The 227243-nt window shown below is 62.4% G+C and carries 218 protein-coding genes and 2 tRNA genes (2 of these 220 running past the window's edge); 88 read left to right on the top strand and 132 right to left on the bottom strand.

The features are described 5' to 3' along the window. Positions 1–504, top strand: the 3' portion of a protein-coding gene (locus tag NKH71_RS17660) for an SMP-30/gluconolactonase/LRE family protein (RefSeq protein ID WP_023719848.1). It extends 363 nt beyond the left edge of the window; only the last 504 of its 867 coding nucleotides appear in the window; its start codon lies beyond the left edge, outside the window; its stop codon occupies positions 502–504. A gap of 5 nt (positions 505–509) precedes the next feature. On the opposite strand, the gene NKH71_RS17655 is transcribed toward NKH71_RS17660, so the two are convergent. The 4 genes from NKH71_RS17655 to NKH71_RS17640 all read right to left on the bottom strand — a co-directional run bounded on the left by NKH71_RS17655 (position 510) and on the right by NKH71_RS17640 (position 4788). Continuing rightward, the gene (locus NKH71_RS17655; protein ID WP_023719849.1) at positions 510–857 is read right to left on the bottom strand and encodes a hypothetical protein; all 348 of its coding nucleotides are present in this window, start codon (positions 855–857) and stop codon (positions 510–512) included. An 88-nt stretch (positions 858–945) separates the two neighbouring features. Then, on the bottom strand, positions 946–2832 hold the full coding sequence (locus NKH71_RS17650; protein WP_352895204.1) for an ABCB family ABC transporter ATP-binding protein/permease: 1887 nt from the start codon (positions 2830–2832) through the stop codon (positions 946–948). Positions 2833–2853: 21 nt separating this feature from the next. Further along, positions 2854–3228, bottom strand: a complete 375-nt coding sequence (locus NKH71_RS17645) for an ArsR/SmtB family transcription factor (protein WP_352494862.1) — start codon at positions 3226–3228, stop codon at positions 2854–2856. Between the two features lie 60 nt (positions 3229–3288). Further along, positions 3289–4788: a LysM peptidoglycan-binding domain-containing protein gene (locus NKH71_RS17640; RefSeq protein ID WP_352814827.1), complete on the bottom strand. Its 1500-nt coding sequence runs from the start codon at positions 4786–4788 to the stop codon at positions 3289–3291. A gap of 114 nt (positions 4789–4902) precedes the next feature. Between NKH71_RS17640 and NKH71_RS17635 the strand changes: the two genes are divergently transcribed. Beyond that, complete coding sequence (locus NKH71_RS17635) at positions 4903–5514, top strand: LOG family protein (RefSeq protein WP_352895203.1); 612 nt, start codon at positions 4903–4905, stop codon at positions 5512–5514. A 77-nt stretch (positions 5515–5591) separates the two neighbouring features. Here NKH71_RS17635 and NKH71_RS17630 read toward each other — a convergent pair whose 3' ends face one another. Both NKH71_RS17630 and NKH71_RS17625 read right to left on the bottom strand, forming a co-directional pair. Further along, positions 5592–5924: a LysR substrate-binding domain-containing protein gene (locus NKH71_RS17630; RefSeq protein WP_502900385.1), complete on the bottom strand. Its 333-nt coding sequence runs from the start codon at positions 5922–5924 to the stop codon at positions 5592–5594. Beyond that, positions 5902–6510: a LysR family transcriptional regulator gene (locus NKH71_RS17625; RefSeq protein WP_352895202.1), complete on the bottom strand. Its 609-nt coding sequence runs from the start codon at positions 6508–6510 to the stop codon at positions 5902–5904. The genes NKH71_RS17630 and NKH71_RS17625 overlap by 23 nt, the downstream gene beginning before the upstream one ends. Before the next feature lie 118 nt (positions 6511–6628). On the opposite strand from NKH71_RS17625, the gene NKH71_RS17620 reads away from it, so the two are divergent. After that, positions 6629–6919 (top strand): muconolactone Delta-isomerase family protein, encoded by a 291-nt coding sequence (locus NKH71_RS17620; RefSeq protein ID WP_023719855.1) that lies wholly within the window; start codon positions 6629–6631, stop codon positions 6917–6919. 54 nt (positions 6920–6973) lie between these two features. On the opposite strand, the gene rarD is transcribed toward NKH71_RS17620, so the two are convergent. The 8 genes from rarD to cysS all read right to left on the bottom strand — a co-directional run bounded on the left by rarD (position 6974) and on the right by cysS (position 13973). After that, a complete protein-coding gene (rarD, locus tag NKH71_RS17615; protein ID WP_352481840.1) occupies positions 6974–7906 on the bottom strand; it encodes an EamA family transporter RarD in 933 nt (310 codons plus the stop codon). A gap of 127 nt (positions 7907–8033) precedes the next feature. After that, complete coding sequence (locus NKH71_RS17610) at positions 8034–8573, bottom strand: hypothetical protein (RefSeq protein WP_051409686.1); 540 nt, start codon at positions 8571–8573, stop codon at positions 8034–8036. 4 nt (positions 8574–8577) lie between these two features. Continuing rightward, positions 8578–10200 carry a citramalate synthase gene (gene cimA, locus NKH71_RS17605; protein WP_198030508.1) on the bottom strand — a complete coding sequence of 541 codons (1623 nt, stop codon included), beginning with the start codon at positions 10198–10200 and terminating at the stop codon, positions 8578–8580. Continuing rightward, positions 10197–11153, bottom strand: a complete 957-nt coding sequence (gene pip, locus NKH71_RS17600; RefSeq protein WP_023719859.1) for a prolyl aminopeptidase — start codon at positions 11151–11153, stop codon at positions 10197–10199. Before pip ends, cimA begins: the two co-directional genes overlap by 4 nt. Further along, positions 11150–11626 carry a GFA family protein gene (locus NKH71_RS17595; protein WP_023719860.1) on the bottom strand — a complete coding sequence of 159 codons (477 nt, stop codon included), beginning with the start codon at positions 11624–11626 and terminating at the stop codon, positions 11150–11152. The genes pip and NKH71_RS17595 overlap by 4 nt, the downstream gene beginning before the upstream one ends. Continuing rightward, the gene (locus NKH71_RS17590; RefSeq protein WP_352494860.1) at positions 11623–12114 is read right to left on the bottom strand and encodes a GFA family protein; all 492 of its coding nucleotides are present in this window, start codon (positions 12112–12114) and stop codon (positions 11623–11625) included. Before NKH71_RS17590 ends, NKH71_RS17595 begins: the two co-directional genes overlap by 4 nt. Before the next feature lie 6 nt (positions 12115–12120). After that, positions 12121–12507: a VOC family protein gene (locus NKH71_RS17585; RefSeq protein WP_352788908.1), complete on the bottom strand. Its 387-nt coding sequence runs from the start codon at positions 12505–12507 to the stop codon at positions 12121–12123. Continuing rightward, a complete protein-coding gene (cysS, locus tag NKH71_RS17580) occupies positions 12504–13973 on the bottom strand; it encodes a cysteine--tRNA ligase (protein WP_352895201.1) in 1470 nt (489 codons plus the stop codon). The genes NKH71_RS17585 and cysS overlap by 4 nt, the downstream gene beginning before the upstream one ends. A gap of 419 nt (positions 13974–14392) precedes the next feature. Between cysS and NKH71_RS17575 the strand changes: the two genes are divergently transcribed. Continuing rightward, positions 14393–14542 (top strand): hypothetical protein, encoded by a 150-nt coding sequence (locus tag NKH71_RS17575; RefSeq protein ID WP_023677745.1) that lies wholly within the window; start codon positions 14393–14395, stop codon positions 14540–14542. Between the two features lie 57 nt (positions 14543–14599). On the opposite strand, the gene NKH71_RS17570 is transcribed toward NKH71_RS17575, so the two are convergent. After that, positions 14600–15361: an SOS response-associated peptidase gene (locus NKH71_RS17570; RefSeq protein WP_352814821.1), complete on the bottom strand. Its 762-nt coding sequence runs from the start codon at positions 15359–15361 to the stop codon at positions 14600–14602. Between the two features lie 123 nt (positions 15362–15484). Between NKH71_RS17570 and NKH71_RS17565 the strand changes: the two genes are divergently transcribed. The 4 genes from NKH71_RS17565 to NKH71_RS17550 all read left to right on the top strand — a co-directional run bounded on the left by NKH71_RS17565 (position 15485) and on the right by NKH71_RS17550 (position 17868). Continuing rightward, on the top strand, positions 15485–15910 hold the full coding sequence (locus NKH71_RS17565; protein ID WP_352481843.1) for an NUDIX hydrolase: 426 nt from the start codon (positions 15485–15487) through the stop codon (positions 15908–15910). Positions 15911–15958: 48 nt separating this feature from the next. Beyond that, positions 15959–16336 carry a TIGR02301 family protein gene (locus NKH71_RS17560; protein WP_352895200.1) on the top strand — a complete coding sequence of 126 codons (378 nt, stop codon included), beginning with the start codon at positions 15959–15961 and terminating at the stop codon, positions 16334–16336. Positions 16337–16710: 374 nt separating this feature from the next. Next, complete coding sequence (locus tag NKH71_RS17555; protein ID WP_023677749.1) at positions 16711–16968, top strand: hypothetical protein; 258 nt, start codon at positions 16711–16713, stop codon at positions 16966–16968. 96 nt (positions 16969–17064) lie between these two features. Continuing rightward, positions 17065–17868 (top strand): hypothetical protein, encoded by an 804-nt coding sequence (locus tag NKH71_RS17550; RefSeq protein ID WP_023719867.1) that lies wholly within the window; start codon positions 17065–17067, stop codon positions 17866–17868. Between the two features lie 34 nt (positions 17869–17902). On the opposite strand, the gene NKH71_RS17545 is transcribed toward NKH71_RS17550, so the two are convergent. Further along, positions 17903–19234: a dihydroorotase gene (locus tag NKH71_RS17545; protein ID WP_352788917.1), complete on the bottom strand. Its 1332-nt coding sequence runs from the start codon at positions 19232–19234 to the stop codon at positions 17903–17905. An 83-nt stretch (positions 19235–19317) separates the two neighbouring features. On the opposite strand from NKH71_RS17545, the gene ygfZ reads away from it, so the two are divergent. The 3 genes from ygfZ to NKH71_RS17530 all read left to right on the top strand — a co-directional run bounded on the left by ygfZ (position 19318) and on the right by NKH71_RS17530 (position 23013). Further along, complete coding sequence (gene ygfZ, locus NKH71_RS17540; protein WP_352788919.1) at positions 19318–20178, top strand: CAF17-like 4Fe-4S cluster assembly/insertion protein YgfZ; 861 nt, start codon at positions 19318–19320, stop codon at positions 20176–20178. Continuing rightward, a complete protein-coding gene (locus tag NKH71_RS17535; protein WP_023719870.1) occupies positions 20178–20810 on the top strand; it encodes a YfbR-like 5'-deoxynucleotidase in 633 nt (210 codons plus the stop codon). The genes ygfZ and NKH71_RS17535 overlap by 1 nt, the downstream gene beginning before the upstream one ends. Before the next feature lie 64 nt (positions 20811–20874). Continuing rightward, on the top strand, positions 20875–23013 hold the full coding sequence (locus tag NKH71_RS17530; protein WP_352481847.1) for a putative bifunctional diguanylate cyclase/phosphodiesterase: 2139 nt from the start codon (positions 20875–20877) through the stop codon (positions 23011–23013). Positions 23014–23104: 91 nt separating this feature from the next. On the opposite strand, the gene NKH71_RS17525 is transcribed toward NKH71_RS17530, so the two are convergent. From NKH71_RS17525 to NKH71_RS17480, 10 genes are all read right to left on the bottom strand, one after another. After that, positions 23105–23377, bottom strand: coding sequence for a DUF3303 domain-containing protein (locus tag NKH71_RS17525; protein WP_023719871.1), 273 nt, complete (start codon positions 23375–23377; stop codon positions 23105–23107). 22 nt (positions 23378–23399) lie between these two features. Further along, positions 23400–24863, bottom strand: coding sequence for a RimK family ATP-grasp domain-containing protein (locus NKH71_RS17520; RefSeq protein ID WP_023719872.1), 1464 nt, complete (start codon positions 24861–24863; stop codon positions 23400–23402). Then, positions 24860–25966 (bottom strand): peptidase C39 family protein, encoded by a 1107-nt coding sequence (locus tag NKH71_RS17515; RefSeq protein ID WP_023719873.1) that lies wholly within the window; start codon positions 25964–25966, stop codon positions 24860–24862. Before NKH71_RS17515 ends, NKH71_RS17520 begins: the two co-directional genes overlap by 4 nt. Before the next feature lie 208 nt (positions 25967–26174). Next, positions 26175–26969 (bottom strand): anti-sigma factor family protein, encoded by a 795-nt coding sequence (locus NKH71_RS17510; protein ID WP_352481851.1) that lies wholly within the window; start codon positions 26967–26969, stop codon positions 26175–26177. Then, on the bottom strand, positions 26966–27484 hold the full coding sequence (locus NKH71_RS17505; RefSeq protein ID WP_023719875.1) for a sigma-70 family RNA polymerase sigma factor: 519 nt from the start codon (positions 27482–27484) through the stop codon (positions 26966–26968). The genes NKH71_RS17510 and NKH71_RS17505 overlap by 4 nt, the downstream gene beginning before the upstream one ends. Positions 27485–27637: 153 nt before the next feature. Beyond that, the gene (locus NKH71_RS17500; RefSeq protein ID WP_352895199.1) at positions 27638–30361 is read right to left on the bottom strand and encodes a DUF2339 domain-containing protein; all 2724 of its coding nucleotides are present in this window, start codon (positions 30359–30361) and stop codon (positions 27638–27640) included. A gap of 84 nt (positions 30362–30445) precedes the next feature. Continuing rightward, complete coding sequence (locus tag NKH71_RS17495; RefSeq protein WP_352494851.1) at positions 30446–30670, bottom strand: PaaI family thioesterase; 225 nt, start codon at positions 30668–30670, stop codon at positions 30446–30448. A gap of 5 nt (positions 30671–30675) precedes the next feature. Next, the gene (gene recO, locus NKH71_RS17490; RefSeq protein WP_352788928.1) at positions 30676–31452 is read right to left on the bottom strand and encodes a DNA repair protein RecO; all 777 of its coding nucleotides are present in this window, start codon (positions 31450–31452) and stop codon (positions 30676–30678) included. Positions 31453–31567: 115 nt separating this feature from the next. After that, positions 31568–32656, bottom strand: a complete 1089-nt coding sequence (locus tag NKH71_RS17485; RefSeq protein WP_352481853.1) for a porin — start codon at positions 32654–32656, stop codon at positions 31568–31570. 362 nt (positions 32657–33018) lie between these two features. Continuing rightward, positions 33019–33723 carry an antitoxin Xre/MbcA/ParS-like domain-containing protein gene (locus NKH71_RS17480; protein ID WP_352494848.1) on the bottom strand — a complete coding sequence of 235 codons (705 nt, stop codon included), beginning with the start codon at positions 33721–33723 and terminating at the stop codon, positions 33019–33021. Positions 33724–34071: 348 nt separating this feature from the next. Here NKH71_RS17480 and NKH71_RS17475 point away from each other — a divergent pair, with 348 nt between their 5' ends. The 3 genes from NKH71_RS17475 (at position 34072) to NKH71_RS17465 (ending at position 35918) form a co-directional block, all read left to right on the top strand. Further along, entirely contained in the window at positions 34072–34875 is an 804-nt protein-coding gene (locus NKH71_RS17475; RefSeq protein WP_023719880.1) for a CPBP family intramembrane glutamic endopeptidase, read from the top strand. A 105-nt stretch (positions 34876–34980) separates the two neighbouring features. Further along, positions 34981–35373: a winged helix-turn-helix domain-containing protein gene (locus NKH71_RS17470; protein ID WP_352588676.1), complete on the top strand. Its 393-nt coding sequence runs from the start codon at positions 34981–34983 to the stop codon at positions 35371–35373. Next, positions 35331–35918: a tetratricopeptide repeat protein gene (locus NKH71_RS17465; protein WP_352788931.1), complete on the top strand. Its 588-nt coding sequence runs from the start codon at positions 35331–35333 to the stop codon at positions 35916–35918. Before NKH71_RS17470 ends, NKH71_RS17465 begins: the two co-directional genes overlap by 43 nt. A 45-nt stretch (positions 35919–35963) precedes the next feature. Here the strand turns inward: NKH71_RS17465 and era are convergent, their stop codons facing one another. The 9 genes from era to rpoZ form a co-directional block, all read right to left on the bottom strand. Then, positions 35964–36890, bottom strand: coding sequence for a GTPase Era (gene era, locus NKH71_RS17460; RefSeq protein WP_352588681.1), 927 nt, complete (start codon positions 36888–36890; stop codon positions 35964–35966). Next, entirely contained in the window at positions 36887–37612 is a 726-nt protein-coding gene (gene rnc / locus NKH71_RS17455) for a ribonuclease III (protein WP_031194250.1), read from the bottom strand. The genes era and rnc overlap by 4 nt, the downstream gene beginning before the upstream one ends. Positions 37613–37616: 4 nt before the next feature. Beyond that, positions 37617–38366, bottom strand: a complete 750-nt coding sequence (gene lepB, locus NKH71_RS17450) for a signal peptidase I (RefSeq protein WP_023719884.1) — start codon at positions 38364–38366, stop codon at positions 37617–37619. A 77-nt stretch (positions 38367–38443) separates the two neighbouring features. After that, positions 38444–38857 (bottom strand): holo-ACP synthase, encoded by a 414-nt coding sequence (gene acpS, locus NKH71_RS17445; RefSeq protein ID WP_023719885.1) that lies wholly within the window; start codon positions 38855–38857, stop codon positions 38444–38446. Continuing rightward, positions 38854–39435 (bottom strand): DUF2062 domain-containing protein, encoded by a 582-nt coding sequence (locus tag NKH71_RS17440; RefSeq protein WP_352494847.1) that lies wholly within the window; start codon positions 39433–39435, stop codon positions 38854–38856. Before NKH71_RS17440 ends, acpS begins: the two co-directional genes overlap by 4 nt. Before the next feature lie 232 nt (positions 39436–39667). After that, on the bottom strand, positions 39668–40048 hold the full coding sequence (locus tag NKH71_RS17435) for a VOC family protein (protein ID WP_352481860.1): 381 nt from the start codon (positions 40046–40048) through the stop codon (positions 39668–39670). Between the two features lie 13 nt (positions 40049–40061). After that, a complete protein-coding gene (gene pyrE, locus NKH71_RS17430; RefSeq protein ID WP_023719888.1) occupies positions 40062–40640 on the bottom strand; it encodes an orotate phosphoribosyltransferase in 579 nt (192 codons plus the stop codon). A 115-nt stretch (positions 40641–40755) separates the two neighbouring features. Then, the gene (locus NKH71_RS17425; protein ID WP_352588684.1) at positions 40756–42984 is read right to left on the bottom strand and encodes a RelA/SpoT family protein; all 2229 of its coding nucleotides are present in this window, start codon (positions 42982–42984) and stop codon (positions 40756–40758) included. Positions 42985–43094: 110 nt separating this feature from the next. After that, positions 43095–43496 (bottom strand): DNA-directed RNA polymerase subunit omega, encoded by a 402-nt coding sequence (rpoZ, locus tag NKH71_RS17420; RefSeq protein WP_352481861.1) that lies wholly within the window; start codon positions 43494–43496, stop codon positions 43095–43097. Positions 43497–43775: 279 nt separating this feature from the next. On the opposite strand from rpoZ, the gene NKH71_RS17415 reads away from it, so the two are divergent. Both NKH71_RS17415 and NKH71_RS17410 read left to right on the top strand, forming a co-directional pair. Next, positions 43776–44357: a LabA-like NYN domain-containing protein gene (locus NKH71_RS17415; protein ID WP_023719891.1), complete on the top strand. Its 582-nt coding sequence runs from the start codon at positions 43776–43778 to the stop codon at positions 44355–44357. Continuing rightward, a complete protein-coding gene (locus NKH71_RS17410; protein ID WP_245278617.1) occupies positions 44354–45112 on the top strand; it encodes a uracil-DNA glycosylase in 759 nt (252 codons plus the stop codon). The genes NKH71_RS17415 and NKH71_RS17410 overlap by 4 nt, the downstream gene beginning before the upstream one ends. Here the strand turns inward: NKH71_RS17410 and NKH71_RS17405 are convergent. The 4 genes from NKH71_RS17405 to dapA all read right to left on the bottom strand — a co-directional run bounded on the left by NKH71_RS17405 (position 45062) and on the right by dapA (position 47914). Beyond that, positions 45062–45583 (bottom strand): hypothetical protein, encoded by a 522-nt coding sequence (locus tag NKH71_RS17405; protein ID WP_352588687.1) that lies wholly within the window; start codon positions 45581–45583, stop codon positions 45062–45064. The genes NKH71_RS17410 and NKH71_RS17405 overlap by 51 nt on opposite strands. A 109-nt stretch (positions 45584–45692) precedes the next feature. After that, entirely contained in the window at positions 45693–46421 is a 729-nt protein-coding gene (locus tag NKH71_RS17400; RefSeq protein ID WP_352788936.1) for a GH25 family lysozyme, read from the bottom strand. Between the two features lie 106 nt (positions 46422–46527). Then, positions 46528–47007 carry an SsrA-binding protein SmpB gene (gene smpB, locus NKH71_RS17395; protein ID WP_023719895.1) on the bottom strand — a complete coding sequence of 160 codons (480 nt, stop codon included), beginning with the start codon at positions 47005–47007 and terminating at the stop codon, positions 46528–46530. Between the two features lie 25 nt (positions 47008–47032). After that, entirely contained in the window at positions 47033–47914 is an 882-nt protein-coding gene (gene dapA / locus NKH71_RS17390; RefSeq protein WP_023719896.1) for a 4-hydroxy-tetrahydrodipicolinate synthase, read from the bottom strand. Positions 47915–48139: 225 nt separating this feature from the next. Here dapA and NKH71_RS17385 point away from each other — a divergent pair, with 225 nt between their 5' ends. Next, on the top strand, positions 48140–50179 hold the full coding sequence (locus tag NKH71_RS17385; RefSeq protein ID WP_352789033.1) for a lytic transglycosylase domain-containing protein: 2040 nt from the start codon (positions 48140–48142) through the stop codon (positions 50177–50179). Positions 50180–50560: 381 nt separating this feature from the next. Further along, positions 50561–51454 (top strand): alpha/beta fold hydrolase, encoded by an 894-nt coding sequence (locus NKH71_RS17380; RefSeq protein ID WP_023719897.1) that lies wholly within the window; start codon positions 50561–50563, stop codon positions 51452–51454. Positions 51455–51760: 306 nt separating this feature from the next. Here the strand turns inward: NKH71_RS17380 and NKH71_RS17375 are convergent, their stop codons facing one another. From NKH71_RS17375 to NKH71_RS17360, 4 genes are all read right to left on the bottom strand, one after another. Further along, a complete protein-coding gene (locus tag NKH71_RS17375; protein ID WP_198030509.1) occupies positions 51761–52819 on the bottom strand; it encodes a site-specific integrase in 1059 nt (352 codons plus the stop codon). 236 nt (positions 52820–53055) lie between these two features. After that, positions 53056–54240 carry a porin gene (locus NKH71_RS17370; protein ID WP_023719899.1) on the bottom strand — a complete coding sequence of 395 codons (1185 nt, stop codon included), beginning with the start codon at positions 54238–54240 and terminating at the stop codon, positions 53056–53058. 98 nt (positions 54241–54338) lie between these two features. Next, positions 54339–54590, bottom strand: a complete 252-nt coding sequence (locus NKH71_RS17365) for a GIY-YIG nuclease family protein (protein WP_023721031.1) — start codon at positions 54588–54590, stop codon at positions 54339–54341. Between the two features lie 94 nt (positions 54591–54684). Continuing rightward, a tRNA-Ser gene (locus NKH71_RS17360) sits at positions 54685–54775 on the bottom strand. A gap of 449 nt (positions 54776–55224) precedes the next feature. Between NKH71_RS17360 and NKH71_RS17355 the strand changes: the two genes are divergently transcribed. After that, entirely contained in the window at positions 55225–56376 is a 1152-nt protein-coding gene (locus NKH71_RS17355; protein WP_352481864.1) for a porin, read from the top strand. Between the two features lie 275 nt (positions 56377–56651). Here NKH71_RS17355 and NKH71_RS17350 read toward each other — a convergent pair whose 3' ends face one another. Then, complete coding sequence (locus NKH71_RS17350; RefSeq protein WP_023718349.1) at positions 56652–58304, bottom strand: tetratricopeptide repeat-containing sulfotransferase family protein; 1653 nt, start codon at positions 58302–58304, stop codon at positions 56652–56654. A 190-nt stretch (positions 58305–58494) separates the two neighbouring features. Beyond that, complete coding sequence (locus NKH71_RS17345; RefSeq protein ID WP_352788942.1) at positions 58495–60147, bottom strand: tetratricopeptide repeat-containing sulfotransferase family protein; 1653 nt, start codon at positions 60145–60147, stop codon at positions 58495–58497. Between the two features lie 120 nt (positions 60148–60267). Between NKH71_RS17345 and NKH71_RS17340 the strand changes: the two genes are divergently transcribed. Continuing rightward, complete coding sequence (locus tag NKH71_RS17340; protein ID WP_352788945.1) at positions 60268–61374, top strand: pyridoxal phosphate-dependent aminotransferase; 1107 nt, start codon at positions 60268–60270, stop codon at positions 61372–61374. Positions 61375–61419: 45 nt separating this feature from the next. Here NKH71_RS17340 and NKH71_RS17335 read toward each other — a convergent pair whose 3' ends face one another. Then, the gene (locus tag NKH71_RS17335; protein WP_352788948.1) at positions 61420–61926 is read right to left on the bottom strand and encodes a MarR family winged helix-turn-helix transcriptional regulator; all 507 of its coding nucleotides are present in this window, start codon (positions 61924–61926) and stop codon (positions 61420–61422) included. 198 nt (positions 61927–62124) lie between these two features. On the opposite strand from NKH71_RS17335, the gene NKH71_RS17330 reads away from it, so the two are divergent. The 12 genes from NKH71_RS17330 to NKH71_RS17275 all read left to right on the top strand — a co-directional run bounded on the left by NKH71_RS17330 (position 62125) and on the right by NKH71_RS17275 (position 71253). Continuing rightward, entirely contained in the window at positions 62125–62403 is a 279-nt protein-coding gene (locus NKH71_RS17330) for an acylphosphatase (RefSeq protein WP_352788951.1), read from the top strand. Between the two features lie 143 nt (positions 62404–62546). Next, a complete protein-coding gene (locus tag NKH71_RS17325; RefSeq protein WP_352788954.1) occupies positions 62547–63209 on the top strand; it encodes a TetR/AcrR family transcriptional regulator in 663 nt (220 codons plus the stop codon). Positions 63210–63257: 48 nt separating this feature from the next. After that, positions 63258–64421 carry an isovaleryl-CoA dehydrogenase gene (locus tag NKH71_RS17320; protein ID WP_352494839.1) on the top strand — a complete coding sequence of 388 codons (1164 nt, stop codon included), beginning with the start codon at positions 63258–63260 and terminating at the stop codon, positions 64419–64421. Between the two features lie 82 nt (positions 64422–64503). Next, positions 64504–64896, top strand: coding sequence for an AbrB/MazE/SpoVT family DNA-binding domain-containing protein (locus NKH71_RS17315; RefSeq protein ID WP_023718356.1), 393 nt, complete (start codon positions 64504–64506; stop codon positions 64894–64896). After that, positions 64893–65276, top strand: coding sequence for a type II toxin-antitoxin system VapC family toxin (locus tag NKH71_RS17310; protein WP_023718357.1), 384 nt, complete (start codon positions 64893–64895; stop codon positions 65274–65276). Before NKH71_RS17315 ends, NKH71_RS17310 begins: the two co-directional genes overlap by 4 nt. 4 nt (positions 65277–65280) lie before the next feature. Beyond that, positions 65281–66888: a carboxyl transferase domain-containing protein gene (locus NKH71_RS17305; protein ID WP_352481873.1), complete on the top strand. Its 1608-nt coding sequence runs from the start codon at positions 65281–65283 to the stop codon at positions 66886–66888. 1 nt (position 66889) lies between these two features. Further along, the gene (locus NKH71_RS17300) at positions 66890–67420 is read left to right on the top strand and encodes an O-acetyl-ADP-ribose deacetylase (protein ID WP_023718359.1); all 531 of its coding nucleotides are present in this window, start codon (positions 66890–66892) and stop codon (positions 67418–67420) included. Positions 67421–67502: 82 nt separating this feature from the next. After that, positions 67503–67913 (top strand): hypothetical protein, encoded by a 411-nt coding sequence (locus NKH71_RS17295; protein WP_352788968.1) that lies wholly within the window; start codon positions 67503–67505, stop codon positions 67911–67913. Positions 67914–67958: 45 nt separating this feature from the next. Further along, positions 67959–68327 (top strand): hypothetical protein, encoded by a 369-nt coding sequence (locus tag NKH71_RS17290; protein WP_023718361.1) that lies wholly within the window; start codon positions 67959–67961, stop codon positions 68325–68327. A gap of 36 nt (positions 68328–68363) precedes the next feature. Further along, positions 68364–68738, top strand: coding sequence for a hypothetical protein (locus tag NKH71_RS17285; protein WP_023718362.1), 375 nt, complete (start codon positions 68364–68366; stop codon positions 68736–68738). A 42-nt stretch (positions 68739–68780) separates the two neighbouring features. Continuing rightward, entirely contained in the window at positions 68781–69152 is a 372-nt protein-coding gene (locus tag NKH71_RS17280) for a hypothetical protein (RefSeq protein WP_023718363.1), read from the top strand. 112 nt (positions 69153–69264) lie between these two features. Then, entirely contained in the window at positions 69265–71253 is a 1989-nt protein-coding gene (locus NKH71_RS17275) for an acetyl/propionyl/methylcrotonyl-CoA carboxylase subunit alpha (protein ID WP_352895198.1), read from the top strand. 98 nt (positions 71254–71351) lie between these two features. On the opposite strand, the gene NKH71_RS17270 is transcribed toward NKH71_RS17275, so the two are convergent. Both NKH71_RS17270 and NKH71_RS17265 read right to left on the bottom strand, forming a co-directional pair. Next, a complete protein-coding gene (locus NKH71_RS17270) occupies positions 71352–72473 on the bottom strand; it encodes a branched-chain amino acid ABC transporter substrate-binding protein (protein WP_352788973.1) in 1122 nt (373 codons plus the stop codon). 379 nt (positions 72474–72852) lie between these two features. Beyond that, positions 72853–73119 carry an SEL1-like repeat protein gene (locus tag NKH71_RS17265; RefSeq protein ID WP_010915070.1) on the bottom strand — a complete coding sequence of 89 codons (267 nt, stop codon included), beginning with the start codon at positions 73117–73119 and terminating at the stop codon, positions 72853–72855. Between the two features lie 456 nt (positions 73120–73575). Here NKH71_RS17265 and NKH71_RS17260 point away from each other — a divergent pair, with 456 nt between their 5' ends. The 5 genes from NKH71_RS17260 to NKH71_RS17240 all read left to right on the top strand — a co-directional run bounded on the left by NKH71_RS17260 (position 73576) and on the right by NKH71_RS17240 (position 77210). Further along, on the top strand, positions 73576–73920 hold the full coding sequence (locus NKH71_RS17260) for a DUF2147 domain-containing protein (protein WP_023718366.1): 345 nt from the start codon (positions 73576–73578) through the stop codon (positions 73918–73920). 208 nt (positions 73921–74128) lie between these two features. Further along, the gene (locus tag NKH71_RS17255; protein ID WP_023718367.1) at positions 74129–74281 is read left to right on the top strand and encodes a hypothetical protein; all 153 of its coding nucleotides are present in this window, start codon (positions 74129–74131) and stop codon (positions 74279–74281) included. A gap of 31 nt (positions 74282–74312) precedes the next feature. Next, positions 74313–74507, top strand: coding sequence for a hypothetical protein (locus NKH71_RS17250; protein WP_352481878.1), 195 nt, complete (start codon positions 74313–74315; stop codon positions 74505–74507). A gap of 83 nt (positions 74508–74590) precedes the next feature. Continuing rightward, positions 74591–76093: an AMP nucleosidase gene (locus tag NKH71_RS17245; protein ID WP_352494832.1), complete on the top strand. Its 1503-nt coding sequence runs from the start codon at positions 74591–74593 to the stop codon at positions 76091–76093. 79 nt (positions 76094–76172) lie between these two features. After that, the gene (locus NKH71_RS17240) at positions 76173–77210 is read left to right on the top strand and encodes an endonuclease/exonuclease/phosphatase family protein (RefSeq protein WP_352494831.1); all 1038 of its coding nucleotides are present in this window, start codon (positions 76173–76175) and stop codon (positions 77208–77210) included. A 31-nt stretch (positions 77211–77241) separates the two neighbouring features. Here the strand turns inward: NKH71_RS17240 and NKH71_RS17235 are convergent, their stop codons facing one another. From NKH71_RS17235 to NKH71_RS17225, 3 genes are all read right to left on the bottom strand, one after another. Beyond that, the gene (locus NKH71_RS17235; protein ID WP_352856751.1) at positions 77242–77838 is read right to left on the bottom strand and encodes a DUF922 domain-containing protein; all 597 of its coding nucleotides are present in this window, start codon (positions 77836–77838) and stop codon (positions 77242–77244) included. A 110-nt stretch (positions 77839–77948) separates the two neighbouring features. Continuing rightward, complete coding sequence (locus NKH71_RS17230; protein WP_352494829.1) at positions 77949–79628, bottom strand: electron transfer flavoprotein-ubiquinone oxidoreductase; 1680 nt, start codon at positions 79626–79628, stop codon at positions 77949–77951. An 18-nt stretch (positions 79629–79646) separates the two neighbouring features. Further along, entirely contained in the window at positions 79647–79916 is a 270-nt protein-coding gene (locus NKH71_RS17225) for a hypothetical protein (protein WP_352789038.1), read from the bottom strand. Here NKH71_RS17225 and NKH71_RS17220 point away from each other — a divergent pair. From NKH71_RS17220 to NKH71_RS17210, 3 genes are all read left to right on the top strand, one after another. After that, positions 79867–80511 carry a hypothetical protein gene (locus NKH71_RS17220; RefSeq protein WP_352895197.1) on the top strand — a complete coding sequence of 215 codons (645 nt, stop codon included), beginning with the start codon at positions 79867–79869 and terminating at the stop codon, positions 80509–80511. The genes NKH71_RS17225 and NKH71_RS17220 overlap by 50 nt on opposite strands. A gap of 37 nt (positions 80512–80548) precedes the next feature. Continuing rightward, the gene (locus NKH71_RS17215; protein ID WP_352788986.1) at positions 80549–81430 is read left to right on the top strand and encodes a uracil-DNA glycosylase; all 882 of its coding nucleotides are present in this window, start codon (positions 80549–80551) and stop codon (positions 81428–81430) included. A gap of 105 nt (positions 81431–81535) precedes the next feature. After that, positions 81536–82354 carry a helix-turn-helix domain-containing protein gene (locus NKH71_RS17210; RefSeq protein ID WP_352494827.1) on the top strand — a complete coding sequence of 273 codons (819 nt, stop codon included), beginning with the start codon at positions 81536–81538 and terminating at the stop codon, positions 82352–82354. On the opposite strand, the gene NKH71_RS17205 is transcribed toward NKH71_RS17210, so the two are convergent. Continuing rightward, positions 82355–83332, bottom strand: a complete 978-nt coding sequence (locus tag NKH71_RS17205; protein WP_502895883.1) for a DMT family transporter — start codon at positions 83330–83332, stop codon at positions 82355–82357. After that, the gene (locus NKH71_RS17200) at positions 83329–83544 is read right to left on the bottom strand and encodes a hypothetical protein (protein ID WP_023718376.1); all 216 of its coding nucleotides are present in this window, start codon (positions 83542–83544) and stop codon (positions 83329–83331) included. The genes NKH71_RS17205 and NKH71_RS17200 overlap by 4 nt, the downstream gene beginning before the upstream one ends. 154 nt (positions 83545–83698) lie before the next feature. Here NKH71_RS17200 and pepN point away from each other — a divergent pair, with 154 nt between their 5' ends. Both pepN and NKH71_RS17190 read left to right on the top strand, forming a co-directional pair. After that, positions 83699–86344, top strand: a complete 2646-nt coding sequence (gene pepN, locus NKH71_RS17195) for an aminopeptidase N (RefSeq protein ID WP_352895196.1) — start codon at positions 83699–83701, stop codon at positions 86342–86344. A gap of 181 nt (positions 86345–86525) precedes the next feature. Continuing rightward, the gene (locus NKH71_RS17190; protein WP_023718378.1) at positions 86526–88853 is read left to right on the top strand and encodes a PAS domain-containing sensor histidine kinase; all 2328 of its coding nucleotides are present in this window, start codon (positions 86526–86528) and stop codon (positions 88851–88853) included. A 52-nt stretch (positions 88854–88905) separates the two neighbouring features. On the opposite strand, the gene NKH71_RS17185 is transcribed toward NKH71_RS17190, so the two are convergent. The 14 genes from NKH71_RS17185 to NKH71_RS17120 all read right to left on the bottom strand — a co-directional run bounded on the left by NKH71_RS17185 (position 88906) and on the right by NKH71_RS17120 (position 104635). Then, positions 88906–89376, bottom strand: a complete 471-nt coding sequence (locus NKH71_RS17185) for an EF-hand domain-containing protein (RefSeq protein WP_352481890.1) — start codon at positions 89374–89376, stop codon at positions 88906–88908. A gap of 145 nt (positions 89377–89521) precedes the next feature. Beyond that, positions 89522–92488 carry a bifunctional [glutamine synthetase] adenylyltransferase/[glutamine synthetase]-adenylyl-L-tyrosine phosphorylase gene (locus NKH71_RS17180; RefSeq protein WP_352515682.1) on the bottom strand — a complete coding sequence of 989 codons (2967 nt, stop codon included), beginning with the start codon at positions 92486–92488 and terminating at the stop codon, positions 89522–89524. Then, positions 92488–93957, bottom strand: coding sequence for a sensor histidine kinase (locus NKH71_RS17175; RefSeq protein WP_352481892.1), 1470 nt, complete (start codon positions 93955–93957; stop codon positions 92488–92490). Before NKH71_RS17175 ends, NKH71_RS17180 begins: the two co-directional genes overlap by 1 nt. 6 nt (positions 93958–93963) lie before the next feature. Beyond that, positions 93964–94638 (bottom strand): response regulator transcription factor, encoded by a 675-nt coding sequence (locus tag NKH71_RS17170; protein ID WP_254819962.1) that lies wholly within the window; start codon positions 94636–94638, stop codon positions 93964–93966. Between the two features lie 299 nt (positions 94639–94937). After that, positions 94938–96494 (bottom strand): Do family serine endopeptidase, encoded by a 1557-nt coding sequence (locus NKH71_RS17165; RefSeq protein WP_352895195.1) that lies wholly within the window; start codon positions 96492–96494, stop codon positions 94938–94940. A 116-nt stretch (positions 96495–96610) separates the two neighbouring features. Next, the gene (locus tag NKH71_RS17160) at positions 96611–97078 is read right to left on the bottom strand and encodes a cytochrome c-type biogenesis protein (protein WP_352481894.1); all 468 of its coding nucleotides are present in this window, start codon (positions 97076–97078) and stop codon (positions 96611–96613) included. After that, on the bottom strand, positions 97075–99063 hold the full coding sequence (locus NKH71_RS17155; protein ID WP_352494823.1) for a heme lyase CcmF/NrfE family subunit: 1989 nt from the start codon (positions 99061–99063) through the stop codon (positions 97075–97077). The genes NKH71_RS17160 and NKH71_RS17155 overlap by 4 nt, the downstream gene beginning before the upstream one ends. 71 nt (positions 99064–99134) lie before the next feature. Continuing rightward, positions 99135–99578 carry a cytochrome c maturation protein CcmE gene (gene ccmE / locus NKH71_RS17150; protein ID WP_023718386.1) on the bottom strand — a complete coding sequence of 148 codons (444 nt, stop codon included), beginning with the start codon at positions 99576–99578 and terminating at the stop codon, positions 99135–99137. 3 nt (positions 99579–99581) lie between these two features. Next, positions 99582–100712, bottom strand: a complete 1131-nt coding sequence (gene ccmI, locus NKH71_RS17145; protein ID WP_023718387.1) for a c-type cytochrome biogenesis protein CcmI — start codon at positions 100710–100712, stop codon at positions 99582–99584. Positions 100713–100829: 117 nt separating this feature from the next. Further along, complete coding sequence (locus NKH71_RS17140; protein ID WP_352848216.1) at positions 100830–101264, bottom strand: RT0821/Lpp0805 family surface protein; 435 nt, start codon at positions 101262–101264, stop codon at positions 100830–100832. A 109-nt stretch (positions 101265–101373) separates the two neighbouring features. Beyond that, positions 101374–102786: an ATP-binding protein gene (locus tag NKH71_RS17135; protein WP_051409642.1), complete on the bottom strand. Its 1413-nt coding sequence runs from the start codon at positions 102784–102786 to the stop codon at positions 101374–101376. A gap of 10 nt (positions 102787–102796) precedes the next feature. Continuing rightward, entirely contained in the window at positions 102797–103462 is a 666-nt protein-coding gene (locus NKH71_RS17130; protein ID WP_352895194.1) for a response regulator transcription factor, read from the bottom strand. Positions 103463–103526: 64 nt separating this feature from the next. Beyond that, complete coding sequence (locus NKH71_RS17125) at positions 103527–103826, bottom strand: hypothetical protein (RefSeq protein ID WP_023718391.1); 300 nt, start codon at positions 103824–103826, stop codon at positions 103527–103529. A gap of 398 nt (positions 103827–104224) precedes the next feature. Next, positions 104225–104635 carry a DUF3168 domain-containing protein gene (locus NKH71_RS17120; protein WP_023718393.1) on the bottom strand — a complete coding sequence of 137 codons (411 nt, stop codon included), beginning with the start codon at positions 104633–104635 and terminating at the stop codon, positions 104225–104227. A gap of 266 nt (positions 104636–104901) precedes the next feature. Here NKH71_RS17120 and NKH71_RS17115 point away from each other — a divergent pair, with 266 nt between their 5' ends. Further along, the gene (locus NKH71_RS17115; protein WP_352494821.1) at positions 104902–105117 is read left to right on the top strand and encodes a hypothetical protein; all 216 of its coding nucleotides are present in this window, start codon (positions 104902–104904) and stop codon (positions 105115–105117) included. 44 nt (positions 105118–105161) lie between these two features. Beyond that, a complete protein-coding gene (locus NKH71_RS17110; RefSeq protein ID WP_031193831.1) occupies positions 105162–105386 on the top strand; it encodes a hypothetical protein in 225 nt (74 codons plus the stop codon). Here the strand turns inward: NKH71_RS17110 and NKH71_RS17105 are convergent. Together NKH71_RS17105 and NKH71_RS17100 are read right to left on the bottom strand one after the other, a co-directional pair. Then, the gene (locus tag NKH71_RS17105) at positions 105383–105649 is read right to left on the bottom strand and encodes a DUF1488 family protein (protein WP_023718394.1); all 267 of its coding nucleotides are present in this window, start codon (positions 105647–105649) and stop codon (positions 105383–105385) included. The genes NKH71_RS17110 and NKH71_RS17105 overlap by 4 nt on opposite strands. Continuing rightward, positions 105646–105918, bottom strand: a complete 273-nt coding sequence (locus NKH71_RS17100; protein ID WP_352895208.1) for a hypothetical protein — start codon at positions 105916–105918, stop codon at positions 105646–105648. The genes NKH71_RS17105 and NKH71_RS17100 overlap by 4 nt, the downstream gene beginning before the upstream one ends. Positions 105919–106161: 243 nt before the next feature. Between NKH71_RS17100 and NKH71_RS17095 the strand changes: the two genes are divergently transcribed. From NKH71_RS17095 to NKH71_RS17070, 6 genes are all read left to right on the top strand, one after another. After that, positions 106162–106500 carry a co-chaperone GroES gene (locus NKH71_RS17095; protein ID WP_023718396.1) on the top strand — a complete coding sequence of 113 codons (339 nt, stop codon included), beginning with the start codon at positions 106162–106164 and terminating at the stop codon, positions 106498–106500. A gap of 102 nt (positions 106501–106602) precedes the next feature. Further along, positions 106603–108222 (top strand): chaperonin GroEL, encoded by a 1620-nt coding sequence (gene groL, locus NKH71_RS17090; RefSeq protein ID WP_352895193.1) that lies wholly within the window; start codon positions 106603–106605, stop codon positions 108220–108222. Between the two features lie 82 nt (positions 108223–108304). Beyond that, positions 108305–108466, top strand: coding sequence for a hypothetical protein (locus tag NKH71_RS17085; protein ID WP_023718397.1), 162 nt, complete (start codon positions 108305–108307; stop codon positions 108464–108466). 624 nt (positions 108467–109090) lie between these two features. Further along, the gene (locus NKH71_RS17080) at positions 109091–111250 is read left to right on the top strand and encodes a transglycosylase domain-containing protein (RefSeq protein ID WP_352788999.1); all 2160 of its coding nucleotides are present in this window, start codon (positions 109091–109093) and stop codon (positions 111248–111250) included. A 97-nt stretch (positions 111251–111347) separates the two neighbouring features. After that, a complete protein-coding gene (locus tag NKH71_RS17075; protein WP_023718400.1) occupies positions 111348–111932 on the top strand; it encodes a DUF1214 domain-containing protein in 585 nt (194 codons plus the stop codon). After that, a complete protein-coding gene (locus NKH71_RS17070; protein ID WP_023718401.1) occupies positions 111925–112473 on the top strand; it encodes a DUF1254 domain-containing protein in 549 nt (182 codons plus the stop codon). Before NKH71_RS17075 ends, NKH71_RS17070 begins: the two co-directional genes overlap by 8 nt. 14 nt (positions 112474–112487) lie before the next feature. On the opposite strand, the gene NKH71_RS17065 is transcribed toward NKH71_RS17070, so the two are convergent. After that, the gene (locus tag NKH71_RS17065) at positions 112488–112679 is read right to left on the bottom strand and encodes a hypothetical protein (RefSeq protein ID WP_031193791.1); all 192 of its coding nucleotides are present in this window, start codon (positions 112677–112679) and stop codon (positions 112488–112490) included. A 187-nt stretch (positions 112680–112866) separates the two neighbouring features. Here NKH71_RS17065 and NKH71_RS17060 point away from each other — a divergent pair, with 187 nt between their 5' ends. Continuing rightward, a complete protein-coding gene (locus NKH71_RS17060; RefSeq protein ID WP_023718402.1) occupies positions 112867–113877 on the top strand; it encodes a DUF2336 domain-containing protein in 1011 nt (336 codons plus the stop codon). Positions 113878–113881: 4 nt separating this feature from the next. Here the strand turns inward: NKH71_RS17060 and NKH71_RS17055 are convergent, their stop codons facing one another. The 3 genes from NKH71_RS17055 to NKH71_RS17045 form a co-directional block, all read right to left on the bottom strand. Continuing rightward, positions 113882–114229 (bottom strand): DUF1491 family protein, encoded by a 348-nt coding sequence (locus NKH71_RS17055; RefSeq protein ID WP_023718403.1) that lies wholly within the window; start codon positions 114227–114229, stop codon positions 113882–113884. A 94-nt stretch (positions 114230–114323) separates the two neighbouring features. Continuing rightward, a complete protein-coding gene (locus NKH71_RS17050) occupies positions 114324–115091 on the bottom strand; it encodes a peptidoglycan-binding domain-containing protein (protein WP_023718404.1) in 768 nt (255 codons plus the stop codon). Continuing rightward, positions 115066–116811, bottom strand: coding sequence for an ATP-binding protein (locus NKH71_RS17045; protein ID WP_352789035.1), 1746 nt, complete (start codon positions 116809–116811; stop codon positions 115066–115068). The genes NKH71_RS17050 and NKH71_RS17045 overlap by 26 nt, the downstream gene beginning before the upstream one ends. 518 nt (positions 116812–117329) lie before the next feature. Here NKH71_RS17045 and NKH71_RS17040 point away from each other — a divergent pair. Both NKH71_RS17040 and NKH71_RS17035 read left to right on the top strand, forming a co-directional pair. Continuing rightward, positions 117330–117698, top strand: coding sequence for a DUF5330 domain-containing protein (locus NKH71_RS17040; protein ID WP_023718406.1), 369 nt, complete (start codon positions 117330–117332; stop codon positions 117696–117698). 113 nt (positions 117699–117811) lie between these two features. After that, positions 117812–118240 carry a SufE family protein gene (locus tag NKH71_RS17035; protein ID WP_023718407.1) on the top strand — a complete coding sequence of 143 codons (429 nt, stop codon included), beginning with the start codon at positions 117812–117814 and terminating at the stop codon, positions 118238–118240. A 113-nt stretch (positions 118241–118353) separates the two neighbouring features. Here NKH71_RS17035 and NKH71_RS17030 read toward each other — a convergent pair whose 3' ends face one another. Then, positions 118354–118779: a Ros/MucR family transcriptional regulator gene (locus NKH71_RS17030; protein ID WP_023677844.1), complete on the bottom strand. Its 426-nt coding sequence runs from the start codon at positions 118777–118779 to the stop codon at positions 118354–118356. Positions 118780–119192: 413 nt separating this feature from the next. Beyond that, positions 119193–119564 (bottom strand): SH3 domain-containing protein, encoded by a 372-nt coding sequence (locus NKH71_RS17025; RefSeq protein ID WP_352895192.1) that lies wholly within the window; start codon positions 119562–119564, stop codon positions 119193–119195. A 115-nt stretch (positions 119565–119679) separates the two neighbouring features. On the opposite strand from NKH71_RS17025, the gene NKH71_RS17020 reads away from it, so the two are divergent. The 3 genes from NKH71_RS17020 to NKH71_RS17010 all read left to right on the top strand — a co-directional run bounded on the left by NKH71_RS17020 (position 119680) and on the right by NKH71_RS17010 (position 123023). Beyond that, positions 119680–121791: a S9 family peptidase gene (locus tag NKH71_RS17020; RefSeq protein WP_352789003.1), complete on the top strand. Its 2112-nt coding sequence runs from the start codon at positions 119680–119682 to the stop codon at positions 121789–121791. A gap of 79 nt (positions 121792–121870) precedes the next feature. After that, on the top strand, positions 121871–122497 hold the full coding sequence (locus NKH71_RS17015) for a LysE family translocator (RefSeq protein WP_352483644.1): 627 nt from the start codon (positions 121871–121873) through the stop codon (positions 122495–122497). 142 nt (positions 122498–122639) lie between these two features. Then, positions 122640–123023, top strand: coding sequence for an SET domain-containing protein (locus tag NKH71_RS17010; RefSeq protein WP_023718410.1), 384 nt, complete (start codon positions 122640–122642; stop codon positions 123021–123023). Positions 123024–123035: 12 nt separating this feature from the next. Here NKH71_RS17010 and NKH71_RS17005 read toward each other — a convergent pair whose 3' ends face one another. The 4 genes from NKH71_RS17005 to NKH71_RS16990 all read right to left on the bottom strand — a co-directional run bounded on the left by NKH71_RS17005 (position 123036) and on the right by NKH71_RS16990 (position 126197). Then, positions 123036–123986, bottom strand: coding sequence for a cytochrome c (locus NKH71_RS17005; RefSeq protein ID WP_023718411.1), 951 nt, complete (start codon positions 123984–123986; stop codon positions 123036–123038). Positions 123987–123995: 9 nt separating this feature from the next. Then, entirely contained in the window at positions 123996–124439 is a 444-nt protein-coding gene (locus NKH71_RS17000) for a c-type cytochrome (protein ID WP_023718412.1), read from the bottom strand. 174 nt (positions 124440–124613) lie between these two features. Then, positions 124614–125210 (bottom strand): superoxide dismutase, encoded by a 597-nt coding sequence (locus NKH71_RS16995; protein WP_023718413.1) that lies wholly within the window; start codon positions 125208–125210, stop codon positions 124614–124616. Positions 125211–125318: 108 nt separating this feature from the next. Next, entirely contained in the window at positions 125319–126197 is an 879-nt protein-coding gene (locus NKH71_RS16990; protein WP_352789007.1) for a branched-chain amino acid aminotransferase, read from the bottom strand. A gap of 151 nt (positions 126198–126348) precedes the next feature. Here NKH71_RS16990 and NKH71_RS16985 point away from each other — a divergent pair, with 151 nt between their 5' ends. Beyond that, positions 126349–127011, top strand: coding sequence for a haloacid dehalogenase type II (locus tag NKH71_RS16985; protein ID WP_023718415.1), 663 nt, complete (start codon positions 126349–126351; stop codon positions 127009–127011). A 174-nt stretch (positions 127012–127185) separates the two neighbouring features. Next, positions 127186–128010, top strand: coding sequence for a L,D-transpeptidase (locus tag NKH71_RS16980; RefSeq protein WP_023718416.1), 825 nt, complete (start codon positions 127186–127188; stop codon positions 128008–128010). A 291-nt stretch (positions 128011–128301) separates the two neighbouring features. Here the strand turns inward: NKH71_RS16980 and NKH71_RS16975 are convergent, their stop codons facing one another. Further along, positions 128302–130821: a type I restriction endonuclease gene (locus NKH71_RS16975; protein WP_352895191.1), complete on the bottom strand. Its 2520-nt coding sequence runs from the start codon at positions 130819–130821 to the stop codon at positions 128302–128304. A 527-nt stretch (positions 130822–131348) separates the two neighbouring features. Beyond that, complete coding sequence (locus NKH71_RS16970) at positions 131349–132881, bottom strand: helicase HerA-like C-terminal domain-containing protein (RefSeq protein ID WP_352789013.1); 1533 nt, start codon at positions 132879–132881, stop codon at positions 131349–131351. A 276-nt stretch (positions 132882–133157) separates the two neighbouring features. On the opposite strand from NKH71_RS16970, the gene NKH71_RS16965 reads away from it, so the two are divergent. The 4 genes from NKH71_RS16965 to NKH71_RS16950 all read left to right on the top strand — a co-directional run bounded on the left by NKH71_RS16965 (position 133158) and on the right by NKH71_RS16950 (position 137401). Next, on the top strand, positions 133158–134600 hold the full coding sequence (locus NKH71_RS16965; protein ID WP_352789016.1) for a methylmalonyl-CoA mutase subunit beta: 1443 nt from the start codon (positions 133158–133160) through the stop codon (positions 134598–134600). Beyond that, entirely contained in the window at positions 134597–136720 is a 2124-nt protein-coding gene (gene scpA, locus NKH71_RS16960) for a methylmalonyl-CoA mutase (protein ID WP_352789017.1), read from the top strand. The genes NKH71_RS16965 and scpA overlap by 4 nt, the downstream gene beginning before the upstream one ends. Positions 136721–136793: 73 nt before the next feature. Further along, the gene (locus tag NKH71_RS16955) at positions 136794–137015 is read left to right on the top strand and encodes an AbrB/MazE/SpoVT family DNA-binding domain-containing protein (protein WP_095496758.1); all 222 of its coding nucleotides are present in this window, start codon (positions 136794–136796) and stop codon (positions 137013–137015) included. Beyond that, the gene (locus NKH71_RS16950; RefSeq protein WP_023718426.1) at positions 137012–137401 is read left to right on the top strand and encodes a type II toxin-antitoxin system death-on-curing family toxin; all 390 of its coding nucleotides are present in this window, start codon (positions 137012–137014) and stop codon (positions 137399–137401) included. The genes NKH71_RS16955 and NKH71_RS16950 overlap by 4 nt, the downstream gene beginning before the upstream one ends. Here NKH71_RS16950 and NKH71_RS16945 read toward each other — a convergent pair. Then, complete coding sequence (locus tag NKH71_RS16945; RefSeq protein WP_352639557.1) at positions 137398–137871, bottom strand: GreA/GreB family elongation factor; 474 nt, start codon at positions 137869–137871, stop codon at positions 137398–137400. The genes NKH71_RS16950 and NKH71_RS16945 overlap by 4 nt on opposite strands. A gap of 122 nt (positions 137872–137993) precedes the next feature. Here NKH71_RS16945 and NKH71_RS16940 point away from each other — a divergent pair, with 122 nt between their 5' ends. Beyond that, positions 137994–139370 (top strand): TIGR03808 family TAT-translocated repetitive protein, encoded by a 1377-nt coding sequence (locus NKH71_RS16940; protein ID WP_352639558.1) that lies wholly within the window; start codon positions 137994–137996, stop codon positions 139368–139370. Here the strand turns inward: NKH71_RS16940 and NKH71_RS16935 are convergent. Further along, positions 139363–140367 (bottom strand): asparaginase, encoded by a 1005-nt coding sequence (locus tag NKH71_RS16935; protein ID WP_352639560.1) that lies wholly within the window; start codon positions 140365–140367, stop codon positions 139363–139365. The genes NKH71_RS16940 and NKH71_RS16935 overlap by 8 nt on opposite strands. A gap of 130 nt (positions 140368–140497) precedes the next feature. Then, a complete protein-coding gene (locus NKH71_RS16930; protein WP_352454289.1) occupies positions 140498–141664 on the bottom strand; it encodes an acetyl-CoA acetyltransferase in 1167 nt (388 codons plus the stop codon). On the opposite strand from NKH71_RS16930, the gene NKH71_RS16925 reads away from it, so the two are divergent. From NKH71_RS16925 to betB, 6 genes are read left to right on the top strand one after another with little or no spacing between them, the layout of a single operon-like run. Next, positions 141663–141842, top strand: coding sequence for a hypothetical protein (locus NKH71_RS16925; protein WP_156948046.1), 180 nt, complete (start codon positions 141663–141665; stop codon positions 141840–141842). The two genes, NKH71_RS16930 and NKH71_RS16925, sit on opposite strands and share 2 nt — an antisense overlap. Before the next feature lie 43 nt (positions 141843–141885). After that, complete coding sequence (gene betI / locus NKH71_RS16920; RefSeq protein WP_023718431.1) at positions 141886–142476, top strand: choline-binding transcriptional repressor BetI; 591 nt, start codon at positions 141886–141888, stop codon at positions 142474–142476. After that, complete coding sequence (gene betC / locus NKH71_RS16915) at positions 142473–144002, top strand: choline-sulfatase (protein ID WP_023718432.1); 1530 nt, start codon at positions 142473–142475, stop codon at positions 144000–144002. Before betI ends, betC begins: the two co-directional genes overlap by 4 nt. Beyond that, a complete protein-coding gene (locus NKH71_RS16910; protein ID WP_023718433.1) occupies positions 144002–145009 on the top strand; it encodes a threonine/serine dehydratase family protein in 1008 nt (335 codons plus the stop codon). The genes betC and NKH71_RS16910 overlap by 1 nt, the downstream gene beginning before the upstream one ends. 3 nt (positions 145010–145012) lie before the next feature. Further along, complete coding sequence (gene betA / locus NKH71_RS16905; protein ID WP_023718434.1) at positions 145013–146665, top strand: choline dehydrogenase; 1653 nt, start codon at positions 145013–145015, stop codon at positions 146663–146665. A 57-nt stretch (positions 146666–146722) separates the two neighbouring features. Beyond that, complete coding sequence (gene betB, locus NKH71_RS16900) at positions 146723–148186, top strand: betaine-aldehyde dehydrogenase (RefSeq protein ID WP_023718435.1); 1464 nt, start codon at positions 146723–146725, stop codon at positions 148184–148186. Here betB and NKH71_RS16895 read toward each other — a convergent pair. Together NKH71_RS16895 and NKH71_RS16890 are read right to left on the bottom strand one after the other, a co-directional pair. Next, on the bottom strand, positions 148150–150420 hold the full coding sequence (locus NKH71_RS16895) for an AGE family epimerase/isomerase (protein WP_023718436.1): 2271 nt from the start codon (positions 150418–150420) through the stop codon (positions 148150–148152). The two genes, betB and NKH71_RS16895, sit on opposite strands and share 37 nt — an antisense overlap. A gap of 15 nt (positions 150421–150435) precedes the next feature. Continuing rightward, complete coding sequence (locus NKH71_RS16890; protein WP_502895881.1) at positions 150436–151950, bottom strand: phosphomannomutase/phosphoglucomutase; 1515 nt, start codon at positions 151948–151950, stop codon at positions 150436–150438. A gap of 205 nt (positions 151951–152155) precedes the next feature. Here NKH71_RS16890 and NKH71_RS16885 point away from each other — a divergent pair. Continuing rightward, a tRNA-Pro gene (locus NKH71_RS16885) sits at positions 152156–152232 on the top strand. Positions 152233–152302: 70 nt separating this feature from the next. Here the strand turns inward: NKH71_RS16885 and NKH71_RS16880 are convergent. From NKH71_RS16880 to NKH71_RS16865, 4 genes are all read right to left on the bottom strand, one after another. Beyond that, a complete protein-coding gene (locus NKH71_RS16880; protein WP_352895190.1) occupies positions 152303–153922 on the bottom strand; it encodes an ABC transporter ATP-binding protein in 1620 nt (539 codons plus the stop codon). A 1-nt stretch (position 153923) separates the two neighbouring features. Next, positions 153924–155042 carry an ABC transporter permease gene (locus NKH71_RS16875; protein WP_023718439.1) on the bottom strand — a complete coding sequence of 373 codons (1119 nt, stop codon included), beginning with the start codon at positions 155040–155042 and terminating at the stop codon, positions 153924–153926. Continuing rightward, positions 155035–155958, bottom strand: a complete 924-nt coding sequence (locus tag NKH71_RS16870) for an ABC transporter permease subunit (RefSeq protein ID WP_023718440.1) — start codon at positions 155956–155958, stop codon at positions 155035–155037. The genes NKH71_RS16875 and NKH71_RS16870 overlap by 8 nt, the downstream gene beginning before the upstream one ends. Positions 155959–156124: 166 nt before the next feature. After that, complete coding sequence (locus tag NKH71_RS16865) at positions 156125–157717, bottom strand: peptide ABC transporter substrate-binding protein (protein ID WP_352789025.1); 1593 nt, start codon at positions 157715–157717, stop codon at positions 156125–156127. 373 nt (positions 157718–158090) lie between these two features. Here NKH71_RS16865 and NKH71_RS16860 point away from each other — a divergent pair, with 373 nt between their 5' ends. Together NKH71_RS16860 and NKH71_RS16855 are read left to right on the top strand one after the other, a co-directional pair. Beyond that, on the top strand, positions 158091–158570 hold the full coding sequence (locus NKH71_RS16860; RefSeq protein ID WP_084642568.1) for a TadE family protein: 480 nt from the start codon (positions 158091–158093) through the stop codon (positions 158568–158570). A gap of 1 nt (position 158571) precedes the next feature. Continuing rightward, positions 158572–160356 (top strand): pilus assembly protein TadG-related protein, encoded by a 1785-nt coding sequence (locus NKH71_RS16855; RefSeq protein ID WP_352789027.1) that lies wholly within the window; start codon positions 158572–158574, stop codon positions 160354–160356. Positions 160357–160369: 13 nt separating this feature from the next. On the opposite strand, the gene bglA is transcribed toward NKH71_RS16855, so the two are convergent. From bglA to NKH71_RS16805, 10 genes are all read right to left on the bottom strand, one after another. After that, complete coding sequence (bglA, locus tag NKH71_RS16850) at positions 160370–161998, bottom strand: beta-galactosidase BglA (RefSeq protein ID WP_352789029.1); 1629 nt, start codon at positions 161996–161998, stop codon at positions 160370–160372. Continuing rightward, a complete protein-coding gene (glgX, locus tag NKH71_RS16845; protein ID WP_023718445.1) occupies positions 161988–163991 on the bottom strand; it encodes a glycogen debranching protein GlgX in 2004 nt (667 codons plus the stop codon). Before glgX ends, bglA begins: the two co-directional genes overlap by 11 nt. A gap of 253 nt (positions 163992–164244) precedes the next feature. Beyond that, positions 164245–165873 carry an alpha-D-glucose phosphate-specific phosphoglucomutase gene (locus NKH71_RS16840; RefSeq protein WP_352790949.1) on the bottom strand — a complete coding sequence of 543 codons (1629 nt, stop codon included), beginning with the start codon at positions 165871–165873 and terminating at the stop codon, positions 164245–164247. Positions 165874–165876: 3 nt separating this feature from the next. Continuing rightward, a complete protein-coding gene (glgA, locus tag NKH71_RS16835; protein ID WP_352483652.1) occupies positions 165877–167322 on the bottom strand; it encodes a glycogen synthase GlgA in 1446 nt (481 codons plus the stop codon). Between the two features lie 3 nt (positions 167323–167325). Then, positions 167326–168591 (bottom strand): glucose-1-phosphate adenylyltransferase, encoded by a 1266-nt coding sequence (gene glgC, locus NKH71_RS16830; RefSeq protein WP_023718448.1) that lies wholly within the window; start codon positions 168589–168591, stop codon positions 167326–167328. A 35-nt stretch (positions 168592–168626) separates the two neighbouring features. Then, on the bottom strand, positions 168627–170840 hold the full coding sequence (gene glgB / locus NKH71_RS16825; protein WP_352483653.1) for a 1,4-alpha-glucan branching protein GlgB: 2214 nt from the start codon (positions 170838–170840) through the stop codon (positions 168627–168629). Positions 170841–170985: 145 nt separating this feature from the next. Beyond that, the gene (locus tag NKH71_RS16820) at positions 170986–173454 is read right to left on the bottom strand and encodes a glycogen/starch/alpha-glucan phosphorylase (protein WP_023718450.1); all 2469 of its coding nucleotides are present in this window, start codon (positions 173452–173454) and stop codon (positions 170986–170988) included. A 166-nt stretch (positions 173455–173620) separates the two neighbouring features. After that, positions 173621–174409 (bottom strand): ATP-binding cassette domain-containing protein, encoded by a 789-nt coding sequence (locus NKH71_RS16815; RefSeq protein ID WP_023718451.1) that lies wholly within the window; start codon positions 174407–174409, stop codon positions 173621–173623. Continuing rightward, positions 174406–175488, bottom strand: a complete 1083-nt coding sequence (locus NKH71_RS16810) for an ABC transporter permease (RefSeq protein ID WP_023718452.1) — start codon at positions 175486–175488, stop codon at positions 174406–174408. The genes NKH71_RS16815 and NKH71_RS16810 overlap by 4 nt, the downstream gene beginning before the upstream one ends. 90 nt (positions 175489–175578) lie before the next feature. Further along, a complete protein-coding gene (locus NKH71_RS16805; protein WP_352895207.1) occupies positions 175579–176595 on the bottom strand; it encodes a sugar ABC transporter substrate-binding protein in 1017 nt (338 codons plus the stop codon). Positions 176596–176824: 229 nt separating this feature from the next. Here NKH71_RS16805 and NKH71_RS16800 point away from each other — a divergent pair, with 229 nt between their 5' ends. The 6 genes from NKH71_RS16800 to NKH71_RS16775 all read left to right on the top strand — a co-directional run bounded on the left by NKH71_RS16800 (position 176825) and on the right by NKH71_RS16775 (position 182215). After that, on the top strand, positions 176825–178054 hold the full coding sequence (locus NKH71_RS16800; protein WP_352895189.1) for an ROK family transcriptional regulator: 1230 nt from the start codon (positions 176825–176827) through the stop codon (positions 178052–178054). A gap of 2 nt (positions 178055–178056) precedes the next feature. After that, a complete protein-coding gene (locus NKH71_RS16795) occupies positions 178057–178503 on the top strand; it encodes an RbsD/FucU family protein (RefSeq protein ID WP_023718455.1) in 447 nt (148 codons plus the stop codon). Continuing rightward, positions 178500–179423: a carbohydrate kinase family protein gene (locus NKH71_RS16790; RefSeq protein WP_352483656.1), complete on the top strand. Its 924-nt coding sequence runs from the start codon at positions 178500–178502 to the stop codon at positions 179421–179423. The genes NKH71_RS16795 and NKH71_RS16790 overlap by 4 nt, the downstream gene beginning before the upstream one ends. Before the next feature lie 253 nt (positions 179424–179676). Next, entirely contained in the window at positions 179677–180819 is a 1143-nt protein-coding gene (locus NKH71_RS16785; RefSeq protein ID WP_352895188.1) for a DegT/DnrJ/EryC1/StrS family aminotransferase, read from the top strand. A gap of 17 nt (positions 180820–180836) precedes the next feature. Further along, entirely contained in the window at positions 180837–181040 is a 204-nt protein-coding gene (locus NKH71_RS16780; RefSeq protein WP_023718458.1) for a hypothetical protein, read from the top strand. A gap of 155 nt (positions 181041–181195) precedes the next feature. Then, positions 181196–182215, top strand: coding sequence for an LLM class flavin-dependent oxidoreductase (locus NKH71_RS16775; RefSeq protein ID WP_352895187.1), 1020 nt, complete (start codon positions 181196–181198; stop codon positions 182213–182215). A gap of 53 nt (positions 182216–182268) precedes the next feature. Here NKH71_RS16775 and NKH71_RS16770 read toward each other — a convergent pair whose 3' ends face one another. Beyond that, positions 182269–182895: a CDP-alcohol phosphatidyltransferase family protein gene (locus NKH71_RS16770; RefSeq protein WP_352549180.1), complete on the bottom strand. Its 627-nt coding sequence runs from the start codon at positions 182893–182895 to the stop codon at positions 182269–182271. A 348-nt stretch (positions 182896–183243) separates the two neighbouring features. On the opposite strand from NKH71_RS16770, the gene NKH71_RS16765 reads away from it, so the two are divergent. Beyond that, complete coding sequence (locus NKH71_RS16765; protein WP_352895186.1) at positions 183244–183717, top strand: phosphatidylglycerophosphatase A family protein; 474 nt, start codon at positions 183244–183246, stop codon at positions 183715–183717. A gap of 214 nt (positions 183718–183931) precedes the next feature. On the opposite strand, the gene NKH71_RS16760 is transcribed toward NKH71_RS16765, so the two are convergent. Then, positions 183932–185530, bottom strand: coding sequence for an FAD-dependent monooxygenase (locus NKH71_RS16760; protein WP_352549182.1), 1599 nt, complete (start codon positions 185528–185530; stop codon positions 183932–183934). Between the two features lie 96 nt (positions 185531–185626). On the opposite strand from NKH71_RS16760, the gene NKH71_RS16755 reads away from it, so the two are divergent. Next, the gene (locus NKH71_RS16755) at positions 185627–186070 is read left to right on the top strand and encodes a MarR family winged helix-turn-helix transcriptional regulator (RefSeq protein WP_031193803.1); all 444 of its coding nucleotides are present in this window, start codon (positions 185627–185629) and stop codon (positions 186068–186070) included. 89 nt (positions 186071–186159) lie between these two features. On the opposite strand, the gene NKH71_RS16750 is transcribed toward NKH71_RS16755, so the two are convergent. From NKH71_RS16750 to NKH71_RS16725, 6 genes are all read right to left on the bottom strand, one after another. Beyond that, on the bottom strand, positions 186160–187467 hold the full coding sequence (locus NKH71_RS16750; protein WP_352895185.1) for a type II toxin-antitoxin system HipA family toxin: 1308 nt from the start codon (positions 187465–187467) through the stop codon (positions 186160–186162). Continuing rightward, a complete protein-coding gene (locus NKH71_RS16745) occupies positions 187467–187718 on the bottom strand; it encodes a helix-turn-helix domain-containing protein (RefSeq protein WP_023718464.1) in 252 nt (83 codons plus the stop codon). Before NKH71_RS16745 ends, NKH71_RS16750 begins: the two co-directional genes overlap by 1 nt. A gap of 265 nt (positions 187719–187983) precedes the next feature. Beyond that, positions 187984–189162, bottom strand: a complete 1179-nt coding sequence (locus NKH71_RS16740) for a hypothetical protein (RefSeq protein ID WP_023718465.1) — start codon at positions 189160–189162, stop codon at positions 187984–187986. Between the two features lie 56 nt (positions 189163–189218). Then, positions 189219–190229, bottom strand: a complete 1011-nt coding sequence (locus NKH71_RS16735) for a succinylglutamate desuccinylase/aspartoacylase family protein (RefSeq protein ID WP_023718466.1) — start codon at positions 190227–190229, stop codon at positions 189219–189221. 9 nt (positions 190230–190238) lie between these two features. After that, positions 190239–190583, bottom strand: a complete 345-nt coding sequence (locus NKH71_RS16730) for a RidA family protein (protein WP_023718467.1) — start codon at positions 190581–190583, stop codon at positions 190239–190241. Between the two features lie 41 nt (positions 190584–190624). After that, positions 190625–191944, bottom strand: coding sequence for an alanine racemase (locus tag NKH71_RS16725; RefSeq protein ID WP_352494804.1), 1320 nt, complete (start codon positions 191942–191944; stop codon positions 190625–190627). Between the two features lie 74 nt (positions 191945–192018). On the opposite strand from NKH71_RS16725, the gene NKH71_RS16720 reads away from it, so the two are divergent. Next, entirely contained in the window at positions 192019–192960 is a 942-nt protein-coding gene (locus NKH71_RS16720; protein ID WP_352895184.1) for an amidohydrolase family protein, read from the top strand. Here the strand turns inward: NKH71_RS16720 and NKH71_RS16715 are convergent. The 4 genes from NKH71_RS16715 to NKH71_RS16700 are packed head-to-tail and all read right to left on the bottom strand — an operon-like array spanning position 192934 to position 197443. After that, positions 192934–193905 (bottom strand): ABC transporter permease, encoded by a 972-nt coding sequence (locus NKH71_RS16715; RefSeq protein WP_352895183.1) that lies wholly within the window; start codon positions 193903–193905, stop codon positions 192934–192936. The two genes, NKH71_RS16720 and NKH71_RS16715, sit on opposite strands and share 27 nt — an antisense overlap. After that, positions 193902–194867, bottom strand: a complete 966-nt coding sequence (locus NKH71_RS16710; RefSeq protein ID WP_023718471.1) for an ABC transporter permease — start codon at positions 194865–194867, stop codon at positions 193902–193904. Before NKH71_RS16710 ends, NKH71_RS16715 begins: the two co-directional genes overlap by 4 nt. Beyond that, positions 194864–196372 (bottom strand): sugar ABC transporter ATP-binding protein, encoded by a 1509-nt coding sequence (locus NKH71_RS16705; RefSeq protein ID WP_023718472.1) that lies wholly within the window; start codon positions 196370–196372, stop codon positions 194864–194866. The genes NKH71_RS16710 and NKH71_RS16705 overlap by 4 nt, the downstream gene beginning before the upstream one ends. A gap of 18 nt (positions 196373–196390) precedes the next feature. After that, positions 196391–197443 (bottom strand): substrate-binding domain-containing protein, encoded by a 1053-nt coding sequence (locus NKH71_RS16700; protein ID WP_031193806.1) that lies wholly within the window; start codon positions 197441–197443, stop codon positions 196391–196393. Between the two features lie 241 nt (positions 197444–197684). Between NKH71_RS16700 and NKH71_RS16695 the strand changes: the two genes are divergently transcribed. Next, a complete protein-coding gene (locus NKH71_RS16695) occupies positions 197685–198485 on the top strand; it encodes an IclR family transcriptional regulator (protein ID WP_352483665.1) in 801 nt (266 codons plus the stop codon). A gap of 237 nt (positions 198486–198722) precedes the next feature. On the opposite strand, the gene NKH71_RS16690 is transcribed toward NKH71_RS16695, so the two are convergent. From NKH71_RS16690 to NKH71_RS16675, 4 genes are all read right to left on the bottom strand, one after another. After that, on the bottom strand, positions 198723–200165 hold the full coding sequence (locus NKH71_RS16690) for a hypothetical protein (protein WP_023718476.1): 1443 nt from the start codon (positions 200163–200165) through the stop codon (positions 198723–198725). A gap of 9 nt (positions 200166–200174) precedes the next feature. Then, on the bottom strand, positions 200175–201941 hold the full coding sequence (locus tag NKH71_RS16685; RefSeq protein WP_352895182.1) for a hypothetical protein: 1767 nt from the start codon (positions 201939–201941) through the stop codon (positions 200175–200177). A gap of 322 nt (positions 201942–202263) precedes the next feature. Further along, on the bottom strand, positions 202264–202632 hold the full coding sequence (locus NKH71_RS16680) for a hypothetical protein (protein ID WP_156948050.1): 369 nt from the start codon (positions 202630–202632) through the stop codon (positions 202264–202266). Between the two features lie 539 nt (positions 202633–203171). Further along, positions 203172–206369, bottom strand: coding sequence for an AfsR/SARP family transcriptional regulator (locus NKH71_RS16675; RefSeq protein WP_023718479.1), 3198 nt, complete (start codon positions 206367–206369; stop codon positions 203172–203174). Between the two features lie 114 nt (positions 206370–206483). Between NKH71_RS16675 and NKH71_RS16670 the strand changes: the two genes are divergently transcribed. From NKH71_RS16670 to NKH71_RS16655, 4 genes are all read left to right on the top strand, one after another. After that, the gene (locus NKH71_RS16670; protein WP_352895181.1) at positions 206484–206804 is read left to right on the top strand and encodes a hypothetical protein; all 321 of its coding nucleotides are present in this window, start codon (positions 206484–206486) and stop codon (positions 206802–206804) included. A 140-nt stretch (positions 206805–206944) separates the two neighbouring features. Beyond that, positions 206945–207277 carry a hypothetical protein gene (locus tag NKH71_RS16665; RefSeq protein WP_023718481.1) on the top strand — a complete coding sequence of 111 codons (333 nt, stop codon included), beginning with the start codon at positions 206945–206947 and terminating at the stop codon, positions 207275–207277. A gap of 464 nt (positions 207278–207741) precedes the next feature. After that, positions 207742–208308: a hypothetical protein gene (locus tag NKH71_RS16660; RefSeq protein ID WP_156948052.1), complete on the top strand. Its 567-nt coding sequence runs from the start codon at positions 207742–207744 to the stop codon at positions 208306–208308. A gap of 4 nt (positions 208309–208312) precedes the next feature. Beyond that, positions 208313–209323 (top strand): hypothetical protein, encoded by a 1011-nt coding sequence (locus tag NKH71_RS16655; protein ID WP_352895180.1) that lies wholly within the window; start codon positions 208313–208315, stop codon positions 209321–209323. Between the two features lie 269 nt (positions 209324–209592). Here the strand turns inward: NKH71_RS16655 and NKH71_RS16650 are convergent, their stop codons facing one another. From NKH71_RS16650 to NKH71_RS16580, 15 genes are all read right to left on the bottom strand, one after another. Beyond that, on the bottom strand, positions 209593–210414 hold the full coding sequence (locus tag NKH71_RS16650) for an IclR family transcriptional regulator (RefSeq protein ID WP_023718484.1): 822 nt from the start codon (positions 210412–210414) through the stop codon (positions 209593–209595). A 57-nt stretch (positions 210415–210471) separates the two neighbouring features. Next, the gene (locus tag NKH71_RS16645; protein WP_023718485.1) at positions 210472–211671 is read right to left on the bottom strand and encodes an aminotransferase class V-fold PLP-dependent enzyme; all 1200 of its coding nucleotides are present in this window, start codon (positions 211669–211671) and stop codon (positions 210472–210474) included. Between the two features lie 28 nt (positions 211672–211699). Further along, a complete protein-coding gene (locus NKH71_RS16640; protein WP_023718486.1) occupies positions 211700–212191 on the bottom strand; it encodes a RidA family protein in 492 nt (163 codons plus the stop codon). Between the two features lie 13 nt (positions 212192–212204). Beyond that, complete coding sequence (locus tag NKH71_RS16635) at positions 212205–213197, bottom strand: ABC transporter ATP-binding protein (protein WP_352895179.1); 993 nt, start codon at positions 213195–213197, stop codon at positions 212205–212207. Continuing rightward, positions 213194–214213, bottom strand: a complete 1020-nt coding sequence (locus tag NKH71_RS16630; RefSeq protein WP_352895178.1) for an ABC transporter ATP-binding protein — start codon at positions 214211–214213, stop codon at positions 213194–213196. Before NKH71_RS16630 ends, NKH71_RS16635 begins: the two co-directional genes overlap by 4 nt. Then, positions 214210–215433: an amidohydrolase/deacetylase family metallohydrolase gene (locus NKH71_RS16625; RefSeq protein WP_023718489.1), complete on the bottom strand. Its 1224-nt coding sequence runs from the start codon at positions 215431–215433 to the stop codon at positions 214210–214212. The genes NKH71_RS16630 and NKH71_RS16625 overlap by 4 nt, the downstream gene beginning before the upstream one ends. Continuing rightward, complete coding sequence (locus tag NKH71_RS16620) at positions 215433–216296, bottom strand: ABC transporter permease (protein ID WP_023718490.1); 864 nt, start codon at positions 216294–216296, stop codon at positions 215433–215435. The genes NKH71_RS16625 and NKH71_RS16620 overlap by 1 nt, the downstream gene beginning before the upstream one ends. Next, complete coding sequence (locus tag NKH71_RS16615; RefSeq protein WP_023718491.1) at positions 216296–217237, bottom strand: ABC transporter permease; 942 nt, start codon at positions 217235–217237, stop codon at positions 216296–216298. Before NKH71_RS16615 ends, NKH71_RS16620 begins: the two co-directional genes overlap by 1 nt. A gap of 108 nt (positions 217238–217345) precedes the next feature. Then, positions 217346–218884: an ABC transporter substrate-binding protein gene (locus tag NKH71_RS16610; RefSeq protein WP_352895177.1), complete on the bottom strand. Its 1539-nt coding sequence runs from the start codon at positions 218882–218884 to the stop codon at positions 217346–217348. Between the two features lie 397 nt (positions 218885–219281). Further along, entirely contained in the window at positions 219282–220571 is a 1290-nt protein-coding gene (locus tag NKH71_RS16605) for an ABC transporter substrate-binding protein (RefSeq protein WP_023718494.1), read from the bottom strand. 28 nt (positions 220572–220599) lie between these two features. Then, positions 220600–221436 (bottom strand): carbohydrate ABC transporter permease, encoded by an 837-nt coding sequence (locus tag NKH71_RS16600; protein WP_023718495.1) that lies wholly within the window; start codon positions 221434–221436, stop codon positions 220600–220602. Next, positions 221426–222373 (bottom strand): carbohydrate ABC transporter permease, encoded by a 948-nt coding sequence (locus tag NKH71_RS16595; RefSeq protein WP_023718496.1) that lies wholly within the window; start codon positions 222371–222373, stop codon positions 221426–221428. Before NKH71_RS16595 ends, NKH71_RS16600 begins: the two co-directional genes overlap by 11 nt. A 24-nt stretch (positions 222374–222397) precedes the next feature. Continuing rightward, positions 222398–223261, bottom strand: coding sequence for a TauD/TfdA dioxygenase family protein (locus NKH71_RS16590; RefSeq protein ID WP_023718497.1), 864 nt, complete (start codon positions 223259–223261; stop codon positions 222398–222400). A gap of 111 nt (positions 223262–223372) precedes the next feature. Further along, positions 223373–224035: a TetR/AcrR family transcriptional regulator gene (locus NKH71_RS16585; protein WP_198030474.1), complete on the bottom strand. Its 663-nt coding sequence runs from the start codon at positions 224033–224035 to the stop codon at positions 223373–223375. Positions 224036–224340: 305 nt separating this feature from the next. Continuing rightward, positions 224341–224823: an Lrp/AsnC family transcriptional regulator gene (locus tag NKH71_RS16580; protein WP_023718499.1), complete on the bottom strand. Its 483-nt coding sequence runs from the start codon at positions 224821–224823 to the stop codon at positions 224341–224343. An 87-nt stretch (positions 224824–224910) separates the two neighbouring features. Between NKH71_RS16580 and NKH71_RS16575 the strand changes: the two genes are divergently transcribed. Further along, positions 224911–225984 (top strand): pyridoxal-phosphate dependent enzyme, encoded by a 1074-nt coding sequence (locus tag NKH71_RS16575; protein WP_031193821.1) that lies wholly within the window; start codon positions 224911–224913, stop codon positions 225982–225984. A gap of 95 nt (positions 225985–226079) precedes the next feature. Then, positions 226080–226697, top strand: a complete 618-nt coding sequence (locus tag NKH71_RS16570; RefSeq protein WP_352895176.1) for a glutathione S-transferase family protein — start codon at positions 226080–226082, stop codon at positions 226695–226697. A 9-nt stretch (positions 226698–226706) separates the two neighbouring features. Here the strand turns inward: NKH71_RS16570 and NKH71_RS16565 are convergent, their stop codons facing one another. Beyond that, positions 226707–227243, bottom strand: the 3' portion of a protein-coding gene (locus NKH71_RS16565) for a protein-L-isoaspartate O-methyltransferase family protein (protein WP_352496637.1). 321 nt of this gene lie beyond the right edge of the window; 537 of the gene's 858 nt are visible here — the last part of the coding sequence; its start codon lies beyond the right edge, outside the window; its stop codon occupies positions 226707–226709.

The raw sequence follows: 227243 nt of genomic DNA, 5'->3' as shown, positions 1-227243 counted from the left end.
GCTCCGGCTTCCGGCCAGCATTTCGGCCCCGGCACCGTCGTGCTGGTTGCACCTGACGGCTCGGCTCGGCAGGTGGCTGAGAATCTCGCCTTCGCCAATGGCATGGCAGTGACGCCCGACAACAAGACGCTTGTCGTTGCCGAATCCCACGCCAACCGGCTGACCGCCTTCGACATCGCTGCCGATGGCCACCTTTCCAATCGGAGAGTCTGGGCCAATCTTGGCAACGGTTTTCCCGACGGCATCTGCCTCGATGCCGAAGGTGCCGCCTGGTACGCCGACGTTCCGAACAGGCATTGCGTGCGGGTGCGCGAGGGCGGCACAATGCTCGAAAGCGTCGACGTCGATCGCGGCTGTTTTGCCTGCATGCTCGGCGGCAGCGAGGGAAAAACGCTGTTCATCGTGGCCGCCGAATGGCGCGGCTTCGAACATATGATCAGCGATGCCCGTACCGGCCAGGTGCTCAGCATCGAGGCTACCGCGCCGGGAGCAGGCTGGCCATAGAGAGCTTACACCGCGGGAATCCGCTGGTAATTGGCGATATCGGCCCTGACGCCAAGTCGCGCAATGGTCTCCTGAGGATTGAAGCCGATGCGCTCATGCGCGGCCTTGATGATCGGCACGACCTTATCGACAGCGGCCTGCCCTTCCCATTCGACAATGGTCACGAGGTTGAACTCCCCCGGCCCCGAGAATTGCTCGAGCAGGAAATCCTGGACGAACCCTTGCTGCTGGCGCAGCAATTCATGCGTCATCCGGACCTTGGCAAGAATCTCCTCGCGAGCGTTGGCCGGAACGACAAACTTGTCCACCCGGAATACGCTGCCGCCACTAACTGCCTGATTTATCCCATTCATATCGATTGTCTCCGTTTTTGAACGACGCATCTTGCTACGATCCAAAACGGCCTACGATCTCAACTTAAGTTGAGGTCAAGCACGAATTTCAGCTCACCTCCGAGGTGCGGCGGCGGACGACGACGCCGAACTCGTCGCTTTCGCGGGCAATGCGCAGCCGCTCCTCGGCCTCGCTTGCCTCGCGCTGCCGGTCCCACATCGATGCATATAGGCCGCGCTTGGCCATCAAGGCGGCATGGGTGCCGCGCTCGGCGATCTGGCCGTCCTGCAGGACGATGATCTCGTCGGCCGAAATCACTGTAGACAGTCGATGGGCGATGACGAGGGTGGTGCGGCCCTGGCTGACCAGGTCCAGTGCCGCCTGGATCTCCTGCTCGGTGTGGCTGTCCAGCGCCGAGGTCGCCTCGTCGAGCATCAGGATCGGCGGTGCCTTCAAGATGGTGCGGGCAATCGCCACCCGCTGCTTCTCGCCGCCGGACAGTTTCAGCCCGCGCTCGCCCACCATTGAGCGATAGCCGTCGGGCAGCCGCTCGATGAACGGTCCGATCTGGGCCAGTTCTGCCGCCTTGCGCACATCCTCCTCGCTGGCGCCGATGCGGCCGTAGCGGATGTTGTAGGCGATGGTGTCGTTAAACAGCACCGTGTCCTGCGGCACCATGCCGATGGCGGCGCGCAAGCTCTCCTGCTTGACGTCGCGAATGTCCTGGCCGTCGATCAGAATCGTGCCACGCTGAATGTCATAGAAACGAAACAAAAGCCGCGAAATGGTCGACTTTCCGGCTCCGGAGGGGCCGACGATGGCCACCGTCTTGCCGGCCGGCACCTCGAAGCTGATGCCCTTCAGTATCTTGCGGTTGGGGTCGTAGGAAAAATGCACGTCACGAAACTCGACCTTACCGGCATCGACGACCAGTGGCTTGGCGCCCGCCCGATCGACGATCTCGCGCTTGACGTCGAGCAGATCGAACATGTTTTCGATGTCGGTCAGGCCCTGGCGAATTTCGCGGTAGATCATGCCGATGAAATTCAGCGGCACCGAAAGCTGCATGAGCATGGCGTTGACGAAGACGAAATCGCCGACGCTCTGCGTGCCTGCCTTCACCTCAAGCGCCGACAGCACCATGACGACGGTCATGCCGATGCCGAAGATCACGCCTTGGCCGAAGTTCAGCCAGCCAAGCGAGGTCCAGGTCCTGGTCGCCGCCACCTCATAGCGCGCCGTGGAACGGTCGAAGCGCTCGGCCTCCATGGCTTCGTTGTTGAAATATTTGACTGTTTCGTAGTTAAGCAGCGAATCGATCGCCTTCGTGCTGGCTTCATTATCGCTGTCGTTCATCTCTCGGCGGATCGAAATACGCCAATCGCTCGCCCTGACGGTGAACCACACATAAAGCCAGACCGTGACCGCGATCACCAGCACGTAAAGCCAGCCATAGGTGACGGCGAAGATGCCGGCGGTGAGCGCGAATTCGACGATCGTCGGCGCCGTCGCCAGCATGGTGAAGCGGACGATCGTCTCGATGCCCTTGGTGCCGCGCTCGATGACACGCGACAGGCCGCCGGTGCGCCGTTCGAGGTGGAAGCGCAGTGACAATTCATGCATGTGTACGAAGGTGCGGAAGGCGAGCCGGCGCACGGCATGCTGGCCGACCCGTGCAAACAGGGCGTCGCGCAACTGGTTGAAGCCGAGCTGCACCAGCCGCACGGCATTGTAGGCGACGACCAGCATGACCGGCGCCAGCAGGAAGGCCGGCAGCGGCGGCGGAGATTTGGCGTCGCCGGCCAGTGCGTCGGTCGCCCATTTGAAGAAATAGGGTCCGGCCACCAGGGTCAGCTTGGCGGCAACCAGCAGCACGGTTGCCCACACCACCCGCGCCCTCAGGTCGGCGCGGTCGGCCGGCCACATATAGGGCCAGAGATTGCGCAACGTTCTGAAGGTCGAGCCGGAATCGGCGGAAACGTTTTTCTCGGCCATTCTTGTTTACCTTTTTATATCTTAGCGGCCGGAGCAGCAGGAATCGACCAGCGCGGCCAGCGACGCGGAAACATCGGCGAGCGCAGCACGGTCGAGCTCATAGCGCGAGCGCTGGCGGTCAGGCTCGAAGCGGATAAGCCCGGCTTCGACCAGAATCTTCAAATGCTGGGAAACGGTGGACTGCGCCAGGTCGAGATGCTCGACGACCTCGCGACAGCAGCAGGAACGGCTTGCGGAAAGGTGTTTGAGAATTTCGATCCGCGCCGGATGCGAAAGGGCCGCGAGCCGGACAGCGACGGAGCGGCTATCCGGCGTACAGTTGGCCGGCGTGCAGTTGGCCGGCGCGTGTTCATCTGCCGCGCGGCGTCGGTCCGTTACGAGGGAGGATTCGGTCATCGTCCATCGGCGATAAACGATGACTGGCCCTGCCGCAAGCTATCCTGATGGGCAGAACGGCTACTCAGTCTTGACTGGCGCCGTCGTCATCTGGTCGCCCATTGCCTTGAGATCGGCGGGCTCGCCTTCTTTCGATTTCTCCGGCACCTTGAACACCTGCCCCGGCCAGATGCGGTTCGGATTGCTGATCTGGTCCTGGTTGGCGAGATAGATGGTCGAGTAGCGCATGCCCTGGCCATAGACCCGCCGCGAAATCCGCCACAGCGTGTCATGGCGGCGGATAATGACTGCGCCATCGGCATGTTCGAGCTTGGGGCCTACGGTCTCGGGAGCTTCGCCCGGAGGCGTCGCGACGGCCATTTCGGCCGGGGCCTCGGTGGCAGGAATGGGGGCAGTTGCGGGCGTTTCGGCGGCTGTCGCCGGTGCGGCTTCGGTGGCCGGAGCGTTCGGCTCGGCTGGTTTTACCTCGGCAGGCTTTGGCTCGGCGGGTGCGACGGCGGCAACCGCCTCGCCCGGCTCGCGTTCGAACGGCACGGCGGCACGAGCCACCACCGTCACCCCGTCGGCGTCGAGCGCGTCGACATGGATGGTGTAGGTGCCGACCGGGACGTCGCGTGTCGCTTCGACCAGGAAGTGGCGGTCGGGCGAGGTCTTCGCGTCGCCGAGCAGGATATCATTGGCATAGGCGCGCACCTTGCGGCCGGGATCGGCGACCCCGGCAACGAAAATCTTGTTGCCGTCGATTTCGACGGCTTCGACGACGACCTTGGGCTCCGCCGTGGAAGTAGCAGGCGCTGCCGGTGTGGCGGGCGCTGCCGGAGCCGGTGCGGCTTCAACAGCGGCCGGCGCGGCAGAAGCAGGCGCTGCTGGAACATCAGCCGCCGGGGCGGCCGGCGCTGCGGCAGCCGGCAATTCGGTGCCGGTGGCGGGTGGCTGAACGGCCGCCTGTTCGCCGGTTGGCGGCGAGGCGTCAGATTTTGCCTCAGGGGCGGGAACAGTGAGCAGTTCGGACGGCTTTCCCGGCTCCTCGACCATTGCCAGCACTTGACCGGTGGAATTCTGGGGAATCGAAACGACGGCGGTCTGCGCCGAGGCGGTCACGACATTGTCGGCCGTAGAGCGAAGCGTGATCGTATAGTCGCCGGGCTTCAGCGGATCGTCGAGAATAATGGCAAAGGCGCCGTCGGGACCGGCGACCGTCGAGCCGAGCACAGTCGAACCGTTGAGAATCTCGACCTTGGCGTTGGGCGCTGCATTGCCGGCGACGACGATCGAGCCGTTGCTTTCGACGCGCACGATGTCGAAGGTCGGCACGATCGCACCTGCAGCGGCCGGCGCGGCGGGCGTCGCCGCATCGGTGGACGCGGCGGGCGCAGACGGCAGCCGCCCCTCGGTTGCCGGAGCGACCGGTTTCGAAACCGGCGGCGTCAGCGCCGCGACTTCCGCAGGCGGGGTAGAATTGAGATACGGGTCGAGTGCGCCCGATACATAGGCGGTTCCCGCCGCAGCGACGGAGCCGCCAGCCGCGAACAAAAACGCCTTCAACGGATTAATTGCCATGTTTCCCTGCCCCTTAGCCACCTAATTTCGGTCTAGCCTGTTTTGCCAAAGCCGACAAGAAAAAGCCCGCTCCGGGGCTTGACCATGCCAATAGTCCCTATCACCAATCATAACATGAACACGATTCGATCTGTCTGCGTCTATTGCGGCTCGTCCCCGGGCCGAGATGAAACCTATATCAAGGCCGGACACCTGCTTGGCCGCTCGATCGCCAAGTCCGGCCTGCGTCTGATTTATGGCGGCGGCACTAAAGGTATCATGGGTGCCGTCGCTGAAGGGGCATTAAAGGCCGGCGGCAAGGTAACGGGCATAATTCCACGTTTTCTGATGAACCGGGAGGCGACCGAAACCGCGCTTGACCGGCTCGACGAGCTCGTCATCACCGACAACATGCACGAGCGCAAACACAGGATGTTCGAGAAATCCGACGCCTTTGTGGCGTTGCCCGGCGGCATCGGCACCGTCGAGGAGATCGTCGAGATCATGACTTGGGCGCAGCTCGGACATCATCGTAAGCCGATCGTCTTCGGCAACGTCGGAGGGTTCTGGGATCCGATGCTGGCGCTGCTCGACCACATGGCAACGGAAGGCTTCATCCACACCGCGCAGCGGGTCAAGCCGCTGGTGGTCGAGGACCCGGAAGCGATCGTAGCCGCCATCATGGTGGCGGGATCCTCCGTCGATGCACCGACGGAGGGCGTGCAGTCGGTGATTGATAAAATGTAGAGTGAGTAGGGAGTAGGGAGTAGGGAGTAGGGATAGACACGCGCGCCGGTTCGGAAGGTGTTGTACTTTACTATTCACTATTCACTATTCACTATTAACTCCTTCATTAACTCCTTCCCTACTGCCTTCCTTAAGTCCGCGATGACCGCCCGCTTGTCCTGACGTCGCCAGGCGAGATGGATCGAGACGGTGCGTTCGAACCACGGCAGATCGCGAAACACGATCTGAGGCGGCGCGGCACTCCGCAGGCTGGCCTGCACCGTCGCCAGCCCAAGCCCGGCGCTGACCAAGCCCAACGACGTCAACGGATCGGTCGTCTCATAGGCTATGTCGGGCAGGAAACCGGCCTTCGCACAGGCGGCGAGAAATTGGCTGCGGTTGGTGTCGTCAGGCTGGCGCACCACCGTGATCCAGGTGCGTCCGTCCAGTTGCTGCGGCAGTATCTCCGCGATTTTCGGCCAATGGATCGCTTTCCGGCATCGCCAGAACCAGAGGCTCGCGCATAATGAGCAAGGCGGCGATGTCGGGATCGTCGGCAGAAGGAGGCGTGTAGACGAGGCCCAGATCGAGCGATCGTTCGCGCAGCGCTTCGATCTGCGCGGCGGAACGCTGGCCCTTCAGTTGAAGATGAAATTCGGGCCGGTCGCGGCGAAACTGGCGCAGCATCCGAGCGACAAGCCCGGCATGGACCGCACCTTCGACATAGCCGATGGCGAGACGGCCGACCGTACCGCTGGCGAGATTGCGGCCGAGCTCCTCCAGCCGTCTTGCATGGGCCAGCAGCGCACGCGCCTCGGTAAGAAAGGCGCGGCCTTCGGGATTGAGATGAACACGCTGCCTCGCCCTCTCGAATAATGTGATGCCCAGTTGCTGCTCCAGCTGCATGATCTGGCGGCTGAGCGGCGACTGCGAGATGTGGAGCAATTCGGCGGCACGCCCGACATTGCCGGTTTCGGCCACCGTGATGAAATAGCGGAGCTGGCGCAGGTCGAACATTGTTGCTCCGATGCTCAAGTCCCGTGAGGTCTCAACTTTAGCCTAATCAGTCTTGGACTGTCTGGCCAGCCGAAGCGAATATTTTCGCCATTCCAACGGCCAACATCAGGAGATTCCGATGCAGTTCTTTGCCCTTCTTGTGCGCAACACCGAAAAGTTCACCGACGCCGATTTCGCGCCTCTGCTGCCCGGCGAGGCCGAGCAGCGCCGCACGCTCTATGCCGAAGGCGCCGTGCGTCAGGTGTGGAATCGAGGCGACATTCCCGGCAGCGGCATGATGTTCGAGGCCGGCAGCGATGCCGACGTGCGCAGCCATCTCGCAACCTTGCCGCTGGTCAAGGCCGGCATGATGGACATTGCCGCCGTCGTGCCGCTGCAGCCCTATCCAGGCTTCGGGCCGAAGCGCTGAGCGACCGTGAAAGAGGCGGCTGCCGGCATTAGGCCCGCCAGCCGCCTTTCTTCGTTACGCGGATCGAGCGGATGCGGCGACGGTCTTGCGCGCCGAAGAAAACATCGACCAGGAGTACATCGCCAGCGCCGCCCAGATCAGGCCGAAGGCGATGGCCTGAACGCTGCCGAAGGGTTCGCCGAAAATCAGCACCGCGATCAAAAAGACGATTGTCGGCGCGATATATTGCATGATGCCGATGGTGGAGAGGCGCAGCAGCCTGGCGCCGAACGCAAACAACAGCAGCGGCACGGCGGTGACCGGTCCGCAGCCGACCAGCAAGGCGGTGTCGTTCAAGGAGCTGGAGACGAAATGATCCTGTCCTGTGGCGATCAGGAAGACGATGTAGCCGAGCGCCGGCACCGACAGTAGCAGCACTTCGAGCAGGAAGCCCTGGCTTGGACCAATTGGCAGCGTCTTGCGGAAGAAGCCATAGGCGGCAAAGGAAAAGGCCAGCACCAGCGACACCCAGGGCAGCTTGCCAGCGTCGATGGTTAGCACCGCGACGGCGATTGCCGCGAGCACCACCGCCGCGATCTGCAGGCGGTCGAGCCGTTCGCCGAGCAGCAGCGCGCCGACAACGACGCTGACCAGCGGGTTGATGTAATAGCCAAGCGCGGTCTCGATCGTGCGGTCGACCGCGATCGCCCAGACATAGATGCCCCAGTTGACCGAGATCAGCGCCGCCGTCAGCAGCGCCATCGAAATGATGCGCGGCGAACGAACGGCCGCTTTGAAATCGGCAGTGCGGCCCGCCCAGACCAGGACGGCGGCCGCGATCGGCACCGACCAGACGATGCGGTGGGCGATGACTTCGGCCAGCGGCAGATGCGCGACAGCCTTCATGTAGAAGGGCAGCAGCCCCCAAAGCAGGTAGGCGCCGAGCGCCAGCAAGAAGCCGCGACGAGCTTTGGTATCGGCCTCGATTTGAAGTACTTGGGTAGCCATGGCCCAAGGCTATGCGCCAGCGGCCCCGGCAAGACCATCGCAAAGTTCTGATGGATCAATGGAGTCTCGCTGATGGTTCAAGAACCCGGAGTTTTCACCAGTTCATTGAAATGCGCGAAGCCCGCAGTCATTTGGTCTCGCCGGGCGCAGGCACCAATTCCATGAATTCCGCTCCAACGGTGTCGTGACGAAAGCCCGTCACGCATTCTGCCACCTCGATCGGAATATCGGCGATAAAGTCTATGGCGGCAGCACCTGCGTCCTCGCGATCCTGATCTGCGAAGCGCTCGCGGCGGATCTCCTCGAAACAGGATGGAAGGTTTCCTGTCGCTTCCAGGTTGCGCGCACCGTCTGCGCTGGTGTGTCGTATGCTCCAGACTTCGTGCCCGTCGCGCCACTGTTCGGCCCATTGCAGCATGACCGTATCGATATTGTGAACGACGACAATGTCCCTGCCCGTCGAAAGGTTAGCCAGGCGCTTCTCGTCCACCAGGTCCATGTTCACGTCGTTAAAAATGACGACAGACCAATTTTGACCAACCGTCACGCCATTGTAGTCAAAATCAAAAACCTCGTCCGATTGTCCGCTCTGAGCCAGACCGAAAGCCAGCGCTGCCTTCGCGAGTGGCAGACCATTGAATGCGACCCAGCTTATCGTGAAGCCCATTTCCTCACTCCGCCGCGATCAGCCCGGCCATGTCGCGGTTCTTCATCAGCTTGTAGACGATCGAATCCATCAGCGCCTGGAACGAAGCATCGATGATGTTTTCGGAGACGCCGACCGTCCACCAGCGCGCACCGGTGCCGTCATGCGATTCGATCAGCACGCGGGTAATCGCCTCGGTGCCACCATTGAGGATACGCACCTTGAAGTCGGCCAGCTCGAGATCGGCGATCTCGCTCTGGAATTTGCCGAGATCCTTGCGCAGCGCAATGTCGAGCGCGTTGACCGGGCCATGGCCTTCGGCGACCGACATCTTCTCCTCGCCCTCGACCAGCACTTTCACAATCGCCTCCGAGACCGTCTTCAGCTGGCCGTTGGCGTCGAAGCGGCGCTCGACCATGCAGCGGAATGAAGTGACGCGGAAGAATTCCGGCACGCCATGCAGCATCTTGCGCGCCAGAAGCTCGAAGCTGGCGTCGGCGCCTTCGTAAGCGTAGCCCTCCGCCTCACGCTCCTTGACCACGGCGATCAGCGCGTCGAGGCGATGGTCGTCCCGGGGCATGTCGATGCCGCGCCGTTTCAGCTCGGCCATGAAATTCGCCTTGCCGCCTTGGTCCGAAACCATGACGCGGCGGCGGTTGCCGACAGTCTCTGGCGGCACATGCTCGTAGGTCGCCGGCTCCTTGGCCAGCGCCGAGGCATGGATGCCGGCCTTGGTAGCGAATGCGGAGGCGCCGACATAGGGGGCCTGCGCTTCCGGCGCACGGTTCAGCAACTCGTCGAAGGCGCGGGACAAGCGCGATATACCGGTCAACGCCTCCGCTGAAATGCCTGTTGCAAAGCGGCCGGCAAAGGCAGGCTTCAACGACAATGTCGGCACGATCGAGATCAGATTGGCGTTGCCGCAGCGCTCGCCTATGCCATTCAGCGTGCCCTGGATATGGCGCACGCCGGCCTCCACGGCGGCAAGCGAATTCGCCACCGCCTGGCCGGTGTCGTCATGGGCGTGGATGCCGAGATGGTCGCCCGGTATGCCGGCCGCGATCACCTTTTCGACGATGGCGCGCACCTCGGAGGGCTGCGTGCCGCCATTGGTGTCGCATAGAACCACCCAGCGCGCGCCGGCATCGTAGGCCGTCCTGGCGCAGGCCAGCGCATAATCGGGGTTGGCCTTGAAGCCATCGAAGAAATGCTCGCAGTCGACCATCGCCTCCTTGCCGGCACTGAGCGCCGCCTCGACCGAGGCCTTGATCGCCTCGAGGTTCTCCTCATTGGTGCAGCCGAGCGCGACGCGGACATGGTAGTCCCAGCTCTTGGCGACGAAGCAGATGGCATCCGACTTCGACTGGACCAGCGCGGTGAGGCCGGGGTCGTTCGAGGCCGACACTCCTGCCCGCTTGGTCATGCCGAAGGCGACGAACTTGGCATCGGCCGTGCGACGCTCGGCGAAAAAGGCGGTGTCGGTTGGATTGGCGCCAGGGTAACCGCCCTCGACGTAGTCGATGCCGAACTCGTCGAGCAGCTTGGCGATGGCGATCTTGTCCTCGACGGAAAAGTCGATACCCGGCGTCTGCTGACCATCGCGCAGCGTCGTGTCGAACAGATAAAGGCGCTCGCGAGCCATCGTCATTTCCCGGCAAACACGTCCGTTGCGCGGATCAGCCTGTCGAGGATGCCCGGCTCCGAATAGGCGTGGCCGGCACCTTCGATCAGATGGAAATCCGCTTTCGGCCACGCCTTGTGCAGCGCCCAGGCATAGCGCGCCGGGCACGGCATGTCGTAGCGGCCGTGAACGATGCTACCCGGTATATCCTTAAGCTTCCATGCATCACGCAGCAGCTGTCCCTCTTCCAGCCAGCCGGCATGGACGAAATAGTGGTTCTCGATGCGGGCGAAGGCCAGGGCATAATCATCCTGGCCGAAGGGACCGCTGGTTTCCGGTTCCGGCAGCAAAGTGATCGTCTCGCCCTCCCACAGGCTCCAGGCGCGAGCGGCCTCGACCTGCGCCACAGGATCGCTACCGACCAGCCGTTTGCGGTAGGCGGCCATCATGTCGCCGCGCTCAGCCTCCGGAATGGGCGCCAAAAACCGCTCCCATTTGTCGGGGAACATCTCCGAGACGCCGAACTGGTAGTACCATTCGAGTTCGGCGCGGGTCAGCGTGTAGATGCCGCGCACGACCAGTTCGCTGACCCGCTCGGGGTGTGTCTCGGCATAGGCCAGCGCCAGCGTCGAACCCCACGAGCCGCCGAACACCAGCCATTTGTCGAAGCCGCACATGTCGCGCAGCCGCTCTATGTCGGCGACCAGATGCCAGGTGGTGTTGGCTTCGAGCGAGGCATTGGGCGTCGATTTTCCACAGCCACGCTGGTCGAACAGGATGACATCGTACAGCGTCGGATCGAACAGCCGCCGGTGCTTTGGCGAAATGGTGCCGCCCGGTCCGCCATGCAGGAATACCGCCGGCTTGGCACCGCGGGTGCCGGAGCGCTCCCAATAGACCTGATGGCCATCGCCAACGTCTAGCATGCCGGACTCGAAAGCCTCGATCTCGGGATAGAGGGTGCGGAATTCGCTGCTCATAGTTTCAGGCCCTGGTGCGGCCAGTTGGCCGTCTCGTGATCGGGATGCTGGAAGGAGATGATTGACTCCTGTCGCGCGTAGAAATCCGGATCGTCGTGGATTGGCGCGTCGAAGATCGTCTCCACCCAAGGCAGCCTGGCGGCGTAGTTGACCTGGATCTGCGGCGCCAGATCGGAACGGTCGTCGAAGGCGCCGATGGCGATCTCGAGCGCGCCGGGCTGGCGGTAGGTCAGCGGCGTGCCGCAGCGGGCGCAGAAGCCGCGATCGATGTTGACCGACGACTGAAAGTAACTCGGCTCCTCGCGCAGCCATTCGACGCCGTCGCTCGGCACTGTCACAAGCGCGCCGAAAAACGAGCCGAACTGTTTCTGGCACATGCGGCAATGACAGATCGAGGGGCGGCCGAGCGCGCCGTGGATGCGGAAGCGCACGGCGCCGCACTGGCAGCCGCCGGTACGAACGGTTTCGGTCATGATCTTTCCTCCGGCGGCCATTGTTCGGTGTCATGGTCGGGATGTTGGTAGGAGACGAGGTCGGCGAGATAGGAGGCAGACGAGACGTCGGCCATCGTTTCCTCACCGGGCAATTCGTGGACATGATCCACATAGGGGAGCTTGGCTTCGACACCCCATTGGATCGTCGGCGCGATCTCCTCGGGGTGGTCGAATGCGGCGATGGCGAGCGCCACGCCGTCGGTCGCTTCGAAGGTCAGCGGCGTGCCGCATTCGGCGCAGAAACCGCGCAACGCCGCATTGGACGAGCGGAAGCGTTTGGGCTCGCTGCGCGTCCAGTCGAGTCCTGCGCCGCGCACCGAGACCAGCGGCAGGTAAAAATTGCCGCTCGCCTTCTGGCACATGCGGCAATGGCAGACGGAGGCATCGCCGAGCGCGCCTTCGACGCGGAAGCGCACTGCGCCGCACTGGCAGCCGCCCGTATACACCGGTCTGTTGTCAAGGCTCATCGCATTTTACTCCGGAGCATGGCAGACCGCCTCGACATTGTTGCCGTCGGGATCGAAGACGAAGGCGCCATAATAGTTCGGATGATAGTGCGGGCGCAGGCCCGGCCCGCCATTGTCCTTGCCGCCGGCGGCGATTGCCGCCGCGTGAAAGGCATCGACCTCGGCACGGCTGCGCGCCGTGAAAGCGGCGTGTTGATGATCCTTCGGCTTGTCCTTGCCGGCATGCAGCCAAAACACTGGCCGGTCGCGGCCGTAGCCGCCGACCTTGGCGCCGCCGGTATATTCCTGCGGCACCATGTAGAGCAGCGAGGCACCAAGCGGCGCCATCGCCCTGTCGTAAAAAGCTTTCGACACGTCGAAATCCAAAACGGTGATGCCGAGATGATCGATCATCTTTTTACCTCCCAGGTGGTGATGCGTTCGCCGGTGACAGGGTCCTTGCCGTCCTTCAACTGGATGCCTTGCGCCAGCAACTCGTCGCGGATGCGGTCGGCCTCGGCCCAGTTCTTGGCGGCGATCAGCGCGAGGCGTTTGGCGATCGCTTTGGCAATGGCGTCTTCATCCACCTTGGCTGTTGCGACGTCGAAGCCGAGGAACAGCAGCGATGCCTTCAGCAAAGTGGCAGCATCGTTGTCTTCGGCGGCTGCGTTGCTGCTACCAGCGTCGAAATCAACAGCATCGCCAGCCAACTGGGTCAGCAACTGGAATGCGGGATAGGTGGCGAGGTCATCCGACAGCACTTCGATCACATCCGCCGGCACCGATTTTGCCGTTGGCGGCGCCAGATCGGCCGCTCGCTTCCATTTGCGCAGCGTATTCTCCGCCTCTTCCAGCTTGCGTACGGAAAAGTCGATCGGCTCGCGATAATGCGTCATCAGCATCGCCAGCCTGAGCACCTCGCCCGGCCATTTGCGGCCGCCAAAAGTCTCCGTCTCCAGCAGTTCGGTGATCGAATAGAAATTGCCCAGGCTCTTGGACATCTTCTGGCCCTCGACCTGCAGGAAACCGTTGTGCATCCACACCTTGGCCATCGTTTCGGTGCCGTGGGCGCAACGTGACTGGGCGATCTCGTTCTCGTGGTGTGGAAAGATCAGGTCGAGACCACCGCCATGGATGTCGAACACCTCGCCGAGATAGGCGGCCGACATCGCCGAGCACTCGATGTGCCAGCCCGGCCGACCCCTGCCCCACGGACTCTCCCAGCCCGGTTCCTCGGGCGAAGACAATTTCCACAGCACGAAATCCTGCGGGTTCTTCTTGTGCGCATCGACGGCGACGCGGGCGCCTGCCTGCTGCTCGTCGAGATTGCGCTTCGACAACTGTCCGTAGTCCGGCATGGAAGCGGTGTCGAACAGGACTTCTCCAGCTGCGACATAGGCATGGCCGCGTTCGATCAAGCGTTGAATCAAGAGGATCATGTCGACCTTGCCGTCGGGCCTAGGCTCGACGAACTCGGTGGCGCGCGGCTCGACCGTCGGTTCCAGGCAACCGAGCGCCGCCACGTCCTTGTGGAACTGATCGGCGGTCTTTTCGGTGACCCGCGTGATCGCTTCGTTCAGCGACAGCTTGCCCAAGGCAATCTCGCCGCCGAAATCGCGCAGCGCGCGAGCGTTGATCTTGTCGTCGACGTCGGTGATGTTGCGGACGTAAGTGACATGCGCTTGCCCGTAGAGATGGCGCAGCAAACGGAACAGCACGTCGAAGACGATCACCGGCCGCGCATTGCCGATATGGGCGAAGTCGTAGACCGTCGGGCCGCAGACATACATGCGCACGTTGCGCGGATCGATCGGGAAGAAATCCTCCTTGCTCCGCGTTAGCGTGTTGTAGAGGCGCAGGCTCTTCGATGCTTCAGACATACGTGCGTTCCGGTGCGTTACTTTGTTTGAGCATGATCTTTTGGGATCGTGCTCTGGATGGAGTCGGTCACGCCGAGGCGCAAAATCGAGCTCCAGCCTGCTGGCCGGGGCGTTTGTCCAATCTGGGAGGAGATGAGGCGAAAACGTCCAGGACCAGCGCGAGGCTAGTCGATAATGCAAATGCCACAAATGGCGAAAGACGTTTTCATGGCCGGCTTTATCGCCTTGCCCGGTGTTGCCGTCAAGTCGCTACCTTCGCCAAAAATATCGTTGGCTCACAGGAAATGAGCCACTGAAACATTTTATTAAACAGATCGGCACTGTCATGAAACATTCGCCGGCTAGATCAGCAAGCGTCACGATTTGGTCGGATTCGGCCAGCAAACGCAGACACGAAGACGTTACCAGGGAAGAGAATAATGCCTAAGCAAGAATCCAACCGCGCCAAGCAACCGGCGCTCGCCAGCCATTACCGGGCGATCGGCCCGGCAGCAATCGTCGCAGCTCTTCTGCACACCGCGAAGAAGAAGAAGCCGGCACAGAAGATCGTGTCGCCACGCGCTGCCTGAGAATGCCGTCGGGTGAAGATTGAGGCGCTCACGGTGTCCTGGAAATAGTAGCTTTCGCTAAAATAATGTCATTTGACTGTCGTTCGCGCCGGACTTCTGGCGCTTGACCTTCTCGGGCTCAGGCTCGACGACGCCCTTCTCCTGAATCTCCGGCCCGGTATTGGCGACCTTGTTGACGAGGTCGGAAACCGGGATCGCTTCGAAGAAATCGGGCCGGGTGGGTCTCAGCAGATCGGCCACATCACGCGGCTCGAGCGTGCGGCAATCCAGCCAGCGCGCGAAATCCTCGGGATGGATCACCACCGGCATGCGGTCGTGGATATGGGCAGTATCGGCATTGGCGTGGGCGGTCAGAATGGCGCCGGTGTCCATTTCCGAGCCACCCGGCTCGGCATACGTCTCAATCAGCCCGGCGAAGGCGACAAGCCCTCCATGCTTTGGCCGCATCCAATAGGGCTGCCCTCTTCTGCCAGCGGTTTGGTGCCATTCGTAGAATCCCGAAGCCGGTACCAGGGCGCGGCGATGGCGCATGGCAGCGCGAAACGACGGCTTTTCCGAAGCCCCCTCAGAACGCGCGTTGAACAGCAGCGGGAAGTTACGCGTATCCTTGACCCAGGCCGGGATCAGGCCCCAGCGCACCAGCATCGAGCGGCGGTCGGGCAGGTTCGAGCCCGGCGCCTGCGGCAATCCGGCGAGCGCCATCAGCACCGGCTGCGTCGGCGCGATATTGTAGCGGGGCGGAAACTCCTCCAACTCCGCCAGACCGAGAAGGGCGGCGGTCTGGTCCGGAGTGGCGGTCAAGGCAAAGCGTCCGCACATGAATTCAGCTCTCGAATGGGTGACATGTGAAAGTGACCATGGAACCTGCCTTTCGCAACCGCTAAAGCTGTTCGCCGACGGCCGGTCCACAACGGGCTATGCCAATCGAGCGATCGGGAACCCATGGAAGCACGTAAGATCATTCCGGCAGTCTCGGTCTGCGTCGTGCGCGAGAACACGGTGCTGCTGGTCAAGCGGGCCAGACCGCCCTCGCAGGGCCTTTATGCCTTTCCCGGTGGCAAGGTCGAAGCCGGCGAGACGCTGGAACAGGCAGCAAGGCGCGAATTGCTGGAAGAGACCGGATTGCAGGCGCGCAACTACCGGCCGCTGCGGGAAATCCACATCGACGGCAGCGGCGACGGGCATCCGGTCGACTACCGGCTGACGGTGTTTGGGGCCAACTATGCCGGCGGCGAGGCGGTGGCCAGTGACGACGCCGAAACCGCCGCCTTCTATACACTGGCCGAAATGACAGCGATGCAGCTTGCCGATGCAGTGTTTGATATCGCCGACGACCTGCTGGCCACCAGCAAGGGCGGCGCGAACTGAGCTTGAGAATCGCCTTGCAGGCAACAAATTGTTTCAGCACAAGGGCTCATGAACCGCACATCACCGTTTCTCGCCGCCTGCCTCGCCGTTAGTGTGGTTGTCGGCTTGCGTCCTGCCATTGCCGCCGAGGCGCCGTTCGAGCCCGGGCTGTTGCGGCTGGCGGAAGTGCTCGGCTCGTTGCATTTCCTGCGCAATCTATGCGGCGAGAAGGGCGACCGGTGGCGGGCCGAGATGGAAAAACTGATCGCATCAGAAAATCCGAACCCTGAGCGGCGCGCCCACTTCATCGCCAGCTTCAACCGCGGCTACCGATCCTTCGGCGGCAGTTATACGCAATGCACCGCCTCGGCGACGGAAGCCATCAGCCGCTACATGAAGGAAGGCGAGACACTGTCTCGCGACATCGCCTCGCGCTACGGGAACTGACGGCGGCAGCTGCCGTTCCGGCAAAGCGGAATCAAGCGTCGGCGCTGTTGGCGGCGGACGCGTTCGACACTTCTCCGCTTGCCTCGGGTGAGGTCTTGGTGCAAACCTGATGTTGCACTTTTGCAACTATGTTAACGAAACGTTAGCGCGCAGATGTGAAATTAACTCAAACTGAAGGTTTCCGTCCCCTTGGCCGGCCTAATCGGCTAAGTTTGAAACGGATCGGACGCAGGTTTGCTTAATGCGACGGGTTTTGTAGAAAACGACCAAAAAAATGTCGCATTTACAAGTACTTACTTCGCCTGCGTGTAAAAGGGACAACTCAAGCTTGATCCCTATCCAACGGATCACCGCTTGAAAGGGTGGACATCGCAATGGAACATGGCGTCAACGACATCGACGCGCTGGTCAGGGAAGAAAAGCGCCTGACCGCCGTGGAAAGCCACAGCGAAGCCTGGGCGGAAGGATTGTCGGCGGGGATCGAGCCGGAAATCATCGCCGAGGCAGCCCTCGAAACGGCATTCGGCGAGATGCTGCGAACCAATGGCGAGACCTCGGCGCTTGCCCTGCTCGATCGCATGCGCGAAAAGGTGATTGCCGGGGCCTTCGAGCCCGAAAGGCTGCGGCACTGACCCCGGTTCTTTGACGACGGCGCGTCGCCGGACATCATGTCCGGGCACATCATGTCCGGGCACATGAGTGGGCCTGGAACCAGGGAGTAGCAGGCGGTGAATTTTTCGATATCAGGCAAGCCGCGCGGCCTGGTACTCAGCATTTGGCTTATCGCCTCCTGCGCCACGATTCCACTTGCACTGTTTCTTGCGAGCAGTCCCGCTCACGCCCTCAGCGAGATCAAGCGCGAAGACCTGCCTTCGCCGGTCACGCCGCCGCCCGACGGCGACATGTCGCCGCCCGGAAGTACCGTGCCGATGCCCGGCCCGCTCGGCACGACGCCACCTGCAGCCAGCCAGCCGACTCCGTCCGACGAGCCAAGGCAAACCGAACCGAAAGGGCCAGCGGACGATGGCGGCATGGCCAATCCGCATGTCGATCCGGACGCGCCTGTGCCCGAAGTCGTTTACGACCTTGCCAAGTTGCCGGAACCGGTCAGGCGCATGCACGATCTGATCGTCGAGGCGTGCAAAAGCGGCGACATCGAAAGACTGCGGCCGCTGATCGGCACGGGCGACATGATGACCCAATTGTCGCTGGGCGACATGGAGGGCGACCCGATCGCCTTCCTGAAAGGGCTTTCAGGCGACACGGAAGGCCAGGAAATCCTCGCCATCCTGGAAGAGGTGCTCAATGCCGGCTATGTCCATGTCGATGCAGGCACGCCGCAGGATCTCTACGTCTGGCCGTATTTTTTCGCCCTGCCGTTGGACAAGCTCGATGCCAGGCAGCGGGTCGAGTTATTCAAGATCGTCACTGCCAGCGACTATGACAACATGAAGCAGTTCGGCGCCTACATTTTCTACCGCGTCGGCATCACGCCGACCGGGCAATGGACGTTCTTCGTCGCTGGGGATTGAGTGGTCAGGCCTGGCCCTTATTGAGGCAGGGAGCTTAGCCCGCCAACGCCTCGGAAAACTCCACCGCCCTGCCTTGGCCTGGCGTGGCAATCTCGCCTTCCCACATCACGCGCCGGCCCCGAACGATAGTGCCGACCGGCCAGCCGGTCACCTGCCTGCCGTCATAAGGCGTCCAACCGGCCTTGGAGCCTTGCTGGGCGTTGGCGATGATCTCGCGGCGCTTCAGGTCGACGATGGTCAGATCGGCATCGTAGCCGGCGGCAATACGGCCTTTCCTGGCGATGCCGAAAATGCGCTGTGGGCCATGGCTGGTCAGGTCGACAAAGCGCTGCAACGTCAGCCGGCCGGCGTTGACATGATCCAGCATGATCGGCACCAAAGTCTGCACGCCGGTCATGCCTGACGGCGACGCCGGATAAGGTTTTGCCTTCTCGGCCAGCGTGTGCGGCGCATGGTCGGAGCCGAGGACATCGACAACGCCTTGCGCAATGCCCTGCCAGACCCCCTCGCGATGGCGCGCGGCGCGCACCGGCGGGTTCATCTGGATCAGCGTGCCTAACTGCGCATAGTCATCTGCGCTCAGCGTCAGATGATGCGGCGTCGCCTCGCAAGTCGCGACATCCTTGTGCTGTTCGAGGAAGCCTATCTCTTCGGCGGTCGAGATGTGCAGCACATGGATCCGGGCACGGACCTGGCGCGCGATGCGCACCAGGCGCTCGGTGCAGCGCAATGCGGCGATCTCGTCGCGCCACACCGGATGTGAGGACGGATCGCCCTCGATGCGCTCGCCGAGCCGCTCGCGCAGCCGGAACTCGTCCTCGGAGTGAAAGGCGGCGCGGCGGCGTGTGTTCCTCAGGATCGAGGCAACGCCTTCGTCGTCCTCGACCAGCAGGTCGCCGGTGGACGAGCCCATGAACACTTTTATGCCGGCCGCACCCGGCAGCCGCTCGAGATCGCCGGCGTCTTTTGCATTGTCGCGGGTCCCGCCGACCCAGAAGGCAAAGTCGCAATGCATGCGGCCGGTGGCCCGCCGCACCTTGTCGGCAAGAGTCGCCTCGCTGGTGGTCAGCGGATTGGTGTTCGGCATCTCGAAGACGGCGGTGACGCCGCCAAGCACCGCTGCCCGCGAGCCCGTCCCCAAATCTTCCTTGTGCTCCAGTCCCGGCTCGCGGAAATGCACCTGGCTATCGACGACGCCCGGCAGGATATGCAATCCGCGGCAGTCGATTGTCTCGCCGGCCGACGCCTGGCGGAGATCGCCGATGGCAGCGACGCGCCCACCATTGATGCCGACGTCGCGAAAACCCTCGCCATCGTGGTTGACCACGGTGCCACCTGTCAGGATGAGATCGTAGATGGGGGCCATGCGGATCAGGTCTCTTGCGGGGGAAGTGCCAGCGGCTTACGTAATGGCCGACAGTTTTGCAAGATCAGGCTCGTTTTCCCACCATGCCCTTTGCCTCGCTCAGAGATCGCGCACTCCTTTCCGTGTCTGGGCCGGATGCCGGGCACTTCTTGCAGAATATCCTGACTACCGACCTCGACGTGCTCGGCAGCAGCGAAGCAAAGCCCGGCGCCCTGCTGACGCCGCAAGGCAAGGTCCTGTTCGACTTCCTGATCTCGCGCGCCGGCGAAAATGCTTTCCGCCTCGAATGCCGTGCCGAGACCGCCGACGATTTCATGCGCCGGCTGACGCTCTACAAGTTGCGCGCCAAAGTCCAAATTTCCAAGCTGGATCAGCCTGTTGTGACCGTCCTATGGGAAAGCGCTTCAACTGCCTCGCAATTTGAATCAGCACCGTTTGCCGATGCGCGGTTCGTCGATGCTATCGTCAAACGCTTCTATGATGGCACCGCAGAAGGAGGCGACCTTGCCGCATGGCAAGCCTTTCGCATCGCCCATGGCATTGCCGAAAGCGGCACCGACTATCAGCTCGGCGATGCGTTTCCGCATGACGTGCTGCTCGACGAGATCGGCGGCGTCGGCTTCAAGAAGGGCTGCTATGTCGGCCAGGAGGTTGTCTCGCGCATGCAGCATCGCGGCACTGCCAGACGCCGGGTGTTGATCGTCTCGGCCGAACGCTCCCTGCCCGCCTCGGGCGCAGAGTTGACCGTGGAGGGGCGGCCGGTCGGCACGCTTGGCTCGACCGCCGGCACGACAGGCCTCGCCATTGCCCGCATCGACCGGGTCAAGGCAGCGTTCGACGCCGGCCTGCCGATCCTGGCTGACGATGTCGCCGTGTCGCTCACCATCCCGCCCTGGGCGAAATTCAGCTTTCCGCAGGAAGCCGTCGGCGCGGAGGAGGCCTGATGGCGGCCGATCGCGCCGGGGCGCCGCCGCGCGCCTGGCAGCGCATGCTGTCCGGGCGACGGCTCGATCTCCTCGACCCCTCGCCGCTCGACATCGAGATCTCGGATATCGCTCACGGCCTTGCCCGCGTCGCGCGCTGGAACGGCCAGACCAGAGGCGAGCACGCCTTTTCGGTCGCCCAGCATTCGCTGCTCGTCGAAACGCTTGTCGGCGAGCTGATGCCGGATGCCGACGCCGATGCGCGGTTGGCGGCGCTGCTGCACGACGCGCCGGAATATGTCATCGGCGACATGATCTCGCCGTTCAAGTCCGTGATGGGCGGCAGCTACAGGGACTGCGAGATCAGGCTGCAGCGCGCCATCCATCTGCGCTTTTCGCTGCCAGCGGAACTCGACGCGGGACTGCGCAAGGAGATCAAGCGAGCGGATCAGATCGCCGCTTATTTCGAAGCGACGCTGCTTGCGGGTTTTTCAACGGCAGAGGCGACGGAGTTCTTCGGCCGGCCGCGCGGCTTCAATGCCGAGCGCTTCGATGTCACGCCGCGCTCGGTGACCTGGGCGCAGAATGCCTTTCTCAAACGGTTTGCGGCGATCGAGAAGTCGCGACGCCAGACTGCCGTTCCAGCCGGCTGAAAACGGTAAATTAACCGGCAAGGACAAGAGTGCCGTGGTTAACCACGGTCCATAGGCGCGCTACATGCCCGTTGCCGGTATCAAGGCAGGTTCGTCCGTCCGCCGACGACGGGTCAAAGGCGTTGGTCTGCCGCAACGGATTGAAGACGAACTGCGCGAACAGAACGAGCGTTTTTCGGCAGCGGTCGAGAACATGTCGCATGGCCTGTGCATGTTCGATGCCGATGAACGGATGATCATCTGCAATAGGAACTACATCAGTATCTTTCGCCTCGACGCCGAAGTGGTACGGCCCGGCATCCGGTTTTTCGACATCCTCCAGCACAGCGTGGACATCGGCATCGCCTCGCAAAGCGCTGAGCAACTCTATGCCATTCGCAAGCCCTATATCGACCAGGCAAAACCTTCCACCTATGAGGAAACGCTTGCAGACGGGCGTATCGTCAACATTTCGCACCGGCCGCTGGCGTCGGGCGGTTGGGTATCGATCTACGAGGATATCACCGAGCAACGGCGCGCCGAGCAGGAGTTGAAGGAGCAGCACCGCCGTTTCGACGCGGCACTTGCCAACATGTCGCAAGGACTTTTGATGTACGACGCGGACGGCAAGCTGATCGTGCGCAACGAACGTTTTCTGGAACTTTACCATGTCAGGCCGGCCGACCTCCCGCTTGGCATGAGCCACCGTGATGCCTTTAAGCGGCTGCTGGAACTGGGCATTTACACAAAGCTCGACCCCGACAGCGAAATTTCGCAAATCGAAGCCTGCCTGCGGGCGGGCAAAACACACGTAACGCATCGCCATCTTGCCGATGGCAGAACGCTGCTGGTTGCACGCCGGCCGATGAGCGGCGGCGGCTGGGTCGCGACATTCGACGACGTGACCGAGCGCAGGCGCGTGGAAGAGCGCATGACCCACCTTGCGCATCACGACACACTGACCAACCTGCCCAATCGCTCGATGCTTCGCGAACGGCTCGACCAAGCCCTTAGCGAGACGAAAGACGGATCGCTGGCGATATTCTCGCTCGACCTCGATCACTTCAAGGCGGTCAACGATACTTGGGGCCACCCTTCCGGCGACTGGCTGCTGAAATGCGTGGCCGAACGGCTGCAACGGTGCCTGCGCAATGAAACGGACGTTGTCGCTCGCTTCGGCGGCGACGAATTCGTCATAATCCAGTTCAATCTCAAAAGCCCGGGCGATGCGGAAAAACTGGCCAAACGCATCGTCGAGATCATCGGAAAGCCGTTTCGCGACAAGCGACACGACATGCGCGTCGGCATCAGTGTTGGCATCGCGCTGTTTCCGAATGACGGCAAGGACACCGACACTTTGCTGAAAAACGCCGATATGGCGCTCTATCGGGCAAAGAGCGAAGGGCGCAACCTCTACCGTTTCTTCGAACCAGCCATGGATGCGATGGTGCGCGCGCGCCGGGCGCTCGAAATCGATCTCAGGGCGGCGCTGTCGCGCCGGGAATTCGAGCTGGATTTCCAGCCGATCATGAACATCGCCTCCGGCGAAATCGTCGGTGCCGAAGCCTTGATGCGCTGGCGTTCGCCAGTGCGCGGCCTGGTGCGTCCGGACGACTTCATTCCGGCCGCCGAGGAGACCGGGCTGATCGTGCCGCTTGGAGAATGGGCGCTGCGGAAAGCCTGCACGACCGCGGCAGGCTGGGCGCCTTTGCGCATCGCAGTCAATGTCTCCGCCGTGCAGATCAAAAGCGGCACCTTTGCCCGCAGCGTCATCTCGGCGCTGGCGTTCTCGGGCGTGCCGGCCAACCGGCTTGAACTGGAAATCACCGAAACGGTGCTGATGGACGAGAGCGATCTGGTGCTCAAGACACTGAGGCAGCTGCGCGATCTGGGTGTCCGCATAGCGCTGGACGATTTCGGCACCGGCTATTCCTCGCTCGGCTACCTCAGGCGCTTTCCCGTCGACAAGATCAAGATCGATCGCTCTTTCACCCGTGACATCGACAGTCGCGATACCGCGGCGATCGTGCGCACCATCATCGGGCTTGGCGCACAGCTGGGCATCACCGTCACCGCCGAGGGTGTCGAGACCGAAGCGCAGCTTGAATTCCTGCAAAAGGAGGGCTGCGTCGAGGCCCAGGGCTATTTGATCGGCGTGCCATCGAAAGCGTCGGACATCAACCGGCTGCTGAAGTCGAACGCGACGATCAGGCAATCCGGCTAAGTGCGACAGCCGGGCGAGCCAGTCATCGGCTCAGCCTGGACATCTGCCATCAATACAATGTCTGGATATACCTCGTCGAAGCGCGCGCAGGTCAGAGATGTCCGCTCAACGCCTCCACCATATCCTTGTTCGTCGCCACGGGAACGATCTCGAATTCGACCAGATCCGCCCATTCGATGACCCACCGCTGCAGGAGTGTGACGTCATCGGCCTCCACCAGCAGGAAGCAGCGGCTCATATCCGCTGCGATCCAGCTGTGGTGCACGAGCAGCGCGTCCGGCTTCAGGCGGCCCTGGTCGCGGAAACGGCGGTAGATCTCCTTACGGTCGCAGCCGCGAAAATCCTCGGTTACGAAGAACAGCATCTTTTTCCCCTCAATTCGGATGTCATCGGCCCGGCCGGTCCAATCGCTCCAGGAACCACTGCGTCAGCCGCACCCAGACCTCGTCTTTTTCGCCGGAGTCTTCCCAGCCGTGGTCGAGGTTGGGGTTATCGTTGACCTCGATGACGAAGACGCCGTCCCTGGTCTCCTTGAGGTCGACTCCGTAGAGGCCGTCGCCGATGCAGCGCGCCGCGCTCACCGCCGTCTCGACGACATGGGCCGGCGCTTCCTTCAGGGTGAAGGTCTTGATGCCGCCCTGGTCGGGCTTGCCGTTGGCCTTATGATTGACGATCTGCCAATGCTTCTTGGCCATCAGATAATGGACGGCAAACAAGGGTTGGCCGCCGAGGACACCGACGCGCCAATCATATTCCGTCGGAATGAATTTTTGCGCGATCAGGAGGTCGGAATCCTCCAGCCATTCGGTTGCGAGCGTCTTTAACTCTTCGAAGGTGCCGCATTTCTTGACGCCGCGCGAAAACGAGGAGTCCGGGATCTTCAGCACCAGGGGGAAGCCCAGCGTCTGCGCCGCAACTTCCAGATCCGAGATGCCGGCTATCATCACCGTCGGCGGCACCGGTACCTTGTTGTAGGTCATCAGCTCGTTGAGATAGACCTTGTTGGTGCAGCGGATCATCGACAGCGGATCGTCGATGACCGGCATGCCTTCCTGCTGGGCGCGGCGGGCAAAGCGGTAGGTGTGGTTGGAGATCGAGGTGGTCTCGCGGATGAACAGCGCGTCGTAGTTGGCGAGCTTGGCCAGATCCCGCTTGGTGATCGGCTCGATTTCGACGCCCATCTTTTCAGCGATCTTGGCCCAGTGGCGCAGCGACGAAATCTCCGACGGCGGCAGTTCCTCATGCGGATCGACCAGCGTGGCGAAAGTGTAGCGCGCCGGCGTGCGGCCCTTGGTGTCGCGCCACTCGCGGTTGGTGTAGGTCTCCAGGCACTGGAGAAAGTGCGTTTCCTCGTCCTCGGTCATCCTGGCCAGGGGATGGAAGCCAATTTTGCGGATCGAGGCCCATTCGGCGCTGTCCCTGATGTGGACCTCGAGCGCCGGGGCACGAAACCAGTCGAACAGCAGCTTGGCGAAGCGGTCCCAGATCCTGGACGGTCCTATGCCGAAGAAAATGCAGACCTTCTGCGGGAAAGCGCCGCCCAAATCCTTGCGGCACTTGTTGAGTGCGAGTTCGAGTTCCGGCAACGCATGCTCATAGAGCTTGCGCTCCGACAGGTCGATCATCGTTTCGACCGTCGGGATGACCTTGTGGCCGCGCGAACCGGCGAGCAGCGAGGCGTAATACCCGCGGCTCTGGTAGCCGTAATTGTTCGATAGGTTGATGACCTTCGGCCGCTGCCCGCGAAACAGTGCCGGATGGGCAAGGTAGTCGCGATTGGTGATAATCTTGTGCGGCGTCGCCACCTGGTCGAGATCGTTCTGCCGGCCGGTAAGGATGACCCAGGTCATTGGCTGTCGCGCTTTCCGAGAGTGATGGCGGCGCGCAATCCGTCGCGGCCGAATTGCGCCATGTTCATGAAGATGCCGTAAGGCACGGGAATGTTGGCAGCATCGAGGATCGTCTCCTGCCGCTCGTCCTCGACCCAGGGGTCGTGGATCAGGATATGATCGCCATCGTCACCAATGGCCAATACCCAGTGCGGAACCTTCTTGCCGAACATCAGGAAGCCGCTGATCAGGACCAGTACCAGTTTTCCCTCTGCGATCGCGGTGCGAATGTCGTCAAGCCCGAATGAACGGTAATTCACCGGGATGCCGTAAAGTTCCGCGCGGCGGCGAAAGTCGACCTGCGCCAGCTCCATCACCCGGCGCTTGTCTTCGCTGCGCACCGATTGCAGGAAAAGCGCGCCATAGAAGGACACATAGATCTCAGCAGCAAGCCCGCTCTCATAGCCGGCGACGGCCAGCCCGAACGGCTCGCAGCCGCCGGGGCCGGACATCATGAAAACGGTCGTCGCCTCACGCCACAGCCGGATTTCCATCACCGGGTCCGGCACGAAGCCGGGGCCGAAGTAAGCCATCGCCATCATCAGGCAGCATGGTCCGCAAGTGAATTCGCAAGTCTGCTGATAAAACGGCACTTCGGTGGCGACCGGAATGTCGCCACGCAAGGTCTTTTCATAGCGCAGCGCCGTGGCGCCATCCTCGTAATAGTCCGGTTCGCGGCCGATCTTGCGGTAGCCGCTCCGCTCGTAGATCTGGATCGCGCGCGGGTTGTCCTCGCGGACTTCCAAACGAAGCATCATGCGGCCGTGCTCGAAAGCAGCGGTCTCGGCCTCTTCCAGCAGAAGGCGGCCAACGCCACGGCCGCCGAAAAATGGACCGACGGCGATCGAATAGAGCCGCGCGACGCCGCTGCCCTTGCGAAACAGCACGACTGCATAGCCGGCGACGCGGCCATCGCTTTCGCCAACCAGCAGTTCGGCGGTGTCGCGTTCGATCAGTTGGCGAAAGGAACGGCGAGAAATGCGGTCGCTCGAGAAAACAGCTTTTTCGATGGCGGCGAGGTCATCGACGTCGGACGCGCGGGCCTTGCGAATCTCGGCAGGCATGCGGGCTCAGAAAACCTCGATTGGGTTGTGGAAACGACCCTAGTCTAAACATCGGTCACACCAGCCGAAGTGCCAGCATTAAGCAAGCGCTATCGCACCTCGATTAGGGCCGAATTGTGACAGTTTTGACAGCAGGCAGGTCGCGCAAAGGCTTTGAGCGACCTCCGTGTTTCGGCATCGGCGCGGCTCCGGAAAAATGAGATCCTGCTCAGCTTTGCAAGGCCGCCAGAAGCTGGCCATAGGCGCTCTTGGCCACCGCGGCCAGCCGCTCGCGCGGCAGCGAGCCGACGACGGCGCAGCCATAACCCTTGTCCAGCCAGTAGACAGCCGCAGGACCATCTTCTTCCGACCCATAGGTGCCCTTGGCCTTGGCAGCCGATTCGGCGGTGACGAAGAGCGAAATGCGCGCGCCCTTGTCGTCCTCGTAAAGCAGCATCGCGGCCTTGCCCTGGCCGGCAGGCAGCAGCCGGCCACCGACCAGTTGGAATCCCTGCGCTGCCAGATCCGGCGCGACGAGCTTCAAACCCACCTGGTTCGACAACCAGCTCTGCAAATGATCCTTGTCGCTTGCCGGCACTTCCACCGCATGCCGCTTTTCGGCGGCATAGATGACGTGGGCGGCGATCGCTTCTTCGGCAAGCTGGTCCTCGGCCGTATTTTCCAGGCCGAGGCCGCCGATGCCGGCAAGATAGCCGCCAGCACCGCCAATCACCAGCATGGCGGCAGCGGCGACCGCAAGCCACCAACGCGAGCGCGACGGCGCCGCTCTGACCACCGACGCCTCGCCAAGCACCACCTTGTTCAGCCGCACCGGTACGGGTTCGTCCAGCACGCCGTTAAAGGCTGCGCGCAATGCTGCCCGGTCGGCGGCGTAGCGTGCACTCTTGGCCTTCATCTCGGCATTGGCCTCGAGCCATGCCTCATAGGCCGTCCGCTCGTCGCCCGGCAACTCGCCATCGAGAGCCATGTGGATGTCGCGTTCGGAGAAATCGCGCCGGCTCATTTCTCGACGATCCTTATCGAGCGGCGGCGCGCGGTATCATCCAGCAGCGCGCGCAGTTCCTCACGCCCGCGCGCGATGCGGGACATCAAGGTGCCGGCGGGAACCCCAAGGATGTTGGCGGCTTCGGCATAGGAAAACCCTTCGATGGCGACCATCACAAGTGCCGCGCGCCGGTCAGGGCTGATCGCCTGCAGCGCGTCGACGATCTCGCGCGAGGCGATGCTCTCGACCTGCTCGGCGGGTGCTGCCTGCGCCTCGCTTGCCTCGAGCGGCAGCATCGCCGCCTCGCCGCGCCGGTTCACCTTGCGCATCTGGTCGATGAACAAATGATGCATGATCGTAAACAGCCACCTCCTGGGGCTTTCTCCTGTCTGCCAATTGTCGAGCCGCACAAGCGCCCGCTCGAGACAATCCTGGACGAGATCGTCGGCGGAATCGCGGTCGCGCAACAGCGAGCGTGCATAGCGGCGCAAACGCGGTATTTCACCAAGGATTGCTGCCTTCTTTTCGTCCATGACCGCTGGTTCTGGAGCCCCTGTCCGTGGTGATTGAACGCGCCTTTGCGGCGCGGCGCAAGCGGCCAGCGCGAAGCGGTCCGCCGCCCCGGTCACCCAAGCAACTGAATAACGCTGCCGATGCCAGCTTTATTCCCGGCCAAATTGAAATCGTCAGCTATTGCTCGTCTCGAGCTTTTCTTTCGCCGCCCTTGTCAGCAGCCGCTGATAAAACAAGCCGATGCCGATGAGCACCGCGCCGAGGCCGATGAAGGACAGCGCCCGCAACACGCCTTCCAACTCCGACATATCGAAGACGAAGACCTTGAGCACGGCGACCGCGATCAGCGCCGCAGACGCTATGCGCAGCACCTGCGACTTCAGCCAGACACCGGCGGTGAGCAGCACCACGCCGATGGCCAACCAGAGCGCCGAATAGGTATAGGTCTCGAGCTGGCCGAGGCCGCTCCACAGGCCGATGAACTCGCCCTTGAACAGCCTCCTGACCGACAGCGTGGCATAGACGAAGGCGAGCACCGCCGCCACAACCGCAAGCATGGCCGCATACCATTTCGGCCGCTTGTCGCGGGTATAGAGCGCCAGTGCGCCTGTCGCGACTGCCGGCAACAGATAGGCGAGGAACAGAAGGTTGAACACCGGAATGCCGCCGGTCGATTCATCCGTCAGCAGCGGGTTCAGCACCACAAAATGCCGGATGACGATGAAGGCGACCGAGAGCACCCCAGCAGCCATCGAGCCGTAACGTAGCACCGAGCTTGGCGAGCGCATGTCGATGGCGACCAGGATTGCACCGGCGCCGATGGCGATCAGCGTATAGATCGCCTGTTCGGCAAGTGTCATCGAGCCGCTGTCGATGACGCCACCATGCATGGCATGACGCACCAGCATGGCAACGGCGAGCAGAGCAAACAGCGCGGCGCCGGCCTCCATGGCGAGGCGCGGCCGGCCATTGGTTGTGCGGGCGAGTTGCCAGGCGGCAAAGCCGAAGGCGAGCGCCGGCACGCCATATCCGAGCAGCAGCCAGTTGAACACGGGTGTTTTCGACAGGAACTCGGCACCGACGATGGTCGGGTCGAAGGCGGCACGGCCGAGCACTGCGATCACCGCACCGACCGAAATCCAGCCAAGCACCGGATAGCTACGCCAGCGCGTCGCCAGTGCCGGCACAACGGCGGCTGCTCCGAGCAGGACGGTTGTCCAGCCGGAGCCAAAGGCCATGTGCAGCATCAGCAGGCCGGCGATCGCCGCGCCGGCGAGCGCGAAGGAGACGGCAGCGCCGCCGGTCAGCGGCGGCGCTTCGCCGCGCGCTATCCATTCGCCGCCGGCGACGAAGATCCCGACCAAAACGGCCGCTGCGGCCGCATAAGCAAGGTCACGGTCGAGATTGCCGAAGGTGAACCAGAGCGCCAGCAGGATGACCAGTGGCGCGACAGCGCTCCAGGCCGCCCATGTGGCGGCGCGCAGCCAGCCAGGAGCCGCAAAACGGCGCGCTGCCCAAAAGCCGGCGCCGATGAAGACCAGGCCCAGCGCGATGCCGATCCTGAGCATCAAGGCATCAGACGCCACAACCGGCACGCCATCGACACCGAGAGCGCCGCCCGAAAAATCGGCGGCGACCGTGGTCGGCGGAATGATGCCGAGATAGACCAGCACCGTCGCCAGCCCGGCGGCGTGCAGCAGTGCAAGCGCTCGCGGCCGGTAGAGCGCTATCGCCACCAGGGCTACGATAAGGGCTGCTCCCTGCAAGGCATCGCCGGCGGCGGCAAAGACCGGATCGACGAACAGGGCCAGCGCTGAAAGAGCGACGAAGAACCCCGGCGCGATCGACGGCCAGTCGAAGCCGGTGTCGGCGACCGCTTCGCTGCGACGGCCAAGCCAAACGAAGGCGAGCACGGCCAGTGTCACCACGTCGATAAAGAGGATGACGGAAAGGTTCGTCCCCGGCGCTTCGGTCATGTAGAAGATGGTCCAGATGCCCGTGGCGACGAAGGCTGCGGCCATCAAGAGCCTCCAGTCGCGGATGCGGGCAATGACGCCGGTGGCGGCGAGCACGATCGCCAGATAGCCAAACAGCGCCCACGGATTGGGCGCCTGCGAGGCGACGAGTAGCGGCGTCACCATGGCGCCGAGCAGGCCGACGCCGGCCAGCGCCTGACCGTGGACCAGGCTTGCCGCGATCGTCGCCACGCCGATGGCGCCGAGCAGCGTGAAAGCGAGCGCCGGGCCGATGAAACCGTAAATGCTGTACGCGGCGTAGACCGTGCCGAACAGGATGAAGGCGCCGGCCGCTGTCAGGATCGCCGGGATATAGGCACCGGCGGCACCTTGCACCGGCACCCTGAAGCCGGTGCGCCGGATGAACTCGCCGCCGCCGACCAGCGCCAGCCCAAGTGCCGCCGCCATGAAAAGCCGCACGCCTGGCCCGAAAATGCCGGCCTCGATCGTGTAGCGGATCAGGAACAGGCCGCCCAGCGCCAGCGCGATGCCGCCGACCCAGACCGCCCAGCGGGTACCGAGCGCCGTTTCGACGTCGGATTGGCGGGCGGCTTTCGCCGCTGCCGCCGGTTGCGCCGGCTCCGGTGCGGACGGCGCCGCGGTATCGGCTTCTGCCTCTGCAGCTGATGCGACCGCTGCGGTCTCGGCCCCTGGCGATGCGGCCATGTCGGCTGCCGCCGCCGGCGGGATTGCGCTATCCGCCGGTTTGCTGTCGTTTGCAGCCGGTTCCTTGGCTTGCGGCGGCAGGACAGGCGCGCCCGAAAGCACGAGGCTGCGCAACGCGCCAAGCTCGCGCTCGATCAGGCCGATACGGCTCTGCTGGCGTGAAATGATGACGAACAGCGCGATGATGGCGACGAGGCCAATCAGGCTTTCAAACATGGCGGTTCCCCCAAACCAGGCCAGTCGTCACTGACATTCAATGTTCAGTGACATTCAAATGCGGCGGCCAGACGGCCGGTCCATTCAACGTGCCGCCAGATTGGCCGCCGGAAAGATCGAGCACGTTTCGGTGCCGAAAGCCAGCAGCTTGCCGTTGGCATCCTTCAGCGCCGCTTCCGAAACCGCCAGCGTGCGGCCCTTGTGCACCACTTTGCCCTCGCACACCACCTCGCCGGTCCCTGGGGTGATCGGCCGCGTCAAATGATGTCGAGGCCGAGCAGCGAAACCCGACCGGGATAGGAGTTCCATTTCGCTCACCTGATGGCTTCGCCGATGGCGGTTTCCCCGGCAAATGCCTTGCCGCCCGCATAATGCTTGCGCAAGGCGGCGAGGAAGCCGGCGCGGGCGCCGGGTGGTTCGATACCGCGCGGCTCGTAGACATGGCGGGTCAAAAAGAAGCCGGTCAGCCGGAAGGCGTCGTCGATCGCCGCCGGATCGGCGCGCAGGCCCGAACCGCGCTGCAGGAAGGCAGGCAGCGCCAGCATCTTGTCGCGCCACGGCGCGCCCGCCGCCCGCGACACGGCGCGGCCGGATTTCGGCGAGACGTAGGCAAGGTCCTGCCTGGTGCCGGTCGCCGCACACTGGCTGAGATCGAGGCCGAAACCGAGTTCGTCGAGAACCAGCAGCTCGAAGCGGGCCACCAGCTCGCCGGCGGCATCGGCATCGTCGAGATGGGCGATCATGACCGCGAGCGTCTCATAGAGACCGCGATGGGCATCGCGCTCGGGCAGAAGACGCAAATGCGCGGCCATTGTCTGCAAGCCGTAAACGGCAACGGCGCTGTCCATCAGCCGGGCGGCGTTCATTTCGATGGCCTCGGCCTGGAAGGTGCCGAGATGTTCGTCGAGCCGCGCCCGCCACAACAGGTCGACGCGGTTGCCGGGCTGCAAGACCGGCTGCTGCTTGCGCGAACGGCCGCCGCGCACGAGACCGAGATGGCGGCCATGCGCACGTGTCATCACCTCGAGAATGGCGCTGGTTTCGCCATGCTTGCGGGTGCCGAGAATGATTCCCTCGTCGCGCCATTCCATGACCAGAGCTTGTCACCGGTTGCATGGCGAAATCAAGATGAGCGACTTATCCGCCGCAAGCCAAAACGGCCCGTAGCGTATCGCTACGGGCCGTTTTGGCGAGATCGTCGTTTGATCAGAACGAGCGCTGGAAGCGGAAGATGCCGCCGATTGCGTCGGCATCGTCGGCATCGAAATTGTCGTAATAATCGACTTCGGCGGTGATCGTGTAACCAGGAACGATGGTGTAGGCGACATTGGCCGCAACGGCGAAATCTTTGTCGTCGGTATAGGAGACCTGGGCGTTCAAAGAGGTCTTCTTGTTGACGGCATAGCTGCCGCCGCCCCAGACGGCAAAGTTGCCAGTCCACGGCTTGTAGAAGTTCTTTGCAACGTTGTCGTCGCTGCCGTAGCCCGCCATCACGAACAGGGTCAGGTCAGTAATCGGCTTGACGTCGAGGCGAGCTTTGCCGGCCCATTCTTCCGACGTGCTGTTATAGGCGCCGACGGCGGTGATCGCACCCCAGTCACCCTTGTATTTCACGCCGCCGACGACAAACGGAACGTAGCTGTCGATCGACTGGTCAGCGCCGGAGCCTGTTTCGACCGAGGCGACTGCCGTAAAGCCGTTACCGCCGTCGAAATAGTAACTGATCAGGTTGGTGTCCTTGGTGCCGTACGGGATGATGGTGTCCTGGACGACGTTGCCGGCGTAGCCGATGAACGAATCATAGACAGTTTCATCCTTGCCGACGCGGAAACCTCCAAGCTGGATCCAGGCGAAGTTCAGGGTAACCGCCTTGTTGTCCTGCACGCTGAAATCAACACCGCTCACGGTGTGTTTGGTATTGCCGAAGTTGAAACGGGTCTCGGTGTAGGTCTTCAACGTGCCGAGCTCGGTTTCCTGGCCGGTCCACGTCTTCAAATTGAAGCGGGCATTCTTGTTCCAGGTCTGCTGTTCGTCACCGTCCATAAGGTCGTGGGTCGTCGCGCCGTCGAAAACGCGGCCACCGTCGCCGAAGCTGGCGTCATAGCGGACATAGCCGCCGATGCGCAGGCAGGTTTCGGTGCCGGGGATATAGAAGTAGCCGGCGCCGTAGACGTCGCAGATCTTGACGTATTCAGCGGGTTCCGGCTCGGCGACCACAACAGCGTCGGCGGCGCGCGCGCCGGAGACCGCGACGAATGCCGCGGCTGAGCCGAGAAGAAGGCTCTTGATATTCATTTTCTGACCTCTCCAGTCAAAGTTAAAAATGGCTTTGGATTCATGGGTTGAACGGCTGAACGCCTCACCCACGTCGAAAAAGGCGCGCACCGCACCCCCTCTTCAGGCGGCGAACATACTCATCCGCATTCCAGTCTCAATGACGATTCCAAAAATAATCAATGTTTGAATAACAGAAGAAATCCATGTTGCACAAATATCACTTCATATTTTATTCACGTTTGCTCCCGGCACAAACGAGACATTGTCACAATTGTATGAAACTATACTTATTCCATTAGCCGGCAAACCGGTCATAGTCCGGTTGACATTCCTTTTACGTGTTATTTTTTGGAATAGACTTCTAACGTTGGCGGCGAAAATCAAGCCAACTTCGCCATCGCTGCGTTCTGTGCGGCAAGAACGACTTCCGCCACCAGATCCTGTTTGAGCATTTCAATGGGAATACGTCCGGCAAGGCCGGGCGCAGGGCCGACCAGCCACGACCAGGCACGCCGCGGATCGGGCATCGCGGATAACACTTCGTTGATACCCGGAGCCGGCCTGCCGTCGACGAACTGCGCCAGAGGAAATACATGTTTGCGGCCACCGGTGCGCAACGCAACGACCGTGCCGCTCCGCTGCCAGCGATGCAGGGTCGAGCGCGATATGCCGAGATTTTCCTGCAGGAAGGTCGACCCGGCGACCCGACCGGCCCAGTCCTCGACCCGCATCGCGTCGAGGTCGCCCGTTCCGGCCAGGGGTTGGATGTCTGCCCCTTGGCCTTCGTGCGCCGTCGACAGAGGCGTCCGGGTACGGCGTTCCGTCGCTTCGGCCGCCAATATCCGCACGAACCGCGACGCCATGCCGGGCAATCTTTCCTGCATGGTGTCGATCGCCCTGATGTCGGTCGGCGCAAGCAGGGCGACGGCGGCGGCAACGGCCCCGGCGACCCTGCCCGCTGCGACGACCGCATCGCTGTTCGTCACCTTGCCTTGCCGCGCCAGCACGCGCTCGATCTCAACAGCGACGGCGTTTGCAAACTCGATCTGACGGATGGGGTCGATGCGATTCCAAGTCCCGGTCATGTCCTAATCTGGCTGTTTGCCCGCCTGTTCCGGTTTGCTCGGAAGCGGGTCTTTCGCACAGCCTATAGGCAGGGTGTATGACGGAGAGACGACAAACGGGAACCACGCACGGTCGCAGTGTCGGCAGGTGCTCCAGCCGATCTAACTGACCGATTTTGCATGAAATATCGGAAATTTCTCAGAACCCGCTCAGGATTTCGGGTCGCGCCGGTGCCAATAAGAAACGGGTCGACCGACGTGGTCCACGCATAGCCTCCCGGAATGATTCGGCCGGCTGTAAAAAATGCAAGTCGACCGATTGGGCAGCCCGGCGACCTCTCATTGTCATCTGCCCGTGAGAGGACTGACATGACTTCGTTCCTGCACCTGGTGCGGCAGCATCAGTTGGCTGCCTTCTTTTCGTTGGCGCTTGCCCTGAGCTGGTTTGCCTTCATCCCGTTCTACCTGTCGAATGGCGATAGCATTCCCTGGTTTACCTTCGGCCCGATGGTCTCCGGATTCGTTGTCGCAGCCCTTTCCGGAGGCTGGGCTTCGGTCAAGGCCATTCTCGCTTCCGTGGTGAAGTGGCGGGTATCTCCGCTGTGGTATCTGGTGGCATTCGGCCTGCCATTCGGCACGCAGCTTGCCTCGATCCTGGTCAATCCGCTGTTCGGCTCGGCGACGCCGGTCTGGAGCAACATTCCTGCTGTCACTGAGATACTGCCGATCATCGCGCTGTATGCGGTCTTCAGCGGCCCGCTTGGCGAAGAGCCGGGATGGCGCGGCTTTGCGACACCGCGGCTGATGGCCAGCCATTCAGCGCTGGCCGGAAGCCTGATCCTCGGCGCGATCTGGGCAATCTGGCATTTTCCGCTCGGCCTGGTCGGCGATCTCAGCGTCTACGGCACGATCAACGTCGTGCTGGCGGCAGTGGTGTTCACCTGGCTCTATCAGAACACCGGCAGTGTGCTTCTCGCCATTCTCATGCATGTCACCCATCAGAACAGCGTGCGCTTCCTGGGCAAGGTGTTCATCGACGCCGACCATGTGCAGCAGCAATGGATCGGTGTTGCGATCTGGGCGGTGGCTGCCGTCGCCATCGTTGTCTTCTACGGTACCGAAAGCTTCGTCCGCAGGTCGGCAACGCAGCCCACCCTCGCTGGCACCGTCTAATTTGCGGCGCCCAAATCAAAAGCCGCTTTCGGCGGCGACAGACCTTGACCCAGCCCTCCAGCCGTAGGCCAATAAAGGCACGGCTTCAGGGAGCGGGCCGTCTCGATGGCGGGTTCGGCCACTGACCAGGTTTTTCAGTTTGGCGGTTTCACGCTCGATCTGGGCAAAGGTACGCTCGGCCGGGCCGAACAGCCGGCCTTCCTGCGGCCGAAAGCCTACGCATTGCTGACGCATCTCGCCCGCCATATCGGCCGTGTGGTGCCGAAGTCGGAACTGATGGATGCGGTCTGGCCGGGTGTTTTCGTCACCGAGGATTCGCTGACGCAGTCGATTCGCGAGATCCGCAAGGTGCTCGGCGAGGAAACTATACGGACCGTATCGAAGCGCGGCTACATGCTGCGATCGTCAGAGACCCGGCCTATGGCCTCGCTTACACCTATCTGGCGCTGTCGCATGTGCTTAACAGCGAATTCGGACCCACCAGCGACGCCGTTCTGACGAAGGCCCGCGACCTGGCCGACCGGGGCATCGCATTGTCGCCGGACCAGGCAACGGCACACCGCATCCAGTCGCTGGTACGGCTCAATATGCGTGAGCACGAGGCGGCCGAGCATCATTTGCGCATCGCGCTCGAGCTCAATCCGGGCGACGCGGACTGTATCGAGCAGATGGGGCATCTGTTGACGATGCGCTGCCGGCCGCTCGACGCGCTCGCCTGGCTGGCACGCGCCATCCGCATCAACCCGCTGCACCCTCATTGGTATCAGTACGATCGCGCGCTCGCGCTATACATGCTGGGCGAATACCGCACGGCTGCCGAGGCGCTGGAGCTGGCGACGCGACCGAGGCCATGGATCCGCACCCGGCTTGCCGCCTGTTACGCTCAGCTGGGCGAGATGCAGGCGGCAAGGCGCCAGACTGCGCTGATCAGCGCTGACGGCTCCAATTTCTCGCCGCTCGACCATGCAAGAACGGGCATCCCCTTCGAAAACGCCTCCGATGCCGAACATCTTGCCGACGGCGTGTCGCTGGCACTTGGGTAATCCTGAGGCGGCCAACAGGCCGCTCGGCGGATCGCCCAAACAGGCTCAGTGCGGAAATTCGAGCCCCATTTCACGGTAGCGCTCGGGATCGTCGCCCCAGTTCTCGCGCACCTTGACGAACAGGAAGAGGTGCACCTTCTGCTCGAGTATGCCTGATATTTCCATGCGCGCGGCCTGGCCGATGGCGCGGATCGTCTCGCCCTTATGACCGAGCACGATCTTCTTCTGGCTGTCGCGCTCGACATAGATGGTCTGGTCGATGCGCACCGAGCCGTCCTTCTTCTCTTCCCATTTTTCGGTCTCGATGTGGGAGGAATAGGGCAGTTCCTGATGCAGCCTGAGATAGAGCTTTTCGCGGGTGATCTCGGCCGCGAGTTGGCGCATCGGCAGGTCGGAGATCTGGTCTTCCGGGTAGTACCAAGGTCCGGCCGGCAAGGTCTCGGCGAGATAGTCGAGCAGGTCCTTGCAGCCGGACCCGGTCAGCGCCGAAACCATGAAGGTGCGCTTGAACGGCACCCTTTCGTTGGCTGCCGCCGACAATGCCAGCAACGTCTCGTGCTTGACCCGATCGACCTTGTTGAGGATCAACACCATCGGCTGCCGGACATCCTTCAGCCGCTGGAGGATGGCGTCGGCATCGCCCCGGATGCCGCGCTCGGCATCGATCAAGAGCAGCACGATATCGGCGTCCTTGGCACCGCCCCAGGCTGTGGTCACCATCGCAGTGTCCAGCCGGCGCTTCGGCTTGAATATGCCCGGCGTGTCGACGAAGACGATTTGCGCGTTGTTGTGGGTGGCGATGCCGCGCACGATGGCGCGCGTGGTCTGCACCTTGTGCGTCACGATCGATACCTTGGCGCCGACCAATTGGTTGACCAGCGTCGATTTCCCCGCATTGGGCGCGCCGATCAGCGCGACGAAGCCGGAGCGGGTAGCGGGAGCTTCTGTTGCCGGAGCTTCGGTGGCGGTCATGCGGCACTCCCTTGATTGAGCCAGACGCCTTCCCGCTGCAGAAGTGCCGCGGCTGCAGCTTGCTCCGCCTCGCGCTTGGAGCGCCCGCTGCCGGTCGCTGGCGGATAGGCGCCGACCTTGACGCTGACGGTGAACAGCGGATCGTGGTCCGGTCCCTCGCGGCTGTCGATTATGTAAACCGGCACCGCGCCTGCCGCCTGATGCGCCCATTCCTGAAGTTCGGTCTTCGCATCGCGGCGGGCGGCGTCGATGGCTTGTGAGCGCGGTTGCCAGTACCTGTGGATGAAGGCACGGGCCGCTTCCAACCCGCCGTCGAGATAGAGCACGGCGATGAGCGATTCCAGTGCGTCGGCGCGCAGATTGACGCGCTTGCGCCCATCGAGGCCGCGTACGTCCGAACCGGCGCGAATGAGTTCCGGCAGGCCGATCTCCTCGGCGATTTCCGCCAGGGCCTCGGCGTTAACCAGGGCGTTCAATCTGAGCGACAGCTCACCCTCGGCGGCGTCGGGAAATGCCGCCAGCAGCATATCGGCAACGACAAGGCCGAGAACGCGGTCGCCCAGGAATTCGAAACGTTCGTAGTCGATACCGGCATGACTGCCGCGAGCGCTGGCATGGGTCAGCGCCCGCTGCAGGCGTTGGTGGTCGCCAAAACTGTGGCCGGTGCGCTCCTTGAGCGCCTCGGCGAGCGCATCTGCGGTCAGCCGTTTTGTCGCCGCCATGGTCCTAATTGACGAAATGGAACAGGCGCGAGGCTCGCATCTGCGACGGCCATTTCCAGATTTCGAGCGGGCTGGCGCTTCCGCCGATCGAGAAGAAGATGAGGTTGGCGCGGCCGACCAAATTCTCTTCCGGCACGAAGCCGACGGTGAAGCGGCTGTCGGACGAGTTGTCGCGATTGTCGCCCATCATGAAATAGTGACCGGGCGGCACCTTGAACTCTTTGGTGTTGTCGCCGATCGAAGCCTGTGTCAGGTCGAGCGTGTCGTAGGTGACGCCGTTCGGCAGCGTCTCGCGATAGACATCGACCGGCCCGTTCTCCTCGGTGATGTCGTGGTTGTCGATCTGCCCGACCTTGACGCGCGGCACAGCGACGTCATTGATGAAGAGCTGGCCATCCTTGACCTGGATCTTGTCGCCCGGCAGGCCGACGACGCGCTTGATATAGTCGACGGAAGGGTCCGGCGGAAACTTGAACACCACCACGTCGCCGCGCTTCGGCTCGGAGCCCCAGATGCGGCCCGAAAAGATGTTCGGCCCGAACGGCAGCGAGTAGCGGGAGAAGCCGTAAGACCATTTGGTGACGAAGAGATAGTCGCCTTCGAGCAAAGTCGGCCGCATCGAACCGGACGGGATCGAGAACGGCTGGAACAGGAGCGTGCGGATGACCAGCGCAAGCAGCAGGGCCTGGACGATGACGCTGACGGTTTCGCCAAGTCCGCCGGATTTCTTCTGGGTTTTTTCAGCCACGCTCATGTCGTCCTCGATTGTGCGTTGGATGGTATAGAGTCTCGGCGCGCGCTGGGCAACGTCATGCCGGTCGTCAGATGCAATCAATGTGGCGCTTCTTCGACCGGCAACGCTTCAATGATCACAAAGGCTTGAGCGAGCGGAAAATCATCGGTGATGGTGAGGTGGATCACGGCGCGGTGCCCTTCAGGCAGGATTTCGTCCAGCCGCGCTGCCGCCCCGTTGGTCAGCGCCATGGTCGGCTTGCCGCTGGCCAGGTTGACGACGCCCATGTCGCGCCAGAACACACCCTGCGCCAGACCGGTGCCCAATGCCTTGGCGCAGGCCTCCTTGGCAGCGAAACGCTTGGCATAGGAGGCCGCACGCGCCGCGCGGTTTTCGGAGCGCGCCTGTTCGATCTCTGTGTAGATGCGTTGGATGAAGCGCTGGCCATGACGTTCCAGCGACTTCTCAATGCGTCTGATGTCGATGAGGTCGCTGCCGATACCGATAATCATTCGGCGGGAACTTCCGGCCCGGTTTTTCCGGTCTTTGCGGCTCTTTCGGCCAGACGCTTGCGGCGCTGCTCGTGGAAAGTGACCATACCCCAGCGGGTAATGCCGTAAAACAGCAGGCCGAAAACCAAGCCAAGCGGTATTGCGCCAATGGTCATCGGCTTAAGCACCGGTCCCCACAACTGCGCAAAGGAAAGATTATGCAGCATGTCGCCGAGATGCGCGGGTGGGCCATGCGCCGGCAGGTGTTCATGCAGGATCAGCTTGCCGACCTCCCAGGAGGCGGCCCATAGCAGCGGAAAGGTCAGGGGATTGCCGAAGACCGTGCCGAGTGCTGCCGCCACCAGATTGCCGGCGATCAGCCAGCACAGCATGGCGGCAATGATGAAGTGGAAGCCAAGCGGGAAAAACGACGCGAATACGCCCGCCGCAACACCGGCGGCCACGGCATGCGGCGTGGCCCTAAGCCGCAGGATGCGCTTGGAAAAATACCGCAGCGAGCGCGAGAACGAGCGGCGCGGCCACAAATAAGTACGCACCCGCTCGAAAAAACCATCAGGCTTGCGCCGTCGAAAAAGCACTCTGTTCCTGTTCCTAGTTCCATCAATGGCTTCGCGCCGGCTTTTCCCAGCCGGGGCGCGACAGCCCTATGCTGCGCTTTGCGGTCACCGAAAGGCAACTACGACTTTGATATAGCGATGTGCTAGCCGAAGAACAACGAGGCCGACGGCATCCGCTCGGTCGCCACTGCGGCAGCCTTGGGTATCGCCATTCTGAACAGGGCATGATCGCGGCGAATTTGAGGAGCGCCACTCAGGAACGATACTCGCTGACCTCGACGAGGTTGCCGTCCGGGTCACGGAAATAGACCGACATCATCGGGCCACGGGCGCCGATACGCTCGACCGGGCCGACCTCTATGGCTACGCCGTTGGCCGCGAGGCTGGCGCATATCTCGGTGAGCGGCCGGGCGGCAACGAGACAGAAATCCCCAGAGCCGGGAGTCGGCGCCTTGGCCTTCGGCTCGAAGGTGCGCCCGACCTCATGCACATTGATCTTTTGCGTTCCAAACAGCAGCGCCGTTGGTCGGTCCGGCTCGTCGAGGCGCTTGAAGCCAAGCACGCGCTGATAGAAGGCGCAGCTATCGTCTACCGAACGAACTGTCAGCACGAAATGATCGATGCCGGTGATCACGGCGGCGGCTCCGTTATAAATTGCGGCTGCCCGGCTTGATCGCCGGTATGGCGGCAAGCTCGGGCGGCAGCCTGTCGGCCGGATAGGCCGGAACCTCGTATTCGGCGAGCGCGATCAGCGGCACGCCGACATCGGTCTTGCCGGCCGAGCGGTCGATAATGCATGCAGCGGCAACGACTTCGGCGCCAAGGCCGCGCAGGCAGTCGATGGTCTCGCGGATCGACAGGCCGGTGGTGACGATGTCCTCGACAATGACAACGCGCGACCCCTTGGCGATTTCGAAACGGCGGAGCCTGAATTCGCCCCCTTCCCGCTCGACCCAGATCGCCGGCGCACCAAGATGGCGCGAGGTCTCATAGGCCGGGATCAGCCCGCCGATCGCTGGGCCGACGACATAGTCGATCCTGCCGGGAACGCCAGCGCGGATCTTTTCGGCCAGCGCCTTGCACAAGCGCTCGGTCTTGTCGGCATGCATGAAAACGCGCGCCTTTTGCAAAAAGACCGGGCTGCGCAGGCCGGACGTCAGGATGAAATGCCCTTCGAGAACGGCGCCGGCCTCGCGGAAAATGCCCAGCACTTCATCGGTGTTCATCGTTCGCTCCATGCCCATGGTGAATGGTGAATGGTGAATGGTAGTGAGTAGTGAGTAGTGAGAGCACCCTCTTTCACTATTCACTATTCACTATTCACTATTCACTATTCACTATTCACCCATTCACGCGTCGCGCGTCGCTGACGCTCGAATTGTCCTTTAGCTGCGACAGCAGCCGGTTCAAGTGCTTCAGATCCCACACTTCGAGATCGATCAGCATTTCGGTGAAATCGGGCGCGGTGCGCACCATCGACAAGGTGTGGATGTTGGCGTCGTTGGATGCGACGACCTGCGCAATGTCGGCCAGCGAACCCGGTGCGTTGATGGCGGTGACCGAGACACGCGCCGGGAACCGCTCCTTGGTGCGCTCGTCAATATCCCAGCGCACGTCGATCCAGCGCTCAGGCTGGTCGTCAAAGGCCTGCAACGCCGGCGACTGGATCGGATAGATGGTGATGCCGGTTCCCGGCTGCACGATGCCGACGATGCGGTCGCCGGGCACTGCCCCCTCCGGCGCGAAGCGCACCGGCAGATCGCCGCGCACGCCGCGGATCGGCACCGCATCGTCACGCGGCTGGTTCTTGTCCTTGCGTGCGGCGCGGCCCGGAATCTGGAACAGCATGCCGGCGGCGTTGCGGATCTTCGACCAGCCCTCCTCGCGCTGCTTGGGCGCGACCAGCGTGACGCGCTCGTCCTTGTAGTCAGGAAATACCGCCTTCATGACGTCGCTGGAGGCGAGTTCGCCACGGCCGACCGAGGCCAGCACATCCTCGATGTCCTTGCGCGCCAGCCGGTGCAGCACCGGCTTCAGGTTTTCCTTGGTGAAGGTCTTGCCGGACCGTTCGAAGGCGCGCTCCAGAATGCGGATACCGAGACCCGAATATTGCTTGCGGATAGCGTTCTTGGTGGCACGGCGGATGGCCGAGCGCGCCTTGCCGGTAACGACCACCGATTCCCACGCCGCCGGCGGCACCTGCGCCTTCGAGCGGATGATCTCGACCTCGTCGCCGTTCTTCAGCTCCGTCATCAGCGGCATGATGCGGCCATTGACCTTGGCGCCGACGCAAGTGTCGCCGACATCGGTGTGGACGGCATAGGCAAAGTCAATCGGCGTGGCGCCGCGCGGCAGCGCGATCAGCATGCCTTTCGGCGTAAAGCAGAACACCTGGTCCTGAAACAGTTCCAGCTTGGTGTTTTCGAGGAAGTCCTCGGGATTGTCGCCTTCGGCAAGCTGCTCGATGGTGCGCCGCAGCCAGGCATAGGCATTGGTCTCCTTCGAGATCGCATGGACGGCACCATTCATCTTGCCGCCGGTATCTTTATAGATCGAATGAGCGGCGACACCGTATTCAGCGATCTTGTTCATCTGGTAGGTGCGGATCTGCAATTCGACGCGCTGGCGCGACGGGCCGACGATGGTGGTGTGGATCGAGCGGTAGTCGTTCTGCTTCGGTGTCGAGATATAGTCCTTGAAGCGTCCGGGCACCATCGACCAGGTGGTGTGGATGGCGCCGAGCGCGCGATAGCAGTCCTCGACCGTCTCGACAACGACGCGGAAGCCGAAAATGTCGGACAGTTGCTCGAACGACAGCGCCTTGGCTTCCATCTTGCGGAACACCGACCACGGCTTCTTCTGCCGGCTCTTGACCTCGGCCTTGATCGAATATTTGTCGAACAGTGTGGACAGTGCCTTCTCGATCTCGGACAGCACGCCCTTGTTGCGCTCGAAAATTTCGGCAAGCCGCGCGGTGACGGCGCGGTAGGCTTCGGGATTGATGAAGCGGAAGGCGATCTCCTCCAACTCCTCGCGCATGCCTTGCATGCCCATGCGGCCGGCCAGCGGCGCGTAGATGTCCATCGTCTCTTCGGCAATGCGCAGGCGCTTGGCTTCCGGCACATGGTCGAGGGTGCGCATATTGTGCAGGCGGTCGGCGAGCTTGACCAGAAGCACGCGCACGTCTTCCGAGATCGCCAGCAACAGCTTGCGCAGGTTCTCCGCCTGCTCGGCCTTCTTCGAGACGAGGTCGAGCTTCTTCAGCTTGGTCAGTCCTTCGACCAGCTTGCCCATTTCCGGACCGAACAATTCGTCGATCTCGGCCCTGGTCGCCGTGGTGTCCTCGATCGTGTCGTGCAGCAAGGCAACGGCAATCGTCGCCTCGTCCATGTGCATTTCGGTGAGGATGGCGGCGACTTCGAGCGGATGCGAGAAATAGGGATCGCCGGAGGCGCGCTTCTGGTGGCCATGCTTCTGCATGGCGTAGACATAGGCCTTGTTGAGCAGCGCCTCGTTGACGTCAGGCTTGTAGCGCTGGACGCGCTCGACAAGCTCATACTGACGCATCATGGCGGGATCTCGCAATGCTGAAATGAATCATGCGCCGCACTGGCGTACGGCGCATGTCATAGATAGCCACGAAACTGCCGACGCGAAAGTGTCGGCAGTTGTTGCTAAGATCAATAATCGTCGCTTTTTTCCGGCGGTACCAGCCCTTCGATGCCGGCCAACAGGTCTTCTTCGGTCATGCGATCGAAGGTGACGTTGTCCTCGGCGTCGTCGGCATCGGTGGCCGCAACAGTGCTGCCGGTCTGGTCGGCAATCGCCTCGCCATCGGCTTCCGGCTCGTCGACCTCGACATGCTTCTGCAGCGAATGGATGAGATCTTCCTTGAGGTCGTCCGGCGATAGCGTCTCGTCGGCGATTTCGCGGAGCGCAACGACCGGATTCTTGTCGTTGTCGCGAGGTACGGTAATCTGCGCGCCCTGGCTGATTTGACGGGCGCGGTGGCCGGCCAGGAGCACCAGCTCGAAGCGGTTGTCGACCTTGTCGATGCAATCTTCAACGGTTACGCGGGCCATGAGTTGCCCCTTTCATGCCTGGATTTGATGGAAAACAGGCGCGGTCCATAACCCGAACGCCGCCAAAATACAAGCTTTTATGGCGGTGCCCAGCTCTGACGCGGGCCGCCTGCGACGACGCAGCGCCGATCACAATTGCTTGCGGTGCCGCATGGTGCCTTGGATTGCCGTAAAACTGGCGTTATCTCGAACGATGAAGGCCAACAGGTCTATTATCAGACCGGCCGATAGTCGCCACGCATTTAGACGACCGCTTATTTCGAAAAAGGACATTTTTCCATGTTCGATCCTCGTGAAAAAATCGCTCTCTTTATCGACGGTGCCAATCTCTACGCCACCTCGCGCGCGCTGGGCTTTGACATCGACTACCGCAAACTTCTGTCGAGCTTCCAGAAACGCGGCTATCTGCTGCGCGCTTATTACTACACCGCGCTGGTCGAGGATCAGGAATACTCCTCGATTCGGCCGCTGATCGACTGGCTCGATTATAACGGCTTCAAGGTGGTGACCAAGCCAGCCAAGGAATTCACCGACTCGACCGGCCGCCGCAAGATCAAGGGCAATATGGATATCGAGCTGACCGTCGATGCGCTCGAGCTCGCCGATGTCGTCGACCATTATGTCATCTTCTCAGGTGACGGCGATTTCCGCACGCTGGTCGAGGCGCTGCAGCGGCGTGGGCGCAAGGTCTCGATCGTCTCGACCATGGCATCGCAGCCGCCGATGATCTCCGATGACCTGCGCCGCCAGGCCGACCATTTCATCGACTTGATGGCGCTCAAGAATGAAGTCGGCCGCGATCCGTCGGAGCGGCCGGTACGCCGGTCCGAGCCGGCCGAAGTCGACGAGGAAGACTATTGACGGTCGTTGCCTTGACCGCGCCCCTGGCCGCCTCTCCCGAACCCGATCGCGACTGCCCGCTTTGTCCGCGGCTGCACGACTTCATCGCCGAGTGGCGGCAGCGCGAGCCGTCCTGGTTCAACGCGCCAGTGCCGACCTTTTTGCCGCCGGAAGGCGAGGATGCGGTGCGCTTGCTGATCGTCGGGCTGGCGCCTGGCCTCCGCGGCGCGAACCGGACGGGGCGCCCCTTCACCGGCGATTTTGCCGGTGATCTGCTCTACAATACGCTGATCGCGCACGGCTTTGCGCGCGGCGAATTCAAAGCGCGACCAGATGACGGGCTGGAGCTTGTCGGTACGGCGATTACCAATGCGGTGCGCTGCGTGCCGCCGGAGAACAAGCCGGTTGGTGCCGAGATAGCCACCTGCCGGACGTTCCTGGTACCGACGATCGCCCGATTTCCAAACCTGCGCGCCGTGCTGGCGCTGGGCTCGATCGCGCACCAGTCGACCGTGCGGGCGCTCGGCCAGCGCGTCGCCGCCTATCCGTTCCAGCATGGTGGGCAGCAGCAGGCCAATGGCATCGCGCTGTTTTCCAGCTATCATTGCTCGCGCTACAACACCAATACGGGCGTACTGACGCAAGCCATGTTCGTCAACGTTTTCAGTCAGATAGAAGCTTTTCTGAAGACTGAGAGCCGGACGACGCCCGCCGGCGCACAAGCCCTAGATTCGGGTGATCGCGAACAACCAGGCCAAGAGATCCAGCAACCATAGTAACAGTGCAAGCTGCAGCGCGACGCGCAGGCGTTGGATGATCCGCCAATTGCTGGCCATGTCGGATTTGATGCGCAGCGCAAGCGCTCGGTGCATCCCATCCATGGTTGCGGGAGGATGCTGATCGACGAAATCCTGGAGCAGCTTCTCGGGATCGAAACGGAACGTATAGTTATAATATGGCCACACCATAATCGCGACCAGCAGTCCGATAAGAAAAAGCAATGTCAGCGCCAGACAGTCCCAAGGTCCTATGCCATCCAGGAGCGCCCTGCCTCCAAGGAGAGAACTCGCGAACGCAGTTGCAAAAATCAGATTTCCAGCGCGCGTATTGAGACTTTCAACCACGCCCTGCTGGTGTTGGAGGCCACGCACCGCCTCCGCATAGACAAACGCCAGGCGGGGATCCCCACCGTCCGTCGCAGCAGGCGGGGCGTTGCTGTCATTGGCTGATGAAGGGCGCTCCGGCATCAAATGTACTTAGCACGGCGCCGCCTGCGATATGAATAGCCACCTTGGCGAAGGCTTCGTCGTTCCCGTCATCGCCCACTGAGGGTGCTCTCGCTGGACAGGAATAGCGTCAATCCGACGCCGTCGCTTCAGGCGCTGCGGCAAACAACGCGGCCAGCGTCGCCGGCCCGCCTTGGAGAACATTCAGGTCGACGTCGCCGCTGATGCCGTCGACGCGGCCCCGGTTGTGGTACTGCCAGTAAATCCAGTCGTCATGGCCTGGCCGCAGCGCCAGCGAACGCAGCCAGCGCGGGCGGCCGGCTACCTGCCCGGCATAGGCTTGCGCGGCCTCCTCGGTCACATAGAGGATCGCCGTCTTGCCGAACGCTGCTTCGACCGGGCCGAGGAAGGCTGAGAGTTCGGCGCTCAGCTGTTCGGGAGTTGGCCGCTGCGGGCAATTGCCGCCGAACTCGATGTCTACCACCGGCGGCAGCAAAGGCTGATCGCGCGGCACCACCGAGATGAAGTTGCGTGCCTGATCGGCACCCGGCCTGCAGAAGGTGAAGAAGTGATAGGCGCCGACGGCAAGGCCGGCGGCGCGGGCCGCACGCAAATTGGCGGCGAAGGCATCGTCGACATGGTCGCCGCCTTCCGTTGCCTTGATAACGGCGAAGGCGACATCGTCGGCTGCAACACGCCGCCAGTCGATCTGCCGCTGATGATGGGAAACGTCGATGCCCCTGACCGGATATTTGCCGCGATCCGGAGAAAATGTCTGGAAGTAGGTATAGCCGCCGGCCAGGACGAGGCCCACCAGGAGCAGACCGGCCGCCCCCCATGAGACGATCCGGTTTTTCAAACGAGACCTATCCCTATTGGTCCGCCCTGCCCTCCGCCATGGCTCCGGGCGTTCGTCGCTCGAAAAGCCAAATCACTGGCTTTTCGTCCGCTTCGCGGACCTCTGCTCACCCTCGCTCTTTCAGCAGCCGGCCCTTCTCGCGCGACCAGTCGCGCTGCTTTTCGGTCTCACGCTTGTCGTGCAGCTTCTTGCCACGGCCGACGGCGAGCAGCACCTTCGCCCGCCCTTGGTCGTTGAAATAGATCTTCAGCGGCACCAGCGTCATGCCTTCGCGGTCGACGCTCTGCGACAGCTTGGCCATCTCGCGCTTGTTGAGCAGGAGTTTGCGGCGTCGGCGCGGCTCGTGGTTGAAGCGGTTGGCCTGCAGATATTCCGGCAAATAGGAGTTGATCAGCCAAATCTCGCCGCCCTCGACCGAGGCATAGCTGTCCTGGATATTGGCCTGGCCCTGACGCAGCGACTTCACTTCCGTACCGGTCAGCACCAGGCCGGCCTCGATCGTGTCGAGCACCTCATAGGAAAACCGCGCCTTGCGGTTTTCCGCAACGGTCTTGTTGTTGGGATCGGCTTTTCTGACTTGATTCATGATGCGGAGAGGTGGCGCCTCATCCCTAATTTATCAAGCCGGCGTGCTTCATCGCCGCGTCGATCTTCTCGGCGGTCGACGGCTCGACCGTCATTAACGGCGAGCGCAGCACGTTCTCGACCTTGCCCAGCTTCGACAGCGCATATTTCGCGCCGGAAACGCCGGGTTCCAGGAAAATCGCCTTGTGCAGTGGCAACAGACGGTCCTGCAGGTCGAGCGCCTTGGCGCTGTCGCCGGAAAGCGTCGCCTCCTGGAATTCGGCGCAGAGTCTGGGCGCGACATTTGCCGTCACCGAGATGCAGCCGACGCCGCCATGCGCGTTGAAGCCGAGGGCCGAGGCGTCCTCGCCGGAGAGCTGGATGAAATCCTTGCCGCAGGTGGCGCGCTGCTCCGAAACCCGCTCGACCTTGCCGGTGGCATCCTTGACGCCGACGATGTTCTTGAAGTCGTGCACCAATTGCCCCATCGTCTCCGGGCTCATGTCGACCACCGAGCGGGGCGGAATGTTGTAGATGATGATCGGCAGGCTGGTCGCCTTGGCGACGGCGGCGAAATGCGCGTAGAGGCCGCGCTGCGTCGGCCTGTTGTAATAGGGCGTGACGACAAGGGCCGCGTCGGCGCCCGCCTTCTCGGCATACTGGACCAGGCCAACCGCCTCTTCGGTGTTGTTGGAGCCGGCGCCGGCAACGATAGGAACCCGGCCCTTGGCGACCTCGATGCAGACCTTGACGACTTGGCGGTGCTCGTCATGCGACAGCGTCGGCGACTCGCCGGTGGTGCCGACCGGGACCACGCCCGTCGTGCCTTCGGCGATCTGCCAGGCGATGAACGCGCGAAAGGCTTTCTCGTCGAAACGGCCGCTCTTTTCAAACGGTGTGACGAGCGCGGTCAGCGAGCCTCTCAGCATGTCGTCCAACTCCTTGGGGACTTTCGGGTTTGTCGTGCGCGCCTTCTAGCTGAAAGCGAAGCGGCGCACCATAGTCTCGACATTGTTGCGCGGCAAGCATTGCGCCGGCAATTGCAATTCGAACGACCTCGATAGGGTTTTCTTTACGGGCCCTTCATCACAGACGAATAGGCTTCAATTCATCTGTGCCTGTTGTAGCGTCGAAGAACGGGGATGACCAAATCCATGCCGATCAGGCGGCCTCATCTTTTCGCGCTTATCGGCGCGATTGTCGCGCTGAATCCCGGCGCGGCGATCGGCAGCAGCGTCGATGTGCAGGTCACGTCGGCGATCCCGATGACGGAGCCGCAGAACGATGCGGTGCAGCAGTCGCCGTCACCGTCCGCGAGCATCGCGGTGCTGAAGAGCGGTCTCGATGCGCTGGCTGCAAATGACATTGCGCGCGCGCGCCAGGTGCGCGAGGCGCTGCCGGCCAAATCGCTCGACCGGCACATCCTTGCCTGGGCGATCGCGCTCTATGGCGGCGACCAGGTGCCGAGCGGCGACATCGCCGATGCGGCAAAGATGCTGCCGAACTGGCCGGGTACAATCGCCTTGCGCAAGAACAGCGAGCGCGCGCTCTATCGCGAGAACCCCACGCCGCAGATCGTGGTGCGGGCGTTCGACGGCAGCCAGCCGCTGACCTTCGAGGGCGTGGTGATCCTAGCCCGCTCCTATGTAGCACTGGGCGATACCAAGGCGGCGCGCTCGGTGCTGTCGCCATTCTGGCGGACCGAAAAGCTCGAAGCCAGGGACGAGGCGGCGGTCATTCGCGAGTTCGGTGCGCTGATTCCGGCCGCCGACCATCGCTTCCGCATGGAGCGGATGTTTTATGCCGACCGGGTCGCTTCGGCGCTGCGCGTCGCCGGTCTCGCCCGCGCCCAGCAATTGGCCGATGCCTGGGCGGCAGTCACCAAAGGCGACAAGAACGCGGCCAAGCTGCTGAAGGCGGTGCCGGCAGCGCAGCGGGCGGCCGGCTATCTCTTTGCCGAAGCCGAATATCTGCGCAAGCAGCAGAAATTTTCCGACGCCGCCGCGCTGGTGATGAAGGCGCCGGGCGACCGCGACGCTCTGGTCGATCCGGACGCCTGGTGGGTCGAGCGCCGGGTGCTGTCGCGCGAGCTGGTCGACCAGGGCGACATGAAGACCGCCTACAGAATAGTCGCCGCGCATGCCGCCGAAAGTCCCGCCAATGCTGCCGAGGCGGAATTCCATGCAGGCTGGTACGCGCTGCGCGGCCTCAACGACCCGAGCATCGCCGCCAAGCATTTTGCGCGAATCGCGGAGCTCGCCCAAGGGCCGATGTCGCTGTCGCGCGCCTATTATTGGCTCGGCCGCGCCGCCGAAGTCGGCGGCCCCGGCAATGCCAAGGATTATTTCAGCCGCGCCGCAAGCTACGGCACGACCTTTTACGGCCAGCTCGCCGGCGAGCGCGTCGGCCGGCAGACCCTCAACATCGTCTACCCACAGCCAAGTGCCGCCGACCGCCAGAATTTCGCCACCCGCGAGGCGGTCAGCGCCATCAAGCGGCTGCAGGAGGCCGGCTATGACCGCTATGCCGAGACGCTCTACCGCGACCTCGCCGGGCAGCTGAACAACCCCGGCGAACTGGCGCTGCTTGCGGTGTTGGCGGAAAGACAAGGCAACCATTTCATGGCGCTGAAGATCGGCAAGATCGCCGGCGCCCGCGGCATCGATGTCGGCGCGCTGTCGCATCCGCTCGGCGTCATTCCCGACACCGCCAACATCTCCGGCTCGGGCAAGGCGCTGGCCTATGCGATTGCCCGCCAGGAAAGCGAGTTCAACATCGGCGCAATCTCCAGCGCCGGCGCGCGCGGACTGCTGCAACTAATGCCAGGCACCGCCAAGCAATTGGCGAAGAAGGCCGGCATGACATTTTCTCAGGCCCGGCTAACCACCGATGCCGGCTACAATGCAACGCTGGGCGCTGCCTTTCTCGGCGAGCAACTCGGCCGTTTCGACGGCTCCTACGTGCTGACCTTCGCCGGCTACAATGCCGGCCCCGCCCGCGCCGCCCAGTGGGTGGCGAAATACGGCGATCCGCGCGGCAAGGACGTCGATGCCGTCGTCGACTGGATCGAGCGGATTCCCTATACGGAAACAAGAAGTTACGTCCAGCGCGTGATGGAGAATTATGAGGTCTACAAGATGCGTATCTCCGGCAAGTACGACATTGTCGGGGATCTGGTGAACGGCCGGGGGTGACGGCCGGGCTTCAAGCCAGGTTTGCCGGTCACAGCGTATTTTGTTCTTGCTTTGTGCCGGCAGCTATGCTACTAATTTAAATATGGTGCTGATTCGCACCGACGACCCGCCCAACGAGGCGGGTTTTTGTTTCAGGCTTTGAAAGTTCCGGACGTCGAGTTGGCGGACAGCGGCCCGCCCTGTCCTGCCGGACATCTCCCCAAGGGTCCCAGCTTCGTGGACAGTGCCTTTCTGCATCCGACGAAACTTGGCGAAAGCGACGATGACAGCCAATCTCCCCCTTGAGGGACCCTGCAACTTCGGCGCCTCCCCTATTTGACCCTACCGGCCCCTCGCCTGTAGCAGTTGAAACAAGCCAGCAGCGAGAGGAACGGAGTCCACATGGCAACCGAGCAGGGTTTCTCCGATTTCTTCTACGCCGCGCCGGACGGGCTGTCCCTGCACGCCCGCATCTACGGCGAAGCGAATTCCGGCCGCTGGCCAGTCGTTTGCCTGCCCGGCCTGACCCGCAATTGCCGTGATTTTCACGAGCTGGCGCTTTATCTGTCGACGCAGGCGAAGCGCAAGGTCGTCGCTTTCGACTATCGCGGGCGCGGGCAGTCCGCCTACGATGCCGATATCGGCCATTACAATATCGGCATCGAAGCTGGCGATATTCTCGCCGGGCTGGCGGCGCTGAGCATCGAGGAGGCTGCCTTCATCGGCACGTCGCGCGGCGGACTGATCATCCATGTGCTCGGGGCGATGCGGCCGGCCGTGCTGAAGGCCGTCGTCCTCAACGACATCGGCCCGGTGATCGAGACGCAAGGGCTCGCCCATATCCGCTCCTATCTCGACCCCGCGCCCAGGCCGAAGGCGTACGCAGAGGTGGTCCGCGGCCTGCGCAGCACCCATGGCGCCGATTTTGCGGCGCTGACCGATGCGGATTGGGAGCGGATGGCGTCAGCCCTCTACCGCGAGACCGAGGAGGGATTTCTGCCCGATTTCGATCCGAAACTGGTCGATACGCTGGCGGGCCTCGATCCCAGCCGGCCGATGCCCGATCTTTGGCCACAGTTCGACGCGCTGGCGGCCATCCCAATGCTCGTCATACGCGGCGCCAACTCGAAGCTGCTGTCCGCCGAAACGCTCGAGCAGATGCGGACGCGCCATACCGATATCGAGACGATCACCGCTGACGGCCAGGGGCATGCACCGTTTTTGGAGTCCGGGATCCTGCCGGGCAGGATCGCTGGTTTTTTCGATCGGGTGGAGCGGCGGAGCGGTTGGAAGTAAAACCACGGTAAGTTTAAGTAACTCTCTGCCTTATCTTGTACCTGTGAAGCATTCTGGCAGCGATTAACAGCTCTGCTGGCGTCCCGGAGAATAATTGTTGGATGTCGGCGCCGCCCCTCATCCGCCTGCTGGCACCTTCTCCCCGTGTAGTGACGGGAGAAGGACAGACGGCCGCAACGCTGACGAACTCCCCTCTCCCCGTTTTTTCACGGGGAGAGGGTAAGGGTGAGGGGCAGCGCCGACTTGATGTATTGGCCTGCAATCCGTTGTCAGATCGACCGACTTACGCCAGATCCACCCAAACCGTCAGGATTTGGCGCTTCTCTTCGCGGGCTTTGGTGCCTTGCTTGCGGCCGGCTCACCTTTTGGTTCCCGCCTTGCCGAAGGTGGAGAGGACAACGGACTTGCCCCGCCGTCGTCCGAACCACTGTACCGCGGCGTCTCAAGCACGGTGACGCAACCGTCGAGATCGTTGGTGGCCAGATGGGCGTAGCGCATGGTCATGGACAGCGTCTGGTGGCCGAGCCACATCTGCACACGCCTGATATCGATGCCGCCCTGGACGAGACGCGAGGCGCATGTATGGCGCAATATGTGCGGCACGACCTGATCGTCGGCGCCAAGCCCGACTTCGGCCTTGGCATCGTTCCAGATGGCACGAAACTGCGCCTGGCTAAGCTTGGTGAACGGGCCTTTAGGCCGGCGGCCCTCGGTGGCCGGCAGCTTGATCACCTCTTTTACCCGCTCGGTCATCGGGATGGTGCGGCTGCGGCCGGACTTGGTGATCCAGAAACTGACGCGGTGCTCCTGGATATCGTTCCAGATCAAGCCCAGCGCTTCGCCGAGGCGGCAACCGGTGTCGACGAGAAAGACGGAAAGCCGATAGGCGTCCTCGCTGCGGCTTTTGATGGCGGCAAACAGCCGAGCCTCCTCGTCCCTTTCGAGGAAACGAATCCGTCCCGCCCGCTCTTTCTGGCGGCGGAACTCGGGCAGGCTGTGGATATCCCCCATCTTGTGAGCCTTGCGCAGCAGTTTGCTGAGGGCAGCCATCTTCCGGTTGATGGTTGCGTTGCTGTTGCCGCGCTGGCGCAAGGTGCCGATAAGGTTGTCGAGGGTGCTTTGGTCAAAGGCGCTGAAACGCTCCCCAAGGAGAATCTCGTCTATTTCGCCGATGAACGAGCTGACATTGTACTTATGCCGCCCATCATCCCAAAGTATATCCCGGTATGCTGAAAAAAGTTCTCCGATCCTGTGCGACTTTACTTCTCGTATCTTGTTGTAACTGTATTTTATCTTTGCAGTTTGAGAAGAAAACATCGAAAAATGATCAGAGGTCCCTCCCTCTTGAATCGCATCGTTCGTCATTATTCGCCACACCCCCGAGTGGATAGGCCTAGACCTACCTGCTTGGCGGTGCCCTTTCAAGAGTTTTAAGCGTTGCGGCCGATTTCATCCACCAGTGGTGGATCCCAACGACATCGTTCCACAACCCTGTTCAGCTACCGAACCCCCTTTTCCTTCTGTTTGCTACCAGTCGCGAAAATAAAACAGCCCGGGCGTTGAAGCGCCCGGGCTGGATTTCAGTTGCTTAAGTCCAGCCCTTAGAACGAGCGCTGGAAGCGGAGGACACCGCCGATGCTGTTTTCGTCGGTAGCACCGGTCCAATTGTCGAAATTGTTGTCACCGAAGTGCAGGTAGTCGACTTCGGCCGTGATCGTGAAGCCGGGAACGATGTCGTAGGCAATGTTCGCCGCGATGCCGACGTTCTCGCCTTCGTCATACGCCGCCTGAAGGTTGAACGAGGTCTTCTCGTTGATGGTGTAAGTGCCACCACCCCAAACTGCCCAGTTGCCGCTCCACTGCTTGTAGAAGTTGCGTGGGATATTGTCGTCCGAACCGTAGCCGGCCATCAGGAACAGCGTCAGGTTCTGCATCGGCGTCACGTCCAGGCGAGCCTTGCCTGTCCATTCTTCCACTGCGCTGTCATAGGCAATGACGCCCGAGATCGAACCCCAGCCCTGCGTGTATTTCACGCCGCCGACGACATATGGAACATAGCTGTCGATCGAATCGTGACCCAGGTGGAGCGCGGTGTTGTCGTCGTTGAGGATAAAGCCTTCACCGGTTTCCAACGACGCCACGGCCGAGAAGCCGTTGCCGGCATCGAAGTAGTACTGGATGACGTTGGTGTCGAAGCCGCCGTAGGGAACCAGCGTATCGTTGATGACGTTGCCGGCGTAACCGGTGAACGTATTGAAGGCCGTTTCGTCCTTACCGACGCGGAGACCACCGAGCTGGATCCAGGCGAAGTTCAGCGAAACGCCTCTGCTGCCAAAGCTGGAGAATTGTGCATCAGGGGTGGCCGGGTTGCCGTCGAGATCGACCCCGTGATAACCGGTTCCCCAGTTGAAGCGGGTCTCGGTGTAGGTCTTCAAGGTGCCCATCTCGGTTTCCTGGCCGGTATAGGTCCTCAGCGTGAAGCGAGCCTGCTTGAAATAGCCGTCGTTGACATCGTCCCTGCCTTCCAAGGCTTCCGAAAGGTCTTGGTAACGGGCACCAGTGAACGCGCCCGCATCGCCGGCGGAGATGTCATAGCGGACGTAGCCGCCGATGCGCATGCAGATTTCGGTGCCGGGGATGTAGAAGTAGCCAGCGCCGTAGACGTCGCAAATCTTGACGTATTCAGCGGGTTCCGGCTCGGCGACGACGACGGCGTCGGCGGCGCGCGCACCGGAAACTGCGATCAGTGCCGCAGCGGAGCCGAGAAGAAGGCTCTTGATGTTCATTTTCTGACCTCCAGTCAGAATCGAGGGCGGAGGTCGGCAAAAAGCAGCTCGTTCGGCTGTTTTTATTTATATTTTCAAATAGATAAGTCCTAAGGCCGTCAGTGAGGCCCTGTCCGCCAAAAACGCTTACTGGCGAAGGCCTTGCCTGAACCGGTCTTGAAATATCGCTCGAGTTGCCGTGCGTTGGCCTCGGTTTCAACCCCGATGTAGGACTTCAAAGTTACAGGCAGATAGGCCTTGGTCGAAGTCACATAGCCTGATCGATGCGATTCGAAGCGGCGCCGAAGGTCGTTGGTCGACCCGACGTAGACATCGCCGTTACGAAGTTGCAGGAAATAGACGTACCACATAGTCCCCCTACGCTACTTCGTAGCTTCGGGCGACACCCTACGCCCAAAATGCGGTTCCGGGTGGCCTGCCACCCGAAGCCCGCAGGGCGTAGGGTGGCGGAGAGGATGGGATTCGAACCCACGAGAAGCTTTTGACCTCTACTCCCTTAGCAGGGGAGCGCCTTCGACCACTCGGCCACCTCTCCGTTGCGCCGGTGGATAAAGAAAAGCGCCGGCACAATCAACAAGCTGGCGCTATTATCCTTGAAAAATCGACCCTTCGCCAAAGCGCCGCCCAGCGATGTGGCGATTCTGCGGCGATTCCCTGGTTCGCGACTCGCGCCATGGTCACATTTCGGGCCGACCATCGCCGGAATCCGCCGTTTGCAACGGCTTGCGAAGGGCTGTTGGTTAACGGGAGCTTTCGGAGTGAGGCCAAATCGTGTCATTTGTGCAACAACGCCGGGGTATAGCGCCAACACAAACCTTTTGCCGGTACGATCGTGGTTGAACGCCGCCGTCTCATGGGTAATGTCGGGTTTGAAGGAGCGGCGCGGTGCGCATCTTTTTCGGTAGTGGGGATGGGGCAGGGAACGCTGTCCTTCAGCAAAGAATACCCAGACCCGTTTTTTAACTTTTGACTGGAGGTCAGAAAATGAACATCAAGAGCCTTCTTCTCGGCTCCGCTGCGGCACTGATCGCAGTTTCCGGTGCGCGCGCCGCCGACGCCGTCGTCGTCGCCGAGCCGGAACCCGCTGAATACGTCAAGATTTGCGACGTCTACGGCGCTGGCTACTTCTACATCCCAGGCACCGAAACCTGCCTGCGCATCGGTGGCTATGTCCGCTATGACATCGGCATCGGCGACGTCGGCTCCTTCGACGGTGCGAAGACCACGGACCAGATGGACGGCGGCTCGCAGGATACCTACTACAAGCACGCCCGATTCACGTTGAAGACCTGGACCGGCCAGGAAACCGAGCTCGGCACCTTGAAGACCTACACCGAGACCCGTTTCAACTGGGGTAACCACAACGATTATCTTGATGACAACTTTAACGGCGGTACGAGTGTTTCGCTGAACTTTGCCTGGGTCCAACTCGGTGGTTTGCGCGTCGGCAAAGACGAATCGGCCTTCGACACGTTCATCGGCTACGCCGGCAACGTCATCCAGGATACGCTAGTCCCCTATGGCGGCTTCGACACCAATGTCGTCCAGTACTACTTCGACGCCGGCAACGGCTTCTCGGCCGTGGCTTCGTTGGAAACCGGTTCGGGCAGTGCCGATGCGGATCCTGGCATTTTCCAAGACAGCAACAGCGGCAATGATTCGATCGACAGCTATGTTCCGTATGTGGTCGGCGGTATTAAATACACGCAGGGTTGGGGCTCGATCACCGGTGTTGCCGCCTATGACAGCACTTGGGAAGAGTGGGCCGGCAAGGTTCGCGTCGACGTTACGCCGATACAGAACCTGACACTGTTCGTCATGGCCGGTTACGGTTCGGACGACAACATCGACCGCAACTTCTATAAGCAGTGGGGCGGCAACTGGGCAGTTTGGGGTGGTGGCACCTACACCATCAACGAGAAGACCTCGTTCAACCTCCAAGCATCGGTTGACGACGACAAGAACTACGGCGTCGCCGCGAACATCGCCTACGATATCGTTCCCGGCTTCACGATCACTGCCGAAGTCGATTGGGCTCGCGACGGTCAGTTTGATAAAGCCTACGATCGCAACTGGACCAATGCCGACGACAAGGACAGCGTCGGCGGGATGCTGCGCTTCCAGCGCTCATTCTAACAATCCGAACCTGATTGAGATCGAACCCGGCGGGCCAACCGCCGGGTTTTTCGTATCGGGCGACGCAGCTAACAACTCTCGGTGCATGAATACAGGCTGCCACTGAATACCTATCGCAGGGCTGAGCTGGTCAATTGTAATGCTCGCCGCGCCCGCTTGTCCGAACGTGCAAAAAATGAAGATCTTGGCACGATCTGAAGGGCTGGCCTACAGGATCAACGGATCTCGACAGCAAGTCACCGTCGACCTCGGCCTGCCGAACGCCACCCACTCGTTCAAAGTTCGGCTAGATCTCCCAAGGCGTGAATCAGCGGCTGAATTGTGCTCTCATATTTTTTCCAGCGCTTGACCGATGATGTATAGATCGGCTGCCGCACCTGCCAGCGGCTGGGGGTATTGACCGACCTGTCCTTCTCGAAAAAGCGCAGGCAGGAATCGTCCCAAGGCAAGCCGAGATGATCGATGAGACGGCGCGACTGCGCCTCCTGATCCGCAATCAGCGTCTCGTAGCGGCTTTCGAAAATACGTCCGGGAAAGACCTTATTCCAATGCCGCATCAAGCGATCATATTCACGGTAGTATAGGCCGAGTGTCTCAAGGTCGGCGTTGTAGCCGTGGTCCTTGGTGAAATGCAAGACGAAGCAGGACACGCAATTGTCGATGGCATCGCGCCGGCAATGAATGATGCGCGCGTGGGGAAAAAGAATTCCAATCACTCCGATAAACTCGAAGTTGTGCGGCATCTTGTCGACTATGCGGAGCGCGGCAGGCGCGTGCTGGCGCAGATAAGACAGGTATTCTTCGGCCAGCGCCCTCGACTGATCCCTCGTCATCGACATGATCGAACTGCGCAGGTCCTCATCCGATTGTGTTCTAAAGCCCATCGAGTTCGCGATTCGGCGCAGCTTCGTAAGCTCCCCGGCGCCATGGACGTCCGGATGGCTCGCGCAGATCTGCTCGGTCAGCGTCGTCCCCGACCGGGGCATGCCCAGCACAAACACAGGCACTTCGGATGGACTGCCGTGGCCAGCCTTGGCTTCCAATAGTGACGGGCTGAATATCTCGATCATGGAATCGACACTTCGGCGGTAGTACTCCAGGTCGAAATCGTGACCAGCGGCCTTTTTTGCCTTCTGGAAGTGATCCATCGCCTCATCGTAGCGCTCGAGATCGTTCAGCACTTTGCCTGCAGCGTGATGGAGCTGGGATGCAGCAACCGGTTCGAGCCTGGGATTGGAGAGTTCGCGCAGGATAGAGTCGAGCTCGGCAGGTTTTTCGGTGAACTTTTGCGTGTCGACCAGGTAGTTGTAGGCTGCCCCAACATCGACGCGACGTTCTATTGCCTGATTGAGATAGGCTCTGGCTTCGTCCATGCGACCGAGGCTGGCGAGCGCACCAGCCAGACCAATTCGGACCATGGGATGGTCGCCGTTGATCTTCAGTGCCTTCTCGTAAAGGGGCAAAGCCATCTCGGCCTTGTCGAAGTTGACGTAGGCACGCGCCAGTCCGCAAAGCGCTTCCACCAGATCGGGCTTCAATTCGCAGGCGCGCTGCAGGTGCCTGATCGCAAGCAAGCTGTCGCCAAGCTTCAGACCGGCCTCTCCCAGGCTAAGGTGGAAATACGGATTTTGAGGCGTCTGGCTTACTGCTCGTGCAAAATATTTGAGAGCCAACTCATCGTCGATACCGAGCCCCAGCGTGCCGAGGATGTACAGCGAAAGCGGGTGGTTTGGCGTGCGGGCGAGAACGCGATGGCATAACTCCTCGGCCTCTGGAAGCCGCTTGGCTTGCTGGAGTTCGAGCGCCTGTCGCAACAGCATGTCGTCAGCTTGCGCGCGCGACGGCGGTTTCGCTTTCGGCGGCTGCACTTTCGGCGCCGGGCGGGACTTTATGTGTTTGGACCAAGCGGGCGGCAGTCGGTTGCTCATCATGTCTCGCTAGCAAAATGATCTGGGAGAATCCAGCCTGACGTGCCCGCCCGCCGCAGAACTTGGCAGCCAGGCCGGCAGCTTAGTCTAGCAACCGGTGCCCCGCCGCAATTGCAGCCCCAGCCCACAAACCTGGCGATTCAGATCTCGTGGCCCACACAAATGCAAATTGCCGACTGCAATTCCCGAGTCAAATCTCGGCGAGATCACCGAGCGACTGGATCAGCGGCTGGATTGCGCTCTCATAGTTTTTCCAGCGCTTGACAGATGAACTGTAGATCGGTTGCCGAACCTGCCAGCGACTGGCCGTGTTGACCGATCCCTCCTTGTCGAAGAAGCGCAGGCAGGTATCGTCCCAGGGCAATCCAAGATGATCGATCAGACGGCGCGATTGTGCCTCCTGATCCGCAACCAGCGTCTCGTAGCGACTTTCGAAGATGCGTCCGGGAAAAGCCTTGTCCCAATGTCGCATCAGGCGATCATATTCACGGTAGTACAGCCCGAGTGTCTGCAGGTCGGCGATGTAGCTGTGTCCCTTGGAGAAATTCTGGAAAAAACACGAGAGGCAATTGTCGATGGCATCGCGACGACAGTGAATAATCCGTACATTGGGGAAGAGAAGCCCTATGAGACCGATCAGTTCGAAATTCCGGGGCATCTTGTCGACGATGCGAAGCGCGGTCGGCGCACGCTCACGAAGATAGGACAGGTGCTCCTCGGCCAGCATTTTGGATAGGTCGGGGGTGATCGGAACGATCGATTGGTCCAAGGTCCGTGCTGAAACCTTCGTGAGGCCGATAGCATTTGCGGCTCGCCTTAGCTTTTTCAGCTCTCCGGCGCCATGAACATCCGGGTGGCTCGCGCAAATCTGCTCGGTCAGGGTGGTGCCCGATCGGGGCATGCCCAATACAAACACGGGCACTTCCGACGGGCTTCCATAACCCGCCTTGGCGGCCAACATGTCCGGGTTGAAGAACTCAATCGTGGAGTCGATCCAGCGGCGATAGGTCTCCAGATCGAACTTATAGCCGGCGGCCCGCTTGCCTTTCTTGAAATGATCTATCGCGTCTTCGTAGCGCCCAAGGTCGTTCAGCACTTTGCCGGCAGCGTGATGAAGTGTCGTCACACTGTCCGGGTCAAGCTTTGGCTCACCAAGCTCGCGCAGGATGGACCTAAGTTCGGCCGGCTCCTCGGTGAACTTGCGCGTACGCACAAGCTCATTATAGGCGGCGGGCATAGCGATGCGACGTTCGATCGCCTCCTTCAGATAGATTTTGGCTTCATCCATGCGACCAAGACCGGTGAGTGCGCTGGCAAGCCCCGTCCGAACGCGGGGATGATCGCGGTTGATCTTGAGCGCTCTCTCGTAAACCGGCACAGCCATGTCAGCCTTGTCGAATTCGACGTAGGCGCGCCCCAATGCGCAAAGCGCCTCCACCAAATCGGGCTTCAACTCCAGACCGTGCTGGATGTGCGTGATTGCGGGCGAATATTCGCTTACCCTCAGATAAGCTTCACCCAGACTAAGGTGATAATAGGGGTTTCGGGGCTCCACGCCGACGGCTCGCGCCAAATATCGCAGGACCATTTCATCGTCGAGCCCGATGAATAGCGTGCCCATGATATACAAAGCCAAGGGATGGTTGGGCGTGCGCTCCAGCACGCGACGGCACAGTTCCCGAGCCTCGGCCAACCGCTTGGCCTGCTGCAAGCCATACGCCTGTTTCAGCAGCGCATCGTCGGCCTGCACGCGCGTCAATGGTTTCGCCTTCGGCGGTTCCACTTTCGGCGCCGGGTGGGACTTTATATGCTTGGACCAGGCGGGCGGCAGTCGGTTGCTCATCATGTCTCGCTAGCAAAATGATCTGCAAGAATCCAGCCTGACCGTCGCCGCCGTTCGTGGAACTTGCGCAGCCCCAGCCGGCAGGCTAGCAAGAAGGCCCTGTTCGAACGAGCCTTTGCCATGCGCCCTCCCCTTACGCCGCTCATCGACGCGCTTCCCTCTACGGTGCCGTTTGTCGGCCCTGAAGCGCAGGAGCGCGACCGCGGCCGCGCCTTTCGCGCCCGTATCGGCGCCAATGAGAGCAGCTTTGGCCCCTCGCCGCGGGTCGTTGCCCGCATGGCCGAGATTGCCGGCGACATGTGGATGTATTGCGACCCCGACAATCACGATTTGAAGGTAACCGTGGCCCGACATCTCGGTGTCGGCGCCGAAAACGTCGTCGTCGGCGAAGGCATAGACGGGCTGCTCAGTCTGGTGGCGCGCATGTATGTGGCGCCCGGCGACGCGGTGGTGACCTCGCTCGGCGCCTACCCGACCTTCAACTTTCACGTCGCCGGCGTCGGCGGCCGGCTGGTCGCAGTGCCCTACGAGAACGACCGGGAAAACCTGGACGGCCTGCTGGCGGCAGTGGCCAGGGACAAGGCGCCGCTGGTCTATCTGTCCAACCCGGACAATCCGATGGGCAGTTGGTGGGAAGCGGCCGAGCTCAGCCGCTTCATCGAGGCCTTGCCGGAGACCACAATGCTGGTGCTCGACGAGGCGTATGGCGAATTAGGGCCAGCCTCAGCGATGCCGCCGATCGATGTGGCGCGGCCGAACGTCATCCGCATGCGCACCTTCTCCAAGGCCTATGGGCTAGCCGGCATACGCTGCGGCTACGCGGTGGCCGAAGCCCAGGTGATTCGCGATTTTGAGAAGATCCGCAACCATTACGGCGTCAGCCGCATGGCGCAGATCGCCGGCGTCGAGGCGCTTGCCGATCAGGCCTGGCTGGAGAGCGTGGTGGCGCGGGTCGCCGCCGGCCGCCGGCGCATCGCCGGAATAGCCGAGGCGAACGGGCTGAAGCCGCTGGCTTCGGCGACCAATTTCGTCACCATCGACTGCGGCCGCGACGGCGCCTTCGCGCTGAAGGTGCTGCGGGCGCTGTTGTCGCGCGACGTGTTCATCCGCAAGCCGATGGTGCCAGTGCTCGACCGCTGCATCCGGGTCAGCGTCGGCCTCGATCACGAGCTCGACATTTTTGCCGAGGAACTGCCCGGCGCACTGGCGGCAGCGCGGGGGAATTGAGGCGCCAAAAGGGGCGACGGAACACCACGACCTCCAGTACTGCCGCTATTTCTCCCCACCACCAAGCAGGCGCATGACGCGTTTCAAGGCGTCCGATAATTCGGCAGCCGCGTCATCGGCGAGGCCGGCCGTCAGCCGGGCGAGATCGCGATCCGTCGCAGCCTGAAGCCTGGCGAGTTCCGCACTTCCGCGAGCGGTTAGCGACAGGATGCGTCTGCGCCGATCGGCTGGGTCAGTGCGTATCTCGGTCAGGCCAGCGGCGGCGAATCTCCTCAGGATGCGTGTGACATAGGCCGGATCGAGCCGGAGTTCGGCGGCGATTTCGGAGGCTGCCGGTCCGAGACCGAGGTGGAACGCCCGTGCCAGAAACCCAGCCTCACCGCCGCTATTGGCGGCAGCGCGGGATCGGTCGCCCAATTCGAACAGCAGCCGCGCCTCGCCCAGCGTATAGGCGCTGTGCGTCAAGGTCAGGTCGAGCAGCCCGATCAGGCGCGTGTAGAAGCGATTGAAGCAACGTATCTCCGCGACAAGGGCATTCCGATCGGCCGGCATGACGACCTCCTTCGGGCTGATCGCTCCTAAGGACCATGATGGTCTATTATTTGACTTAGTCAATCATTCGATGGAGACGCCGCCTATCTCGCACGTGAAGCTGGCGGATAGCGATCGGCAGAGAGACCTTCGATGCACGTTGCCTGGTTGAATTTGCACAGCGATGCGCCAGACTCGACTCAGAAGATGGAGAGCGCGATGGCCGACCGGACGGTGCAGGGACGCATATACGGCAAGGTGCAGGGCGTCAGCTATCGGGTCTGGGCGCGGCGCGAGGCGTCTGGACTTGGCCTTGCCGGTTGGGTGCGCAACGAAATTGACGGCTCGGTGACAGCCTTGATTGCAGGGGCCGATGCGGCGGTCTCGACAATGATCGAACGGCTTCGGCAAGGGCCGCCAGGGGCAGCGGTTTCGAAAGTTGACGTCGAGGAGATCGAGGCACGCGACATGTCCGCGGGTTTCAGGATTGTTGCCTAGAAAGGCATGATCCTGCTCATTCGCTTCCATCGCACAAAATCTCCAGGGTGCAGATAGAGCAAACCTGAGGCCAATGCCTTACCCGAACACACTCCTTGAATTAATTGAACGTTTGTTTTATTGTGCTGAAAAGGCGGCTTGTCATGGCGCGTACGACCGGTTCCGACGGAGAGAAGACCGAAGCTGCGGTCCGCGAGGCGGCGGTCAGCCTGATTGCGCGTCTCGGCTACGAGGCGATGTCGATGCGCCAGCTGGCGGCCGAGGTCGGCGTCCAGGCAGCGGCGCTTTACCGCTATTTCCCGACCAAGCAGGACCTTCTGTTCACGCTGATGCGCGAGCATATGGAAGGCTTGATCGAGGCGTGGCGCGCAACACGCCCTGTCGGCGCCGATCCGGCAGCGCGGCTCGCCGCCTATGTCGAAAACCACATCGCTTTCCACGTCGAACGCCGCCATTCCACCCATGTCTCGAACATGGAGCTGCGCAGCCTGTCGCACGAAAGACTCACGCAGATCCTGCGCATGCGCACCGCTTACGAGAAGGAGCTGCGCGCCATTCTGCGCGACGGCGTCGAAGCGGGCTTGTTCAGCGTCGAGGACACCGGGCTCACCGCCATGGCGCTGATCCAGATGATGACCGGCGTCATCGTGTGGTTCCGGCCGGGCGAACGGCTGTCGATCGCCGAAGTCACCGCTACATATCTAGCAATGACAATGCGCCTTGTTGGAGCAAAGAGCGATGGCGCGAGGACGAGCCACGGCACCGTGCGTCCATTCGAGCGCGCAAAGGACGCTGTAGCAATTTGATTTCGCGCATGATCCCGATTTTCGCGGTCGTGCGCCGGGAGGAACGGCATGTACACGCAGACGCTCAACTTCGGGCTTGACGAAGACATCGAGGCGCTGCGCGATCTGGTGCGGCGCTTCGCCCAGGAGAAAATCGCGCCGATAGCCGCCGAGATCGACCGCTCGAACGAATTCCCGGCACATCTGTGGGTGGAGCTCGGCGGGCTCGGCCTGCTCGGCATCACCGCCGATCCCGATTTCGGCGGCAGCGGCATGGGCTACCTCGCCCATGTCGTGGCGATGGAGGAGATTTCGCGCGCCTCGGCCTCGGTCGGCCTCTCTTACGGCGCCCATTCCAACCTCTGCGTCAATCAGATCAACCGCTGGGCGACGCAGGCACAGAAAGAAAAATATCTGCCTTCGCTCTGCAGCGGCGAAAAGGTCGGGGCACTGGCGATGTCGGAATCGGGTGCCGGCTCAGATGTCGTGTCGCTGCGCCTGCGCGCCGAAAAGCGCAATGATCGCTACGTGCTCAACGGCACCAAAATGTGGATCACCAACGGGCCGGATGCCGAGACGCTGGTCGTCTACGCCAAGACCGATCCGGAACTCAATTCGCGCGGCATCACCGCTTTCATCGTCGAAAAGGCCTTTGCCGGTTTTTCGGTGGCGCAAAAGCTCGACAAGCTCGGCATGCGCGGCTCGAACACCGGCGAGCTGGTGTTCGACAATGTCGAAGTGCCGTTCGACAATGTGCTGCACGAGGAAGGGCGCGGCGTCGAGGTGCTGATGTCGGGCCTCGACTACGAACGCGCCGTGCTGGCCGGCGGCCCGATCGGGCTGATGGCTGCGTGCCTCGACGTGGCGATACCTTACGTGCACGAACGCAAGCAGTTCGGCCAGCCGATCGGCGAATTCCAGCTGGTGCAAGGCAAGCTCGCCGACATGTATGCGACGATGAATGCGGCGCGTGCTTACGTCTATGCCGTAGCCGCCGCCTGCGATCGCGGTGAGACGACGCGCAAGGACGCCGCCGGGTGCGTGCTGTTCGCCGCCGAAAAGGCGACGCTGATGGCGCTCGACGCCATCCAGCTTTTGGGCGGCAACGGCTACATCAACGATTACCCTACCGGCCGGCTGCTGCGCGACGCCAAGCTCTACGAGATCGGCGCCGGCACCAGCGAAATCCGTCGCTGGCTGATCGGGCGGGAAATCATGGCGGAGGGCGCCTAATGGCATTCTTTTGAGATTTGCCAGAAGCCGCACGATATGGCATACTTCTGGACATATGCCATAAATACAAGCGAGACGGACCATGGCGGGCAGAACGGGAAAGTCCGGATTTGATGAAGATCCGCAAGCACAGTTCGATGCTGGCGCCCGCAAAACGCGGCTTCGGGTTCCGGCGAAACGCGAGCGCGTCAAGCTTGGCGAGGGCGGGCGCTTCGTCATCCCTGCTGCGATGCGCGAGGAGATGGGCGTGAAGCCTGGCGAGGACATGATCCTTCATGTCGAAAACGGCGAGTTGCGGGTAAGATCGTGGCTGCAGAATCTGCGACGCGTTCAGGCCGAATTGTCGGCGCTGAAACAGCCCGGTGAAAGCGTCGTCGACGAATTTCTGAAGGAGCGGCGGGAAGAGCAGCGTCGAAGCGACAAGCGTCTCGACCGGCTTCACGCCGAAGGGACGACAGGAAAGCGGGTGAAATGAAGCCCTACGTCATGGACAGTTCGGCGGCGCTCGCAATCCTGCTCAACGAGCAAGGCACCGAGAATGCTTTGGGGTTCGCGCCGGATGCACAATGCAGTTCAGTCAATGCGGCCGAGATCATTGCCAAGCTGATCGACAAGGGACGCAGCTTGGAACAGGCTGCCGACGACCTCGGAAGTCTCGGCATGCCGATCGCCGTTTTCGACCAAGCGATGGGCATCGCCGCCGGCCAGCTTCGCCAACTGACGCGGCATCGCGGCTTGTCGCTGGGCGATCGGGCCTGCCTGGCGCTGGCGATTCGCGAGAACGCCATTGCCGTCACCGCCGATCGCGACTGGGGCGACCTGGATGTCGGCTGCAAGATCGAGCTGATCCGGTAGCGCCATGGCCCCCCTCACCTCGCAGATCTCGCCCGTCTCCGATATTTTCCGCGCCAATGCCGAGCGCATGCGGGCGCTGGTCGCCGATATTGCGGAAAAGGCTGCTACGGTCGAACACGGCGGCTCGGAGGAAGCGCGTGAGCGGCATGTTTCGCGCGGCAAGCTCCTGCCGCGGCAACGTCTTGCCCAATTGCTCGATACCGGCTCGCCCTTCCTCGAGATCGGCCAGTTCGCGGCGTGGTCGATGTATGGCGAGGACATCTCCTCGGCCGGCCTCATCGCCGGCGTCGGCCGCGTCGAAGGCACCGAAGTCATGGTCGTCGTCAATGACGCCACGGTGAAGGGCGGCACCTATTATCCACTGACGGTGAAGAAGCATCTGCGTGCACAGGAGATCGCATTGCAGAACAATCTGCCTTGCGTCTATCTGGTCGACAGCGGCGGCGCCAATCTGCCCAATCAGGACGAGGTGTTTCCCGACCGCGATCATTTCGGCCGCATCTTCTACAACCAGGCCAACATGTCGGCCGCCGGCATTCCGCAGATCGCCTGCGTCATGGGTTCATGCACGGCCGGCGGCGCCTATGTGCCTGCGATGTCGGACGAGACAATCATGGTGCGCAACCAGGCGACCATCTTTCTCGGCGGGCCGCCGCTGGTGAAAGCGGCCACCGGCGAGGACGTCACCGCCGAGGACCTCGGTGGTGCCGACGTGCACACAAGGCTTTCCGGCGTTGCCGATCACTATGCGCTCGACGACGAGCATGCGCTGGCAATATGCCGGCGTATCGTCAAAAACCTGAATCGGAACAAGACTGTAAGCCTGGCCCTGAAGAAATCGATCCCACCGCTTCACGATCCACATGAACTCTACGGCATCGTACCGACGGATCTGCGCCAGCCTTACGACGTGCGCGAGGTGATCGCCCGCATCGTCGACGGCTCCGAGTTCGATGAGTTCAAGCAGAATTACGGCACCACGCTGGTCACCGGTTTTGCCCATCTCAACGGCATGCCGGTCGGCATCGTCGCCAACAATGGCGTGCTGTTTTCGGAAAGCGCGCTGAAGGGCGCGCACTTCATCGAACTGTGCTGCCAGCGCAAGATCCCGCTGGTCTTCCTGCAAAACATCACCGGTTTCATGGTCGGGCGAAAATACGAGGCCGGCGGCATCGCCAAGGATGGCGCCAAGCTGGTCATGGCGGTCGCAACGGCCAAGGTGCCGAAGGTGACGGTGATCATCGGCGGCTCGTTCGGCGCCGGCAATTACGGTATGTGCGGACGCGCCTATTCGCCACGCTTCCTGTGGATGTGGCCGAATGCCCGCATCTCGGTGATGGGCGGCGAACAGGCAGCAACGGTGCTGGCCGTGGTCAAGCGCGAAGGCATCGAGCGCAAGGGTGGCGAGTGGAGCGCCGAAGAGGAAGCAAAATTCAAGAAGCCGATCCTGATGAAGTACGAGCATGAAGGTCACCCGCTCTATTCGTCGGCAAGGCTCTGGGACGACGGCATCATCGATCCGGCGAAGACCCGCGAGGTGCTGGCGCTAAGCCTGTCGGCCGCGCTGAACGCCGGGATCGAGGAGACCCGGTTCGGCGTGTTCAGGATGTGAGATGAGCGAAATCGACCAGAGGATTCGCGTTCACACCGGCGACATCACGAAGCTGGCGGTCGATGCAATCGTCAACGCCGCCAACACCTCGCTTCTCGGCGGCGGCGGCGTGGACGGCGCCATCCACCGGGCGGCCGGCCCCGAGCTTGAGTTCGAATGCCGGATGCTGAATGGCTGCAAGGTTGGCGAGGCAAAACTCACCAAGGGCTACAGGCTGCCGGCACACTACATCATCCACACGGTCGGACCGGTCTGGCAAGGCGGCAGCAAAGGAGAGGCCGAGCTGCTCGCCTCCTGCTATCGCCGGTCACTCGAAATCGCCGCCGCAAAGGACTGCCGGACGGTGGCGTTTCCAGCGATCTCGACCGGTGTCTACCGCTATCCTAAGGATCAGGCGACGCAAATTGCTGTCGGTGCCGTGAGTGCCTTCATCGGCCAGAACATCGTTCCGGAAACCGTCATTTTCTGCTGCTTCGACGAGCCGACGGCCGAACTGTATCAGCGGGTCGTTGCTGCACTCGGCAGGGTGTGACCCTGCGCGGGCGACGAACCCGTCCACACCTCCAGACCATTTTTTTGCTTCTTCATCTGGCCAGCCGAAAGAATTACGGCTATTGGTCATCGCAAATACCAATGGGGATTGGGCGAAGATGAAACGGCGGCTTTTCAAGGAAACAACTGCGTCTATACTTGCGGGGTTGCTTATATTAGCGACGCCTGGCGTCAGTGCAGCGGCGTCGCTGGCTGGGAAAGTCGGCGACAAGCGTTCCTTCGTGTATCTCCCTCAGCAAGGCTCGGAAGGCAATTGCAGGCAGGCCTACAACGCCTATGTGGCTGCGGCCGGTCATTCCGCCTACGCATCGACCATCACCGGAGCAAGGGTCCTGTATTTCGTCTGCGGCGTGCACATTAACGCACCGTCCCAGAAGGCTGCCGAAGCGCTCGCGCTTAAGTCATGCGAATCCGGTCGCAAGAAGTTCAAAGTGGACATGGTCGGCGGCTGCGGCGTAGTCGCTTCCAAGTAGCTTTCAGCATCAAAGGGCCAGATAGCAATGGGGGATAGGGCGAAGATGAGACTTCAGCTTTTTCAGAAAACAACTGTATCCATATTTGCAGGGTTGCTCGTGTTGGGGGCGCCCGGTATCGGAGCAGCGGAGTCGCTGGCGGGAAGCAAGGGCGACAGCCGCTATCCCGTCTATTTCGCACCTGGCTCGACGGGAGGCTGTCAGAAGGCATACAGGGCCTATGTGGCGACCGGCAGCCATTCCGCTTATGCGTCGACTCCATTCAATTGGGCGACCGAGTTCATGATTTGCGCGCGTGCAAATGCAACGTCGCAAAAGGCTGCAGAGGCGCAGGCGCTGAAATCCTGCCAGTCAGCCAAGAGGAGCTACAAGGTCACAACCGCGGGAGCTTGCAGCATCGCTGCCTCCAAGTAGGAGATGCTGTTGGCGTTCGCTCTTCCAGGGGGAAAAATGACACCGAGACACGTCAAAAGTACAATCGCTTCGATACTTGCCGGCTTTCTTGTATTCACGGCACCTGGCATAGGAACGGCGGAATCGCTGGCGGGAAGCAAGGGCGAGACCCGTTTCTACCCCTATTTGCCGAAGAATCCGAAGGATCCATGCACCATGGCTTACAAGGCCTATGTAGCGGCCGGTGGCCATTCGGCCTATGCAAGCACTCCGTATTCCCGGGTGCGTTCGCTGTACATCATATGCGGCTCGCGCTTGAATGCACCATCACAGCAAGCTGCCGAAGAGTTGGCGTTAAAATCCTGTCAGGCCACCCGCAACAGTTATAAGGTTACGACAGGCGGAGGCTGCGAAATAGCCGCCTCCAAATAGCTGAATATCTACCAGTCTTGGGTTTTTCAAATGGGTTGGGCAATGAAATCTTTATCCATCAGGCGAGCAACCATATTGGTACTTGCACTGTTCGTGGCCTCTGCACCGAATATTGGCGCCGCCGAGTCGCTAGCTGGAAGCAAGGGCGACGTCCGTTTCTACCCGTATTTGCCGGCAACCGCGGATCGGCCGTGTACCAAGGCATATAAGGCGTATGTGGCGGCCAGCGGCCATTCAGCCTATGCGACCACTCCGTATTCCAGAGTGCGTTCGTTGTACATCATGTGCGGCTCGCGCTTGAATGCGCCCTCGCAAAAGGCTGCCGAGGATATGGCTATGAAATCCTGCCAGGCCACCCGCAGCCATTACAAGGTCACGACCGGTGGAGCTTGCGAAATCGCGGCCTCCAAGTAGGCAGGCCTCGCTTGCCTATCCTTTGACGGCCAGATTACAAAGCGGGGTATTGCCGCAGCTCGCGTGAAGAGAATTCGCGCCGTTGGCGGCGAGCTCTGCCTGTGGAGGCCCGATGTTCGCCAAGATCCTGATCGCCAACCGTGGCGAGATCGCCTGCCGGGTGATCCGCACGGCACGCAGGATGGGTGTGCGCAGCGTCGCCGTCTATTCTGACGCCGACGCTCGCGCCTTGCATGTCGAGACGGCGGACGAGGCGGTGCATATCGGTCCCTCGCCTGCCGGCGAAAGCTATCTGCGGGGTAACAAGATCATCGCGGCGGCCTTGGCCACGGGTGCCGAGGCCATTCATCCGGGCTACGGCTTTCTCTCGGAAAATCCCGACTTCGTCGACCAGGTGGTCGCGGCGGGGCTGATCTTCATCGGGCCGTCGGCGGCCTCGATCCGCGCCATGGGATTGAAGGACGCGGCCAAGCGTCTGATGGAAAAGGCCGGCGTGCCGGTGGTGCCGGGCTATCATGGCGAGGCGCAGGAGATCGTGTTGCTCGCCTCCAAGGCGCGCGAGATCGGCTACCCCGTATTGATCAAGGCGCGCGCCGGTGGCGGCGGCAAGGGCATGCGGCGCGTCGAGCATCCTGATGATTTTTCGGAAGCACTGTCTGGCGCGCGGCGCGAGGCGAAGGCCGCCTTCGGTGACGACCGCGTTTTGGTGGAAAAATATGTCGACAAGCCGCGCCACATCGAAGTGCAGATATTCGGCGACAGTTTCGGCAATGTCGTGCACCTCTACGAGCGCGACTGCTCGGCGCAACGCCGCCACCAGAAGGTGATCGAGGAGGCGCCTGCCCCCGGCATGACGCCGGCGTTGCGCAAGGCGATGACCGAGGCGGCGGTGAAGGCCGCCAAGGCAATCCACTATTCCGGCGCCGGCACCATCGAGTTCATCGTCGATGCCTCGCAAGGTCTGAAGGCCGACCGTTTCTGGTTCATGGAAATGAACACCCGCCTGCAGGTCGAGCACCCGGTCACCGAAATGGTCACCGGCATCGACTTGGTCGAGTGGCAGTTGCGGGTGGCCTCCGGCGAAAAACTGCCGAAGACGCAGAGCGAGATCGCGCTCTCCGGCCACGCCTTCGAGGCGCGCATCTATGCCGAGGACGCAGCAAGAGGGTTTTTGCCGGCGACCGGCACCTTGCACCATCTGAAATTTCCGCAACCGGCGCCCGAAGGTGCGAGCATGCGCATCGAAACCGGTGTGCGCGCCGGCGATGCGATCTCGCCGTTTTACGATCCGATGATCGCCAAGCTGGTCATCCATGGCAAGGACAGGCGGGCGGCGCTCACGGCACTCGGCGCGGCGCTGTCGCAGACCGAAATCGCCGGCTCGACGGTCAACACCGCCTTTCTTGCCGCGCTGGCCGCTGATGCGGATTTTGCGGCGGGCGATGTCGATACCGACCTGATCGCCAGGCATCAGCAGGCGTTGACGGCGGTTCCGCCGCCGAGCGGTGAGACGATTGCCGCCGCGGCACCTGCCGCGTCTGGTGCGGGCGACTTGCCGTCCTCCGACGATCCCTGGTCGTCACTGGCCGGCTACGCGCATTTCCACGCTGTAGCGCGGCGCACCCTGCTGAAATTTGGCGAGCAGGAGATCGGCGCGCGCGTGTCGGTGCGGCCGGACGGACGGTTCGAGGTGGCGCTGGATGCCCCCTATGACAGCGCCAATTCACATGATCTCCGCGCCGCGCCTCGCCTCGCCCGCTGGCCGGGCCACGTCACGATCTTCAAAGGCGCCATCGGCTACGGTTTTGCCGTGCCGGATCCGCTGGCGCGGGCCGACGAAGCCGCAGCCGCTTCCGGCAGCCTACGCGCGCCAATGCCGGGACTGGTCAAATTGGTTCGTGCTGGCAAAGGCGAGGCTGTGATCAAGGGGCAGCCGCTGCTGATCCTGGAGGCGATGAAGATGGAGCACACCATTGCCGCCCCCCATGACGGGGTAATCGCCGAGATCGCTGCCGAAGGCGCGCAGGTCACCGACGGAACCGTGCTGGTTCGCTTTGCCGAGGAACCACAGCTGACTGCTGTTTCCCTATCCACGAAGTGATCTCGAACGCGTCACAAAGGCATCGCCAAGAACAACATGGCCGGGTTTGACCCCGGCCATGTTCGATTACACCAGCGCAGCTTGCGGCGCCGCGGCCATTACGGCTGGATCGGGGCGTATTTGCCGTCGTGCCACTGGTTGATGTCGTAGCTGGCGTTCTTGAGGTCGCCTTTCTCGTCGAAGGTGACCGGACCGACAACCGTGCTGATCGGCTGGCCGTTCTTCAACGCTTCAGCGACCTTGGCCGGGTCGTCGCTGCCGGCGCGCTTGATGCCTTCGGCGAAGGCCTGGATCACCGCATAGGAAAACAGCGTGAAGCCCTCCGGCACGAAGCCGCCGGCCTTGATCTTGGCGATGGCTTCCTTGGCTTCGGGCTTCGCCTGCGGATCCGATGGGAAGACGAACATGGTGCCTTCACCGGCCGGACCGGCAACCTGCCAGAATTCCGGCGAAGCGATCGAGTCCGGCATGATCAGCTGGAACTTGAGGTTCTGCTCTGCCGACTGGCGCAGGATGAGGCCCGCTTCGGGATGATAGCCGCCGAAATAGACGACATCAGCTTTCAGTTCCTTGAGCTTGGTAACAAGCGCGGAGTAGTCCTTCTCGCCGGCGTTGATGCCCTCGTAGAGGATCTCCTTGAGACCGTTCTGGTTCATCGTTGCCTTGACGGCATCGGCCACACCCTGCCCATAGGCGCTCTTGTCGTGCATGATGACGACGTTCTTGCCGGCATATTTCTTGGCGATCCATGGACCGATGAAAGCGCCCTGCGCATCGTCGCGCGTATAGAGGCGCATGATCGTCGGCCAGCCGGCCTTCGCCGCTGCGTCGGTCAGCACCGGGTTCGAGGAAGCCGGACTCATCATCAGCGCACCGGCTTCGGCGTAGACAGCGGAGGCCGGGATGCTGGAGCCCGAGCAGGCATGGCCATCGATGAACTTGACACCATTGGCGATGATGCGGTTCGCGACCGAAACTGCCTGCTTCGGATCGCACTGGTCATCCTCGATGTCGAGCTTGATCTGGCGGCCGTCGACGCCGCCCGCCGCGTTGATCGCGTCGGTGGCGGCTTGCGCGCCCTGCTTGAACTGGTCGCCGATGGTGGCAAGCTGACCGGTCATCGGTCCGACCACCGAAAAGGTGATGTCGTCGGCGAAGGCGACCGGCGCGGTCATCATCAGGCCAAATATGGCGGCGCTCAAAATACTGAATTTCTTCATGGTGACACAACTCCTCCACTCTCGCGCGACCGTCCCGGCCGCGCCTCTTCCAGAGTGGCGGGAGAATTTCATCCTTCACCGGAGCTGTCTAGGCGCATCGTCGGCACTCGATTGGGCCTGCAACACGCGGTCCCAAAGACAAAGCCGCGCCAGCCTTGTTCCGGCCGGTCGCGGCTTTTGCCATCGAGCTTCCCAACGCATCGGCGCCAGGAACCGCTCGCCTTCCCTGTCTATTGCACAGCTCGCTGCCGTGTTCTTGATCTTGTTAGCCCAGCCGTCTTGCGCGGCCTTGATTTTTCGGGCCTAACCGTCTGCGCGGCTTTGACCCGAAGCGTCCCTGTCGTGAACTCAGTACCCCGTGAAGTCGACGTTGACGAATTCAGTGCATCGTCATCCATTCGCGGGCTTCGCGGAGCGCCTTGGCGATCTCGACCTTCGACATGGCGGCCGACAATTCAGAGCGCAGTTCCGCGGCGCGGGCCGAACCCTTGATCGCGGCGATATTGAACCATTTGTGGGCGGCGACGACATCGGTCTCGCAATCGCGGCCGGTCGCATACATCATGCCCAACTCGAAAAGAATATCGGCCTGGGCAGTTGCCCCCATGGCGCCGAAGCCGGCTTCAAGCATTTCAAAACGTGCCATTTCAAATCCCCTGTTCTGGCTCCCGAGAGGTGTCTCCGTCTGTCCCTCGGTGTCCTTGACTACCTTCGGGGCGGCTCTCTTTCGATGCTTTCGAGAATGCCGCGGAGGCTTGAATCCGTCGTTAAATGGCGTGCTTAATTTGAGGAAAACAAAGCTAAAACAAGAGGTAAACGCGAAAATTCGTTAAGGATACAAAGCCAGCAATCGCGCCGGTTTGCACAAAATTTGAAGAAAACTTGCGAGGCGCGGATCAAGACTCCGCTAACCACGGAACACAAAGACGTGTGCGGCCCGTTTCATTTTTCGCCGGCGCGGCCGTTCGGGAGCGGGCAAAAACCCGCAACCCTTCCGTCGCGGCACCGCTTTTGTTTTTCCGAGAGCTGGACTAGCTTACGTTTGCGTAAGGGGCAGACGGCCGGGGCGGAGCCCGATTGACTTGCCTGAGGGAGGAGAGACATGTTTCGACAAGTGAGCCTGGCCCTCGCGGCCGCAATAACGATGACCGGCGCGGCATGGGCCGATCCGATCGAAGGCAATTGGAAAACGCAAGCCGGATCGACTGCCGCCATTTCGGGTGGCGGCGGGGCATTTTCGATTACGCTCAAATCCGGCAAATTTGCCGGCAAGAACATCGGTTCACTGAAGGTGGCCGGCGACAACAAATATGCCGGCACGATAACCGACCCGGAAACCGACAAGACCTATTCGGGCAAGGCGTCGCTTTCCGGCAGTTCGCTCAAGATGAGCGGCTGCGTGCTCGGCGGGCTGATCTGCAAGAGCCAGACCTGGCATAAGCTCTGATCGAGCCATTCCTGCCGGGATGAGCGGGGCCAGTTGGCCCCGTTTTCATGTTATCGGTCTCGCAGCCACGGCGTCGCCATCGGTCGCTGCTTTCAAGGCGGCCCGTCCAGAGATCATCAACCATTTTGAACCCCAGATGAACGCCGGCATCAGAGCTGGTTCAGCCGGGGCAAGGCATTGTCATGCGTGTTGAAGGAGACACCGCGCAATGCTTGCCCGCCGCTTCACCATCGTCTGCCTGCTGATGAGCCTGTTCGGCATGTTGTTCGCTGTCCTTGTCGCCGAAGCCGGCCGTCCGGCCCGCGCCTGGGACGTCGCCATTTCCTGCCGGCTCGGTTGCCCGAACCAGCTTCGCCACTGAACCCGACAGCGAGAATCTAGAAAACCACGCCATGACCCACCTCACCGCCAACGTCCTCAAGACCCTTCGGCTTCTGCCGCGGACGGCGCTCATCCTAATGCTTCTGGCGGCCCCGATTCTGGCCGTACCGACGATGCGCGCCGATGCCGGTTCGACCATCGAGGCGCCTGCGCTGAGGAAGTCCGGTCTCGGCTTTGTGCTGCTGGTCAGCCTGCGGCGCGGTTGAATCGCAGGAAAGAAAACGCCCAACAGCGTTCTGAGACCGCCTTACCCCCTCCCAACCGCGCGCCCAACTCTCTATATTGGGTCATGGAAAAGCGAATCTATCCCCAAGCCATTGAATCGGTCGTCACGCCGGAGCCGTTTGGCCGACAGAGCTTCAACGACGCCAAGAAGGCGGTCGCCGCCCTGCAGGTGCTTTACGACCGCAATACCAAGTTCCTGCGCGATTCATTTGCCGCGCTCGCCGCGGGCGGCGACAACAACAAACGCTACCGGGCCTTCTATCCGGAGATCGGCGTCACCACGAGTTCGTTCACCCAGATCGACTCGCGGCAGGCCTATGGCCACATGCCGACGCCGGGGCATTTCTCGACCACCGTCACCCAGCCTGCCCTTTTCGAAAGCTATCTCACCGAACAGCTTCGGCTGATCATGCGCAACCACGGCGTTCCGGTCACGGTTTCGGAATCGACCACTCCCATCCCGCTGCATTTCGCCTTTCTCGAAGGCACGCATGTCGACGGCACTGCTGCCGAGCGCATTAAACGGCCGATCCGTGACCTGTTCGACGTGCCGGATCTCGACGGCACCGACGACCAGATCGCCAACGGCACGTTCGAAGTGGCATTGGGCGAGGCACGGCCGCTGGCACCGTTCACCGCGCAACGGATCGACTATTCGCTGCATCGGATGTCGCATTACACCGCGACCAGTCCCCAGCATTTCCAGAACTTCGTGCTGTTCACCAATTACCAGTTCTATATCGACGAATTCGTCGCCCGTGCACGCGATTTGATGGCCAATGGCGGTGACGGATACGTCGAGTTCGTCGAGCCGGGCAATATTGTGACCAAAGTCGGGGACAGCGCGCCCGGTGAGGGTGCCGCGCCGCCTCGCCTGCCGCAGATGCCGGCCTATCATCTGAAGAAGCCGAACCATGGCGGCATCACCATGGTCAATATTGGCGTTGGCCCTTCCAACGCCAAGACGATCACCGACCATATCGCGGTGCTCCGGCCGCATGCCTGGGTGATGCTCGGCCATTGCGCCGGTCTGCGCAACACGCAGGCGCTGGGGGATTATGTGCTGGCGCATGCGTATGTACGGGAAGACCATGTCCTCGACGACGACCTTCCGGTCTGGGTGCCGATTCCGCCGTTGGCTGAAATCCAGGTGGCGCTGCAGGAAGCGGTCGCCGAGGTCACCGGGCTTTCCGGCTACGACCTCAAGCGCATCATGCGCACCGGCACCGTCGCCACCATCGACAACCGCAATTGGGAGTTGCGCGACCAGCGCGGGCCGGTGCAGCGGCTGTCGCAGTCGCGGGCGATCGCGCTCGATATGGAATCGGCGACGATCGCCGCCAACGGCTTTCGCTTCCGGGTGCCCTATGGCACGCTGCTTTGCGTCTCCGACAAGCCCCTGCATGGCGAATTGAAGCTGCCTGGCATGGCGACCGAATTCTACAAGCGGCAAGTGGCGCAGCATTTGACCATCGGCATCAGGGCGATGGAGAAGCTGGCCGAAATGCCGATGGAGCGGCTGCATTCGCGCAAGCTCAGGAGCTTTTCGGAAACTGCCTTCCAGTAGCTGCCGATCGCATGTGTCGGTCCACGGCAGGACGTTTCGTCATCTTGATTGAGCCGCATTTCTGCCGATAGACAAAGCGATGGCACGTGTTCGAGACATGACGGTTGCGCTGGCGTTCGTCGCAATGCTTGCACTCTCGGTCGCGCTGGTGGCCGGGTTCTTCGGATCGCTGCATCCGGCCTTCGATTCTTTTGCTCATTTCCGCGTTCATTTTGCCTTCTTGATGGCGCTTTGCGCGCTGCCGCTGCTCGCCACCTCGTTTCGCCTGCAGGCCGCCGCCGGATTGCTGTTTGCGGTGGCCGCCTTTGCCACCACGTCGAATGCCTTGCCGCTTTCGCGGCTATGGCAGGTGCAGGCCGCCTACGACGCCAGGCCCGGCGGCGAGGCGGTCTACCGCCTGCTGCAGATGAACCTCAGGTTCAACAATCCAACGCCTGAGAAGGTGCTGTCGCTGATCGGCCGGACCCAGCCTGATGTGATCACCCTCGATGAGGTGTCCGAAATGTGGAAGGCAAAGCTTGGGCTGCTGTCCGGCGCTTATCCCTACCGGATCCTCTGCCCGTATCCCAATGGCGTGTTCGGCGTTGCGCTGCTGTCCAGACGACCGTTTGCCGCGGGCACAGAGCCGCACTGCGACAGCCGCGGCGCGATGGCAATCGCTACGGTCGATTTCGGCGGAACCGACGTCGATGTCGCCGCCATCCACCTCACCTGGCCATGGCCGCACAACCAATCACGGCAGATTGACGGACTGTCGAACGAAATCGTCTCGCTTGGCGAGACGTCGATCCTGGCGGGCGACTGCAACGCAGCGCCATGGAGCGCCGCTGTCCGGCGCGTCGCATCGCTTGGCAAGCTGACTGTAATGCCATCGGTCGGGCCGACCTGGCTCTACAGAAAGCTGCCGGATTTCCTGCGCTTCGCCGGACTGCCGATCGACCAGGTTTTCAGCAAGGGCGCTATCGCCATCCGTTCGGCGTCGACCCTTGGGGACACCGGCTCAGACCATCTGCCGGTGCTGGTGGAATTTTCGCTGCGCTCGGGTGGACAAGAGCCGCTCGACGAGCACCAGACGGCGACCGCATTTGCGGCGCTGCCTGGCGGGGCCCGAAGCTGAAAATCCGCAGTCCAATCTCTACCCTGGCTTATTATTGGCCCACAAAAGCGCGGATGAGGTGCTCGACGGGGCCGCCGTCGCGATGCTCGCGCGCATCGAAGGCCTTCTGCTTTGCTTCATATTCGGCATAGATGGCATTGATCCGGCGCTTTGCCTCGCGACGTGCCTCGAAACAGTGCGGGTCATCATCGACTGTCAGCCCTCGAACCGACTTTTCGGTGGCCCGCATCATCTGTCTGGCGATGCGGCCATGGGTCTCTTCATGGGCGCGGACGCCAGCGAAGAACCGCTTCCACCGCTTCTGCAGTGCCGGCGACGTGGCTGAGGCCAGTTTGGGATAGGTATAGAAGAGATTGAGCGTCCCGTTGGCCTGGCGCAGGCGGCAGACGCCGTTTTCCGTATAGGCGTCGAAGGTCCAATCATCGACGCTGTAGCCGGTCTGCGCGATGGCGTGGGTCATGAAGCCGTGCTTCGGCCCACTGCGATCCATGGCCTCGATCAGGGCCGCGCCGGTGGTTCCGGCAATGTTATAAGTTCGTGTCTTGACCAATACTTTAGTGTCGGCCAAGGCTAAAGGGGTGCACAACGCCCCGATCGCCACAGCGCTCGTCAGAACTGCCAGACGCATTTTCCTTCCTCCCTGTCGTCACAGAAAGGAAACACAGGCAGGCGGTCTATTCAACAATCCTATGGTTGCGCTGCTCCTCATCTTGTTTGGTCCGGAGCAAACCTTGTGACTTACATGTTCTGGTAGACCGGGCCCTCGCCGCCCTGTGGCGGCACCCAATTTATGTTCTGGTTCGGGTCCTTGATATCGCAAGTCTTGCAGTGCACACAGTTCTGCGCGTTGATGACGAAGCGCACATCCTTGGCCGCAGGATCGGCGGCGGCATTGCCGTCCTTGTCGACCCATTCGTAGACGCTAGCCGGGCAGTAACGCGTCGAGGGCCCGGCATAGACGTCATGTTCGGAGCGCTTCTGCAGGTCCATGTCGGCGACGAGCAGATGCACCGGCTCGTTTTCCTCGTGGTTGGTGTTGGACAGGAACACCGACGACAGCCGGTCGAAGGTCAGCACCCCGTCCGGCTTCGGGTAGGCGATCTTCTGGTGCGCGGCGGCCGGTTCCAGCGTGGCGTAGTCAGCCTTGCCGTGCTTCATCGTGCCGAAGGGCGAGAAGCCGAACAGCGTGTTCAGCCACATGTCGAGCCCGCCAAGGCCGACGCCGACAATGGTGCCGAAGCGCGTCCATAGCGGCTTGACGTTGCGCACTTTCTTCAGATCCTTGCCGATGTCGGTGGCGCGCCAGGCGGCCTCGTAGGAGGCCAGCTCGTCATTGGCGCGGCCGGCGGCTATCGCATCACAGACATGCTCGGCGGCCAGCATTCCGGAGAGCACGGCATTGTGCGAGCCCTTGATGCGCGGCACGTTGACGAAGCCGGCCGCGCAGCCGATCAGCGCACCGCCGGGGAAGGACAGTTTCGGCACCGACTGCCAGCCACCTTCGGTGATGGCGCGGGCACCATAGCCCAGCCGCTTGGCGCCCTCGAAGGTGCCGCGGATCGCCGGATGGGTCTTGAAGCGTTGGAACTCGTCAAAGGGCGACAGATAGGGGTTCTTGTAGTTCAGGTGAACGACGAAGCCGACTGCCACCTGATTGTCCTCGAGATGGTAGAGAAAGGAGCCGCCGCCGGTCTTCATATCGAGCGGCCAGCCGAAGGAATGCTGGACAAGGCCCGGCCGGTGGTTTTCCGGTTTGACCTGCCAGAGTTCCTTGAGGCCGATGCCGTATTTTCCGGGCTCACGACCGTCGGAAAGCTGATATTTGGCGATCAGTTGCTTGGCCAGCGAGCCGCGCGCGCCCTCGCCGATCAAGACATATTTGCCCATCAGCGCCATGCCCGGCGCAAAGCCCGGGCCGTGCGTGCCGTCCTTCTCGACGCCCATGTCGCCGGTGACGACGCCGGTGACCGCACCGGCCTCGTTGTAGAGCAGGCCGACCGCGGCAAAGCCCGGATAGATCTCGACGCCCAGCGCCTCGGCCTTTGTCGCCAGCCAGCGGCAGACATTGCCGAGCGAGACGACATAGTTGCCGTGATTGTTCATCAGCGGCGGCATCAGGATATTGGGCAGACGGAACGAACCGGCGGCGCCGAGAACCAAGAAATGGTCGTCGGTGACCGGTGTCCTGAAGGGATGACCCTCCTCTTCGCGCCAGCCGGGCAACAGCCGGTCGATGCCGATCGGATCGACGACGGCGCCGGACAGGATGTGCGCGCCGACTTCGCCGCCCTTTTCCAGCACGACGACGGAAAGCTCGGGATTGACCTGCTTGAGACGGATCGCGGCGGCGAGGCCGGCCGGGCCGGCGCCGACGATGACCACGTCGAATTCCATGCTTTCGCGTTCGATATCGCTCATCGACCCCTCACTGGCTCGCTATTCCCAGCATCTTGCTGGCTCACGCGCTGCATAGCGCATCAAATAGCGACGGGAAACCGGCGCGGACGTGACAATACCGATTTCGTCAAAAGTCGCGTCCTGCCGCACAGATTCGCGGTGGCGAGCACCAATCTTCAATCCTATTCCGTTTGTAAGGATATGTCGCACTGATGTTTTTAATTGTTCGACGGCTTGCTTATCGGCCATACTTCCCGCCATGCGCATATTCGGGCCGGCTGGCTTTTCATCGACGCGCTTTTTTTTCACGCCCGGCCGGATTTGCCGTGCGGCGTTCTTGGCGCTTCTGCCGCTGGCGGCCGTCGATGCCCGCCCCGACCCACGACTGGTCTGGGCGACCGGCGCCTACTCCTTTTCCGACGAGCGCGGCGGCTTCCGCATCACCGGGGCTTCGGGCGTCGGCACGAAGGAGGATCCGCTCGTCATCACCGAAGAGCTGAATTCAGCGACGCCGGTAACGCTGGCCATTCGCACGACGAAGCCGATCCAGCCGTTCGGCAAGGCTGGAGACTTCGCCAATGGGCTGATGTACATGCGCATCGACGTGCTCAACAATAGCGGCCAGGCCTGGGTCGAGTTCCAGTTCGAACTCCAGGAGATCCTCGACCAGCCGAGCGTGTTCGGCGACGGCCTGTCGTTCGACCAGCGCAACAAAACGCCCGAAAATATCTGGTCGAGCAGCTACGCCGATTTCGACCGCAATTTCGAACCGTATGACCGCCTGCTGTTCAAGAACGGCAAGATCGACCCGCTGAAGACCGCCAGCTTCTATTTCCTGATCACCGACTACACGCCGCGCTGGACGTTCTATCTGGTGCAGGATCCGCGTATACCGTCGAGCTGAACTTGCAAATTCAAGCTCCGCGGCCGAATGTGAAACCATGACTGCCGCCCCCCACAATAACCGAGCCGATCTCGCCGAACTGCTGGCCTTCTACGCCAGCGCTGGCGTCGATGAGGCACTTGAAGAACAGCCGGTAAACAGGTTTGCAGAAGCCAGGCCGCCGGAGCGGGTACCCGCGGCGGCCGCTCTGCCGGCCGGTGAAAATGCGGCGCCGCAACGCTCGACGAGCGTGTCGCGCGCCGAAATGGGCGAGAGACCGAACACGGCACCGGTAGTGCGAACGCCTCCGGCCACCGCAACGGTGCCCGACGAGGCGCAGGCGGCGTTGGCGCGCCAACTGGCGAGGTCGGCGGCAAACCTCGACGAGCTTCGCCAACACGTGGCGGCATTCGACGGCTGCAATCTCAAATTCACGGCCAAGAACCTGGTGTTCGCCGACGGCAATCCGACTGCCGAGGTGATGCTGGTCGGCGAAGCGCCGGGCCGCGACGAGGACATAGAGGGCCTGCCGTTCGTCGGCCGCTCTGGCCGGCTGCTCGACCACATCCTGGCCGCGATCGGTCTTGATCGAAATTCAGTCTACATCGCCAATGTCATTCCCTGGCGGCCACCGGGCAATCGCACGCCGACGCCACACGAGACCGAGATATGCCGGCCGTTCATCGAACGGCAGATCGAGTTGGTTGCTCCGAAAGTGCTGGTCAATCTCGGCGGCCCGTCGGCAAAGACCCTGCTCAACACCTCCGAAGGCATATTGCGGCTGCGCGGCAACTGGCGCGTCCACACGACCCCATCCGGCGTCGCAATTCCCGCCATGCCGACCCTGCATCCGGCCTATCTCCTGAGGACGCCGGCGCACAAGAAGCTGGCGTGGCGGGATTTCCTCGAAGTGAAGGCGAAGTTGCGGGCGCTGAGTTGAGGTTCGCGCGCCTCTTCCTTCTCTCTGTGGTGGAGAAGGGAAAGACAGTGCCGATGACTTCCCAGGTAATTGAAATCCCTCTCCCACCGGCCTAGTCATCTCGTCATGACAGCAGTCCAGATTTCCGCCGGCAGTCTCATTCGCGAATGGCGTACACGCCGGCGCATGAGCCAGCTCGACCTCGCCATGGAGGCCGAGATCTCGCAGCGGCATCTGAGCTTCGTCGAAAGCGGCCGCGCCGCACCCTCGCGCGATATGGTGCTGCATCTGGCCGAGCAGCTTTCGATCCCGCTCAGGCAGCGCAACCAGCTGCTGCTGGCCGCCGGCTTTGCCCCGAGCTTCAGTGAGCGGCCGCTTGACGATGCCTCGATGGCGCCGGCGATGGCGGCGGTCGAGACCGTGCTCAAGGCGCACGAGCCGTTCCCGGCGCTTGCCGTCGACCGGCACTGGAACCTGGTGTCGGCGAACGCCGCCATAGGCCCGTTCCTCGCCAATGTCGCCGATGCCTCATTGCTGACGCCGCCGGTCAACGTGCTGCGCCTCAGCCTGCATCCCGGCGGCATCGCGCCGCGCATCGTCAACCTTGCGGAATGGCGGACGCATCTTCTGGAGCGGCTGAAGCAGCAGAACGATGCTACCGCCGATCCGGTGCTGGTCGAGCTCGAGCGCGAGCTTCGGGCCTATCCGTCCGGCCTCAAAGGCAGCCGGCCGGCGCCGGTCGAACCGGATGCGATTGTCCATCCGCTCAAGCTTGCCCATGGCGACGCGATGCTGTCGTTCATCAGCACCATCACCGTATTCGGCACGCCGCTCGACGTGACGTTGTCGGAGCTGGCGATCGAATCCTTTTTCCCGGCCGACGAGCAGACGCGGGCGGTGCTGGTGCGGCTGGCGAAAGGGCGGGCCGACGCGGCGAAAGGCTGATCACCCCTGTGGCGCGATCGCCTTGCGCGTGCGGGTGCGTTCGAGGCCGAGCTGGCGCTCACGCCAGATGATGAAAATGCCCGCTGCGACGACGATAATGCCGCCGACCAGCATGTTGATCGTGGCGACGTCGCCAAAGACCAGATAGCCGACCACGACGCCGAGGATCATCGAGGTGTATTCGAACGGTGCGACGACCGAAGCTTCGGCATGGCGATAGGCCGAGGTCATCAGGATCTGGCCGAGCCCGCCGCAAAAACCCGCGGCAATCAGAAGCCCCGCCTGCACTGGCGTCAGCGCCTGCCAGCCGAATGGCAGCGAAAGCAGCGCCATGACGCTCGCCGTCACAGAGAACCACAGCACGATGGTCGCCGTCCGCTCGCTCTGGATGAGGTTGCGCACCAGGAGCATGGCGATGGCCGAGATCGCCGCGGCCATGAGGGCGGCGATGACGCCGAGCACCTCCTGGTCGCCAAGGGCAGCGCCCGAGCCCAGCAGCGTCAGTTCCGGCCACGAGATGATCAGCACCCCGACCAGGCCGACGGCAACCGCGCTCCAGCGATAGATGCGGATGGCTTCGCCGAGGAAGATCGAACTGAACACCACGACCAGCAGCGGCTGCGCGTAGTTCAGCGTAATCGCCTCGGGCAGCGGCAGCCGCGTCAGCGCGAAGAAGCCGAGCCCCATGGCGCAAACCCCGACAACACCGCGCGCAATGTGGTTGAGCGGGCGCTTTGTCGAAAAGGCGGTGCCGAGTTTCCCCTGGAAGGCGAGGAAGGCGATGATCGGAAAGATGGCAAAGAAGGAGCGGAAAAAGACGATCTGGCCCGCCGGCACCGTGCCTGCCGCCTTGATGCAGGACGACATGCCGACGAAGACCGCCACCGATACGATCTTGAGCACGATCCCGGTCAGCGTGCTGTGTTCGCCGGCGTGGTCGCCGGCAGCAAGCACTGGCAAGTCCCGTTCGGCTGTCACGCCCCTTTTGCTTCCTGGATCGCCGCCAAGATGCGCGCCGGCGTTGCGGGCATGTCGATATGTCTGATGCCGTAGGCGCTATAGAGAGCGTCGGTCACCTCATTGAGCGCGGCACGCGTCGACCCGATCGTACTCGCCTCCCCGGCGCCCTTGAAGGCCTCGCGACGCAGCACCGAGGCGCCCATCCCGAATTTCGGCGTGACGACGGTCATGGAAGCCTCGCGATGATGCTTGGGAAATGATCGCCTGAAATAGACGTCGCTGCAGTTTTGTCGAGGGAGTGTTTCGTGTAAAGAGCGCAGACTTCAATTTATTTGGACCAGCGGACCCGCCCGCCACTCCCGGATCGACAGGAAAAATCAAGGAATGCGCACCGATACCGGCCAGGTCTTCAAGCTCGAAGACTATCGCCCCAGCGATTATCTCATTCCGGAAACCAGCCTGACTTTCCGCCTTTCACCTGAAGCAACGCATGTCACCGCCGTGCTGGCGGTCGAACGCCGCGACGGGATTGCGGCATCAGTGCCGCTGGTGCTCGATGGCGACGGGCTGACGCTCAGCAGCATCGCCATCGACGGCCAGGAAACGAGCCCTGCGGATTTTCTCGCCACGCCCGATCAACTGACAATCGTCAGCCCCCCTGCGGCAAGGCGCTTCCAACTGAGAATCGAAACCGTGCTGGCGCCGGCGCGGAACGAAGCGCTTATGGGCCTCTATCGCTCCAGCGACGTCTATTGCACGCAGTGCGAGGCCGAAGGCTTTCGCCGCATCACTTATTTCCTCGACCGCCCCGACATCCTGTCGGTCTATACGGTGCGCATCGAAGCTCAGCGCCGTGAGGCGCCGCTGCTTTTGTCCAACGGCAACCCGGCCGGCAGCGGCGAACTTGCCGGCGGCAGGCACTATGCGGTCTGGCACGACCCGTTCCCCAAGCCGTCCTATTTGTTTGCGCTGGTGGCGGGCGACCTCGGCAAGATCTCGGACAGTTTCGTTACCCTGTCTGGCCGCAACGTCGAGCTCGGAATCTATGTCGAACCGGGCAAGGAGAGGCTCGCCGGCTACGCCATGGATGCCTTGAAACGCTCGATGAAATGGGACGAGGAGGCGTTCGGCCGCGAATACGACCTCGATGTCTTCAACATCGTCGCCGTATCCGACTTCAATATGGGCGCGATGGAGAACAAGGGTCTCAACATCTTCAACGACAAGTATGTGCTGGCCGACCAGGAAACCGCGACGGACGCCGATTTCGCCAACATCGAAGCCATCGTTGCCCATGAGTATTTCCACAATTGGACAGGTAACAGAATCACTTGCCGCGACTGGTTCCAGCTTTGCCTGAAGGAAGGCCTGACCGTTTTCCGCGACCACGAATTCTCCGCCGATCAGCGCTCGCGCGCCGTCAAGCGCATCGCCGAGGTGCGTACGCTGCGCGCCCATCAGTTTCCCGAGGACCAGGGGCCGCTGGCGCATCCCGTGCGGCCGCGCCGCTACCGCGAGATCAACAATTTCTACACGGCGACGGTCTACGAAAAGGGCTCGGAAGTCGTGCGCATGATCCATACCATCCTCGGCGCCGAGACGTTCCGCGCCGGCATGGACCTGTACTTCGAACGTCACGACGGCCAGGCGGCGACGATCGAAGACTTCATCAAGGTGTTCGAAGACGTCTCCGGTCGCGACCTGTCGCAGTTTTCGCTGTGGTACCATCAGGCCGGTACGCCGAACCTGACCGTCAGTTCAGCATATAATCCGGCGGCGCGAGAATTCACGCTCGAAATCGAGCAGTCGGTGCCGCCAACACCGGCGGAAAGCCGCAAGCGGCTGATGCACATTCCGCTTGCCTTCGGCCTGGTTGGCGCCGGTGGCGAGGCGATAGCGCATAGCGGCGTCGAAGGGGCGAACGTCGAGGACAGTGTCATCCATATCCGCAAACGTCGCCATGTCGTCAGGTTTTCCGGGATTGCCGAGCGTCCGGCCATGTCGCTCAACCGTGGCTTTTCGGCGCCGGTGACGCTTTCGGTCGAGCAACGGCCCGACGACCAGTTTTTTCTGGCTGGCCATGACAGCGACGCCTTCTCGCGCTGGCAGGCGTTCAACACGCTTTTGACCGATGCCCTGATTGCAGCCTTCCGTCAGATCCTGGACCACAGGCAACCCGAGTTCAGCGCCCGGCTGACCGAGCTTGCGGGCAAGATAGCCGGCGACGAAGCACTCGAACCCGCCTATCGGGCATTGGCGCTGGCGCTGCCCGGCGAGGCCGATATCGCCCGCGACATTGGCAAGAACATCGACCCCGACGCCATTTTCGCGGCGCGCGAGGCGCTAGTGGTTGCGATCGCCGAGACCAACAGCGAGATATTCTCCAAACTCTACGATCGGCTCGCCGACAATGGTCCGTTCAGCCCGGATGCGACCAGTGCCGGGCGGCGTGCACTGCGCAATGTCCTGCTGGATTATCTCTGCTTGCTGCCGGGAGGCGCGGAACTCGCTGCCCGGCACTTCCAGTCGGCGACCAACATGACCGACCGGGCCGCGGCGTTGACCGTGCTTGCGCACCGTCACCACGGCTCACCGGAGGCGACCAAGGCGCTGGCCGATTTCGAGGCGAGATATGCAACCGATGCGCTGGTCATGGACAAATGGTTCCAGATCCAGGCCAGTGTGCCCGGCCCGCAAACCGTCGATGCGGTGCGCGCTTTGACCGGCCACCCGACGTTCTCGATGGCCAACCCGAACCGGGTGCGCTCACTCATCGGTACGTTTTCCAGCGCCAACCAGACCGGCTTCCATAGCGCCGACGGCGAGGGCTACCGGCTTTTCGTCGAAACGGTGCTGCAGGTGGAAAAGCGCAACCCGCAGGTGGCCGCCAGGCTGGCGACGGCGCTCAGGTCTTGGCGGTCGCTCGAACCGGTGCGGCAGGCCAAGGCAAGGGAGGCGCTGCTTTCGATCGCCAATGCAGAGAAGCTGTCGGCCGATTTGCGAGACATCGTCGAGCGCACGCTGGCCTGACAACGCGCCGGCTCACCACCACAATGGCGTCTCGCCCGAAAACCGCATTATTTTAGTCGATTTTTAATCTTTTTTCGCCGCGCCTCTGGACAAGGCGAATCACCTTTGATTCTTTACAGACGATTCGGAAGTGCGGCGTTGCCGGATCGTCAAGCAGATTGAAAATCGGGGAGTGCCATTTATGGCGAAGGCGGACGCGTGGGGCGCGCCCGGTGGGACGGCTTTTGAGCGACGCGAGGCGCGAAGCGACGGTCTCGCCGGCAATACGCGGCTCATCGCCGAACCTGCCTACCGACGGCTGCTGGCAGCCGAGCCGCTGTTGCGGCGATCGATACCGGCCCTCATCATCATCTTTCTGTTGATCATTGCAGTATTGCGCTTTCTGTCGCTGATGAACGAGCGCGACGAGATCGAGCGCGACGCCAAGGCGATCCTTGCGCTGGCCGCGGGCCAACTGGCCAGTTCGATCGCTGCCGACGCGACCATGGTTTCGACGCCCGGCGCGATCCAGGACCTGCTGGAGGGAACCGGCCGTCAGGGCGCGATGGGCCGAAGCCACGTACTGGCGATCACCGACAGCGCCTTCAAGATCATTGCCGTATCGCCGCAGTCGACGCACTGGGAGGGGCGATCGCTCGATGGCGTCGTGCAGGGCGGGCAGCCGCTGTTCATGTTCGGCGACCGCGCCGGGGTGATGGAGGTCAGCATCGGCGGACAGGACTGGTACGCGGCGGTGAGCCTGGCGAATGGCCGAAGGGGTGCCGCGGCAGCCTTTGTGCCGCAGGAGGCAGTTTTTGACACCTGGCGCAAGACGGTCTCGCTCAACGTCACGCTGTTTGTGCTGACGGCCGGCGTGCTGATCATCATCCTCTACGCCTATTTCGGCCAGGCGGCGCGCGCCCAGGCCGCCGACCGCATCTATCTCGAAGCCCACCAGCGCATCGACATGGCGCTGGTGCGCGGCCGCTGCGGCCTGTGGGACTGGGACATGGTGCGCGGCAAGATGTACTGGTCGCGCTCGATGTACGACATGCTGGGCTACGAGCCTTGCGACACGATGCTGTCGTTCGGCGAAGTCGACGAAATCATCCATCCCGAGGACGGCGATTTGTTTGAACTCGCCAACAGGATCGTCGGGCGCGAGATCGACCACATCGACCAGGTGTTCCGGATGCGTCATGCCGACGGGCAATGGGTCTGGATGCGGGCAAGAGCACAGGTTATCGACCCGGAAGCCCCGGAGATCCAGCTGATCGGCATCGCCGTCGACGTCACCGAGCAGCGGCACCTGGCGCTGCGCTCCGAAGCCGCGGACCTGCGCCTGAGGACAGCCATCGAAAACATCAACGAATCCTTCGTGCTGTGGGATTCGTCCGAGCGCCTGATCATGTGCAATTCCAAATACCAGCAGGATAACGGCCTGTCGGATCGCGACGTGATGCCGGGCGCCCCGCGCGCCGTGCTGGATGAACGCATGTTGGCGTTCGCCTCGGAGCGGCGGCTTGCCAATACCAACGGACCGCAGGGGGGCGTGACCTTCGAGCGCCAGCTTGCCGACGGCCGCTGGCTTCAGGTGAACGAATTGCGGACAAGGGACGGCGGCACCGTCTCGGTCGGCTCCGACATCACCCAGATCAAGCTGCACCAGGAGAAGCTGGTCGACAGCGAGCGCCGTTTGATGGCAACGATCCACGACCTCAGCCTTGCCCGTCGGGCGGAAGAAGAACGGGCCCGCGAACTCGTCGAGCTCAATCGCAAATACATGAAGGAAACCGAGCGGGCGGAAGCGGCGAACCGGGCCAAATCTGAATTCCTGGCCAATATGTCGCACGAGTTGCGCACGCCGCTCAACGCGATCATCGGCTTTTCGGAACTGATGGAACGGGGCCTGTTCGGGCCGCTGGGTTCGCCGCGCTACGAAGAGTATGCCACCGACATCAACGGCAGCGGCAAATATCTTCTCGGCGTCATCAACGATATCCTCGACATGTCGAAGATCGAGGCCGGCCAGTTCGCGCTGGATCAGGAACAAATCGATCTCTGCCCGCTGATCAGGGAAACGGTTCGCGTCGTTTCGCTGCAGGCGGCGGAAAAATCGATCACCGTCGAAACCCGCATCGCCGATTCGCTGACGCTGTTCGCCGACCGCAGGGCGATCAAGCAGATCCTCATCAATTTGTTATCGAATGCCGTGAAGTTCACCGGGCAAGGCGGCCACATCTCGGTCAGGGCCCGCAGCATTTCCAGCGCGCTGATCCTGACGATCGAGGACAATGGCTGCGGCATCCCGAAGGCGGCGCTGAGCAAGCTCGGGCGGCCGTTCGAACAGGTGCAAAACCAGTTCTCCAAGAGCCATGCCGGCTCCGGCCTCGGCCTCGCCATCTCGCGCTCGCTGGCCGAGCTTCAGGGTGGCGCGTTGAAGATCCGCTCGACCGAAAGCGTCGGCACGATCGTCTCGGTACGCATCCCGATCAAGAAAGCCACGCAGGCGGTCAAGGCCGCTGCCTGAAACGACAAAATAAGTCTCCGGCGGCTCGCGCCGCCGGAGAGGTTATTAATTCTCACTGCATGCCGTCATTGCCGTCGCCGCCCCATTGGTGGTGACGGCCGGGACCCTTCGGCAGTTCGTTCTTCTCGATCTTGCCGTCATTGTCGCGGTCGAGCATGGCGAACACCTTCTTCTGGCGGCTGGTGATGTCGTCGGCGGTCAGCGTGCCGTCGCCCTTGGTGTCGTAGCGGGCGATGATGCGCCTGGCCATCTGCTCGAAGCGTGCCTTCTCCAGCGCGTCGGCGAGCTGTGCCACGGTCAGCTTGCCGCCATTGTCGGCGACCATCTTCTTCAGCCGCGCGTTCATGGCGTCGGAGAACTGGTCGAAGGTGATGGTGCCGTCATTGTCCTTCATGACCTTACCGAGGCGCATCATCATGCCCTCGCGCGGCCCGGCGCCGGAGTGCTCGTCTGCATAGGCAGCGGTGCCGACGGCGCCGGCCAGGGCTGCGAAAACGAGTGCAAGTCTGGTCGTCTTTCTCATGGTCTTCTCCTGTTGCATCGTCACCCCCGATGCTAGAGCGGCAGATCTTCAATCCCCGCTCTATCTCCTTGTTTGAGCATCGGAAGCTCCCAAAGCAGGTCGCCACTTTTGGCTCCGATGCTCTCGCCCGTTCGGCCGATTGCCGTCACGGTTGTTTCGCACGAAGCAAAAGGTCAAAATCCTTTCTGACCTTCTGCGACGTCTCCTTGAGGTGCGCTTCAAGCACACCGAAATCCGGCAGGTCGGTGACCGCCAGAAGCAGATCCGAAAGCCCTGGCGGAACGTCGTCGCGTTCGAACGCGCCGGTAAGGCAAAGCCGTATTATCTGGGTCAGCGCCAGATAGAGCGAATAGGCATCCACCAGTTCCTGCCTGACCTGGGCGCTGGCGAAATCCGGCGCCAGGCGCGACAGGATGTCAGCCGTGCCGGTGGCCCTGCGGCCTGCCTCGATCTTTCCGGTAATCACCGCAACCTGGGCGATGAATTCGAGATCGATGAGGCCGCCCGGGATCAGCTTGATGTCCCAGGTATCGCGCGGCGGCTTCTCCTTGTCGACCATGGCGCGCATCTCGGATGCCTCGGCCATCACCTTGACTGGATCGCGCGGCAGAGCGAGCACTGCGGCAACTTCCCCTTCGACCTCGCGGCAGAGCTCGGCATCGCCGCCGATCGCGCGGGCTCGCGCCAGCGCCATGTGCTCCCATGTCCAGGCGTCCTGGCGCTGATACTTCTTGAAGGCGTCGACATGCGTGGCCACCGGCCCCTTATTGCCGGACGGCCGAAGGCGAAGGTCGAGCTCGTAGAGCACGCCCTCGGCGGTCGGCGCGGAAACGGCGGCGATCAGCCGCTGCGTCAGCCGGCTGTAGTAATGCGACGGGGCAAGCGGCTTGTCGCCGTCGGACTCCTCGGCATCGGCGTCGTGATCGTAGAGCAGGATGAGGTCGACGTCGGAACCTGCCGTCAGTTCGCGGCTGCCGAGCTTGCCCATGCCGAGCAGTGCGACCCTGCCGCCGGCAGTACGGCCATGACGCAGCACAAATTCCGCCGTCACCGTCTGCAATGCCGCCTCGATGGTCAGATCGGCGAGGTCGGAAAAAGCGCGGCCGGCGCGCGGCGGATCGATTGACCCGGCAAGCAGCCTTACGCCGATCAGGAACTTTTGCTCCGAAGCAAATATGCGCAGTCGGTCGAGCACATCCTCATAGGCCCTGTCGCCTTCGAGGAAGGCGGCAAGACGCGCCGACAGATAGGCGCGGTTGGGCAATTCGCTCAGCAGCGCCGGATCGAGCAGGCCGTCGAAGACATGTGGCCGGCGCGTGATGATGGCGGCCAGCCGCGGTGCCGCGCCCATGATCGTCGCCATCAGCTTCAGCAAAGCCGGGTTCGAATGCAGCAGTGAAAACAGCTGGATGCCGGCAGGCAGGCCGGCAAGGAATTCGTCGAAGCGGATCACTGCCTCGTCCGCCCGCCGCGTCTGGCCGAAGGCTTGCAGCAGCGCCGGCGTCAGTTCGGTCAGCCGCTCGCGCGCTTCCGCCGACCGGGTGACGCGATACCGGCCGAAGTGCCAGCCGCGGATAACCCGGCAGATGTCGCTCGGCCGCTGGAAGCCGAGCCGCTTCAGGGTCTGCAAGGTGTCGGGATCGTCGACGTCGCCGGTAAAGACCAGATTGCCGATGCCTGCCGAAAGCTCCGGCGCGGTTTCAAACAGCGCTGCATAGTGGCGCTCGACCTGGTGCAGCGCCGCGCGAAACGCTTCGGCAAAGCCTGCCGCATCGGCAAAGCCCAGCATGCGGGCGACGCGCTCCAGCCCCTCTTCGTCCTCCGGCAGGATGTGCGTCTGCTGGTCGGCAACCATCTGGATGGCGTGCTCGACGCGGCGCAGGAACCAGTATTGCCTGGTGAGCGCCTCGCGCGCATCCGCAGTGATCCAGCCACGCGCGGAGAGTTCGCCAAGCATCGGCACGGTCTCGCGGCCGCGCAGTTCGGGAAAGCGACCGCCGGCGATGAGCTGCTGGGTCTGGACGAAGAACTCGATCTCGCGGATGCCGCCGCGGCCGAGCTTGACGTTGTGGCCCTTGACCGCGACCTCGCCATGGCCCTTGTGGGCGTGGATCTGGCGCTTGATCGAATGGACGTCGGCGATCGCCGCATAGTCCATGTATTTGCGCCAGATATAGGGCTGCAGTTCCTTCAGGAACGCGGCGCCGGCGGCAAGATCGCCAGCCACCGGGCGCGCCTTGATCATGGCGGCGCGCTCCCAGTTCTGGCCGCGCGCCTCATAGTAGCGCAGCGCCGCCTCGACCGGGATCGCCAGCGGCGTCGAGCCGGGGTCGGGACGAAGCCTGAGATCGGTGCGGAAGACGTAACCGTGCTCGGTGCGGTCCTGGAGAATGCGGACCAGCCGGCGGGTCAGGCGCGAAAACAGCTCGGTGGCATCGAGCGGATCGACGACGGCAGGCGCATCGGGGTCGAAGAAGACGACGAGGTCGATGTCGGAGGAGAAGTTCAGCTCATGCGCACCGAGCTTGCCCATGCCGAGCAGGATCCAGCCCGAGCGTTGCGCCGGATTTTTCGGATCCGGCAAACTGAGCTTGCCTTGCTCATGCGCGTCGCGGAGCAGGAAATCGACGGCTGCACGCGTGCAGGCGTCGGCAAGGTCGCTCAGTCGCCGCACCGTCAGCGAAGTCTCGGCCTCGCCGGCGAGATCGGCCAAGGCGATCAGGAAATGCGCCTCCGCCTTGCATCGGCGCAGCTCCATCATCAGGCTGCCTTCGGAGACGGCCTCTGCGCGCGCTGCCTTGTCGACCGCGGCGCCGATCGATGACAGCCGCGCCTCGATGGTCTCGTCAAAAAGCGCATCGAGGATTCGCGGCCGGCGGCGCGCGGTATCGCGCAGGAACGGCGACAGGTCGAAAACGGCGGCGAGGAAATCCTGGACGACCCCCTTGCCGGCGAGAAATTTCGCCAGTCGCGGCAGTTCTTCCTGCCGCGCGGCGTCGGCGATCTCCGCCAATTCCTGCCTGGCGCGGCTTGCATCCAGCGGAACGAGCTTTACCGCCGGCTTCAAAAGCCAGTCCGTCTCGCGGCGTCGCGCTGCCATCCTCGCCACCATCAGCGATCCTCCCGCCCGGGAAAACTCATGACGACGGACAATCCGGGATTGCCGGGCAGAAGCTCAAGCCGTCCATTGTGGAACGTCATGATCGCCTTGGCGAGGCTCAAGCCAAGGCCGGAACCCGGCTGCGAGCGGCTCTTTTCCAGCCGCACGAAACGCTCGGTCACCCTGGCGCGGTCGACATCGTCGGGAATGCCCTGGCCGTTGTCGGAAACAGCAAGCCTGATCTCGCCATCGATACGCTCCAGCGTCACGCGAACCGTAGGCCTGGAGGTCGAGTCGGTCGAATATTTGATCGCGTTGTCGACGATATTGGACAGCGCCTGGCCGATCAGCTCGCGATTGCCGTTGACGGCGAAGGCACCCTGTACCGAGGTTTCGAGCGTCACACCCGCCTCTTCCGCCACAGGCTCGTAGAGTTCGACGACGTCGTGCACGGCAGCGGCCAGGTCGACCCTGGTGGTGCTTTCGGAGGAATAGCCGGCCTCCAGCCGTGAGATCATCAGGATGGCGTTGAAGGTCTTTATCAGCTGATCGGATTCGGCGATCGTTCCTTCCAGCGCCTGTCGGTAGTCGCTGGTGTTGTGCTTGCCGGAAAGCGTCGCTTCGGCGCGATTGCGCAGCCTGGTCAGCGGCGTTTTCAGGTCGTGGGCGATGTTGTCGGAGACCTGCTTCAGCCCCTCGTTCAACGTGGCGATCCTGGCCAGCATGGAATTGAGGTTTTCCGACAGCCGGTCGAACTCGTCGCCGGCGCCGGTGACCGGCAGCCGGCCGGAAAGATCGCCGCCCATGATGCGGCGGCTCGCCTCCGACACGCTGTCGATGCGCTTCAGCGCCGCGCGCCCGACGAAGAACCAGATCAGCAGCCCGCCGACGCCCATCATGCCGAGCGCCAGCATCAAGGCGCGGCGAATGACGGCGCGGAAGCGCTCCGGCTCGCCGAGGTCGCGGCCAACCAGCATGATCATCTGGTTGGGCAGGCGCAGCACCAGGGCGATGGCATTATGGCCCTTCTCGCCTTCGGCCTGTACTTCGCTCTGGGCGGGCTCGTTCGGGTCGGAGACCGGGTTGCGCTGCCGCTCGAGCTCGCCCTCGCCGAAGCGGCGGTAGGAGAACGGTTCGGTGGTCCAGCCCTCGGCCTCGATCACGCCCGGCTCCAGGCTCTGCACGTTGCCGGTCAGGATCTGGCCGTTGGCATCGGCGATCAGATAGAGATTGGCGCCGGGCTGGCGGGAGCGCTGCTCGACGACGCGGACCAGCACCGGCAGGCCGCCGCGCTGATAGGCGCGGGCAAGGCCGAGTACCTCGTCGTTGATCGTCTCCTGCGTCTGGGCAGTCAGCATGCGCGCCGAGAGCGAGGTCATGTACAAGACCAGCAGCACAGCGCACAGCGCAAAAAGCAGAAGATAAAGCGCTGAAAGCCGCGCTGCCGTCGTCCTCATGATGGCCGGCACGGAAAGGGCCATGGGGTTCTAGCCGCTTTTCAGCATATAGCCGGCGCCGCGAACCGTGTGCAGGATCGGCTTGTCGAAGCCCTTCTCAATCTTGCCGCGCAGCCGCGAGATATGAACGTCGATGACGTTGGTCTGCGGATCGAAATGGTAGTCCCAGACGTTCTCGAGCAGCATGGTGCGCGTCACTACCTGGCCGGCATGGCGCATCAAATATTCGAGCAGGCGGAACTCGCGCGGCTGTAGCGTTATCTCGCGCCCGGCGCGCCGCACCGAATGCGACAGCCGGTCGAGTTCGAGATCACCGACCCGGTAGACGGTTTCTGCCTCCCTGGCGCTGGCGCGGCGGTTCAGCACCTCGACGCGGGCGAGCAGTTCGGAAAAGGCGTAGGGCTTGGTCAGATAGTCGTCGCCGCCGGCACGCAGACCGGTGACCCGGTCGTCGACTTCGCCGAGCGCCGACAGGATCAGCACGGGCGTCGTATTGCCTCTGGACCTGAGCCCGGCAATGACGGACAGGCCGTCGCGGCGCGGCATCATGCGGTCGACGACCATGACGTCATAGTCGCCGGAATCAGCGAGTGCGAAGCCGGTTTCGCCGTCTCCGGCGACATGGGCGGTATGGCCAGCCTCGGCGAACGCCTTCTGCAGGTAGTCGGCCGCCTCGCGATCGTCTTCTATGACGAGAATCTTCATAGAACCGTTATACGCGATTTCGCTGGAAGATTGAGTGGCCGGCATATGCATCGTGGCCGTCTCCATGGCGTATCGCGAACAAGGTGATTCAGGGATACGCGGTAAGTCTTTGTTTTAGCATGCCGTAGCCTAAACCGCTTCACGCTTTGAGCGGCATGTTCGAGCGGCAGCGGGCGATCGGAAGCCCGCTGCCGCTGGGGCGGAACACGATGACTGACTAACGTATTCAGGCCCCGTGCTTTCCCGTGCGGCGGCTCGGGGGTGTGAAAACCGCCGCACCGGAAAAGTCGAGCCGGTCGTCAGCCCTTGGCGACAGGCAGCGCGACGAAGCGGTTGCTGTCGTCGCGGGTGATCTGCATCAGCACCGCCTTGCGTCCGGACTTCACCGCGTCGGCCATCGCCTTGTCGATGTCGCCGGTGCCGGTCACTTCCGTCGAATTGACGGAGGTGATGACGTCACCGGGCTGGATGCCGCGATCGGCGGCATCGCTGTCGGGGTCGACATCGGTCACCACAAGACCCTTGCCATTGTCGGACTTGGTGACGGTCAGGCCGAGATCGGCCAGCGTGTCGGTCTTCGGCGCGGGTGCAGGCTGCTGGTCGGCCGAGACCTGCTTGTCGCTCGACGGCAGCTTGCCGAGATCGACCTTGACCGCCTCGCTCTTACCGTTGCGCCACACCGTGACATCGACCGATTTGCCGGGCGGGTAAGCGCCGATCAGACGGGCGAGTTCCTTCGGCGAAGCAACGTCCTTGCCGTCCACCTGAGTGATCACGTCACCGGCAGTGATGCCGGCCTTCTTGCCGGGACTGTTGTCCTGCGCGCTGGCAACGAGCGCGCCCTTGCCGGACCCAAGGCCAAGCGACTCGGCGATTTCGGGCGTGACCGGCTGGATTTCGACGCCGAGCCAGCCGCGCTGGACTGTGCCGTTCTTCATCAGATCCTGCACGACCTGCTTGGCGGTCGAAGCGGGAATATCGAAGGCAATGCCGACGCTGCCGCCTGACGGCGAGAAAATCGCGGTGTTGATGCCGACGACCTGGCCGTTGAGATTGAAGGTCGGACCGCCCGAATTGCCGCGGTTCACCGAGGCGTCGATCTGGATGAAGTCGTCATAGGGACCGGCGCCGATATCGCGGCCGCGGGCCGAAACTATGCCTGCGGTAACCGTGCCGCCGAGGCCGAACGGATTGCCTACCGCCACCACCCAGTCGCCGACGCGAACCTTGGAATCATCGGCGAAGTCGACATAGGTGAACTTGCTGCCATCATTGACCTTGAGCACGGCAAGGTCGGTGCGCGGATCGGTGCCGATCAGCTTGGCGTCGAGTTCCTTGCCGTCATTGGTCACCACGGTGAAGGCGGTGCCTTCCTCGACGACATGGTTGTTGGTGACGAGATAGCCGTCATCGGAGATGAAGAAGCCCGACCCTTGCGCCACCGGCCGCGGCTGGTCGTTGTTGCGGTCACGGTGCCCAAAACGGCGCATTCCGTTCGGACCCTGGTCGCCGCCTTGGTCGCCAAAGCCGCGGAATTCGCGGAAGAACCGGCGCAGCTGCGGATTGTCGGGAAGATTGCCTAGGCCGTCCTCGTCGTCCATCTGGCCGGAACCGTCATCGGCCGTCGACTGGATCTTGGCCTTGACGCGCACGCTGACGACCGCCGGCGAAACGCGCTCGACCACATCGGCGAAGCTCGGGACCTGCGGTGCCTCGACACGCACGGCATCGGCCAGAACCGGGGCTGTCCCGGTGGCAACAGCACCAAAGCCGATCGCGCCGGCAATGGCTAGGGATGCGGCTGCGGCCAGCAGGCGTTTGCGGGTGCGAAGATATGAATTGGGGGCAACATTCATGGTTCTCGTATCCTCTTTTCAAGGGACGCCCCTTGATTGGCATCCTCGACAAAGGAAATAGAGAGCCGCACATTACGGCGCCATTTCCGGTACATGAAACTTTCGTAATGTTAGGATCAATCGCGGCGGAGTATCGCGTCCAACGCCGCCTTCTCGTCCGAGGTCAGGGCAGCGGTCGCTGTCGAGCGGCGCGAGCGAGCGGCCAGCAGGATGAACGTCCCGCCAACGAGCAGCAGAAGAACTGGCGTGCCCCAGAGCAAGGCATTGCGCAGATTGAAGCGCGGCTTCAGCAGCACAAATTCGCCGTAGCGCGAAACGACATAGTCCATCACCTGCTGATCGGTATCGCCGGCGACCAGGCGCTGGCGCACAAGGATGCGCAGGTCACGGGCAAGGTCGGCATCGGACTCGTCGATCGACTGATTCTGGCAGACCATGCAGCGCAAGCCTTCCGACAAAACGCGCGCCCTCGCCTCGAGCGCCGGGTCGGCGAGCACCTCGTCGGGCTTGACCGCCTGCGCGGCGCCGGCGAACAACAGCGCCAGCAAGAGGACCAGCGAGGCCAGCGTGACCCTTTGGCTCATGGCGGGCTCGCCGATGGCACGGCGCCCGCCGGCTTGCGGGACGACGGCGCGCCGACACGCAGGCGGCGGTCGAGCAGCGACATCGCCGCACCCGCCATCATCACCAGGCCGCCACCCCAGATCAGCGTCACCAGCGGCTTCCACCACAGACGAACGACTACAGAGCCGTCGCTGGCCTCGTCGCCAAGCGAGAGATAGAGCTGGCTGAAGGCGATCGTGCTGATGCCGGATTCGGTCGTTGTCATCTGGCGCACCGGGTATGAGCGCTTGGCTGAGGTGATCTCGCCAGCGATGCTGCCGTCAGCGCCAAGCAGGGCGAAGCGGCCGCGATCCTCGCTGTAGTTAGGCCCCTGGGCCGGGTAGAGCCCCTCGAAGCGCAGGGTGTGGCCGGACAGTTCGACTGTATCGCCGGCATGCATCGACAGAATTTTTTCGGTGCCGAAGCAAAGCGTGCCGACAATGCCGAGCGTCGTCAGGCCGAGGCCGAGATGCGCAAGCGCTGTGCCGAAGACCGAGCGCGGCAGGCCGGCGAAGCGCCTGAGCACGGTGGCGGGCGCGACGGTGCCGAAGCCGGATTTGACGGCGAGATCGGTGAACGCGCCGCAGATCAGCCAGAAGGCAAGGCCGACACCGAGTGCCGCCAACACCGAAGCGCCATCGATGAACAGGGCGGTCACCAGCACGGCGAGCAGCGCCGCCGCGAAAGCCGCCATCAGGCGTTGGGCGACCGCGAAAATGTCGCCGCGCTTCCAGGCGAGCAGTGGCCCGAACGGCACGACGACCAGCAGCGGCACCATCAGCGGGCCGAATGTCAGGTTGAAGAACGGCGCGCCGACAGAAATCTTGTCGGCCGAAAGCGCTTCGACTACGAGCGGGTAGAGCGTGCCGACCAGCACGGTGGCGGTGGCGGTGGTCAGGAACAGATTGTTGAGGACCAGCGCGCCTTCGCGCGAGATCGGGTGAAACAGGCCGCCGGCCGTCAGCCGGGAGGCGCGCAAGGCAAACAGCGCCAGCGAGCCGCCAATGAACAGCGTCAGGATGCAGAGGATGAAAACGCCGCGCGTCGGATCGGTGGCGAAGGCGTGGACTGAGGTCAGCACGCCGGAGCGCACCAGGAAGGTGCCGAGCAGCGACAGCGAGAAGGTCAGGATCGCCAGCAGCAGCGTCCAGATCTTCAGCGCCGAGCGCTTTTCCATGACAATCGCCGAATGCAGCAGCGCCGTGCCCGCCAGCCACGGCATGAAGGACGCGTTCTCGACCGGATCCCAGAACCAGAAGCCGCCCCAGCCGAGCTCGTAGTAGGCCCAGTAGGAGCCCATGGCGATGCCGCCGGTGAGGAACATCCAGGCGACCAGCGTCCACGGCCGCACCCAGCGCGCCCACGATGCGTCGATGCGGCCCTCGATGAGGGCGGCGACCGAGAAGGAAAAGCATATCGAAAAGCCGACATAGCCGAGATAGAGCAGCGGCGGATGGATGGCGAGGCCGAGATCCTGCAGGATCGGATTGAGATCGCGGCCCTCGATGGGCGCCGGATTGAGCCTGACGAACGGGTTCGACGTCGTCAGGATGAACAGCAAGAAAGTAGCGCCGATCGCTCCCTGCACCGCAAGCACATTGGCCCGGAGCGTCGCCGGAAGATTGCCGCCGAAGACGGCGACAAGCGCGCCGAAGAAGGTCAGGATCAGCACCCAGAGCAGCATCGAACCTTCGTGATTGCCCCAAGTGCCGGTGATCTTGTAGATCAGCGGCTGCAGCGAATGCGAGTTCTCCCAGACGCTCTCCACCGAAAAGTCGGAGCCTGCATACGCGGTCGCCAGCGCCACGAAGGACAGCGCTGTCAAGGCAAAGCCGGTCAGCGCGGCGGGTGCGCCGACGGCCATCATCTTGTGGTTGCCGGTGCGCGCACCGAACAGCGGCACCACCGTCTGCACCAGGGCCAGCGCAAACGCCAGGACCAGGGCGAAATGTCCGGTTTCAACCATTATCGCCGCGCTCGCCAGGTTTTGCCGCAGGTTCTTGCCGCAAAACCGTGGAACACTTTTGCGGAACCTCTCTAGTCACTCTTGCTCTCCTGCCAGACGCCCTTGGCCTTGAGGCCGTCCGCCACTTCCTTGGGCATATAGGTCTCATCATGCTTGGCGAGCACGCTGTCGGCGACAAAGATTCCGTCAGGGCCGAACGAGCCTTCGGTGATCACGCCCTGCCCTTCCCGGAAAAGGTCGGGAAGAATGCCGGTATAGGTAACCTTGACGTCCTTCTGGTTGTCGGTCACCGAAAAGGCGACGGTGGCGCCCTGGCTACGCTCTACTGTGCCTTTTTCGACGAGGCCGCCGAGCCTGATACGCTGGCCCGGCTGAAGGCTGGCGGTGGCCAGATCGGCCGGCATGTAGAAGTAGGAGGCCTTCTGGCCGAGCGCATAGAAGGTCAGCCCGGTGGCAACCCCGAGGAAGGCCAGCCCCGCAGCGATCACCGACAGTCGTTTCTGCTTGCGCGTCATCGTCTACTCCGTCGCCGTCACGCCGAGCGAGGCGGCAAAGGCGGTGAATTTCCTGGCCTGGTCGCTGTCCGCGCCAAAGACGGCGATACCGCGATTGAGTGCGTCACGCGCCTGATCTGTCTTGCCCAGCACGGCATAGGAACGAACGAGCTGCATCCACCCTTCCTCGTCGCGCGGATTTTGCCGAAGCTTTTCGTCGAGGCCGGCAACCATGGTGCTGATCATGGCTTGCCGGTCCTGCGGCGACATCGAGGAGGCAGCATCGATATCGTCGGCGCTCGGCCCTTTCGCGGGCGCCTCCGAAGCGACGTTGCGGGCGGCGGATTCAGCGAGCGCCTGCTCGACGGCACCGCGCCACGGCGAGCCCTGCGGCAAGGCGGCAAGCATCTTTTGCCAAGCCGCCGTCGCTTCAGCTGTGCGGCCTTCCTGCGCCAAGCCCATGGCGAGATAGAACGAGGCCTTCGGGTTTGCCGGATCGAGCTTCAGCGCCGCCTCGAAAGCAGCCTGGGCGTCGGCTGAAACGATGCCGCCGGCCGCATTGGCGATCGCCTCGCCGAGGCCGGCTTGACGGGCGGCACTGTCGCCGTCAAGGCGAATGGCATTGCGGTAGGCGGTTACCGCATCGGCGTATCGCTGCATGCGCAGATAGACCGGCGCCAGCACGTCCCAGCCGCGGCCATCGGACGGGTTGGCCGCAAGGTGCGCTTCGGCGCGTGCCACCAGCTCGTCCACCGAGCTGTCGGCGGGGTTCTTGGCCAGGCGTTCGCTGAGCGGCTGCGACGGCAGGTCGGGTGAGCCGAGCTGGCCGTAAAGGCCCCAGCTGACCAGCGGAACCACCAGCACGGCAGCGGTCGCCACCAGCCTTGTCGACCGCTGTGTCGCCGTCGTGCCGGCCGGGCCGGCATTGCTCAGGCGAAGGATGCGGCGGGCGATCTCGGCGCGCGCCTCTTCGGCCTCCATTGGCCGGATCAGGCCACGCGCCACGTCGCGGTCAAGCTCGGCCAATTGGTCGCGATAGACTTCAAGGTCGTGATCGCCGGCAGCGGACGTGTTCTTTGTTTCGCCCGCCAACGGCAGCAGCACCGCCAGGCTTGCGCCCAGCGTCAGGATTGCGGCTATGACCCAGAACAGCATGGCTCTTCCAATAGAACGAGACCCTTGCCCTGCCAACACAAGCGTGCTGCGACGCTTTGGCGGGACCGCTCCGATCGATAGTGCCGGACCGGGATCGGTGTATCAACGGCCGGCGAGCTACGTCAGCGGGGTCCAGCTGCCGTCGGCATTGCGACAGGCGGTTCCGCGCGCGGTGGCGCCGGCAGCGCCGGTAAACACCGTATGGGTGTATTGCCGGCAGTCCTGCGAGCCGACGCGATAGGGCTGGGCGGCGACAACTTCGCCGCGATGGGCCGAACTGTCGCTCTTCCACGCCACCTTCTGGCCGCTCGCCGTATATTCAAGCGCCTTGTATTCCGCCTCGAGCGCGCTGCGCTTCTCGGTCTCGCTCAAGCCGGTGCCGATCGAGCCACCGACGAGGCCGCCGCCCATGGCGGCGATGATCGTCGTCGCGACCTTGGCGCCACTGGGAGGCGTGGCGGCCGGTGTCACCGTAACGGCTGGGCCCTTGCCGAGCGTCGTACAGCCGGAGACGGCGAGCAGGGCGGAAACGAGCGCGACGCGAATCCTCATGCCAATACCGGCTTTCTTGAGCTGGACCGCCGCGCTGTCAGCAGGCTGGCGCGGCCATAATGTCGATGTTTATCGGAAATTTGGCCGCAGCCAGCCGCCCGGAAAAGCATTACTGAAGGCTCCGCAATCGAACCACCGCCTTCAATCCACCCATGACGGATCGTTCCAGCGCCAGAACGCCTCCATACTCGTTGATAAGGTCGGCGACAATGGCAAGTCCGAGCCCGCTGCCGGGTTTTGTCTCGTCGAGACGCCGTCCGCGCTGCAATGCCTCGCGCGCCTTGTCTTCGGGAATGCCGGGGCCGTCATCCTCGATGGCTATCTCGAATAGATTGGCCGCCCCTTCCCTGCCGGCGATGGGCTTGACGGAAACGGCGACCGCGCTCCTTGCCCATTTCATCGCATTGTCGAGCAGATTGCCGAGCAGCTCCTCAAGGTCCTCACGTTCGCCGGCAAAGACGATGTCGGTGGCCGGCAGCGAGAGCGAGAGCGCGGTCCGCGGGTTGAGCTTCTGCAGCACGCGCACCATGCGCTGGACCAGCGGCGCCACCGGCGTGCGGTAAACGACGCTGTCGCGCTGCGCGGCAACGCGGGCACGTTGCAGATAGTGGTCGACCTGCTTCTGCATGGAAGCGGCCTGCTCGGCGATGAGCTGGCCCTTGGCGCCACCCAGCGCCCGCCCCTCGTTGAGCAGCACGGCCAGCGGCGTCTTCAGCGAGTGCGCGAGGTTGCCGACCTGCGTGCGCGACCGCTCGACGATACGCCTGTTGTTCTCGATCAGCGCATTCGTCTCGTTGGCGAGCGGCTCGATCTCGGCCGGGAAGCGGCCGTCGAGGCGTTGCGCAGTTCCTTCGCGCACCATGGCAAGGGCATTCCTGACCCGGCGCAGCGGCTGCAGGCCGAGCAGGATGGCGATTGCATTGATGGCGATCATGCCGACGCCGAACAGCGACAGATAGGTCAAAAGGCGCCGCTGGAAGGTGGCGATTTCCTGCTCGAGCTCGGTCTGGTTGCCCATGACACGGAAGCGCGCGGCGCGGTTTTTCGCATCGAGGACGAACTCGCTCTCGAACACCTCCAGTTGCTCGCCTTCGATGCCGTCCGCCGAATAACTGCGCTGGAAGCTGGCATTGAATGGCACCTCGGCAACGCTTGGCGACGGGATCGCCTTGGTCATCGACGACGAATGGAGATCGCCGTGCACGCCTTCCGAGGCGGGCTCGACCGACCAGTACCAGCCGGAATTCGGCTCCGAGAACCTCAAATCGCCAAGGTCGGGAGCGCCGGTCAATTGGCCGCTTTCGGAAACGCCGACCGAGCCGATCAGGTTGAACAGATGCGCCGAGAGCAGGCTGTCGAAACCGCGCTCGCTGGCCTGGCGATAGAGCGTGGTGATCAAGGTGAAGATGACGACCAGAGTGAGGATCGCCCAGACCGTGGAAAAGGCGATGACGCGAAACGCCAGCGAACGCGGCCATGACCGCAGCGACGGCGTGTTCGAGACGGCGGGTTTTGTAGGCAGCGGTTCCGCGTTACGCCTCCGGCTTACGCATGCGGTAGCCCATGCCGCGAACGGTTTCGATGATGTCGATGCCCATCTTCTTGCGAAGCCGTCCGACAAAGACCTCGATCGTGTTTGAATCGCGGTCGAAATCCTGGTCGTAGAGATGCTCGACCAGTTCGGTCCGGGACACGACCTCGCCCATATGGTGCATCAAATAGGCAAGCAGGCGGAATTCATGCGATGTCAGCTTCAGCGGTACACCATCGACGTCGGCCTTGGAGGCCTTGGTGTCGAGGCGCAGCGGTCCGCAGGTCAGCTCCGACGAGGCATGCCCGGCGGCACGCCGGATCAAGGCCCGCACCCTGGCCAGGATTTCCTCGATGTGGAAAGGTTTGGTGACGTAGTCGTCGGCGCCTGCGTCGATACCGGCAACCTTGTCGCTCCAGCGGTCGCGTGCCGTCAGGATCAGCACCGGCATCTTGCGGCCGCCACGGCGCCAGCGCTCGACCACGCTGATGCCGTCCATCTGCGGCAGGCCGATGTCGAGCACGACGGCATCGTAGGGCTCGGTGTCGCCGAGAAAGTGCCCTTCCTCGCCGTCGAAAGCGCGATCGACGACATAGCCGGCATCGACCAGCGCGTCGCCGATCTGCCGGTTGAGATCCTTGTCATCTTCGACGACGAGTACGCGCATGCGGGAGGCCTGTTGAAGCTGTTCAGATATAGGCCGATTCCGGCAGACTGGGAAACGGCACGGTTCAGTTCAGCGGAACGACGATCTCCGAGCGACGCGGACGCTGCCCTTCTTTGCCCGGAACCAGCACGACGATGACGCAGACCGGCTGGCCGCCGCGTGTCGACTGCGAGGCCTTGGCCAGGGTGCCGCCATTCTGCTCGGCCACCTGCTGGCCGATCGCATAGCAGTCCGAGGCGGCGAGGACGACCGGTTGGGGCTGCTCGGGCACGACAACGGGGATCGCCATCGCCTGCGACGCAAGCAGACCGGCGGCTGAGAGCGCCAGTGCCGCGGTCCGGAAGTGGGAGCAAAGGATGTTCATGGTCAGCGTTCTAACGCGCTGGTGCTGAACGTGATATGAACGGTGAACGCTCGAATGCATGCCCGCCACACCCCTGAAGCGCGAGATTACCGGATTGCCATCTCGCCGCCCGTCTCGCGAAATCGCCAAAGTTTAACCTAGCCCTCCGATCCTTCGCCGACAACCGGCATCATTTGGCGGAGAAGGCAATCGCTTCAGGTGTGCGCCGACTTCGACAATCGATCCGGGACAATCGATCCGGCAACCGAAGGCAGGTTCAGGCGAACCGACCTGAAACAAAAAAACCCGCTCGGCGGCGGGTCGTTGGCGCCAATCAGCACCATAGTGAAATTAGTAGCATAGCTGCCGGCACAAAGCAAGAACAAAATTGCCCGATTCTTACGGAAAGTGCCCGGCGGTCAGCCCTCATCCTCGATCATGGCGCGGAAACGCAGCAGCCCGTGATGGGCCGAAAGATCCTCGTCGTAGCGGGCTTCGGCGAATTCGAGCTTGAGATAGGCGCGGCGATGTTCGCCAAGCGAGAGTGCCGCATCTCGCAAGCGGGCGCTGACCAGGTCCATGATGTCGAGCGTTTCCTTGCTGGCCTCGGACTTCGACCAGACATGCAGCGTCAGCAACTGCTCGGCGTTGTTCTCCGTGCCCGTAGCCCAGTCGTAAACGCTGGTGCGGCCGAAGGTCATGTGGGGAAACGCAACATTTTCCGGCGCACGGTCGAACAATCTTGCGTCGCCCAGTGCCGCCGATAAATCGGGATCGCCATTCACTGCCTCGAATATGGCCTTCTGCAATTCGACGGGTGGCGCGGTCATTGTCTTTCCCCTCGCCCGTCGCGTCGACCTCCCTGCTGCGTAGCTGCGTTGCATGGCGGCATCCCGGCAAAGCGCGAATCAGCGCGTCTCATACGGATTATGAACCTTCATGATCTCGGGAATAAGCCCTGCTACTGGAACCCGCGACGCCGCGGCCTTTCGCGTCACGGACGCCCTTGAGGGTGACGCGAATTCATTTGGCGTGCAGGGCGTTCGAAGAACGATGCTATGAAGATTCTGGTTTCCAAACATTCGAGGTCGTTTTCGTGCGCGAGCCATCGCTGCTGCCTGTTTTCGGAAAGCTTGGGGTCAGGGCGCGGCCGGTCGCGATTGCGGCGCCGACCATGTCGATGACCATCAAGAATTTGGTCAACCGCACTCGGGAGCTGCTCTCGGCGCACGGTAGCCTGGCCCTGAAGCTGTTCGTCGTTTTGTGGACGGTGCTTGTCCTGGCGGCAATATTCTTCGTCGCCCAAGCCTGACCGAGCGACATTCATCGATCGGGCGGAAACTAAAGGATGCCAAGATGGCAAACCGCTACGCGCTGCGTATGGAACGTCCTCACAGCTGGACCGTCTTCTACGTCTTCACCGGCCAGCCTGTCGAGCTCAAGCAGCAATCCATGGTCGGCATGAACACGTGCGATGCGCACGCGATGGTCGATCGGCTGAACAGTCGTGACATCGCGGCGGATGCAGGCGGACCGGAAGCCCCGAGAAAGCGTCTTGTGGACGGATCGCGACGGATCTAGCGAAAATCGGCCGCAGTCAGCACATATATGCTCCTGCGGGTGCGGGCATAGGCATTCCTGGCGACATCGTGGATCGAGCTGGAAGCCGTGTCGAAGGCCGCCAGATAGGTAGCTTCCGAGGCCGCCGTTCCCGGCTGCACTTTGGAGATGGCATCGGTTGCGACAGAGAAGGAAATCTGGAACATGCCGTCATGGCCGACGAAGCGGATGCGTTTGCTTGCCTCGTCGTAGCTGCGGCTGGGATTGGGAAATGTCAGGCTCATGATTTGGCCTCCGTCGATGCGGATACGGCCTGCTTGACTGTCCGCGCCGCCCGCTTCTTCTTTGGGGCGACCGGATTCAGAGCTGCCGCCGAGCGATCCGCCTCTTCCTTGGCCAGTCGCAATTCCCTCAGTCTTGCCGTTTTGATCGCCCTGGCCTTGGCCTCCGAGAGATATTCGGCAGTTGCCTTGTTCCGCTCCGCCGTTTTCTTTTGATTTTCCATGAAGCGAGCCTGAGCTTTTTCCATGATGTTCTGATTGCCTTCGGCCATCGGTAAAATCTCCCTTGCAGCGAAAGTCGTGAGTGTGAACTTCACCATAAAATAGGTGTTCAAAGACAGAAATTCAATTTCATTAATATTCGGCAATGCCCGAACACCAAGGGATAGCCAGGCAAAATAATTCATTCAATATTTGACATACCCCATGAATATTTTTTGGCACTCCTATCAATCGAGTGCCAAGGCGCCTATAGAGAGGGGCGGCCGCCTAAGCCGGCCCCAGAAAGAGTCCCCATGAAATTCCGGCCACTCCACGATCGCGTCGTCATTCGGCGCGCCGAAAGCGACACCAAATCCAAGGGCGGCATCATCATCCCCGACAATGCCAAGGAAAAACCGCAGGAAGGCGAAGTGATCGCCGTCGGGCCGGGCGCGCGGGACGAAAGCGGCGTGCTGATGGCGCTCGACGTCAAGGCCGGCGACCTCATCCTGTTCGGCAAATGGTCCGGCACCGAGGTCAAGATAGACGGCGAGGACCTTGTGATCATGAAGGAGGCCGACATCATGGGCATCATCGACAAGAGCGAGATGGGTATCATCGACAAGAGCGTGGCTACCAAGAAGGCCGCCTGATTGGAATGCCGCGCGCCCTGCCGGGCGCGCAAAGGATGCTCCAAGCTTTGATTCAGGCGCGCTGCAAGCGTCTTGCCACAACCAACCGAACTGGAAAAAATCATGTCTGCCAAGGAAATCAAATTTTCCACCGACGCGCGTGACCGCATGCTGCGCGGTGTCGAAATCCTCAACAACGCCGTCAAGGTGACGCTCGGCCCTAAGGGCCGCAACGTCATCATCGACAAGGCCTATGGCGCGCCGCGCATCACCAAGGACGGGGTGAGGGTGGCCAAGGAAATCGAACTTTCCGACAAGTTCGAGAACATGGGCGCACAGATGGTGCGCGAAGTGGCCTCGAAGACCAACGACCTCGCCGGCGACGGCACCACCACCGCCACGGTGCTTGCCGCTTCCATCCTGCGCGAGGGCGCCAAATTCGTTGCCGCCGGCATGAACCCGATGGACCTCAAGCGCGGCATCGACCTTGCCGTCACCGCCGTCGTCAAGGAAATCCAGGCTCGAGCCAAGAAGGTCAAGTCCTCAGGCGAGATCGCGCAGGTCGGCACCATTGCCGCCAATGGCGACACCAGCGTCGGTGCCATGATCGCCAAGGCGATGGACAAGGTCGGCAATGACGGCGTCATCACCGTTGAGGAGGCCAAGACCGCCGAAACCGAACTCGACGTCGCCGAAGGCATGCAGTTCGACCGCGGCTATCTCTCGCCCTATTTCGTCACCAATGCCGAGAAGATGCGCGCCGAGCTGGAAGACCCTTACGTGCTCATCCACGAAAAGAAGCTCGGCAATCTGCAGGCGCTGCTGCCCATCCTCGAAGCCGTGGTGCAAAGCGGCAGGCCGCTGTTGATCATCTCCGAGGACGTCGAGGGCGAAGCGCTGGCGACGCTGGTCGTCAACAAGCTGCGCGGCGGCCTCAAGGTCGCGGCCGTCAAGGCGCCTGGCTTCGGTGACCGCCGCAAGGCGATGCTGGAAGACATCGCCGTGCTCACCGCCGGACAGATGATTTCCGAGGATCTCGGCATCAAGCTGGAGAACATCACCATAGACATGCTCGGCCGCGCCAAGCGCGTGCTGATCGAGAAGGACACCACCACGATCATCGACGGCGCCGGCGAGAAGGCCACCATCCAGGCGCGCGTCCAGCAGATCAAGGGGCAGATCGAGGAAACCACTTCCGACTACGACAAGGAGAAGCTGCAGGAACGTCTCGCCAAGCTGGCGGGCGGCGTTGCCGTCATCCGCGTCGGCGGCGCCACCGAATCCGAGGTCAAGGAAAAGAAGGACCGCATCGACGATGCGCTGAACGCCACCCGCGCGGCCGTCGAGGAAGGCATCGTTCCCGGCGGCGGCGTCGCGTTGCTGCGCGCCAAGGCTGTGCTGAACGGGCTGACCGGAGCCAATGCCGATGTAACGGCGGGCATTTCGATCGTGTCGAGAGCGCTCGAAGCGCCGATCCGGCAGATCGCCGAGAATTCCGGCGTCGAAGGTTCGATTGTCGTCGGCAAACTCGCCGACAGCAAGGACCACAATCAGGGCTTCGATGCCCAGAACGAGGTCTATGTCGACATGATCAAGGCCGGCATCGTCGACCCCGCGAAGGTGGTGCGGACGGCGCTGCAGGACGCGGGCTCGATTGCGGCGCTACTGATCACTGCTGAGGCCATGATCACAGACGTTTCAGCCAAGGAAGCCGCTGCTTCGCCCGGCGGCATGGGCTATTGACCAGCCGCTGCCGGAAACAAGCCTGAAAGACAGCCGCCGGGGGATATTCCCCGGCGCGCGCCATCGGCAAGGAGATCGATCCATGATCGCATTCGTCCCGAAGCCAAATGCAGCCACGAAGACCAAAGTGGCAGAGGAAAGCCGCTTCGATCGCATTCGCAGGCTTGCCGACAAGCACAGGAAAGCCGACGCCGGCACGATAGGCCGCGACCCGAAAAAGATCGCGGACAAGCGTCCCATGTGACGATTGCGAATCCTCGGCACCCCGCGCAAGCGCGGCACCAGACCCTTATCGCGTCTCGTCGCTGATCAGCGCCAGCTGAATGCGATTCTTGCCCGAACGCACAAGCGCCGTCAGTGCCTCCATAGTGCGGTCAAGCTTATCTCCGAGCGGCGGCAACTGGGGCCGCTACTTGGCGGCGTCATCGTACCGTTGGTTCTGCGCCATGAGGTGGCGGACCACGAGGTGAAGGAAAGCCTGATCGTTCAATCCAGGCTCGACTGGACCATCGTGGAGCCGCCCAGGTTGAGCCGCCCAAGTTGAGCAATGGAGCGGCAACGGGTGAATTCCGCACGGCAAACGGCATCCGGTCGGCGTCGCTGCTGCCGACGCTGGCGCGTGCCGACCTTCATGCTAGCCCAACTCGACGGCACCACCTACTCGCGCAGGGCAGCCAACATCCTGCGCTGACGCCTCGCGGGAGCCGTCTTCCCCTCGACGAACCGCCCGCTATATCTTCATCGCCCTTACCTTCATCGCCCTTGTCGGCAGCACCAAAATGGACGAATAGTCTTGCAAGGCGCGCCGCCCTGAAATTGCCGGCATGCGGTTTCTCAGTTGGCGGCATCGCCGCAGCCGGATCCTGGAATGGCCAGTCCTTTGGAACCACGCAAGAGAAGAGGTCCGATCGCGGCAAGGCTGCTGGCGGTGGATGCGTGGATCGATTCCTCGGTCTACGAAATCGGCTTCAGGGCGCGTCAGTTCTGGGAAGCGGCGACCATCTTCTCGCGGCGTTTCCGCGTCGGCGGCTGGCGCCGCGGCATGATCGAACTGTTGAGTGAAGGGTTTACGCTCGGTGCCGGCGGCATCGTCGTGCTTTTGGCGCTGGCCTTGCCGGCCTTTCAGATAACCGCCGGCGACTGGCGCACGCAGGGCGATTTCGCCGTCACCTTCCTCGACCGCTACGGCAACGAGATCGGCCAGCGCGGCATCATCCAGCGCGATTCGGTGCCGGTCGACGAGATGCCCGACCATGTCATCAAGGCGGTGCTGGCCACCGAGGACCGGCGCTTCTTCGACCATTACGGCATCGACGTGCTTGGCCTGTCGCGGGCCATATTCGAGAACGTGCGGGCGAATTCCGTCGTCCAGGGCGGCTCGAGCATCACCCAGCAGCTGGCCAAGAACCTGTTCTTGACCAATGAGCGGACATTCGAGCGCAAGATCAAGGAAGCCTTCCTGTCGCTATGGCTCGAAGCCAATCTGTCGAAGAAGGAAATCCTGCAGCTTTACCTCGACCGCGCCTATATGGGCGGCGGCACCTTCGGCATCGAGGCGGCGGCAGATTTCTATTTCGGCAAGAGCGTCAAGGACCTGAACCTTGCCGAGGCGGCGATGCTGGCCGGCCTGTTCAAGGCACCGACCAAATATGCGCCGCACATAAACCTGCCCGCCGCCCGGGCGCGCGCCAATGTCGTGCTGTCCAACCTGGTCGATTCCGGCTTCATGACCGAAGGCCAGGTGCTGCAGGCAAGATTACACCCGGCCGAAATCGTTGATCGCGGCGAGCAGAAAAGCCCCGACTACTATCTCGATTGGGCCTTCGAAGAGGTCAAGAAAATCGCCGCCAAAAGCGGCCAGCACTCGCTCGTCGCCCACACCACCTTCGACGCCAACATCCAAAAGGCGGCCGAAGAATCTATGGAATTCCACCTCCGCCAGTTCGGCAAGGAATACAACGTCACCGAGGGCGCGATCGTCGTCATCGAGACCAATGGCGCGGTCAGGGCGATCGTCGGCGGCCGCGACTACGGCGCCAGCCAGTTCAACCGCGCCACCAAGGCACTTCGCCAGACCGGCTCCTCTTTCAAACCTTATGTCTATGCAACGGCGATGGAGCATGGCTTCACGCCGGATTCGGTGGTTTCCGGCGGACCGATCTCCTGGGGCAGCTGGTCGCCCCACAATTACAATGGCGGGTCGGCCGGCAACGTCACGCTGATCACAGCGATGGCCAAATCGATCAACACCGTGCCCGTGCGGCTTGCCAAGGATTATCTCGGTATCAAGCCGATCAAGGCGATGGCCGAGGCGATGGGCGTCGAGTCACCGCTGGAATCACACAAGACCATGGTGCTCGGCACATCGGGCATGACCGTGATGGACCAGGCGACGGGCTACAGCGTGTTCGCCCAGAACGGCTTTGCCGGAACCCGGCACGGCGTCAGCCAACTCTTCACCCGCACCGGCGAGGTGGTCTACGACTTCGCCAAGGATGCGCCGCCGCCGCACCGGGTGCTGTCGGAGCAGGCGCTCAAATACATGAACACCATGCTGGCCGCCGTTCCGGTGATCGGTACGGCCCGGCGCGCGGCCCTTCCAAACATCGTCGTCGCCGGCAAGACCGGCACGACCCAGTCCTACCGCGATGCCTGGTTTGTCGGCTTTACCGGCAACTACACGGCCGCCGTCTGGCTTGGCAATGACGACTTCACCGCGACCAACAAGATGACCGGCGGCACCCTGCCGGCCATGGTGTGGCAGCGCCTGATGCTCTATGCGCACCAGAATATCGACCTCAGACCGATCCCTGGCCTCGATCACCCCTTCGTCGATGCCGAAATCGCTGCCAAGGCCGAGGAAGCGGAAAAGAAGAGCGCCGAACAGGCAGCAGCCGATGCCGCCGCCGAGCGTCCGCCGGTGCTGTCCAGCCGGACCACCCAGACCCTGAAGGAACTCACCAAGCTGTTCCAGGCGGCACCCGTGCTCGACGCGCCCGCTGCACCGGAGACCCTCTCGGCGCTCTGAGCGGTCAATTCCACAGGGCCGCTTGCCACAAGCCCCCGCACCGCGATATCCCGAGCGACAGTCTTTCAGTCCCCGGCCTTCGGTTCCCCGGCTCCTCATGCTCAAGAATGCCTTCCTGACACTGCTTTCGCTTGCCATCGCCGTCGTCGGCGGTGGCGGCAGCGTCTGGTATGCACTGAAGCTGCAGGACGGCGTCGGCGCCATCAGGATCGGCCAATGGACCGCCTTCCCCGATATCGGCACGCCGACGGCGGATCCTTATTCGAAGGCCCGCGTGGCGCGCGAAGGCGTGCTGGCGCTCGGACAGGCGGAAGGACTGTCCTTCATCGCCGAGCGCGATTCCGGCGGCGAGCAACTCAAGCGGCAATGTGCCTACAAGATTGCGGGCGGCTTTCCCACCGCCCGGTTCTGGACCCTCTATGCCGCAGATCGGTCGCTTGGCGTGATCGAGACCGGCAAGCCGAGGCTGGCTGCGCTGCAGTCCTATCAAGTGCTGCGCGAGGCCGACAATTCGGTGATCATTTCCGTCGGCAGCCGCCCGGCGCCCGACAACTGGCTGCTGACCAGCGGCGCCGGCGGGATGTACTTCGTGCTCACGTTCTATGACACGCCGATCGCCAGCAGCACCGGCCTCTCGGACGTCACGCTGCCGCAGATCCAGAAGGTCGGCTGCAATGCGTAGCCTGCTGCATGCCGTGCTGCTCGGCCTGCTTGGCGGCGGCATCGTGCACATCATCGTGCTGCTGCTCGTCCCCGAGTTTTCCGAACGCGACGCCTGGTCGCGATTGGCCATGGCTTCGGATCTCTACAAGATGACCAGGCTCGACGCGGAAGCCGGCGGCGCGCCGGTGGTGAAATCGGTCGATCCGCTGTTTTATGCGGCGGCTTGCCGCTTCGACCTTGCCGAGGGGATGGTGCGGGTCAAGGCGCCGGGAAAGGTGCCGTTCTGGTCGATATCGGTCTATGACCGCGGCGGCCACAACATCTACTCGTTCAACGACCGCAGCGCGACCGCAGGCGTGCTCGACACCGTGGTGCTGACGCCGGCGCAGATGATCGAGGTCCGCAAGAATCTTCCCGCGGAACTGCAAGGGGCGATCTTCGTCGAAGCGCCGATAGCGGAAGGCATGTTCGTCATCCGCTCGTTCGTGCCCGACGACAGCTGGAAGCCGATCGTCTCGCGGTTTCTCGAACAGAGTTCCTGCGAACTGCAGGATTTTTAACCCACTTCCGATGCTCAGTGATGCGGTACCGGCAATGTCCCCGAAGGTCCCGGCTTATCGGGGCCGACCGGCCGCGTCTCGCCGGTCAGCGGCCGCTGCTCGTAGCGGACCCCGGGAAAGATGATCACCGCCGCCGGCGTTCCCGCGGTTTGTTGTGCTCGATTGGTTGCCGCCGTTCGCGGCACGAAAGACAGTACCATGCCCATGGTTCGCGTATTCCTCTCGGTTGCCCCGGAGCACAACGCAACGCCTCCATAGTCGATTAAGGAGGCAGTAGGTTAACGGAGCGCTAACGGATCGCCGCTAAATTGATCTTTGTTCTTGGGAAACGCGAAACCGGTACAGCCCGGCAGAGCGCAGTCCAGATCGTGTCGAGTGTCGGGCGTATCCTTCGTGTCAGCTTCGGATTTCAGGCAAATCGCAGCAGGAGCTGAATCGGGAAAGGCCGAGAGGCTGTTCCGCGCCGCGGTGTCGGCGTTCTGTTCGCTCACCCGACCTTCACGCCGCGAGATCGCGCAGCTCGAAGACCTGACGCTGCCGCTTTTCGACAATGTCTCGGTCGAATCGCGCCGCTACGTCGCGGCAGCCCTTTCCGAATGCGAATATGCACCCGCCGCGCTGGTGCGGCGGCTTTGCCAGGAGCGGGTCGATATCGCCGCTCCGCTGCTCATCCGCTCGCGTGCCCTCAGCGACGTCGACCTCATCGCGCTGATCGGGCGCCACGGGCTGCCGCATGCCCGTGCCATTGCCCGCCGCAAGGATCTCAATCAAACGATCGCGGATCTCATCAAAGTGCTCGAAAGGCCGACGCTGGTGCGGTCGCAACAGCAGCCGGAAACAACCGCCAAAGCCGCGTCCGAAAACGCCGAAGTGGTTGCGAGCGATGCCAACAGGCAAGAGGCTTCCGATGCCGCCGAAACAGTACGCCGCCGGTTGCGATCCATGATGCGCGCCGAGAGCGGCACCGCTATCGGTCCGTTCGTCGAGCCGCAAACCTATGTCAAGCTGCGCGAGACCGCGCTGACCGGCAATGCGGCATTCTTCCAGACAGCGCTCGCCGATGCGCTCGAAGTCGATTTTTCAACGGCGCGGACGCTCACCACGAGCCAAAATTACACACCGCTGCTGGCCGCCTTGCGCGCGCTCGACCTCAGCGAAGACAAGGCGTTCCTGATCACGGCCACCATCTATCCGACCGAGTTTCCGCACCCGCAGGCGATCCGCATCTTCCTCGACCGCTACCGCCTGCTGCACCGCGACGCGGCGTTGGACAGGCTCCGCGGCTGGAAGGCCGACACCGTGTCGAAAATCGTTCGCAAGCCCGGGCGCGTCGCCGCAAACGCCGACCTGCGCAAGCCGAACAGCGCCGATGTTGCCGCTGTCCCAAAGGCGCGTCGCGTCTGAAAAGTTACGGCAACTTGACCGAGATAAGCTCCTCAACGGGAATGGCGCCCGCCTCGACCTCGACCACCCAGATATCGGGATCGAATTTCTTCTCGCGCTCCAGCCGCGCGTCGAAGATGGCGGCATCGTCGCCCTCGCCGAGAAGGCTGAAGAAACGGTCGTCCGGCCTGGCCGAATCGTAGCTCGTCTGCGGCGCCGGCCCGAACAGCGCCATCTCCCCCAGCCTGCCCCGCGCCAGCACGAAAACCGCGCCGGCTTCCGTCGCGCCGCGCTTGACCACGGCGGCAAAGCCGCCGGCGCTGAAAACCCGACGCAACAGCGCCGATACCCACAGGTCGGTGGTTACCCGCATGGAGAATTCCTGGCCATGCGGCGGTCCTTACAGCATTGGCCGGAAGACTGTAACCGGTCTTTGCCGAGCGACCGGCGTGCGGCCGTCACGACCCTCAGTTGGTCAGGCCGATCTCGCGCATCTTGACGTAGACGATCTCGTCGGGCTCGCCGGTCTCGGGCAGGCCGAAAAGCGCCTGGAATTCCTTGATCGCGGCCTTGGTGCGTGCGCCGACGACGCCGTCCAATTGCATGTCGTCATTGCCGAAAGCTTTCAGTCCGGCCTGGATCTTGACGATGCGGGGATCAGGTGCCGCCGCATTTGCCGGTGCGGACGCTGGAATGGCGGCTGGAACAGCGGCCGTTTCGACCGGCCGCGGCACGGGATGCGGCACCACGGCCGCGGTCGTCGGCGTGGCACCCAGTTGATCCAGCAGAATGCTGTCGATCTCGCCGGAGGCATTCAATCCGACCTTCTGCTGATAGGCCTGGATGGCCTTGCGCGTATTCGGTCCGGGAATGCCGTCGACGGTGCCGGAATAGAAATCGAGATCCTTCAATATGCCCTGGACCTGCTCGACGACCGGGTCGCTCTTGATCGGCGCAGCCGCCGGACGCACGATGTTGATGGTGGTTTCGGGCTCGTCGCTGTCCGCCCGGGGAAAGCGCTCGATGCTCCTGGTGACGAAAAACGCGCCGGCGTGCGGAAAGGGCTGGTACCAAAGAGCGTTCGCCGAGACGTAGAACAGCGTCACCAGGAATGCGGTGGAGCCGCCGACCACAACTGGGTTGCGCGAGATCAGGCTGCCCAGAGCCATCGCTCCGTGCTCGAAGGCATTGCCGCGGCGTTTGACCGCCTTAGGCTGTTTTGCGGAGCGACCCATTGCTCTCCCCTTTGCCACCGTCCGCTCTGGCTTTGGCCGCGGACATCGGCACCACGCCGGTCTTCTCCGCCGAGTGGCCCGTCGGGCCGTTCACGGGAAGGCTGATCGTTACCGTGGTGCCCTCGCCCGGCATGCTTTCGATCGACATGGTGCCGTCGTGCAGCGCCACCAGCCCCTTCACCAGCGAAAGCCCGAGCCCGGTGCCTTCGAACCGGCGGGTATAGTCGTTCTGTATCTGCATGAACGGCTTGCCGAGATTGGCAAAATCTTCCTCGGCGATGCCAATGCCGGTGTCCCGGACCCAGAAATGCAGCCGCGAGCCGATCCGCTTGGCGCCGATGACGACGTTGCCGCCTTCGGGCGTGAACTTGATCGCGTTGGAGACGAGATTGATCAGGATCTGCTGCACGGCGCGACGGTCGGCATTTATTTCACCTGCGTCCGGCGCGATCTGGGCCTGCAGATCAATGGCTTTTGCCTCGGCTTGCAGGCGCATCATCGACTGGCACATCTCGACCGCTTCGCGGAAGCGGAACGGTTCCGGTTCGGTCGCATAGGCGCCCGATTCGATCCGCGATACGTCGAGTATCGAGGTGACGACGGCAAGCAGGTGCTGGCCCGAATCCCGTACCAAGCCGACATATTCCTTCTGGCGCGGATCCTTGAAGGTGCCGAACATCTCGTGCAGCAGCATGTCCGAAAAACCGATGATGGCATTGAGCGGGTTGCGCAGCTCGTGGCTGACGACGGCAAGGAAGCGTCCTTTCGCCACCTCGGCCGAGGCAGCCGCTTCATTGGCGGCGGCAAGCTCCTGGCGCAGTCCGGCCAGTTCATCATTCTCGCGCAGAACGAGCGTGAAGACAGTCTCCTGCCCCGGCGCGCGCATCATCTCGAGCGAGAACGGCCGGTAATTGTCGGCCGTCACGCCGCTGTTCTGCGGCAGCCGGACGCGAAGGTCGAGCCGGCGCGACAGAGCGCCATCGCGCATATCGGCCAGCGCGCTGAGATACGGGACGCGGTCGGACAGATGGATGCGATCGAAAAGCCCGGCGCCGAAAAGCAACTCCGGCGGCAGCCTCAGCATGGTGCGCGCCTTGGTCGAGGCGTCCAGAACCTCGCCATGCGCCGCTATTCGCAGCACGACAGCGTCGATCAGGTCTTCGAGCCGGTCGCTGCCGGCAGGATCGAGCTGTGCGTTGGCGGCGCCACGAAGTGGAGCGACACGCGGAAAGAGCGTGAGCGCCCAGGCCAGTGGTACCAGCCAGTGCCATGCGGCGATTTCGGTCTGGCCGAGCGGCAAGACGGAACCGGCGAAAGGCTGCAGCAAGACTGCGACAAGGGCCGATATGGCGCCCCAGATCACGGCACGGCGCGACTGGCCGATCCACCAGGCTTCAAACGGCAGCGCCACCGCAAGCACGGCAACCGGCGAGGCCACACCGCCGGCGGCAGCGACAAGGGAACCCAGGGCAACACTGCTCACGACCAAGGCTAGTTGGCCGGCCAGAGTGATCTTACCCGATGCAGCCACCAGCAGGGCGGCGAACCAGCAAAGGCCGAACGCGGCAAAGATCGCAGCCACAGTCACGGCCGCGCCCATGCCCGACGTGACCAGCGTCACCGCCGCACCTGCGCTGAAGAAAGGAGCCGCCAGCATGACGCCAATGAACCGGCTGTGGCGGCGTCGGTCGTCCTGGCCGAGGACGGACGGATGAACCATCCGTTCGCAACCGGCGGCTATCGCGCCCGGCAACTCGGCGTATCTGGCCTTGATCGCACTCAACTCAACGCACCCGGTCGTGAACGGCCCTGCTTTGCAGGTGGCTTTTGTCGATCCGAAACTCGCATCCAGCATTTAAGGAATGGATAAGGCTGGGCCGATCGTCCCCCGGCCGGCTGCAAATATCGGGATACCGGCGGCGAAAAACCGGGGCAATTGCCGCCATAGTAAACGGAGCGTTATCCGGACCGCCCGCGCCTGGACTTGGGCCGAGGGCATCAAACTGTCGCCGGGTCAAAAAACGAGCAGGAAAAACAACAGGTTGGATGGTTACCCTTTGCTGAATAAAATCTGTGCCTTTCGAGGCAAATGAATTTCAAAACACTTCGTTTCGAATCTGCCTAAAATTTGAGGAAAACTGTTGCTTTCGGGACAAGCCGTCCTTTGCGCGTCTGTGCCAATATCGCGGTACAAGGGTTGTGCGGTTCGGATGCATGACCGTCATAAAGGACAGACAGATGGGCTTTCTGATAAGAGCTGCTTTCTGGTTTTCGCTGGTGCTTCTGGCGCTGCCGCTGGGTGTCGGCTCCGATGATGCGGGCCGCGAAAGCGTCGGGCCGCTCCAGGCGCTGTTTGCCGCGCGCGAAGCCGTCGGCGACATCGCCGGCATCTGCGAGCGCAAGCCGGACGTCTGCGAGACCGGCAAATCGGCAATGCACACCATCACCGCCCGGGCAAAGGAGACCGCCAAGATCGCGGCCGCCATGCTGGACGACAAGGCCGCTGAACCCGATACGGTGACGACCACCGGCAGCGTGCCCGAGGAAATCGTCTTGCCGGCGAAAGTCGATTTGCCGGCGAAAGTGCACTTGCCGGCAAAGAACTGAGACTGTTTCGGCCGAATCCATCGCTAAACCGCAGGGCGCCCCGCTCTCGGCGCCTGCGGCGTTTCTCCTCTTTTTCCGTGACGCGGCCGCGCCGGATGACTATATCCGGGGAAATGACCACGACGATCCAGACCATCCGCGACGACTTTTCCCTGCTCGACGAGTGGGAAGACCGCTATCGGTATGTGATTGAACTGGGTGAAGCGCTGCCGCCATTTCCCGACGAGCAACGCATACAAGCCAACAAGGTGCCCGGCTGCGTCAGCCAGGTCTGGCTGACCACCGAGCAAGGCGAGGGTGCCAATCCCGTTATCACCTTCAAGGGCGATTCCGACGCCCATATCGTGCGCGGCCTGGTTGCCATCATGCTGGCGCTGTTTTCGGGACGGCCCGCCAGCGAAATCCAGAGGACCGACGCAGAGGCAACGCTAAAGGCACTCGGACTTGACGAGCACCTGTCGCCGCAGCGCGCCAATGGTCTTCGCTCGATGGTCAAGCGTATCAAGCGTGACGCCGAGGCGGCGCTGAAGCAGACCGCCTGACCGGACGGCAATTACCGGCAGTATGAAGAACTGGCGGCCCGAGCTTGGTCTCCCCACAATACAAAACGGCGCCCGAAGGCGCCGCTTGAGTGTCAAACCGGAAGAGCCGCTTGTCAGCGTCCCTTGCGCTTGCGACCGAGACCCATCTTCTTGGCGAGCTGCGAACGGGCGGCCGCATAATTGGGCGCAACCATCGGATAGCTCGGGTCCAGGTTCCACTTTTCGCGATACTGGTCGGGCGTCAGATCATAGTGGGTCATCAAGTGACGCTTGAGCGACTTGAACTTCTTGCCGTCTTCGAGACAGATGATGTAGTCGTCATGCACCGAACGCTTCGGATTTACCGCCGGCTTCTGCTTGTCGGCAGGCGGCTGCTCGGCGGCCCCGCCGACGCGCCCGAGAGCGGCATGGACATCGGCGATGAGGTTCGGCAATTCGCCGACCGGCACGGGATTGTTGCTGACATAGGCGGCCACCACATCGGCGGTGAGCTCGATCAGCGCGTCACTGTTTCTGGAAGGTGTTTCGGTAATATCCATGGCGTTCAGGCCCCAACGAGAATTGTTTCTGTTTGCGCCCGTTTCGATAGTTGGGCATCGCGCGAACTTGTGCAGGAAAAAGCCTCCGCGATTCGCGTCGCGGCATCTTAATGGGCCTGAGCGTCAAGTAAGTCAATTCGCTTCTTGCGCTCTATTCAGCGATACAAGTCAAATCTTTCATATTCAGCTTCACTCTTTCGTGCAGAGTGTAACTTTGCCGTTTTTTCTGGTCAGACCAGCATCGACTGACGCCGCGGCAAGCAGCCATTACACAGACGGCAGCAGGTAAATAGAGCTCAATGCTTGATCCTGCCGGCAGCATTACAGCCTGGCCGATCGGCGGATTCAGTAAAATCATAGGTTGCGAAGGGTTACTGTTGCTCGTGAGCCGTCGGCCGGAGCGGCGTGCTGCGTCACTGAAACGGGGTGATGTATTTTCCGTAGACCCAGCCGGTGACGAACTGGCCGCTCTGTGCCGGATCGTGCCAGACTTCGCACCAGCGATGGCGGATCTTGTGTTTCTGCTGCCAGTAGGTTTGGCTGGTCATGTCGAGCAGGTTTATCCCACCGGTGCATTTGCCGGTCATCTGCAGAACCGTCCCGTTGGAATAGGCGGCCTGCTTCTGCGAAGTTCCTGAAGGATATTTGCGCACATTGAGCGTGTCGCCGAACGGCACATTGGCCACTTGCCAAGCCGCAAAGGCAGTTGCATGAGATTGACCGGCATTGGCCAGGGTCATCGCAGCGACGGCGAGGGCCGCGGCAGTCCGAGAAAAAATATTCATTGTCCTCTCCTCCAGCCCGTCCTCTTGAGCCACCACGACAATAGATCGTAGCCCTTGAACCCGCGCTGATCGGCGTGTTCATTCGCCATTCAAGTAGCTTCCACAGCGAGACGCAATGACCAGAACTCCAGTGTTTCCGACCGCCACCCCGCCACAGCCGGAGAAGCGGCCGATCTTCGACACGCATCACGGCATGACGCGGACGGACGACTATGCCTGGCTGAGGGCCGTGAATTGGCAAGAGATGTTCAGGGATCCGTCCCTGCTCGACGGCGAGATCCGCGCCCACCTGGAAGCCGAGAACGCTTATCAGGCGGCGCTGATGGCCGATACAGCCCGGCTGCAGAAGCAGCTTTTCGCGGAAATGAAGGGACGTATCAAGGAAGACGATTCTTCCGTGCCGATGAAGGACGGGCCCTACGCCTACGGCTCCTCCTTCAAGCTTGGCGGCCAGCAGCCGCGTTATTTCCGTACCTCGCGCGACGGCGGCGACAAGCAGATCTTGCTCGACGGCGATGCCGAGGCCGAGGGCAAGCCCTATTTCCGCCTGGGCGGCGTCGATCATTCGGACGACCACCGCAAACTGCTCTGGGCCTTCGACGACAAGGGTTCCGAATTCTACACGCTGCGCGTCCGCGATCTCGCCGGCGGCAACGATCTGGCGGACAGGGTCCCGGACACCGGCGGCGGCGGTGTGTGGGATGCCGGTAATGACGGTTTTTTCTACACCCGCCTCGACCCCAACCACCGTCCCTCCAAAGTGCTGTTCCATGCGCTTGGCGATGGTCCTGAAAACGACCGGCTGATCTATGAGGAAACCGATCCGGGCTTCTTCATGGATGTCGGCGGCACACGCTCCAACGAGTGGATCATGATCGGAATCAACGACCATGAGACGTCGGAATACCGCATCATGATCGCCAACGACCCGTTCGTAGAGCCGAAGCTGGTTGCAGCGCGCGAAACCGGCTTGCAGTACGACCTCGAGGAAGGCGGCGACGTCTTCTTCATCCTCACCAATGCCGACGGCGCCAAGGACTTCAAGATCATGACGGCGCCGGCCCATGATCCGGTGCGCGCCAACTGGCAGGAACTGGTGCCGCACGAAGCGGGCCGGCTGATCCTTTCGGTAATCGGCTTCAAGGACCACATGGTCCGGCTCGAGCGCAAGGAAGGCCTGCCACGCATCGTCGTGCGCGATCGCAAGAGCGGCGAAGAGCACCTGATCTCCTTCGACGAGGAAGCCTTCTCGCTCGGCCTGTCCGGCTCCTACGAATACGACACCGAAATCATGCGCTTTTCCTATTCGTCGATGACGACGCCGGCGCAGGTCTTCGATTACAACATGCGCACCCGCGAGCGCGTGCTGCTCAAGACCCAGGAAGTGCCGTCCGGCCATGACCCGGAGCACTATGTCACGCGCCGGCTGATGGCGCCTGCCGCCGACGGCGAACTGGTGCCGATCTCGCTCCTCCACCACCGCGACACGCCGCTCGACGGATCGGCGCCTTGCCTGCTTTACGGCTACGGATCTTACGGCATAGCCGTACCCGCCGCGTTCAACACCAATTTGTTTTCGCTGGTCGACCGCGGCTTTGTCTACGCGATTGCCCATGTCCGCGGCGGCAAGGACAAGGGCTATGGCTGGTACGACGACGGCAAGCGGGCGAACAAGATGAATACGTTCACCGATTTTGTCGCTGCCGCCCACCACCTCGTCGCCGAACGCTATACGCAGCATGACCGCATCGTCGCGCAAGGCGGCTCGGCCGGCGGCATGCTGATGGGCGCGGTCGCCAACATGGCGCCGCAATGCTTCGGCGGCATCGTCGCCGAGGTTCCCTTCGTCGACGTGCTCACCACCATGCTCGACGCAAGCTTGCCGCTGACGCCGCCGGAATGGCCGGAATGGGGCAACCCGATCGCTTCGGCGGAGGATTACCGGACCATCGCCGCCTACTCGCCCTACGACAATGTCGCCGCACTCGACTATCCACCGATCCTGGCGCTGGCCGGCCTGACCGACCCGCGCGTCACCTATTGGGAGCCGGCCAAATGGGTGGCGCGGTTGCGCGACCGCAAGACAGGGGGGAATCCGGTTCTGTTCAAGATCAACATGGATTCAGGCCACGCCGGCGCCTCCGGCCGGTTTTCCAGGCTGGAGGAAATCGCGTTCACCTATGCCTTCGCGCTCAAGGTAACAGGCAAGGCCGAACCAGCCGCGTGAAGTCGGGGGAGAGCGGTCATTGCCTTCCGTTCCGAGACGTGGCTTTCATTCGCGGTAAGAGTTGCGGAGACGCCCACCAATGATCGATCTCGCCACATTGATTGCGTATGTCGCGGTTGTGCTTGGCTTTGTCTTCATCCCCGGTCCGGCCACCCTTCTGACCGTGGCGCGGGCCACCAGTTCCGGAACCAGGGTTGGCATCGCGACCGGCGCGGGGATCGCGGCCGGCGACGTGGTTCACACCTTCATGGCGATCGTCGGCATTTCGGCGATCATTGCCACGTCGGCGGCGCTTTTCAGCATCGTGAAGTACATCGGCGCAGCCTACCTCATTTATCTCGGCATTCGCGCGATCATCGAGAAAACGCCTGCCTATCCGGCCGCCGGCGCACTTGCGATCCCCGCTACCAAAGCATTTCGGCAGGCTGTTTTGACCGAGGTTCTCAACCCCAAGACCGCGCTTTTCTTCCTTGCATTTCTTCCGCAGTTCGTGCGGCCTGAAAACGGATCGGTGATGCTTCAACTGGCGACATTGGGCGTGATCTTTGTTCTGTTGGGCCTCATCAGCACGCTGGTTTTCGCCGTGGGTGCGGGCGGCCTCGGTGCATTCCTGCGCCGAAACCCGACGGTGCTGAGATGGCAAGGCAAGGCTGTCGGCGGCATCTATTGCGCCTTGGGCATCCGGCCGGCGCTGCAACAGCGCTAGGACCTCGACAGGCGACGCCGTATGAGGCTTCGGATAATGGGCAGGCACAGCTGATTTTCCGCTCGCAATTGCAAAGGCCGCGCGCTACCCAGTGCGCGGCTTTTCACAGCCGCGCCAACACACAATCACCCAGGGATCTGCCATGTTGCTCGTCGATGTCTATCTCGACAAATCGCCCATCCAGGGCATCGGCGTCTTTGCCAAAAACCACATTGCCCGCGGCACGCTGGTCTGGAAGCTCGACCCGAAATACGACCGGCGCATCGAGGTGGAGACCTACGAGCGGGAAACCGGGCCGGTCAAAACCTATCTCGACCGCTACGCCTATCCGGACCGGCGCGACCCGAATTACATCGTCTTCGAAGCCGACGATGCGCGCTACATGAACCATGCCGACAGCCCGAATTGCGACGTCTCGCAGCCGGAGGAGACCTATGCCTTGCGCGACATTGCGCCCGGCGAGGAAATGACCTGCGACTACAATCACTTCTTCGAAACCGGCTTCGACTTCCTCGGCGACCGCTGACCCAACGGCCCGTCAGCTCGCCGGCTTCTTGCGCGCCGGATAGCCGTTGGGATGCGGCGGCACGGCTTTCAGATAGGCGGCGATCGCCGCGCGGTCCTCCCGGGTCAGCACGGCCATGTTCCGTTGCACGTCGACCATCGCGCCGCCGACCGTATCGAAGTCCGGCGTGAAGCCGGTTTCGAGATAGTTGGCGATGTCGGCTTCCGACCAGTCGGCGATGCCGCCCTCGCCCGACGTGATGTTGGGCACGATGCCGCTGCCTTCCGCGGCCGCGGCGCCTGCCAGCCACTGGCTCTTCCTGGTACCGCCGGTAAGGTCCCGCGGCGTGTGGCATTCGCCGCAATGGCCGGGGCCTTCGACCAAATAGCGGCCGGCCTGCACCGGCTGCGGCGTGCCTTCGGGAAAGGAAACGACCGGCTTGTCGCTCAGATAGAGCAATTTCCACAGACCAAGGCCGCGTCGGACGTTGAAGGGAAACCCCAGCGAATTGGCGGGTGCCTTGCCGGCGACCGCGGGCAAGGTCTTCAGGAACGCATAGAGATCGGCAATGTCGGCCGGCTTCATGCGCGCGTATGAAATATAGGGAAATGCTGGATAAAGATGCTCGCCCGACGGCGACACGCCCTTCAGCATGGCGTTGGCAAAGTCTTCGACCGACCAGGCGCCGATGCCGTCCTTGGTATCCTGCGAGATATTCGGCGGCACGAAGGTGCCGAATGGCGTCTTGAGCTCGAGGCCGCCGACCAGCTGAAGGCGAGCGTCGCCTTGCGAGCCAGGCTTGGCATGACAGGATGTGCAGCCGCCAGCGTAGAAGATGCGCTTGCCCCTGTCAGCGTCACCGGGGCCAAGCTGCGCCAGCGTGGCGGCACCGAGCCTGACCGGAGCCGACAGGAACCAGCCGGCAATCGCGGCGACGCCGCCCAGAACGAGGGCGGCGCCGACGAGTTTCTTCAGCAAGGGCATTGCCCGCTATCAGCCTTTTTTCACCCTGTAGCTTTGATGACAGTTGCCGCAGCCGCCGCCGATGGTGTTGAACTGTGCCTTCAACGCGTCGGCATCCGCAGGTGCCGCGGCGACCGCCGCCTTGACGTCGGCGAGGTACTTGCCTTCAGCCGTCTTGAAGCCGGCCATGTCCTGCCAGATCTTGGGAGACGCCGTGGTGTCGCCGATGTCGCTGCCCGCCGGGAACAGCGCGTCGACGCCGGCATGGAATTTCTCGGCATTGGCCTGCAGTGCCTGCAACGCCGTCAGCACCGAAGCTGCGTCGTAGGGCGTCTCGCCCTTGACCACTTTCGACAAGCCGGCGGCGATCTTGCCACGTTCCTTCATCAGGGCCTGCCGGTCAGCGACCGGGTCGGCAAATGCCGCCGAACCGGCGAAGGCGAGCATCGAGATGGCGAGGATAAGCTTTCTCATTCACTTGGCTCCATGTTGAAGGCAATTCAGGGTGCGGTCCCACCCCGATGACAAACGGCAAGGATGGCTTAAAAATTCCGACGCTTCGCCTCACGCTTGCGTGAAATTTTTGCAACTGTCGTTCTGATGCTGAAAAAGAAAAGCCCCGGTTCTGCCGGGGCTTTCTGGAACGGATCAGGCCTTTTCGTAGAGTTCGAGCACATAGTCCCAGTTGATGAGACTGTCGACGAAGGCTTCGAGATATTTCGGCCGGGCGTTGCGATAATCGATGTAGTAGGAATGTTCCCAGACATCGACGCCAAGGATCGGCGTCGCGCCATGGACGAGCGGGTTCTCGCCATTCGGCGTCTTCGAGATCGCCAGCTTGCCGTCCTTGACCGAGACCCAGGCCCAGCCCGAACCGAACTGGGTGGTGCCGGCGGCGATGAAGTCGGCCTTGAACTTGTCGTAGCCGCCAAGATCGCTGTCGACCGCTTTTTGCAAGGCGCCCGGCAGCTTGTTGCCGCCGCCGCCCTTCTTCATCCATTTCCAGAAATGGATATGGTTGTAGTGCTGGGCGGCATTGTTGAAGAGCCCCGCATTCTTGCCGAAGGACTGTTTGACGGCCTCTTCGACCGACAAATCGCCCAGGCCCGCCTCGGCGGCCAGCTTGTTGCCGTTGTCGACGTAGGCCTTGTGGTGCTTGTCGTGATGATATTCCAGCGTTTCCTTGGACATATAAGGCTGCAAAGCCTCGTAATCATAGGGCAAGGCGGGCAATTCAAAAGCCATCGGTCGTACTCCCTCGTGGAAAAATCCGGTGTCGATACCGGACTAACATAGGACTGGATTGGTCTGGAACAACTCCGGAAACGAAGCGCCGGGCCGCTTTTTAGCGGGTCAGCCGGGCGAAGTCGAATGCGCCCATTCCCAATAGAGTTCGCGCGCCTTCTTGGCCACCGGCCCGGGCTGCAGATTGCGATCCTCGATACGGGTGACCGGCACGACTTTCGAGTGGTTTCCGGTCGAGAAGATTTCGTCCGCCTCAAGGAAATCGCGGATCGACAGCGTCTTTTCCGTCGTCGTGAAACCGTACTCGCCAAGCAGGGCCATGGTGCGCGAGCGGGTGATGCCGGACAGGAAGGTGCCGTTCGGCGCCGGCGTCAGCACATGGCCGTCCTTGACCAGGAAAATGTTCGAGGTGCCGGTCTCGGCGACATTGCCCAGCATATCGAGCACGAGCGCATTGTCGAAGCCGCGCATCTTGGCTTCGAGGATGGCCCGGCCGTTGTTGGGATAAAGGCAGCCGGCCTTGGCGTTAGTCGGCATGGTTTCGATTGTCGGGCGGCGGAACGGCGACACCGTCACCGAAAAACCCGCTGGCGAGATCATCGGCGATTCATAGAGGCAAAGGCAGAAACGCGTCGAGGCCGGGTCGGCCGGCACGCCCATATAGCCGCCATGCTCGGCCCAATACATCGGCCTGATGTAGACCGCTGTGTTGCCGTCGAACTTCTTCAGCCCGTCCCAGGTCAGGCCGACGATCTTGTCGGTGCTCATCGTCGGTTTCAGGCCGAGCGCGATCGCCGAGGCGTTCACCCTTGCTGCATGGCGATCGAGGTCGGGAGCGACGCCCTCGAACCAACGGGCGCCGTCGAACACGCTGGTGCCGAGCCACATGGCATGGCTGCGCGGCCCGAGGATGGCGACGTTGCCCTCATACCAGTCGCCGTCGACGAAGGTCCATGTCGCGGATTGCGCCGCAGTCGCCAGTGTCATTGCCAGGTTCCGTTCGATGCTTGTTGCGGCGCATTGGAAGATGCTTTGGCGGCCGCCGTCAACCGGTTTGGCTGAGATTTGTTGAGGCCAGCGGGCTGGCGGACTGCAATCAGCGCTTGCGCCTTGCCTTGCGCAGCCTCAAAACTGTCGCATGCACCATGCAGCTTACGTTTTCGACGCCTATGGCACGCTGTTCGACGTGCACGCGGCCGTGCGCCGTCACGCCGACCAGATCGGGCCGGACGGCCAGTTGCTGTCCGAGATCTGGCGCGCAAAGCAGCTGGAATATTCCTGGGTGCGGACGCTGATGGGGGCCTATGCCGATTTCTGGCAGCTCACCGAGCAGGCACTCGATTTCGCCCTGCGCAAGGTTCCGTCCGCCGATGCCGGGCTGAAGGCGAAGTTGCTCGAGGCCTATTGGCGGCTGGACTGCTATCCGGAGGTGCCGGCCGTGCTCAAGGCGCTCAAGGCATCGGGGGCAAGGCTGGCGATCCTGTCCAACGGTTCGCCTGAAATGCTGGAGGCGGCCGTCAAGTCCGCCGCGCTCGACCAGGTCCTGGACGACGTCTTTTCCGTCGACAGCGTCAGGCGCTTCAAGACCGACCCGTCGGTCTACGACATAGTCACCACGGGCTGGCGCCTCTATCCAGGCGCTGTCTCTTTCCAGTCCTCCAACCGCTGGGACGTTGCCGGCGCCACCAAATTCGGCTTCCGGACGGTGTGGATCAACCGCGCCAATCACCCAGAGGAATACCGGGATTTCCCACCGGCCCTGATCCTGCCGTCCCTTGAAGGTCTGGTTGCCGCGGTTTGACACCGGAAATGTTGCGTCGGCGCAACAGTGGCGATCCAGTCACAGCTTTGCCTTTGTTTGTCCACCCTGCGGCCAGAATTGGAACCGCCTATCGCGCCGAGCATTGCTCGAGCACCTGCGCACAACCGGACGCATTCATGCTTTGTTGCGATTTGAGACTTAAAAAAGGCAATCATGTTCACACCTCCATCGTCCTCTCTGCGCCTTAGCCGTCGCGGTTTCCTCAACGCCGCAGCCCTTGGCGCCGCCTCGGTCGCGGTCTCCAGTTGCACCACGCTGTCGCAACAGCCGGTCGAGCCACCGCCGCCGACCTATGTCGAGCCGGCGCTCGGCGACTATATGACGATGTATGGGCCGATGTCTGATGGCGGCTTCGAGCTGCCGGCGATACCGGTCGACAAAATCGACCCGCAGTTCCTGCGCCAGATCGTGGACGATCCGACCGGGCAGCAGCCGGGCACCATCGTCGTCGACACCACCAATCACTTCCTCTACTTGGTGCGCCCGGGCGGTCAGGCTATCCGCTACGGCGTCGGCCTCGGCCGCGCCGGCTTCGAATGGTCGGGCGATGCCGTGGTCCAATGGAAGCAGAAATGGCCGAAATGGACGCCGCCGGATGAAATGATCTCCCGGCAGCCGGAGTTGAAGCCGTACAGCGCCGATAATGGCGGCATGCCCGGCGGGCTCAAGAACCCGCTTGGCGCGCGGGCGCTCTATCTCTTCCAGGGCAACCAGGACACGCTCTACCGCTTGCACGGTTCGCCGGAATGGCGGTCGATCGGCAAGTCGGTGTCGTCGGGCTGTGTTCGCCTGATGAACCAGGACATTATCGATCTCTACGACCGTGTGCCGAACAAGACCCCGGTCGTGGTGACTGCCGATATCGGCCAGCCGATGGTGGCGACGGCAAACCGCAAAGCCATTCCGATCGACGCCGGCGTGCCTGAAGGATCGATCCTGCTCGGCCCGGTCAAGGCGATCACAGACTCGATCTTCTGAGCTGACGGAAGCACGGGGGCGGGATATTCCTCGCTCCTGCTGGTTTTGCTGCGCGTCGGCTTGCCGGTGCCGGCGCCCGCCTTCAGGTGCGGTCCTTACGCCGAGCAGCGGATTTTGCCGCGCTCTGTGCAGACGCCGCCGGTGGACAGCTCATGATCCAAATCCGTCTTCGGCAGGCCGAGCGTTCGGATCACCGCTTTGCGCCTGAAGCTGGTCATTCAAGCGTGCAAGACTACTTCCCGAAAGCGGACATCGCTGCAACCATGCAGCGTTTCATATCTCCAAGACCTGCTAGGAGCCTTTTTTTTGCCAGTTCTGCCCGTAACGGGGCACGAATGTGCGCTGCGGCTGCTTGGGGTCGTTCAAAACCCCTTGGAGATAGTTCGAGGCGTTCTCAACCGCCTGCACGAGAAGCCGGCCACCATGGCCATTTTCCTCATAGAAGGGGTGGCGGCGGGTGCGCCGCTGATATTCGAGCCGCAAGTAGTCTAGGAGTTTCTGCAAGATGCGGGCCTTGTTGGTCACGGACATCTCATGCTTGGGATCCCAGCCCGCCCAGATGGAGCCGATATAGGTGGCCACGTCGGACGACGCTACCTTGATTGTTGGCGTAACTCCGGTGATGTACTCGACCTGCCGCAGGAGCATTCTCGTGTGGACGTATCCCGAAGCGTGCGCCCTGACGGGCTCTTCCGAGGTGAGGTCCGTTTCCACTAGGCTTTCAGGCTCGATCATCCCCTTCGCGATGAGCGACCGGATGGCGAGGTCGGCATCGCCTTCGTCGTAGCCCAACCTGCTCATCTCTTTAACCAGCCGTCCGATGCTGATGTACCCTTCCTGGCTGTATTCCAGGCGGGTTTTGCGGTTGCGGACAAGGAACTCCAGCACGTCGAGGAAAATGAAGTTGCTGGGGCGGGTATGGGCATCATCCGCACTGATGATGTCGTGGATGTAAACACCCTTGCCGTTGAAATACTGGTAGCGGCCGCGCATCAACGACCGGAGGATCGCCCATTCCGGTATGCGATATCCCTGCTGGCCAGCGAGGGCTGCGCCGGTGATTTGATTTGTAGAGATATGCGGCGAGACGATGATGTCTGAGAACATGCCCAGCGCCCGGCGCACATCCTTTGCGACGAGAGATTCCAGCATGGAGGCCATGTCGCGGCTCTCGAAGAGCGAGAGGTAAATCCGCATGACGAACTCGCCCAGGCGATCGGCGTTGTACCGAACCTTCTGGCCACCGGTCAGGGTGTATTCCTGCTTCCGCGCAACCTCAGTCGGCAGGCTTTCCATCATCAGTTCGAGGCGCTTCCTGATGACCTGTGCGAACCGGGGAGGCCGGATGTAGAAATTGATGGCGTTGATGAAGGCGTCGAGTGGCTTTTCCTCACGGTGCGCCTCGAAGGTCACATCGCGGAGATTGACGATGACGAGCGACTTCGTGAGGTCCTTGAACCATTGTGCTGTTTCGAAAATGGCGAGCTGGCGGTCGCTGGATTCCTTGTCGACGTTATCAAAAACCACGACCATACCGAGCCCGCGCTCACCGGCGAAATAGCGGGAGAGAGCGCCGACGAACTTCTCGTTGTCGTCCATGAGCTTGGCGCGCTCGTCGGCCTTCCGCTTCGCGTACTCGGCCGGATTGTCCTTTGCCAGGCTGCGATTCGAGCGCTCGAACTTGAGCATCTCCAGGACGAGGATCTTGTCGAGTGTCGCCTCCTCGTAGAAGTCGTCGCCGTTCATTTCGGCGAATGACTTCAAAAACTGCTCCGCCACGAAGCCGTTCATGTCGTTGCGCGAACCGGTGACGTTGAAGTTGATGAACGCCCAGAGCGTCTTCGCCTTCACCTCCTTCGTCATCAGGTGACGGTGATAGCGGCGGATAAACGTGCTTTTCCCCGCGCCGACCGAGCCCACCACTATCTGCACGCGGCTGAAGAACGCCGGCTTGCCCGCGAACTTCTGAATTTCTCCGGTGAGCGTTGTCGCCGAAGTACGGCTGGTCTCGATGGTCTTGAGCTGGTTGCCGCCGATGCTGGCGGTGCGATCCTTCAGGTAGGTTTCGAGGATGCCCTGGTACCGGGTCAACTCGTCAGAGTTGACATAGGCGCGGTCGATCACCTCGTCGGGCGTTTCCGAACTGTCGTCAAAGTACCGCGTGAGAACCGGGAAAAGGGGCTCTGCGAACTCGTTGACACCGAGCTGCCGGGTAAGCTTTGCCTGCCCACCGATGGGCGACGAGACGGAGTAAAGCTGGCGCGTGGCGAAGTGCGGGGCGAGCTTCCTCGCCCTCTCCTCCAGAGCGTGCTTACCGATGGCACCCTTAAAGGCGTCGAGAACACTGCTGCCAGGCTCCACGTCTGCCGACGAGACGATGAGTGTGTCCATCTCGCTATCCGCGTTGGAAAGGCCGAGTTGGTGGCCGTTGCTGGCCAACACATAGCCGATGGGGTTCACTTCAGGCGGATAGCGCTTGTTGACCTCGCTGGCGTACATACGTGCCTCGCGAAGTGCCGACTCGATTGTTTCGCCGGGCTCCTTGTTCTCGACGACAAGGAGAGGGAGGCCGTTCAGCCAGATAGACTGGTCGGGCTTGTAGCCATACCTCTTGCCCGCCAGCTTATCGATGTCCGTCGGGGTCATGTAGTCTTGGTTGCGAACCCAGGCGGATGGTATCCCCAGGTAGGCTTCATTCGTCAGGAAGGGGGTGACGAGCTTGTGCTCGACATCAGCTTCATTCGCCATCTCCTTCACATCAAAGATGGGCGCGATGAACTTCTTGGTGGCCTTGGCAATGCGAGCGATCATACCCCAACCCAGCGAGTCGACGCAGACTATACCTGTCGGGCGAAGCTGAGTCTAAAATGCTGATCTTCGACCTTTGCCTTGGTGAGTAGGCTTGGAGCCGCTTCGGAGTGCCTCCACGGCTCGCCCAGGTTTTACCGATCGTTTGGTCGCGGTACTTCGCGGCCGGCCTGGCCCGCTTGCGCTGGAGCGTTTTTCGGTTTTCCGAGCGTCTGCGAGGGAGTACGTAGGTCCAACCAACTAAGGACTGGATCGCTATTCAAAAAGGCACTGCCGACCGGTCCGAAGCAAACACCGGGCAAGCCGCGTCGGTCGAGATTACGCACTTTCCCATTGGCAGCCAATCGGAAAGGCGTTCCAAAACCAGACGGTCAACCAATGGCCCCGATCAAGACGTTCGGCGCATCGCCGCCAAGCGGCCGCCCTCGCCGCATAGCCGCCGTCCGCTGTTCTCCAGATCTGGCTGCCGGCGCTTGATGTCATGACAGAATTTGCCAACACAGATGCCCGCCCTTCGGTGCGATGCTCCCTCACCGCCCCCTGGACAGGCTGCCCAGTATGCCGCGGACGATCGCCCGTCCGACCGACGAGCCGACCGAGCGCACCACGGATTTGATCGCCGCCTCCGCCACCGTCTGGCGGTTGGAAGGCCGCGGCGCGCGGCGGCCGCCAGCTGGCTGGGGATCGTCATTGCCGAAGCCGGGAATGGTCCAGCGCGAACGGCCGCTCTCCTGCTGCTGCGCTTGTGCCTCCTGGGCGTCCTTGGCCTTTTTTTGCAGCATCTCGAAAGCCGATTCGCGATCGACGGTCTGGTCGTACTGTCCCGAAACCGGGCTCTCAGTGATCAGCTTGCGGCGCTCTTCGGGCGTGATCGGGCCAAGCCGCGAGGATGGCGGGCGGATCAGCGTGCGCTGTACCATGGACGGCACGCCCTTGGCTTCCAGCGTGGAGACGAGTGCCTCGCCGGTGCCGAGCTGCGTGATCACGGTTGCACAGTCGAAATCGGGATTGGGCCTGAACGTCTCGGCCGCCGTCTTGACGGCCTTCTGTTCGCGCGGCGTATAGGCACGCAGTGCGTGCTGCACGCGGTTGCCCAACTGCGCCAGCACCGTTTCAGGGATATCCAGCGGATTTTGCGTGACGAAATAAACGCCGACGCCCTTCGAACGGATCAGCCGGACCACCTGTTCGACGCGGTCGATCAGCACCTTCGGCGCGTCGTCGAACAGAAGATGCGCCTCGTCGAAGAAGAAGACCAGCTTCGGCTTGTCCGGGTCGCCGACCTCGGGCAGTTCCTCGAACAGTTCCGACATCAGCCACAGAAGGAACGTCGCATAGAGCCGCGGATTCATCATCAGTTTGTCGGCGGCGAGCACGCTGATGGCGCCGCGTCCATCGCGCGTGGTGCGCATGATGTCGGCGATCCGCAATGCCGGCTCGCCGAAGAAATTGGCAGCGCCCTGCTGCTCCAGGACCAGCAGCGTGCGCTGGATGGCGCCGACCGAAGGTTTCGTCACATTGCCGTAGCGGGCGCCGATCTCTTCGGCGCGGTCGGCGATGTTGGCAAGCAGTGACTGCAGGTCCTTCAAGTCGAGCAGCAAAAGGCCTTCCTCGTCGGCGATGCGGAAGGCGATGTTCATAATGCCTTCCTGCGCCTCGGAGAGGTTCATCAGCCGCGACAGAAGCAGCGGCCCCATCTCCGAGATGGTGGCGCGGATCGGGTGACCCTGCTCGCCGAACAGATCCCAGAAGATGACCGGAAATTCCTGGAACTCATAGGGATCGAGCTTGACCTGCTCGGCCCGCTTGACCAGAAAATCCTGCGCTGTGCCCATCATGGCGATACCCGACAGATCGCCCTTGATGTCGGCGCAGAATACCGGCACGCCGGCATTGGAGAAACCCTCGGCCAATATCTGCAGGGTCACCGTCTTGCCGGTGCCGGTCGCGCCGGTGACCAGGCCGTGACGATTGCCATATTGCAGCAAAAGCCGTTCCGGCCGCTGATAGCTGTCGTCCGGCTTGCGGCTGGCTCCCATGAAGATACTGGTGTCGTCGGCCATGTGTCCGGTCTCCGCAAACCTATAGGGTTGAATGCCCTGATCCCCTTGAAGAAAAGGGAGGCCCGCCGCAGGTATAGTGAGGCCATTGCGCAGCGACAATGGGCATCGTCGAAAATGGCTTTTGGAGCTTGCGGAACCTGCCCATGTTTGGCAATCGGTTGACGGTCACCGTCACGGAAGGCGAGTTGCACGGCATGTGTGCTGCATTGTGATATGGGACCGGGGACCGTAGACTGACATAGTAGGCTGACACGGCCACTAGAACGAGGAGAACGGATGGGCGCCGGTGCCTTGACCCATGATGCCGACCTTCCGAGCGCCGACCGGCAACGATGGCTGGCGCTGGCGGAGAAGGCGCTGGCCGGCGGTTCCTTCGAGGAAAAGCTCGTCTCGCATACGGACGACGCCATCCGCATCGAGCCGCTCTACGAGCGTTCGGTGACCGTCGAGCCTGTCGTGCGCGCCAACCCGGGATCACCGTGGATCGTCAGCCAGCGTATCGACGATCCGGACATAGGCCGCGCCAGGGCGCAGGCGCTGGAAGACGTCGCGCAGGGTGCTACCGGACTGTCGCTTGTCTTCGAAGGCGCGCCGAACGCCTTCGGCTATGGCTTGCCGAGGACGGCCGAGGCGCTGGAGAGCGTGCTCGACGGCGTGCCGCTCAACCGCATCCAGATCCGCATCGATGCCCATCCCTGGAGCCGCGCCGTGGCCGACTGGCTGGTGGCGTTCTTGACCAAGCGCCGCTCCGACCCGGCAAAGCTCAACCTCTCCTTCGGCATCGATCCGGCGGCGATATTTGCCGGGACCGGCAGGCTGCGCATGTCGATCGAAGCTTTGCAGGCATCGATGCCGCAGTCGCTCGCACATTTCTTTTCGATGGGGGTGCCCGGCGTGCTGCTGGAAGCCGACGGGCGGGTGTTCCACAATGCCGGCGCAACCGAGGCGCAGGAGCTTGGCACGATGCTCGCCTCGGCAGTCTCCTATTTGAGGCTGTTCGAGAAGGCGCGCCAGCCGCTTGTCTATGCGGCGCCGCATATCGGTTTTGCGCTCAGCGTCGACCAGGACCAGTTCGTGTCGACGGCCAAGGTCAGGGCGTTGCGGAGACTGTGGGCGCGTGTCCAGGAGGCCTGCTCGATACCGCCCTCCACCGCCAGCATCCATGCCGAAACCTCCTTCAGGATGATGACGGCGGCCGACCCGGAAACCAACATCCTGCGCACCACCATCGCCGCTTTTGCCGCTGCCGCCGGCGGGGCGGATTCGATCGCCATCCTGCCGCATACCATCGCGCACGGCCTGCCCGCGGGTTTTGCACGCCGCGTTGCCCGCAACGCGCAACTGATCATGGCCAATGAAAGCCACATCGACCACGTCGCCGATCCGGCTTGCGGTTCGGGCGCCGTCGAAACCCTGACTGCGGAGCTCTGCGCGGCGGCCTGGCAGGAGTTCCAGCAGATCGAGGCGGAAGGCGGCGTGCTGACCAGCCTCGAACAAGGCCACGTCCAGAGACGCGTGCAGGCAGCTTCCGCCCGCCGCAACGCTGCCTACCAGGCGGGCGAACGGGCGATCGTCGGCACGACGCTGCACCCGTCGAAAACCGAGCGTCCGGCCGAGACGCTGGCGGCGGAGCGGCGGCCAGCCTTCACCGAAGGCGTTGCGGTGTGCGAGCCGCTGTTTCCGATCCGCATCGATCAGTCGATCGGAGCCGTACCATGATCCCCGATTTCAGCCAGATCGGCTGGTCGCCGCCACGGCGGGCGCCGGTCGACGTCAAAGGCCAGCGGATGACGCCGGAAGGCATTGCCGTCAAGCATCTCTACAACCAGGGCGATCTCAAGGGCTTGCCGCATCTCGATACCTATCCGGGCCTGCCGCCCTTCATGCGCGGCCCCTATCCGACGATGTATGTCCAGCAACCCTGGACGATCCGGCAATATGCCGGCTTCTCGACGGCCGAAGAGTCCAACGCCTTCTACCGGCGCAACCTTGCCGCCGGCCAGAAAGGCCTGTCGGTCGCCTTCGATCTCGCCACGCATCGCGGCTACGACAGCGACCATCCGCGCGTCGCCGGCGATGTCGGAATGGCCGGCGTCGCCATCGATTCCATTCTCGACATGCGCCAGCTGTTCGAGGGCATCCCGCTTAACGAGATGACGGTATCGATGACGATGAACGGCGCGGTGCTGCCGATCATGGCGCTCTATATCGTGGCGGCGGAGGAACAGGGCGTCGCGCAGAAGGACCTCACTGGGACCATTCAGAACGACATCCTGAAAGAGTTCATGGTGCGCAACACCTACATCTATCCGCCCAAACCTTCGATGCGGATCGTGTCGGACATTTTTTCCTACACGTCGACGCATATGCCGAAGTTCAATTCGATCTCGATCTCCGGCTACCACATGCAGGAGGCGGGAGCGACGGCGGACCTCGAGCTCGCCTACACGATTGCCGACGGTATCGAATATGCCCGCGCCGGCGTCGCGGCCGGCCTCGACATCGACCGTTTCGCGCCGCGCCTCTCGTTTTTCTGGGCGATCGGCATGAATTTCTTCATGGAAGTCGCGAAGCTGAGAGCAGCGCGCCTTTTGTGGGCCAGCCTGATGCTGAAGAACTTTTCGCCGAAGGACGAGCGCTCGCTGTCGCTGCGCACCCATTGCCAGACTTCGGGCTGGTCGCTGACGGCGCAGGACCCCTACAACAACATCATCCGCACCATGATAGAGGCGATGGCGGCGACTCAAGGCCACACGCAGTCGCTGCACACCAATTCCTTCGACGAGGCAATGGCGCTGCCGACCGATCATTCGGCCCGCATCGCCCGCAACACACAGCTCATCCTGCAGAAGGAATCCGGCACGACCCGGAGCATCGACCCGTGGGGCGGCTCTGCCTATGTCGAGCGGCTGACGCATGATCTGGCGGCGCGCGCGCTTGCCCATATCGAGGAGGTCGAGAGCCTCGGGGGCATGGCCGCGGCGATCGAAAAGGGCCTACCGAAGCTGCGCATCGAAGAGGCTGCCGCGCGCACCCAGGCGCGCATCGATTCCGGCGAACAGATCGTGGTCGGCGTCAATGCCCACCGTCCCGGCACAGACATCGAAGTCGACGTGCTGAGGATCGACAACGCGGAAGTCAGGGCGCGGCAATTGTCGAAGCTGCAGCGGCTGAAAGGCACGCGTGACGTCGCCGCCGTCGAGAGCGCGCTCGATGCGCTGACCCGTGCTGCCGGGAGTAACGAAAACCTGCTGGAATTCGCCATCCGGGCGGCGCGCGCCAATGCCACGGTCGGCGAGATTTCGCTGGCGCTGGAAAAGGTCTTCGGCCGCCATGTCGCCTCGGTGCAGACGATCTCCGGCGTCTATCGCAACGCGCTTGGCGACAATCCGGTGGTCGACCGGTTGCAGGACAAGGTCGTAGCGTTCGAGGAGAAGTCCGGCGGCAAGCCGCGTATTCTGGTCGCCAAGATGGGGCAAGACGGCCATGATCGCGGCCAGAAAGTGATCGCCACCGCCTTTGCCGATCTCGGCTTCGACGTCACCGTTGGGCCGATGTTCCAGACGCCGGACGAGATCGCCAAGCTGGCGGTCGAGCATGACGTGCACATGGTCGGCGCCTCGTCGTTGGCGGCAGGCCATTTGACGCTCATTCCCGAACTCAAACAGGCGCTGAAGAAGCTCGGCCGCGACGACATGCTGATCGTCGCCGGCGGCGTCATTCCACCGAAGGATTACGATGCAGTCCGGCAGGCAGGCGCAGCGGAGATCTTCCCGCCCGGCACGGTCATCCCGGAAGCGGCGGAGCGGCTGATGGACCGGCTGCTGCAGGCGGGCTGACGCTTTGTTATAATGCCCGTTGCAACGACCGACACGCTGAGTTATAATCAGCGTTGCAACAGGATGTCTCACCATGAACACGACCATTCGCAAGATCGGCAATTCCGAAGGCGTGATCCTACCGAGGGAGCTTCTCGATCGTCTGAACCTGAAGGCCGGCGACCAGCTTCAAATCGTTGAAACAGGTGACGGTCTTGCGCTGAAGCCGGTGGACGACAGCTTCGAGCGGCAAATGAAAGCTGCCCGCGAGGTCATGGACAAATACAAGGTCGCGCTTCAGAAGCTCGCCGAATGAGCTGGGAGTTTCTGACGCGGCGTGCAGTCGAAGCGATGCACGCCGAGCAGTTGCGCCGACACGGCGGAGCACAAGGCTTGAGGGATGAAAATGCCATTGAATCGGCGCTCGCCCGTGCGGAGAACAAAGCCAACTACGGAGACCCGTCGGTTGAAGAACTCGCCGCCGTCTATGTCTTCGGCATCGCCCGAAATCATGCCTTTGTCGACGGCAACAAACGCACCGCCATTGTCGCTGCCGGCGCATTTCTGATTGTGAATGGTTATGCCCTGTCGGCCAATGACGGCATGCTTTACGAATTCGTCATGGGCGTCGCCGCCGGCGAAATCGACGAGGCCGGTGCCGCGGCGTTCTTCCGCGACCATGTCGTCAAGCTCGAAGACTAACTATCGGAGAGCTTGACGATCTCCCATTCCTTGCCGTTAACCACGGCAATTTCGCCGACCTTCTTGCCGAACAGTGCCATCGCCATCGGCGACATATGGGAAATTGTCCCTTTGGCCGGGTTGGCCTCATCCTCGCCGACGATCTTCCAGTGCACCTTCTTGCCGTCGTCGCTCTCCAGTGTGACGCCCATACCGAAGCGAACCATGTCGCTGCCCGGTTCCGGCACCGAAAGCTCGGCGCTTTCACGCCGCGCCGTCCAATAGCGGAGATCACGCGACACCAGCGCGATGCGCTCGCGGTCGGCCCTCTTTTCGGCTCTGCCCAGTTCGTCGCGCAGAGCGGCCACCTCCGCATCGATCAGCGCCAGGCCGTGTTCCGTCACCAGATTGCGGTGATGGCTGATCGGCCGCTCGCCGATGCCGGCAATGGCGTTTTCGCTGTCTTCCTCGCGGGTGAAGGCCCTGCTCATCCGATGAACTTAGGCCCGGCGCGACGACTCCACAAGCCATAGCCGGCAAACCCGACCTCGGGGCCGATCCCGTCTGGCACGAATCCTGCCGCGTGAGTGTTGGACGCAAGGGATCTGTGCCGATGTTGAACAGAAGAACGCTGCTTACGCAGACCGCCGGCTTTGCCGTCATGGGGCTTTCGCTCGGCAAGGCAGCGGCAGAAAACCTGCCCGGCATCGACAAAGCCGCGATGCGCGGGGCGATCAATGCGACCGATCTCGGCGTCCGGCCCGGCGCGCTTGAGGACCAGAGCAAGGCTTTCACCAAGCTGCTGCGCGAAGCGCACGTTCGCGACATGCCGGTGTTCCTGCCGCCGGGGACCTATATCGTTTCCAACCTGTCGCTGCCCGGCCGCGTGCGCCTGTCCGGCGTGGCGGGCGCATCGCGGATCGTCTATGGCGGCAACGGCCATCTCATCATGGCGGAACAGGCCGAGCATATCGTACTCAGTGGACTGGTGTTCGACGGCAGCAAGCACTCGATGGGCGATTATACGCAAGGCCTGCTCGATCTGCGCCGCATCGCCCATCTGGTCGTCGACAATTGCCAGCTTAACGGCAGCGGCAAGAATGGTCTGGCACTCGAACACGCCTCGGGTCGTATCCAGCGCTCGGAGATATCCGGTGCGGCCGATGCCGGCATCTATTCGGTCGAGGCCGATGGCCTGGAAATATCAGGCAATAGCGTCTCCGACTGCGCCAATGGCGGCATTCTCGTGCACCGCTGGCAGGCGGCTGAAGACGGAACCATCGTCAGCGGCAACCGGATCGAACGCATCCAGGCGCGCGGCGGCGGAACCGGCCAGAACGGCAATGGCATCAATGCCTTCCGCGCCGGCAATGTCATCATCTCCGGCAATATTGTTTCGGACTGCGCGTTTTCGGCGATCCGCGCCAACAGTGCCAGCAATTTGCAGATCACCGGCAATACCTGCTCGCGCTCGGGCGAAACGGCCGTGTATTCTGAATTCTCCTTTGAAGGTGCCGTCATCGGCAATAACATCGTCGATGGTGCTGCGAACGGTATTTCGATCGTCAATTTCAACGAAGGCGGCCGCATGGGCGTCTGCTCCGGCAACGTCGTCCGCAATCTGTCGACCAGCGGCCCCTACCCTGCCGACGCGCCCGGCTTCGGCGTCGGCATCAGCGTCGAGGCAGACACCACCGTTTCCGGCAATGTCGTTGAGAATGCGCCGCTCTACGGCATGCAGATCGGCTGGGGACCGTTCATGCGCAATGTGGTCGCCACGGGAAACGTCATCCGCAAGGCGGGGACCGGTATCGTCGTCACCGTGGTCGAAGGTGCCGGGACGGCAATCATCTCCGACAATGTCATCGACGGGGTCAAGAAGGGCGCGATCGTCGGCCAGCGCTGGGCCGAGCCGGTGACCGGCGACCTCGCCGCGTCAGGCAATGCCGGCTATGCGCATTTGACCGTCGAGCGCAATCACGTCAGTTGAGGGCGGCGGTGGGCCGGAGCGCGCCGACTTTGGCGCCGATCCGGCTTTCGATAGGCGGATTTGCCTGTTCGATCAGCTTTCCCGCCAGCGGCTGGTCTGCGTGCAAAAGCTTTGACAGCACGACCGCGAGCATGACTCCAGTTGCGCGGCCGGCGCCGTCGTCGCATTTCAGCGCGATGCCAAGGCCAAGCTCTGGAAGGGCGGCACAATGGACGCCCTCGGCGCCCCCCTTGGCAAAGATCCGGCCGGGCGCGGCCTCCATCATCGCGACGTCGGACCTGCCAGTGCCGGCGACGAAAAACGGCTCAGCCATGCAGGCGGAAAGCAGCCGCTTCGCCGCCCGGGCGCGCACCGGCTCGAAGCTGGCGCCTGTCGCCATGCGGGCAAAGCCAAGCGCAAAGCTGCGCAGCGGCACGGCATAGGTCGGAATCGAGCAGCCGTCAGTGCCACGGTGATCGGCGTCATGGGCAGCACCGGTCACCGCCTGCATCGCTTCGCGCACCATCTCCTGCGAAGCATGGCCAGCCTTGACGTAACCGCGATGGGCGATGCCGCTGTGAACGCAGGTGCATAGGAAGCCTGAGTGCTTGCCGGAACAATTGTTGTGCAGCGCGTTCGGCACGCTGCCGGCGCGGGCAAGCGCCAGCGTCGCCCCATGGCTCGACGGCCAATGCGCGCCGCATTCGAGTGCCGTCTCGTCCAGGCCGGCCTTCGCCAGCATAGCCCTCGCGAGCTCGACATGTGGCGGCTCGCCGGAATGCGAGGCGCAGGCCAGTGCCAGCTCCCGGTCACCGAAGCCGTAGGCATCGGCAGCGCCGCTCTCGACCAGCGGCAACGCCTGGATCGCCTTGACCGCCGAACGCGGGAACACCGGTTGTGCCGTGTCGCCGATCTCCCAAACAGGCTTGCCGTCGGCGTCGAAGACGGCAACAGCGCCGCGATGCGCGCTCTCGACGATAGCGCCGCGCAAAACTTCGACCAGAACCGGATTTGTCATGAATTCCCCGCTAGCGCATGATCTCGAAACTCGGAATCAATTTTCGAAAAGGATCATGCGCAAAATCAAAGCGATATAGCACCCTTTTGCGCGGCCGAACGGTCCGCGGCGCTGTAATGCGGCGCCGCTTTTATCTGATCCGGTCGAGAATGGAAACGTAGTTGGCGACTGCCGCACCGCCCATGTTGAAGATGCCGCCGAGCTTTGCTCCCGGCACCTGGATGCCGCCCGCCTCGCCGACGAGTTGCATGGCGCTCAGCACATGCATCGATACACCGGTGGCACCGATCGGGTGGCCCTTGGCCTTCAGCCCGCCGGACGGATTGACCGGCAGCCTTCCGTCTTTCGCCGTTTCGCCATCCAACGCCAGCTTGGCGCCCTCGCCCGGCTTGGCCAGGCCCATCGCCTCATACTCGATCAGCTCGGCGATGGTGAAACAGTCATGCGTCTCGACGAAGGACAGGTCGCCGAGCGTCACGCCGGCCTGCTTCAGCGCCTGATTCCAGGCCTGCTCGCAACCTTCGAACGCGAGGATGTCGCGCTTCGACATCGGCAGGAAATCCTGCACATGCTCATTGGCGCGGAAGGCGACGGCGCGGCGCATCTTCAGCGCCGTCGCCGTGTCGGCGAGGACAAGGGCGGCGGCGCCGTCCGAAACCAGCGAGCAGTCTGTGCGCTTCAGCGGACCGGCGACGAAGGGGTTTTTTTCGCTTTCCTGCCGGCAGAACTCGTAGCCGAAATCCTTGCGCATCTGCGCGTAGGGATTGTCGACGCCGTTCTTATGGTTCTTGGCGGCGATCATCGCCAGCGCATCCGACTGGTCGCCGTAGCGCTGGAAATAGGCTTGAGCGATCTTGCCGAAGACGCCAGCGAAGCCTGCCGGCGTGTCACCATCCTCCGGCAGATACGAGGCCTTGAGCAGGTTCTTGCCGATCTCAGGACCGGGCGTCGTCGTCATCTGCTCGGCGCCGACCACCAGCACGATACGGGCGGCATTTGCGTCGATGGCGCGGATGCCTTGCCTGACCGCCGCCGAGCCGGTGGCGCAGGCGTTCTCGACGCGGGTCGCCGGCTTGAAGCGCAGCCGGTCGTCTGCCTGGAGGACCAGGCTCGCGGTGAAATCCTGGGCGGAAAACCCGGCGTTGAAGTGGCCGAGCACGATCTCGTCGACGTCATCTGGACCGATGCCGGCATGATCGAGCGCCTCGACCGCCACCTTGGTGATCAGGCCCTCCAGCGTCTCGCCTTCGAGCTTGCCGAAGCGCGAATGCGCCCAACCGACGATGCATGCTGTCATGGCGATCCCCATCCTGCAGGCCCGGCTGCGCGATGTCGCGGCCGCTCGGCATTGTTCAAGGATGAACCGTTCCGCCGGTTTCGTGAAGGGGCCAGAACCGCACAATCGCTTGATCTTGATATCTGGTCATAACGCCTGGCATTTGCCAGCAAATCAGGCTGAATTTTTTGTTGATTGATGCGTCAATAAAAAATAAACTTACCCAACAGGCCGGAGCAAGAATGCCGAAACTCGGAATGGAGCCGTTGCGCCGCAAGGCGCTCATCGACGCAACGATCTCGGCGATCGGCGAGCGCGGTTCGCTTGATGTCACGATGTCGGAAATCGCCGGGCGCGCCGGCGTGTCCTCGGCGCTTGCCCACCATTATTTCGGCGCCAAGGACGAATTGCTGTTGGCGACGATGCGGCACATCCTGAGCGGGCTCACCGCCGATACGCGGCGCGCGCTTCGCACGGCCGGCACGGCGCGCCAGCGCGTCTCGGCAGTGGTCGCGGTCAATTTCTCCGACGTCCAGTTCCAGCCGGAAACGATCGCCGCCTGGCTCGCCTTCTATGTCGAGGCGCAGAAATCGGCAGCACTTCGCCGGCTGCTCAAGGTCTATGCACGGCGGCTGCATTCCAATCTGCTTAGCGGGCTGACCGGTATCCTGCCGAGAAGCGAGGCCGACCGGGTTGCCGAAGCGACGGCGGCGCTGATCGACGGGCTCTATATCAGGCGCGCGCTGAAGGACGGCGTGCCCGATGCCGCGACCGCGATCGCACTGGTTGAGGACTATCTCGAAATGAAGCTTAGCGGACGGCAGAAGCAGTGACATCCAAGCGACCCAACATCCTGATCGTCATGGTCGATCAGCTCAACGGAACGCTGTTTCCAGACGGGCCGGCAGACTTCCTGCACGCGCCACATCTGAAGGCGCTCGCCGCGCGTTCGGCGCGTTTTTGCAACAACTACACCGCCTCGCCGCTCTGCGCGCCGGGCCGCGCCGCATTCATGAGCGGCCAATTGCCGTCACGCACCGGGGTCTATGACAACGCCGCCGAATTCACCTCGTCGATCCCGACCTTTGCCCATCATCTGCGCGCCGCCGGCTATCACACCTGCCTCTCTGGCAAGATGCATTTCGTCGGGCCGGACCAGTTGCACGGCTTCGAGGAACGGCTGACCACCGACATCTATCCGGCCGATTTCGGCTGGACGCCGGACTATCGCAAGCCCGGCGAGCGGATCGACTGGTGGTATCACAATCTGGGCTCAGTGAGCGGTGCCGGAACTGCCGAAATCACCAACCAGCTGGAGTATGACGACGAGGTCGCCTTCCATGCGGTGCAGAAGCTCTACGATCTTGCCCGCGTCTCCGACGACGTCGCACATCGGCCCTGGTGCTTGACGGTTTCCTTCACCCATCCGCACGATCCCTACGTCGCACGGCGGCGCTACTGGGACCTCTACGAGGATTGCCCGGCGCTCGAGCCCGAGATCGGCTTCATTCCCTACGACAGGCAGGACCCGCATTCGCAGCGGCTCTACCGCGCCAGCGACTATGATAGCTTTGACATCACCGCGGAGCAGATCCGCCGCGCGCGGCGCGGCTATTTCGCCAATATCTCCTATCTCGACGACAAGCTCGGCGAGTTGCTGTCGGTGCTCGAGCGCACGCACATGCTCGACGACACGGTCATCCTGTTCTGCTCGGACCACGGCGACATGCTCGGCGAGCGCGGCCTGTGGTTCAAGATGTGCTTCTTCGAAGGTTCGGCGCGGGTGCCGCTGATGATCGCCGGCAAGAGCATACGCACCGGGCTGATCGACACGCCGGTCTCCAACCTCGACGTGACGCCGACGCTTTGCGATCTCGCCGGCATCGACATCAGCGCGATTGCGCCGTGGACCGACGGCCAGTCGCTACTGCCGCTGCTGAACGGAAGGAAACGCTCCGCGCCGGTGCTGATGGAATATGCAGCCGAAGGCTCGAACGCGCCGATGGTGGCGATGCGCGAGGGCCGCTACAAATTCATCCATTGCGAGATCGATCCGCCGCAACTGTTTGATCTTGAATCGGATCCGCTGGAATTGACCAACCTCGCCGCCGATCCGGCCAATGCGGCTTTGGTCGCGGCTTTCACCGGCAAGGTGCGGGAGCGCTGGGACATGGCGGCGTTCGATGCCGCGGTGCGTGCCAGCCAGGCACGCCGCTGGGTGGTCTACCCGGCGCTGCGCAACGGCACCCACTACCCTTGGGAATTCCAGCCGCTGCAGAAAGCATCGGAGCGCTACATGCGCAATCACATGAACCTCGACCTGCTCGAAGAGCAGAAGCGCTTTCCGCGAGGCAAATGATGGCAGACAGTCTCGTCCCCTCGCTCGACCATCTCAGGCAGGCCTATGCCGCCACCTCCAAGGCGACGCAGATCACGCCGCTGCTGGAATCGGCGGCACTCGCCCGCGAGACCGGCGCCGCCCGCTTCTTCGTCAAGGCCGAGTCGCTGCAATGGGCAGGATCGTTCAAGGTGCGCGGCGCCTACTGGCGGCTGAAGCGGCTGTCGCCTGACGAAGCCAAAAAGGGCGTCGTCGCCTATTCCTCCGGCAATTTCGCGCAAGGGCTGGCGGCGGCGGGCCAGGCGCTCGGCATTCCTGTCACCATCGTCATGCCGATCGACGCGCCGGCCGCCAAGCGCGACGCCACATCGGGCTACGGCGCGCACGTCGTGCTGACCGACCATGGCGAGCGCGCGCGTGAGGAAGTCGCTGCCGCCAGGGCGCGCGAGATCGCCGCGAGCGAAGGCCTGGCGCTGCTGCACCCGTTCGACGATCCGGAGATCGTCGCCGGCCAGGCCGGTGCCGGGCTGGAGGCACTCGACCAGCTCGCCGCCAGGCAAACCGAGGCCGATCTCTTGTTCTGCTCGGTCGGCGGCGGCGGCCTGATCGGCGGTGTTTCGCTGGCCTTCCACTACCTGTCGCCAGCCACGAAGATCATCGGCGTCGAGCCGGAAGGTTTTGACGGCATGGGCTCGTCGCTGGCACATGGCGCCATCGAAACCATGCCGATCGGGCCGAAATCGATCTGCGACGGGCTGATGTCGCGGCGGCCTGGCGACGCGCCGTTCGCAGCGGTGAAGACCGCCGGCGTTCGCGGCGTCACCGTCGACGATGCTTCGGTGCGGCGCGCTATGCGGATCGCCTTCGAGCGGCTGAAGCTGGTGCTCGAGCCTTCGGGCGCTGCTTCACTCGCGGCGTTGCTCGGCGGCAAGGTCGACGTGACCGGCAAGACCGTTCTCGTAGTGGCAACCGGCGGCAACGTCTCGCTGGCCGATTTCATTGCGCATATGAACCATGGGCGCGCATGAACCATGCTTGAAGCGGATTTCGTCATCATCGGCTCCGGCTCGGCCGGCTCGGCCATGGCCTACCGGCTGTCGGAGGACGGCAAGCATTCGGTGATCGTCATCGAATATGGCGGCAGCGATATCGGGCCGCTGATCCAGATGCCGTCGGCGCTGTCGATCCCGCTCAACATGAGCCTCTACGACTGGGGCTTTGCCAGCGAGCCGGAGCCGCATCTCGGCGGCCGCGTGCTGGCAACGCCTCGCGGCAAGGTCATCGGCGGCTCATCCTCGATCAACGGCATGGTCTATGTGCGCGGCCATGCCCGCGACTTCGACCATTGGGCCGAACAGGGCGCGGCCGGCTGGGGCTTCGCAGACGTGCTCCCGTACTTCAAGCGAATGGAGGACAGCAATGGCGGCGAGAATGGCTGGCGCGGCCATGGCGGCCCGCTGACTGTGCAGCGCGGCTCGCGGACCAATCCACTCTACGGCGCCTTTGTCGAGGCAGGCCGTCAGGCCGGTTTCGAGCTAACCGATGATTACAATGGCGCGAAGCAGGAAGGTTTTGGGCCGATGGAGCAGACCATTCGTGGCGGTCGCCGCTGGTCGGCGGCGAGCGCCTATCTCAGGCCGGCACTCAGGCGGAAAAATGTCAGCTTGGTCAAGGGGTTCGCCCGACGGGTAATCATCGAGAATCAACGCGCCACCGGAGTCGAGATCGAAGCGCGCAAGCGGATTCAGGTGATCAGAGCGCGGCGTGAGGTGATCGTTGCCGCGTCCTCGATCAACTCGCCCAAGATCCTGATGCTGTCCGGCATCGGCCCCGGCCAGCACCTCAAAGAGAACGGCATTCCGGTGATTGTCGACCGGCCCGGCGTCGGCCGCAATCTGCAGGACCACATGGAACTCTACATCCAGCAGGAATCGACAAAGCCGATCACGCTGAACTCCATCTTGAACCCGTTCTCGAAGGCATTGATCGGCGCGCAGTGGCTGTTCTTCAAGTCCGGCCTCGGCGCCACCAATCATTTCGAGGCGGCCGCCTTTGTGCGCTCGCGCGCCGGCGTCGATTATCCCGATATCCAGTATCACTTCATACCGGCAGCAGTCCGCTATGACGGCAAGGCGGCGGCGAAGGCGCATGGCTTCCAGGCGCATGTCGGGCCGATGCGGTCGAAGTCGCGCGGTTCGGTCACGCTGCGCTCGCCCGATCCCAAATCGAAGCCGGTGATCCGCTTCAACTACATGTCGCATCCGGACGACTGGACGGAGTTCCGCCACTGCATCCGGCTGACCCGTGAGATCTTCGGGCAAGCGGCCTTCGATCCTTACCGCGGCAAGGAACTGTCGCCGGGTTCGCACGTACAATCGGACGACGAGCTCGACGCCTTCATCCGCGACCACGCCGAAAGCGCCTATCACCCTTGCGGCACCTGCAAGATGGGCCGTGCCGACGATGCGATGAGCGTCGTCGATCCGGAATGCCGCGTCATCGGCGTCGAAGGGCTGCGGGTCGCCGATTCCTCGATCTTCCCGCGCGTCACCAATGGCAATCTCAACGCGCCGTCGATCATGACTGGCGAGAAGGCCGCCGACCACGTTCTCGGGCGCTCGCCGCTGGCGCCGTCCAACCAGGAACCATGGATCAATCCGCGCTGGCAGGCGTCGGACAGATAGGCCATGATCCGGCGGACGCACATTCCGCCTGCCGCGAAAGACGATTGGAGAACAGTCATGCGCGCCCAGCCAACGGCATCGCATTATGTCAACGGCCGCTATATCGACGACGAGCGCGGCGCGCCGCTGCCGGTCATCTATCCGGCGACCGGCGAGACCATTGCCATGCTGCGCTCGGCGACGCCGAACGTGCTTGAACTCGCGATCGAAGCCGCGCGTGCGGCACAGCCGGCCTGGGCACGGCTGAAGCCGGTCGAGCGCGGCCGCATACTGCGCCGTGCCGCCGACATTTTGCGCGCCCGCAATGCCGATTTGGCGCGTATCGAGACGCTCGACACCGGCAAGCCGATCCAGGAGACGCTGGTTGCGGACGCCCCTTCGGCGGCGGATTGCCTCGAATATTTCGGCGGCGCGGTCGCCGCCTTTAATGGCGAGGCCGTCGATCTCGGCGGTCCCTTTGCCTATACCAGGCGCGAGGCGCTCGGCGTCTGCGTCGGCATCGGCGCGTGGAACTACCCGATCCAGATCGCCGGCTGGAAATCCGCACCCGCCCTCGCCATGGGCAATGCGATGGTGTTCAAACCGTCGGAAAACACGCCGCTTTCAGCGCTGGCGCTCGCCGAAATCTACACCGAGGCCGGGCTGCCCGACGGGCTGTTCAATGTCGTGCAAGGTTTTGGCGATGTCGGCGCCGGCCTTGTCGGCCATGAGGTCGTCGCCAAAGTCTCGGTGACCGGCTCAGTGCCGACCGGCCGCAAGGTGCTGTCGCTCGCCGGCTCGAAGATGAAGCACGCGACGATGGAGCTCGGCGGCAAGTCGCCGCTGATCGTCTTCGAAGACGCCAACCTCGAAAACGCCATCGGCGGCGCGATGCTCGGCAATTTCTATTCGACCGGTCAGATCTGCTCCAACGGCACACGGGTCTTCGTGCAGCGCAGCATCCATGACCGTTTCGTCGAAAGGCTGACCGAGCGGACCAAGAAAATCCGCATCGGCGACCCGCTCGACCAGGACACGCAGATGGGGCCGCTGGTCTCGAAGGCGCAGCACGACAAGGTCGTCTCATACATCGAGGCCGGCAAGCAGGATGGTGCGGTGCTCGCCTGCGGCGGCAATGTGCCTTCGCTGCAGGGTTTTCAGGGCGGCTTCTTCGTCGAGCCGACGGTGTTCACCGGTGTCACCGACACGATGCGCATCGCCCGCGAGGAGATTTTCGGGCCTGTCATGAGCGTGCTGAAGTTCGACAGCGAGGACGAGGTGATCGAGCGCGCCAACGACACCGAATTCGGCCTCGCTGCAGGCGTGTTCACGCGCGACCTGGCGCGCGCCCACCGTGTCATCGCCGAATTGCAGGCCGGCACCTGCTGGATCAACGCCTACAATCTGACGCCGGTCGAAATCCCGTTCGGCGGCTTCAAGCAGTCCGGCATCGGCCGCGAGAATTCGCTCGCGGCATTGGCACTCTATTCGCAGCTAAAGTCGGTCTACGTCGAGACCGGTGATGTCGCCAGCCCGTACTGATCCTTGCGGGCCGTACCGTCCAGATACTGCGTCAGCGCACAGACCAGATGGTAGAAGATGCTGGCCGGCACCTCGCTTGCCAGCGAGCGGCCACGCTCGTCGATGCGGTCGATCCACAGGCCGAGCGGTGCCGGATTGATGTGCCAGCGGAACAGCCGGCCGACACGCGCCTCGATTTCCGGCTTCAGGTCGGGACCGCCCGAGCCGTCCAGCGCGATCGCTGCCTTGATTGCTTCGGCCTGCGGCCAACTGCGCGAGACGCGGTCGAGCGGCAGCCCTTGCCGCGAGACGGCGCCGTAGGCGAGGCCTGTGGCGCGGTTCAGGCCATTGGCAATCGCCGACGCGTAGAGTTTCCTGGCGAGGCCGGTCAAGCCGCTTTGGCCGCTGCGGCCCGCGAAGTCGACCAGCAGCGAGGCCCATTCGAAATGATGGCCCGGTTCGGTCCACGTGCCTTTCTCGCCAGGGGCTGGCCGCCATTCATTGTCGAAATACTCACCCAGCGTCCAGCTTTCCGGGTCGAAGAAATGGCTGCGGAACAGATCGACGATGCGCGCGGCGCGGCGAAGATAGGCGCGCTCGCCGGTCGCCTGATGCCAGGCCAAAAACGCCTCGAGCAGATGCATGTGCGGGTTGGAGCGGCGTTCGCCCTCGCCGCTCGAGGTCTCGCGGAAGCCGGTCAGGCGTTCGTCCTCGAGATGCGCGTCGATGAACGCAAAGGTCTCCTCGCCAAGCCGCAATGCATCCGGATTGCCGCACATATGGGCATGCGCCAGCGCCAGAAGCACGCAGGAATGGTCATAGGCATCCTCGGCGGCATCGGCGACGGTGCCGTCGACGTTGAGCGTGCGCACCCAGCCGCCATTATCGGTGCGGCCGTTCCTGGCCATGAATTCGAGGCCGTGGCTAATCAGCCGATCGGCCGGGCCGTTCCAGCCGCGCGCCTTGGCGACGGCGAAGGCATAGATCTGCCTGGCCTGCGTGCGCATGCGCTTGGGTTTCATCAGCGGGGTGGCGTCGAAACCGAGCGCCTCATGGAACCCGCCATGGCGCTCATCGACGCCGATCGTCGACCACAGCGGCACCGTCTCCTCGAACAGCCAATGGTGCACGCGGCGTTGCCAGGCGCCGCTTTCGATGACGCGATCGTCGGCGGGCGTGAACCTGGTCTCCAGGCGGCCGCTCTTTTCGAGCTGCTCGACGATCTTCTTGACGTTCTGGCTGTGGCTGACCGGCGCGACGAAAGTGGCGTCGGCGGTCGAGACGATGGCGACGTCCTTCAGGCCAATGGCCGACAGCAGGCGGCCGTCGCTGCGGATATAGGAGTTCTCGCAATCGATGGCGACGACGTCGCCGACAATGACGTTGCCCTGCTTGTCGGACGGCCCGACATCGAGCAGCGATTGCCAGGAACCGAGATCGTTCCAGCGAAAGCCGGCCGGCACCATGGCGATGCCGCTGGCGCGCTCCATGATCGCATAGTCGATCGATGTCGAAGGGATGGCGGCATAGAGCTCCAGAGGCATGTAGAGGCCGGAAAGATCCGATGTCGCAGCCTGGTAGGCAGCCTCTGTGGCGCTCCAGATGTCTGGCTGGAAAGCCATGAACGCGTCGCGCATGGCACTGGCGCGAAACAGGAAGATGCCGGTGTTCCAGTAGAAATTGCCGGCCTCAAGATAGCTCTGCGCGGTGGCGAGATCGGGTTTTTCGACGAAACGCGAGACATCGCAGATGCCATCGCGCTCGCCGGCCACCTCGATGTAGCCATACCCGGTCTCCGGTTGGGTGGGCTTGATGCCGAACACCACCAGCCTGCCTTCGCGCGCCGCCGCCGTGCCGGCCTCGACGCTCCGCCAGAATTGCTGCGCGGTCGCGATCTCATGGTCGGACGGCACCACCAGCACCAGGCTGTCGCCGAATTCGGACAAAGTGCGCAGGCTTGCCAAAGCGACGGCCGCGGCAGTGTTGCGTCCGGTCGGCTCGAACAGCGGGCCGCCGCCGGAAAGCTCGTGGCCGGCAATGTCGGCATGAACGCGGTCGGCGTGCCTTTCCGAGGCAATCAGGAAAACCGGCGTTTCGCCTTCCGGCCGCGCAGTCAGCCGGCGTAGCGTCTTGGCCAGCATCGAGCCGTCGCCGGAGAAATCATGGAACTGCTTGGGATTGTCCTCGCGCGACAGCGGCCACAGCCGCGAGCCGATGCCGCCGCTCATCACAAAACTGACGATCCGTTCGGTCATGAAAATAAGTCCCGCTCAAAAGGTCTGATTGTAGGCGCCGACTTCCGGGCTGCGGCGCAGCACCGCGTCGACGGCTTCGAACATCTGGCGACGCCGCTCGGACGATACCGGGCTTTCGACCACCACCACAAGCTCCGGCTTGTTCGATGATGCCCGCACCAGCCCCCAAGTACCATCCTCCGCCACGACCCTGACGCCGTTGACGGTGATCAGCTCGGCGATCTTCTGGCCGGCGAAGACTGCGCCCTCGTCCTTCATCTTGCGAACATCGCCTACGACCCGCTCGACGACGCCGTATTTGAGCTCGTCGGCGCAGTGTGGCGACATGGTCGGCGTGCCGAACGTCAGCGGCAGATCGCGGTAGAGGTCGGCCATGCTGCTTTGCGGGCTGCGATCCAGCATCTGGCATATAGCAATGGCCGTGACCAGGCCATCGTCATAACCGCGGCCAATCGGCGGATTGAAGAAGAAGTGGCCCGATTTCTCAAAACCGGCGACAGCGCCGAGTTCGGCGACGCGCCGTTTGATGTAGGAATGACCGGTTTTCCAATAGTCGGTGACCGCGCCATTTTCCCGCAACACCTTGTCGGTCATGAACAATCCGGTCGACTTGACGTCGACGACGAAAGTCGAGCCGGGATAGAGGTGTGAGATGTCGCGCGCAAGCATGACGCCGACCTTGTCGGCGAAGATCTCGTTGCCTTCATTGTCGACCACGCCGCAGCGGTCGCCGTCGCCGTCGAAGCCGAGCCCAACATCGGCGCCAGTTTCCAGCACCTTGTCGCGAATGGCGTGCAGCATCTTCATGTCTTCGGGGTTGGGATTGTAATTCGGAAACGTATGATCGAGCGCGACGTCGAGCGGAATCACCTCGCAGCCGATCCTTTTCAGTGCCTCGGGAGCGAAAGCCCCGGCGGTGCCGTTGCCGCAGGCGGCCACCACCTTGAGCTTCCTCGAGATACGCTTTCCCGCTGTCAGATCGTCGAGGTAGGTTTTGCGGAAATCCGCAACGAAGTCATAGGAGCCGCCACCGACAAGGTCGAAATCGCCTGAGAGCACGATCGCCTTCAGCGCGCTCATCTCCTCCGTACCAAAAGTCAGCGGGCGCGCCGCGCCCATCTTGACGCCGGTCCAGCCATTCTCGTTATGCGAGGCGGTGACCATGGCGACGGACGGCGTGTCGAGCGCGAATTGGGCGAAATAGGCCATCGGCGACAAGGCCAGCCCGACATCCTTGACCCGCGCGCCGGCGGCCATCAGCCCGGAAACCAGCGCCAGCTTGATGGCAAGCGAATAAGAGCGGAAATCGTGACCGGTGACGATGTCGGGTCCGGCACCCAGACGGCGGATCAGCGTGCCGAGCCCCATGCCGAGCGCCTGGACGCCGATCAGATTGAGCTCTGGCGGCTCGTTCGAACCGGGATGGCCAAACCACCAGCGCGCATCATATTCGCGAAACCCGGATGGCTTGATCAACGCCGAGGTTTCGAACTCAAAAGTGTTTGGTTTGACATCGCTAACGATCTTCATCGACAAGGCTGCAACTCCAGGCGGCTGAATCAGATGCTTCGAGGCAAGTGGACGGTTACCTAGAAGCCCCTTTAAGCCGTGTTTGTGCGACAGGAAACTGAAACCTGTATGACGTAGCGGCTAAAGCGAAAGAAATGCGACGGAAGCGCTGCCATTGGCGCTTGCAGTAACCAAATGCGGCGGCTATAAGCCCGCGGTCTGGTCACGGAGTGTAGCGCAGCCTGGTAGCGCACATCGTTCGGGACGATGGGGTCGCAGGTTCAAATCCTGCCACTCCGACCAGAAAAAACAGCGGCTTAGCTGTTCTTGTTCCCGAAACAACCACCTTCCGCCGCAGTTCTGACCAATCGCGCTATGCGCTCAGGCGAAATCGCGTCACATCGATGGCCGCGGCCATCAGTGTCTGCGTATAGGTTGCCTGCGGATTGCTGAAGATCGCCTCGGACGGCCCCTCCTCGACGATCTTGCCCTGCTTCATGACGATGATGTAGTCGGCCATGGCGCGCACGACCGCGAGATCGTGGCTGATGAACAGATAGGACAGTTCGTGGTCGGCCTGCAGCTTGCGCAGCAATTCGACGATCTGCTTCTGCACGGAGCGGTCCAGCGCCGAGGTCGGCTCGTCCAGCACCACCACTTTCGGCTTCAGTATCATGGCGCGCGCAATGGCGATGCGCTGCCGCTGACCACCGGAGAATTCGTGCGGATAGCGGTTGCGCGTGTTCGGGTCGAGCCCGACTTCGAGCAAGGCATCGACGGCGCGGAGATCGCGCTGCCTGCCCGACAGATTGGGCTCGTGGACCAGGAGCCCTTCGGTGATGATCTGGCCGACGGTCATGCGCGGCGACAGCGAGCCGAACGGGTCCTGGAAGACCAGCTGCAATTCGCGCCGCAGCGGCCGCATCGCCTGGCGGTCGGCGTGGGAGATGTCGCGGTCGCCAAGCCGGATGATGCCGTCGCTGGGCAGGAGCCGCAGCAAGGCGCGGCCGAGCGTCGACTTTCCCGAACCGGATTCGCCGACGATGCCGATGGTCTGGTTGCGCTTCAGCCGGATCGAAATGCTATCGACAGCGCGCAATATCAGCGGTTCTCCACCAAGAAAGCCGCCGCCGATCTTGAAGGTCACTTCGACGTTCCTGCCTTCGAGCAGGACGGGGGCATTCGGAGGCGGCGGGGCCTTGGTGCCGCTCGGCTCGGCGGCAAGCAACATCTTGGTGTAGGCGTGCTGCGGGTTGACGAAGATTGCTTCCGCCTCGCCCTCCTCGACGACCTCGCCATAGCGCATCACATAGACCCGGTCGGCAAAGCGCCTGACGATTCCGAGATCGTGGGTGATGAAGACGATCGCCATGCCGAGCTTGCGCTGCAGTTCGGCGAGCAGCATGAGGATCTGCGCCTGGATGGTCACGTCGAGCGCCGTCGTCGGCTCGTCGGCGATCAATATGTCGGGGTCATTGGCCAGCGCCATGGCAATCATGACGCGCTGGCGCTGACCGCCCGACATCTCGTGCGGATAGGATTTCATCCGCCGCTCCGGATCTGGAATATGGACCAGCCGCAGCAGCTTGAGCGCCTCTTCGCGCGCCTCGGCGGCGCCAAGCCCGCGATGCTTGCGGATCGGTTCGATCAACTGGCTACCGATCGAATAGAGCGGGTCGAGCGAAGTCATCGGCTCCTGGAAGATCATGCTGATCTTGCGGCCGCGGATCTTGTTGAGCTCGGGCTTGCTCAGGGTCAAAAGATTGCGGCCGCGGTAGTCGACGCTCCCGGTGGCTTCGCCGTTCGAGGCCAGCAGGCTCATCGCCGCCATCATCGTCTGGCTCTTGCCGGAGCCGGATTCGCCGACGACGGCTACCGTCTCGCCTGATTTAACATGGATATTGATGCCCTTCACCGCCTCCACCACGCCGTCGAGCGTGCGGAAGCGGACGCGAAGATCCTTGACGCTGAGAATGGTTTCGGAAGCAGCCATCTCAACGATCCCTCGGGTCGAGCGCGTCGCGCAGCCCATCGCCGACGAAATTCAGCGCGAACAATGTCGAGACGAGAAAGAAGGCCGGGAACAAAAGCAGCCAGTTGGCCGAGCCGATATTCTGGGCGCCGACCGAAATCAGCACGCCCCAGCTGGTCATCGGCTCCTGGACGCCGAGCCCGAGGAACGACAAAAAACTCTCCAGGATGATGACCTGCGGCACCAGCAGCGTCATGTAGATCACCACCGGCCCGAGCAAATTGGGGATCACATGGCGCAGCAGAATGCCGCGCTGCCCGACGCCCATCGCCTCCGCCGCCTGGACATATTCCTGCCGGCGGATCGATAGCGCCTGTCCGCGCACGATGCGCGCCATGTCGAGCCACAGCACGGCGCCGACGGCCAGGAACATCAGCACGAAGTTCCTGCCGAAGAACACCACCAGCATGATGACGAAGAAGATGAACGGCAAAGAATAAAGCACGTCGACGATACGCATCATCACCTCGTCGACCCTGCCGCCGGCAAAGCCGGCGGTGGCGCCATAGAGCACGCCGATCACCACCGCCACAATGCCGGCAAGCAGGCCGATGGCCAGCGATATGCGCCCGGCCATCAGCGTTCGCGACAGGAGATCGCGGCCGGTATTGTCGGTGCCGAACAGGAAATATTGCTGCTTGATCGATGCACTCATCACCATTTCGAGACCGTCCGGCGATTTGCTCTCGATCTTTGTGTCATCGAAGGTATCGGAACGATCAAGGTAGCGAATGTTGCGGTCGTCGATCGGCTTGGACGATCTGACGGTAACGAACACACGGCTGCCCTCCTGCCGCCACTCCTTGATGTCGACGCGCATACGCCTGATCGCCTCGTCGAGAGCGCCTTCGATCATGTCGGCCTTTGGATAGGCGGAGAAGCTCGGCGGCGTGCGGACATAGTCGCCATAGATGGTGGTGTATTGGTGCGGCACGAAAGAGGGTCCAAACACGCTGATGACGGCGATGAAGGCAAGATAATAGAGGCTGAACATGGCCGCGCGGTTGGCCTTGAGGCGCGCCCACGCATCCCCCCACAGGGATCGGCCGACGACCGGTGCTGCAACTGCGATATCAGTCATAGCGCACCCTCGGATCAACGACACCATAGAGGACGTCGACGATCAGGTTGAAGACAATGGTGAAGAGCGCGATGACCACCACCGTCCCCATCACCAGTGTGTAGTCGCGATTGAGTGCGGCAACGACAAAATGGCGGCCGATGCCCGGGATAGAGAAGATGGTCTCGACGATGATCGAGCCGGTGAGAAGGGCTGCGGCCGCCGGACCGGTGAAGGAGACGATCGGCAGGATGGCGCCGCGCAGCGCATGCTTGACGACGACCGACCAGTTCGACAACCCAAGCGCGCGGGCGGTGCGGATGTGATGCGAGTGCAGCGATTCGATCATCGAGCCGCGCATCAATCGAGCGACGATGGCGATCTGCGGCAGAGCGAGCGTCAGCACCGGGCCGACCTTATTGATGACGGCTCCATCGCCCCAGCCGCCGATCGGCAGCAGCTTCCAGGTCAATCCGAATACAAGCTGGATCACCGGAGCGATGACGAAGGTCGGAATGGTGCTGCCGGCGGTCGCCAACGCGATCACCGAATAGTCGGCAAGCTTGTTCTGGTTGAGCGCGGCAACAGTGCCGAGCACGCTGCCGAGAAGCAGCGCCAGAACGAGCGCCGAAGCGCCGAGTTGGATCGAGATAGGCAGGCCTTCCCTGAACAACTCGCCGACGGTGAAATCCGGCATGTTGTAGCTGGGGCCGAAATTGCCGCGCAGAAGATTGCCTAAATAATGGAGGTACTGCAGCCAGAGCGGGTCGTTGAGCCCGAACTGGGCTTCGAGATTGGCCCTGATCTCGGGGCTCAGGCCCCGCTCCTGGTTGAACGGGCCGCCCGGCGCGACGCGTATCAGGAAGAACGCTATGGTCACGATGACGAACAGCGTCGGGATGGCGGTCAGCAGCCGCCGAAATACGTAACGCAGCATCGGTGCCCCGCTTGATCCAGAGCAGCGCGCGTCCAACTGGACGATTGCGCTCTAGCCTTCAAATCTTCGCACCGACATTGTCGAAAATCGAATCCGGTTCCCGGGCCGATGCGATGGCAAACCAGCGCCGCCGCGCATCGAGTTGCGCGGCGGCCTGGCTAAGGGATCAGTCCTTGCTGATGAAGCGGGACGGATGGATGTCCATCACATTGTCGTCGAAGCCGTGCAGCTTCGAGGAAACGATGTCGTGGTAGCTGTAGTAGAGAAGCGGGATGTTACCGACATCGTCGACGAGGATGCGCTCGGCCTTGGCGAGTTCCTTCATGCGCTCTTCGGGCTTGCCGCCGGCGGCGGCGGCCTTGTCCATGGCCTCTTCGTATTTCGGGCTGACGTAGCTCGAATAGTTGTTGCCGCTGGCCTTGCGGGTGATGCCAAGGAAGGTTTCCGGATCCTTGTAGTCGGCGATCCACGCGGCACGCGCCACATCATAGTCGCCCTTCTGCTCAAGGAAGGAGTAGTGGGTCTTGGTATCGGTGTTGAGCAGCGTGACCTCGACGCCAAGCGGCTTCAGCTGTTCCTGGATGGCGACAGCGGTGTTCTTGTGGTTTTCCGAGGTGTTGTAGCGGATCTGCATCTTCAACGGATGCTCGGGCGTATAGCCGAGCTTCTCCAGGATTTTCTTGGCTTCATCCTCGCGGTCGATCTGCGGCATGTCAGCGTATTTGGCCAGTGCCGGCGTGTAGCCCTCGATGCCCGGAGGCACCATCGAATAGCCGGGCAGCATCGAATTCTGCCAGACTTTTTCGGCGAGAAAGTCGCGATCGATCGCCATCGAGATGGCGTTGCGCAGTTCGACATTGTCCCACGGCGCCTTGTCGGTCTTGATCGCATAATAGTAGGTGCCGAGATATGGCCCGACACGGACCTGGTCGCCGAATTTGGACTTGAGATCGGCGAGCTGTTCCGTCGGCAGGTCACCGTAACTGTCGAATTCGCCGGCCTCGAAGCGCTTCATCGCAGACGAGCGATCCTCGGTCGGGATGTAGTTGACCACGTCTAACTTGACGCTGGCGGCGTCCCAGAATTTCGGATTCTTCACCAGCTTGAGATGGTCGTTGGGAATCCACTCCGCCGCTGTAAAGGCCCCGTTGGAGACCAGCTTGCCTGCCTTGATCCAGTCGGCGCCAAGCTTTTCGATGGACGCCTTGTTAACCGGAAAGGTCGCCTGATGGGTCAGCATCTCCAGGAAGTAAGGCGTTGGCGCCTTGAGGGTGACTTCGAGGGTATTTGCGTCAATCGCCTTGACGCCCATATCCTCCGGCTTTCCCTTCTTGGTGTTGACTTCCTCGGCACCCTTCACCGGATAGAGCATGGAAGCGTATTCGGCAGCGGTGGCCGGATCTTCCAGCCGACGGAACGAATAAACGAAGTCGTCCGCCGTCACCGGGCTGCCATCCGACCAGAGGCCGTCCTTGCGCAGCTTGAAGGTGTAGACAGTGCCGTCGTCGGACACCGTCCAGCTTTCGGCTGCGCCCGGAATGAGGTTCGTCTTCTGGTCATGCATGACGAGGCCCTGGAACAGGTCGCGTATGATATCGGCTTCGTAGACCGTCGAGGTCTTGTGCGGATCGAGCGTCTCCGCTTCGGCGGCGGCTCCGCGGTTGTAGACGGTTTCGGCGAAAGCCGGCGTGTAGAACGTACCGGCGGCCAAGACCATGGTCGTGGCGAGTACCGTCGCCTTCAGCACACGTTTCAGCATGGAGTTCTCCCTAATGACGTCGCCCTTCGGCTACGTCTCTAAGTGTTGACGCCCCGAAACCGATTGGCTGGTTCCTTTCGAGCGCGCAGCCGGTTCCCTTTCCGGCAGCTGGTGGCCAAACAGTAACGTGGAGATTTTTTATTTCAACAGACTCTCGGGGTCACCCAAAGTAAGGGGGCCGGGGCAGCCGCTTTGCGAACCGCCAATCAATGATCGAAACCATGAGTTTGGCTGGGTTTCCTGGCCAGAACGCCGATAATCTGGCTGATCATTTCAGTTTACCGGAATGTATTAATTGGTTCTTAGGCAACCAAGGGTTACAAATCCCGATGGGTTCGGCACATCGACCTTTATGGTCCAACGGGCAAGGGCAATGAACAAGATAGACAGTAATACTGTCACATTAAAGCGTAAAATATTGCGCCCAATAAGGGCAAATCTACGCAAAATTGGAGAAGAATCCGGAACTTCCGCGGTCGAATTCGCCCTGCTTTCCCCGATCTTTATCCTGCTCGTACTCGGAATGGTTGCATATGGTATCTATTTTGGTGCAAGCAACTCGTTGCAGCAAATCGCCGCCGATGCCGCCCGTACTGCAATTGCCGGATTGAACCAAACCGAGCGCCAGGCGCTAGTGGCAGGTTTCGTCAAAAACAACGCCAGTGGATACCCGTTCGTCGATTCCGGCAAGCTGACCTATCAGGCGACGGACAGTACGGCCGACGGAAATCAGTTCGTCGTGTCGATTCAGTATGATGCCAGCAACCTGCCGATCTGGAACTTGTTGCCCAGCCTTGCGATGCCCCAAACCACGATCTCACGCAGGTCGACCATCAGGATTGGAGGCATTTGAAATGTCGCAGTTCTTGCTGAGCAGCATCGGCCGGATCGGGCGCGCGATGCTAGGCGACGAGAAGGCGAACTTTGCCGTCATGACGGCGCTGATAGCACCGTTCGCGCTGGGGCTGGCGGCCTTCGCTGTCGACGAAGGTTCGATCTACACGGAGCGCAGGGAAGCCCAGGCGATGACCGATCTGGCGGCGATCACCGCGGCGTCGAACATCAACAATATGGAAGCCGCGGCGGTAACCACGCTCAGTGACAACCGAATGCCCGGCATCATTGTTCAAAAGCCGGGTGAGACAATCGTTCCCACGGTTGGGAAAACCGTCGTGTCCGTCACCGGCGGCCGATACTCAGCGGCGTCCTCGGTCGGGGTCGACAAGCGCTTCGAAGCCGGTAAAATGCCTTACAACGCCGTTCGCGTCACTCTACACAAAATCCCCGCCCGGTATTTCGCCAGTTCGCTCATCCCTACTCCGGTTGTCGGCACCGAAGCCATTGCCAGCATGACGCCGCAAGCGATGTTCTCGGTCGGATCCAGGCTTCTCAGCGTCAACGGCGGCATCCTCAACGCGCTTCTCAGTAAGCTGCTGGGCGGAAACATCTCGCTCAGCGTCATGGACTACAACGCGCTGATTTCGGCCGACGTCAACGTGCTTTCGTTCGTCGATGCCCTTGCGGTGCAGTTGCAACTGACCGGCGTCAGCTATTCCGAAGTGCTGGCCTCGAAAGCGACGGTAGGCCAGATCGCGACCGCCATGGCCAATGCTTCGGGGACGGGCAGCGCCAGCAAACTTGTCCTACAGACAATCGCGTCGAGGGCTACCAACACGGCCAAGATACCGCTCAATCATCTTGTCGACCTTGGTTCGATCGGCAAGCTCGGCCTCGGACAAAAGTCTCCAGGCTTTTCCGTCGACGCAAGCGCGATGGGCATGCTGGGTGCCGCCGCCTCGCTGGCCAATGGCTCAAACCAGGTCCAGGTCGATCTCGGCGCCACTATTCCGGGACTTACCTCCACCACGCTCGCCGTCGCCATCGGTGAACCGATGCAATATTCACCCTGGCTGGCCGTCGGGGAAAAAGGCACCGTGGTGCGCACTGCGCAGACACGAATCAAGCTGGTCACCACAGTCGGCATCGGCAATTCCAATCTCGGCGGCGGCATCAGTCTGCTGTCCGTCAACCTGCCTCTGCATGTCGAAGTCGCCTATGCGGAAGCCAAACTAACCGACATCAGCTGCCCGACGGGCCGGCCGGATAGCATCAAGGTCTCGATCGCCGCGCAGCCTGGCGTGGCCTCGCTGCACCTTGCCGCCAGCGACGCCGACAACAACCCATCGGCCTTCGCCGATTTCAGCAATCCGCAATCGTTCTCCGATGCCACGATTGCACAGGTAAGCGTGAAGCTCCTGCTGCTCACCCTCAATCTGCTCGATGTGAAGGGTTCTTCAGCACTTGCGATCACCAACAACGATCCGACCACATTGACGTTCGTCAGCACCGATATCGCCAACAAGACGATAAAGACGGTTTCGACGAAGAACCTGACGCAATCGCTCACCACGTCACTGGTCAGCGGGCTGTCGCTCTCGGTCAATGCGCTGGGCCTCGGGCTGGACGTGACGGCTCTGCTCGGAACGGTGAAGCCGGCGGTGGTAACGGTTCTGAACGGCGTGACGGCGCCTGTCGACGCACTGGTTTATAACGTTCTTGCAGCGCTTGGCGTGCATGTCGGCGAGGCCGATGTCCGGGTTGTCGGCGCGACTTGCGGGCGCTCCGTACTCGTTCAATGAGATCAAATAGAGATCAGCCGATCCGGCCGAGAAAGCAGCCGAGCGGCGGCAGGGATAGAGCTCCTTCCTGCAAGACGCCGGTAGTACTGCCAAGATCTATCGGCTCTATCACATCCAGATCCGGCGGCGATTGCCAGCCGGCCGGCTCATCGGCAAAATTGAAGACGCAGAGCAGCTTTTCGTCACCGCCTTCGCGAATGAAGGCAAGGACGTCGCCCTCAGCATCGAGAAACCGGATCGAGCCTCGAACCAGCGCCGGATGCTGCTTGCGCAAGGCCAGCATCGCCCGGTAGCTCGCCAGGACGGAGGTTTGCTCGCCGTCCTGGACATCGACCGCGCGGGCGCGATGGTTTGCCGGGACCGGAAGCCACGGCTTGCCGGTTGAAAAGCCGGCATTATCGGCGCCAGCCTCCCAGACCATCGGCGTGCGGCACCCATCCCGCCCCTTGATCTCCGGCCAGAAGCGGATGCCGAAAGGATCGCGCAAATCCTCGAACGCCAGCTCGGCCTCCTCCAGCCCGAGCTCCTCGCCCTGATAGAGGCAGATCGACCCGCGCAGGCAAGAAAGCAGCACGATTGAGAATTTCGCCACCCTGTCCGGATCGCCGCCCGGCCTTGTCCAGCGGCTGACATGGCGCACGACATCGTGGTTGGAGAATGCCCAGCAAACCCAGCCGTCGAACACCGTACTCTCGAAGGCCTCGACACAACCGCGCACATGCGCCGCGGAGAATTGCGGGCCAAGCAGGTCGAACGTGTAGGACATTTGGAGCTTGTCGCCGCCGCCCGTGTAGGCGGCAAGCGTCTGCAACGAACGGCTTTCGTCACCAATCTCGCCGACCGCGGCGCGGCCTTCGTACTCGTCAAGCAACGCCCGGAAGCGCCTGAGAAAAGCAAGGTTTTCCGGCTGCGTCTTGTCGAACAGATGCTCCTGGTAAAAATAGGGGCTGGTTGCCGTATTGGTGCCGGCGACGCTTTCCGCCAAAGGCGGGTTGCTGCGGAGCCAGCGGTCGTGGACGTAATAGTTGACCGTATCCAGCCGGAAACCGTCGACGCCACGCTCGAGCCAGAACCGCACCGTTTCCAGCAAGGCGTCCTGCACCTGCGGATTGTGGAAATTCAGGTCCGGCTGCGAGGCGAGGAAATTATGCAGGTAATATTGCCTGCGCGTTGCGTCCCATTCCCAGGCGGGGCCGCCGAAAAGCGACAGCCAGTTGTTGGGCGCGGTGCCGTCGGGCTTCGCATCGGCCCAGACGTACCAGTCGGCCTTGGCGTTATCGCGGCTCGTTCGGCTTTCGACGAACCATTCGTGCCGATCCGACGAATGTGACAAGACCTGGTCGATGATCACTTTCAGGCCGAGCCGGTGCGCCTCTGCAATCAGCGCGTCGAAATCCTCTGATGTGCCGAACATCGGATCGACGGCGCAGTAATCCGATACGTCGTAGCCCACGTCGGCCATTGGCGACTTGAAGAAAGGCGACAGCCAAACGGCGTCGACACCGAGCGATGCGACATGGGCAAGCCTCGAGGTGATGCCGAGGAGATCGCCGCTACCGTCGCCTGTCGTGTCCTGGAAGGAGCGCGGGTAGATCTGGTAGATGACGCAGCCGCGCCACCATTCGGCATTGTCACCCATCATGGCTCTCCCCTGCGCCCGCCTGCGCGGCCCTGCTTTCGATCATGAATATGACCGTTCGCCCCAAAACCGGCCGTGAGATATCGCCACTATCCGTTTCGATGGCTGGGCACCAATGAAAACCCGCCCGTTCCGGCAGCGTGAACATGCAGGCCCGACGGTCACCATTGATGATCACGGCAAGGCGACCGTCCTCATCGCCGAGAACCATGACCAGCCGATGCCGCCTAGGATCGTGCCAGGCTGCTTCGTCGAGCGGCACGCCGGTTTCGCTCAGCCAGACGACGTCAGCTATTTCCGAGCCGGCCGCAGGCTCGCCGGTGAGAAAGCTTGCGTCCAAAAGCGCCGGCGCGGCACGACGCATCTTGGCGAGCAGAGCCGTGTACCGCTCCAGCGCCCGGTCGCGCCCGGCCCAGTCGAGCCAGGTGATGTCATTGTCCTGCGCGTAGGCGTTGTTGTTGCCGCGCTGCGTGCGGCCGAATTCGTCGCCGGCCGTCAGCATGATCGTGCCGCGCGAGGCAAAGAGCGTCGCCAGCAGTGCGCGTTGGTCATCGAAACGGGCCGTAACGATTGACTGGTCGTCGGTCTGGCCCTCGACGCCATTGTTCCAGGACAGGTTGTCGTCGTGGCCGTCGCGGTTCTGTTCGCCATTGGCCTCGTTGTGCTTGTGTTCATAGGCAACGATGTCGGCCAGTGTCATCCCGTCATGTGCGGCGATGAAATTGATGCTGCGGACCGTTGCCTGGCCTGGTTTGGCAAAGACATCGGACGACCCCGCAAGCCGCGTCGCCAGCGCACCGATCATGCCGCCGTCGCCGCGCCAGAAGCGGCGGATATCATCACGGTATTTGTCGTTCCATTCGAGGAAGGGCGGCGGAAAATTGCCGAGCTGATAGCCATCCGGTCCGATGTCCCAGGGCTCAGCGACCAGCACACGGTCGGCAAGAACTGGGTCGTTGCGAATGGCGTTCAGCAGCGGCGCATCGGCGTCGAAAACGCCGTCGACGCGGCCAAGGATCGGCGCCAGGTCAAAGCGGAACCCGTCGACACCGGCGTGCTGGACAAAGTGGCGAAGCGTGTCGAGGACCATTTCCCGGACGACCGGATGATCGCAGGCAACCATATTGCCGGTTCCGGTGTCATTGACCAGAGCGCCGTCGGCCTCGTGCCGGTAGTAGGCGCGGTTGTCGAGCCCGCGCAGCGACAATGTCGGGCCGAGCCGGTCGCTTTCGCCGGTGTGGTTGAACACCAGGTCGAGAATGGTACCGATGCCGGCCTCGCGCAGCGCGGCGACCGTTTCGCGCAGCTCAGCCAGACCGCCGGGCGCCAGTCGCGGATCCAGCGCCATGAAGGTCACGGGATTGTAGCCCCAGGCGTTGCCCAGCCCGAGCGGCGGCAAATGCCGTTCGTCGATCGATGCAGTCACCGGCATCAACTCCACGGCTGCAACGCCGAGTTTTTGCAGATGCTCGACAACAAGAGGATGAGCGAGGGCTGCAATGGTGCCGCGTTGCTTCTCGGGAATGTCGGGATGCAGCTTTGTGAAGGCGCGCACCTGCACCTCGTAGATGAGGCCGCCGGGCCTAAACAGAGGCGGCAAGGCGGGCAAGGGTTCCGGCAAGGCGCCGGCAATGGCCTTCGGCATCAGCGACGCCGTGTCGCCCCCCTCGCCCTGGCGTGCGGCGAGCCGGCCGTCATAGGCATAGGGTCTGTCGATCTCGACGGCATAGGGATCGGCCAGCAGCTTGTCGGGATCGAACCAGAGCCCCTGTTCCGGCGCGTAGTCGCCATCGGCGCGGAACCCGTATCGGGTGCCGGCGGCGAGACCGGCAACAAAAAGCGTATGCACGCCGTCGCCCTCGGGCTGCAGTTCAAGCCGGTCGATCTCGCGCCTTCCTCGCTCGTCGAAAATCGAGACCCAGATGCGCCGAGCCGACGAGGACCATACGGCGAAGCGAATGCCTTCTTTGGTGATGGTTGCGCCGAGTTGGCTCACGCGCGCTCACAGCAGCAGGTCGTAGACAGTTTGAGGCGTTGCCAGGTTAGCTCCCCCTTCTCCCCTTGTGGGAGAAGGTGTCGCCGAAGGCGACGGATGAGGGGTGCTCCAGCTTGGCGCGGACGGCATTCCTTCCAACACCCCTCATCCGTCTCGGCGCTTCGCGCCGATCCACCGCCCGGGGGCGAGCCACGGGTCTCGCCCCGTCCTTCGGACCCCACAAGGGGAGAAGGAAAGGCGCGCCGCTCCAAGCTCACGTAATCACGCTCGGCTTGGCGCGGCCGGTATGGCTGCGAATCCCGGCAATGTCGTCGGCCGCCGCAATCAGATCGGCAAGCGCCTCCTGGGTGTCGAGATCGTGGCGGCTCTTGTCTGGCTCGTAGCGCTCGAAATAAAGGCGCAGCGTCGCGCCCGAGGTGCCGGTGCCGGACAGGCGGAAGACGACGCGCGAGCCGCCTTCGAACAATACTCTTATGCCCTGGTTCTTGCTGACCGAGCCGTCGACCGGATCGTGATAGGCGAAATCGTCGGCGCTGGCGATTGTCATGCCGCGCACGCTGGTGCCCGGCAGCGAGCCAAGTTTGCCGCGCAGTTCGTCGACAAGCGCATTGGCGCGATCGGTCTCGACCTCCTCGTAATCGTGGCGCGAATAGTAGTTGCGCCCATAGGCCGCCCAATGCTCGGTGACGATCTGCCTGGCGCTTTCGCCGCGCGCGGCAAGGATGTTGAGCCACAAAAGCACGGCCCACAGGCCGTCCTTTTCGCGGACATGATTGGAGCCGGTCCCCGCACTCTCCTCGCCGCAGATCGTCGCCATGCCGGCATCGAGCAGATTGCCGAAAAACTTCCAGCCGGTTGGCGTTTCATAGATGCCGATGCCGAGCTTTTCGGCGACCCGGTCGGCAGCACCGCTGGTCGGCATCGAACGGGCGATGCCTTTCAGCCCGGCCTTGTAACCCGGAGCCAGATGGGCATTGGCGGCGAGCATCGCCACCGAATCCGACGGGGTGATGAAAATGCCCTTGCCGATGATCAGGTTGCGGTCGCCGTCGCCGTCGGAGGCCGCGCCAAAGTCGGGCGCATCCGGCCCCATCATCTCGTCGTAGAGGTGTTTTGCATGCACCAGATTGGGATCGGGATGGTGGCCGCCGAAATCCGGCAGCGGGATAAAATTACGAGCGGTGCCGTTCGGCGCCCCTAGCCGGTTTTCGAGGATCTCCTTGGCATAGGGGCCGGTCACCGCATGCATGGCGTCGAAGCGCATGCGGAAGCCTGATTTGAACAACGCCCGCAAGGCATTGAAATCGAACAGGCTTTCCATCAGTTCGGCATAGTCGGCGACCGGATCGATGATCTCGACGGTCATGTCTCCTGCCTCGACCGTGCCGATCGTGTCGATGTCGACCGGTCGGATATCGGCGATCTTGAAGCTCGAAATCACCTTGGTTTTTTCGAACATCGCGTCGGTCAGCTTTTCCGGCGCCGGGCCGCCATTGCCGGCATTGTACTTGATGCCGAAATCCTCATGCGGGCCACCCGGATTGTGGCTGGCGGACAGGATGATGCCGCCGAAGGTCTTGTATTTGCGGATGACATGCGAAGCGGCCGGCGTGGATAAGATACCGCCCTGCCCGACCATCACCTTGCCAAAGCCGTTTGCCGCGGCCATGGCGATGGCCTTCTGGATGACCTCGCGGTTATAAAAGCGGCCGTCGCCGCCGATCACCAGGGTCTTGCCTTCGAACCCGTCCAGCGCGTCGAAGATCGACTGGATGAAGTTCTCGGCATAGTGCTCCTGCTGGAACACCGGGACCTTTTTACGCAGCCCGGAGGTGCCGGGCTTCTGGTCGGGATAGGGTTTGGTGGCGACAGTGCGGATCATCAGTCAGGCAGCCCTTTTCGAAAGCAACAAGCGATAGAGTCGGACATATTTTTCGGCGCTTTTGTCCCACGACACGTCGGCCTTCATGCCTTGCCGCTGCATCGACGCCCACACCGCGGGATTGGCATGCGCTTCGACAAGGCGGCGGATGGCGTGCAGCAGGGCGCCAGCAATGGGGGGCGCAAACTGGAAGCCGGTCGCCACGCCGGCAGAGATGGCGGCTTCGTTGGCATCGATAACCGTGTCGGCAAGGCCGCCGGTACGCGCGACGACCGGCACGCAGCCATAGCGCAGGCCGTAAAGCTGCGTCAGCCCGCAAGGTTCGAAGCGCGACGGGATAATGATGGCGTCGCAGCCGCCCTGCATGGTGTGGGAGAGCCCCTCGTCATAGCCGACGACGACGCCAATGCGACCACGATGGCGGGCTGCGGCGGCAAGCAACGCGCCTTCGAGCCCGGCGTCGCCAGACCCAAGGATTGCCAGCCGTGCACCTGCCGCGACGATACCGTCGACGGCGGCCGCCAATATGTCCATGCCCTTTTGCCAGGTCAGCCGGCTGACAACGCAGACGATCGGGCTGTCATCGCGATCGAGGCTGAAACGGTCCTCGACCGCGGCCTTGTTGGGCATTCGCGCCTTAAGCGTCTTTGCCGTGTAGTTGGAGACCAGATGCGTGTCGGTTTCCGGGTTCCAGATCTCGGTATCGATGCCGTTGACGATGCCATGGAGATCGACGGAGCGCATGTTGATCAGGCCGTCGAGGCCCATGCCGAATTCGGGCAAGCGGATTTCCTGCGCATAGGTCGGGCTGACCGTGGTGATCGCCCAGGCGGCCTGCAGGCCGGCCTTGAGGAAGCCGACGCCGCCATAATATTCGACGCCGTCGAGCGCCATCGCCGCCGCCGGCAGGCCAAGCTCGCCAAAGATGCCGGCGCCGAACTGGCCCTGGAAGGCGAGGTTATGGACGGTGATCATCGACGGCGTGCCGACCGCCTTGCCGTAGCGCATATAGGCGAGTGTCATTGCCGACTGCCAGTCATGGGCATGGACGATATCGGGCAGGTAGCCGGAGATGGCGCCGGCAGCAATATCACCGCCGACCTGGCTCAAGGCCGCGAACCGCCGCCAATTGTCCGGCCAGTCGGCGCCGGCCGCGTTGCCGTACGGGCCGCCGGGACGGTCGAAAAGATGCGGCGCGTCGAGCACAAACAGGTCGAGCCCGGCGATCTGGACGGCATGCACCGAAGCCTTCCCACCCTGCAGCAATGGATATTGCTGAACCGCCTTCTTTTTCCTGAAGGCGCCCATCACCTGAGGATAGCCGGGGACGAGCGTGCGCATGTTGACGCCGTTGCCGGCCAATGCCACGGGCAAGGCGCCAGTCACGTCGGCGAGCCCTCCGGTTTTGACCAGCGGAAAGATCTCGGGCGCCACCGACAGAACCTGCATGCACTACGATCCCAGCCTGTTGACCATGTCCTGCGTGACCAGGCAGATGCCTTTTTCCGAAACGCGGAAACGCTTGGCGTCGAGGACAGGATCCTCGCCGACCACCAGCCCCTCCGGGATCCTGACGCCGTGATCGATGACCACGCGCTTCAGCCTGGCGTTGCGGCCGACATGGACGTCGGGCAGCATGACGACCTCCTCCAGCGTCGAATAGGAATTGATGCGCGCGCCGGTAAAGATCAGGCTTCGCTTCAGCGAAGCGCCCGAAACGATGCAATCGCCCGACACGAGAGACGACACGGCCGACCCGCGGCGGCCATCTTCGTCATGCACGAACTTTGCCGGCGGCTTCAACTCGGCGTAGGTCCAGATCGGCCAGTCGCGGTCGTAGAGGTCGAGTTCCGGCGTGATGTCGGTCAGGTCGATATTGGCTTCCCAATAGGCGTCGACCGTGCCGACGTCGCGCCAATAGGCTTCGTTCTCGGCGGTCGAGCGCACGCATGATTTGGCGAAGCGATGCGCGATCGCCTTTCCGTGTTCGACGATGTAGGGGATGATGTCCTTGCCGAAGTCGCGGCTGGAGCCGGGCTCCGCCGCATCGCGACGCAATTGCTCCATCAGGAACTTGGTCTTGAACACATAGATGCCCATCGAGGCCAGCGCAAAATCCGGCTTGTCGGGAATGCCCGGCGGATCGGCGGGCTTTTCGATGAAGGAGATGATGGTGTCCTTGGTGTCGACATGCATGACGCCGAAGCCGGTGGCTTCCATGCGCGGCACTTCGAGGCAGCCGACGGTGACATCGGCGCCGGCCTCTACATGCTGGCGCAGCATCAATTCGTAATCCATCTTGTAGACGTGGTCGCCGGCCAGGATGACCATGTATTCCGGCCCATAGGCCTCGATGATGTCGATGTTCTGGTACACGGCGTCGGCGGTGCCCTCATACCACTGTGTTTCCGACACACGCTGGCTGGCCGGCAAGATGTCGAAACTCTCGTTGCGCTCGGGCCGCAGGAAGTTCCAGCCGCGCTGCAGGTGGCGGATCAGCGAATGCGCCTTGTACTGGGTGGCGACGCCGAGGCGGCGGATACCGGAATTGAGCGCATTGGACAGCGCGAAATCGATGATGCGGGTCTTGCCGCCGAAATAGACCGCCGGCTTGGCGCGGCGGTCGGTCAGTTCCTTGAGCCGGCTGCCACGGCCGCCGGCCAGCACATAAGCCATGGCGTCGCGTGCCAGCGGCTGTGTTCGTTTTGTTTCAGCCATTCCTATCCTCCCAGGTTAGATGCTCCAGACATAGCTCAGTCCGGGACGAATTCGAGCATGATCGTCGACAGCGGCGGCAAAAGCATCGTCGCCGAAATGCCTCCTCCTTCCGCCCGAGCCTCGACGAGGCCGCTGTTGCCCTTGCCGGAACCGCCATAGTCCGTGGCGTCGGTGTTGATGATCTCGCGCCATTTTCCGGTCTGCGGCAACGGCACGCGGTAATTGTCGCGCGGCACCGGCGTGAAGTTGGAAATGACGGCGACCGGGTTGCCGCCCGGCGCGCTGCGCAGCCAAGCGAACACCGAATTCGCGCTGTCATCGACGATCAGCCAGGAAAAGCCCTCCGGCTCGCAGTCGCGGGCATGCAGCGCCGGGCGCGAGCGGTAGAGATAGTTGAGATCGCGCACCGTCTGCCAGACACCACGGTGGAGCCGGAAATCGAGCAGGTTCCAGTCGAGCGCGCGCGCCTCGCTCCACTCGCGGCGTTGCGCGAACTCCTGGCCCATGAACAACAGCTTCTTGCCGGGATAGCCCCACATGAAGGCGTAATAGGCGCGCAGCGTCGCGAATTTCTGCCAGTCGTCGCCGGCCATCTTGTTAAGCAGCGTTCCCTTGCCGTGCACCACCTCGTCATGGGACAGCGGCAGCACGAAGTTCTCGCTGAAGGCGTAGACCAGGCCGAAGGTGATGTCGTTGTGGTGATGCTTGCGGAAGATCGGCTCCTTGGAGAAATACTCCAGAGTGTCGTGCATGAAGCCCATGTTCCACTTGAAACCGAAGCCCAGTCCGCCCTCGTGCACCGGCTGCGAGACTTTCGGCCACGAGGTCGATTCCTCGGCGATGGTCATCACACCCGGATGGTGGCCGTAGACCTCCTTGTTCATCCGTTGCAGGAAGCTGACCGCTTCCAGGTTCTCGCGCCCGCCCCTCTCGTTGGGAATCCATTCACCAGCCTTGCGCGAATAATCGAGATAAAGCATCGAGGCGACCGCATCGACGCGCAGACCGTCGACGTGATATTTCTCTGCCCAGAACAGCGCATTGTTGACAAGAAACGAGACCACCTCGCGACGACCAAAATTGTAGATCGCGGTGTTCCAGTCGGGATGGAAGCCCTTGCGCGGATCGGCATGTTCGTAGAGTGCGGTGCCGTCGAACTTTGCCAGACCGTGTTCGTCAACCGGGAAATGCGCCGGCACCCAGTCGAGGATGACGCCGATGCCGGCGCGGTGGGCACCGTCGACGAAGCGGGCAAAACCGTCCGGATCGCCAAAGCGGGCGCTCGGCGCATAGAGACCGGTCGTCTGGTAGCCCCAGGACGGGTCATAGGGGTGTTCGGAGATCGGCATGAATTCGATATGGGTGAAACCCGTCTCGACCACATAGGGGATCAGCCGGTCGGCGAGCTCGTCCCATGACAGGAAGCTGCCGTCGTCGTGAAGCCGCCATGAGCCGGCATGGACCTCGTAGATCGATACGGCTTCGCGCCTGTGGTCGGCATTGCGCCAGTAGTTCCGGTGCGCCTCGTCGCCCCATTCATGCACCGGCGGCAGCGCCGTCACCGAGGCGGTAGCCGGGCGCAGTTCGGATTTGAAGGCGAACGGATCTGCCTTGAGCGGCAATCTCACGCCATCCGGCCCGATGATCTCGTATTTATAAGGGCGGCCGGCGCCGATGTCGGGAATGAACAGCTCCCAGATACCGGTATCGCGGCGGTCGCGCATGGTGTGCCTGCGGCCGTCCCACTCGTTGAAGTCGCCGACCACCGAGACACGCCTTGCATTGGGCGCCCACACCGCAAAATGTACGCCCGATGCACCCTCATGGTCGATGAGATGAGCGCCGAGCTTGTCGAACAGCCTGAGATGCGATCCTTCGGCGATGTAATAATCGTCCAGCGGGCCGAGCACGGGGCCGAAGGAATATGGATCGGTCAGCCACCAGTCGCCGCCGGCGTTCCTGGCGTGATAGCGCAGCGGCTGGCGTTTGCGCAGCGACAGTTTGCCCTCGAAGAAGCCGCGATCGTCGCGTCTCGACAGCTCGCCGGCCTTCTTGCCGGTCAGCGTATAGGCGGTGACGGACTCGGCATGAGGGACGAAGCAGCGGCCGACAAAGCCCTTCCCCGCCTCATGCACGCCAAGCACGGAGAACGGGTCGCCATGCGTGCCGGCGACAATCGCCGCGACATCGCCGGCTGGCGCCAGTCCGTCCGGCCCGCTTGTCGCAACGGTCGCGCGCGGCTTGCTCATCAGGCAGTGTCCCTCCTCGGGCACCAAGTGCGTGTTTCTAGTGAAGTTTTGAATTCGACAGTCGCAGGCCGCCTGACCTTCCAAGGGATGCGAAGGTCAAATCACTCCACTAGGGCCACATTGTTCCTGGTCTCATGCAATCACATCAGGCGGGCACGTGCCAGATGTCTTTCGCATATTGGCGGATCGTGCGGTCGGACGAGAACCAGCCGACGCGGGCGACATTGCGGATGGCTCTGGCGTACCAGTCCGGGCTGTTGCGCCAGACGGCATCGACGTCGCGCTGGGTGGCGGCGTAGGCATCGAAATCCGCAGCGACCATGAACCAGTCGCTCTGGTAAAGGCCGTTGATCAGGTCGCGATAACGGTCCGGATCGTCAGGCGAAAAGACCCCGGACGAAACCGCGGCAAGCGCCTGCGCCAATTCAGGCGATCCCTCGATTACGGCGCGCGGATCGTAACCATTGTTGCGCCGCTCGGCGACCTCATCGGTGGTCAGGCCGAAGATGAAGATGTTGTCGTCGCCGACGCATTCCTTGATCTCGACATTGGCGCCGTCGAGCGTGCCGATGGTCAGCGCGCCGTTCAGCGCGAACTTCATGTTGCCGGTGCCGGACGCTTCCATGCCGGCGGTCGATATCTGCTCCGAAAGATCGGCGGCCGGCATCATGATCTCGGCTAGGCTGACATTGTAGTTCGGCACGAACACCACTTTCAGCAAGCCGCGCACCGCCGGGTCGCGGTTGATGACCCGGGCGACGTCGTTGGCAAGTTTGATGATCAGCTTGGCGTTGTGATAGCTGGGCGCCGCCTTGCCGCCGAAGAACTTGACGCGGGGCATCCAGTCGCGCTCCGGATGCGAGCGGATCTGGTCGTAAAGCGCGACCGCTTCGAGAATGTTCAAGAGCTGGCGCTTGTATTCGTGGATGCGCTTGACCTGGATGTCGAACAGCGCCGAGGGGTCCACCTTGATGCCGAGCCGGTCGGCAACGAGATTGGCAAGCCTCGTCTTGTTCGCCCGTTTGACAGCGGCGAACTTGTCGCGGAAGGCAGCGTCCTCGGCGAAAGGATCGAGCAGCTTTATCTCGTCGATGTCGTCGAGGAAGCCGTCGCCGATCGCCTCTCGGGTGAGTGCCGTGAGGCCGGGATTGCACTGTATCAGCCAGCGCCGCGGTGTGATCCCGTTGGTCTTGTTGTTGATGCGGTCCGGGTAGAGCCTGTGGAGGTCGGCAAACACCGTCTCCTTCATCAATTCCGTATGCAGTGCCGAGACGCCGTTGATCGAGTGCGAGCCGACAAAGGCCAGATTGCCCATACGCACGCGGCGATCGCCATTTTCCTGGATCAGCGAGATGCGGCTGATCTGCTCGTCCGAGAACTGGTCGGAGACGCGCGCCTCGAGCAGCACCTCGGCGTTGATGGCGTAGACGATCTGCATGTGGCGCGGCAACAGCCGCTCGAATAGCGGCACGGGCCAGCTTTCCAGCGCTTCGGGCAGCAGCGTGTGGTTGGTGTAGCCGAAGGTGCGCTTGGTGATGCTCCACGCCTGGTCGAAATCCATGCCGTGGACATCCATCAACAGGCGCATCAGCTCGGGGACGGCGATGGCCGGATGGGTGTCGTTGAGATGGATCGCCGCCTTGTCGGGCAGCGATTGCAGGTCGCCATACTGGCTGAGATGACGCTGAAGGATGTCCTGCAGCGAGGCGGTGGAGAAGAAATACTCCTGCCTGAGCCGCAACTCCTGGCCTGCCTTGTGGGAATCGGCCGGGTAAAGGACGCGCGACAGCGCATCGGCCTTGTTGCTCTCGGCGAGCGCGCCGATGTGATCGCCGGCGTTGAACTTGTCGAGCAGGATCGGATCGACCGGCATGCCGGACCACAGACGCAGCGTGTTGACGCGGTTGGCCCGCCAGCCAACCACCGGGGTATCGTAAGCAACGGCCAGAACATGTTCGGTCGGCTTCCAGACATGGCGCTCGAGCCTGCCATCCTTCGAGGTGATCGATTCCACCGAGCCGCCGAAGCCGACCTCGAAGGAGCGTTCGCGGCGTTCGAACTCCCAAGGATTGCCGTGATCGAGCCATGTCTCGGGCAGTTCGACTTGCCAGCCGTCATGGATCTCCTGCCGAAACATGCCGTTGGCGTAGCGAATGCCATAGCCATGCGCGGGGATATCGACGGTAGCCATGCTTTCCATGAAGCAGGCGGCGAGCCGGCCAAGGCCGCCATTGCCAAGGGCAGCGTCCGGTTCGAGCGCAGCAATGATGTCGAGGTCGACGCCAAGTGACGACAGCGCCTCGCGCATATTGTCCATCAGGCCGAGATTGGAGAAGGCATCGCGCATCAAGCGGCCGATGAGGAATTCCAGTGACAGGTAATAGACGCGCTTTTCCTGCTGGGCGTAGGCCTCTTGGGTCGCCTGCATCCAATGATCGACGATGCGGTCGCGCACAACCTTGATCGAGGCGGTGAGCCAATCGTACTGGGTTGCAACGTTGGTGCCCTTGCCGACCCTGTATTTGAGGGCCTGCAAGACTTCGTCGGCGAGCGTCTTGGGATCCGGGTTTTCGAGGGTGGGCAGAGGAGCTTCGGTTGTCATCGCGCGCGTCATGCTGCCTCTCGTGACGTTGCCAGGATCATGCGGCTTTCACCATCTCCGCCAATGCTAATGCATCCCACCGGATGTTCAATGGATTCAGGCGACCGCAAGCCGGGTTGCCCTGCGGCAATTTGGCATTGAAACACCGCGCCCTCAGCGGCGGGCCTCAAGTTCTTGTTCAGGCCGCCAGCGCCGCCTCCGGCGGGACCTTGGCGCCGGTCATGAAGGCGACCGCGTCGGACATCGTATATTGCTTCGGATCGATGACGCACAGGCGACGGCCGAGCCGATGAATGTGAATGCGGTCCGCCACCTCGAAGACATGCGGCATATTGTGTGAAATCAGCACGATCGGCAGGCCTCGGCGTTTGACGTCGAGTATCAGTTCGAGCACGCGGCGGCTCTCCTTGACGCCGAGCGCGGCCGTCGGCTCATCCATGATGACCATCTTCGAGCCGAACGCCGCGGCGCGCGCCACCGCCACGCCCTGGCGTTGACCGCCGGAGAGAGTTTCCACCGCCTGGCTGATGTTCTGGATGGTCATCAGGCCAAGTTCGGTCAGCTTGTCGCGGGCGCGCTTTTCCATCGCCGGACGGTCGAGCATGCGCAGCCAGCTGCCAAGAAAGCCCGGCTTGCGGATCTCGCGGCCGAGAAACATGTTGTCGGCGATGGACAGCGCCGGCGACAGCGCCAGGTTCTGGTAGACGGTCTCGATGCCGGCTTCGCGGGCCTCCATCGGCGATTTGAATGCAATAGGCTTGCCTTCAAGCCGGATCTCGCCTTCGTCGGGCACGACCGCGCCGGAAATCGCCTTGATAAGCGACGACTTGCCGGCGCCGTTGTCGCCGATGACAGCAAGGATTTCGCCCGGATAGAGATCGAAATCGGCATTGTCGAGGGCGGTGACGCGACCGTAGCGTTTGACCAGGCTGCGGGCGGTAAGGATCGGTTCCTGAGTCTGGTTCATGCCGAGATCTTCCTGATCCACTGGTCGATACCAACAGCGATGATGATAAGGGCGCCGACAGACAATTGCGTCCATTGGGGATCTGTCCCCCAAAGCCTGAGGCCGAGCGCGAACACCCCGACGATCAGCGCACCGAAGATGGTCCCGAGGATGGAACCGCGGCCGCCGAACAGTGATGTGCCGCCAATCACCACGGCGGTAATCGAATTGATGTTCTCGAACTGCCCGGCCTGCGGCGAGACCGATCCGATGCGTCCGATCAAGGCCCAGCCGGCGATGGCACAAATGATGCCGGTCAGGGTATAGACCGTGACCAGCATCCGGCTGACGCGCACCCCCGACAGTTCCGCGGCTTCCGGGTCGTCGCCGACTGCGTAGACATGCCGGCCCCATGCGGTGTGATTGAGCACGTACCAGGCAATTGCCCCCATGATCAGCACCAACAGCACGCCATAGGTGAAGACTGCGCCGCCGATCCTGAACGAGCCGCCGAAAAACTGCAGCAGCGGTGCCGTCGCCTCGAGATCCTGGCTGCGGATGGTCTCGTTGCCGGAATAGATGAAGTTGATGGCAGCGTAGATCGACCAGGTGCCGAGCGTCACGATGAAGGGCGGCAGTTTCACCCAGGCGATGAGAATGCCGTTGATCAAGCCGCAAATCGCGCCGACAAGCAGCCCGATGGCAACGGCGACCGGCGCTGGAACACCGTAATGCATGGCAAACTGGCCCATAACAACCGAGCTCAGCACCATGATGGCGCCGACTGACAGGTCGATGCCGGCGGTGAGCACCACCAGTGTCTGCGCGATGCCGACCATGCCGGTTATCGCCACCTGCTGGAGGATCAGGGTGAGGGTGAAGGGAGAAAAGAAGCGTCCGCCGACGACGACTGCGAACAGAACCACCGAGATGAGCAGGATGATCAGCGGCACCATGGCCGGGCTTTTATGCAAGCGGTGCTGGATGCTCTCCAACGTCGAGCGGGAATGCGTCTCGAATGATGCGACGCTGGCGTCGCTAGCGGCCAGGACCGTCTCGAATTCCTGCGGTCCCTTGCTCCTGGTTGTTTCGACGCTCAAGTCGGCCTCCCCGCCTGTGATGTGGAGCGGCCGAAACCGCTCCACATTCCCTATTGTTCTTTTTGAAGTTGAGCCGATCAGGGGATCAAATCAACCCCAGCACTTGCTGAGGCCTTGCTTCGTATCGATGGATTCGATGCCGGCGGCAGGCTTGTCGGTGATCAGCATGACGCCGGTGTTGTAGAAGTTCAGACCGGGCGACGGCTCAGGCTTCTTGCCGGTGTCGGCAAAGGTCTTGATCGCCTCGATGCCGAGCGAGGCCATGAGCAATGGATATTGCTGTGAAGTGGCGCCGATCACGCCCTCGGCAACGTTCTTGACACCGGGGCAGCCGCCATCGACCGAGACAATCAGGACGTCCTTCTCCTTGCCGACGGCTTTCAGTGCCTGGTAGGCGCCCGCGGCCGCAGGTTCGTTGATGGTGTAGACGACGTTGATATCCGGATCCTTCTGCAGGCAATTCTCCATGGCAGTATGCCCGCCATCCTCATTGCCGCTCGACAGATCGTGACAGACGTTGCGTGCGTCGGTTTCGTCGCCGATCTTCTTGGGATCGCCGAGGTCGATGCCGAAGCCCTTCATGAAGCCTTGATCACGCTGGACGTCGACGGAGGGCTGGCTGGCGATCAGATCCATGTAGGCAATGTGCGCATCCTTGGCCTTGTCGCCCAAGGTAGCCTTTGCCCAGGAGCCGATAAGCTCGCCGGCCTTGAAATTGTCGGTCGCAAACGTCGCATCCGCGGCATCGGCAGGCTCGAGCTGCGTGTCGAGAGCGATCACCAGCACCCCTGCATCGCGCGCCTTCTTCACCGCCGGCACGATGGCCGCAGTGTCGGTGGCGGTGATCAAAATGCCCTTGGCGCCGTCGGCGATGCAGGATTCGATCGCCGCAACCTGGCCCTCATTGTCACCTTCCGCCTTGCCGGCATAGGCTTTCAGATCGACACCGATTTCCTTGGCTTTCGCGGCGGCACCTTCCTTCATCTTCACGAAGAAGGGATTGGTGTCGGTCTTGGTGATCAAGCAGGCGCCGACCCCGGCGGCCGATGCCGTCGACGCAAACGCCATCAGGCTCAGTCCGGCCGCGGCAAACACGGTGGATTTCAACAGTTTTGACGTGGTCACGATTTTCCTCCCATTGAACCATTTAGGATGCCGGCCAACCGGCATCTGCAGCGCGTCCGACGAAATCTCCCAGTGTCGACGCCGATCTCAAGAGACACCAGTCCGCCAGCACTGTCAATAATTAAATCACTCTTATTTATTATTGACAACGCAGGATTGTTCACTCACTCTAGACCAAAAGCATCGAGGGGAAACGACGGGAGGAACAGGGGTGGAGACCGGCATTACAAGGCACGGCTCGCCCGATGCGGCCGAAAGCCGCCTGCACCGCGGCACCAATCAAAGCGGCATGCGGGACCACAATGAGCGGCTGGTGCTGTCGCTGGTGCGCCAGCACGGCAGCCTGGCCAAATCCGACATCGCACGCATGACTGGCCTCTCGGCGCAGACAGTATCAGTCATCATGCGCGAGCTGGAGGAGGACGACCTGCTCGTTCGCCAGGCGCCGTTGCGCGGCAAGATTGGCCAGCCCTCGATACCCATGGCGCTCAATCCCGACGGCGCCTATTTCATCGGCCTGAAGATCGGCCGGCGCAGCGCCGAGCTCGTGCTGATCGATTTCCTCGGCAATGTGCGCTCGATGCTGCAGCATTCGTACCGCTATCCGGCGCCGCGCGAGACGGTGGAATTCGTTACGAGCGGCATGAAGAAGATGCGCGGCGAGCTCACTCCTGCGCAGGACAAGCGCATCGCCGGGCTTGGCATCGCCATGCCGTTCGAATTGTGGAACTGGGCCGATACCGCCGGCGCGCCGCGTGAAATCATGGACGAATGGCGCCATCGCGACATCCGCGCCGACATCCAGGCGCAATGCGAATTTCCGGTCTACCTGCAAAACGATGCCACCTCGGCCTGCGGCGCCGAGCTCGTGTTCGGCCAGGCGGCGGGTGCGGCGCGCGATTTCGTCTATTTCTACATCGGTGCCTTTGCCGGCGGCGGCATCGTGCTGAACGGCCGGCTGTTTGGCGGCCCAACCGGCAATGCCGGCGCGCTGGGCTCAATGCCAGTGCCCGGGCCTGACGGCAAGCCGACGCAGTTGATCGACGTTGCATCGATCGCCACGCTGGAGAAGGCGCTCAACGCACGCGGCGTCGAGGCCTCGCATCTGTGGACATCACCGGGGGACTGGGGCGAGATCGGTGCCGAGCTTGACGACTGGATCGCCAGCGCCTCGCAGGCGCTCGCCTATGCCATCGTTGCGGCGTCGTCCGTCATCGATTTCGAAGCCGCGGTGATCGACGGATGGATGCCGCTCGCCGTGCGCAGGCGGCTTGTCGATGCCGTCATCCAGGCCATGGGCAGGATCGACGGCGAAGGCCTGAGGCTGCCGGCCGTCCGCGAGGGAACGGTCGGCATCCATGCGCGGGCGCTGGGTGGCGCCAGTCTGCCGCTATCGGAGCGCTTCCTCATCGGCTCGACCACGATTTCCCGGAGCTTCTGAGCATGCTGATCGGTATCCCGGCGCTGCTCGGCCCGGAGCTTCTGGCGATGTTGCGCGCCATGGGCCATGGCGACGAGATCGCGCTGGTCGACGGCAACTACCCGGCCGAACAGCAGGCACAGCGGCTGATCCGCGCCGACGGTCATCATCTCGTCCCGGTGCTGGATGCCGTATTGAGCGTGTTGCCTGTCGACGACGCCGTGCCGCAGGCGCTGTTTCGCGCCTCGGCTAAAGGCGATCCCCTGCTCGCCGATCCGGTTCATCATGAGATTGAAGCGATCTGCGCCAGGCATGCGCCGGGCCGCAAGGTGGTTGCGCTTGCCGGCGCCGACTTCTATGCACGGGTCAAGGCCGCGCACGCGATCGTCGCGACGAGCGAGCCGCGGCTTTACGCCAACATCATCATTCGCAAGGGCGTGATCTATCCGCCGGAAAGCAAGACTTCATGATCCTCTGCTGCGGCGAAGCCCTGATCGACATGCTGCCGCGCACCACGACGGAGGGCGAAGCGGCCTTTGCCCCCTATGTCGGCGGTGCCGTCTTCAACTCGGCCATTGCGCTCGGCCGACTCGGCGCGCCGGCCGGCTTCTTCTCCGGCCTGTCGTCGGATCTGTTCGGCGGGCAGTTCAGGGAGGCGCTGGGGGCCAGCAAGGTCAGTTCCACCTATGCGCACACCTCGCCGCGGCCGACCACGCTCGCCTTCGTGCGGCTCACCAACGGCCAGGCGACCTATACATTCTATGACGAGAACACCGCCGGGCGCATGCTGACCATCGAGGACCTGCCGGAGCTCGGCAGCGAGATCGAGGCCATGCTGTTCGGCGCTATCAGCCTGATCTCGGAACCGGCCGGATCGGCCTATGAGGAGTTCATGCGACGTGAGCATGAGCGCCGCGTGATGATGCTCGACCCCAACATCCGGCCAAACTTCATTCCCGACAAGGCCAGGCATCTCAGGCGCATCCGCAACATGATGGCGATGGCCGACATCGTGAAACTGTCGGACGAGGATTTGAACTGGTTCGACGAAGCCGGCTCGCATGAGGACGTCGTCCGCAACTGGCTGGACCGCGGCCCGAAGCTGATCGTCGTCACCCACGGCAGCGAGGGCGCGGTTGGTTACAGCAGCCAGCACCGGGTCACGGTCGTGCCGGACAAGGTCGAGGTGGTCGATACGGTCGGCGCCGGCGACACGTTCAATGCCGGCATCCTTGCCTCCTTGCACGAGCAGGGCCTGCTGTCGAAGACGGCAATCGCCGGCCTGCCGAAAGAAGCCATCCATAAGGCGCTGACGCTCGGCGCCAAGGCCGCGGCGGTCACGGTCTCGCGGGCCGGCGCCAATCCGCCATGGCGGCATGAACTCGCCTGACCGGCTGGCAACCGCCTCACGGACTGCCTGCCGGCGATCACTTTATGTTTCGCCTAACCTGGCGGGCGGGATGCGCAGCCCATATCAAGCATGCCGAAGCCCGGATTTTCCCGCGTTTAACAGGGCAGATCGGAAACCAGAGGTAACAGGCTGCGACACTTGAGCAATTCAGGGCTTTGCCCTGCGGCTTTCTCGGCCGTGCCAAGTCTGCTACCAGCGGCCGGTTATCTGGCTAAAACCGTTTGAGGCCGACATGCAGTTCATCGATCTTGGCGCACAGCGCGAACGCATCCGCGACAGGCTGAAGGCGGCAATCGACCGCGTCGTCGACGAAGGTCGTTATATTCTTGGACCGCAGGTCACCGAATTCGAAAACAAGCTCGCCGCCTATATCGGCACCAAGCACGTGGTCGCTTGCGCCAACGGCACCGACGCGCTGCTGTTGCCGCTGTTTGCCGCCGGCATCGGCCCGGGCGACGCGGTATTCGTGCCGAGCTTCACCTTCGCCGCCACGGCCGAAGTGGTGGCGCTGACCAAGGCCGAGCCGGTGTTCGTCGATGTCGATGCTGACAGCTACAATATCGACATCGCCAGCCTCGAGGCGGCAATCGCCATGATCAAGGCGGAGGGGCGGCTGAGGCCGAAGGCAATCATTCCCGTCGACCTGTTCGGCCTCGCCGCCGATTACGAAGCAATCATGGCCATCGCCAATCGCGAAGGCCTGATGGTCATCGAGGATGCGGCGCAGGCGACCGGCGGCTCGGCTGACGGCAAGATGTGCGGCTCGTTCGGCACCGTCGGCTCGACCAGCTTCTATCCGGCAAAGCCGCTCGGCTGCTACGGCGACGGCGGTGCGATGTTCACCAATGACGATGCGCTGGCCGAACAGCTGCGCTCGTTCGCCTTTCACGGCAAGGGCGAAACGCAATACGACAATGTCCGCGTCGGCATCAATTCACGGCTCGATACACTGCAGGCGGCGATCCTAATCGAGAAGCTGGCCATCATCGAGGACGAGATGGTGGCGCGGCAAGCGGTCGCCAATCGCTATGCCGAAGGTCTCGGCGATATAGTCAAGACGGCGCGCAATCTGGGCGGCGGCCGCTCGGCCTGGGCGCAATACGCCATCGAAACGCCGAAGCGCGACGGGCTCAAGGCACATCTCGGTGAAAAGGGCATTCCGTCGGTCATCTACTATGTGAAACCGCTGCACAGCCAGATTGCCTATCACGATTATCCGCGCACGCCGACCGGCCTTGCCGTTTCGGAAGAGCTGCCGAAGCGCATCCTGTGCCTGCCGATGCATCCCTATCTGAGCGAGGCCGACCAGGACCGGATCATCGAAACGATCCGTAACTATATCGGCTCGAATTCGGCGCACGTGGCGGCGGCATAATTCGAAAGTTGCGGAACATGGTCGCGGATTACATCGACGAGTTCATCATGTTCTGCGCCGGGTTGTGGATGGCTGGCATCGGCTTCGGATTTCTCGCGGACCCGTTCCAAGCTCGCCCCGGCCAGCAAGCATGGTGGACCAACTTTGGAACCCATTTTAAATGGATGGGGCCGCTGTTGATCCTCATCGCGATAGTGCTCGCGTTCGCGGCACCTTCCTAGATGCGCTCGCGCCAGCAACAGGCTCGCCATTGACGGCATCGCTGATCAACAACGGACCGTTCACCTCAAACTGGGCCGTCGGTACCGATTTCGGGATGCTTTGCTCTGCGCCGAAGCATAGTCTGCACCTGTCTTCCCTCTAGGCTGGCTATTTCATGAAGAAGATTGGTTTCCTCTCGTTCGGGCACTGGACGCCCTCGCCGCAATCGCAGACGCGGACGGCATCCGATGCGCTTTTGCATTCCGTCGAGCTGGCCGTCGCCGCCGAGGAGCTGGGTGCGGACGGCGCGTATTTCCGCGTGCATCACTTCGCCCGCCAGCTCGCCTCGCCCTTCCCGCTGCTGGCAGCGGTTGGGGCGAAGACCAGCCGAATCGAGATCGGCACGGCGGTGATCGACATGCGTTACGAGAACCCGCTCTACATGGCCGAGGACGCCGGCGCCGCCGATCTGATCGCCGGAGGGCGTCTGCAGCTAGGCATCAGCCGCGGCTCGCCGGAGCAGGTGATCGACGGATGGCGCTACTTCGGCTACGCCCCGCAAGAGGGCGAGAGCGATGCCGACATGGCCCGCAGACACACCGGAGTGCTGCTCGAAGTGTTGCTGGGCAAAGGCTTTGCCCAGCCCAACCCGCGGCCGATGTTTCCCAACCCGCCTGGCCTGCTTCGCGTTGAGCCACACTCGGAGGGCCTGCGCGAGCGCATCTGGTGGGGCGCCGCCACAAACGCCACCGCAGAATGGGCGGCGAAACTTGGAATGAACCTGCAGAGTTCCACGCTCAAATTCGATGAAGGCGGAAAGCCGTTTCACATCCAGCAAGCCGAACAGATCAGGGCTTTTCGCGAAGCCTGGAAGGCGGCCGGCCACACGCGCGAGCCACGGGTGTCGGTGAGCCGCAGCATTTTTGCGCTGGTCGACGATCGCGACCGCGCCTATTTCGGCGGCAACCAGGGTGGAGATCAGTTCGGCTATATCGAGGCAGACAGGCTTGCCGTGTTCGGCCGCTCCTATGCCGCCGAGCCGGACGTCCTGATCGAGCAGCTAAAGGGCGACGAAGCCATCGCTGAGGCCGATACGCTGCTGCTCACGGTCCCCAACCAGCTCGGTGTCGACTACAATGTCCATGCCATCGAGGCGATCCTGACCCATGTCGCTCCGGGCTTGGGCTGGCGCTGACGACTTTGTTGGGAAGCCACGGCGGTCAATACGATGCTCGCGTTCTAGCGATCTCACGGCTGCTTCCCGTCGGCTCGTTTCAGCATCGCAAATGCGCGACTGATCCGTTGCAGGGCCGTGGCGTTGGCCAGCACCGCGTACAGCGCGAACCCGCCCGCCAGAATCCAGGGCGAAGCCGCGCCCACGGCAGTCGCGACTCCGTCGGCGGCGAGCAGCACGCAAATGAACACCAGACGTTCCATCCGCTCGAAGAAATCCGGCCAACCATGGTTTTCCACAGGGATTTCCAGCGCCGTCCGCGCCTTGGCATAACTGGTGAGAATCCCGCCGGCGAACGCGAACATTGCGATCGCCCACAGATCGGCGACCCAGCCTATTGCCGCAAAGACGGCCAATTCCTGATAACGGTCGACGATAGCGTCGAAATAGCCACCGGCCTTGGTGCTCATATTTGTCCGGCGGGCGACCGCACCGTCCAGCGCGTCGAAGCTGAAGGCAAACGCCAGGCACAAGCCAAAGGCAAGACTTGAATGGTGATACGCGTAGGCGGCCGAAGACAAAGCCACGAGCACGAGCCCGCTGGCCGTAACCTGGTTCGGCGTCATGCCGATCCCGATCAGCGGAGAGGCGGCCTGCTCCCATAGCGGGTCGATGCGACTTTTCATGAGACCGGCGATCATGGCGGCTCCTCTGATGATGTCGTTTGACGGAGCTTTACCAGCAATTTGCGGGTTTGTTCCACCATCGCCACCGTTTCAGTTGGCCAATGCGGGCCGAGACCGGGCTCAGGAACGTTCTCAACTCGCCGCAAAAGCGATCTCGTTTGGCGAATGTGGCCGGCGGATTAAGATGCTCGCCAAGCTGACGGCGAAACAGAACTTCCGGTCGCAGCGACAGCTGCCCGACAGCATTTCACGGTTTGGGCGATGCCTTTTGACGGGTGTGCAAATCGAGCGGCGGTCTGGCGGCAACACCCGAACGATGTGACTATGATTGCTTGCGACCCGTCGGAAGCCGGCCGAAACTCGATGCATAAATTTCTACCCAAGTTCGCCTACCTGCTCGCGACCTCTGTCGGCGTGGGATTATCTCCAACATGGCCGGGCACGGCCGGCGCAATGGTTGGAGTGGCTGTTGCCGCGGCTCTGATACCCGCATCGCCTTGGCTGACGGTGCTTGCCTATGCGGCCCTGTTCGCCGTCGGCGTATGGGCGTCATCGCATGTTATCTTCCATACCGGGACGGAGGACCCGCAGATCGTCGTCATCGATGAGACCTTCGGCGCCGCCGTGACACTTTCCATGCTGCCGCTCGACCCACTCTGGTGGGCAACAGGCTTCCTTGCTTTCCGGTTTTTCGACGTCGTCAAGCCTTGGCCCATCCGTATCATGCATGACAAGGTAAGGGGTGGGGCCGGCATCATGCTGGACGATGCTGCCGCGGCTGTCGTCGCTGGGGCGTTGCTGCTCCTGCTGAACGAGTTGATTGATCATTTGCCGTAACGGCGACATTCGGCCTCCAATGCCAAAGGCCAGCACGATGGTCCATGCGAGTTTAGCGACACAAGGGGAGGACCGAAGCGGTTGGCGCGGCCCTACTCGGTGACAACGAGTAGGAAGAGGCATGACGAGACGGGCAAACGGCTGAACATCGCCGGCATTCCCGGCGACGACATCGGCAAGGAAGTCGTGCCGGAAGACCGGAGGCATCCGCCGCTCACTGATGATGTTCGCACGCCTGCGTGCGGAAACCCAAGCCGTCAAGTATTTCGATCAGCATCTGTACAGGATCAGGCACACTGTGCGTTGACCGCCACGCGACAAACCCGTCCGGCCTGACCAAGGCGGCACCGCCGCTTTCAACCCCGAGCGCGGAAGGCCACCGATGGTCCAAATCAATCAGACCCCCATTGGCAAAGGCGTGGCAGGTCAGCGGCATGCGGAGGCGCTGGCTTACGGCGTCAGCGGCCTGACACCATGCGTCGTCGGCGCAGAGGAGAAGAAGGTCGCGATCGCACAAATCGAGACTCGAAATCCGCTGGCCGGCACGCCCGACCGCGAAATGCGGTAAACGCGTGCCAGGGCGGCCCGACAACTCCGTGGATTTTTGGAATGGGTGATCGTCCCGCGTGGCTTCCTGAGCCACGACACCTGCAGCGTAGCGTTGGCCAAATACCACGTCGTAATCCTCGACCATCGCGACTGGGGGAGGCAATCGCTTCGACGGATCGTCGAACCATTTCTGAAGGCGGGCGAGCGCTTGCGCCAACGTAGCCTCGATGACCGGCCGGCGCTCCATGTCATAGCTATCCAGCAAAGAGGGACCGGCATGCCCGCGTGTTACCATCGCAAGCTTCCAGGCAAGGTTATGGGCGTCGTGGATACCTGAATTGCCACCGAAAGCGCCTGTTGGGGGCATCAAATGTGCCGCATCCCCCACAAGAAACGCGCGGCCTCGGCGGAATTGGCGCGCTGTCATCGCGGCCACTTCCCAGGAGCGCGCATCGACAAGCCTAGTCGTGATATCCGACCGGCCCGCACCTCGTATGATCAGTTCCCTGCACCTGGCTTCATCAAAATCCTGGGGTTTCTCGCCCTTTTCGGGAAAGTACTGGAGCGCCAGAAGCCATCGTCCACCCTCCCTGGGCGTGAAGGTCCCGTTGAGGTCCGTCACGAAGCACGACGTGAAACGCTTGCCGCCGATCGTCGGAGGCATGTCCGTGTCAAAGACGACATTTATCCAGTGCTGAAGGCCGCCTGCCCCGCTGCGGCTGATCTCCAGCCTCTCTCGCATCGAGCCGTTCGCACCGTCCGCGACGATCAGATAGTCGGCCGAGATGGCGTCCTTTGCGCCGGTCGCGATATCGCGAATTTCCGCGCGGACGACATTCTCATCCTGTTCGAAAGCCACCAGTTCCGTGCTGAAACGTATGTCTGCACCGTTCCGCTCGGCGTAGCGGCGCAGAATCGGTTCCAGGACGTGCTGATCACACGTCGCCGGTTGCGTGGGGCTGAGGGCACTTGCATCCGGCCACGCCGGTCCGCCCCATTGAATCTCGGGATCGGTGAGATTCCTGGCGCGCGCAATAGCGCCTGCCTGCTGGTCCCCCGTACGATTTGCACGAATCTCCTCCTCGAGGCCGAGGCTTCGAAAGATCTCCATGCTGCGCGGGGAAATGCCGGCAAATTTGTACTGGATTGACGTGTCGGGATGGCGCTCGACGAGGACGCACGGAATGTCGTTGTGAGCCAAAAGGGCGGCCGCCGTCAGACCGTTCAGGCCGCCCCCGACGACGAGAACCGTGGTGTTGGTCATCTCGGATCTCCTCTCATTGCTTTGATCACCAAACATTTTGATTGATCAAATCATATGATTGGTCCAAATATGTGTCAAGACACGAAGGAGCGTGGAATGGGACCGGGCCAAGATCGCTTGCAGCACGCCACCGAGGCCTGGCGCCTGATGTTTGATTTCCTGATGCGGTCCGCGCCGGACCGGTTGGCGATCCAGCAGAAATTGGGTCTGACGCCCAACGACTCGCGCGCCCTCTTCACCCTCGACAAAGATGCGGGCAAGCCGATCGGCGCATTGGCCGCTCAATGGCACTGCGACCCTTCGACGGCGACCTGGCTGGTCGACCGGTTGGAGCAGGCGGGGCTCGCCGAACGGGTTCCGTCGCCAAGCGATCGCCGTGTCAAACGTGTCAAGCTTACGGCCAAGGGTGTTGCAACCATTGAGGAATTGACAAGGGAATATCACAAACCCCCTGCGGAGATGCTTGCGCTTACACGCGCGGACCTGGATCAGCTGATCGGCCTGGTCAGAAAGTTACAGGCTGGCAAGTCCGTGGGTTGATTACATCCCGCGCGGCGTTGCTGCTGCTAAAAGAAGATCATTTGGACGTCCCAATGGCTATCAGTCTGGTTGTGCCTCGATCTTAAGCATCACACCTCTTCCAGTCTGCGCACGCGAGCTTTGACCCCATTGCCAATGGCATCTGCGACTTGCGAAGGGAAACCCTTTGGGAGCGATGCACAAACCAGTTCGATTGCCGCTAGCGCCCGTTGGCGCAGCTCGTCAAAGATCGCTGTGACGGGTTTTGGACCAATTCCTGCCTTGGCGGCGGTCTGGATGAAATGGCGCGGCATGACGCTATCGATAAGGTAGTGGCGTGCGTCGCCTATAGCCATCGCCAACTTCATTTTGTTGCGCCTGATCTGTCCCGCATCAAGGCTGGTCTGCGCTGAGATCACATCATAGAACGGCGTCATGCGGAACCGGCCGCCGGGAGAAAGAAAGACGCTAAAATTCTTGGCATGTCCATCTGTGGCGCCGAGCAGCCAAAAGGCGACCACGGCCTTCAGAACCGCAGCTTGATCTAGCTCCGGTTGGTCGCTTCCCTTCATCAGACCAAGGATAGCCGGAACCCCAGGCCCGCCATCGGATTCGTATTTCAGCGACGGAGGCACAGACAGAGCCTGGCAGCAGTCTTCCTGGGGCAAGCGCAGGAGACGGTTGTCACTCGTCCATCGGCGATCGAAACGTTCGACTACGAGCACGCGATTGCCTTCGAATTCCTCGATTGCGGCGACGGCGCACGGGAGTCCCAGGGCGGCTGTCATCTTGAGGCAGAAAAATTCGTTTTCAACACTGAAGGAAAGGTCGATGCCATTTGGCAAGCGTCCAATCTGTGGCTTGAGGATGTGCGTTGTAGCAGTCGTCGCCAGCGGCTTGTACCAACGTCCTTTCCAGAACAAGAGCGCAGTCTTTTCCTGAGCGCCAGCGATCGAGATCCGGAAATCTTCATCCTCGCCCAGCCCGAGGGGGGCCGATGCCAGATCGCGGACGAGACGAGCAATTTCGATATCGTCAACGGGTTTGCCGTCGACAATACCGGCGGGGCCCGGCTCGACATCATCCGGCAGGAATTGCAGTGCGCCGACACAATCCCGTCCGACAGCGGCAAGCAAGTCGTAGGCGTCTATCCCTCGGGCATGAACACGCTCAGCCATACGGCGGCGAATCGGGATGCTGTCGGGCAGGAGATTGTCGAACACGGCAATGACGGGTGCACCGATATAGCGATCTTCACGTAGGGGCAGAGATAGCGAGACTGGTAGCGCATGCTCCCAGGCAAGCCAGGACGGATCATACTGAAAATCGATCGCGCCGCTGGATTGTCTATTCAGCCGCCCGACGAGACGGCTGTTCAAGAAGACGTTGAGCGGGAGGTGCCGCCGCGGACGAGCCATCAAAAGACGTCCTCGATCTCGGTCGACTTTGCTCTGGTCCGAGAGCGGACAACCAATTCAAGGTCGAGCGCTGCGAGAATGTCGCAAAGCGTTCCGAGCTGTGTCCCGGGCGCTCCATTCTCGACGGCCGAGATGGTCGCTTGGCGTAGCATCGTGTGCTCCCCGACAGTGGCCTGGTTCAGGCCGAGCTTGCGGCGCCGCCGGCGGATGGCATCTCCGAGTTGCTTAGGCGTTCGGGCGATTTGGTCCACAGCGTACCTCTCCAGCTATGAGATATACGCTCAGAAGATAGATTTCAATATGCGCTAGAGCGAATAAATTGGAAGATGCGCTCCACCGTATAACCCGCCTCCCTCCCGCGTGGCCCTCACAGCCATGCCTCGATTTTCAGCTAGGCTGCTGGCCGCCGGCCAAAGCAATGCGAGAATCCATGCGGGAAGTCCTCCGAACGCCTCTCCATTACGCGCAATGCTCGAGGCAAAATTAGGCCTATTGGGTCGGCAGTGGATCGATTGTTCACACAGATCGTGCGGCACTCACCCAATCGAGGCGTGCGGCAGGTACAAGGCCGTAATTGTAGAAATTGATGCCATCGACGCCCGCCGCCAGCGCCGGTTTCACTTTGGCGGCGAGAATGTCCGGGCCTGCCATTTCCGGATGGAACAGCCGGTAACCGGTCCCAAGGAATTTCTCTGCTCCGAGCGTGGCACGGCCAGTGGCCATCAGATCTGCGACATCGCTGGCCTGCATATCGTAGGCGCACAGGATCGCGCCGTCGCAAGCCTGGCCGAGAGCCGCCAGATCGCAGCCGCCCAACCAGCCGTCCTTCAGGTCAATGATGAGGACACGTGTGCCCGGATCGGCAACGTCGCGCAGCTCGGCAACCAAGCTGGTCACCGGCTCGAACCGCCACAGCAGAAAGTCGTATAATTCTGGCCAGGGCTGGAAGGTATCGAAGCTACCGTTCGGAAAGTCCGGAAAACGCGGTGCCGGAACGGCACGATCACAGGTCTCGACGATCCACCCTCTGACCAGTTTGCGCGCCGCCTCGCCGTCAATGCCGGCACAAGCGGCGCGGGCGAGGCAGGACGGGCAAAAGCACAGCGACAGAAGGAAGTCATCTTCCGCGGTCAGCCCGACACCGTCTTTCTCGTGATGATATTCGTGGGCGAAGCTCATGAATGACGGGCTTTCGAGCTCGATTCTGTCCGGCTTGTAGGTGTGCGTAACGTCGGCGACCAGCGCGCGAACATAGGCGCGCGCATCCGGATGCGAGGGACAAAGGTTGTAATAATTGGGATCGCCGAAGGCATTTCGGGTAACCACCTGCGGATAAAGCATGCCGGCGCGGGTGTTGTGCAGGCACACCGTCCAGCACGAAACACCGAGCCCATTGGCGTCTCGTCTGCGGACGAGCTCGCCAAGCACGTCGCCTCCCTGCGAGATCACGTCCGCCACCTTGGGCTGAATTGCGAGGTCGGCCCATCGCGCGGCGGTTGGCTTGAAGTAGATCGTGCCGTCCTCCGGGAAATAGGCTTTGCGGCGCGGGCTGCGCGGCTGAAGGAAGCGTCCCGCATGATACGAGGCAGCAAGGCTGATCATGTTGAGTCCCGCGCGTTCGACCAGATCGCGTTCGACCATCTCGAAACCGAGATCCTGGACATCCCAGGGGTAGGTCCACATGGAAAGCTGCATAAGATATCCTCAGTTCTCCAGAGTGGCGCAGCAGCTAGACGCCGTGCGTTTTCCCTTTAGGTTTCTACGGGTTCGGCGACTTGCATGAGGCAGTCTCCTGCCTCGCACATTGTATGCAGCCGCCGCGAAAGCACGATGCCGTTTTCGGCAAAATGCAAGGCTTCCTCGGCAAGATCGAGCCTTTCGAGATCGTGATACCAGCCAGCCAATTGTCCGGCGTTCACGCTGTCGCCAACCCTCACGGCGGGTTCAAACCAGCCGCGGCGGGCGGCGTAGAGGCCTTGGCTATGCCGCGAAAGCGAAAGCAGTCGCGTCGGCATCGAATGCATTGACTCCGCGCCAACAACTGGCCCGTCGACCAGGCCTAGTGCAATCAGCAGATTGTCGATCGCGCGAGCGGTGATCGCCATCGTGTCGACCGTGGCGGTGCCGCCGCCCCCGAACTCACCGCTGACGCCGATGGCGCCGGCACGGCGCGCTGCACCCATGGAGGTCGGCGAGGCCTGGCCATTGTCGGCCACGAACCCATAGGGCATGCAGAGCGCCCGCATCAGCTCCACCCCGCGCCTGTGGCGCTCGGGATCGGCATTGCGCTCGACGAGTGCAGTCGGCAGATGTTCCATCGAAGTGCCCCCCGAATGGATGTCGAAGACGATGTCGTGTCGGGGGAACAGGTCTGTCTCGAGAAAGTTGGCGAGCCGGCTTGTCGGCGTGCCCGACGGATCTCCGGGAAAGGCGCGATTGAGATTGCCGCCATCGAGCGGCGAGCAGCGTTTGGCGGCCATCACCGCCGGCACATTGGCCATCGGCAGGATGGTGACGCGGCCCCTGACTCGCGCTGGATCGAGCCGGCGGACCAGCTTTGCCAAGCACAGCTCGCCTTCATATTCATCGCCGTGATTACCGGCCATAAGAAGCAGCGACGGACCCTCACCATTGCGCATGAGGCAGATCGGGACCTTGATTTGGAAATATGGCGAACGGTCTATCGAGAACGGGATGCTCAGATGGCTGAGCGTCTTGCCGTCCCGATCGAAATCGAGCGAATGGCTGATGCCGGTGTGCATGGCGGCGGTTCACACAGCCGCGACGGCGGTGACCTCAATGCGGAGGTCAGGATCAGCGAGACGCGCCTCGACGCAGGCACGCGCCGGCAGACGGGCGGAATCCACCCAGGCATCGTAGATACTGTTCATTGCGTCGAAATCGCCAATCTGCGGCAGGAAGATGTTGACCGCCACGAGCTTCGACTTGCTGCTGCCGGCCTCGACCAGGAGCGCCTCGATCTTGGAGAGTACCTCGCTCGTCTGACCCTCGATGCCGGCCTTGCGATCGTCTGCGACCTGGCCCGCTATGTGCACGAGGCCGCCATAGACGACCGCCTGCGACATGCGGGAGCCGGATTGGAAGTACTTGATCATATCGGATCCTTTCGTTCTTTTTTTGGAAAGCGCGACGATGGTCAGCCGAAATAGGTGGGAAAGGCGTGGCTGACATACCCGGCCGCGTCGACGCCAAAGATCACGCGATAGCGATCAAGGCAGGTGCAGGGATGGGAGATGCCGAATTCAACGGTGTCGCCGACGGCAATGTCGTCGCCCGACGCAATTGTCAGGAAGGCGTGCTGGTCGTTGAGCTTGAAGACCTCGGCACGCGCTATCGGCAGCTGCTTGCCGGCACGAAAGATGGTCAGGACCATTGGAAAGCCCTGGTCGAACGACACGTCGCGCATGCCCATGCCGCAGATCGCAAGGCCGGGCTCCGGCCGCGACAGTACCTCGGCCCATAGGCGCAAAGCCGGACGGAACGAATTTCGTGCGGACGCATTGAAGCCGCCGACTGCAAAACCCTCGCGGGCGTCGAGTGTGCCGAGCGAGCGGTCGTAGACGCCATGGTCGTGGAAGAAGATGGCGCCGCTGCGCAGCACCAGCGTCGCGCTGCTGTCCCTAGAAACGAGAGGCGAAAGCGCTGCGACCACTTTGTCGAAGTAGACCGAGCCGCCTGCCGTGACAATCAGCGGGGTGTCGCCGCCGACGCGGGCGCGGAGCCGCAGGAACATGTCGGCTGTCATTGTCAGCAGGGCGGATATCGCCTCATCGGTGCGGTCAGGATCGGGCTGCGCCGCGGCACCTTCATAGGTTGCGACGCCGGCGATCAGCAGCCGGCCGCCGGCTGCTACAATCGCGTCGGCAATCGCCTCGGCTTCGCCGGTGGTCCGGGCGCCTGCCCTGCCCGCACCAAGTTCGACGAGCACGCGCAATGGCGGCAGCCTCGCATTGGCCCGCCAGGCTTCGGCAAGCGCATTCACGGCGGCGATCGAGTCGGCGAAAACGTAGAACTCAGCGCTTGGCCAGGCGCTGACAAGAACCGCAAGCCGGTTCGCACCACCTGGTCCGCCGACCTCATTGGCGATGATCAGCCGACAGAGTCCGGCTCTGAGCATCACCGTGGCCTGCCTTATGTCGGCGACGGTCGTGCCCCATGCTCCGGCCTCGATCAGGGACCGGGCAAGATCAGGCGCCATCGGGGTCTTGGCATGCGGGGCGATCACGGCGCCCTGCTCTCGCGCATAGCGCAGGAAGAGGTCACGATTGGCGATGAAGGCCCCCTCGTCGACGGTCAACACCGGCAACGACATACGCCCATCCGCTGGATGCCAGCGCTCAGATGCGACAAGGCTGCTGTCCAAGCCGAGGGTGCCAGGCGGCACGCCGCGGATACGGTCATCGAGCAGGAAATTTTCTCGGGTCGCCAGCAACAGTACGGGTGAGCTTTCGGTCATCCGATGCTAGTCCTTCCTTTACAGGATGAAGTCCGGATCGATTTCCGATTCCGGCCACACCATGAGAGAGATGCGTGCCAACACCTTACCGCGGACCGATCATCGATGCCCACCATCACCTTTGGGATCTCGGCCTCAGCCGGCACCCCTGGCTCGCCACAACGGCTGGCGAACGCGGCGGTCTGGGGGAGCTTGGCCGCTTGCGGCGAAACTACCTTCCTGAAGATTATTTGCGCGACGCCGGCCGGCACAATGTCGTCGCAACCGTCCATGTCGAAGCCGGCTGGACCGGGGATGAATGCGTCGGCGAAACGCGGTGGCTTGAAACGCTCGACAAGTCGCGCGGCGTGGCCGCCCGTTATGTTGTTCACATACCGCTGGCGAGCCGCCAAGCGCCGGCGCTGGTCGAGGCGCAGGCGGCATTCGACCGTGTCGTCGGTGTGCGCGACATACTGAGCTGGGATCCGGATCCTGCCCGCCGTTTTGCTGCCCGTGACGGCATCATGGACGATCAGGCCTGGCGTGCCGGCCTGTCCCTGCTTGGGCGCCACCGGCTGGTTTTCGACCTGATGGTGTTTCCGCGCCAGCTCGCCGGTGCGGCGCGCCTCGCGGCGGCCTTTCCGGACCAGCTCTTTGTTCTCAACCACTGCGGCAGCCCGATCGATCGCGATGCAGACGGGATGCGGGTGTGGCGCGAAGGGCTGCGGCTTTTGTCGGAGTGCGACAACGCTGCCATCAAGATATCGGATCTGGTCGCCTACGATCATGATTGGACACTCGACAGCCTGAAGCCGGTTGTCATGCATTGCATCGACTGTTTCGGTACGCAGCGAGCGATGTTCGGCAGTGACTTCCCAGTCGCCGGCCTGCATGCGTCATTCGATGCAGTATATGACAGCTTCAAAGCCATTGCAGGAGAGCTTTCCGCGGACGAGCAAACGGCGCTGTTCTTCGGCAACGCAAGGCGTATCTACCGGCTGCACGATATTTCATCGGCGGGCCTGCTCCCTGCCTGAGAGAAGCAGCAGCCCCAGAATCAGCGACCCGAACAGGATACTGCGCCAGCCGGGCGATGCGTTGACGACGGTGATCAGCGCCGTGATCGTGACCAGCAGGATCGCGCCGGGGATAGTACCGGCATAGGTGCCGAGCCCGCCCAGTATCGAGGTGCCGCCGAGCACCACGGCGGCAATCGACGCGAGGAGATAGGGATCTCCTATCCCGACATAGCCTTGGCCGTTCATGCCGAGGACCAACACACCGGCAAGTCCCGAACAGAAGCCGCTGATGCCGTAGACGGCGAGCGTGGTCGAGGCGACGGAAACTCCGGACAGCGCCGCGGCAAGCGGATTGGCGCCCATCGCGAAAATCCGGGCGCCGAGGGATGTCGCATGCATCGTGGTCAGAACGATCACGGAAATGACCACCCACAAAAGCACGCCTGCCGGAATACCGGCTGGCCGCGCATTGCCGAGCCAGCTGACCAGCGGGTTCTCGGCGGTCACGGCGCTGCCGCCGGCGATGATGATCAGGAGGCCCTGCAGGAATGTCGCCATCGCCAGTGTCATGATCATTGGATGAACGCGCAACAGCGCCACGCCCAGCCCGTTTACGAGACCTATCGCGGTCGTCAACGCAAGTACTGCAAGAACGGCTGTGAGCCCGGTCGGATCCGCCTGCAATGAGAGCAGCGGGAGGCTGACGGCACTGACCGTGACGATCGCCGCGACGGAAAGGTCAATGCCGCCGGCAATCACCACGAAGGTCTGGCCCGCCGCGACCAGGCCGATCACCGCGCCCAACTCGCCCAAATAGCGCAAATGACCATAAGCGCCGAAGCCACGTGAAGCGAAGCTCGCCGCGATCCACACCGCGGCAACGATAGCGACCGTGAGGAAGGGCCGGCTGCGCAGGATCGTCAACGCCCGCCCGCCGCGCGCGCTCTCTTTCCGTGCTGTCATTGCTGCACCTTGCGGAATTGCGGGATGGCGACCGCCCCGATGATGATGAGGCCTTGGGCGACATACTGAGCAACTGGCGTGAAGCCGAGGAAGAACATGACACTGATCATCAGGCTGAGCAGCAGGCTGCCGGCAAGCGCGCCGCGCATCGTGCCCTGGCCGCCGAGGAAGCCGATTCCGCCGAGCACCGCGGCGGCAATGGAATTCAGCGTGAAGGCTGTGCCTATGACCGGGTCGCCCGAACCCGTTTGCGCGGCGACGAACAGGCCGGCGCCTGTGCAAAGCAGACCGCTGATCGCATAGGCCGCGATCCGCGCGCCGTCGACCGGCACGCCGGAGCGATAGGCGCCGACCGGATTCTCACCGGCGGCATAGAGGCTCAACCCAAGCGGGGTGGCGAGATAGAGTTTCCACAAAAGCACGACGAGCACCAGCAACACGAATGCCGCCGGCGTGTTGCCGGCAAGCAGGTCCGACAGCCACTCCGGAATGGCGCCGCCCGGCCTCGGCAGGATGAGCAACGCAGCACCGCCGATGATGAAGGAGCCGGCGAGCGTCACCACGATGGCCGGCAACCGAAGTTTCACGACGATGAACCCCGTCGCGGCACCGATGCCGATACCGGTCAGCGCCACCACGGCGGTGCCGCCGGCTACGCCCAGCGGCCCGATCATCGTCGTCGCGGCGATTACCGCGCCGAGACTGACCATTGCGCCGATTGCCAAGCTGATGCCGCCGGTGAGCATGAGGATCGCCTGGGCCATCGCGACCAGCGCCAGCGGAAACCAGCTCTGGGTGAATTTGGCGAAGCCGGACGCCGTCAAGAGGCCGGGGAACAACACGCCGTAGGCAACGAGGAACGCCAGAACCACGGCAAACAGGCTGCGCACGCCAACATTTCGGCGCAGCTGAACTCGCCAGTAGAGGGCGCCGGCTTGGCTTGAGGATACAACCGTGCTCATGCCGCAACTTTCTGCTGTTCGGCGCCCATTGCGGCGGAGACGATGACTTCCTCGCTCAGTGCCTCGCGCTCGAGCATGGCCTTGATGCGACCTTCTCGGACCACGGCGACGCGGTCGCAAAGGTGCACCAGTTCGGGTGTGTCGGAACTGAGCAGGACGATCGCCTTGCCGGCGGCAGCGAGATTGCGAAGCATCATGTAGATCTCACGCTTGGTCTCGACATCGACGCCGCGCGTCGGATCGTTGAGGAGAAGCACAAGCGGATCGTGTGGCATCCATTTCGCCAGCGCGACTTTCTGCTGGTTGCCACCTGAGAGTGCCTGCGCCGGGCGATCGAGGTCGCCCTTGATGGCAAGCTGGGCGGCGAGTCCCCTCGCCAAATCGCGCTCGGCACGCCGGCTGCGCAGCTTCAACGCCGGCAGCCTTGCGAAGGCTGGTAGCATCATGTTGGTGATTATGGGATGGATCAAGTGCAGGCCTTCGCGCTTGCGGTCGGCCGGGACATAGGCGAGGCCGAGCGCATTGGCTTTCGGCACGCCGCCCGGCAGACCCGAAGCAGCGTTTACGGTCGCGGATGCCGACCTAGCCGGGATCGCGCCGTAGAGGCCAAGCAGCAGATCTTCCTGCCCCTGCCCGACCAGGCCGCCGATCCCAAGCACCTCGCCTGTCCTGATGTCGAGATCGACGTCGCGCATCAGGCCGGCCGAAAAATTACGAACCGAGATGGCGTTGGCTGGCGATGGCGAAGGCTGCCATCGTGGAAAGAGATCGCCGGGGTCGCGGCCGACCATCAGCCGCACCAGCCCGGCGGCATCAGTTTCTTCCAGCGAGCGGTCCGCCGTGCAGGCGCCGTCCTTCAGTACGGTGACATGCTGGCACAGTGTCATCACTTCGTTCAGCCGGTGTGAGATGTAGAGAATGGCGATGCCCTCGGCCCGAAGCCTTTCCAGCAAGTCCGTGAGGGTTTTTGTCTCGGTTGCCGATAGCGATGAGGTGGGTTCGTCGAGAATGAGCACGCGCGGCCGCCGGTAGAGCGCCTTGGCGATCTCCACCATCTGACGCCGGCCGAGTGACAGATGCCCCACCGGCGTAGACAGCGGTTCGCGAAGGCCGACAAGATCACATGCGGCCCTGGCCCGTGCGGCAAGTTCCGTGTAATCGACCAAGCCGAATCTCTTGGGATAGGCGCCGAGCCCGATATTTTCGGCGATCGAGAGGCTGGCCGTCAGGCTGAGTTCCTGTTGGACAACGGCGATCCCGGCATGCCGCGCATGAGCGGGGCTCATGCGCGATACCGGGCGTCCATCAACCTCGATCGCCCCGCCGTCCGGGCGCAGGGCGCCGGACAAAAGGTTGATCAGCGTCGACTTCCCCGCGCCGTTCTCGCCGAGCAGCGCATGCACGCGGCCCGGCTGCAGAGCGATGGAAACGTTGCGCAGGACGGGGTTGCCGAAGAAGGACTTCGACACCCCCCGCGCGGCGAGAAGCGTAGCCGTGGTTGTCAATGTTGCAACCCTTCAGGCTTATTTCTGGGCCAGCAGCTTCTTGAACAGATCCTCATCGAACGGCGAATAGATGTAACCGTCAGCCGGGAAATCCTTAGCCCGGGCGAGATATTCGTCGACGTTGGAATTGTCGATCACCGGCAGCGGGATCTTGACGAAAGCCGGCACATCCTTGCCGTCCAGCGCCTGTACGGCGGTGTAGGTGGCGAAAGCGCCGAGCCAGTTCGGCTGCATCGTCGCCCAGCTCTTCAAGCCCTTTTCCTTCCACAGTTCGAGGAACTGGCGCGCATTCTCGCCGGTGATCGGCACCTGGTCGCGACCCTGCTTGTCGAGCGCGAGCACGGCACCCGCCGACAGAGCGCCGCCGAGCGACAGGATGCCGTCGATTTCGGGATTGGCGAAAAGCAGACTGGTGACCGCTTCCTGGGCGGGCGCGACATTGTAGGGCGTGTTCGTTTCGGCAAGCACTTTCACATCGGGATGAGCCTTAAGCTCGGCATCGGCGCCTTTGCGCCGGTCGTCACTGACCGAAACGCCGGCTGGGCCATTGAGGATCAGAATTTTGCCCTTGCCTCCGATGGCGTCGATCAGGAACTTGGCCGCCTGATCGCCCCACTGCGAGGAATCGGTGTTGACCTTGGCGGTCACCTGGTCGGTGTCGACGAGGCTGTCGAAATTGATGATCGCGATGCCTTTGGCGCAGGCGTCCGCCAGCACGCGCGCCGGCGCGGTCGACGAGCCAGCGATCAGGATGATGGCATCGACATCGGAATCGATCATCGACTGGATCTGCTGAATCTGGACGTTGGCGTCGCCTTGGGCGTCGGTCACGACGAGCTTGTCGACCAAGCCTTGCTTCTTCAAAGTTTCGACTTCGGCTTCGATCGTGCCCTGTGTCTGCTTCATCCAGGTCGGAACTGAATAGATGTTGGCCCAGCCGATCGTATACGGCGCCTTGCGGTCGCCCTTGATGCATTTAGCGGCGGCGTTGGCCTGCGAACCGGCGCCAACGCTGAGGAGAAGACCGAGGCAAAGGGCGCTGGCGGATGCGAAAAACGATGATTTGGTCATGATTGTTCCCTTCTGAGGTTATGCCTGGACGTGCGGGGTCGAGACGAGAAAACCCGCCGGTTGCCGCATCTCGGAAACCGCCCTTTTTCTCGTCAGGACTCTCTGCGCCTGGCTCTTTATTGTCCGATATTCCAGACAAGAGGCCTGTATATCGGACAGATGGGATGCTAGACTGAGCCTTGACATCTTTCAAGCGTCTTGAGACGAGGGCCGAAATGATTTTGCGCGGGGTGCGGCCCACATGAGCGATGGCGTCACTGGTTTGATCGAAAGGGAAGTCCGCGCCGAGCCGCGCAATGGCGAACGGCGCCGCGGGATTGACCGCGTCATCACGCTGCTTGAAGCGCTTCTGCGGCAGCGCGCGCCGATGCGCGTCGGCGATATCGCCAAGATGATCGGCGCGCCGCGTTCGACCACTTATGAGATCGTCAACAGCCTGCTGGAAGCCGAAATGCTCGAGAACGTCGGGACGGAAGGCTATGTCTATTTCGGAAAGGCGATGCATCTGTTCGGCTGGGCCTACTCACATCATAATGCCCATTATCGACGCATCATCGAAACCCTGGACAGACTAGGCGCGGAGACGGGCGAGACCGTCCAGCTGTGTGGCCTGCGCGGGAACAAATACGTCGTCCTTGATTGCCGGGACTCGCCCGGCCCGTTCCGGATTTCAAGCGATGTCGGAGTCGAGGTGCCGATCCCGTGGACGGCGTCCGGAAGGCTGCTGCTCGGCCATATGAGCGCGCAGGAAATACAGGACTTCATTCCGCCTGGCGACTACAAGCTTCCCGACGGCCGCGTCATTGCGCCAGCCGAGTTCTTCGGCGATGTGGCTCTGGCGCGCCAGCAAGGTTTCAGCGAGACCGCCGCTCTGGCTGACCGCTTCACCTGGTGCATGGCCGCGCCCATCCGCGATGGCGACGGGGCCATCAACAAGACGCTTTGTTTCGTGTTGCCCGTCGACACGCCGGAAGCCAGGCGCAGCGAATTGCTTGCCCTGCTATGCGAGCGCGCCCGTGGATTGTCGCTGGCGGGAAGCTAGTAAAAATCGGCGCGCGAAGGTTCGGGATAGGCTCCGCTCGTTCAGCCGCAGCAGCGAGGCCGGAACCGGTATTCCGGTGGGTATGGCAAAGGCGGCAGCGCGCTCCCGCGACCACCTTTGCCCACAGTCCGCAGCGTGCCAGCACCGCAGAGTGCACGCGATGATACCGGTGCCTGGGACACCTCGTCCGGCCCGGCCACAACGCACTTACCGTCTTCATTGAGCGTCGTTGATTGCTTAGACAACGGGACGTTCCAATTCCGCCGGATCATCCATCGGCGGGAGCGGCGGCAATGGAAAGCAAAGCTCGCCTATTACCTGAACGCCCACGCCAAGCACACTTATCTGTTCGAGGTCGGACGTGCTGGATGTAGAGCCGGTTGGCGCCTGCATCAGGAAGGGACCCAGAAACGAGACGGCGTTTTGCATCGTCGTGCGGGCTTCGGCGGTCCACGAGCCGCTGAATTCCACGTTACGAACCAGAAGCAGGCCCTGAGGCAGGCAATGCGCATAGGTCTCGTCGGTCGAAGCCTTGATCATGTCGCCGCGCTTCATTCCCGGTACGTACCAATCCTCCTCGTCGACGAGGTCGGGATGCCACCATCTCGTGCCGGCGATCCGCCGGGTGATGGTGAGCATGCAATACTCGAAATGCACATGCAGTTCACTGTCCGAGGTAGTTACCTCCGTTACGACCGGGTTTTTAATGAGATCGTGAAGCTGGATTGTGGCCAATCGGTTCACGAGCGAGGTGTCCAACTGCATTTGCGTGCTGGAAGCATTTGGCTGCTCTCTGGGCGGCGAGACGTGATCTGCCTCGGCTGTGAAGTGTCGCCGGGCAGCGCGAATTCGACTGAATGTTGGCAGGGTAGCGGCCAGCGCCCGGGCGTGGAGCGGCGAAGCGGTGAGGCCACCCAGATGGTTCGCGCTGAACTGGCTCAGATTGACCGCGGTGCTTGCTGCATCCTGGATACCGAGAAACTCGACTGGCTGGGTAGCGTAGTCCGTGAGATGTGGCTGCATGCGCAGCTTTCTGACCGCTTCAACCCTTGGCACAACAGCTAATTCGGCGGCAAATGCCTTGCGCCGTTCGACCGCCTCGGAAACTGCGGTGAGGTTCGACACCACCTCTTTTGTCAACACTCGCATCTTCCATAAGTGGGGATTTGCCTTAATGGCGCCGGGTGTCTCGGTCGTGGTTGCGGTAGTGCGGGATATCCTTTGATCGAAGACATGCCAGGCCGTGCAGCTGGGCTCGGCGAAATCTGTCGGCTCGCAGCTGAATGGCAGCGCATCGGGATTGTCCCCGATATCTTTTCGTGCCTCGGCAACCATCGCGGCGATGCGCGCATAGGAAGGAGCATCAACCGGAACCCCCGGTTGCGCCCATGGGATCATCGCCAAATAGGCAGACTTGGCGGTAAGACTGCCGACAGACGAGGCGGAAACGGAGGAGGCATCGGACCGTTTCAGCCATAGCGGGTAGTCGTACTGGTCTTCCAGCCACTCCGACAGCCGCAGCGGATTGGTCACGCCATTTTGCACGATGCCATCGGCTAGCGCCTGCCCCGGATGAATGGCAAGCGCCAACGACGGGTCATTGTTGGGGTTGTAGGTCGCGATTAACGTGTCCACCACTTGCTGGCCAAGGATCGCGAGCTGATCGCTGTTCGTGCTCACAGGGACACCTCAGCCTTGCGGAGCAGCGGGCGCGTCAGCCGGTATCGCAGGCGCTCCGGCATTGGCGGCTGTCGCAGGGTTGGCCACGACTTCGGCGCTGAGTGCAGGGTCGTCCTTGCGCGGTGCGGCCGGCTGTATCTGGCCTACCCAGCCGACGATCTGCGAACCGAAAAGTTCAAGCGTTCCACCGTGTTCATTGCTGCTGAAGGAAAAACCCTGAGATGCATCGTGCTGGTTGCTGAATGCGCCGCTGCTGTCCGAATTGGAATGTTGGACCGATCCGCCGATACCGCACCAACCAACCTTGCCGCCATAGGAGGTGGAGCTGCTTTCCGTGTGTCCGCTAGCGCTGTCGACGGCGCTCTGGAATGCGCTGCCCATGCTGCCCCAGGAATTAGCGGTAATCTTCACGTTTCGAACAATCAGAAAACCCTTCGGGATCATCGGGAGCAGCTTGGGCACGTCGCCGATCTGACCTTCGATGGTCCCGTCGCTGATCGCATTCTTCTTCTGACCGGCGAGATACCAGCCGTCCATGTGGAAAAGGTCGCCAAGCAGCCATGGCCGTTCGATGCTGGCCATGAACCACTCGAATGTGACAGTTGCCGAAGAACTGCTGTCCTGATGCGACTGCCAGGAGGACTGGTCGGCATTCCAACCGTCGTTGTGGCTGGTCTCGCTGTGCGATGCATTGGCTGAGGCGCCGAAACCCAGAACGCTGTAGCCGACGCTGCCCGATGTTGATGACGACTCGTTGTTGTAGAAACTGTGTCCGAAGCTGTGTTGGCCGCCGCCACCGCTCGCCTGGTACTGTTTCGATGTGGCGGTGATTTTCATCACCCCGAAGTCATGGTTGGTGTGATCCCACCAGGAGACCGGATCGATATACGACCACGGCACCTTGATTGCCACGGCGCCACCGAGACCAACGCTATACTCGTCGTACATCTTGCGGGCCTTGGCAATCAGGGCGGCCGCGGCGCTGCCGCCGACGGACTGAAGGGTTGCAATCGCGTCGTCGATCTGTTGCCCGCCCATATCCTTGAAGTCGTTATAGGCTTGGTCGACGGCGTTCTGGTATCTGGCGCTGGTGACCGGCCATGCCTGTCCCTGGATAGGATCGGACATGGCTTGGGAGTAAGCGAGCGCGAACTCGCTGCGTGCATCTGCCAGCACCTTCTGGTTGTGTCTGTAGGCGGTGTGGCGCGGCGTATAGCCGGTAAAATTGCCGTCGGCATCCATCAGATACAATGTCTTCTGGGCATCGGCGATGCGTTTCTTGATATCGGTCGAGGGCTCAGGGATCGGTTCCGCCTGCATGCCGGCCAGGGCTGTGAAATACTCGATACTGACGGTTCGCTGGGGCCACGACACCGCAACCCCCTTGTCGGTGACCATCAACATGTCGTCAACCCGTTGAGCCGTGTTGAAGGCGCTGCTGATCGCCAATTGCAGCCTGGGATCTGGTGCCGGCATTGCCGCCAGCTGACCGGCCGGCGTCGCGGGCGTTCCGGCAGAAGGGGGAGCGGGTGGTGCTGAGAAAGCGCCCGTGGTGGAAACCGCGCCGTAGGCGCTGCCGCCGGCGGGCGTCCAGGGATTGGCATACATCTTCGGGTCGATCGGCTGGCCGACTGGAAGGTGCATGTAGACTGCCGAGCCAGACGGCGTGCCGTCGGGATTCACAAGCTGGGCCGCAACGGCGGTGTGTATCTGGTTCAGCGCGTCAAGCAGTGCTTGCGTGATGCCGCCGGTGACCTGAAGATCGTTACCAGGCATGAGAACTCTCCTTGTTTGTTGCGGCGTTGGACCATGGATCGTCACGCGGACGGGGAAAGACCAACGTCAGATTGCGGATGTGCAAGGCCCGCGCTCCGTCGATCCGGGAGCCCTGGCCCAAGAGCAAGTTACGTCTCGTTCAGACATCGGCCGAGCAGACAATCACCAGGTCAGGAATGCCCTTGCCGGGCCCAGCCGCCTCCTTGGCTGCCGAGCATCTCCCAGCCGAAGTCTGCGGCTGTGCCTTCCGGGCACGCGTCACTAGGGCGATGGCTTCCCGCGGACCTGTGCCTGTGACAAAACCCGTGAGTGTCTGAGCCGGCTAGGCATCGACAAGGTAATCGTGATACAGCGAGTGGATACTCCGGCCATTGTCGCGGGCCTGCAGAATTCTCTCCCATAGTCCGAGATGAACCTCGCCGGGAGCGCCTTGGTGGACCACTCCGTTGAGGAACCGGATATGCCGGCGAATGTTGTCGTCGAAAGAGAGGCCTGCCGTGCGAATGTCATCATCGCCAAGCCCCTCGTCGAAGCTTCCGCCTTGCAGCTCGTCCCTGACATGACCGGACACCGCTGACAGGAAGACTTCGAAGCTGACGCCTTCCGGCAGCCCGCCTGCGGTCTGCTGGACGTTGTAGAAGTCTCTGCTGATGTAGTCGTCCTGATTGTTCTCGTCGAGAACGTGGTTCATAATCTGCCAGGTCCGGTCGCCAGCTTCGTCGGCCGAACCCTCGAAAAGATTTAATATCCGGTATGCTCTATCCTGCCATGTAGACATGTTTTGATCCTCATCGGGCTGCTTGCATGCGCGGTTTCGCGAGCGGGGTAGCCCCTCGAGGGGCCGGACGAAGCGGTTGTTTGTTTTCGACGGATTGAGTTTCTCTGACCGCAGCTTACGGATGGCTTACAGATCGAAATTTTTTGGATTCATTCGCTCTGGAAGAAACCACACGCAAGTGGATTGCATCGAAAGCCCGGTTCCGCCGGTCTATCACCCGCTCGCAGCGCGAGTAGTCTTGAACGCCGCTGGGGACACGCAGGTACGCTGCCCAAGCGCAGAGTCTATCGCTCCGGTCTCTCAGTGTTTCCGATCCCGGATTGCTGGTTAGACAAAACCGCCCCGCACACGATCGACCTGGGATTGCCCGTGAAGTTATCGGGCCGTGCAAAGAAGAGGTTCGGAGCACGCTGGCAAGACGCAGCTCACGGATGGCTTACGGGTTTGGGCGTTCAAGATCTCAGATACGGACGCACCAGCGTGCGGATCACGTGTGAGGATTTGTATTCCCCGTTCGCTCCAACCGCCCTTTCGTAGCGCGAGAAGTCGTCTACAGCTGCGGCAGGATCACTGCTGGACAGACGTTCCCTGATGAGGGCTTGGTACACTCTTTCCGAATCTGGGTAGTACTCGAGTGCTCTCAGATAGGCTTCTCGCGCCCGGAAACCTTCTCCGGCATTCTCCCAATGTCTTCCGACGTTGATCGCCAGGTCGATATAGCCGTCCCGAACCTTGTCGGCCACCGGTATCGCCCAAGACGGAAGAGAACCCGGTGACAGTGGCGGGCCGGGGAATCTCGCCAGAAGCTGTTCCTTTTCGGGGGCTGTCGTATCCCCTTTCCTGGAAAGACCGCGGTTGAGACGGGCTTCCCAATCAGCAAGGTCGACCCACACCTTATCCGGGGGCAGACTGATCCGCCCCTCCCTCTGGACGATGAAGTCGCCCTTGCCGAGCGTCTTGCGCAGGCGGTGAAGGGCTTGCTCGCACGCCGGTTTGGCTTGATCCCCGTCGAGATCGGGCCAAAGCCAGTCATGAATGCTTTCGAGGGGACAGGTCTGGTCGCGCGCCAGGGCGAGAACCCGCAGGATATCGAGGGCACGCGTCGGCGATTTCGATCCGAGATCGAATTGAGTTCCGTCGAGCTCGATCCTGAAGCCGCCCAGTACAAAGATCTTCAGTGGCCATGGCCATTTAGCAGGCCGTCTCATTGGCGGGACGAGACGCCGCGTCTGAATGACCGAATGGCAGAGATCCGCTTCAATTCCGCGGTCAAGTGCATCCGCCAGCAGTTCGGCGAGGAGATCGGGCAGGTTGAGTAGGATTGCAGACGGGTTGACGGCCCTCAGGGCTGCCATGAACTCCGTCAGTTTCTCTTCATAAGCGGCTCCGCCCCTCCATTTCTCTTCAAAAGCGGCAGCGGCAAGAATGCAAATCTTCACCCGTTCCCGCGGGCCGCCGTCCAGCCGATCGACGACATCTGCCAACAGCGAGGCGGCCTCAGCCGGTCTTCTGTCGGCGAGAAGAACCTGGAATTTGGTGACATAATGCGGCCAGCGCTCGACCATCGGCTCGTTCGCCTCTTCGATCGCGGTCATGAACGTGTCGCAATCCCTGTAGGCTTCGACGAAGCTGCCTTGCCGCGCATGCATGGCGGCTCGGCAATCTGCGACTACGGCCACCTGAGTTGTGAAGCGGCTGTCCGCGATTTCGCCGAGCCTTGTCACGAGATCTGCGAAGCCGGCGAAATCATTGCGGAGCTTGAGCAGCAGCTGGAGATGGTAGAGACCGCTGAACTCGACGCTTTTCAGGGCTTCCCTCTCGCCCATCTCGATTGCCTTGCGAAGGGCGTCTTCGGCCGAGGCATATGGAAACCCGCGCCTCGAGAATGAAAAATACCTGCCGCTGGCGGCGCCGAAAGAGACCAACCACATGCCAAGCACCCAAGGCGTCACCTTCGGGTCGTTCAATTCGGAAGCGACGCTGTCGACCGCCTGTTCGAAGATGTCCTGCCGCCCTGACCAGACCGCATGATCAACAAGGGCTTCACTGGCAAGCAATCTCAGGTCAACCGGAACTTCACCAGTCGGATTCGACAGCTGTTGCAGGAGCTCGTCGGCGATCTTCACTCCTGCCTGTGCGGTCTCTTCGTCGGCCTCGCCGTAGTCAACCGCGCGCAACATGCCGACACCAACCAGCATCCGCTCTCTCGGGACAAGATCGGGTTGCCTCCCGCGAAGGATGGCGGCTGCCCTTCGCGTCCACCCGTCCAGGCCCCCGTGCGTCCGCCAGCTGCTTGTCTTTACGAGCACGGCGCGGATTACGGTCAGCCACTGCCCCCGCAAATCGCCGTCCTTCTCGAACGCCTCCCAAGCCCGTGAGAACCATCGCTCGGCTGCGGCGTCGTCAGGAACGTGAGCGGCCCCGATCCAGTGGAGAAGCCAGCCTTCCAGTTCTTCAGCAGGAAATCTGGTGCCCCATTCGATCAAGGTAGCCCTGCGGCCTTGGGACAGCATCGCCTCGGCGTGCTCGATGACCAACTCGCGGGCAAGCGGCCAGGCTTCTGCTTGGAGAGCCATCGATACGGCAGCGTCGACCAATCCTGCGTCGCGCAGGACCCGAGCTGCCCTTTCGCGCAAACTTGCCTGCTCTTCCGGCGGCAGCCGCGCTTCGAAGAGCCTGGACAGGTAGTCGCGCAGGAGGTCGTGGAACTGGAATCCTCCGCCTCTGAGGCCTGTTCGGGTGACCAACAGCTGCATTTGAAAGAGCCGCTCCAGCACCGGGCCGCCGACTCTGGGTCCGAGCAAGGCGTCGGCAAGACCGGAATTGATTTCGGGAAGCAGATTAAGCTTCAACAGGGTGTTCTGGTCGTCGCCTGGAACGTTCTGCAGGAACAGTCTGCCGACCACCTCCTGGAAATTTCCCTGCCCCAGAGGCATGGCGCTCATCAACTGTGGGGTACTTGATTTCTGGTTGGCGATCATGACCAGGCCGACCGCCCACCCCTTGGCGGCGGCGACCTCGATCCCCTTCTCATGGCCTGGTTCCCTGAGACCGACGAGGCAGCGTGCTTCGTCCTCCGAGAATTCCAGTGCCGTCTGGCCGATGACCGGCAGCTTGCCTGCGAGCGCGAGTTCGGCCACGCCCCCACCAGGCAGTGTACGCGATATGCAGATGCACCGGACCGTGTTGGGCAATTCCCGCAGCAGGACAGCCAGAATTTCGCGGAATTCTGGTGTATCGGCACGGTGAATATCGTCGAGGACGATGACCGTGTCCGGCACCATCTGCGCCAAGTAAGCGCGGAAGAACAGACGCGCGAATGCAGCAGCATCCTCCGCATATTCGGTTCCGAAAACAGGAAGGCTGAGTTCCCGCGCCCCAGGCGACATCGCCAGATAGTAGAACAGCCGGGCGATATCCTGGTCCTCGTCATCGACGCGATACCAGACATGCGGAGCCCGCTTTTCCTGGAGGTAATCGATGACTGCGGTGGTCTTCCCGTATCCGCCAGGGGCAGCAATCCAGCACATGCCGGATTCCAGGCACCTGTCGACCAGTGCAGCAATGCGCGGCCGCCGCGAGATTCCCGCGGGTCTTGGCATTGAAAGTTTTGCTATCGTGCCGCCGTGCACCGCCGCATCCAGATCCACCAGGCTGCACTCTTATAGCAGATGATGGGCCGGGTGCGCGTCATTTCAGCATGTAAGCCAAACGTAAGCGCGGCTCGGTCACTGTCGGCATCGTTCCAACTCATGGAGGAAACCATGCCGACCGCAACCGTTCAAACCATCTATTGTGTCCAGCCCGCCACCGGAACCGACTTCGCGGCCAACCAGGCGCTAGTCGACGCCATCATGGGCCTGACGCCGCAATTCATCCAGAACGACTTCGCCGGCAGCCTGCTGCTGCCGTTCGAGTATAGCCAGAATCTCTCTCTTTGGGATGAAGACGGCCCTCTTAATGGCAACGATCCACTCGGCTCCGTCACCATGGACAAGGAAGAACAAGGCATGGGTCCAATCGCCAAGATCGCCCGCTCAGCGATTGAGGGTTCGGCCTACTACGTCATTTACCGGATTGACTGACCGCGCGACAGGCATCGGGTGATGTCCACGGTCGCCGACAACACCTCAGCGAGCAGAAAGCAGCGGGCCGTGACCACCCCGTAAGCCATTCGTAAGCTCGGGCAGGTGAGCATTCCGTCTCGCAACAAGTTGATGGAGCAATGACCATGCGTCCCTACTCACTGAACATAAGCCGCATCAAATGTCATTCGACGAACGATTATACAGGTTCTGACGACCTTGTTGGAGTGATGGGTCCTGTTCGCTTCCCGATTGGATCCTTCACTCCGGGAAACGACTACAATCTCGACATCAAACAGATCGTTCCAGCCGGTGAATTCTACCTTAATATTATCGAGACCGACCTTTCAGGCGATGACGAGATAGGGATGATCGACCTGTCCGCGATCATGGATTTCCAAACCGTGAAAAACGTGCAGGGCGCGGATGCCAGTTACGACATCACCATCCTCGTCCAATCCGTATCAGACTAGCTCTAGCATGCGCGATCCGCACTCGAAGCAGGATCGCGCCTGCTCCGCCTTGGATGTCTGGTGCCTCCGGCGAGGGTGGCCTCTCCGCGCCAGGAACTGCTCCGAACTCAAGCTCGGCGAGCGATCCGGTTCCGATCGAGCTTCTTGACATGCATGGATCGGTTCCGGTCGGACCGTTCTTTGAAGACCTTGCAGAGAAGGTCATGGACATCAAAGACGTCTGGGAGCTGTTCCCGGGGCGGAGCGCCCGGCCCTGTAATTTTGGTTCCGAAACGGGAACTCGACAGATGGCTTGGGGTAGCGCCTCCCGACGACGCTTGAGCCTTCCTGCTAGGAATGTGGGGAGGACGCCGCCAACTAGCCCCTTAGACTGCACTCTGGCGGCCAGATAGAATCATGCAGATTATACTCTGCTGAACTGGCTTATTTAAGAGTAATGCCAATAGGCCCATCAGGAGATTGAAATGCTTACTCAAGTAACCGTACCTTACTCTCCCGGCTACGACTATGGAAAAGGTGTCGATCTTGCGACGGGTAGTCCGATGGGTCATGTCGTCGATGGCGCATTTTCCGGCGTCGACGATGCAATGGGGTCCATATCTTCATTCGACATACGCCGTATTCACACCACCGCCGAACTCGAAAAGTCGCTGAGCATCAATGTCGAAGCGAGCGGCGGGTGCGGGTGCTTCTCCGCGTCCGGAAGGTTTGACTTCGCCCAAAGTTCCAAGATCCAGAGCAGTTCCCTGTTCCTGCTCATCTCCGCCAAAGTAACGCTGCCCTTTCACGGCATCGACGAACCAAAGCTGAGCGGCTCGGCGGCGGCGATATCGAGCAATCCCGAGCTCTTCCAATCACGCTACGGGAACATGTTCGTGAACGGGGTAGGACGCGGCGGGATGTTCCTGGCCGTCCTGCAGATGGATACAGCCAGTTCCGAGGAGGCCCAAGCCGTTTCGATGGAGTTGTCGGGGTCCTACGGGCTGTTTTCTGCCGACGCCAAGATGAAAATGGCAGAGGCATTTCCATGAAGACGTGCGCACGACCGTCTACCACGAAGGCGGCCCGATCAATCTGATCATGGGGGACGTAACGGATCCCAGCCAGATGTATGGGCTTCTCCAGCAATGGCTGAACGCATTCCAGACCGATCCGAACGCCAATGCCGTTCCTTATTTCGTCACCCTAGCTCCAATCTCCATCGCAGATGGACCGATCCCGCCGAACGCAGCGCAGGTCCGGCAAGCCCAGGATGTTCTGGTTGAGTGCGCGAAGGAGCGCAGCAGCCGGCTAGACCAGATGAACCTGATGGACTTCATTACGCTCAATCCAGGCAAGTTCACCTTCACGGCACCGACAACCCTGCAGATGGTTCAGGAGGCATTCCGTGGTTTCCAAGTCGATATAGACATCATCGCGCAAGCCGCCGCCGCGGCGATCAACGATCCTAAAACAGCGTGCCTGCCGGTTGATTTCGCCGCGAAGCAGACGCCGGCCCGGCGTTTCCCGCAAGGGCTGACGCCCGATCCATTTCCGGAAGGCGCGAAGGGGCTGAAAAGCGTTTATGCAGACAAGGGAAAAATGATGGTCAGCCGCGACGCGTTGTTGAGCGGGATGCGAGAACTAGAGCCAGACGGCCCCGCCAAGACCGGGTTTGATATTGGCGTCGCGATGCCCGGAGCAGACACGCTATGGGGCCCGGGAAAGCAGCTTTTCATGGATGGCCTTGATGCTGACGAGCGCGTTGGCTGCGAGGATTCAGCGTTCTTCATTGTCGCCCGGAATGCGCAACTCGGCCTCGCGACCGTCGGCGCGAAGATCGCGGAGAAGACCTCGACGGATGCCTTTAAGGCTGCCCGCACTGCAGAGCCGCCCGGCATGTACACTCTGGGCTTCGACATCGCCTCGGGCCTCTTCGGCGACGCGAGGCTCGGCGCGCGCGGCCACACCGCACGGGGCCCCAGATCCCTGGGGATCAGGGCAGCCCTCGACCCGAGAGGTCAGCGCGGCTTTGATGCAGCGATGACGCTGTACTCGGTTGCCTGACGACGGGAGCGTCTGATCAACAGGCCAGAGAGCACATTCTCGTTTCACTGCTCAAGCCTGTCAGGCACCGAAAACCACCAGATCGGCCAGCTTGAAGATGCGAGCGCAGGCTTGATTGGAACGGCTGGAGACTCGGCGCCCGTCGGTTCAATGCGTCAAATTTTCGTCTGGACGGGCTGCTGAGCCCAATGGGATCATTTCTGGTCCGGTGAGCGGGATGTGCAGAAACGCACCATCCCGTGATTTTGCCAACTCGCGCCGGGCGTTCGTTATGGCCGGTCGGTTCGCCAACCGAGCCGCGACTCGATGCGGCGCGCACTGATCTTGACCATCGTAATCAAATCCGGGTTCTTTTGCTTCAGCTTCACATCCGGGACGACGATCGAGATCGTGGCACGGCAGGCTCCTTGGTTGTCACGGATGGGAGCCGCAATGCAGGCAACTGAAAAGTCAGATTCACCAGCCTGGATCGACAGGCCCTGCTCCAGTGCTGTGGCGGCCGCCCGAGCGAGCACATCCTCGTCCGTCTCGGCGCGTCCGGTCGGAGATGCGATCGCGGATCGAGCGAAAATGGCGCGGCGTTCGGCTTCCGGCAAATGGCCGACGAGCAGCCGACCCGACGCGGTCCAGTTCAGCGGCGTCCGGGTCCCGACGCGAGATGTAACCTGGAAATGATCTTTGCCCTCTTCCATCGCAAGCACGACCATATGGTCACCGTCACGGCCGCATAGCTGGATCGTCTCTTTCGAACTCTGAGCCAGTTCGTGCATCTCCTGCGTTGCCACGTTGAGCAGGTCCAATGTGCGAGCGTAGGTCAGGCCGTACTGATAGAGCCGCGGACCCAGCCAGAGCAGGCCGCCGTCCTTGCGGTCCAGCAGTTCCTTTTCGACCAGATCGTCGACGATGACGTAGATCGTCGACAGGGGGGCGCCGATGTCGTGCGCAATCTCATATGCAGTTGCTGGCCGCCCCTGCTTTTGCAGATAGTCGAGTATCTGCAGCGCACGGTCGATACCGCTGGTGCGCGAGCGGCGGGGTTCCCGCGGGTCTTCGGCGGGGTTCAGGTGCAGGTCGGGCGCTATCGTGGGCATGGCATTCTCGGTTTTGCGGGCACTGTAAGGCAGCCGGGGCATTTACCACAGCCAGCCTCAATCCGGCCAGTTGAGGATCGCAGCCTCGCGGGCCATGAGACGCTCGTTCCATGGTGTGGCGATGATCGCATTCGACTTGCGCGCGCCATCAAGCTCCTCGGCAAGCCGTGCCGCCACAATGAATTCTTCGTCGGGATGCAAATTGCATGGATCGAGGAAGAAATAGCCGTGCTCGACTTCATGATCGCGGACGACCACCGGCGGATTGCCAGCTGCCAGCCGGTCGGCCAGATCCCAGGCTGTAATGCGCGATTCGGCGGCATTCACCCACACCTTCAAGCGATCGAGCGGATTGCTGGTCGGGTCGGGTACGATAGCGGCGGTGACGCCAGGCCGCCCCTCGAGTGCTTGCGCCCAGCAGTCGAGCGCTCGGCGTTCGCGAGCGCGAATACCCTCATGGTCACGCGTTTTCCAGGCCTGGAGAGCAGCGAGCGCACCGACGATGCCTTCCTTGCCGACCTTCATGCCGCGCCCGATGCCCCGGTTCTGCAAGTAGACGTCGCGCACCCGCGCCTTCGTGCCTGCGACGATACCGGATGTCGGGCCGCCCAGGAATTTGTGACCCGAATACAGCACCAGATCGGCTCCGCTGGCGAGAAAGCCCGCCAGATCGTATTCGGACGCTGCGTCGACGATGACCGGGACCCCGCGTGCACGGGCGGTTTCGACGAACATCTTCAGCGGGATTTGCCCATACTCGACGACATGGTGCGACACGACGTAGATTGCTGCAGCAGTGCGCTCGGTGATAGCGCCTGAGAGCTGATACGCCGAGGCGCTGGTCGCCTGACCGACCGGCACGACCTTGGCGCCGGCGAGACGGATCGCCTGTTCGATCGGTGCGCCGTAGCTGACCATGTGGCCGGACTGGATGACGATCTCGTCTTTCAGTCCAGCGGTATCCGGCAGCCGTTCGATCGCGGCAAGGTCCGGGCCCGTCATGCTGGCCGCCACGGCCAGGCTGATTGCCGCGGAACAGGAGGCGGTGATGAAACCGGCCTCCGCGCCCGTCAATTCGGCGATCACGGCGCTGGCCTTGCGATGCAGATCGGCCATTTCGACAAACTCGGTGAGAATGCCGGACACAGCCTCGACAGCCGTGGGAACGACAATGGAGGCGCCGAGCGAGGTCATCGTGCCTGAGACGTTGATGACGGGCCTGAGGCCCAACTGGCTGCGGATATCTTCGACAGGCATGGTCTTGTGCTCCGACTATTCGATGCGACTAATCAACGGCGATGACGGCTTCAATTTCGACGCTGATCCCTCCCGGCAGTGATCCGTGACCGACCGCAGAGCGGGCATGGGTGCCGCGCTCGCCGAAAACGTCAATGAGCAGGTCCGAGCAGCCGTTGATCACTGCGGGGTGATCGGCGAAATCCGGCGTGGCGTTTACCATGCCGAACAGCTTTACCACACGTCGCACGCGGCACAGATCGCCGAGCGCTGCGTGCATGACGGCAATGAGGTTGACACCGGTCAGCCGCGCATGGGCATAGGCCTGATCCACGGTCACGTCGGCACCGACCTTGCCCGTATAGACCCGGCCGTCGGCCTCACTCGGCCCCTGGCCGGACAGGAACAGCAGCTTGCCCTCCTGCACGTGTGTGACAAAATTGGCGATCGGCGGCGGCGCCTCGGGCAGCGTTATTCCAAGCGCCAAAAGCCGGTCGTAGGGCGTGCTTTCCGGTCGCTTCATGAGCTCGGAAAAAGTCATACACAAACTCCAATCAGATCGTTTTTTGGTTGTGCCGGATGCAGGCCACGTGATGCCCGCCGCCGATATCGTCGACGGGCGGAATGATCCCGGCGCAGGCAGCAATTGCGTCCGGACAGCGGGTGCGGAAGACGCAGCCGGAAGGCGGGTCAATCGGGCTTGGAATGTCACCACGCAAGGCGACGTGAGTGCGTCGGCGGGTCGGGTCGGGCACGGGTGCTGTCGCCAGCAATGCCTTGGTGTATGGGTGCCGCGGCGCGGCGTAGAGAAGACGGCTCGGACCACGCTCCATGACGCGGCCGAGATACATCACCACCACTTCGTCGCAAAGGTATTCGACCACCGAGAGGTCATGCGCGATGAACAGCAGCGTCAGGCCGAGCCGCTTTTGCAACTCACCGAGCAAGTTGAGCACCTGCGCCTGCACCGACACGTCAAGCGCCGAGACCGGCTCGTCGGCGACGACGAATTCCGGCTCGACGGCGAGCGCGCGCGCAATGCCGATGCGCTGGCGCTGGCCGCCGGAGAATTCGTGCGGGTAGCGCGTGGCGTGATCAGGCGACAGGCCGACCAGGGTCAGCAGTTCGGCGACCCTGTCGGCACGTCGCTTGCCTCGCGGAAAGCCGCGCGCGTCGAGGGCCTCGCCGATGATGGCGGCGATGCGCATGCGCGGGTTGAGGCTGGAGAATGGATCCTGGAACACGATCTGCAGCTTTTGCCGGTAGCTGCGCATTTCACGTGCCGACAGCGAAAACAGATCGACGCCGTCGAACAGCGCTTTGCCTCTGGTCGGCTCCACCAGCCTGAGGATGGCGCGCCCGGCGGTGGTCTTGCCAGAGCCGGACTCGCCGACCAGCCCGACCGTCGAGCCGCGTCCGACATCGAAGCTGACATCCTCGACAGCATGAACGATGCGGCCATTGCGGGCGGGAAAGTGCTTTGTCAGACCCTGCACGCTGAGCAATGGCGCAGTCGCCGCACGACTTGGTATCACCCCGGCGCTCACAGCTCTGCACTCCTGATGCAACGGGAAGCGCCATGCGGCCCTGCCGGCATTAATGGCGGCGGTGCCGCGCGACAGGGCGCAATGGCGAAGTCACAGCGCGGCTCGAAGGCGCAACCCGGCGGCAATGCGGTGATCGGCGGCACGCTGCCGGGAATGGAATAGAGCGCCCGGCGCTTGCCGTCGTCACCGATGTCGCGCGCGGCATTGGGCGTACAGGCCAGCAGCCCCCTCGTGTAGGGATGGCGCTGGTGCGCAAACAGGTCGTTGACCGGTGCCTGCTCGACGACACGGCCGCCATACATGACGACGACATCATGGGCGATCTCGGCGACGACACCAAGATTGTGGGTGATGAAAAGGATCGACATGCCCATCTCGACCTGCAGGCGACGCAAGAGATCAAGGATCTGCGCCTGGATGGTGACGTCGAGGGCCGTAGTCGGCTCGTCGGCGATCAGCAGCGACGGACTGCAGGCGAGTGCCATGGCGATCATGACGCGCTGGCGCATGCCGCCGGACATCTGGTGCGGATAGTCGTCGAGCCGCGAGACGGCGTCCGGAATCTCGACATGCTTCAGCATGGCGAGCGCACGGCTGCGCGCTTGCTCCCGGGTCACCGGCTCGTGCAGCGCGATCATTTCGCCGATCTGATCGCCGACCGTTAAGAGCGGGTTGAGGCTGGTCATCGGCTCTTGGAAAATCATCGCGATTTCCCGACCGCGGACCTTGCGGAATTCCTTCTGGGTAAATCCGGCGAGGTCGTGGACACGCTCCTGCCGATCGCGGAACAATATCTGGCCGCCGGCGATCCTTCCGGGCCGTGACAGCAGGCCCATGATCGACAGGCTGGTCACCGACTTGCCGGAACCGGATTCTCCGACCACGGCCAGAGTCTTGCCGTGCTTCAGGTCGAAGGTGACGCCATCGACCGCCTTGGCGGTAAGACGGCGGGTCTGAAACCAGGTCCGCAAGTCCCGAACCGACAGGATGACGTCGCTGGCGATCGCGCCGCTCATGATTTCCACCCGCAATGCGGACAGACGTGCACACTGCCCGCAGAACCTTCCGGCGGCAGGTGGCGGTGGGCAATGATCGCCTCGGCACCGAGGATAGCGTGGCGAGGCTCGAACAGCCGGTGCAGCGTACTTGTCGCCCCTTGCGAATCCTTCACGGTGAGCTCGGCGTCGGCGAGGTCGAACAAAGTGAATTCTGCCGGCCTGCCCTTTTCCAGCAGTCCGTCGGCGGGCAACCGGATGGCGCGGCGCGGCGCCGTCGTCGAGGCCGTCACCACATCGTCGAATGCCATGCCGAGCGACAACAGCTTCGACATGGTGGTTGCCATATCCCACACCGCGCCGTCGAGCGAGCGGTTGTGCAGATCGGTCGAGATCGTCTTCGGCGGCAGACCGCGCTCGAGCGCCGCCTTGGCGACATCGAAGGAGAACGAGGCGCCGCCGTGGCCGACATCAAGCACAATGCCGCGCTGCGCCGCATCCTCGGCGAGCCGATAAAGATCGTCGTCCTCGATGATCGAGCCGCCGGCCTTGCCATTGAAGCAATGAGTGACGATGTCGCCTTCGCTCAGCAGGCCGAGAACATCGTCATAGAGTGGCGGCGGCTCACCAACGTGCACCATCAGCGGCAGCTTGAGGATGCGGCTGAGCTTCTTCGCCAGCCGGACCGGCGTCAGGTCCCAGCCGCCGGTAATGACGTGGCTGGCACGCACCTTCAGTCCGACGATGACGTCGCGGTTGGCCTCGACGGTTGCAATGGTGCGGTCGATGTCGATCGAGCGCATGTCGGTCAGCTCGCTGACACGGTTGCAGGCGACGAGACCGATCGAACCTATGTTCAGGAACGCGTATATATTCTCTCGCGCCGGCTCTATAATGAACTCGCGAAAGCCGTGGAAATTGGCTTCGCCGGCTGAGCCGGCATCGACCATCGTGGTGACGCCTCGGGCGGCGCCACATTGCTGCGGCCGCAGCGAAATGTCGGTGCCGCCGTACCAGACATGCACGTGAAGATCGGTCCAGCCGGGCGACAGGAACGCGCCATTGGCGTCAAGCATCGTCACATCCTCGCCGGCGGCAATGGTCGAACCGGTTTCGGCGATACGGCCATCCTTGCCGATCAGCACGTCGATCGTCTGGCCAAACTCGCCGCCGAAGCCGACTGGTTTTGCGCCCCGGATCAACAGCGGCCTTTCGGTTTGGGAAGAGCGATTGCTGAACATCAGATGTCCTTTGCGAGACGAGGGTCGAGAAGATCGCGCAAGCCGTCGCCGACGAGCTGCAGCGACAGCACGGTGATGACGATGGCGCCGCCCGGAAACATCATGATCCAGCCGGCCTGATCCATGTATTGACGGCCGGTGGCGATCATTGTGCCCCAGGTCGGGATGTCGGGCGATATGCCAACGCCGAGGAAGGACAGACCGGCCTCGGCCAGGATGGCGTTGGCGAAGATGAAGGTTGCCTGCACCAGCAATGGAGAGGTGACGTTGCGCAGTACGTGCCGCACCAGGATAATCGGCGTCGGCACGCCGAGTGCGCGGGCCGCCTCGACATAGGGCAGTTCGCGAATGACCAGCGTCGAGGCGCGCACGACGCGTGCGAGCCGCGGCGCATAAACCACGCCGAGGGCGACCACGACATTGACGGCGGTGGCGCCAAGTGCCGCCACGAGTGCAATTGCGAGCAATATGTCGGGAAAAGCCATCATGGCGTCGATCAACCGCGACACCGGCGCGTCGAGCCTTCTGAAGAAGCCGGAAGTCAGTCCCAAAACGACACCGATGATCGAGGCGAAGATCACGACAGCAAAGCCGACCGCCAGCGAAGTGCGCGCGGCGTAGAGCGTGCGGGTAAAGATATCGCGCCCGAGATCGTCGGTGCCGAACAGGTGGTCGAGGCTCGGCGGATGCAGCCGACTGGCAATGGAGAGCTTAGTCGGTGCGTAGGGGGCGATGACCGGCGCGAGGATCGCGGCGAGCACGATGGCGATCAGTACGGCGATGCCCACCGCCGCCGTCGGCCGCGTCATCAGCCGCGAAAGCATATTTGGCTCCGCCTGGAGCGGCACCGAGATAGCGGCCATCAGTAGCGAACCCTCGGATCGACAGCCAGATAGAGCATGTCGATGGCGAAATTGACCAGGACGTACAGCCCGGCAATGACCAGCAGCGCGCCTTGGATAACCGGATAGTCGCGCCGTAACACCGCCGAGACGACCAAGCTGCCGACGCCGGGCAGGCCGAACACCGTCTCGGTCACCACCGCACCGGAAATGAGCAGTGCCGCGGTCAGGCCGATGACGGTGAGGATGGGGATCAAGGCATTTCTGAAGGCATGCTTCAGCACCACACGCCATTCGCTCATGCCTTTGGATCGGGCGGTCCGCACATAGTCGTCATTGAGCACGTCGAGCATCGAGGCACGCGTGAAGCGGGTGATCAGTGCCGAGCTTATGAGACCGAGCGCCAGCGCCGGCAGCACCAGATGGTCAAGCCGGTCGGCAAACGAAGCTCCCGGCCCGCCATAGCCAGATGTGTCGAACCAGCCGAGCTTCACGGCGAAGAACTGAATGAACACAAGGCCGAGCCAGAAGCTCGGCACGCTGGCTGCGAACATGGCAATGGTGGTTGCTGCCTGGTCGAAGATAGAGCCGCGCTTATAGGCCGACAGGATTCCGACCGGCAGCGCGATGAGCGTTGCGATTACCAGGGAGAAGACGGTGAGAAAAAACGTCGGTTCGGCGCGTTGGGCGAGCGCGGTCGTGACCGGCTCGCCGAGGAAGATCGACTGGCCGAAGTCGCCTTGGACGACATCGAGAACGTAGCGCCCGAACTGTTCGAGGATGGAACCGTCGAGCCCGAGCTTGGACCGCAGCGCGGTTATATCGGCGGCGGTGGCGTCTGGACCCAGCATAACTGCCGCCGGATCGCCGGGCGTCACCCGTACGATGACGAACACGATGGTGACGACCAGCGCCATGACGACGATCATGCCGAGAAGTCTGTTGAGGATTGAGTGCAGCATCGGCGTTATAGCATCCCTGAGCAACCATCGAACGGTTTGCTGGGCGCCGGCTTTGTCGGCCGGCACCCGGTCGCCTGTCGTTGAGTGGAGGCGGAAAGCAGGACCGTCTCAGTTGCCTTCCAGATAAGCGTTCCAGAAATAGGGCCATGGCGCCGGCGTCACGGCTTTCAGCTTGGGGGCCTGGGCGGCCAAGGCGTTGAAGTCGCCGACCTTGAACGCTGGAACCTCGTCGTAGATCGCCTTCTGGACATCTGCGAACAGCGCGACGCGCTTGGCCGGATCGGCTTCGGCGTTGAACGCCTCAAGCACCTGGTGCTTGCGATCCGAAACCCACCAACCCGGAGAGGAGTCCGACATTATGCCGGTCAGCGACGGCTCGGGCAGGAACGGACTGTGGCTAATGTAGATGTCCCACAGCGCCGGGTCGGTGCGGTTCTTGGTCAGCGTCGCCCATTCGACCACGTCGAGCTGGACCTGGAAGCCGGCGGCTTTCAGATACTCGGCCGCGACCTGCGCCAGCTTGTAGTGGAACTCGTATTGGCGGCTGGTGAGGATGCGCAAAGGCTTGCCGTCATAGCCGGCTTCCTTCAGCAGCGCCGCAGCCGCCTCAGTGTCGCCATCGGGCTTGTAGGGCTCGGTGCCGGCGTCCGTGTGCCAGGCAAAGCCTTGCGGATACATGTCGCCGTCGGCTGCGAAGAACTCCTTCGATCCGAATGCGGCGAGCAGCATGTCGTTCGGCGCCAGCGCTGCTTGTATCGCCTTGCGGATGCGAATGTCGGAATTCAGCCCCTGCTTGGTATTGAGGACGAATACCGGCCAACCGAACGGCTTCAAGATGACCGGCTGGGTCTTGCCACCCGAGATCTTGTCAAAGGACTCGACCGGCAGCGAGTCAACATAGGCGAACTGGCCGGAGACAGCGCCTTCGACGCGCGTGTTCGCATCGGGAACCGGCACGAAACGGATTTCGTCGAGATACTGTTTTCTGGCGCCACCATAGCCGTTGGGTTCGCCGTCGCGCGACTTGTAGCCGTCGAACCGGGCAAGCTGGATGTACTGGTCCGGCTTGCGTTCCTTCAACATATAGGGGCCGGTACCGACGAAGCTGGTCAGCGGCTCCTGTCCCACGTTTTCGGACGGGATGATGATTGCGGCCGCATTGTTGAGTGAGAGCAGCGACAGAAGTGGCGCGAACGGCTTTTTCAGGGTGAGCTTGACGGTGTGGTCGTCAACGGCGTCGACCGTGGCGATGACTTCGGCTGCCTGCTTGCCGCGCGTGGCAATCTTCATCCAACGCTGCAGCGAAGCGACCACGTCGGCCGAATTCATATCGCTGCCGTCGTGGAACTTAACGCCGGTTCTGAGCGCGATGGTGTAGGTACGGCCATCCGGTGAAATCTGTGGCATTTCGGCGGCCAACAGCGGCGTGATGCCCCAGTCCTTGTCGAAGGTATAGAGCGTCTCGTAGATGTGCTGCGTGACAATGCCAACCAGATCGGCGGTCGAGGCCATCGGATCCAGTGTCGGCGGCTCCCCAATGGTCGCCACATCAATCACTCCACCTCTAGCGGGCTCGGCCCAGGCAGCGCCTGTCGCCGGCAGCATAAGCGCGGCGAGTGAAGCGACGATTTGCAAGAAACGCTTCATCTTGGTTCCCTTCGCTCTGTTCCATAGTAATGGAATTTATATCCTAGTTACGGACGAAGTAAACGCATCCGAATATGATGTCGTCAAGCTTTTTTCGCCCAGAGGACGTCGCGCGGCTGGAGTCGCTGATGATCCTCGTGCGCCAAGGCGTGGCCTCGCCGTAAGGCCTGCATCACGCGATCGCCCAGGCGCCTAGGCCGCGTGGTGGGATATCGGTGGCGGCGCGCTGAACCTGCTGTCTGCCGCCAGCGCACTGCTAAGCAGTCCTGAGCTCGCGCGATCGAACTCAGGTCCATGGAACACCGCCTCACCCGACGACGACTTTACGACCGCGCTGATCCTCGCCGGTTGGTCGCCTGGCAAGTAGCAGGCGACATGGCCACGTCAGTCCATACGATCAAGCTGGCATTAGCGGCTTGACGCGATCGACAATGGCGGCGACCGCTTCCTTCGGGCTCTTGCGACCGAGGACGGCGAGCTGAACCTCCTCGAGAAACGTCGACTGAGCGCGAGCGGCTTCGGGAAAAGCCGGAAAGGCCGGTCGCGCCTTGGCAAGGGCGGCTGCCTCGACCGTCGCCTGTGGCAGCGCCCCGGCGAACGACGGCTCGGCATAGGTCGAAGCGCGGACGGGGCCATTGCCGTTGCGCGCCATGTCGAGTGTGGCGGCCTTGCTCGCTACGAAGCGGATGTAGCTCCAGGAGAGCCTCTTGTCCGCCGAATTGGCGGGAATGGCCATTGCCCAGGATTCGACGACTGGGTGCATTTCCTGACCGGTGCCGAGGGTCTTGGAGCCGGGAAACTCGATCGGCTTGATCTTTCCCGGCGCAGTCGACTGTTCCTTGCTGTTGAGCTGCGCGTAGCGGGCGAAAGGCAGCACCGCGAAGGCAGCGCGTCCCTGCTGCATCCACGTCGCCATGTCGTCGTTGCGCGTTGTGGCGTAGCTGCGGGGAAGCGCCCCGGCCTTGAAGAGGTCGGCGAGCACGGACAGGCCCTTTTCCATCGCCTCCGGATCGGGAACCACCTTGAACTGCTTGTCGATGAAATCACCGCCGAACGCGCGGGCGAACATGACCGGGAAGACGGCGAGGTCGCTCGCAAGGATCATGCCGACGGCCGGCGTACCAGACTTGGAGGTGAAGGTCAGCTTCTTCGCCTGCTCGACCAGCTCCTCCAATGTGTTCGGTGGCGCCGAAATGCCGGCCTCCTGAAGCAGCTCCTCGTTGTAGAAAAGCCCCTGCGTGGCATGGCGCACGGGGATGCCGACGAGCTTGCCGCCGACGGTCATCGATTGGCGCAGGCCCTCGGCGATATCGTCGAAATCGTCGATCGGCTCGGCTTTCTTGAGGTCGTCGAGCGGCTCGAACAGCGAGGCGATCTGCGACGTCATGCGGTTGTCGATGACATAGCCGACGTTGAAATCGGTCTCGCTCAGGCTCGCCTCCCGGAATAACCGGTCCTGGAGCGGATTGCTGTCAAGCGTAGTCCAGGAGATCTGGGCGTTGTTCTTGTCCTCCCAGGGCTTGATGACATTGCCGGCGGCGCCGGTCGTCAGGTTGGCTTGGTGGACGCGATGGCAAAGCACGTTCAGCGTCTTTACCTGGGCATGGGCCAACCGACCCAATGCGCCCGTCGCGCCGGCGGCCATCGCGGTCGTCAGCAGGGCTCTGCGTGTCATGTGCAAAGGCATTGTCTTCCTCCCTTTCTCGGTGACGTCGTCACCCCTTGGTCGCGCCGGCGGTCAATCCGGCGACCAGAAACCGGTTCATCAGGACCACGAAGACGAGAACCGGCAGCAATTGGACGGTAGAGGCCGCAAAGAGCACGCCCCAGTCGACGCCGTCGATCGAACTGATCATCTCCGAAAGGACCAGAGGCGCGGTCTTGGCGTGGTTGGCGGTGAAGATATAGGCGAACAGAAACTCGTTCCACGCGAAGACGACTACGAAGACGGCGACGGCGAGCATGCCGGGCGCTACGAGCGGCAAGATGATCTTGACAAGGATCGTCAGCGGCCGCGCGCCATCGAGGACAGCCGCCTCGTCGAGTTCGCGCGGTACCTGATCGATGAACGTGCGCATCAAGAGCGTGCCGAGCGAGACAAAGAACGTCGCGTAGAGCAGGATCAGCACCAGATGGGTGTCGTTGAGCCCGAGCCGATTGACGACCGGGAACAGTGGCAGCGTCACGACGATCGGCGGGATCAGCCGCGATCCGATCAGAAACATCACCGATCCTTCCAGGAAACGGACGCCCCGATAGCGTGAGTAGGCAAAACCGGCGAGCATACTTGCCATGACGGCAAGCGCCGTCGCCCCGGTGGTGATGATCAGGCTGTTGACGAGCCCGTCGAAAAAGGCCGGCCAGCGCTGCCACAGCGAGGCGTAGTGCTCCAAGGTCGGTTCGAAGAAGAGCTCCGGTGGAACCGCGAAAATCTCGCGACCGGGTTTGAACGACGAGAGCACGATGAAGCCGATCGGAAACAGTGACCAGACGACGATTGCCGCAACAGCGAGCATCTTTCCGGCACCGATGGCGAGACGCCTAGAACGCATTGGCCAGGGATTCCTTGCGCAGCCGCCATACATAGCCAGTCGCAAGCAGCAGCGAGATGACGACCATCATCCACGCCGTCGCGGCCGCCGTGCCGAACGAGTTGTAGCGGAAGCCTTCCTGATAAAGATAAACGGAAACGACCTCGGTCGTGCGTGCCGGGCCGCCCTGGGTCAGGAGCCAGACCTCGGAAAAGAGGCGGAAGGCGAAGATGTAGCGGAAGAGCAGCGCGATGAGCATCGCTGGCGCCAGGAGCGGCAGCGTGATGTTGCGGAAGAGCTGGAACGCATTGGCCCCGTCGGTGCGCCCAGCCTCGTAGAGCTCCTTCGGAACCGCGAGTCGTGCCGCATAGAGGATGATGAATGTGAATGGCAGGTGCAGCCAGATCGTGAGCAGGCCGACGAGGACGAGGCCGTGGGAAGGGATGAACGTCCAGTCGAGCGTCGGCAGACCGGTGTATCGCAGCATTAGCGTGATTGGGCCGACGTCCGGATCGAACAGGAAGCGCCACATTGCGACCGCCGTCACCTCGCTGATGGCGTAGGGAGCGAGCACCACGACGAGCATGACGCGCTGGAGGGGAAGCCCGGAAGCGAAAAGCAGGGCCAGGCCAAGGCCGAGCAGCAGTTCGATGTGAACCGCCACGGCGACGACGAGGACGGTGTTCCAGACCGAACACCAAAAATAGGGATCGGTGAGGACGCGGATGTAGTTATCGAACCCAACGAAGGTTGCCGATTGGCCGAATGACGAGGCTTCGAAACTCAGCCACAGGACGAAGATGGCGGGGAGCACGATGATCCCAAGCACCAGGAGGTGTACGGGCGTCGCATAGAGGTAGGCAGGCGAAAACGCGAAGCGCCGCCTCTTGGTCTCGCCAGCCGCTTCCGCCGTCCCCTCCCCCCTGTGGCCGACGGATGCCTCGGAACCAAATGCCATTGCTCCTCCCTGAGCGGTTGCGCGTCAGCCGTCCCTGGCGGCAAGTGGAACGGTGCCCTCCACCGTTGTCCTGTACATCACCCGGCGATATCCGGGATAATCGTTGATGGCGGTGTGCAGGACATGGGGATTGTTCCACATACCGAGCGTCTTCGGTTCCCAACGCAGCCTGCAGTTGAACTCGGGCCGGACAGCCCGCGCCATCAGGAAGTCGATCATCGGCTTGCTTTCTTCCTCCGTCATCCCCTTGAAATTGGTCATCACGCTGCTGACGAAGACATAGCGCCGGCCAGTCTCGGGGTGGCGACAGATCACAGGATGCTCGACGACGGCATTCTCGATCGCCTCGACATCGGCCTTGACGCCGAGCCGGCTGTGGGCCGCGTTGATGGCGAAGACCCCGCGGCCGCTATGGACGCCCGTCAGGCCTTGCAGGATCTCGACCAGCCGCGGCGAAAGCGAGTCATATGCCTTCTCGAGGCTGGAGAAGCAGGTGTCGCCGCCAACCGGCGGCACCTCCTCACCGTAGAGGATCGTAATGCCCGGCGGCTTCGGTAGCCAGGCGAGGTCCATGTGCCAGTCCTCGCCGATCACCTTGCCCGTGTCGTCCGGCTCGCGCACGAAGCGCACGATATCGTTAAAGCCGTCGATCGGCGTGTGCACCGGATTGCCGCTAAATGGTCCGAACCGGCGGGCGACCTTGTGGACGCCGGCGGCGTCAAGCTCCTGATCGCGCACGGCGAGCGCATGATACTTGTAGAGCGCGCGGCGAACGTCCTGGAAGGCATCCTCGCTCGCGCTCGCCAGATCGATCCCACGAATTTCTGCACCGAGCGCTCCAGTGAAGGGGCTGACCTCGAAACGAGTGAATGCGTCATCGCGCAGCACGTGATCCTCCCTAATACGCGCCTCGTCGCCATCATGGGCTGACTTACCTGCAAGTAAGTAACTTGAAAGCCAAAGGCTGTCAACTCACCCTCGCTTTGATCCACTGGATGTCTAGCCTCGACCCGAGCCCTTCCCCGCATCATGCCAAGCGGCGCGGATGATCGCGGCGAGCGCTGCGAAGGTCCTGGCGACCTCGTCGAAGCTTCCGGTGTCCTGCGTCATTGGTGGACAGGACAGAAGGGTAATGCGCAGCATGTGCACGAGCTCGTCGCTGAGTGTGTGGGAGGAAAGCTCTCCGTCCTTCACCGCCTGGTCTACCGCATGACGCAGGCTCTGATCATAGACCCGGTTGACGCGCTCCAGGGCACGTTCCGCTGGTTCGCCGAGAACCGGGAGGTCGTGGCGAAGGCGCGAAAGCGGGCTCCACATATTGCGGGCTCCCTTCTCAGCATTGAAACGTTCGTAGAAACGGCGCAGATCCTCGAGCTGCATATCGAGACGGTCGAAGAACCGGATATCGGGGGTCGTCCAGAAGCGCTTGATGCGGGCCTCGGCGTTGGCGGCGAAGTCTGCGATCAATTCCTCCATCAGCTGACGCTTGTTGCCGAAGTGATGATGGATGTTGGCGCGCGTCGTGCCGATTGCCGTCGCTATATCGCCGAAGCTGAAACCATCGTGGCCGCGTAGGACATAGAACTCGGCCGCGACCTCTTTGATTCTGGTCCGCGTAGAGTGCGCCTCGTCACCGGGAGATCCTGAAATGTTGGCTCTCATATCCCTTCCGAAATTCATGCCGCTCGCTGCCGCGACGATCACTATGCCGGAACGAGCCGCAACCGCCCACCGACCGGCACCAGACGCGATCAGCGTTGCTATCACAAATTGCCATGCGATGTACCCGTCGTACTAGAGTCTCTTTCTACGCACTGGCGGAACTAATTTGGGCCAGGTGCAGACATTCGCGGTGGGGCGGGTGAGTAGATACGGGAACGCGTATATCGACCTTCAACCTGGTTCGCGCCCTTGACTGATATTACGGGTCAAAAGGGCAATGACCTTGCTGGGGCCACGCCACAAACTCAGGCAGTGGATAGCGGCTGCGCATCGGCTGCGCCGATCACTTCTCTCATCGTCACGATGGTGCGAAACGCCTTCACGTTCGAATCGGCGTGGAAGACTTCCCGCGTGAAGACATCGTACGCCTCCATCCCTGGCAATTGCAGGAGGAGCACGAAATCGGTTTCACCGGTGACATACCAAGCCTGACGAACCTCCGAGCGCCCGCGAAGCTTGCCGATGAAGGCGTCCAACTCGACAGCGCTCTCCCGTTCCAGGGAAACGAGCACATGGATGGTTAGCGGCAGGCCCACGGCCCCCGGGCGAACGACGGCAATGTCTGCTGCGATCACGCCATCCTTCCGCAGCCGGCGCAGGCGGCGCAGAACCGCGCTCTGGGAAAGCCCGACCTGCTCGGCGAGACGCCGCGCCGGGATCTGGTTGTCGCGCTGAACCAGCGACAGCAGCACATAGTCGAAGCGATCGAGGACGGCAGTTTTCGTCATGAGGACAGGCATGTATGACGAAATCAGGCAGGCGAGCAACGATAATAGGCGCCAACCGGCGTGGTTTCCGGGATAGAACTTCGCCTCATGGCCATAGACACACAGCCGGGCCTTGACCCTGATCAGATCGCGGCGCTGTTACAGCGCCTGTCGCCATTTTATGCACCGACACCGTTGCTCGACCTGCCAAACCTCGCTGCGAGCCTGGATGTGGCCCAGGTGCTTGCCAAGAACGAGGGACACCGTGCCCTGGGCAGCTTCAAGTCCCTCGGCGGCACTTATGCTGGTCTGTGTGCTCTGGCCCGGGCTACCGGGATGGATATCGACGAATTGCTCGATCCAGAGCGGGCCAGGACGCCGTTGCCGGCGTTAATCACGGCCAGCGCCGGCAATCACGGACTTGCCGTTGCCGCGGCGGCGAAGTTTGCCGGTGGGACGGCAAAAATATACCTCCACACGGGCGTTCCTGCGGCGCGGGTCAGGCGTATCGAATCACAAGGCGCCGAAATCGTGTGGGTCGACGGCACCTACGACGATGCCGTCGATCGGGCCTCCGCGGCGGCCCGGGCCGGAGAAGGCATTCTGGTGGCCGACACCTCTAGCGACCCGGACGACCTAGCTGTAGCAGATGTCGTCGCTGGCTATGGCGTGCTTGCTGCGGAAATTCGTCGCCAGGTCAACGAGATCGGCCATCTGAGGCCAACCCACCTCTTCGTGCAGGCCGGTGTCGGCGGACTTGCCGCCGCCCTGACGACTGGGCTGAAGGACTGGTTGATGCCTCCAGCCATGATCGTCGTAGTAGAACCAGAGGCCGCAGCCTGCGTCGCGGCCGGGCTGTCGCAAGCACGGTCCGTGCGGATATCCGGCGATCTCAAGACGTCGGCAGACATGCTCGCCTGTGGCGAAGCAGCCGCATCGGCGCTCGACGTACTCCGCCAAGGCAACGCTCGGGTCATAACCGTGTCCGAAGCGGCGCTTGCCGACGCGAAGAGCCGACTTCGCGAGGCAAACGGTCCAGGCACAACCCCGTCGGGTGCGGCCGGCCTCGCCGGCCTCGCCACCGCCGTCGCGACTTCCGGCCCATCGCGGGAGCTTGCGCTCGACGAATCGAGCCGGGTGCTGATCATCGTGACCGAGGCCGAACTGGAGAAGGACGCATGACGATGGCGCCAAACCCCGGACCATTGAACAAAAGAGCGGCTGGGCCGCGGACTGCTCGAGATGCCCACGCTTCAGACTCAACGCAGAACGGGTCCATGAAGCTCATCTACCAGACCCACTCCCCCTACGCGCGCAAGGTTCTGGTCTTTGCCCACGAGGCCGGGCTTGCCGGACGTCTGCGCGTCATTCATCACGAGACGAGCCCCATCAATCGCAACGATGATGTGTTTGCGATCAATCCGCTTGGCAAGGTGCCCGCTCTCGTTCTCGACGACGGCTATGCGATCTTCGATTCGAGCGTAATCTGCAGCTATCTCAACAGTCTCGAAAGCAGTCCTCGGCTCATCCCCGAAACAGGGCGAGCAAAATGGTCCGCCTTGCGCCTCCAGGCGCTCGCCGGCGGCATGTGCGACGCAGGCATTTCCATCCGCTGGGAAAACGAGCGCCGCCCTGAACATCTGCGTTATCCTGCCTTGGGCGCAGGCATGACGATGAAGCTCATCGAATCCTATAACTTCGTGGAACGCGAGGTCGAATTCGACGCACCGCTCCATGTCGGCCACATCGCGCTCGCCACTTGTCTAAGCTGGCTGGAATTCCGGGGACTGCCCGACTTCTTGCAGGGAAGGCCACGACTGACACGATGGTATAGATCCTTCGTGGAACGCCCTTCAATGCGTGCCACACCCTACGACGGCGACACGCGTGATTGATATCGATCGCTAGGCTTTCGAAATCCAGTATGTGTCGGTCACCAGCCAAGCGTTCTCGAGGCCATTTGCTGGTCGGCCTGGATGATATTGCGCGAGACGGGTGACCTTGCCTCGGGCAGCCTTGAGGGCGGCCATCAAGGCCTTTTCTTCGTCACTGCGCCTAGCTCCGCTGCAGGGGTAAAACCCGCATGGCACAAGTGACCGTACGGGAAACGTATCGCCGACCCTTTCCAGAAGCATCATGAAACCTCGTCGGTCCTCACCTGTGAACGGCAGTGCCATCCGGCCAGCGTCGGACAAATTTGAAAGCCACCGTTCCGGCACGTGCGTCACGCCGGCAAAAGCGACCACGACATCGAGGTTTGGCAGATCAACTGCCTGCGTTGCATCACCTGATATCACTTCTACATGGGCATAATGAGCAAGATTGCTTTGCGCACGCCGAGCCAGTTCTTCGTCGATCTCATATGCAATCACGCGTCCTTCAGAACCCGTTAGTTCAGCGAGGATGGCGGTGAAATAGCCGACACCGGCGCCCACCTGAAG

The organism is Mesorhizobium sp. M0983 (assembly GCF_040318975.1).
Classification (GTDB): domain Bacteria; phylum Pseudomonadota; class Alphaproteobacteria; order Rhizobiales; family Rhizobiaceae; genus Mesorhizobium.
This window is presented reverse-complemented; position numbering and strand designations above follow the sequence as displayed.

Excerpts from the sequence above, each read along its gene's own strand:
- NKH71_RS17655 (WP_023719849.1), bottom strand. The coding sequence starts at position 857 with ATGAATGGGATAAATCAGGCAGTTAGTGGCGGCAGCGTATTCCGGGTG.
- NKH71_RS17650 (WP_352895204.1), bottom strand. The coding sequence starts at position 2,832 with ATGGCCGAGAAAAACGTTTCCGCCGATTCCGGCTCGACCTTCAGAACG.
- NKH71_RS17645 (WP_352494862.1), bottom strand. The coding sequence starts at position 3,228 with ATGACCGAATCCTCCCTCGTAACGGACCGACGCCGCGCGGCAGATGAA.
- NKH71_RS17640 (WP_352814827.1), bottom strand. The coding sequence starts at position 4,788 with ATGGCAATTAATCCGTTGAAGGCGTTTTTGTTCGCGGCTGGCGGCTCC.
- NKH71_RS17635 (WP_352895203.1), top strand. The coding sequence starts at position 4,903 with ATGAACACGATTCGATCTGTCTGCGTCTATTGCGGCTCGTCCCCGGGC.
- NKH71_RS17625 (WP_352895202.1), bottom strand. The coding sequence starts at position 6,510 with ATGTTCGACCTGCGCCAGCTCCGCTATTTCATCACGGTGGCCGAAACC.
- NKH71_RS17620 (WP_023719855.1), top strand. The coding sequence starts at position 6,629 with ATGCAGTTCTTTGCCCTTCTTGTGCGCAACACCGAAAAGTTCACCGAC.
- rarD (WP_352481840.1), bottom strand. The coding sequence starts at position 7,906 with ATGGCTACCCAAGTACTTCAAATCGAGGCCGATACCAAAGCTCGTCGC.
- NKH71_RS17610 (WP_051409686.1), bottom strand. The coding sequence starts at position 8,573 with ATGGGCTTCACGATAAGCTGGGTCGCATTCAATGGTCTGCCACTCGCG.
- cimA (WP_198030508.1), bottom strand. The coding sequence starts at position 10,200 with ATGACGATGGCTCGCGAGCGCCTTTATCTGTTCGACACGACGCTGCGC.
- pip (WP_023719859.1), bottom strand. The coding sequence starts at position 11,153 with ATGAGCAGCGAATTCCGCACCCTCTATCCCGAGATCGAGGCTTTCGAG.
- NKH71_RS17595 (WP_023719860.1), bottom strand. The coding sequence starts at position 11,626 with ATGACCGAAACCGTTCGTACCGGCGGCTGCCAGTGCGGCGCCGTGCGC.
- NKH71_RS17590 (WP_352494860.1), bottom strand. The coding sequence starts at position 12,114 with ATGAGCCTTGACAACAGACCGGTGTATACGGGCGGCTGCCAGTGCGGC.
- NKH71_RS17585 (WP_352788908.1), bottom strand. The coding sequence starts at position 12,507 with ATGATCGATCATCTCGGCATCACCGTTTTGGATTTCGACGTGTCGAAA.
- cysS (WP_352895201.1), bottom strand. The coding sequence starts at position 13,973 with ATGTCTGAAGCATCGAAGAGCCTGCGCCTCTACAACACGCTAACGCGG.
- NKH71_RS17575 (WP_023677745.1), top strand. The coding sequence starts at position 14,393 with ATGCCTAAGCAAGAATCCAACCGCGCCAAGCAACCGGCGCTCGCCAGC.
- NKH71_RS17570 (WP_352814821.1), bottom strand. The coding sequence starts at position 15,361 with ATGTGCGGACGCTTTGCCTTGACCGCCACTCCGGACCAGACCGCCGCC.
- NKH71_RS17565 (WP_352481843.1), top strand. The coding sequence starts at position 15,485 with ATGGAAGCACGTAAGATCATTCCGGCAGTCTCGGTCTGCGTCGTGCGC.
- NKH71_RS17560 (WP_352895200.1), top strand. The coding sequence starts at position 15,959 with ATGAACCGCACATCACCGTTTCTCGCCGCCTGCCTCGCCGTTAGTGTG.
- NKH71_RS17555 (WP_023677749.1), top strand. The coding sequence starts at position 16,711 with ATGGAACATGGCGTCAACGACATCGACGCGCTGGTCAGGGAAGAAAAG.
- NKH71_RS17545 (WP_352788917.1), bottom strand. The coding sequence starts at position 19,234 with ATGGCCCCCATCTACGATCTCATCCTGACAGGTGGCACCGTGGTCAAC.
- ygfZ (WP_352788919.1), top strand. The coding sequence starts at position 19,318 with ATGCCCTTTGCCTCGCTCAGAGATCGCGCACTCCTTTCCGTGTCTGGG.
- NKH71_RS17535 (WP_023719870.1), top strand. The coding sequence starts at position 20,178 with ATGGCGGCCGATCGCGCCGGGGCGCCGCCGCGCGCCTGGCAGCGCATG.
- NKH71_RS17530 (WP_352481847.1), top strand. The coding sequence starts at position 20,875 with ATGCCCGTTGCCGGTATCAAGGCAGGTTCGTCCGTCCGCCGACGACGG.
- NKH71_RS17525 (WP_023719871.1), bottom strand. The coding sequence starts at position 23,377 with ATGCTGTTCTTCGTAACCGAGGATTTTCGCGGCTGCGACCGTAAGGAG.
- NKH71_RS17520 (WP_023719872.1), bottom strand. The coding sequence starts at position 24,863 with ATGACCTGGGTCATCCTTACCGGCCGGCAGAACGATCTCGACCAGGTG.
- NKH71_RS17515 (WP_023719873.1), bottom strand. The coding sequence starts at position 25,966 with ATGCCTGCCGAGATTCGCAAGGCCCGCGCGTCCGACGTCGATGACCTC.
- NKH71_RS17510 (WP_352481851.1), bottom strand. The coding sequence starts at position 26,969 with ATGAGCCGGCGCGATTTCTCCGAACGCGACATCCACATGGCTCTCGAT.
- NKH71_RS17505 (WP_023719875.1), bottom strand. The coding sequence starts at position 27,484 with ATGGACGAAAAGAAGGCAGCAATCCTTGGTGAAATACCGCGTTTGCGC.
- NKH71_RS17500 (WP_352895199.1), bottom strand. The coding sequence starts at position 30,361 with ATGTTTGAAAGCCTGATTGGCCTCGTCGCCATCATCGCGCTGTTCGTC.
- NKH71_RS17495 (WP_352494851.1), bottom strand. The coding sequence starts at position 30,670 with ATGGAACTCCTATCCCGGTCGGGTTTCGCTGCTCGGCCTCGACATCAT.
- recO (WP_352788928.1), bottom strand. The coding sequence starts at position 31,452 with ATGGAATGGCGCGACGAGGGAATCATTCTCGGCACCCGCAAGCATGGC.
- NKH71_RS17485 (WP_352481853.1), bottom strand. The coding sequence starts at position 32,656 with ATGAATATCAAGAGCCTTCTTCTCGGCTCAGCCGCGGCATTCGTCGCG.
- NKH71_RS17480 (WP_352494848.1), bottom strand. The coding sequence starts at position 33,723 with ATGACCGGGACTTGGAATCGCATCGACCCCATCCGTCAGATCGAGTTT.
- NKH71_RS17475 (WP_023719880.1), top strand. The coding sequence starts at position 34,072 with ATGACTTCGTTCCTGCACCTGGTGCGGCAGCATCAGTTGGCTGCCTTC.
- NKH71_RS17470 (WP_352588676.1), top strand. The coding sequence starts at position 34,981 with ATGGCGGGTTCGGCCACTGACCAGGTTTTTCAGTTTGGCGGTTTCACG.
- era (WP_352588681.1), bottom strand. The coding sequence starts at position 36,890 with ATGACCGCCACCGAAGCTCCGGCAACAGAAGCTCCCGCTACCCGCTCC.
- rnc (WP_031194250.1), bottom strand. The coding sequence starts at position 37,612 with ATGGCGGCGACAAAACGGCTGACCGCAGATGCGCTCGCCGAGGCGCTC.
- lepB (WP_023719884.1), bottom strand. The coding sequence starts at position 38,366 with ATGAGCGTGGCTGAAAAAACCCAGAAGAAATCCGGCGGACTTGGCGAA.
- acpS (WP_023719885.1), bottom strand. The coding sequence starts at position 38,857 with ATGATTATCGGTATCGGCAGCGACCTCATCGACATCAGACGCATTGAG.
- pyrE (WP_023719888.1), bottom strand. The coding sequence starts at position 40,640 with ATGAACACCGATGAAGTGCTGGGCATTTTCCGCGAGGCCGGCGCCGTT.
- NKH71_RS17425 (WP_352588684.1), bottom strand. The coding sequence starts at position 42,984 with ATGATGCGTCAGTATGAGCTTGTCGAGCGCGTCCAGCGCTACAAGCCT.
- rpoZ (WP_352481861.1), bottom strand. The coding sequence starts at position 43,496 with ATGGCCCGCGTAACCGTTGAAGATTGCATCGACAAGGTCGACAACCGC.
- NKH71_RS17415 (WP_023719891.1), top strand. The coding sequence starts at position 43,776 with ATGTTCGATCCTCGTGAAAAAATCGCTCTCTTTATCGACGGTGCCAAT.
- NKH71_RS17405 (WP_352588687.1), bottom strand. The coding sequence starts at position 45,583 with ATGCCGGAGCGCCCTTCATCAGCCAATGACAGCAACGCCCCGCCTGCT.
- smpB (WP_023719895.1), bottom strand. The coding sequence starts at position 47,007 with ATGAATCAAGTCAGAAAAGCCGATCCCAACAACAAGACCGTTGCGGAA.
- dapA (WP_023719896.1), bottom strand. The coding sequence starts at position 47,914 with ATGCTGAGAGGCTCGCTGACCGCGCTCGTCACACCGTTTGAAAAGAGC.
- NKH71_RS17385 (WP_352789033.1), top strand. The coding sequence starts at position 48,140 with ATGCCGATCAGGCGGCCTCATCTTTTCGCGCTTATCGGCGCGATTGTC.
- NKH71_RS17380 (WP_023719897.1), top strand. The coding sequence starts at position 50,561 with ATGGCAACCGAGCAGGGTTTCTCCGATTTCTTCTACGCCGCGCCGGAC.
- NKH71_RS17375 (WP_198030509.1), bottom strand. The coding sequence starts at position 52,819 with ATGACGAACGATGCGATTCAAGAGGGAGGGACCTCTGATCATTTTTCG.
- NKH71_RS17370 (WP_023719899.1), bottom strand. The coding sequence starts at position 54,240 with ATGAACATCAAGAGCCTTCTTCTCGGCTCCGCTGCGGCACTGATCGCA.
- NKH71_RS17365 (WP_023721031.1), bottom strand. The coding sequence starts at position 54,590 with ATGTGGTACGTCTATTTCCTGCAACTTCGTAACGGCGATGTCTACGTC.
- NKH71_RS17355 (WP_352481864.1), top strand. The coding sequence starts at position 55,225 with ATGAACATCAAGAGCCTTCTTCTCGGCTCCGCTGCGGCACTGATCGCA.
- NKH71_RS17350 (WP_023718349.1), bottom strand. The coding sequence starts at position 58,304 with ATGAGCAACCGACTGCCGCCCGCTTGGTCCAAACACATAAAGTCCCGC.
- NKH71_RS17345 (WP_352788942.1), bottom strand. The coding sequence starts at position 60,147 with ATGAGCAACCGACTGCCGCCCGCCTGGTCCAAGCATATAAAGTCCCAC.
- NKH71_RS17340 (WP_352788945.1), top strand. The coding sequence starts at position 60,268 with ATGCGCCCTCCCCTTACGCCGCTCATCGACGCGCTTCCCTCTACGGTG.
- NKH71_RS17335 (WP_352788948.1), bottom strand. The coding sequence starts at position 61,926 with ATGCCGGCCGATCGGAATGCCCTTGTCGCGGAGATACGTTGCTTCAAT.
- NKH71_RS17330 (WP_352788951.1), top strand. The coding sequence starts at position 62,125 with ATGGCCGACCGGACGGTGCAGGGACGCATATACGGCAAGGTGCAGGGC.
- NKH71_RS17325 (WP_352788954.1), top strand. The coding sequence starts at position 62,547 with ATGGCGCGTACGACCGGTTCCGACGGAGAGAAGACCGAAGCTGCGGTC.
- NKH71_RS17320 (WP_352494839.1), top strand. The coding sequence starts at position 63,258 with ATGTACACGCAGACGCTCAACTTCGGGCTTGACGAAGACATCGAGGCG.
- NKH71_RS17315 (WP_023718356.1), top strand. The coding sequence starts at position 64,504 with ATGGCGGGCAGAACGGGAAAGTCCGGATTTGATGAAGATCCGCAAGCA.
- NKH71_RS17310 (WP_023718357.1), top strand. The coding sequence starts at position 64,893 with ATGAAGCCCTACGTCATGGACAGTTCGGCGGCGCTCGCAATCCTGCTC.
- NKH71_RS17305 (WP_352481873.1), top strand. The coding sequence starts at position 65,281 with ATGGCCCCCCTCACCTCGCAGATCTCGCCCGTCTCCGATATTTTCCGC.
- NKH71_RS17300 (WP_023718359.1), top strand. The coding sequence starts at position 66,890 with ATGAGCGAAATCGACCAGAGGATTCGCGTTCACACCGGCGACATCACG.
- NKH71_RS17290 (WP_023718361.1), top strand. The coding sequence starts at position 67,959 with ATGAGACTTCAGCTTTTTCAGAAAACAACTGTATCCATATTTGCAGGG.
- NKH71_RS17285 (WP_023718362.1), top strand. The coding sequence starts at position 68,364 with ATGACACCGAGACACGTCAAAAGTACAATCGCTTCGATACTTGCCGGC.
- NKH71_RS17280 (WP_023718363.1), top strand. The coding sequence starts at position 68,781 with ATGAAATCTTTATCCATCAGGCGAGCAACCATATTGGTACTTGCACTG.
- NKH71_RS17275 (WP_352895198.1), top strand. The coding sequence starts at position 69,265 with ATGTTCGCCAAGATCCTGATCGCCAACCGTGGCGAGATCGCCTGCCGG.
- NKH71_RS17270 (WP_352788973.1), bottom strand. The coding sequence starts at position 72,473 with ATGAAGAAATTCAGTATTTTGAGCGCCGCCATATTTGGCCTGATGATG.
- NKH71_RS17265 (WP_010915070.1), bottom strand. The coding sequence starts at position 73,119 with ATGGCACGTTTTGAAATGCTTGAAGCCGGCTTCGGCGCCATGGGGGCA.
- NKH71_RS17260 (WP_023718366.1), top strand. The coding sequence starts at position 73,576 with ATGTTTCGACAAGTGAGCCTGGCCCTCGCGGCCGCAATAACGATGACC.
- NKH71_RS17255 (WP_023718367.1), top strand. The coding sequence starts at position 74,129 with ATGCTTGCCCGCCGCTTCACCATCGTCTGCCTGCTGATGAGCCTGTTC.
- NKH71_RS17250 (WP_352481878.1), top strand. The coding sequence starts at position 74,313 with ATGACCCACCTCACCGCCAACGTCCTCAAGACCCTTCGGCTTCTGCCG.
- NKH71_RS17245 (WP_352494832.1), top strand. The coding sequence starts at position 74,591 with ATGGAAAAGCGAATCTATCCCCAAGCCATTGAATCGGTCGTCACGCCG.
- NKH71_RS17240 (WP_352494831.1), top strand. The coding sequence starts at position 76,173 with ATGGCACGTGTTCGAGACATGACGGTTGCGCTGGCGTTCGTCGCAATG.
- NKH71_RS17235 (WP_352856751.1), bottom strand. The coding sequence starts at position 77,838 with ATGCGTCTGGCAGTTCTGACGAGCGCTGTGGCGATCGGGGCGTTGTGC.
- NKH71_RS17230 (WP_352494829.1), bottom strand. The coding sequence starts at position 79,628 with ATGAGCGATATCGAACGCGAAAGCATGGAATTCGACGTGGTCATCGTC.
- NKH71_RS17220 (WP_352895197.1), top strand. The coding sequence starts at position 79,867 with ATGCGCATATTCGGGCCGGCTGGCTTTTCATCGACGCGCTTTTTTTTC.
- NKH71_RS17215 (WP_352788986.1), top strand. The coding sequence starts at position 80,549 with ATGACTGCCGCCCCCCACAATAACCGAGCCGATCTCGCCGAACTGCTG.
- NKH71_RS17210 (WP_352494827.1), top strand. The coding sequence starts at position 81,536 with ATGACAGCAGTCCAGATTTCCGCCGGCAGTCTCATTCGCGAATGGCGT.
- NKH71_RS17200 (WP_023718376.1), bottom strand. The coding sequence starts at position 83,544 with ATGACCGTCGTCACGCCGAAATTCGGGATGGGCGCCTCGGTGCTGCGT.
- pepN (WP_352895196.1), top strand. The coding sequence starts at position 83,699 with ATGCGCACCGATACCGGCCAGGTCTTCAAGCTCGAAGACTATCGCCCC.
- NKH71_RS17190 (WP_023718378.1), top strand. The coding sequence starts at position 86,526 with ATGGCGAAGGCGGACGCGTGGGGCGCGCCCGGTGGGACGGCTTTTGAG.
- NKH71_RS17185 (WP_352481890.1), bottom strand. The coding sequence starts at position 89,376 with ATGAGAAAGACGACCAGACTTGCACTCGTTTTCGCAGCCCTGGCCGGC.
- NKH71_RS17180 (WP_352515682.1), bottom strand. The coding sequence starts at position 92,488 with ATGGTGGCGAGGATGGCAGCGCGACGCCGCGAGACGGACTGGCTTTTG.
- NKH71_RS17175 (WP_352481892.1), bottom strand. The coding sequence starts at position 93,957 with ATGGCCCTTTCCGTGCCGGCCATCATGAGGACGACGGCAGCGCGGCTT.
- NKH71_RS17170 (WP_254819962.1), bottom strand. The coding sequence starts at position 94,638 with ATGAAGATTCTCGTCATAGAAGACGATCGCGAGGCGGCCGACTACCTG.
- NKH71_RS17165 (WP_352895195.1), bottom strand. The coding sequence starts at position 96,494 with ATGAATGTTGCCCCCAATTCATATCTTCGCACCCGCAAACGCCTGCTG.
- NKH71_RS17160 (WP_352481894.1), bottom strand. The coding sequence starts at position 97,078 with ATGAGCCAAAGGGTCACGCTGGCCTCGCTGGTCCTCTTGCTGGCGCTG.
- NKH71_RS17155 (WP_352494823.1), bottom strand. The coding sequence starts at position 99,063 with ATGGTTGAAACCGGACATTTCGCCCTGGTCCTGGCGTTTGCGCTGGCC.
- ccmE (WP_023718386.1), bottom strand. The coding sequence starts at position 99,578 with ATGACGCGCAAGCAGAAACGACTGTCGGTGATCGCTGCGGGGCTGGCC.
- ccmI (WP_023718387.1), bottom strand. The coding sequence starts at position 100,712 with ATGCTGTTCTGGGTCATAGCCGCAATCCTGACGCTGGGCGCAAGCCTG.
- NKH71_RS17140 (WP_352848216.1), bottom strand. The coding sequence starts at position 101,264 with ATGAGGATTCGCGTCGCGCTCGTTTCCGCCCTGCTCGCCGTCTCCGGC.
- NKH71_RS17130 (WP_352895194.1), bottom strand. The coding sequence starts at position 103,462 with ATGCGCGTACTCGTCGTCGAAGATGACAAGGATCTCAACCGGCAGATC.
- NKH71_RS17125 (WP_023718391.1), bottom strand. The coding sequence starts at position 103,826 with ATGAACATCCTTTGCTCCCACTTCCGGACCGCGGCACTGGCGCTCTCA.
- NKH71_RS17120 (WP_023718393.1), bottom strand. The coding sequence starts at position 104,635 with ATGACCGCGCCACCCGTCGAATTGCAGAAGGCCATATTCGAGGCAGTG.
- NKH71_RS17110 (WP_031193831.1), top strand. The coding sequence starts at position 105,162 with ATGGCAAACCGCTACGCGCTGCGTATGGAACGTCCTCACAGCTGGACC.
- NKH71_RS17105 (WP_023718394.1), bottom strand. The coding sequence starts at position 105,649 with ATGAGCCTGACATTTCCCAATCCCAGCCGCAGCTACGACGAGGCAAGC.
- NKH71_RS17100 (WP_352895208.1), bottom strand. The coding sequence starts at position 105,918 with ATGGCCGAAGGCAATCAGAACATCATGGAAAAAGCTCAGGCTCGCTTC.
- NKH71_RS17095 (WP_023718396.1), top strand. The coding sequence starts at position 106,162 with ATGAAATTCCGGCCACTCCACGATCGCGTCGTCATTCGGCGCGCCGAA.
- groL (WP_352895193.1), top strand. The coding sequence starts at position 106,603 with ATGTCTGCCAAGGAAATCAAATTTTCCACCGACGCGCGTGACCGCATG.
- NKH71_RS17085 (WP_023718397.1), top strand. The coding sequence starts at position 108,305 with ATGATCGCATTCGTCCCGAAGCCAAATGCAGCCACGAAGACCAAAGTG.
- NKH71_RS17080 (WP_352788999.1), top strand. The coding sequence starts at position 109,091 with ATGGCCAGTCCTTTGGAACCACGCAAGAGAAGAGGTCCGATCGCGGCA.
- NKH71_RS17075 (WP_023718400.1), top strand. The coding sequence starts at position 111,348 with ATGCTCAAGAATGCCTTCCTGACACTGCTTTCGCTTGCCATCGCCGTC.
- NKH71_RS17070 (WP_023718401.1), top strand. The coding sequence starts at position 111,925 with ATGCGTAGCCTGCTGCATGCCGTGCTGCTCGGCCTGCTTGGCGGCGGC.
- NKH71_RS17065 (WP_031193791.1), bottom strand. The coding sequence starts at position 112,679 with ATGGGCATGGTACTGTCTTTCGTGCCGCGAACGGCGGCAACCAATCGA.
- NKH71_RS17055 (WP_023718403.1), bottom strand. The coding sequence starts at position 114,229 with ATGCGGGTAACCACCGACCTGTGGGTATCGGCGCTGTTGCGTCGGGTT.
- NKH71_RS17050 (WP_023718404.1), bottom strand. The coding sequence starts at position 115,091 with ATGGGTCGCTCCGCAAAACAGCCTAAGGCGGTCAAACGCCGCGGCAAT.
- NKH71_RS17045 (WP_352789035.1), bottom strand. The coding sequence starts at position 116,811 with ATGGTTCATCCGTCCGTCCTCGGCCAGGACGACCGACGCCGCCACAGC.
- NKH71_RS17040 (WP_023718406.1), top strand. The coding sequence starts at position 117,330 with ATGGGCTTTCTGATAAGAGCTGCTTTCTGGTTTTCGCTGGTGCTTCTG.
- NKH71_RS17035 (WP_023718407.1), top strand. The coding sequence starts at position 117,812 with ATGACCACGACGATCCAGACCATCCGCGACGACTTTTCCCTGCTCGAC.
- NKH71_RS17030 (WP_023677844.1), bottom strand. The coding sequence starts at position 118,779 with ATGGATATTACCGAAACACCTTCCAGAAACAGTGACGCGCTGATCGAG.
- NKH71_RS17025 (WP_352895192.1), bottom strand. The coding sequence starts at position 119,564 with ATGAATATTTTTTCTCGGACTGCCGCGGCCCTCGCCGTCGCTGCGATG.
- NKH71_RS17020 (WP_352789003.1), top strand. The coding sequence starts at position 119,680 with ATGACCAGAACTCCAGTGTTTCCGACCGCCACCCCGCCACAGCCGGAG.
- NKH71_RS17015 (WP_352483644.1), top strand. The coding sequence starts at position 121,871 with ATGATCGATCTCGCCACATTGATTGCGTATGTCGCGGTTGTGCTTGGC.
- NKH71_RS17010 (WP_023718410.1), top strand. The coding sequence starts at position 122,640 with ATGTTGCTCGTCGATGTCTATCTCGACAAATCGCCCATCCAGGGCATC.
- NKH71_RS17005 (WP_023718411.1), bottom strand. The coding sequence starts at position 123,986 with ATGCCCTTGCTGAAGAAACTCGTCGGCGCCGCCCTCGTTCTGGGCGGC.
- NKH71_RS17000 (WP_023718412.1), bottom strand. The coding sequence starts at position 124,439 with ATGAGAAAGCTTATCCTCGCCATCTCGATGCTCGCCTTCGCCGGTTCG.
- NKH71_RS16995 (WP_023718413.1), bottom strand. The coding sequence starts at position 125,210 with ATGGCTTTTGAATTGCCCGCCTTGCCCTATGATTACGAGGCTTTGCAG.
- NKH71_RS16990 (WP_352789007.1), bottom strand. The coding sequence starts at position 126,197 with ATGACACTGGCGACTGCGGCGCAATCCGCGACATGGACCTTCGTCGAC.
- NKH71_RS16985 (WP_023718415.1), top strand. The coding sequence starts at position 126,349 with ATGCACCATGCAGCTTACGTTTTCGACGCCTATGGCACGCTGTTCGAC.
- NKH71_RS16980 (WP_023718416.1), top strand. The coding sequence starts at position 127,186 with ATGTTCACACCTCCATCGTCCTCTCTGCGCCTTAGCCGTCGCGGTTTC.
- NKH71_RS16975 (WP_352895191.1), bottom strand. The coding sequence starts at position 130,821 with ATGATCGCTCGCATTGCCAAGGCCACCAAGAAGTTCATCGCGCCCATC.
- NKH71_RS16970 (WP_352789013.1), bottom strand. The coding sequence starts at position 132,881 with ATGGCCGACGACACCAGTATCTTCATGGGAGCCAGCCGCAAGCCGGAC.
- NKH71_RS16965 (WP_352789016.1), top strand. The coding sequence starts at position 133,158 with ATGGGCGCCGGTGCCTTGACCCATGATGCCGACCTTCCGAGCGCCGAC.
- scpA (WP_352789017.1), top strand. The coding sequence starts at position 134,597 with ATGATCCCCGATTTCAGCCAGATCGGCTGGTCGCCGCCACGGCGGGCG.
- NKH71_RS16955 (WP_095496758.1), top strand. The coding sequence starts at position 136,794 with ATGAACACGACCATTCGCAAGATCGGCAATTCCGAAGGCGTGATCCTA.
- NKH71_RS16950 (WP_023718426.1), top strand. The coding sequence starts at position 137,012 with ATGAGCTGGGAGTTTCTGACGCGGCGTGCAGTCGAAGCGATGCACGCC.
- NKH71_RS16945 (WP_352639557.1), bottom strand. The coding sequence starts at position 137,871 with ATGAGCAGGGCCTTCACCCGCGAGGAAGACAGCGAAAACGCCATTGCC.
- NKH71_RS16940 (WP_352639558.1), top strand. The coding sequence starts at position 137,994 with ATGTTGAACAGAAGAACGCTGCTTACGCAGACCGCCGGCTTTGCCGTC.
- NKH71_RS16935 (WP_352639560.1), bottom strand. The coding sequence starts at position 140,367 with ATGACAAATCCGGTTCTGGTCGAAGTTTTGCGCGGCGCTATCGTCGAG.
- NKH71_RS16925 (WP_156948046.1), top strand. The coding sequence starts at position 141,663 with ATGGCGATCCCCATCCTGCAGGCCCGGCTGCGCGATGTCGCGGCCGCT.
- NKH71_RS16930 (WP_352454289.1), bottom strand. The coding sequence starts at position 141,664 with ATGACAGCATGCATCGTCGGTTGGGCGCATTCGCGCTTCGGCAAGCTC.
- betI (WP_023718431.1), top strand. The coding sequence starts at position 141,886 with ATGCCGAAACTCGGAATGGAGCCGTTGCGCCGCAAGGCGCTCATCGAC.
- NKH71_RS16910 (WP_023718433.1), top strand. The coding sequence starts at position 144,002 with ATGGCAGACAGTCTCGTCCCCTCGCTCGACCATCTCAGGCAGGCCTAT.
- betA (WP_023718434.1), top strand. The coding sequence starts at position 145,013 with ATGCTTGAAGCGGATTTCGTCATCATCGGCTCCGGCTCGGCCGGCTCG.
- betB (WP_023718435.1), top strand. The coding sequence starts at position 146,723 with ATGCGCGCCCAGCCAACGGCATCGCATTATGTCAACGGCCGCTATATC.
- NKH71_RS16895 (WP_023718436.1), bottom strand. The coding sequence starts at position 150,420 with ATGACCGAACGGATCGTCAGTTTTGTGATGAGCGGCGGCATCGGCTCG.
- NKH71_RS16890 (WP_502895881.1), bottom strand. The coding sequence starts at position 151,950 with ATGAAGATCGTTAGCGATGTCAAACCAAACACTTTTGAGTTCGAAACC.
- NKH71_RS16880 (WP_352895190.1), bottom strand. The coding sequence starts at position 153,922 with ATGGCTGCTTCCGAAACCATTCTCAGCGTCAAGGATCTTCGCGTCCGC.
- NKH71_RS16875 (WP_023718439.1), bottom strand. The coding sequence starts at position 155,042 with ATGACTGATATCGCAGTTGCAGCACCGGTCGTCGGCCGATCCCTGTGG.
- NKH71_RS16870 (WP_023718440.1), bottom strand. The coding sequence starts at position 155,958 with ATGCTGCGTTACGTATTTCGGCGGCTGCTGACCGCCATCCCGACGCTG.
- NKH71_RS16865 (WP_352789025.1), bottom strand. The coding sequence starts at position 157,717 with ATGCTGAAACGTGTGCTGAAGGCGACGGTACTCGCCACGACCATGGTC.
- NKH71_RS16860 (WP_084642568.1), top strand. The coding sequence starts at position 158,091 with ATGAACAAGATAGACAGTAATACTGTCACATTAAAGCGTAAAATATTG.
- NKH71_RS16855 (WP_352789027.1), top strand. The coding sequence starts at position 158,572 with ATGTCGCAGTTCTTGCTGAGCAGCATCGGCCGGATCGGGCGCGCGATG.
- bglA (WP_352789029.1), bottom strand. The coding sequence starts at position 161,998 with ATGATGGGTGACAATGCCGAATGGTGGCGCGGCTGCGTCATCTACCAG.
- NKH71_RS16840 (WP_352790949.1), bottom strand. The coding sequence starts at position 165,873 with ATGATCCGCACTGTCGCCACCAAACCCTATCCCGACCAGAAGCCCGGC.
- glgA (WP_352483652.1), bottom strand. The coding sequence starts at position 167,322 with ATGCAGGTTCTGTCGGTGGCGCCCGAGATCTTTCCGCTGGTCAAAACC.
- glgC (WP_023718448.1), bottom strand. The coding sequence starts at position 168,591 with ATGGCTGAAACAAAACGAACACAGCCGCTGGCACGCGACGCCATGGCT.
- glgB (WP_352483653.1), bottom strand. The coding sequence starts at position 170,840 with ATGAGCAAGCCGCGCGCGACCGTTGCGACAAGCGGGCCGGACGGACTG.
- NKH71_RS16820 (WP_023718450.1), bottom strand. The coding sequence starts at position 173,454 with ATGACGCGCGCGATGACAACCGAAGCTCCTCTGCCCACCCTCGAAAAC.
- NKH71_RS16815 (WP_023718451.1), bottom strand. The coding sequence starts at position 174,409 with ATGAACCAGACTCAGGAACCGATCCTTACCGCCCGCAGCCTGGTCAAA.
- NKH71_RS16795 (WP_023718455.1), top strand. The coding sequence starts at position 178,057 with ATGCTGATCGGTATCCCGGCGCTGCTCGGCCCGGAGCTTCTGGCGATG.
- NKH71_RS16790 (WP_352483656.1), top strand. The coding sequence starts at position 178,500 with ATGATCCTCTGCTGCGGCGAAGCCCTGATCGACATGCTGCCGCGCACC.
- NKH71_RS16785 (WP_352895188.1), top strand. The coding sequence starts at position 179,677 with ATGCAGTTCATCGATCTTGGCGCACAGCGCGAACGCATCCGCGACAGG.
- NKH71_RS16780 (WP_023718458.1), top strand. The coding sequence starts at position 180,837 with ATGGTCGCGGATTACATCGACGAGTTCATCATGTTCTGCGCCGGGTTG.
- NKH71_RS16775 (WP_352895187.1), top strand. The coding sequence starts at position 181,196 with ATGAAGAAGATTGGTTTCCTCTCGTTCGGGCACTGGACGCCCTCGCCG.
- NKH71_RS16770 (WP_352549180.1), bottom strand. The coding sequence starts at position 182,895 with ATGATCGCCGGTCTCATGAAAAGTCGCATCGACCCGCTATGGGAGCAG.
- NKH71_RS16765 (WP_352895186.1), top strand. The coding sequence starts at position 183,244 with ATGCATAAATTTCTACCCAAGTTCGCCTACCTGCTCGCGACCTCTGTC.
- NKH71_RS16760 (WP_352549182.1), bottom strand. The coding sequence starts at position 185,530 with ATGACCAACACCACGGTTCTCGTCGTCGGGGGCGGCCTGAACGGTCTG.
- NKH71_RS16755 (WP_031193803.1), top strand. The coding sequence starts at position 185,627 with ATGGGACCGGGCCAAGATCGCTTGCAGCACGCCACCGAGGCCTGGCGC.
- NKH71_RS16750 (WP_352895185.1), bottom strand. The coding sequence starts at position 187,467 with ATGGCTCGTCCGCGGCGGCACCTCCCGCTCAACGTCTTCTTGAACAGC.
- NKH71_RS16740 (WP_023718465.1), bottom strand. The coding sequence starts at position 189,162 with ATGCAGCTTTCCATGTGGACCTACCCCTGGGATGTCCAGGATCTCGGT.
- NKH71_RS16735 (WP_023718466.1), bottom strand. The coding sequence starts at position 190,229 with ATGCACACCGGCATCAGCCATTCGCTCGATTTCGATCGGGACGGCAAG.
- NKH71_RS16730 (WP_023718467.1), bottom strand. The coding sequence starts at position 190,583 with ATGATCAAGTACTTCCAATCCGGCTCCCGCATGTCGCAGGCGGTCGTC.
- NKH71_RS16725 (WP_352494804.1), bottom strand. The coding sequence starts at position 191,944 with ATGACCGAAAGCTCACCCGTACTGTTGCTGGCGACCCGAGAAAATTTC.
- NKH71_RS16715 (WP_352895183.1), bottom strand. The coding sequence starts at position 193,905 with ATGACAGCACGGAAAGAGAGCGCGCGCGGCGGGCGGGCGTTGACGATC.
- NKH71_RS16710 (WP_023718471.1), bottom strand. The coding sequence starts at position 194,867 with ATGAGCACGGTTGTATCCTCAAGCCAAGCCGGCGCCCTCTACTGGCGA.
- NKH71_RS16700 (WP_031193806.1), bottom strand. The coding sequence starts at position 197,443 with ATGACCAAATCATCGTTTTTCGCATCCGCCAGCGCCCTTTGCCTCGGT.
- NKH71_RS16695 (WP_352483665.1), top strand. The coding sequence starts at position 197,685 with ATGAGCGATGGCGTCACTGGTTTGATCGAAAGGGAAGTCCGCGCCGAG.
- NKH71_RS16685 (WP_352895182.1), bottom strand. The coding sequence starts at position 201,941 with ATGCCTGGTAACGATCTTCAGGTCACCGGCGGCATCACGCAAGCACTG.
- NKH71_RS16680 (WP_156948050.1), bottom strand. The coding sequence starts at position 202,632 with ATGAACCACGTTCTCGACGAGAACAATCAGGACGACTACATCAGCAGA.
- NKH71_RS16670 (WP_352895181.1), top strand. The coding sequence starts at position 206,484 with ATGCCGACCGCAACCGTTCAAACCATCTATTGTGTCCAGCCCGCCACC.
- NKH71_RS16665 (WP_023718481.1), top strand. The coding sequence starts at position 206,945 with ATGACCATGCGTCCCTACTCACTGAACATAAGCCGCATCAAATGTCAT.
- NKH71_RS16660 (WP_156948052.1), top strand. The coding sequence starts at position 207,742 with ATGCTTACTCAAGTAACCGTACCTTACTCTCCCGGCTACGACTATGGA.
- NKH71_RS16650 (WP_023718484.1), bottom strand. The coding sequence starts at position 210,414 with ATGCCCACGATAGCGCCCGACCTGCACCTGAACCCCGCCGAAGACCCG.
- NKH71_RS16645 (WP_023718485.1), bottom strand. The coding sequence starts at position 211,671 with ATGCCTGTCGAAGATATCCGCAGCCAGTTGGGCCTCAGGCCCGTCATC.
- NKH71_RS16640 (WP_023718486.1), bottom strand. The coding sequence starts at position 212,191 with ATGACTTTTTCCGAGCTCATGAAGCGACCGGAAAGCACGCCCTACGAC.
- NKH71_RS16630 (WP_352895178.1), bottom strand. The coding sequence starts at position 214,213 with ATGAGCGGCGCGATCGCCAGCGACGTCATCCTGTCGGTTCGGGACTTG.
- NKH71_RS16625 (WP_023718489.1), bottom strand. The coding sequence starts at position 215,433 with ATGTTCAGCAATCGCTCTTCCCAAACCGAAAGGCCGCTGTTGATCCGG.
- NKH71_RS16620 (WP_023718490.1), bottom strand. The coding sequence starts at position 216,296 with ATGGCCGCTATCTCGGTGCCGCTCCAGGCGGAGCCAAATATGCTTTCG.
- NKH71_RS16615 (WP_023718491.1), bottom strand. The coding sequence starts at position 217,237 with ATGCTGCACTCAATCCTCAACAGACTTCTCGGCATGATCGTCGTCATG.
- NKH71_RS16610 (WP_352895177.1), bottom strand. The coding sequence starts at position 218,884 with ATGAAGCGTTTCTTGCAAATCGTCGCTTCACTCGCCGCGCTTATGCTG.
- NKH71_RS16605 (WP_023718494.1), bottom strand. The coding sequence starts at position 220,571 with ATGCCTTTGCACATGACACGCAGAGCCCTGCTGACGACCGCGATGGCC.
- NKH71_RS16600 (WP_023718495.1), bottom strand. The coding sequence starts at position 221,436 with ATGCGTTCTAGGCGTCTCGCCATCGGTGCCGGAAAGATGCTCGCTGTT.
- NKH71_RS16595 (WP_023718496.1), bottom strand. The coding sequence starts at position 222,373 with ATGGCATTTGGTTCCGAGGCATCCGTCGGCCACAGGGGGGAGGGGACG.
- NKH71_RS16585 (WP_198030474.1), bottom strand. The coding sequence starts at position 224,035 with ATGAGAGCCAACATTTCAGGATCTCCCGGTGACGAGGCGCACTCTACG.
- NKH71_RS16580 (WP_023718499.1), bottom strand. The coding sequence starts at position 224,823 with ATGACGAAAACTGCCGTCCTCGATCGCTTCGACTATGTGCTGCTGTCG.
- NKH71_RS16575 (WP_031193821.1), top strand. The coding sequence starts at position 224,911 with ATGGCCATAGACACACAGCCGGGCCTTGACCCTGATCAGATCGCGGCG.
- NKH71_RS16570 (WP_352895176.1), top strand. The coding sequence starts at position 226,080 with ATGAAGCTCATCTACCAGACCCACTCCCCCTACGCGCGCAAGGTTCTG.